The organism is Leisingera aquimarina DSM 24565 (genome assembly GCF_000473165.1).
GTDB classification, from domain to species: Bacteria; Pseudomonadota; Alphaproteobacteria; order Rhodobacterales; family Rhodobacteraceae; genus Leisingera; species Leisingera aquimarina.
The window spans coordinates 55,310-248,908 of sequence record NZ_AXBE01000011.1; the positions used below are offsets into that span (position 1 = coordinate 55,310).

180 protein-coding genes, 2 tRNA genes and 2 pseudogenes (1 of these 184 running past the window's edge) are annotated in these 193,599 nt (G+C 59.3%); 89 read left to right on the forward strand and 95 right to left on the reverse strand.

Annotated elements, in window-relative coordinates; genetic code table 11:
- The 6 genes in view from AQUI_RS0100295 to AQUI_RS0100320 are tightly spaced (at most 28 nt apart) and all read left to right on the forward strand, a layout consistent with a single transcriptional unit that may run on beyond the window.
- Positions 1-344: the 3' portion of a disulfide bond formation protein B gene (locus AQUI_RS0100295; protein ID WP_027255764.1), read on the forward strand. The gene continues 82 nt to the left of window position 1, outside the view; 344 of the gene's 426 nt are visible here — the last part of the coding sequence; its start codon lies off the left edge, out of view; it ends in the stop codon at positions 342-344.
- Positions 341-1,000: a DsbA family protein gene (locus AQUI_RS0100300; protein WP_027255765.1), complete on the forward strand. Its 660-nt coding sequence runs from the start codon at positions 341-343 to the stop codon at positions 998-1,000. Before AQUI_RS0100295 ends, AQUI_RS0100300 begins: the two co-directional genes overlap by 4 nt.
- A gap of 28 nt (positions 1,001-1,028) precedes the next feature.
- The gene (locus AQUI_RS0100305; protein ID WP_027255766.1) at positions 1,029-1,493 is read left to right on the forward strand and encodes a copper chaperone PCu(A)C; all 465 of its coding nucleotides are present in this window, start codon (positions 1,029-1,031) and stop codon (positions 1,491-1,493) included.
- On the forward strand, positions 1,493-2,119 hold the full coding sequence (locus AQUI_RS0100310; protein WP_027255767.1) for an SCO family protein: 627 nt from the start codon (positions 1,493-1,495) through the stop codon (positions 2,117-2,119). The genes AQUI_RS0100305 and AQUI_RS0100310 overlap by 1 nt, the downstream gene beginning before the upstream one ends.
- Positions 2,116-3,489: a M23 family metallopeptidase gene (locus AQUI_RS0100315; RefSeq protein ID WP_027255768.1), complete on the forward strand. Its 1,374-nt coding sequence runs from the start codon at positions 2,116-2,118 to the stop codon at positions 3,487-3,489. The genes AQUI_RS0100310 and AQUI_RS0100315 overlap by 4 nt, the downstream gene beginning before the upstream one ends.
- A gap of 2 nt (positions 3,490-3,491) precedes the next feature.
- Positions 3,492-3,947: a DUF411 domain-containing protein gene (locus tag AQUI_RS0100320; RefSeq protein WP_027255769.1), complete on the forward strand. Its 456-nt coding sequence runs from the start codon at positions 3,492-3,494 to the stop codon at positions 3,945-3,947.
- 223 nt (positions 3,948-4,170) lie between these two features.
- Here AQUI_RS0100320 and AQUI_RS0100325 read toward each other — a convergent pair whose 3' ends face one another.
- The 25 genes from AQUI_RS0100325 to AQUI_RS0100445 all read right to left on the reverse strand — a co-directional run bounded on the left by AQUI_RS0100325 (position 4,171) and on the right by AQUI_RS0100445 (position 24,172).
- Entirely contained in the window at positions 4,171-4,680 is a 510-nt protein-coding gene (locus AQUI_RS0100325) for a L,D-transpeptidase family protein (protein WP_035919395.1), read from the reverse strand.
- A 63-nt stretch (positions 4,681-4,743) separates the two neighbouring features.
- Positions 4,744-7,095, reverse strand: coding sequence for a heavy metal translocating P-type ATPase (locus AQUI_RS0100330; RefSeq protein ID WP_084294151.1), 2,352 nt, complete (start codon positions 7,093-7,095; stop codon positions 4,744-4,746).
- 491 nt (positions 7,096-7,586) lie between these two features.
- Complete coding sequence (locus tag AQUI_RS26565; protein WP_035919398.1) at positions 7,587-8,252, reverse strand: L,D-transpeptidase; 666 nt, start codon at positions 8,250-8,252, stop codon at positions 7,587-7,589.
- A 335-nt stretch (positions 8,253-8,587) separates the two neighbouring features.
- A complete protein-coding gene (locus AQUI_RS31415) occupies positions 8,588-8,752 on the reverse strand; it encodes a hypothetical protein (RefSeq protein ID WP_156916723.1) in 165 nt (54 codons plus the stop codon).
- Positions 8,753-8,962: 210 nt separating this feature from the next.
- Positions 8,963-9,691, reverse strand: a complete 729-nt coding sequence (locus AQUI_RS0100345) for a cytochrome c biogenesis CcdA family protein (RefSeq protein ID WP_027255772.1) — start codon at positions 9,689-9,691, stop codon at positions 8,963-8,965.
- 15 nt (positions 9,692-9,706) lie between these two features.
- Positions 9,707-10,312, reverse strand: coding sequence for a thioredoxin domain-containing protein (locus AQUI_RS0100350; RefSeq protein WP_051371707.1), 606 nt, complete (start codon positions 10,310-10,312; stop codon positions 9,707-9,709).
- The gene (locus tag AQUI_RS0100355; RefSeq protein WP_027255774.1) at positions 10,309-10,749 is read right to left on the reverse strand and encodes a copper chaperone PCu(A)C; all 441 of its coding nucleotides are present in this window, start codon (positions 10,747-10,749) and stop codon (positions 10,309-10,311) included. Before AQUI_RS0100355 ends, AQUI_RS0100350 begins: the two co-directional genes overlap by 4 nt.
- Positions 10,746-11,390, reverse strand: coding sequence for an SCO family protein (locus AQUI_RS0100360; RefSeq protein WP_027255775.1), 645 nt, complete (start codon positions 11,388-11,390; stop codon positions 10,746-10,748). Before AQUI_RS0100360 ends, AQUI_RS0100355 begins: the two co-directional genes overlap by 4 nt.
- Position 11,391: 1 nt before the next feature.
- The gene (locus tag AQUI_RS0100365) at positions 11,392-12,150 is read right to left on the reverse strand and encodes a DsbA family protein (protein WP_027255776.1); all 759 of its coding nucleotides are present in this window, start codon (positions 12,148-12,150) and stop codon (positions 11,392-11,394) included.
- A 60-nt stretch (positions 12,151-12,210) separates the two neighbouring features.
- On the reverse strand, positions 12,211-12,465 hold the full coding sequence (locus AQUI_RS0100370; protein ID WP_027255777.1) for a hypothetical protein: 255 nt from the start codon (positions 12,463-12,465) through the stop codon (positions 12,211-12,213).
- A 26-nt stretch (positions 12,466-12,491) separates the two neighbouring features.
- Complete coding sequence (locus tag AQUI_RS0100375; protein ID WP_035919399.1) at positions 12,492-12,767, reverse strand: hypothetical protein; 276 nt, start codon at positions 12,765-12,767, stop codon at positions 12,492-12,494.
- A 3-nt stretch (positions 12,768-12,770) separates the two neighbouring features.
- The gene (locus AQUI_RS0100380) at positions 12,771-13,292 is read right to left on the reverse strand and encodes a TlpA family protein disulfide reductase (protein ID WP_027255779.1); all 522 of its coding nucleotides are present in this window, start codon (positions 13,290-13,292) and stop codon (positions 12,771-12,773) included.
- A complete protein-coding gene (locus tag AQUI_RS0100385; protein WP_027255780.1) occupies positions 13,289-13,816 on the reverse strand; it encodes a DsbE family thiol:disulfide interchange protein in 528 nt (175 codons plus the stop codon). The genes AQUI_RS0100380 and AQUI_RS0100385 overlap by 4 nt, the downstream gene beginning before the upstream one ends.
- 41 nt (positions 13,817-13,857) lie before the next feature.
- Complete coding sequence (locus AQUI_RS0100390) at positions 13,858-14,328, reverse strand: c-type cytochrome (RefSeq protein ID WP_027255781.1); 471 nt, start codon at positions 14,326-14,328, stop codon at positions 13,858-13,860.
- Between the two features lie 2 nt (positions 14,329-14,330).
- Positions 14,331-14,507 (reverse strand): hypothetical protein, encoded by a 177-nt coding sequence (locus tag AQUI_RS30465; protein WP_156916724.1) that lies wholly within the window; start codon positions 14,505-14,507, stop codon positions 14,331-14,333.
- Positions 14,504-14,647, reverse strand: a complete 144-nt coding sequence (locus AQUI_RS30470) for a hypothetical protein (protein WP_156916725.1) — start codon at positions 14,645-14,647, stop codon at positions 14,504-14,506. Before AQUI_RS30470 ends, AQUI_RS30465 begins: the two co-directional genes overlap by 4 nt.
- Complete coding sequence (locus AQUI_RS0100405) at positions 14,640-15,125, reverse strand: DUF411 domain-containing protein (RefSeq protein ID WP_027255782.1); 486 nt, start codon at positions 15,123-15,125, stop codon at positions 14,640-14,642. The genes AQUI_RS30470 and AQUI_RS0100405 overlap by 8 nt, the downstream gene beginning before the upstream one ends.
- Positions 15,126-15,142: 17 nt before the next feature.
- Positions 15,143-16,024 carry a beta propeller repeat protein gene (locus AQUI_RS0100410; RefSeq protein WP_245596806.1) on the reverse strand — a complete coding sequence of 294 codons (882 nt, stop codon included), beginning with the start codon at positions 16,022-16,024 and terminating at the stop codon, positions 15,143-15,145.
- A gap of 97 nt (positions 16,025-16,121) precedes the next feature.
- Positions 16,122-17,567, reverse strand: coding sequence for a multicopper oxidase family protein (locus AQUI_RS0100415; RefSeq protein ID WP_027255784.1), 1,446 nt, complete (start codon positions 17,565-17,567; stop codon positions 16,122-16,124).
- Positions 17,568-18,280: 713 nt separating this feature from the next.
- On the reverse strand, positions 18,281-19,003 hold the full coding sequence (locus AQUI_RS0100425) for a cytochrome c biogenesis protein CcdA (RefSeq protein ID WP_027255786.1): 723 nt from the start codon (positions 19,001-19,003) through the stop codon (positions 18,281-18,283).
- Positions 19,000-21,000 carry a heavy metal translocating P-type ATPase gene (locus tag AQUI_RS26570; RefSeq protein WP_245596827.1) on the reverse strand — a complete coding sequence of 667 codons (2,001 nt, stop codon included), beginning with the start codon at positions 20,998-21,000 and terminating at the stop codon, positions 19,000-19,002. Before AQUI_RS26570 ends, AQUI_RS0100425 begins: the two co-directional genes overlap by 4 nt.
- Positions 21,001-21,015: 15 nt before the next feature.
- On the reverse strand, positions 21,016-21,492 hold the full coding sequence (locus tag AQUI_RS31420; RefSeq protein WP_211235971.1) for a cation transporter: 477 nt from the start codon (positions 21,490-21,492) through the stop codon (positions 21,016-21,018).
- Positions 21,493-21,496: 4 nt separating this feature from the next.
- A complete protein-coding gene (locus AQUI_RS0100435) occupies positions 21,497-22,969 on the reverse strand; it encodes a hypothetical protein (RefSeq protein ID WP_156916726.1) in 1,473 nt (490 codons plus the stop codon).
- A gap of 175 nt (positions 22,970-23,144) precedes the next feature.
- Entirely contained in the window at positions 23,145-23,744 is a 600-nt protein-coding gene (locus AQUI_RS26575; protein ID WP_051371708.1) for a cytochrome c biogenesis protein CcdA, read from the reverse strand.
- On the reverse strand, positions 23,744-24,172 hold the full coding sequence (locus AQUI_RS0100445) for a MerR family transcriptional regulator (RefSeq protein ID WP_211235972.1): 429 nt from the start codon (positions 24,170-24,172) through the stop codon (positions 23,744-23,746). The genes AQUI_RS26575 and AQUI_RS0100445 overlap by 1 nt, the downstream gene beginning before the upstream one ends.
- Positions 24,173-24,317: 145 nt before the next feature.
- Here AQUI_RS0100445 and AQUI_RS0100450 point away from each other — a divergent pair, with 145 nt between their 5' ends.
- A complete protein-coding gene (locus AQUI_RS0100450; protein WP_027255789.1) occupies positions 24,318-24,551 on the forward strand; it encodes a DUF6429 family protein in 234 nt (77 codons plus the stop codon).
- Here the strand turns inward: AQUI_RS0100450 and tnpC are convergent.
- From tnpC to tnpA, 4 genes are all read right to left on the reverse strand, one after another.
- Complete coding sequence (tnpC, locus tag AQUI_RS0100455) at positions 24,532-26,169, reverse strand: IS66 family transposase (RefSeq protein WP_027255790.1); 1,638 nt, start codon at positions 26,167-26,169, stop codon at positions 24,532-24,534. The two genes, AQUI_RS0100450 and tnpC, sit on opposite strands and share 20 nt — an antisense overlap.
- A 123-nt stretch (positions 26,170-26,292) precedes the next feature.
- Complete coding sequence (locus AQUI_RS0100460; RefSeq protein ID WP_035919401.1) at positions 26,293-28,380, reverse strand: recombinase family protein; 2,088 nt, start codon at positions 28,378-28,380, stop codon at positions 26,293-26,295.
- Between the two features lie 354 nt (positions 28,381-28,734).
- Positions 28,735-29,058: an IS66 family insertion sequence element accessory protein TnpB gene (tnpB, locus tag AQUI_RS0100465; protein WP_027255792.1), complete on the reverse strand. Its 324-nt coding sequence runs from the start codon at positions 29,056-29,058 to the stop codon at positions 28,735-28,737.
- A complete protein-coding gene (tnpA, locus tag AQUI_RS0100470) occupies positions 29,055-29,462 on the reverse strand; it encodes an IS66-like element accessory protein TnpA (protein ID WP_027255793.1) in 408 nt (135 codons plus the stop codon). Before tnpA ends, tnpB begins: the two co-directional genes overlap by 4 nt.
- Positions 29,463-29,755: 293 nt before the next feature.
- On the opposite strand from tnpA, the gene AQUI_RS0100475 reads away from it, so the two are divergent.
- Positions 29,756-30,079, forward strand: a complete 324-nt coding sequence (locus AQUI_RS0100475) for a hypothetical protein (RefSeq protein ID WP_027255794.1) — start codon at positions 29,756-29,758, stop codon at positions 30,077-30,079.
- A 222-nt stretch (positions 30,080-30,301) separates the two neighbouring features.
- Here AQUI_RS0100475 and AQUI_RS0100480 read toward each other — a convergent pair whose 3' ends face one another.
- The gene (locus tag AQUI_RS0100480; protein WP_027255795.1) at positions 30,302-30,703 is read right to left on the reverse strand and encodes a MerR family transcriptional regulator; all 402 of its coding nucleotides are present in this window, start codon (positions 30,701-30,703) and stop codon (positions 30,302-30,304) included.
- Positions 30,704-30,799: 96 nt separating this feature from the next.
- Between AQUI_RS0100480 and AQUI_RS0100485 the strand changes: the two genes are divergently transcribed.
- The 13 genes from AQUI_RS0100485 to AQUI_RS0100545 all read left to right on the forward strand — a co-directional run bounded on the left by AQUI_RS0100485 (position 30,800) and on the right by AQUI_RS0100545 (position 39,369).
- On the forward strand, positions 30,800-31,207 hold the full coding sequence (locus AQUI_RS0100485; RefSeq protein ID WP_027255796.1) for a mercuric transporter MerT family protein: 408 nt from the start codon (positions 30,800-30,802) through the stop codon (positions 31,205-31,207).
- A 12-nt stretch (positions 31,208-31,219) separates the two neighbouring features.
- Positions 31,220-31,525 carry a heavy-metal-associated domain-containing protein gene (locus AQUI_RS0100490; protein WP_027255797.1) on the forward strand — a complete coding sequence of 102 codons (306 nt, stop codon included), beginning with the start codon at positions 31,220-31,222 and terminating at the stop codon, positions 31,523-31,525.
- A 422-nt stretch (positions 31,526-31,947) separates the two neighbouring features.
- Positions 31,948-32,187 carry a mercury resistance system transport protein MerF gene (gene merF / locus AQUI_RS0100500; protein ID WP_027255798.1) on the forward strand — a complete coding sequence of 80 codons (240 nt, stop codon included), beginning with the start codon at positions 31,948-31,950 and terminating at the stop codon, positions 32,185-32,187.
- Positions 32,188-32,190: 3 nt separating this feature from the next.
- A complete protein-coding gene (locus AQUI_RS30475; RefSeq protein WP_156916727.1) occupies positions 32,191-32,379 on the forward strand; it encodes a hypothetical protein in 189 nt (62 codons plus the stop codon).
- Positions 32,380-32,401: 22 nt separating this feature from the next.
- Positions 32,402-32,587: a hypothetical protein gene (locus AQUI_RS0100510; RefSeq protein ID WP_027255799.1), complete on the forward strand. Its 186-nt coding sequence runs from the start codon at positions 32,402-32,404 to the stop codon at positions 32,585-32,587.
- A gap of 31 nt (positions 32,588-32,618) precedes the next feature.
- The gene (gene merA / locus AQUI_RS0100515; RefSeq protein ID WP_027255800.1) at positions 32,619-34,070 is read left to right on the forward strand and encodes a mercury(II) reductase; all 1,452 of its coding nucleotides are present in this window, start codon (positions 32,619-32,621) and stop codon (positions 34,068-34,070) included.
- Between the two features lie 82 nt (positions 34,071-34,152).
- Positions 34,153-34,434, forward strand: a complete 282-nt coding sequence (locus tag AQUI_RS0100520; RefSeq protein WP_245596807.1) for a hypothetical protein — start codon at positions 34,153-34,155, stop codon at positions 34,432-34,434.
- Positions 34,435-34,451: 17 nt separating this feature from the next.
- Complete coding sequence (locus AQUI_RS31080) at positions 34,452-34,751, forward strand: hypothetical protein (protein ID WP_211235973.1); 300 nt, start codon at positions 34,452-34,454, stop codon at positions 34,749-34,751.
- Between the two features lie 94 nt (positions 34,752-34,845).
- Complete coding sequence (merB, locus tag AQUI_RS0100525; RefSeq protein WP_027255802.1) at positions 34,846-35,547, forward strand: organomercurial lyase; 702 nt, start codon at positions 34,846-34,848, stop codon at positions 35,545-35,547.
- Positions 35,544-36,374, forward strand: a complete 831-nt coding sequence (locus AQUI_RS29055) for a cytochrome c biogenesis CcdA family protein (protein ID WP_051371711.1) — start codon at positions 35,544-35,546, stop codon at positions 36,372-36,374. Before merB ends, AQUI_RS29055 begins: the two co-directional genes overlap by 4 nt.
- Before the next feature lie 61 nt (positions 36,375-36,435).
- Entirely contained in the window at positions 36,436-37,656 is a 1,221-nt protein-coding gene (locus AQUI_RS29585) for an adenylate/guanylate cyclase domain-containing protein (protein ID WP_084294161.1), read from the forward strand.
- Positions 37,657-37,850: 194 nt separating this feature from the next.
- Positions 37,851-38,819 (forward strand): arsenic resistance protein, encoded by a 969-nt coding sequence (locus AQUI_RS0100540; protein ID WP_027255804.1) that lies wholly within the window; start codon positions 37,851-37,853, stop codon positions 38,817-38,819.
- 205 nt (positions 38,820-39,024) lie between these two features.
- A complete protein-coding gene (locus AQUI_RS0100545; RefSeq protein ID WP_027255805.1) occupies positions 39,025-39,369 on the forward strand; it encodes a hypothetical protein in 345 nt (114 codons plus the stop codon).
- A gap of 602 nt (positions 39,370-39,971) precedes the next feature.
- Here the strand turns inward: AQUI_RS0100545 and AQUI_RS0100555 are convergent.
- The gene (locus AQUI_RS0100555) at positions 39,972-41,171 is read right to left on the reverse strand and encodes an IS91 family transposase (RefSeq protein ID WP_027255807.1); all 1,200 of its coding nucleotides are present in this window, start codon (positions 41,169-41,171) and stop codon (positions 39,972-39,974) included.
- Positions 41,172-41,183: 12 nt separating this feature from the next.
- Entirely contained in the window at positions 41,184-42,071 is an 888-nt protein-coding gene (locus AQUI_RS0100560) for a tyrosine-type recombinase/integrase (protein WP_027255808.1), read from the reverse strand.
- Positions 42,072-42,610: 539 nt separating this feature from the next.
- On the opposite strand from AQUI_RS0100560, the gene AQUI_RS26590 reads away from it, so the two are divergent.
- The 7 genes from AQUI_RS26590 (at position 42,611) to AQUI_RS0100595 (ending at position 52,449) form a co-directional block, all read left to right on the forward strand.
- Positions 42,611-42,991, forward strand: a complete 381-nt coding sequence (locus AQUI_RS26590; protein ID WP_051371712.1) for a hypothetical protein — start codon at positions 42,611-42,613, stop codon at positions 42,989-42,991.
- Between the two features lie 426 nt (positions 42,992-43,417).
- Positions 43,418-43,600 carry a hypothetical protein gene (locus tag AQUI_RS0100570; RefSeq protein WP_027255809.1) on the forward strand — a complete coding sequence of 61 codons (183 nt, stop codon included), beginning with the start codon at positions 43,418-43,420 and terminating at the stop codon, positions 43,598-43,600.
- A 162-nt stretch (positions 43,601-43,762) separates the two neighbouring features.
- Positions 43,763-46,123, forward strand: a complete 2,361-nt coding sequence (locus tag AQUI_RS26595) for a type IV secretion system DNA-binding domain-containing protein (RefSeq protein ID WP_245596809.1) — start codon at positions 43,763-43,765, stop codon at positions 46,121-46,123.
- A gap of 1 nt (position 46,124) precedes the next feature.
- Positions 46,125-49,130, forward strand: a complete 3,006-nt coding sequence (gene mobF, locus AQUI_RS0100580) for a MobF family relaxase (RefSeq protein WP_027255810.1) — start codon at positions 46,125-46,127, stop codon at positions 49,128-49,130.
- Positions 49,127-49,621, forward strand: coding sequence for a hypothetical protein (locus AQUI_RS0100585; RefSeq protein ID WP_027255811.1), 495 nt, complete (start codon positions 49,127-49,129; stop codon positions 49,619-49,621). The genes mobF and AQUI_RS0100585 overlap by 4 nt, the downstream gene beginning before the upstream one ends.
- Positions 49,622-50,032: 411 nt before the next feature.
- A complete protein-coding gene (locus tag AQUI_RS0100590; protein ID WP_027255812.1) occupies positions 50,033-51,307 on the forward strand; it encodes a tyrosine-type recombinase/integrase in 1,275 nt (424 codons plus the stop codon).
- Positions 51,304-52,449: a site-specific integrase gene (locus AQUI_RS0100595; protein WP_084294163.1), complete on the forward strand. Its 1,146-nt coding sequence runs from the start codon at positions 51,304-51,306 to the stop codon at positions 52,447-52,449. The genes AQUI_RS0100590 and AQUI_RS0100595 overlap by 4 nt, the downstream gene beginning before the upstream one ends.
- Before the next feature lie 422 nt (positions 52,450-52,871).
- Here AQUI_RS0100595 and AQUI_RS26600 read toward each other — a convergent pair whose 3' ends face one another.
- Entirely contained in the window at positions 52,872-54,755 is a 1,884-nt protein-coding gene (locus AQUI_RS26600; RefSeq protein WP_051371713.1) for a tetratricopeptide repeat protein, read from the reverse strand.
- Positions 54,756-55,560: 805 nt separating this feature from the next.
- Entirely contained in the window at positions 55,561-56,601 is a 1,041-nt protein-coding gene (locus tag AQUI_RS0100610; RefSeq protein WP_027255815.1) for an IS110 family RNA-guided transposase, read from the reverse strand.
- A gap of 306 nt (positions 56,602-56,907) precedes the next feature.
- On the opposite strand from AQUI_RS0100610, the gene AQUI_RS30480 reads away from it, so the two are divergent.
- On the forward strand, positions 56,908-57,252 hold the full coding sequence (locus AQUI_RS30480) for a hypothetical protein (protein WP_156916730.1): 345 nt from the start codon (positions 56,908-56,910) through the stop codon (positions 57,250-57,252).
- 52 nt (positions 57,253-57,304) lie between these two features.
- Here AQUI_RS30480 and AQUI_RS26605 read toward each other — a convergent pair whose 3' ends face one another.
- From AQUI_RS26605 to AQUI_RS0100655, 9 genes are all read right to left on the reverse strand, one after another.
- A complete protein-coding gene (locus AQUI_RS26605) occupies positions 57,305-59,047 on the reverse strand; it encodes a SulP family inorganic anion transporter (protein WP_035919405.1) in 1,743 nt (580 codons plus the stop codon).
- Positions 59,048-59,139: 92 nt separating this feature from the next.
- Positions 59,140-60,021, reverse strand: a complete 882-nt coding sequence (locus AQUI_RS0100620; protein ID WP_035919464.1) for an MBL fold metallo-hydrolase — start codon at positions 60,019-60,021, stop codon at positions 59,140-59,142.
- A 51-nt stretch (positions 60,022-60,072) separates the two neighbouring features.
- Positions 60,073-60,810: an amino acid ABC transporter ATP-binding protein gene (locus AQUI_RS0100625; RefSeq protein WP_027255817.1), complete on the reverse strand. Its 738-nt coding sequence runs from the start codon at positions 60,808-60,810 to the stop codon at positions 60,073-60,075.
- Positions 60,811-60,822: 12 nt separating this feature from the next.
- Positions 60,823-61,173: a RidA family protein gene (locus tag AQUI_RS0100630; RefSeq protein WP_027255818.1), complete on the reverse strand. Its 351-nt coding sequence runs from the start codon at positions 61,171-61,173 to the stop codon at positions 60,823-60,825.
- Positions 61,170-63,083, reverse strand: a complete 1,914-nt coding sequence (locus tag AQUI_RS0100635; protein ID WP_027255819.1) for a propionyl-CoA synthetase — start codon at positions 63,081-63,083, stop codon at positions 61,170-61,172. The genes AQUI_RS0100630 and AQUI_RS0100635 overlap by 4 nt, the downstream gene beginning before the upstream one ends.
- A gap of 11 nt (positions 63,084-63,094) precedes the next feature.
- Positions 63,095-63,844 carry an SDR family NAD(P)-dependent oxidoreductase gene (locus AQUI_RS0100640; protein ID WP_027255820.1) on the reverse strand — a complete coding sequence of 250 codons (750 nt, stop codon included), beginning with the start codon at positions 63,842-63,844 and terminating at the stop codon, positions 63,095-63,097.
- 4 nt (positions 63,845-63,848) lie between these two features.
- The gene (locus tag AQUI_RS0100645; protein ID WP_027255821.1) at positions 63,849-65,495 is read right to left on the reverse strand and encodes a hydantoinase B/oxoprolinase family protein; all 1,647 of its coding nucleotides are present in this window, start codon (positions 65,493-65,495) and stop codon (positions 63,849-63,851) included.
- Positions 65,492-67,579, reverse strand: a complete 2,088-nt coding sequence (locus AQUI_RS0100650) for a hydantoinase/oxoprolinase family protein (RefSeq protein WP_027255822.1) — start codon at positions 67,577-67,579, stop codon at positions 65,492-65,494. The genes AQUI_RS0100645 and AQUI_RS0100650 overlap by 4 nt, the downstream gene beginning before the upstream one ends.
- A 3-nt stretch (positions 67,580-67,582) precedes the next feature.
- Positions 67,583-68,857 (reverse strand): NAD(P)/FAD-dependent oxidoreductase, encoded by a 1,275-nt coding sequence (locus AQUI_RS0100655; protein WP_035919408.1) that lies wholly within the window; start codon positions 68,855-68,857, stop codon positions 67,583-67,585.
- 114 nt (positions 68,858-68,971) lie between these two features.
- Here AQUI_RS0100655 and AQUI_RS0100660 point away from each other — a divergent pair, with 114 nt between their 5' ends.
- Complete coding sequence (locus AQUI_RS0100660) at positions 68,972-69,379, forward strand: rhodanese-like domain-containing protein (RefSeq protein ID WP_027255824.1); 408 nt, start codon at positions 68,972-68,974, stop codon at positions 69,377-69,379.
- 1 nt (position 69,380) lies between these two features.
- Here the strand turns inward: AQUI_RS0100660 and AQUI_RS0100665 are convergent, their stop codons facing one another.
- Together AQUI_RS0100665 and AQUI_RS0100670 are read right to left on the reverse strand one after the other, a co-directional pair.
- On the reverse strand, positions 69,381-70,166 hold the full coding sequence (locus tag AQUI_RS0100665) for an IclR family transcriptional regulator (protein ID WP_051371714.1): 786 nt from the start codon (positions 70,164-70,166) through the stop codon (positions 69,381-69,383).
- Between the two features lie 18 nt (positions 70,167-70,184).
- Positions 70,185-72,491: a molybdopterin-dependent oxidoreductase gene (locus AQUI_RS0100670; protein WP_027255826.1), complete on the reverse strand. Its 2,307-nt coding sequence runs from the start codon at positions 72,489-72,491 to the stop codon at positions 70,185-70,187.
- A gap of 99 nt (positions 72,492-72,590) precedes the next feature.
- Between AQUI_RS0100670 and metC the strand changes: the two genes are divergently transcribed.
- Both metC and AQUI_RS0100680 read left to right on the forward strand, forming a co-directional pair.
- Entirely contained in the window at positions 72,591-73,775 is a 1,185-nt protein-coding gene (gene metC, locus AQUI_RS0100675; RefSeq protein ID WP_027255827.1) for a cystathionine beta-lyase, read from the forward strand.
- 3 nt (positions 73,776-73,778) lie between these two features.
- Positions 73,779-74,417: a VOC family protein gene (locus AQUI_RS0100680; protein WP_027255828.1), complete on the forward strand. Its 639-nt coding sequence runs from the start codon at positions 73,779-73,781 to the stop codon at positions 74,415-74,417.
- A 178-nt stretch (positions 74,418-74,595) separates the two neighbouring features.
- Here the strand turns inward: AQUI_RS0100680 and AQUI_RS0100685 are convergent, their stop codons facing one another.
- The 6 genes from AQUI_RS0100685 to AQUI_RS0100715 form a co-directional block, all read right to left on the reverse strand.
- Entirely contained in the window at positions 74,596-75,690 is a 1,095-nt protein-coding gene (locus AQUI_RS0100685; protein ID WP_035919466.1) for an amino acid ABC transporter permease, read from the reverse strand.
- A gap of 7 nt (positions 75,691-75,697) precedes the next feature.
- Entirely contained in the window at positions 75,698-76,834 is a 1,137-nt protein-coding gene (locus AQUI_RS0100690; protein ID WP_027255830.1) for an ABC transporter permease subunit, read from the reverse strand.
- 72 nt (positions 76,835-76,906) lie between these two features.
- Positions 76,907-77,938, reverse strand: coding sequence for an amino acid ABC transporter substrate-binding protein (locus tag AQUI_RS0100695; RefSeq protein ID WP_027255831.1), 1,032 nt, complete (start codon positions 77,936-77,938; stop codon positions 76,907-76,909).
- A 74-nt stretch (positions 77,939-78,012) separates the two neighbouring features.
- Complete coding sequence (locus tag AQUI_RS31655) at positions 78,013-78,510, reverse strand: IS110 family transposase (protein ID WP_342665569.1); 498 nt, start codon at positions 78,508-78,510, stop codon at positions 78,013-78,015.
- A gap of 797 nt (positions 78,511-79,307) precedes the next feature.
- Positions 79,308-81,365, reverse strand: a complete 2,058-nt coding sequence (locus AQUI_RS0100705) for an adenylate/guanylate cyclase domain-containing protein (RefSeq protein ID WP_027255832.1) — start codon at positions 81,363-81,365, stop codon at positions 79,308-79,310.
- Between the two features lie 578 nt (positions 81,366-81,943).
- Positions 81,944-83,575, reverse strand: a complete 1,632-nt coding sequence (locus tag AQUI_RS0100715; protein WP_027255833.1) for a winged helix-turn-helix domain-containing tetratricopeptide repeat protein — start codon at positions 83,573-83,575, stop codon at positions 81,944-81,946.
- 165 nt (positions 83,576-83,740) lie between these two features.
- On the opposite strand from AQUI_RS0100715, the gene AQUI_RS0100720 reads away from it, so the two are divergent.
- The 3 genes from AQUI_RS0100720 to AQUI_RS0100730 all read left to right on the forward strand — a co-directional run bounded on the left by AQUI_RS0100720 (position 83,741) and on the right by AQUI_RS0100730 (position 85,891).
- On the forward strand, positions 83,741-84,157 hold the full coding sequence (locus tag AQUI_RS0100720; RefSeq protein ID WP_027255834.1) for a hypothetical protein: 417 nt from the start codon (positions 83,741-83,743) through the stop codon (positions 84,155-84,157).
- Between the two features lie 267 nt (positions 84,158-84,424).
- Positions 84,425-84,562 carry a hypothetical protein gene (locus tag AQUI_RS30485; protein WP_156916732.1) on the forward strand — a complete coding sequence of 46 codons (138 nt, stop codon included), beginning with the start codon at positions 84,425-84,427 and terminating at the stop codon, positions 84,560-84,562.
- A 174-nt stretch (positions 84,563-84,736) separates the two neighbouring features.
- Positions 84,737-85,891 carry an acyltransferase family protein gene (locus AQUI_RS0100730; RefSeq protein WP_027255835.1) on the forward strand — a complete coding sequence of 385 codons (1,155 nt, stop codon included), beginning with the start codon at positions 84,737-84,739 and terminating at the stop codon, positions 85,889-85,891.
- 193 nt (positions 85,892-86,084) lie between these two features.
- On the opposite strand, the gene AQUI_RS0100735 is transcribed toward AQUI_RS0100730, so the two are convergent.
- The 3 genes from AQUI_RS0100735 to AQUI_RS0100745 all read right to left on the reverse strand — a co-directional run bounded on the left by AQUI_RS0100735 (position 86,085) and on the right by AQUI_RS0100745 (position 91,554).
- Complete coding sequence (locus AQUI_RS0100735) at positions 86,085-87,455, reverse strand: FAD-binding oxidoreductase (protein ID WP_027255836.1); 1,371 nt, start codon at positions 87,453-87,455, stop codon at positions 86,085-86,087.
- A gap of 215 nt (positions 87,456-87,670) precedes the next feature.
- Entirely contained in the window at positions 87,671-87,928 is a 258-nt protein-coding gene (locus AQUI_RS0100740; RefSeq protein ID WP_027255837.1) for a DUF4242 domain-containing protein, read from the reverse strand.
- Positions 87,929-87,954: 26 nt separating this feature from the next.
- Positions 87,955-91,554, reverse strand: a complete 3,600-nt coding sequence (locus AQUI_RS0100745) for an adenylate/guanylate cyclase domain-containing protein (RefSeq protein WP_027255838.1) — start codon at positions 91,552-91,554, stop codon at positions 87,955-87,957.
- 335 nt (positions 91,555-91,889) lie between these two features.
- Here AQUI_RS0100745 and AQUI_RS29595 point away from each other — a divergent pair, with 335 nt between their 5' ends.
- From AQUI_RS29595 to AQUI_RS0100765, 4 genes are all read left to right on the forward strand, one after another.
- Positions 91,890-92,495, forward strand: a complete 606-nt coding sequence (locus AQUI_RS29595) for a MarR family winged helix-turn-helix transcriptional regulator (RefSeq protein WP_084294167.1) — start codon at positions 91,890-91,892, stop codon at positions 92,493-92,495.
- Positions 92,496-92,500: 5 nt separating this feature from the next.
- A complete protein-coding gene (locus tag AQUI_RS32175; RefSeq protein WP_281171978.1) occupies positions 92,501-93,700 on the forward strand; it encodes a P-loop NTPase in 1,200 nt (399 codons plus the stop codon).
- Positions 93,693-94,937, forward strand: a complete 1,245-nt coding sequence (locus AQUI_RS0100760; protein WP_027255841.1) for an iron-sulfur cluster biogenesis protein NfuA — start codon at positions 93,693-93,695, stop codon at positions 94,935-94,937. Before AQUI_RS32175 ends, AQUI_RS0100760 begins: the two co-directional genes overlap by 8 nt.
- Before the next feature lie 359 nt (positions 94,938-95,296).
- On the forward strand, positions 95,297-95,488 hold the full coding sequence (locus tag AQUI_RS0100765; protein WP_027255842.1) for a DUF6494 family protein: 192 nt from the start codon (positions 95,297-95,299) through the stop codon (positions 95,486-95,488).
- 441 nt (positions 95,489-95,929) lie between these two features.
- Here AQUI_RS0100765 and AQUI_RS0100770 read toward each other — a convergent pair whose 3' ends face one another.
- The 13 genes from AQUI_RS0100770 to AQUI_RS0100830 all read right to left on the reverse strand — a co-directional run bounded on the left by AQUI_RS0100770 (position 95,930) and on the right by AQUI_RS0100830 (position 111,699).
- Positions 95,930-96,631, reverse strand: coding sequence for a tetratricopeptide repeat protein (locus AQUI_RS0100770; protein WP_027255843.1), 702 nt, complete (start codon positions 96,629-96,631; stop codon positions 95,930-95,932).
- 125 nt (positions 96,632-96,756) lie between these two features.
- Positions 96,757-97,791: an IS481 family transposase gene (locus AQUI_RS0100775; RefSeq protein WP_027255844.1), complete on the reverse strand. Its 1,035-nt coding sequence runs from the start codon at positions 97,789-97,791 to the stop codon at positions 96,757-96,759.
- A gap of 116 nt (positions 97,792-97,907) precedes the next feature.
- A complete protein-coding gene (locus AQUI_RS26615) occupies positions 97,908-98,933 on the reverse strand; it encodes an adenylate/guanylate cyclase domain-containing protein (protein WP_051371716.1) in 1,026 nt (341 codons plus the stop codon).
- A gap of 71 nt (positions 98,934-99,004) precedes the next feature.
- Positions 99,005-99,628, reverse strand: coding sequence for a sulfotransferase family protein (locus tag AQUI_RS0100785; RefSeq protein ID WP_027255845.1), 624 nt, complete (start codon positions 99,626-99,628; stop codon positions 99,005-99,007).
- Positions 99,629-100,172: 544 nt separating this feature from the next.
- Positions 100,173-101,192 (reverse strand): IS110 family RNA-guided transposase, encoded by a 1,020-nt coding sequence (locus tag AQUI_RS0100790; RefSeq protein ID WP_027255846.1) that lies wholly within the window; start codon positions 101,190-101,192, stop codon positions 100,173-100,175.
- Positions 101,193-101,422: 230 nt separating this feature from the next.
- Positions 101,423-102,382 carry a cation efflux transmembrane domain-containing protein gene (locus AQUI_RS26620; RefSeq protein ID WP_051371717.1) on the reverse strand — a complete coding sequence of 320 codons (960 nt, stop codon included), beginning with the start codon at positions 102,380-102,382 and terminating at the stop codon, positions 101,423-101,425.
- A 1,012-nt stretch (positions 102,383-103,394) separates the two neighbouring features.
- Positions 103,395-104,594: an aromatic ring-hydroxylating oxygenase subunit alpha gene (locus tag AQUI_RS0100800; RefSeq protein ID WP_027255847.1), complete on the reverse strand. Its 1,200-nt coding sequence runs from the start codon at positions 104,592-104,594 to the stop codon at positions 103,395-103,397.
- Positions 104,595-104,635: 41 nt separating this feature from the next.
- Positions 104,636-105,211, reverse strand: coding sequence for a sarcosine oxidase subunit gamma (locus AQUI_RS0100805; RefSeq protein ID WP_027255848.1), 576 nt, complete (start codon positions 105,209-105,211; stop codon positions 104,636-104,638).
- Positions 105,204-108,176, reverse strand: a complete 2,973-nt coding sequence (locus AQUI_RS0100810; RefSeq protein WP_027255849.1) for a sarcosine oxidase subunit alpha family protein — start codon at positions 108,174-108,176, stop codon at positions 105,204-105,206. Before AQUI_RS0100810 ends, AQUI_RS0100805 begins: the two co-directional genes overlap by 8 nt.
- Positions 108,173-108,457: a sarcosine oxidase subunit delta gene (locus tag AQUI_RS0100815; RefSeq protein WP_027255850.1), complete on the reverse strand. Its 285-nt coding sequence runs from the start codon at positions 108,455-108,457 to the stop codon at positions 108,173-108,175. Before AQUI_RS0100815 ends, AQUI_RS0100810 begins: the two co-directional genes overlap by 4 nt.
- Positions 108,458-108,468: 11 nt before the next feature.
- The gene (locus tag AQUI_RS0100820; protein WP_027255851.1) at positions 108,469-109,740 is read right to left on the reverse strand and encodes a sarcosine oxidase subunit beta family protein; all 1,272 of its coding nucleotides are present in this window, start codon (positions 109,738-109,740) and stop codon (positions 108,469-108,471) included.
- Between the two features lie 22 nt (positions 109,741-109,762).
- Positions 109,763-110,557 (reverse strand): maleate cis-trans isomerase family protein, encoded by a 795-nt coding sequence (locus AQUI_RS0100825; RefSeq protein WP_027255852.1) that lies wholly within the window; start codon positions 110,555-110,557, stop codon positions 109,763-109,765.
- Complete coding sequence (locus AQUI_RS0100830) at positions 110,557-111,699, reverse strand: M24 family metallopeptidase (RefSeq protein WP_027255853.1); 1,143 nt, start codon at positions 111,697-111,699, stop codon at positions 110,557-110,559. The genes AQUI_RS0100825 and AQUI_RS0100830 overlap by 1 nt, the downstream gene beginning before the upstream one ends.
- Positions 111,700-111,825: 126 nt before the next feature.
- Here AQUI_RS0100830 and AQUI_RS0100835 point away from each other — a divergent pair, with 126 nt between their 5' ends.
- Both AQUI_RS0100835 and AQUI_RS0100840 read left to right on the forward strand, forming a co-directional pair.
- On the forward strand, positions 111,826-112,701 hold the full coding sequence (locus AQUI_RS0100835; protein ID WP_027255854.1) for a LysR family transcriptional regulator: 876 nt from the start codon (positions 111,826-111,828) through the stop codon (positions 112,699-112,701).
- A 79-nt stretch (positions 112,702-112,780) separates the two neighbouring features.
- Entirely contained in the window at positions 112,781-113,953 is a 1,173-nt protein-coding gene (locus AQUI_RS0100840; protein WP_027255855.1) for an IS5 family transposase, read from the forward strand.
- Positions 113,954-114,075: 122 nt separating this feature from the next.
- Here the strand turns inward: AQUI_RS0100840 and ehuA are convergent, their stop codons facing one another.
- The 7 genes from ehuA to AQUI_RS0100875 form a co-directional block, all read right to left on the reverse strand.
- The gene (gene ehuA / locus AQUI_RS0100845; RefSeq protein ID WP_027255856.1) at positions 114,076-114,891 is read right to left on the reverse strand and encodes an ectoine/hydroxyectoine ABC transporter ATP-binding protein EhuA; all 816 of its coding nucleotides are present in this window, start codon (positions 114,889-114,891) and stop codon (positions 114,076-114,078) included.
- Complete coding sequence (ehuD, locus tag AQUI_RS0100850) at positions 114,891-115,559, reverse strand: ectoine/hydroxyectoine ABC transporter permease subunit EhuD (protein WP_027255857.1); 669 nt, start codon at positions 115,557-115,559, stop codon at positions 114,891-114,893. The genes ehuA and ehuD overlap by 1 nt, the downstream gene beginning before the upstream one ends.
- Before the next feature lie 3 nt (positions 115,560-115,562).
- Positions 115,563-116,165, reverse strand: coding sequence for an ectoine/hydroxyectoine ABC transporter permease subunit EhuC (gene ehuC, locus AQUI_RS26625; protein WP_245596813.1), 603 nt, complete (start codon positions 116,163-116,165; stop codon positions 115,563-115,565).
- A 133-nt stretch (positions 116,166-116,298) separates the two neighbouring features.
- Entirely contained in the window at positions 116,299-117,147 is an 849-nt protein-coding gene (locus AQUI_RS0100860) for a transporter substrate-binding domain-containing protein (RefSeq protein ID WP_027255858.1), read from the reverse strand.
- A gap of 221 nt (positions 117,148-117,368) precedes the next feature.
- Positions 117,369-119,825: a GcvT family protein gene (locus AQUI_RS0100865; protein WP_027255859.1), complete on the reverse strand. Its 2,457-nt coding sequence runs from the start codon at positions 119,823-119,825 to the stop codon at positions 117,369-117,371.
- An 18-nt stretch (positions 119,826-119,843) separates the two neighbouring features.
- Positions 119,844-121,025, reverse strand: coding sequence for a M24 family metallopeptidase (locus tag AQUI_RS0100870; protein WP_084294171.1), 1,182 nt, complete (start codon positions 121,023-121,025; stop codon positions 119,844-119,846).
- A gap of 1 nt (position 121,026) precedes the next feature.
- The gene (locus AQUI_RS0100875) at positions 121,027-121,809 is read right to left on the reverse strand and encodes a maleate cis-trans isomerase family protein (RefSeq protein WP_027255861.1); all 783 of its coding nucleotides are present in this window, start codon (positions 121,807-121,809) and stop codon (positions 121,027-121,029) included.
- Positions 121,810-121,973: 164 nt separating this feature from the next.
- On the opposite strand from AQUI_RS0100875, the gene AQUI_RS0100880 reads away from it, so the two are divergent.
- Positions 121,974-122,714, forward strand: a complete 741-nt coding sequence (locus AQUI_RS0100880) for a GntR family transcriptional regulator (protein WP_027255862.1) — start codon at positions 121,974-121,976, stop codon at positions 122,712-122,714.
- A 639-nt stretch (positions 122,715-123,353) separates the two neighbouring features.
- Complete coding sequence (locus tag AQUI_RS26630) at positions 123,354-124,331, forward strand: lysozyme family protein (RefSeq protein WP_051371718.1); 978 nt, start codon at positions 123,354-123,356, stop codon at positions 124,329-124,331.
- Between the two features lie 588 nt (positions 124,332-124,919).
- On the opposite strand, the gene AQUI_RS0100900 is transcribed toward AQUI_RS26630, so the two are convergent.
- The 3 genes from AQUI_RS0100900 to AQUI_RS0100910 form a co-directional block, all read right to left on the reverse strand.
- Positions 124,920-125,435 (reverse strand): hypothetical protein, encoded by a 516-nt coding sequence (locus tag AQUI_RS0100900; protein WP_027255863.1) that lies wholly within the window; start codon positions 125,433-125,435, stop codon positions 124,920-124,922.
- 189 nt (positions 125,436-125,624) lie between these two features.
- A complete protein-coding gene (locus AQUI_RS0100905; protein WP_027255864.1) occupies positions 125,625-125,987 on the reverse strand; it encodes a DUF2958 domain-containing protein in 363 nt (120 codons plus the stop codon).
- A 983-nt stretch (positions 125,988-126,970) separates the two neighbouring features.
- Complete coding sequence (locus AQUI_RS0100910; protein ID WP_027255855.1) at positions 126,971-128,143, reverse strand: IS5 family transposase; 1,173 nt, start codon at positions 128,141-128,143, stop codon at positions 126,971-126,973.
- A gap of 130 nt (positions 128,144-128,273) precedes the next feature.
- On the opposite strand from AQUI_RS0100910, the gene AQUI_RS0100915 reads away from it, so the two are divergent.
- The 5 genes from AQUI_RS0100915 (at position 128,274) to AQUI_RS26635 (ending at position 131,901) form a co-directional block, all read left to right on the forward strand.
- Positions 128,274-128,597: an H-NS histone family protein gene (locus AQUI_RS0100915; protein ID WP_027255865.1), complete on the forward strand. Its 324-nt coding sequence runs from the start codon at positions 128,274-128,276 to the stop codon at positions 128,595-128,597.
- A gap of 261 nt (positions 128,598-128,858) precedes the next feature.
- Positions 128,859-129,581: a hypothetical protein gene (locus AQUI_RS0100920; protein ID WP_035919418.1), complete on the forward strand. Its 723-nt coding sequence runs from the start codon at positions 128,859-128,861 to the stop codon at positions 129,579-129,581.
- 172 nt (positions 129,582-129,753) lie between these two features.
- Positions 129,754-129,829: transfer RNA gene (locus AQUI_RS0100930), tRNA-Met, on the forward strand.
- Between the two features lie 2 nt (positions 129,830-129,831).
- A tRNA-Leu gene (locus tag AQUI_RS0100935) sits at positions 129,832-129,918 on the forward strand.
- A gap of 474 nt (positions 129,919-130,392) precedes the next feature.
- On the forward strand, positions 130,393-131,901 hold the full coding sequence (locus AQUI_RS26635) for a Fic family protein (RefSeq protein WP_035919419.1): 1,509 nt from the start codon (positions 130,393-130,395) through the stop codon (positions 131,899-131,901).
- A gap of 191 nt (positions 131,902-132,092) precedes the next feature.
- On the opposite strand, the gene AQUI_RS0100945 is transcribed toward AQUI_RS26635, so the two are convergent.
- The 7 genes from AQUI_RS0100945 to AQUI_RS26645 all read right to left on the reverse strand — a co-directional run bounded on the left by AQUI_RS0100945 (position 132,093) and on the right by AQUI_RS26645 (position 141,862).
- The gene (locus AQUI_RS0100945; protein ID WP_027255867.1) at positions 132,093-132,365 is read right to left on the reverse strand and encodes a hypothetical protein; all 273 of its coding nucleotides are present in this window, start codon (positions 132,363-132,365) and stop codon (positions 132,093-132,095) included.
- Positions 132,366-132,869: 504 nt separating this feature from the next.
- The gene (locus AQUI_RS30490) at positions 132,870-133,022 is read right to left on the reverse strand and encodes a hypothetical protein (protein WP_156916733.1); all 153 of its coding nucleotides are present in this window, start codon (positions 133,020-133,022) and stop codon (positions 132,870-132,872) included.
- 1,901 nt (positions 133,023-134,923) lie between these two features.
- Positions 134,924-136,120 (reverse strand): helix-turn-helix domain-containing protein, encoded by a 1,197-nt coding sequence (locus AQUI_RS0100955; RefSeq protein WP_027255868.1) that lies wholly within the window; start codon positions 136,118-136,120, stop codon positions 134,924-134,926.
- 318 nt (positions 136,121-136,438) lie between these two features.
- The gene (repB, locus tag AQUI_RS26640) at positions 136,439-137,452 is read right to left on the reverse strand and encodes a plasmid partitioning protein RepB (protein ID WP_051371719.1); all 1,014 of its coding nucleotides are present in this window, start codon (positions 137,450-137,452) and stop codon (positions 136,439-136,441) included.
- Positions 137,452-138,633 (reverse strand): plasmid partitioning protein RepA, encoded by a 1,182-nt coding sequence (repA, locus tag AQUI_RS0100965; protein ID WP_084294175.1) that lies wholly within the window; start codon positions 138,631-138,633, stop codon positions 137,452-137,454. The genes repB and repA overlap by 1 nt, the downstream gene beginning before the upstream one ends.
- Before the next feature lie 526 nt (positions 138,634-139,159).
- On the reverse strand, positions 139,160-140,116 hold the full coding sequence (locus tag AQUI_RS0100975) for an alpha/beta fold hydrolase (protein WP_051371721.1): 957 nt from the start codon (positions 140,114-140,116) through the stop codon (positions 139,160-139,162).
- 96 nt (positions 140,117-140,212) lie between these two features.
- Positions 140,213-141,862, reverse strand: coding sequence for an RcgA family putative transporter (locus tag AQUI_RS26645; protein ID WP_084294177.1), 1,650 nt, complete (start codon positions 141,860-141,862; stop codon positions 140,213-140,215).
- A gap of 112 nt (positions 141,863-141,974) precedes the next feature.
- Between AQUI_RS26645 and AQUI_RS0100985 the strand changes: the two genes are divergently transcribed.
- Entirely contained in the window at positions 141,975-142,217 is a 243-nt protein-coding gene (locus AQUI_RS0100985) for a hypothetical protein (RefSeq protein WP_027255871.1), read from the forward strand.
- Positions 142,218-142,232: 15 nt separating this feature from the next.
- On the opposite strand, the gene repC is transcribed toward AQUI_RS0100985, so the two are convergent.
- Positions 142,233-143,492, reverse strand: a complete 1,260-nt coding sequence (gene repC, locus AQUI_RS0100990; RefSeq protein ID WP_211235974.1) for a replication initiation protein RepC — start codon at positions 143,490-143,492, stop codon at positions 142,233-142,235.
- Between the two features lie 520 nt (positions 143,493-144,012).
- Between repC and AQUI_RS26650 the strand changes: the two genes are divergently transcribed.
- From AQUI_RS26650 to AQUI_RS0101090, 21 genes are all read left to right on the forward strand, one after another.
- On the forward strand, positions 144,013-144,393 hold the full coding sequence (locus AQUI_RS26650) for a hypothetical protein (protein ID WP_156916735.1): 381 nt from the start codon (positions 144,013-144,015) through the stop codon (positions 144,391-144,393).
- A gap of 229 nt (positions 144,394-144,622) precedes the next feature.
- Complete coding sequence (locus AQUI_RS0101000) at positions 144,623-144,988, forward strand: hypothetical protein (protein WP_027255873.1); 366 nt, start codon at positions 144,623-144,625, stop codon at positions 144,986-144,988.
- A gap of 57 nt (positions 144,989-145,045) precedes the next feature.
- Complete coding sequence (gene traL, locus AQUI_RS0101005; protein WP_035919424.1) at positions 145,046-145,333, forward strand: type IV conjugative transfer system protein TraL; 288 nt, start codon at positions 145,046-145,048, stop codon at positions 145,331-145,333.
- Positions 145,333-145,887, forward strand: coding sequence for a TraE/TraK family type IV conjugative transfer system protein (locus tag AQUI_RS0101010; protein ID WP_051371724.1), 555 nt, complete (start codon positions 145,333-145,335; stop codon positions 145,885-145,887). The genes traL and AQUI_RS0101010 overlap by 1 nt, the downstream gene beginning before the upstream one ends.
- An 8-nt stretch (positions 145,888-145,895) precedes the next feature.
- Complete coding sequence (locus tag AQUI_RS0101015; RefSeq protein WP_156916736.1) at positions 145,896-146,609, forward strand: TraK domain-containing protein; 714 nt, start codon at positions 145,896-145,898, stop codon at positions 146,607-146,609.
- Positions 146,609-147,889, forward strand: coding sequence for a TraB/VirB10 family protein (locus AQUI_RS0101020; RefSeq protein WP_027255877.1), 1,281 nt, complete (start codon positions 146,609-146,611; stop codon positions 147,887-147,889). The genes AQUI_RS0101015 and AQUI_RS0101020 overlap by 1 nt, the downstream gene beginning before the upstream one ends.
- A complete protein-coding gene (locus AQUI_RS0101025; protein ID WP_027255878.1) occupies positions 147,886-148,275 on the forward strand; it encodes a TraV family lipoprotein in 390 nt (129 codons plus the stop codon). The genes AQUI_RS0101020 and AQUI_RS0101025 overlap by 4 nt, the downstream gene beginning before the upstream one ends.
- Positions 148,275-148,499, forward strand: a complete 225-nt coding sequence (locus AQUI_RS30495) for a hypothetical protein (protein ID WP_156916737.1) — start codon at positions 148,275-148,277, stop codon at positions 148,497-148,499. Before AQUI_RS0101025 ends, AQUI_RS30495 begins: the two co-directional genes overlap by 1 nt.
- Positions 148,496-150,982, forward strand: coding sequence for a TraC family protein (locus AQUI_RS0101030; RefSeq protein ID WP_027255879.1), 2,487 nt, complete (start codon positions 148,496-148,498; stop codon positions 150,980-150,982). Before AQUI_RS30495 ends, AQUI_RS0101030 begins: the two co-directional genes overlap by 4 nt.
- Positions 150,979-151,341: a TrbI F-type domain-containing protein gene (locus tag AQUI_RS0101035; protein ID WP_027255880.1), complete on the forward strand. Its 363-nt coding sequence runs from the start codon at positions 150,979-150,981 to the stop codon at positions 151,339-151,341. The genes AQUI_RS0101030 and AQUI_RS0101035 overlap by 4 nt, the downstream gene beginning before the upstream one ends.
- A complete protein-coding gene (locus tag AQUI_RS29060) occupies positions 151,328-151,840 on the forward strand; it encodes a S26 family signal peptidase (RefSeq protein WP_051371726.1) in 513 nt (170 codons plus the stop codon). The genes AQUI_RS0101035 and AQUI_RS29060 overlap by 14 nt, the downstream gene beginning before the upstream one ends.
- Positions 151,841-151,944: 104 nt before the next feature.
- Positions 151,945-152,592: a type-F conjugative transfer system protein TraW gene (gene traW, locus AQUI_RS0101045; protein ID WP_027255881.1), complete on the forward strand. Its 648-nt coding sequence runs from the start codon at positions 151,945-151,947 to the stop codon at positions 152,590-152,592.
- Positions 152,589-153,578, forward strand: a complete 990-nt coding sequence (gene traU, locus AQUI_RS0101050) for a conjugal transfer pilus assembly protein TraU (protein WP_035919428.1) — start codon at positions 152,589-152,591, stop codon at positions 153,576-153,578. The genes traW and traU overlap by 4 nt, the downstream gene beginning before the upstream one ends.
- Positions 153,563-154,357 (forward strand): type-F conjugative transfer system pilin assembly protein TrbC, encoded by a 795-nt coding sequence (gene trbC, locus AQUI_RS0101055; RefSeq protein ID WP_051371727.1) that lies wholly within the window; start codon positions 153,563-153,565, stop codon positions 154,355-154,357. The genes traU and trbC overlap by 16 nt, the downstream gene beginning before the upstream one ends.
- A complete protein-coding gene (locus AQUI_RS0101060) occupies positions 154,347-155,804 on the forward strand; it encodes a hypothetical protein (RefSeq protein ID WP_156916738.1) in 1,458 nt (485 codons plus the stop codon). The genes trbC and AQUI_RS0101060 overlap by 11 nt, the downstream gene beginning before the upstream one ends.
- The gene (traN, locus tag AQUI_RS0101065) at positions 155,801-157,102 is read left to right on the forward strand and encodes a conjugal transfer protein TraN (protein ID WP_027255885.1); all 1,302 of its coding nucleotides are present in this window, start codon (positions 155,801-155,803) and stop codon (positions 157,100-157,102) included. The genes AQUI_RS0101060 and traN overlap by 4 nt, the downstream gene beginning before the upstream one ends.
- Entirely contained in the window at positions 157,099-157,497 is a 399-nt protein-coding gene (gene traF, locus AQUI_RS0101070; RefSeq protein ID WP_035919430.1) for a conjugal transfer protein TraF, read from the forward strand. The genes traN and traF overlap by 4 nt, the downstream gene beginning before the upstream one ends.
- Positions 157,497-158,321, forward strand: coding sequence for a conjugal transfer protein TraF (locus AQUI_RS26660; RefSeq protein ID WP_051371728.1), 825 nt, complete (start codon positions 157,497-157,499; stop codon positions 158,319-158,321). The genes traF and AQUI_RS26660 overlap by 1 nt, the downstream gene beginning before the upstream one ends.
- Before the next feature lie 13 nt (positions 158,322-158,334).
- A complete protein-coding gene (locus tag AQUI_RS26665) occupies positions 158,335-159,675 on the forward strand; it encodes a DUF1173 family protein (protein WP_051371729.1) in 1,341 nt (446 codons plus the stop codon).
- Positions 159,672-161,060: a conjugal transfer protein TraH gene (locus AQUI_RS0101085; protein WP_245596815.1), complete on the forward strand. Its 1,389-nt coding sequence runs from the start codon at positions 159,672-159,674 to the stop codon at positions 161,058-161,060. Before AQUI_RS26665 ends, AQUI_RS0101085 begins: the two co-directional genes overlap by 4 nt.
- Before the next feature lie 3 nt (positions 161,061-161,063).
- Entirely contained in the window at positions 161,064-164,237 is a 3,174-nt protein-coding gene (locus AQUI_RS0101090; protein ID WP_027255888.1) for a conjugal transfer protein TraG N-terminal domain-containing protein, read from the forward strand.
- A 2-nt stretch (positions 164,238-164,239) separates the two neighbouring features.
- Here the strand turns inward: AQUI_RS0101090 and AQUI_RS31085 are convergent, their stop codons facing one another.
- Positions 164,240-164,473 carry a hypothetical protein gene (locus tag AQUI_RS31085; protein ID WP_027255889.1) on the reverse strand — a complete coding sequence of 78 codons (234 nt, stop codon included), beginning with the start codon at positions 164,471-164,473 and terminating at the stop codon, positions 164,240-164,242.
- Between the two features lie 93 nt (positions 164,474-164,566).
- Between AQUI_RS31085 and AQUI_RS0101100 the strand changes: the two genes are divergently transcribed.
- The 3 genes from AQUI_RS0101100 (at position 164,567) to AQUI_RS29600 (ending at position 167,328) form a co-directional block, all read left to right on the forward strand.
- Positions 164,567-165,316 (forward strand): DsbA family protein, encoded by a 750-nt coding sequence (locus tag AQUI_RS0101100; protein WP_027255890.1) that lies wholly within the window; start codon positions 164,567-164,569, stop codon positions 165,314-165,316.
- A 306-nt stretch (positions 165,317-165,622) separates the two neighbouring features.
- Entirely contained in the window at positions 165,623-166,111 is a 489-nt protein-coding gene (locus tag AQUI_RS0101105; protein ID WP_156916739.1) for a hypothetical protein, read from the forward strand.
- Between the two features lie 230 nt (positions 166,112-166,341).
- Positions 166,342-167,328: a helix-turn-helix domain-containing protein gene (locus AQUI_RS29600; RefSeq protein WP_084294182.1), complete on the forward strand. Its 987-nt coding sequence runs from the start codon at positions 166,342-166,344 to the stop codon at positions 167,326-167,328.
- Between the two features lie 208 nt (positions 167,329-167,536).
- Here AQUI_RS29600 and AQUI_RS0101115 read toward each other — a convergent pair whose 3' ends face one another.
- The gene (locus tag AQUI_RS0101115; RefSeq protein WP_027255893.1) at positions 167,537-168,439 is read right to left on the reverse strand and encodes a LysR family transcriptional regulator; all 903 of its coding nucleotides are present in this window, start codon (positions 168,437-168,439) and stop codon (positions 167,537-167,539) included.
- 111 nt (positions 168,440-168,550) lie between these two features.
- Here AQUI_RS0101115 and AQUI_RS0101120 point away from each other — a divergent pair, with 111 nt between their 5' ends.
- The 8 genes and pseudogenes from AQUI_RS0101120 to AQUI_RS30505 form a co-directional block, all read left to right on the forward strand.
- A complete protein-coding gene (locus AQUI_RS0101120; protein ID WP_027255894.1) occupies positions 168,551-169,729 on the forward strand; it encodes a pyridoxal phosphate-dependent aminotransferase in 1,179 nt (392 codons plus the stop codon).
- Positions 169,730-169,813: 84 nt separating this feature from the next.
- Positions 169,814-171,316: an L-piperidine-6-carboxylate dehydrogenase gene (amaB, locus tag AQUI_RS0101125; protein ID WP_027255895.1), complete on the forward strand. Its 1,503-nt coding sequence runs from the start codon at positions 169,814-169,816 to the stop codon at positions 171,314-171,316.
- A complete protein-coding gene (locus AQUI_RS0101130) occupies positions 171,306-172,589 on the forward strand; it encodes an NAD(P)/FAD-dependent oxidoreductase (RefSeq protein ID WP_027255896.1) in 1,284 nt (427 codons plus the stop codon). Before amaB ends, AQUI_RS0101130 begins: the two co-directional genes overlap by 11 nt.
- Positions 172,590-172,622: 33 nt before the next feature.
- Positions 172,623-174,017 carry a 2-oxoadipate dioxygenase/decarboxylase HglS gene (hglS, locus tag AQUI_RS0101135; protein WP_035919436.1) on the forward strand — a complete coding sequence of 465 codons (1,395 nt, stop codon included), beginning with the start codon at positions 172,623-172,625 and terminating at the stop codon, positions 174,015-174,017.
- Positions 174,017-176,929 (forward strand): FAD-binding and (Fe-S)-binding domain-containing protein, encoded by a 2,913-nt coding sequence (locus AQUI_RS0101140; RefSeq protein WP_027255898.1) that lies wholly within the window; start codon positions 174,017-174,019, stop codon positions 176,927-176,929. Before hglS ends, AQUI_RS0101140 begins: the two co-directional genes overlap by 1 nt.
- Positions 176,930-177,632: 703 nt before the next feature.
- Complete coding sequence (locus tag AQUI_RS26670) at positions 177,633-178,358, forward strand: cytochrome b (RefSeq protein WP_051371730.1); 726 nt, start codon at positions 177,633-177,635, stop codon at positions 178,356-178,358.
- Positions 178,359-178,735: 377 nt separating this feature from the next.
- A pseudogene (locus AQUI_RS32380) lies at positions 178,736-178,996 on the forward strand (IS701 family transposase); the annotation flags it as partial.
- Positions 178,983-179,225, forward strand: a pseudogene (locus AQUI_RS30505) (transposase); the annotation flags it as partial. The pseudogenes AQUI_RS32380 and AQUI_RS30505, both read left to right, overlap by 14 nt.
- Before the next feature lie 269 nt (positions 179,226-179,494).
- On the opposite strand, the gene lhpI reads toward AQUI_RS30505, so the two are convergent.
- From lhpI to AQUI_RS0101175, 6 genes are all read right to left on the reverse strand, one after another.
- The gene (gene lhpI / locus AQUI_RS0101155; RefSeq protein ID WP_027255899.1) at positions 179,495-180,427 is read right to left on the reverse strand and encodes a bifunctional Delta(1)-pyrroline-2-carboxylate/Delta(1)-piperideine-2-carboxylate reductase; all 933 of its coding nucleotides are present in this window, start codon (positions 180,425-180,427) and stop codon (positions 179,495-179,497) included.
- Between the two features lie 141 nt (positions 180,428-180,568).
- Positions 180,569-182,008, reverse strand: a complete 1,440-nt coding sequence (locus AQUI_RS0101160) for an amidase (RefSeq protein ID WP_027255900.1) — start codon at positions 182,006-182,008, stop codon at positions 180,569-180,571.
- A 203-nt stretch (positions 182,009-182,211) separates the two neighbouring features.
- Positions 182,212-182,676, reverse strand: coding sequence for a Cu(I)-responsive transcriptional regulator (cueR, locus tag AQUI_RS0101165; RefSeq protein WP_027255901.1), 465 nt, complete (start codon positions 182,674-182,676; stop codon positions 182,212-182,214).
- A gap of 45 nt (positions 182,677-182,721) precedes the next feature.
- Complete coding sequence (locus tag AQUI_RS0101170) at positions 182,722-183,765, reverse strand: 2Fe-2S iron-sulfur cluster-binding protein (protein WP_245596817.1); 1,044 nt, start codon at positions 183,763-183,765, stop codon at positions 182,722-182,724.
- 7 nt (positions 183,766-183,772) lie between these two features.
- The gene (locus AQUI_RS32385) at positions 183,773-184,006 is read right to left on the reverse strand and encodes a glutaredoxin family protein (protein WP_084294188.1); all 234 of its coding nucleotides are present in this window, start codon (positions 184,004-184,006) and stop codon (positions 183,773-183,775) included.
- A gap of 64 nt (positions 184,007-184,070) precedes the next feature.
- On the reverse strand, positions 184,071-186,599 hold the full coding sequence (locus tag AQUI_RS0101175; protein WP_027255903.1) for a heavy metal translocating P-type ATPase: 2,529 nt from the start codon (positions 186,597-186,599) through the stop codon (positions 184,071-184,073).
- Here AQUI_RS0101175 and AQUI_RS31425 point away from each other — a divergent pair.
- The 7 genes from AQUI_RS31425 (at position 186,588) to AQUI_RS0101205 (ending at position 192,102) form a co-directional block, all read left to right on the forward strand.
- On the forward strand, positions 186,588-186,944 hold the full coding sequence (locus tag AQUI_RS31425; protein ID WP_211235975.1) for a heavy-metal-associated domain-containing protein: 357 nt from the start codon (positions 186,588-186,590) through the stop codon (positions 186,942-186,944). The genes AQUI_RS0101175 and AQUI_RS31425 overlap by 12 nt on opposite strands.
- Before the next feature lie 319 nt (positions 186,945-187,263).
- Complete coding sequence (locus tag AQUI_RS26675; RefSeq protein ID WP_084294190.1) at positions 187,264-189,180, forward strand: ATP-binding protein; 1,917 nt, start codon at positions 187,264-187,266, stop codon at positions 189,178-189,180.
- A complete protein-coding gene (locus tag AQUI_RS26680; protein WP_027255905.1) occupies positions 189,173-189,541 on the forward strand; it encodes a hypothetical protein in 369 nt (122 codons plus the stop codon). The genes AQUI_RS26675 and AQUI_RS26680 overlap by 8 nt, the downstream gene beginning before the upstream one ends.
- Complete coding sequence (locus AQUI_RS29615; protein ID WP_084294192.1) at positions 189,541-189,636, forward strand: transposase; 96 nt, start codon at positions 189,541-189,543, stop codon at positions 189,634-189,636. Before AQUI_RS26680 ends, AQUI_RS29615 begins: the two co-directional genes overlap by 1 nt.
- A gap of 100 nt (positions 189,637-189,736) precedes the next feature.
- Positions 189,737-189,973, forward strand: coding sequence for a hypothetical protein (locus AQUI_RS26685; protein WP_051371732.1), 237 nt, complete (start codon positions 189,737-189,739; stop codon positions 189,971-189,973).
- A gap of 493 nt (positions 189,974-190,466) precedes the next feature.
- A complete protein-coding gene (locus AQUI_RS0101200; protein ID WP_027255906.1) occupies positions 190,467-191,813 on the forward strand; it encodes an ISNCY family transposase in 1,347 nt (448 codons plus the stop codon).
- A 16-nt stretch (positions 191,814-191,829) separates the two neighbouring features.
- Entirely contained in the window at positions 191,830-192,102 is a 273-nt protein-coding gene (locus AQUI_RS0101205) for a hypothetical protein (protein ID WP_027255907.1), read from the forward strand.
- Between the two features lie 193 nt (positions 192,103-192,295).
- On the opposite strand, the gene AQUI_RS0101210 is transcribed toward AQUI_RS0101205, so the two are convergent.
- On the reverse strand, positions 192,296-192,691 hold the full coding sequence (locus tag AQUI_RS0101210) for a (R)-mandelonitrile lyase (protein WP_027255908.1): 396 nt from the start codon (positions 192,689-192,691) through the stop codon (positions 192,296-192,298).
- Between the two features lie 50 nt (positions 192,692-192,741).
- A complete protein-coding gene (locus AQUI_RS26690; protein WP_027255909.1) occupies positions 192,742-193,143 on the reverse strand; it encodes a carboxymuconolactone decarboxylase family protein in 402 nt (133 codons plus the stop codon).
- A 93-nt stretch (positions 193,144-193,236) separates the two neighbouring features.
- Here AQUI_RS26690 and AQUI_RS31430 point away from each other — a divergent pair.
- A partial coding sequence (locus AQUI_RS31430; RefSeq protein WP_211235976.1) for a hypothetical protein occupies positions 193,237-193,599 on the forward strand: 363 nt, incomplete at its 3' end.

The following is a 193,599-nucleotide window of genomic DNA, read 5'->3' on the forward strand; positions in this document are numbered from 1 at the left end:
TTGGCGAGGTATTGGGGCAAACGCCTTGTATCCTCTGCTGGTTTCAACGCGCCTTCATGTTCCCGCTGGCGGTCGTGCTGGGTTTCGGGCTCTGGTGGCAAGACGGGCTGGCCGGCCGCTACGGTATAGCGCTTTCTTTGGCCGGCGGAGCCATCGCACTGTGGCATCTCGGTCTATTCTGGGGGCTCCTTCCCGAACGAATCCAGCCCTGTACAGCGGCAGGTCCGTCCTGCACTGACGAAGGCCAGATTGTCCTCGGTCTGCCAATCCCGCTGCTCTCGCTCCTGGCCTTTGCTCTCATCGCCTCCCTGTCAGCCGCCTCTTTGAAGGAATTTACAGAATGAACCGCCGCTCCTTAATTCTCTCCGTTCCCGCTCTCGCAATTGCGGCCTTTTCTGGCGCCGCCTGGTATGCAACGCGATCAGAGTCCGTTGGGGAAGCAACCTCAGTCGCTCCGGAGATTGCGGACGCTTTGATTCGGCCCTATTCGCCGGTTCTCGGCCCCGAGGATGCGCCCGTGACGATCGTGGAGTTCTTCGATCCTGCGTGCGAAGCCTGCCGCGCATTTTACCCGGTCGTGAAGGACATTATGGCCGAACATGGCGACGCAGTGCGCGTGGTGATCCGCTACACACCGTTTCACGGGGAAGCTTCGGAAGAAGCGATCCAGGTCCTTGAAGCTGCACGCATACAGGGGGTCTTTGAGGAAGTTCTGGAAGCGATACTGAGGGATCAGCCCCGCTGGGCGTCCCACGGTGCGCCCGAGCCCGGCCTCATCCTCAATATCGCTGAGCGCGCAGGCCTGGACGCAGAGGCCGCGCGGACGCAAATGCGACTGCCGGATATTATAGGCATCCTCAATCAGGACCGCGCAGATGTCGAAGCAGTGGGCGTGCGCCAGACGCCAACCTTCTTCGTGAATGGCAAGCCGCTCGATCAGTTCGGCGAGGCGGAGTTGCGTACGCTGGTCGCAAAGGAAGTCGCGGCAGTCAAAAGCTGACGGGAAAGTAGAAAGGAAAAATAACGAGATGAAACCGGTACTTCATGCTGCCCTTGCAGCACTTGTGCTGCCACTCGGCGCCGCCTCCGCCGCGCTGGCCGATTCCGGCCAAGTGAGCATCGAGAATGCCTGGTCGCGGGCATCTATCGGCACCAGCCGTCCCGGAGCTGCCTACATGGAGATAGTGAACGAAGGCGATGAGGCAGTCACACTGACAGGGATCAAGACTGACATTGCCATGATGCCCGAAATTCACCGGAGTTCGATGAACGAACAAGGCGTCAGTTCAATGGCTCCGGCAGGTCACGTGTCCATTGCACCAGGTGAGACCGTCGCGCTGGAGCCCGGCGGTCTGCATGCCATGCTGATGAAGCTTCAGCGTCCGATGCACGAAGGGGAGACTTTTCCGCTTACGCTTATTTTCTCGGACGGTGGCGGGGTAGCGGTCGACGTTCCGGTTCTTGGCATCGCAGCGCGCGGCCCGGGAAACTGATGCGGCGGCGTTCAGCTTTCGGATATGGCGCGGCGGCATTTGGTGCAATCGGCCTGACACTCTTTCTGGGCTGGTGGCGTGTGGACGGCCCCGGCGCACCAGAGCCTATGGGCCAACGGCCCTTACCGCTTACGGCGATGGACTTCCGCCTGACTGACCACCAAGGGCAGCTCGTCGGCCCTGAAATGCTGGTCGGGCGCCCGTCGATGGTATTCTTCGGTTTCACCTATTGTCCTGACGTCTGCCCCACGACGCTCTCGGACATCTCCAGCTGGCTGGACATGGTGGGCGAGGACGCCGAGCGGCTGGACATCATCTTCATTACAGTCGATCCCGAACGCGACACTGTCGACGCTATGGCGGAGTATGTCGGCTACTTCCATCCGGCGATCCGCGGCTGGACCGGTCCAGAAGCGCAGATCAAGCGTGCAATCGAGGGTTTCCGCGCGACCTATGAAAAGGTAGCGGGCGAGGATGGGGGGTATACGATGAACCATACGGCGAGCGTCTTCCTGTTCGACGCCGAGGGGCGCTTCGTCAGCACTATCGACTATCACGAACCGAGGGAATTCGCAGTTCCGAAAATCCGGCGCGCAATGAAAGAGAAGCCCGGGGGAGCGACATGAGGATGAAGTGCCTGATCACCGGGCTGGCGGCCGCGGGCGGGGTTTCGGCGGCGGTCGCAGTGGTCGCCACCTCCTACTCAACAGAGCCTGTACTGCCGACCCTTGCCGAAGCTGGCGTTTGGGAACCTGCGCCCCTCACGCCGCCTCGGTTTGTGGAAGGCCCCTCTTACAGGCTTGCCCGCACGCGGCCTGGAAGTGCGCCGGACTTTCGTCCGCCGTTCCTTCCAGCCGTGGTAAGGAACGATGCTCCGCTGACTGCCATAGAACCGCCACTCATCACATGGTCACGCAAAATGGCTCGGGGTGAGACGCTTGATGCGGTTCTGGCCGAGGCCGGGCTTGCCGCCACAGACCGCGCAGAGATCGCCCTTGCGATTGGCGCAGAATACGATCTCCGCCGACTGCGCCCCGGTCACGCAATCACTGTCATATCCACGACAGATGGAAGCCCTCGCAATGTGACCCTTGTTGTCGAAGAGGGCATACGGATCGAGGTATTATTTGGAGAGCAGCTCGCCACCCGGGTTGTGGCCCCTGAACCCGAAATCGTGACCCTTGCTGGCGAGACCAGGATCGAAACCTCGATCTTCGGGGCATTGGACGATGCCGGGATACCAGCCCGGTTCGCCGTCGATCTGGCGCAAATGCTGGGCGGCACAGTGGATTTCCGGCGCGAACTGAGCGGCGGCGAGACGCTGCGCCTTCTCTGGCGCGAGGCGCGGGTTGCGAACAAGGCTGTCCGCCAGCCCGAAATTTCGTTCGCTGCATTGGACCTTGGAGACGCTCTCTATGAAATAGCCTGGCCAGAGGATGGAACCGGCAAGGCTACAATCTATCTCGACGGCGAAGTGCTGCGTGTCTTTTCCCAGCCAGTAGAGGGCGCGCGGCTAACTTCCGTCTTCGGCCGCCGCAATCACCCGGTCTTTGGCAATGTCCGCATGCACACTGGTGTGGACTTTGCTGCAGCGCGTGGAACGCCTGTCCGCGCCACTGCGCCCGGAAGTATTGCGTTTATTGGATGGCGCGGTGGCTATGGCCGTGTTGTCGAGATTGCCCATGGTGCGGACACACTGACCCGCTATGCTCATCTCAGCGCCGTGCCCGAAGGCCTTGCTGAGGGTCAACGCGTGTCGGCCGGGGATACCATCGGCCGGATCGGCGCGACGGGCACTGCGACCGGCCCCAATCTGCATTACGAGGTGCGCGTAGACGGCCGGCCCACTGACCCGCTCTCCGATGACCGGCTCGCCGAGGCCGCCGGACGCGCGACACCGGACACAGCGGCGCTTACACGCCTGAGGGCGGCACGCGCCAGGCTGGAGGAGCAGCTTGCCAGCGTGATCGCCGCGAACCCCAATGAAAGGCTTTGACCATGAAACGACCGATCGCCGCCCTGGCATGTGCTCTTGCCCTGCTCCCCGCCGCACAGGTGCTGGCCCAATCGACGCCCATTGAGGTTAAAAAGACCAATGGCTGCGGTTGCTGCCTCGCCTGGATGGAACATCTGGGGGAAAGCGGGTTTGTTCCAAGCGGAAAAAACATGTTCGCAGGGCTGCTCGTGCGGTTCAAACTCGACAACGGTGTGCCGCAGCGCATGGTTTCTTGCCACACAGGTCTCACCGAGGGTTACGTAATTGAGGGGCATGTGCCCGCGGCCGACATTCGCAGGCTCCTTGCCGAGCGTCCCGACGCAGTGGGTCTTGCCGTACCCGGCATGCCGCTCGGATCGCCTGGTATGGATCAGGGCAGCTGGCGAGAGGCTTACGATGTGTTCCTTATCAACAATGACGGCTCGACCGAAGTCTACGCCAGTTACCCTGGCAACTGATCAGCACGATTGCACGCGGGCTGAGAACGGAGCTGTATTCCTCTGTGCGCCTGGCCGTTCAGGCTACCTTGCAACCAAATCACTTGATGATCACAGACCGGTTTCGTTTCTACGGACGGAGTATACCGATGCCTGCGAGGTGATCGTGATGGTGTTTGCAATCTCGGCCCTAAATGCCGCAATTCAAGCACCATTTGCGTGACTGCCCGCCGTCGAGCGCGGTCTATGCATATATTTCGATGGGCGTCCCGTCCCGCACCATTGCATAGACCTCTTCGATCTGGCGGTCGGACACAGAGATACAGCCTGCGGTCCAGTCGCGTTTGTTCATTGGGTCAATGCCCCGTCGCGGCCCGCCATGTATGAAGATGTCACCACCCGGAGACTTGTCTTGCGCCGCTGCAAATGCGATGTCCGCCTCGTTTGGATAAGAGATGCCGATGGAGAGGTGGAACAGACTGTCAGGATTGCGCCGGTCAATGAGGTAGGCGCCTTCGGGTGTTCGTCCATCCCCCTCAAATTGCTTATGACCTTCCGGTGCAAACCCCAGCCCGACCGGGTAGGTGCGCAAAACACCCTCAGCGCCATCCAGAACAAGCAAACGTTCTGATTTGTAGAGCCGCAAACGGGTAACTTCGGGCCCGGTATAACTACGGAACTTGCTTGCACAGCCGGATAGGAGGACGGCAATGCCGCCCAGTAGAATTCTGCGTCTCGGGATTCTGTTGATCATCGCTGCTCGGTGCCATTATTGACGGCTTGTTACCACAACCCTAGTTGAAGGGCCGGCACCAAATCAATGACCATGTGCCAAAGCGCCCTTCGCCATTTGTTCACCTGCTGGCTCGCCGCCTTCCGGCGGCGACTTGTGGCGGCCGTCCGCGTTCAGAAGCCGCAGCGCATTGGCCACCACCAGCAACGACACACCCACGTCCGCAGCAATGGCCCCCCACATCGAGGCCATTCCGAATGCAGTCGCCACGACAAAGGCGGTTTTCGTCGCTAACGAAAGGCCGATATTCTGGCGGATGATGCTCATCGTGCGGCGCGAATGGGCAATCAGCCACGGCACCTTGGCGATGTCATCTGTCATCAGCGCGATGTCCGCCGTCTCGATGGCCGCGTCCGAGCCTACGGCGCCCATGGCGATGCCGTAATGCGCCCGCGCCATGGCGGGGGCATCGTTTACGCCGTCCCCAATCATGGCAACAACCGAATGGCTGTCCACCAGTTCCTCGATGGCGGTTACCTTGTCTTCTGGCAGCAGTTCAGCGCGAACCTCGTCGATGCCGACTTCGGCTGCTACCGCGCGCGCCGTGCGCTCGTTGTCGCCAGTCAGCATGACGATGGTGTTGACACCCTGTGCGTGCAATCGAGAGACGATGCCTTTGGCGTCAGGCCTGATCCGGTCGCGCAGTTCAAGAACGCCCAACACGCCCGTCTCGTCGCCCAACGCGACCAGCGTCGCCCCCGCCCCTTCGATCCGGTCCCGCAACTCATCAGGAATGGCATCCCCAAAACCTTTCTCCGCGGCGAACCGGTCAGAACCAAGCCAGACGGGCCGGTCACCCATGCGACCTTCGAGCCCGCGCCCCGGCACTGTGCGGGTATCCTCCGCAGCGGCTACTGAAACGGCATCCCGCCCGGCGCGCTCGAGGATAGCGCGTGCTAGCGGATGCGAGGAGCGCGCCTCCAGCGACGACGCCAGCGCAAGCAGGTCCCGCGCCTCCACCATTCCAAGCGGATGGATTGCCGCAACCTCAGGGCGGCCCTCGGTGATCGTTCCGGTCTTGTCCAAGGCCAGCGCCGTCGTGCGGCCAGGTGCCTCGACATAGGCGCCGCCCTTGATCAGCACGCCCGCCCGCGCCGAAGAGGCCAGCGCCGCTACGATCGAGACAGGCGTTGAAATCACCAGCGCACAGGGGCAGGCGATGACCAGGAGCACCAGAGCATTATAGAACCAGAAACCCCAGGCGCCGCCAACAAGTGGCGGAAGAACCGCGAGGGAGATGGCCAGTGCCATGACCACCGGCGTGTAAATCCGCGCGAACTTCGCCACCCACTGTTCCACAGGAGCGCGGCGTGCATGCGCGTCGCCAACCATGCGTATGATTTTCGAAAGCACTGTGTCCGATGCCGCCTTCGTTGCGCGCACAGTGAGCGTTCCCTCGCCATTGATGGTGCCGGCATAGACTTCGTCGCCCGGCTCCTTCGGCACCAGGGCGCTTTCACCGGTGATGGGGGCCTGATCAACGGCACCTGCTCCCCCTACGACTTCACCGTCAAGCGGAATGCGGTCGCCGCCGCGCACAATGAATTTTGCATTAAGCGCCACGGCGGAAGCCGGTATGTCCGCTTCCGATCCATCGTCGTAAAGCACCCTTGCCGTGGGGGGCGCGAGGTCCAGCAGCGCCGAAACTGCGTTCCTCGCACGGCCGACGCTCCAGCTCTCGAGATAGAGCGAAAGCGAGAAGAAGAAGGCGACCGTCGCGGCCTCGAAGAATTCGCCGAGGCCGATGGCGCCGGCCACGGCGACGACCATCAGGAGGTTCATGTCAGGCGAGAACCGCCGCGCTGAGGACCACGCCTTGGGAGCGACGAGCCAGACGCCAAAGAGGATCGCAACAGCGAAGAGCCCGGCTTCGGCCATCGGCATCGGTGCCTCCCCATGGCCAGCGAACAGCCCTATAGCCCCGCTCATACCGGTCTCGACGATGTGGTAGAGGAAACCTGCTGCCCAGAAACTGCCACTCAACGCGGTGAAGCGCCATTGACGTGCCAGATGCGCCGCCTGGTCCTCCGCTGCGTTTTCGGCGTCCCAGGGCTTTGCGCTCATCCCGGTACTGGCGACCAACCTGGCGACCTCTGAGTTGGATAATGCTCTTGCGGTATCAAGGATCGTCATGCGTCCGTTGATCACATCAAACGCAAGATGTACGGTACCGCCCACATTCGGACCCACCACCCGGTTCAGAATTGCCACCTCTTCGGCGCAGTCGAGTCCGGAGATCTGGAAACTGCGCCCGTTGGCAGGGGGCGGGCCTGCCGGACCAATGTCCCCACAGGTTGAAGCACCGCCGCAGCAGGCAGATTCATGATCCTGCGTGCAGGTGCTATTGTCATCGTTACGGCGGGTTTCGAGCGGCATAGGCGGACCTTCAGATTCGACGAGATCCTTCGAACCTAATTCCTACAGCACCTAGAGCTTCAAGTGGTCAAACCCGTTTTTTCGCTACACGCTCAAATGCGCCGTAAATGCGAGGGTCCGACCTCTGGCTTGTGGCGAAACATACCGTATGCCAGATTGCCGACGGGAAACAAAAAAGCAAACGGCAGAGGTTCAGATGCAGAAACGAAATGCGGCAATCGTGGCCACAATGCTAATTCTGGCAGGATGCTCTTCCTCTACCAGTGTCTCCGGCAACGCCGCAACGCGGGTCGGAAACGTGCCTGACGCCGTCGTTGATCTCGCGGCTCCGGGACAAAATCTTGCGTCTGCACGGCTTCTGCCTGAAGACGGCTGCTACTGGTATGAGCATAGCGGGCCAGTTGAAACCACGTTGCTGCCGCTTAGAACAACGGCGGGAAACCCGATCTGTTCGAAACCGGCGGCATAGTACAGATCATGAGACCTCCGCCTCAACTCTGCGCTGTGATGCCGTCTTCGGCCTCGTATAGAAAGGCCGTCGAACCAGGTTCCACGTTTGGGTAGAGATCGTTGATATGCGCCATCACCATTCGGACGCATCCTGAACTTGCCCTGCCACCGATCGAACGCGGCCATGGCGTTCCATGAATACGCAGGTAGGTATCGCGGTTTCCGACATACAAATAGAGAGCGCGGGAACCTAACGCGTTCTTCGGGCCTGGTTCCTGCCCATCTGCATACTGGGAATAGGCCTCCGGGTCGCGTTCGATCATGGATTGAGTAGGCGTCCAATGCGGCCACTCAACTTTTCGCCGGATGGTGTAAGTGCCAGGTTCGTACAAATTGCCACGGGCTATGGCCACACCATAGCGCATGGCGGTTCCGCCTTCTTCAATGTGGTAAAGATATCGCGCAATGGCATCGACATGGATGTCCCCCGGCACCAACCCGTCGTTTGCAACGACCCGGGTCGGAAGAAAACGTTGATGCAGCCCCCATGGATTAGACGTTGCCGGATCATAGTTTGGCGGTGTGATTTGAGCGTCCCAATTTGCTTTCTGAGTAGCGGTCGGCCAAGATCCTGCATCCACCGTTCCTGCAATTGCGGTAGAGAACAGTGCTGACGAACTTGCGACAAAATGGCGTCTCGTAATCATATCTGAGAATTCCTCCTGTGCCGTTTGCTTACGTCGAATGACCCCACTCCGATAAGAGCTACAGCTACTAAAGGGTCAAGGGGTTTCTGAGGTCGCGCATAGATTTCTGGACCGGAAAATTTTCGCTTACTGTCCCAAACTTGCAAGAACACCGTGGGTAGGGAAAATTTGTTCAATTCAACACGGGGCGGTCTATGACAGCGAAATTGAATGGTGGACTTTGGCCCATCGCGCCACGCGATGGCTTCGATGGCAGGGCGAACATCGGCCTGCTCAGGACACGGCTTGTTCAAGTGCTCTGATCTGAGAGACGTCGAAGATGTACAAAAATTGATTCAGAGCCATTTTTGAATGCTTATGCCGCGTCCCGGTATCATGCCGATTGACACGCAGATCTTCGAAATGGATGTGGCGCGGCTCTCGTGCTGTGCCAAATAGGTCTTGACCCTCCAGCGCCGGAACATTGCATTCTTTCTGGCGATGAACCAGAAGCTGATCATTGATGTCTCTTTCTACACGGGCGAGGCGGACTACGGCCAACTCGCCCGGAATATTCGTGCGCTAGATCCAGCCTCCAGGATTGACTGGCAAGCCGACTGCCGCCTCGTGCAAATCGAATGCACCTGTGATCCCGGTCTTGTGCTTGTGGCAGTACAACAGACAGGTTTGATCCCCGGCTCGGCTGCTCGCTTTTGACGGTCATCTGGCTGTTACCCGATCCGCCCGAGTACCGGAAAGACACCGAGCAGCCAGTAGGACAGCGCGGTGAGCTGCCCGGTCATCATCGCCAGTCCCATCATGACCATGACCGCGCCCGCGGCCTGATGCAGGCGACGGCCGACCCGTCTGGCACCGCGCAAACGGCCAACAAGCCGATCGGTGAACCCGGCAACAATCAGGAACGGCACGCCGAGGCCGGCCGAGTAAACCGCCAGCAGGGTGACACCTTGACCGACCGTTGCGCTCGCCGCGCTGGCGGTGAGGATTGCGCCGAGAATAGGTCCGATGCAGGGGGTCCAGCCGAAGCCGAATGCTAGACCCAGCACATAGGACGCGGTCGGCCTGCCGCCTGGGATGTCGAGATGGAACCGAAAATCGCGTTCCATGGCGCCGATCCGCGCCGCGCCGATCATAAACAACCCGAACAGGATCACGATGCCGCCGCCAACGAGATTGAGTTCATACCGCCACCGTAACAGCGCTTGACCCAAGGCCGTTGCCGAGGCCCCGAGCGCCATGAAAATGGTTGAGAACCCGAGCACGAAGCAGAGGCTGAGCCAAAGGGTCTGGGCCCGTCCGACCTCGACACCGCCAGCGGTGGTCCGTCCTGCAATATAGGAGACATAGCCCGGCACCAATGGCAGCACACAGGGCGATACGAAGGAGATCGCCCCGGCCAGCAGGGCCGCGGTTATCCCCAGTAGTGAAAGATCAGCCATGCGCTATCTCCAATTTCAATTGAAAATTCCAAGGATCCGGTCCAGCAGTCCCGGCTTTGGCAAGGGCGCGCGGGTCAACTCGTTGATATAGAGAACGAGGTTGACCCGGCCGAACTCCACTCCATGGAAAATGCCCGCATGACGCCCGCCCCGTGCGATGACGTGGACCATGGGTGCCTCGCTTTCACGCTCTGAAAGCGCCGCATATGACGCGGCTGCGGCCGCCGTGCCGTTTTCCGCGGCGACATGGCTCCAGTTCGGGCCGTCCCAGCCTGATTCAGTTGCCGCGCCGGCAGTCAGAAAGACAACCATCTCGCGCATTGGCGTGACATTCACCGCTTCCTGAACTTCCCTCAGGAGGGCCTGCTGCGCCGCACAGGGGGTGCCGCAGGCGCTCGGAATGAAGCTGAGTACCACGATCTTATCTTTCATATCGTGTATCTGGACGACCGCGCCGCTGGCATCTGTCAGTGCCAGTTGTGGCGCCCGGCGCAGGTCGGTCGGTTCGAATGCAGGTTCCCGCTTGGCCATCACCTCATCGATCCTCGCTCCGGGGTGATGGGCGGCGGTCTCCACGGCAGGCACGAGCAGCAGCGCAAGGGCAACAACCATGCGTTTCATTCCGTGCCCTCCGGCCCGGTGGCGGCGATGCCCAGAACCGGCACCTCAACCGTGATCTCGCCCGCGGTTTCGAAAGTCAGGGTCAGCGGAAAGTTCGTGCCCTCTTCAAGCTTCTGTGTGAGCTGCATCAGCATCAGGTGCATGTCACCGGGCGCAAGCGTCACGGTTTCGCCCTCCGGCAGGTCCAGTGCGTCGAGATGCACCATGCGAGAGACACCGTTTTCGCCGGACTCGACCGCGTGGAGCATGACCTCGCCTGCAACCGGGCTCGACACAGACAGCAGGCGATCGCCCGTTTCGCTTGTCAGGCTCAGGTATCCGGCTCCCGGCCGCCCGGCGATAATGGTTGCGCGCGCCCAGGGGGCGGAGACCTTCACCTCAGCTATGGACAAAGTTGGCAGAGTGGCAATGAACGCCGCACCTAAGAAATGTTTCATCCGGATCGTTCCTCGTTTTCAATCAGGCTGGAGATGTGCTTCGCCAGGTCTCCGGCCGACTGGTCGCTCTCAATGAACACATCCTCGAAACGTCCATCGGGGCGCATCAGGTAGATGTGGCCGGGATGGGCCATGAGATACCCGTCAGGGGCGGTCTCGTTTTCTGATCGCTCATACCAGACGCGAAAATTGCCGGCCGCCTCGGCCACCTGTGCTTCGGTGCCGGTCAAGCCGACCATTCGCGGATGGAAGGCGGAGACATAGTTGCCCATCACCTCGGCCGTGTCCCGCGCCGGATCTACAGTGATGAAAATCGGCACAACGCGCTCGGCCTGCGGACCGAGACTGTCCATGGCATTTGCCAGATAAGCCAGCGTCGTCGGGCAGATGTCCGGGCAGTAGGTGAAGCCGAAGAAGACGAGCTGCCAGCGCCCGGCATAGGTTTCCGCCGTCACGGCCTGCCCGGTGTGGTCGGTCAGGGAATAGGCGTTGCGGATCGCGGCCTCGCCAGTGACCACAGGTGAGGGCAGTTCAGGCGGATGCAGCATTCGCCAGGAAAAAGCTCCTGCGAAGGTGAACACCGCCACGGCAGCAAAGCTCCAGATGGCTACCCGGACCTTGTAAAGGCTCGTTCTCTGCATCTTAAGGTTCTCCAGAAAGGTCCCGCGCTTCGGCGATCATGGCTGCGAGCTGGTCTTGTTCCGCGAAGCCGGGCACAAGGTTGCCGCCGATAATGAAGGTCGGCGTGCCGGAAATTCCGAGCTGCTGCGCAAGTTCGCGCGACCGGGCGATATGTTCATCGACTTCGGGCGCGTGCATATCGGCTTGAAGCCGTTCGAAATCTAATCCTACCTCATTGGCGGTACGGCGGATCGTGGCTGTGTTGGCCCGAGGTTGTGCCATCAGCGCATCATGAAACTCAGCGTATTTTCCCTGAGCCCGCGCCGCGAGAGACGCACGGGCAGCGGTCTCGGAATCCGGCCCAAGGATCGGAAACTTTCGCATGACAACCCGCAAATCGGGGTCCTCGTCAATAAGGGCATTCACCTCCGGTGCAGCCCGCCGGCAATACGGGCAGTTGTAGTCAAAGAACTCGACAATGACGGTGCCGCCATCGGGGTTGCCGAGGCTTCCGGCGTTCTGATCGGACTGCAGATCATTTCGAAGATCCGCAATCGCCGCGCGCCGCCTGTTCTCAGTCTCGGCCGCAACCTGCTCCTGGTAAGCCATAATCGAGTCGATGATGACCTCGGGGTTTTCTCTGATTGTGTTCAGGATCAGAGCGTGGATCGCATCCTGCTGCACGTCGCTGAACGGTGTCGATTGCTGCGCGGCGGCCGGACCCACGCCGGTCAGCAAAGCCGTGATGGCGCCGAGAATGCGCGCTCTAATTCCAGTCATGCCATTTCCTTTCGCATCTGCTGAAAGACCGGGGGCGTTCCCTTCCCCCGGTCATTTTATTCAGCCCTTGTCCGTCGAGTGGTCGTGCTGCCCCATGTGGTCTGTCATGGCCTGCATCATCTCGGTACAAGCCTCCATCATAGGTGCCATCTGCTGCATCATGCCCATCATGCCGGACATGTTGCCCTCGCCCATCATCATGCCATTGCCTTGCAACATTTGTTCCTGTGACTCGTCGTTTTGTGCCAACGCGATCGAGGAGGTCAGGGCCATAGCGAGCGCGGCCGAAAGACCGAGTTTGGTTGCGGTTTTCATCTTCAGTTCCTTTCCTTGGTTGAAATTCAGTCACTCGTATCGACGGGCGCGCTTTTCGGCGTTTTCTTGGCATCACAGCCCTTGCTTTTGCACATGACGCAGTATCCGGTGGCGCACATCACGGCGCAGGGAGCGAGGCTGAGGATCAGGGGGGCCGCCCCGATTGCAGTGAGCCATCCCCAGTTCAGTGCCATGCCGGCGCCGATGACAGCCATGGCGGCAATCACCAGACCCCTTCGGCCAAGCGGCAGCCGAAAGCCTGGAGACCGGGTCGGGTTTGTCAGGTCAGGTGTGTCAGGCATCGGTCAGTTACTCCCTCTCGCGATAATGGATTGGAATTGCGCGATCGCCTCAGGGCTGTCCCATTCAGCAGGACCAACCAATCGGCCGAGTTCGCGTCCCTGACGGTCGATCAGGATCGTCGTCGGCAGCCCATAGGCCGCAAAAGCCATCATGACGCGGATATCTTCAGCCAGGTACATTCCGAGATGTTGAACCCCGATCTCTTCATAGAACCGGCGGATCACCGGTAATCCAGCGCGGTCGATTGAGAGCGGCAGAACCTGGAAATCGTCGCTTCCAAGTCGCGCCTGGAGCGCGTCAAGCGTTGGCATTTCCTCGCGGCAGGGCACGCACCAAGTTGCCCAGATATTCAGCAGCACAACCTTGCCGTGGAAATCATCGAGCGTGAGGTCACTACCTTCGCCATCCACGAAAGGCGGAGATAGCATCGGACGCGGATTGTCATGGAGCTGTATCAAAGGCCGTGCAAAGGCGGGCCCGGATGCCAGCGCCATCGCTCCCGTCAGAAAAAATCGCCGTTTCATTGCGCGGCCTCCTCTTGCAACCTGCGCACCAGCGGCAGGATTTCTGTATCCAGGATTTGCCGGTTAAACGGCCCGACGTGCTTGTGTGCGATCCGGCCTTCGGCATCGATCACATAGGTTTCAGGCACGCCGTAGACGCCCCAGTCGATCGCCACGCGCCCGTCGCGATCCGCGCCGATGCTAGTGAATGGATTGCCCAGCTCGTCCAGAAACGCCTGTGCCTCGTCGGCGGCGTCCTTGTAGTTGATGCCGTAGATCGGCACTTCGCCCGTTCCGGCGAGTTCCACCATCAGCGGGTTTTCGGCCCGGCAGGGCACGCACCAGGAGGCCCAGACATTGACAAGGGAAACGTGCCCCGTCAGGTCGGCCGAAGAGAGCCCGTCCTCCTGGCCTTCGATTGGCGGCAGCGTGAATTCCGGCACCGGCCGCCCGATAAGGGCCGAGGGCAGCCGGTCGTCGTTGTTGAAGAGTCCCCAAAAGAAAAACGCGCCAAGCCCGGCGAAAATTACTATCGGCAGCAGCATCATTGGGGAAAAGCGCCGCGCCCGATGGCCAGTCTGTGCCTTCATGACCCCTCCCCTTCGCTCTCGTTGATCCCGGCCTGTGCAGCACGCTGACGTTCGGGCCAGGTGCTCTTGATGAAGGCGAGAACCGCGATGATCTCGGCGTCGCTCAGAATGTTCTGATAAGCGGGCATGTCGCTTTCGTAGCCCGGCACGACAGAGCCCACCCCGAGTTTCGTAATGGTAAAGAGCTGGCGATCGGAATGGTGCCAGGTGTGACCGGTTTTGTCATGCGGCGGCGCAGGCATGCGGCCGTTGGCATTGCGGCGGCGCCAGTCCGGCGCCCCCTCAAGATCGGCGCCATGGCAGGACGCGCAGGATTCGGCGTAAAGCACTTCGCCGCGCGTGATCTGCTCCGGCGCGATGATCTGTCCGAGAAAGGTGACCGGTTCCGGTTCGGCCTGCTGGGTCTCCGCTCCAACCGCGACGGCCAAGCCTGACATCGCCAGCCCCGCTATTGTCAACAGACGCATCCTCATGACGGTGCCCGCAGGTACTTGATGAGCGCAAACGCGGCGAGCACCAGAACCGTGATCAGTAGAAGCACGACCAAACCGCTTCCCAGCATCATGCCCATCATCGGTCCGCCCATCAATTGGCCCATGCAATCGCCTATGGAACCCGTGCCGGGTCCGCCAACCTGTCCGTTCATTTCGACCTCCTGAAATATCTGCAAAGGAACACGATGCCCGCGACGAGCGCGGCAAACCCCGCCAGTGGCACAAGCGTCATGACAAAGATCGCCGCCGCCGTGCCGAACGTTTTGGTGAGGAGCACGGCGGCATCACTCATCGGAATAGACCCCCACGCCATCCGGCCCGAAAGAGTAGACACGCAGCGTGCCGGTCTTCTCCGGTGCCATGCCGGGAGCGTTTGCGGGCATGCCCGGCAAGGTGATACCAGTAACATCCGGGCGTTCTTCCAGAAGGCGCTCGATGATCTCGGAAGGCACCAGCCCGCTGACGACATAGCCGTCGATCATGGCAAGGTGGCAGCCGACCCCGCGCTCGGGCACCCCAGCTTCGACGGAGCGGTCGTCAAAATTCTGATCATCGATCACACTAACCTCGAAACCGTTGTTCCGAAGGTATTCGGCGTAGGCATCACAACAGCCGCAACCGGGCGCGCGCCAGATAGTGACGGGTTCTGCGCCCTGTGCGGCTGCGGAAGCAAATAAGGGTGACGGGGTGTCATGATCAGCGACGAGGTAGGCGGCTGTGGCAGCACTGGCGCCAGCTACACCCAAGGTCAATGCAAGTATCTTTTTCATTGCCAGCTTTCCTGTTCTCAAAGGGCCGCAAGGGTCGCCCAATTGGCACCCCCGTCGCGGCTTAGTTTCAGTTCGGTATCGGTCGCGGCGGCGATATGGCCCGGGTCCATGGGGTCGACGGCAAGAGCCCGCACTTGCACGCTCGACTTGCGTTCCCACATCACGCCGCCGTCTGCGGAGGCCCAGAGGCCGGACGGCAGCGCCGCGAAAAGCCGCTCCGGCGCGGCATGAGCCGAAACGAGCGCAAGAACCGGTTCATCTTCGGGCAGCGGGGCCTCCGGTGGCGGTGCGGCCCCGGCGACAAGTGCATCCATTGCATCGCCCGCCACGACATCCTGCCAGCGGCAGAAACAGTCCGGCACGCGGGTTAGGCCCGTTTCGGTCCCCGCATAGAGCCAGATCCCGCCCATGCCAGAGGCAAGATTGACGGAGGCCAGCGCCAGCACGTCCCGTTCGGCCTCCTCGATCCAGGGGCGGTCCATGACGAAGCTCCAGGTCCCACCCGCGTCCTCGCTGCGCCACAGTCCATCGCCCGAAACAGTAGCGTAGACCGTGTCGGGCGCTGCCGCAGCGACGGCGAGTGCAGTGACCTGCGCGTCCGGCAGCCCATTGCCTGCAGAGTGCCATAAGCGCCCACCGTCATTTGACTGTGCAATGCCTCCATCCTCCGGTGCAGCGAAGAGCCGGTCCGGGCGATCGGGGTGAATAGCAAGCGCATGCACTGGCCGCTCGGGAGTCGTCAGATCAACAGTTGTGCCCGTTGAAACATCAACGGATCTGACGCTATCCCCTGCGACGATCACCGTTTGACCGCTGAAGGTGATCGCCGAAGTCGCATATCCAGTGGCCTGCGCACTGCGCCCCGGAAGAAGCGCAGCTATGAAAGTGCCGCCTGTCATGGTGAGAAACATCCGCCGGTGAGGTTTCCTCGGGTGTCCGTTGCCAGTCGCGCTCGCCGGTTTATTGAAGGCACCAGATCGGTCCATGCTCATCTCCTTATGCAACACGGATCACCCCCATCATCCCGCCCGCCTGGTGTTCGAGGATATGGCAGTGAAACATCCAGTCACCGGGATTGTCGGCGACAAAGGCGATCTCGATCCGCTCGCGCGGGGCCATCAGAACCGTGTCCTGCCATGCGCGGTGGGGGGTGGGCTGTCCATTGCGGCTCAGCACCCGAAAGGAATGGCCATGCAGGTGGATCGGGTGGTGGAACGCGGTGGCGTTGGTCATCTCGATGACGTGGCTCCGGTCCCGCTCCAGCACCAGCATTGGGTCGAGGATGTGGCCCTTGGCTGCGATGCCGTTGACGAACCAGATATCCTCGCCATGCATCATCCCCATCATGTCGTTGCCCATCATGCGGCCCTCGCCGGAAAGCCCCATCTGGCGCTCGACCATCCCGCCCATCATCCCGCCGGTGAACGTAACGTCGTGGCGGCGGGCGCTGTTCAGGTCAGGTTCGGGGAGCGGATTGGCAGGAAGCTGCACCGGCCAATCCGGTGGAGAGTCGCGGAGCGGTTCATCCGCATAGGTCAGATCGACCAGTTGAAAATTGTTCCCTGCGTGGAACCTGTCTGAAACCGTTACCCGCTCACCCGGCGCGCCGGTCATGTCGAGGATCAGGTCCACCCGCATTGCCGGGCCGATCACAATCCGGCCGCGGCCGCCCGGCGCATGCGGCGCGACCGGCTGGCCGTCGAGCGCGATCACCTGCGGCGTTAGCGCCCCGAAATCCAGCGCGAAAATCCGGGCATTGGCGGCGTTGATCAGGCGCAGGCGGATGCGCTCACCGCTGCGCACCGCCAGTTTGCCCGGAACCCGGCCGTTGATGGTGACCGTATTACCGAGCCTCCCGGCATGGCTTTTGTCGTGGAATCCGTCGAAGCCGCCGGCGATCTCTGCCTCTTCGGTCAGCCGCCAGTCGTCCAGAACCCAGACCAGGTCGCGGTCGGCCCTCGGCGGTTCCGCCTCCTCAACGATCAGCGCGCCATAAAGCCCCCGGCCCACCTGCTCGAAACTGCGCTGATGCGGGTGGTACCAGAAGGTTCCCGCATCCACCGCATCGAATTCATAAGTAAACCGCCCGCCCGCGGCGATCGGCTTTTGCGTCAGATGCGGAACGCCGTCCATGGCGTTGGGTACACGCACCCCGTGCCAATGAACGGTGGTTTCTTCATTAAGCGCGTTCTCAACCTCGATGCGCAGGCGCTCTCCTTGCCGGACACGGATTTCCGGGCCGGGAACAGTGCCGCCATAGCACCAGGTATCGGTCTTACCCCAAGGCTCTGGAACAAGGCGTGCGCGGTCCAGGGCGGCGCGCAACACATAAGTGTTGGGATTATCAGCTAGGGCGCCCCGGAAGGGCAGCGCGGCTCCGGCAGCAGCACTCGCGGCAAGGAAAGACCGGCGCGATAGCGCCGAGTGGGGAAGTGGCTTCATGTTTCCATCTCATCTGATCACCGTTTGGAGTGACCAAGCCTGCTTGGCTTGACCACGATGCGGCTCCGGCGCCCGAAAAACGGACCGGCACGAACAGTGAACGTCACAGATCCCGCCAAAGCGGGATCGCTACGTCACTTCAGATGAGAGATCTTGGAGGAAATGGGTCCGGCGCCCCGCGCCGCCCCGACGGCAGGCTCACACCGGGCAGGCGATTTTGGTGCGCAGGAAACACCGCAAACAGCGGCCCAGGGGCGACATCAAGCGCCGCAATGTTCGGTGTTGTGCAGTCGAGGTCACAAGAGCCGGCGTTGCTGGTGCCTGCTTCGTCGGCCTCGCATCCTTGGCAATCGGGCATGACATCTGTGTCCCCCGCTGACACAGCCATTTCCAGAGCCATTGAATTCGCGCTGACCGCATGCACAACGCTGCCCGCCGCAAACAGGGCGAGAAACATGATGGCAAGGATATGCGCAAACTTCTGCATACTCTCCGGATATGACAGTTTGACGGTAATGTCGATTCACACTGGCGTGCGGCAAAAAAACACCAGCGGTAATCCGCGTCAGAATGGGTTCCTGCAGTTCATTTTTTACCACTACTCGTATTCCGTCTTTGCAGTCGGCCACACCGGTCTTGGTGCCCAATTGACCGTCATGCGCACATTGAAATGGCCGCGGCGTGAAATTTGCTGTGCCCGGTCTGCGCCAGCGTTAGTCAACCCATCCGGCATAGATAGCTGTCTGCCAAGCAAACCAAACCGCCGCGGCTAGCAGCAGCCCGCCCCCAATCCGTTCGGTCCAGCGCATGACACTGCTGGCACCGGGCCAGTGCGCCAGGCTAGATGCTGCAACTCCAGCGGCAACAAGGGGAATACTCCGGGCCAAACCAAAGCTCCCCATCAGCACCGCGCCTTTTATGGGATCGGCAGAGGAGGTGGCTGCCACAACAACTGGCAGAAGCAGGGGAGTGCAAGCAGGACATGTGGACAGCCCGAAGGGCAGCCCCAACGCAAAGGCCCCGCCGAAGCTCTTCGCGGTTTGCGCGGAGGGGCGCAGGACGGGGACTTTCAAATGGATCACGCGCCATAGCGTCAGAGCGGTCAAAATCAGAATGACCGTGAGCAGGCCATAAACCCAAGCCATGGCGCTATTCAAAACCCGCAGCACTGCAAATCCGGCATAGCCGAACAGCGCCCCCAGCACCGCGTCGACCGTGGCGATACCGAGGCCGAACCCCGCCGCCAGGCAGAACCCGCGCAGACGGGATACGCCGATCGCAGCAGTTCCATCGCGGGCGCCCAAGCCGCCGGCCACCGCGAGCAGAGGGAACGAACTTGGTGCAACTCCGATGATCAGCCCAGCCAGGGCGACGAGTGCCACACTGGCAGGGGTGAGGTCGCCGATATTTTGCAACAGGGATTCAACGCCGGTCATTGGCTGACCTTTCCGTCCACCATATGCCCGAGCCGGCGGATGGCCTCGGGCAGCATCTCGGGTGCGACCTCCCCGGGGTCGTAGATAATTCGAACTGTTTTGGCCCCCGGGTCGCCACTGACTTCCACAATACCGGGGGTGAGCCCCAGCCCGGCGGCAATGGTATCGACGCATCCTTGGCAATGGATGCTTGGCACAGAAAGCGTGGCAGTCTTCTGCATGGTGTCAGCCTTTCTTGATGGGGCGTGAATGGGCGCCGGCCGTTTGTTAAAGAGCCGCCCTCCAAAGGAATTGGCAAGCACCGCTGAGACCGACAATGCCATGGCGATCATCGCCCAGGAGGGATGCACCAGCCCGGTTGTCGCCAGAGGCACGCCGAGTCCGTTGAAGAAGAAGGCGAGCCACAGGTTCTGCACGGTTTTGCGGTAGCTGATGGCACCAATGCGCACCGCCTCTCCCACGGCGCCGACACGCCCGCCGGTGAGCACCACGTCGGAAGATTCGATGGCAATGTCGGTGCCCGCGCCAATGGCGATGCCCACGTCGGCCTGGGTCAGCGCCGGGGCGTCGTTGATGCCGTCTCCCACCATGGCGATGCGGGCGCCACTCGCCTGCAGTTTGCGCACGAGCCCGGCCTTGTCCTGGGGAAGAACCTCCGCGCGCACCTCGGCCATGCCCGCTTGCCCGGCGATGGCTTCGGCCGTTCGCCGGTTGTCACCCGTCACCAGCAGGGTTTCCATGCCCTGTTCATGCAAGGCCGCGATGGCCGCTGCTGCATCCTGTTTCAACGTGTCGGCAAGCGCCAGCACGGCGGCGGGCTCGCCGTTTACTGCCAGCAGGACGGCGGTATGCGCGCGGGCTTCCTGCTCAAGCAGCACTGCTTCGGCGGTTTTGGTTTCGACGCCCTGGCCGCGCAGATGCCGCGCTGTGCCGACCAGAACCGATAGCTCCCCGGCACGGGCGAATACACCGCCGCCCGTCACCGAATGAAAATCCTTTGCTTGCGTCCAAGTCACGCCTTCCTCCTGCGCGCTGGTAACAATCGCTTTTGCCAGCGGATGTTCCGACTGTTCCTCTGCGGCGGCGGCAAGGGCCAGGACCCGGCCCCGTTCAAATCCGTTCAGGGGAATGACCTCGACCAGCCGCGGTTTGCCTTCGGTCAGCGTGCCGGTCTTGTCGAATACCACATGCGTGATGTCCTTGAGGATCTGGAAGGCTTCACCCGAGCGGATCAGGATACCCCGTGTGGCGGCAATGCCGCCGCCCCGGATCAATGCCAGCGGCGTCGCCATACCGAGCGCGCATGGGTAACCCATGACCAGAACAGTGACGGCGGCATAGATGGCGCGCACCCAATGCGGTTCACGACTCCAGCTGTCGGGCGCAAGCCCCCAGAACATAAGCGCTGCAAGGGAAATGGCCAGAACGGCAGGAACATAGCGCTTCAGCACCCTGTCCACCAGCACCACGATACCGGGCTTCATGGCCTTGGCTTCTTCTACATGACGGGCGACCTGATGCAGGAAACTATCCTCGCCGATGCGAGTGGCCTCGACCACAATCGCACCGGTCTGGTTGATCGAGCCGCCAATCACCTCCGCCCCCCGCACCTTTTCCACGGGCACCGACTCCCCGGTGACAATTGCCTCGTCCACCGCGCTTTCACCCGACAAAAGCCGCCCGTCGACGGGTACGCGCTCGCCGGGTCGCACCCGCACATGATCGCCGGCGATAACTTCTTCGATGGAAACTTCCCGCTCGGTGCCGTCCCGGATTACGTTCGCCACCGGTGGCTGCATGGACAAAAGCCGCCGCACACTTTCCGATGCCTTGGTTCGAACGATTAGTGATACCCATCCGGACAGAAGGTGATATGCCGTCAGAAAAACCACGACACCGAAGAAATCGACCGCCGGAAAGCCGACGAATCCGTACCAGTCGAACCACGGCATCGGCGCGCCAAGCAGGCCGCCGATGTAGGCGCCGATGGCCCCCACCGACAATAGCACATGCTAGTTCGTAATCCCGCGTTTCGCCGCGCCCCAGGCCATGCGGGTAATGCGCCGCCCGTTCCAGAGGAAGACGAAAGTAGCAATCGCCCAAGCAGTCCAGACATGCCAGTCGCGCATTTGCCACCAGCCCAGCCACATGGCCGCCATAGCCGCGAACAGGACAAGCGCGGCGATGGCGGCCATGGCCAAGTCCATCGCTTCCTCGCGGATCGCGCGTTTTTGTTCTTCGTAAGCGCTCACCTTGCGCGGATCGCGGATGGTGAAGCCCAGATCGGTCAGCGTGCGCTTGATCCGAGCCTCATCGGTCTGGTCCGGCGCGAAGCGGATCAGTACTTCTTCATGCGCAAGCGACACATGCGCCTCCTTGACGCCTCTGTCCCGCCTGAGCGCCGAGGTGATGGAATTGGCGCAGAACGAACAGCTCATGCCGCCGATCTTGAGCTGCAGCGTGCCGGGGGCCGAGGTTGCGGCGGTCATGGCGTCACCTCCTCAAGCTGGCCAGCAGATCGTCGGAAAGGAACAGATCGCTCCGCCCGTCCTCGCTCCGTAGCGCCAGCATGTTGGCCAGAAACAGCGCGTCGCCGGTTCGGAAGACGGGGTCGCTGACCCGCCATGTGCCATCCTCGAAAATCGCTTCTGAGGCAAAAACCGGCGCCAAAGCAGTCGCCGCCGGCAGGGTTGGGTGGGCGAAATGCTCGGGCGGCACGCCTTCCAGATAGGTCGCGGCCACCAGCGGCAGCGGGCTCGCCTGCATGAGACCGGAGCGGACAATCACCGCTTCAAAAAAGCGCGGAAACAGCGCCACCGCCCTTTCCGCTTCGGCAGTTTCCCCATACCAGCGCATCGCGTTCAGTGCGGCAATCACAGCCCCGGCCGAGCGCGGACCATAGGATTGCACCACTTCGCCCTGCCGGAAGAGCCCCGCCGCGTCGTCCCAAAGCGGCAGCAGACGGTCGTTGAAGGTTCCCCGCGCGGCCACGGCAAATGTCGGTTCGGTCAGAATCCGTCCCGCTTCGGCCAGCCCATAGACGGCGAGCGCCAGGTCCTCGAGGCCGGTGCCAGGATCGCCGCTCAGGCTTTCGGCATGTCCCCGCACAAGTGCCAAAGCCTCGCGACGCTGGATGTGGTCATCGGTGGCAACGGCAAAGCGCGCCAATGCTGCAATGGCCAGGCCACGGTCGCCCGGAGTCTCAGGCGGCATCATCCTGACGGCTGCAAAGGCCGCCCCCAATAGACCACGATAGCTGTCCGGATCCGTAAGATCGCGGTAGGCGGCGTGCCAGTAGTCACCGCGCGCGCTGGTCCCGGCCAGCACCATGTTGGATGCCGCCCAAAGCACGGCGATCTGGTCGCGCGGCACCGCCGTGCCAAAGGCGCCATCGGGCATGCGCGGCGCGAACAGCCCCTCGCCGTTCGTCAGCCGCGCCTTCAGCGTCTGCGCCTGCGCACGCGCCTGCGGGATCATCATCAGCCCGGCCAGTTTGTTTTCCGGCAGATCGTGAAATTGCAGGTGAAATTCTGGACTGCTGATCTTGATCATTGCCCAGGCTTGCGCACCGGGGTCCAGCGTCTGGTCAAAGGTGGACCGGTCCCAGGCCAATGTTGCAGGAGCAGAAAAATCCGGCGCCTCCGCGAAACCCGGCTCGGCCCCGGCATAAAGCGGCCCAACTGCCGCCATGTCCGGCATGGCAGGCCGCGTGACGAACCCTGCGCGCCTCAGCCATTCGTCACGCTCGTAGGGAGAGATGACCAGCGCCTCGCCCAGCCCGGAAAACATCACCGCATTGGCAAGGTTGGACAGCGCCGCGAAATAGACCGCCGGTGCTACGTTGGTCTCGTTGTAGTGAAATTCCTCTTCGGCGTGGACTGGCAGCGAGGTGCAGGTCGCGCCCAGCATAGCCCCTGCGAAAAGCGTTGCGATACCGGATCGCGCGTATCTTGAGAGTAATTTCATGACAGCCTCCGTTTCCGCGGGCTCCCTTGTGGAAACCGTTTCGAAAGCCATCTTGCCGCCCGTACCGTGATACGGAGTCAAGGGGCAGATGAGAAATTCAAGCGGGCGCGGGAAGCGCCGCGAAGAGGCCGAACCAGATTGACCACAGGCCAAGGGCGACGAGGACGATCCCTGTTCAGAACGGCATTTTTTCCGAGAGCGCCGCCAGTCTGTCAAGGAGCCGCCGCGCCGGCGCATAGGCGGCGGCCGCGACGAGTGGCAGAGACAGCGCCAGCCCGAATACGCCAAGCGCAACGAAGCCGCCGAGGACTTCATTGCCGCTCGCCCCGCCGGCACCGGCAAAGCCGAGCAGGACCAGCAGAAGCGGTGCAGCACAGGCGGGAATGTTGAGGCCGAAGATCAGACCGAGCCCGACCGAGCCGCGCGCCCCGTTCAACTCGGTCAGCCGGGGTCCGATGGTCCGCATCAGATACCCGGCACGCCCGACGAGATACAGGATGCCGATTGCCGCATACCCGGCCCCGAGCACGATCCATGCACCACGCTGAAACCCTGCGAAGGCGACGCCGACCAGAACCGCGGCTGCCCCGAGCCCGCCGATGAACAGCGCCCGGGTCAGGGCGAAAAGCACCGTTTCAAAGAGTTTTTGCGCCCCGGATTTGCCTTCCAGATACTTGATGAAGATCAGGCTCGATCCGATCGAACACGGTTCGATGAAGCCGAATAGGCCAAGCCCGGCAGGCAGCACCAGGAGGTTGAACAAGCCGAATTCCATTAGTCTGGAGACTCAGTGGTAACCGCGGCCTTTGCACGATGGTCGCTCAGCGCCTCCATAATCGTGCAGGAATTGAGGCTCCCACCGCCCGGACATGTTGCTATTACGGCGTCGAGAGCGGCCCGTATCTCTTCAAGCCGTGCAATCTTGCATTCGACCTCATCGCGCTTGGCAATTGCCTGGTTGCGCACATCGGCGCAATCTGCCTTCCTGTCCGTCCTCAGCGCCAGCAGTTCGCCAATCTCTCGCAGCGTAAAGCCCAGCTCCTGCGCCTGTTGGATGAAGCGGATGCGCTCCACTGTCTCGCGGTCATATTCGCGATATCCGCCGCTTGGGCGAAGCGGTTGTTCGATCAATCCCTTGCGCTCGTAAAAGCGGATGGTCTCGACGCCGACGCCAGCCTCATCGGCAGCGCGGCTGATGGTCATTCGCCGTGCCATAGCTCACCAAAGTTTTTCCACGGATACACTCCGTACAGTAGTACGGAGTCAACAGGTTGCCAGATCGAGCGCAACGTAAGGCTCCGGCGAAGACCGCGGTCCCTTTGGCTCTGTGATGTGATACCCGTTGTTCATGGAGATCGAAGAGGACAAGATTGACGACGCGGTTCTGGGATTGCTCTGGTTGACGCTGCATGATGAGCGTCGCGCCTGGAAGGGAATGGACTGGTCGGCACTGGATCGATTGTATCGGAAGGGTTTGATCCATGACCCGGTTAACCGGGCCAAATCTGTCGTGCTGACCGATGAAGGGCTACAGCGCTCAAAGGCCCTGTTTCAACGGTTGTTCACGCGGCCGCCGCAGTAACGCCCTCACGGGCTTTCCAGTTCCAGGGCAAAAGTTCCGGCACGCGCGAGACGGGGATGTCGGGCAGCCGGGCGAGGGCATCGGCCAGCCACGCCTGCGGGTCGATATTGTTCATTTTGGCAGTGACGATAAGGGTGTACATGGCGGCGGCCCGCTCACCGCCGCGCTCGGAGCCGGCAAAGAGCCATGACTTCCGGCCCAGGGCCACACCGCGCAGGGCGCGTTCGGCCGCATTGTTCGTCAGGCAGATGCGTCCGTCATCGAGGAATGCGGTAAAGGCCTGCCAACGGTCCTCTTTCTCGAACATGTAGTTGATCGCCTTGGCCACCTTGTTGTGCCTGGACAGTTTCGCGCGCTCTTCCTGCAGCCAGTCATGGAGATTATCGACCAGGGGACGGGAGAGTTCCTGACGGGCGGCAAGCCGGGCATCGGCATCCAGCCCATTGATCTCGCGCTCGATATCGAAGATGGCGTCGATCCGTTTCACCGCTTCCAGCGCGGCCGGCGAGATCTGATGGGCCGGTTTGCCCTTGCGGACATTCCCGGCAATATCCGCAAGTTCGAAGAACTTCCGGCGCGCATGCGACCAGCACAGCGCGCTGGTCACGGGGCCCGCATCACGGTCAGCGCGGTAAAGATCGTTGTATCCGCCATAGGCGTCGGCCTGCAGCACGCCTTGCCATCCGGCGAGGTGCTGATTGGGATTGGTTGCCGCGCGATCCCGCGAGAAGCGAAAAAACGCAGCTGGCGGTGCGCCACCATTCCAGGGCTGGTCATCGCGCACATAGGTCCAGAGGCGGGCCTTTTTTGCACCGCCCCGCGCCAGGAGCGGCACGGTCGTGTCGTCGCCATGCAGGCGGTGCGCGGCAAGCACATGGTTCTCGATCAGGGCATGGATGGGCTGCAACGCGACTGCGGCATGCCCGACCAGGTCCGCCAGGGTCGACAAGCTCAACTCGACGCCTTCACGGGCGAAGCGTTCGGCCTGCCGGTTCAACGGCTGATGCTGGCCATATTTCTCGAAGACCAGCATGGCGATCAGGCTGGGCCCGGCCCATCCGCGCGGGATCGCATGGAACGGGGCCGGTGGCTGGCTAATCTTCTCGCAGGCCCGGCAGGTGAACTTCTCGCGCACGGTCTGGATCACCTTCCACTGCCGCGGGATCACCTCCAGCGTCTCGGTGACATCTTCGCCCATCTTCACGATCCGATCCGAGCCACAGCAGGTGCAGGCGGCAGGTGCCTCGACAACCACCCGCTCACGCGGCAGGTGATCGGGGAACGGCTTGCGCACAGGGTGGCGGCGCGTGAAGGCGCGCACCTTGCTGGCCTTTTCAGCCGCCTGTTCTGCGGCCAGGGCATCCTCGGTTGCCGCCGTTTCCAGTTCTTCGAGCTGCAGTTCCAGTTGATCAACCAACCGCGCGCGCCGTTCCGACGAGATGCCGAATTTGTCGCGGCGCAGCTTGGCAATCTCAAGCTTGAGTTCCTGGATCATCGCTTCCGAGCAGGACACGACGGCGCGGGTCTGTGCCAGTTCGCTCTCCGCAACCTCTGCGCGGGCCTCCGCAGCGGCCAGGGCAGCGCGTAATCTCGCAAGCTCGGAAGCGGTATTCGACATGGCGGATGTCTATCATCCGGGCTCGAGGGGCGCCAATAAAAACAGGCCCGATGGAACAATTTATCCAGCCTTTGCAGGACGTTGCGTCCAGCGCGGGTTGCGCCAGTCGATCCCCTCCAGCGATCACCCATGTTGATACCCCCCATTGTCAGGCTGACAGATTCTCAAATCCAGTTCGCCGATCACGTGGTTTCGAAGGTTCCGCACGCCTTCCAGCACGACAGATGTGTCGGGAAACAGATAGGCACCGGTTGGCTGAGGGTCGATGAGCAGACGCTTTTTCCTGATCTGGACATAGAGCCAGTTGACCGGGATCCCCAGCTTTGCAGCAAGAGCCGTTGTGCTCAGGTAGCTAGGATCGTGGTTCCACCGCCGGCACGAGGGAGGCGCCTTGATGCCTTCGGCCAGCCGGATACGCTGCACGGTGACAGGGAGAACCTTGTCGGCACAGTGTGCCGAGCGGTGTCCCTCGGTGGTGAGAACGCGGGCGATTTCATCGTCGGGCACGCCAGCCTTTGCAAGTTCAAGCAGGCGCACCCGCATTTCGGCGCCCCGTGCGAGTTTCGCGATTGCGGTTACCCGCATCTTGATGTCGAGCTCGGTCACCGCACCGCCGCGCCAAACGATGCGGACCAGCGCGCTCTCGGGCGTTCGGTCGAGCACCACCTTGTCCACCAGGCAGCGCAGTAGCGACTTGCGATGTGCATCGGTGGTGGCGGGATCCGCCCAGATTTGCGGCAGACGTCCGGCCAAGGCCACCACCTTGCCGGTGAAGGCCTTGTCCATTGCCATATGCGCGGTCGGTTGCTGTGCGGACTGCTCGGCCAGCGCGGCCTCCGCCGCTCGAACCTCCATCAGCGCGCTTTCCCAGCGGCGCTCAAGTTCGGCGGCGACAAGACGGTTGTCAGGATCGACGCGATTGTACTGTCGCTGTGCCAGGGCCGCTGCATAGCGTTTGCGCTCAACTTCGCGTTCTGCGTTTGCACGCAAGGCGCTGTCGACTTTGCTCTGAGCCCGGCGGGCGCGCGACAGGGCATCGAGTTCCGCAGGGGCCAGCGCGGACAGGAAGGCCTCGGCAACAGCGGCGTCCACTGCCTCGGCCCGGATATGCTGGCAAGTGGGCAAGCCGGAATGGGTGCGCAAGTGGTTGCAGACATACTCTCCGCCGCCCTTGTATCGAACATACATCTTGTGGCCGCAGCGTCCGCACCACACGATGCCATGCAAGAGAAGGTCGCCGTCGCGGGGGATGCCTCTTGTCTTGGTGCGCATGTATTCGGCCCGGTTGTCGCTCACGATGCTGCGGATTTTCTCATAGGTCGGCCAATCGATATAGGCCGGATATCGGTCCTTCACGACGATACGCCATTCCTCGAGAGGTCTCGCCACTTTTGCTTTTGCCGAAGGCCGGCTGTCCGGGGACGGGTCCCTCATGCGGGTTCGGCCGTAGACGAAAGCGCCTGCGTAAGCGGGATTCTTCAAGATCGCAGCGACCGCAGAAACCGTCGCGCGCGCCCAGTGCAACTCGCCGTGCCGGTCCCTGCGTGGCAGATCGAGGTCACGCGCATTCAGCATGCGCATCACCTTGGCGATGCTGCGCAGCTTCAGAAAGAGTTCGAACACAAGGCCAAGACGGTCCTGAACAGCCGTATCGGGGTCTTTCAACACCACGCCGCAGGGGTCCCGCACGAGGCCGACCGGCAAGGTGACAGCAAGCTCCCCACGCTGTGCCTTGGCGATGAGGCCGGCCGTCAGGCGGCTGCGGATCGTATGCAGCTCCAGTTCGGATATGGTTCCCTTGAGGCCAAGCAGCAGTCGCCCGTTGGCACTGCCGGGATCATAGACACCGTCGCGATCGGCGATCAAACACCCCCGAAGCCCACAGATGTCGAGAAGAGGATACCAATCGGAACAGTTGCGTGCGAGCCGTGTCACATCGATGGACAGGATGATCCCCACTTCGCTGAGCCCGACGCGGCCGACAAGTTCCTGGAACCCGCTGCGATGTGCGGCCGAGGCGCCGCTCAGACCGAGATCGGCGTCGATCACGTCAATGTCGGCTTCATGCCATCCAAGATCGCGGGCGCGTTGGCTGAGCGCGTATTGCAGCCGCAGGCTCTCTTGGTTGCTCACGACCTGATGCGGCGTCGATTGCCGGATGTAGACGACGGCCTTGCGCTTCAGATGCGTCAGTTGGATCAACTCGGACATCACGAAAGACCTCCGCCAGAACCACGGCTATGTCGTCGACGATCTGGCGCCTTAGCGTCACCGGCAGTGTCGCCCAAAGATCTTCGGGTGCCATGCTCATGATCCAAACATACCACATTTAGTAGATCTATCAAAGCTCTCACACTCAGTTTGGTAGGGGAAGTCAGCAAGGCACACGGCTCGGTCACCGCCACCGGCACATTCAGTGTCACGCCATCGCGATACGCGACCTCGTAGAACGGCGAAGAACTGCTCCTGCGAAACAACGATCGGCCAAGAACTTGGAACCGGCGCCCAAAGAGTGGATGGCGCGGATCAAGGACCAAAACCTCGTCTGGAAAAGATTCGTCAGCATCACCAAAGGGGGTATCCCCAAACACCTTCGAGAAGATAGCCCAGTTGTGCCGCAGAGATCTGCACCGCCTCGCCGGACCGGCTCACCGGCCAGATGAACTTGCCCGCCTCCAGGCGCTTCAGATACAGCGACATACCCACGCCATCATGCCACAGGATCTTGACCAGATCGCCCTTGCGGCCCCGGAAGCAAAAGAGCTCGCCCGCATGGGGATCGCGGCCGAGCCCTTCTTGCACCTGCAACGCCAGGGTGTTCATGCCCCGCCTCATGTCGGTGACGCCGCCCGCAATCCACACCTTCACGCCAGCCGGAAACGCGATCATTGCCGATCCACCACTGCCAGAAGCCGTGCAAGTGCTTCGGGCTCCACGCCCACCGGCACGATGAGCCGGCGCCCATTCGGCAGGGCTATCTCAACCTGACAGTCCGGAGGCGGACAGGGATCAACCGGATTTGCCTGCGAAGCGGGAGCTCCCTTTGCCACGGTCACCGGCGCGAACGGCACCGGGCGAGAAGATCCAAGCTCACCGTTTCGATACTGCCGCCGCCAGGTGGTCAGCAGCGACCGGCAAATGCCATGCCGCCGCGCTGTGGCAGCCGCTTGTCGGTGGCCGATAAAGCTCTCCTCCACGATGCGCAGTTTATCATCATCTGACCAATACCGGCGGCGATCACCATCGGCAGCGGAAAGAACTTCGATTTGAGGGCGGTTATTGAAGTCGGACATAAGGCCGGACTTACCATCGGATCGATCCCGAGATCAGGCGGCCGCCGCCGGAGCCTTACAGCGCAACAACGTGAACGGCAGCCAAAAATAAGGCCTGAATGAGCCCCTCCGTTGTGAGGTTCCGGGAGCTGCTGTCTGATCGCGGCTACGATCCGATGATAAGTCCGGCTGTCCCCGGAACCTTACCTTTCTTCAATCGCGATCACGTGAAGAATCGCTTCTTGATCCTGTGGTTGCTACAGGGTGCATAAGCGTTCCCATGATATGGTCGCCCTTTGGCGTGAGGTGAATTCATGAAAAAATCAATCTGGGCCAGCTACGTTGGATCGCTCTCATCACTTGGTGTTGCGGCGTGCTGCGTCTTGCCGATGACGATGATTTTGTTCGGACTTGGTGGAAGCTGGCTTGCAATATTTGGGAAAATTGCCGCTGCAAGCTACTACGTCCTTGGTATCTCAACGGCAGTCTTGCTTTCGGCATGGACTGTTTCGTACCGAAGGGGCTCAATTTCCCACCTAAAGTGGTGGTTGACGGGCAGCACAGTACTGATCGCGATATCATGGATCGTTGTTGTGAATGAAGCTCAGATCAACGACTTCCTCATAACCCTTATGTAATGAGGCTAATGACGCGAAGCGCTGCCTGGCAAAAAAGTAAGAACGAATGCCGGATGCGGTCATTCAACCCGGCAGAAAGCTGCGGAAGATCGCGGCTCCGGCCTGCACTGCCTGTGGACTTGTTTTCACTGCCAGCCACCATCGTCACTTTGATCCTTGCGATCGCTCCGGTTCCACTGCCCGTTTCGGTGACGGGTGCGGAAATCCTCAATTGGCGATCAGTTAGGTTACCTCTGTAAGCGCGTCGATTACAGGGCACTCCGGTACGTCGCCACCTGTGCATTGCGCCACTGTGGAAGACAGAACGTGCTCGATGCGTTTGAGATCGGCAATCTTGGCGCGGACAGAGTCGAGATGAGTATTCGCAAGAACCTGCACCTCACCGCAGGTTTGCGCCCCGCCATCGACGAGCGCGAGCAGATCGCGGATCTCTTCGAGCGTAAAGCCCAATTCGCGCGCACGCATGATGAAGCGCAAGCGGCCGACATGGCTTTCATCATAGGCGCGGTAGTTCTTGGATGTGCGGGGCGGTTCCGGCATGACGCCGATTTTTTCGTAGTACCGGATGGTCTCCAAGTTGCATCCCGTCATTTGCGCCAAATCCCCGCGCCGTATGACCTTCACCGTTCTGTGATGAGTTTTCACGTTGGACCCCCTTGAGCCTGTACTGGCTACAGACCTTAGGTTGAAGTCATCAACGAGGCAAGGACAACTCGAAACATGACTGAAACCACATCCGCAGGCCGGGCAGCGGCACTCGAGGAAAAACCGGATGCCGACCGAAAGGCTTGGGCGACTACCGGGTTGGGGGTACTTGGTGCGCTGGCCATGACTTCATGCTGCATTCTGCCATTGGTGCTGGTCAGCTTCGGTGTCACCGGCGTGTTCATCGCCCAGTTGGGTGCGCTTTATCAGTACAAGTGGATCACCTTTGCACTGAGCGCAGCCTTCATTGGCTACGGTTTTTTCAAGGCCTACCGCCCAATACCGGCCGAGGCCTGCGCCGATGGAACCTGCGCGCGCCCCATGAACCGGACGCTCATGCGATCCATCCTTTGGATTGCAACCGCCATCGTCGCCGTCGCGATGATCTTTCCCTATCTCACCCCTTACATCCTATCTTACTGAAGGACCCGCATCATGAGAAACATCCTTCTTACACTTTCAGCTCTGGGCATGCTCGCAGCGGTTCCCGCCAGTGCCGGCGAACAGCGCATCAATGTCGGAGTCGGCGAACTGACTTGTCCCTCCTGTTCCTTTACTGTGGCGGCGGCCATGCGCGGCGTACCCTCCGTCGAGATTGTCGACTTTATTGAGGGTCAGGCCTTGGGCGAAGGCATCTACGTAGTCAATTATGATGATCAGGAGGCCAACCCTGACATGATCGTCAACGCCATTCTGGCCAATGGCTACCCGGCTGAAGTCCTTCAGCCTGGCGGTTCCTGAGGCTCGAAGGAAGGGAAAGGCCATGAGTGACAGGCACATGGGAGGTCTTCTGGCCTTCGTCATTGCCGCTCCAGTTATGGTGATCTGTTGCGGAGGCGGGGGTGTTATCCTAACCGCTATTCTGGGCGGGCTGAGTGGCTGGCTGTCGGGGCTCGGCTTTTTTGCAACTGTGATCGCTGCCGTCGGGGCCATGCTGGTCTTTCGAGAGTTCAAACGGAGACGCCCGGCACACGCCGGCAGCGCGCCAGAAGACACTGGCTGTCGGCATGACGCGCAAGCCAGCCTCGACTCTGCCGAAAACGCGAACCGGCAGCAAAGCGGACGGACTTCGTAGGCCGTCGCTGCAGTGGCCGTGTCCATTTGATCAGGAAAACAGCCTCTTCGCCGGGCGGGTTTTCCGCAGGCTTGGAAACAGAAGATACATGAATACTGAAGAAAAATCCTCGAATGGCCTCCTGAAGGTCGGCCTCATCGGCACGGTCATCGCGGCGCTTTGCTGCTTCACACCTGTTCTTGTCGTCCTCTTCGGCGCCGTCGGTCTTGCCGCCGTCGTCGGATACCTGGATTTTGTGCTGCTTCCCGCGCTCGGAATTTTCATCCTGCTGACAATCTACGCACTGTGGCGAAAGAACGCCCGCAATACCCAATCGCAAAGGAACTAGGAGATGATGACCCCTATAGACGATATGATGCCGATGGCGCCGCAAATGATGGGCTGTTGTTATTTCAACTTTTTCGGCGCGGTGTCCTGGATGGCATCAATCACCACGCCGCTGATCGCAATCGGCGCAATCGTCTACCTCCTGACCAAACGATCCGACACAGGGAGCAGTCAGGACTTCTCCCAACCGTAGATTTCGGAACGGCACAGCTGAAATGAAGGTGATTTGTGGCATCACCTTGATCGGACCGGAAGCCGAGGCTCAGATCAACCTGTTCGCCAAGATCATAGACGCCGGACTGACCGCCAACCAGCAAAAGGCGATGATATTCGCCTATCCCAGCTACACCACCGGAACGGTTCGATGGCCAAAAAAAAACACCCGAGGCCACACGGAATGACGGCCCTATTTGGAAGCAAAGGAAGATGATGATGGAGCAAAAGGTTGAAACCCATGATTGTTGCGGTCCGGCAGGTGCTGATGGCAACGCATTTGACCTGATCGTGGTGGGTGCGGGCTCGGCAGGTTTCTCCGCCTCGATCACCGCGGCCGAGGCCGGCAAACGAGTTGCCCTTGTAGGTCACGGCACGATCGGCGGCACCTGCGTGAACGTCGGCTGCGTACCGTCGAAGGCGATGATCCGTGCCGCCGAGGCGGTACATGGCGGCATTTCGGCGGCACGGTTCCCAGGCGTCGGGCCCTGCACCCACGCAGCCGACTGGGGCGCGGTGGTAAACGGCACGACCGATCTGGTCGTTGAGATGCGGCAGAAAAAGTATCTCGATCTGCTGCCCGCCTATGACAATGTGGCCTACATTGAAGAAGGTGCTGCTCGTCTCGTCGAGGGCGGGGTTCAAACTGGCAGCCGTTTGCTTTCCGCTCCCCGTGTCTTGATCGCCACCGGGTCCCGCCCTCAACTGCCGGAAATCGAAGGCATCGCTGAGGTGGACGCGCTGGATTCTACCGGCCTGCTGACACTGCCCGCACGTCCCGAGAGCATCATGGTGCTGGGCGGCGGCTATATCGGCTGCGAGTTGGCGCAGATGGCGTCAAGGCTTGGGGTGAAGGTCACGCTGGTCACCCGTTCACGCCTTTTGCCCGGCGCCGAACCGGAAATGTCCGAGGCGCTGACCGAGGCGCTGAAGGAGGAAGGCATCGCGGTCGAAAACAACTTGGCTTACAACTCGGTCGCGCAGGGAACGGACGGTGTCACCCTGACCATCGAACGCGATGGCAAGACCGAGGCGCTGACAGCGGAACGGATCGTCGTGACCACCGGCCGGGTGGCCAACGCTGACGGGCTTGGACTGGAAGAACTGGGCATCGATACCGACGCGCGCGGGTCGATCAAGGTCGGCCCGGACATGGCCACCACACGGAAGGGCGTCTGGGCGGCAGGCGATGTCACTGACCGCGACCAATTCGTCTACATGGCGGCCTATGGCGCCAAGGTCGCAATCAACAACGCTCTGGGGCTGGAGCCAATGCGCTATGAAAATGCCGCAATGCCCTGGGTTGTGTTCACCGACCCGCAAGTGGCTGGTGTTGGTCTCTCGGAGGCCGAGGCAAAAGCGGCTGGGCACGAGGTTAAGACCAGCGCGATTACGCTCGACAACGTTCCGCGCGCCGCGGCAGCGCGCGATACCCGCGGTGTGATCAAGCTGGTGGCCGATGCCAAGACCGACCGTCTGCTGGGGGGACAGATTGCAGCCCCCGAGGGTTCTGACACGATTCAGACGCTAGCCATGGCGCTCAAATTCGGCATGACCACCAAGGCGCTCGGCGAGACGCTCTTTCCCTATCTGACCACGGTCGAGGGGCTGAAACTGGCGGCACAGACCTTCGACAAGGATGTGGCGAAACTCAGTTGCTGTGCTGGGTGACGACGTGAGACGCGGGCACACCACGGATCTTCTCTCCAGCTGCCATGGCGTGCTGTTAGGCTGGGGGGCTCCGGCGGTAGCAATGTTTGCCGCGTTCGGCAGTGCGCATCCGGTCAAGACATGGGTCTGGGCCGGGGCTCTCGTCTGGATGGGGGCGGCCTGTCTCTGGAACGCGCGCCGCTGCGGGCGGCGTCATTGCTTCTGGACCGGGCCATTCTTTCTGGCGATGGCGCTGGTGGCGCTGTCTCACGGGTATGGGGTTGTGGACCTCGGAAGCCAGGGGTGGAAATGGCTTGGTGCAATGATCGGAATTGGCTCCTTGGGTGTCATCGCTGTCACGGAGCGCAGGGGCAAGTATCTCTGAGCAACCGAAAAGGAGCCATGATGAAGGACGATGGTAGAAAATGCCCGCTAGCTTCGCTGGTCGCGCTCAAGCTCGTCTGCTGTGGCGGGCTCCTGCTGGCCACCGGCGCATCGTCTCTTGGCGGGTTCCTGTCACTGATGGCCCACCCTGCGGTCAAACTTGGAGGCGTACTCCTTCTGGTTTTGGCAGCAGGCTGGCTGTTGTGGCGAGGGCTTGCGAGCAGAGCCGCTTCACCATCGCAGAATACCGGCGCGCGGCGCCATGAACTCCGCAGTGGCAATGCTACCCAGCCTCCAAATGCAGCCAGCAATCAATGACAAGCTTGTCTTACTCTCCGAACCACGCCGTTAGCACTGCCGGAACGGAAGTGGGGCCAGGCCCATGCAGTTCACCCAAAGGAAAGTGAGATTGATGGAAATGACCGCTGAAACCTATTTCCCGGACACTTCGGCCCTCTCGGACCCAGATGTCTTGGAAGCGCTGTCCGCACTCATGACCAACGCGCGGCTGGCCGCCCGCTGGGGCGGGCTTTCGCCTGCGGCGCGGCAAGCTCATCAAGCGATCCTGCAGGCGTTTCTGGCTGATGGCGCACCGCCTCCAATTTCCCAATTTTCCGCTGAAACGCTTGCCGATCTGGGACGGCGCGATCTTGTGCATGTGCGCGGCGGAGAGATTGCCTTGGCTTATCCGTTTTCAACCCGTCCAACCGATTTCCTGGTGCGCGTGGGCGGGGTGAAGGTTCACGCGATCTGTGCTGTCGATGCATTGGGCACCGCAGCCATGGCCTTCGAACCAGCCGAAGTCACCTGTCTGTGCCCAACTTGCCGGGCTCGTGTCAGCTTGAAAGTGTTAGCGGATGGTCTCACGCTCGGCCATGCCTCCGAACCCGATCCTCGGATCTGGACCGGCGTCAAGTACGTCGGGGCCTGTGCGGCCGACAGCCAGTGCAAGTCGATGCTGCTGTTCTGCAGCCCCGATCACCTTGATGCCTGGAAACGCTCCCAACCGTCCTCAGCGCGGGGGTTCGACCTCTCGCTGGCCCAAGGAGTGCGCCTCGGCGCTGCGATTTTCCGGCCATTCCTTCAAGCCCCGGGCGAGGAGGCTGCACCGTGAGTTCACTCGTCCTTTATGGGTTCACTGCAGGCGCGGTTGCTACGGTCAACCCCTGCGGCTTTGCCCTTTTACCAGCGTGGTTCGCCCGTGAAATGGCGGCACACGAAGACCGCCCCGCGGCCGAACGCCTGATCCGGGCGTTCGGTTCAGGCGGGCAGGTTTCGCTCGGCTTCGTTTCAATATTTTTAGTTGCCGGGGTCCTGCTTGCAGCCGGCTCCGATTGGCTCGGGCCGGCGCTGCCGTGGATCGGTGTTGCATTGGGATTGACACTGGCATTGATCGGCATCAGCTGGATTGCGTCGATCCGGTTTCCGGGAATTCCAGTCATTGAAAAATGCCGCCGAATTAGCACCCGCTATGGCGCGTTCGGATTTGGCCTTTCCTATGGGCTCGCGTCTATCTCCTGCACACTGCCGGTGTTTATGTCTGTCGCGGGTCTGTCCTTTCTTCTGGAGAGCGAGATTTCTTTGTCTGGCTTTTTTGCATACCTGGCCGGGGCGGCCTTCGTTTTGACACTGGTCGCAGTGGGCGGAAGGCTCGCAGGTTCGGGATTGCTGAAGCTAGTTCAAGATCACACCGTGTTCTTGCGACGGGCAGCCGGTAGTCTGACACTGCTGGCCGGTCTCTACATCGCCCTCTATTGGGGAAGGCTTTTCTTTGATAACGCGTCATGGGCAGACGAAATCGCGTATTCAGTCGAAGGATATGCATCGAGCGCAAGCATGTTTCTGTCGTCCAGAATGGGTTCACTCATACTGCTGTCGGGCGCCACTGTGCTTGCCTTGTGGGCGTGGATTGCACGAATACGCGCTGCGCACCGCAAATAGACCGCTCGCTTGACCCCTGGAGACTATTTGAACGAGCTAACGGGCTTCCTGAGATGGGACCATGACTGACCTGAACTGCCGACATACACCAAACCCACCTGTTGAAATCGGGTGTGACACCGGCCAGCTTGCACTGTGTCTAGCGGAACACGGCGCCAGTTCAGAGGACGCCCAGGCAGCTATCCGAAAATTCGGGCAGCTTCTGTCAGCGGCACCATTGCGGGTAGAACGCCTCTTTGTGAGCGTGCAACCGCTGCATCCGGATTTTCGGGCACGTACTTACCTGTGGCTCGCCAAGGACGACCGGGTGCGCGTTATCGAATGGCCGCATGGGCTTAAGAACAGGCAGGGATACCGTTCCTCTCCGGATCATCACGTTCATACCACGGGTACTGAGTTACGTGTTCCAGACCTCCAAAACACTCCACCGTCGCGTTGCAACCTCTATGATGAGCTTCGGCTTGACGGTTTCACCGACTATCTCATTATCCCGTTGCGCTTCAGCGGCGGCACAATCAACACGCTTTCGATTGCAACCCGCCAACCAGGCGGATTTTCGGAATGCAGCCTGGTTGGGGTCCGCCGGCTGGCAGATCTCCTGGCCGCGCTGCTGGAGCGGTTTGTTGCCGTTGAAAATCTCGACACCGCCCTGCGGACCTACCTGGGCCGGCACGCCGGCAGCCAGGTCATGCGCGGCGAGATCCGCCTCGGCGAAGGCCAACTGGTCGAGGCTGTCGTGCTGTTTGCGGATCTTCATGACTTCAGCAGCCTTTCCGCGCAATTGAAACCGGCGGAGACGGTCAGCCTGCTGAACAGCTATTTCGACTGCCTTGTCGCTCCGATTGAAGAGAATGGCGGCCACATACTGAAATTTATCGGTGACGCCGTTCTAGCCTTCTTTCCAGTTAACTTACCCGGATCGCCGGAACCGCGGCCGCAGGAGGCAATCGCCGCCATCAGTCAGAGGCTCAGCATGCTGAATTCCGCGCGGAGGAAAACAGGTGAGAAAGCCCTGCAACACGGGCTCTGCCTGCATTTCGGCGAAGTTCTGTACGGCAATATCGGGTCGAGTGAGCGTCTGGATTTCACCATTATCGGCGATGCGGTGAATGTAGCCGCCCGATGCCTTGAGGAAACCCACGCATTTGGCGTCGAGTACCTCGCCACAGAGGCATTCGTAACGCGATTTTCTCCCGAAAATTCCTCACACATCGGGACGCGCAAGTTGAAAGGCATTGCCAGTCCTGTATCGCTTCATGAACTTTGCCCGAATTCAACGTAGATTTTTTTCGTCCTTGGAGGAGGACGCCTGGCGCTCTGGGCCAAAACCAGACGTGCGAGAGGGGGTCCCTTGCGACTTGCGCTCTTGGGGTATACCCGCGTCTGCGACTACCTTCACGGCAAGGCGGAGTGGGGGAGGTTAGCCTGCCCTGTGTGACGGATGAAACGCAGGTGCGATAGGGAGAGGCTGAGGCGATGCGGGATTGGCTGGAGAGGCGTCAGATCACTGTCTACCTTGGCGCGATTGGACTCGGAATCGCTGCCGGCTCGATAGCGCCGGATGCTGCCGGTCCTCTGGAATTCGCAGTCACACCCGTGCTGGCGGCGCTCATCTATACCACGTTCCTGCAGGTTCCGCTCGCCGATCTCAGAGGCGCGATGCGCAACCGGCGTTTTCTCGGCGCGCTCCTGGTGGCCAATTTCATCGCTGTTCCGCTGCTGGTGTGGCTTCTGTTCCAAATGGTGCCGTCCCGCCCGGCGGTGCAACTGGGAGTGCTCCTTGTGTTGCTCACCCCCTGCATCGACTATGTCGTAGTGTTCACCCATATGGGCCGCGGGAAAGCGCGCCTCGTGCTCGCCGCCACACCGCTGCTCCTCGTAGTTCAGCTTTTCCTGCTGCCATTCTACCTCTGGCTTTTCCTGGGGCCGGGCATGGCGGATTTGCTGCGACCCGGCCCGTTTCTGTCAGCTTTCCTCTGGCTTATCGCAACGCCATTGATACTGGCTTGGCTGACCGAATTTTGGGCGGGTCGGCACGCGTCTGGCGAGCAGTTCACCGCGGCCACGGCTTGGGCACCGGTGCCGCTGATGGCGCTGACCCTGTTTTTGGTCATTGCGGCTGAGCTGCCCCGGATCGAAACAGCCTTGGCCGATGTGCTGGGCATCGTGCCCGTTTATATCGCCTATGTCTTGGCTGCACCTATCATCGGATGGGCGATCAGCCGCCTTGCCGGTCTTGATTACGGCGCCGGCCGGGCGTTGGTATTCAGCATAAGTACCCGAAATTCATTGGTCGTGTTGCCATTGGCGCTCGCGGCGCCCTTTGACGGCGGACTCGTCGCCGCCATCGTGGTAACGCAGACCTGCGTCGAACTGCTGGCTGAGCTTGCCTATATAAGGCTCGTTCCGGCGCTGGTGACAGAACGATCAACGCGTCAGCGGTAAAGACGGCGGGACCGGTTTCATTGATTCTCCTGCCTTCGTTGCGCGGGATGACATAGCCATTTTGGGCCGAGAAACGATGCGAGCAATCTCCGGAAATGCTATGCGATGAACGAACAATATGGTGTGTTTGCCGCGGCAACCCTCCTAGGGCAAACGAGGCCCGATAAGATAGGCACAGCAAGATCCGCCGTAAAGGCGAACGACCATGCCGCATGATGTTGGTCTGGAAGTCTCCGTCAAATCCGTTTTGATCATTGTTTTTGACGGAGAAGGTGAGGAGCTTGCGGGCGGCGAGACCAGTTCGGAACCAGATGCAATCCCATCATTTCTTCTGGAGCACGCCGCTGAGCCCAACCGGATTTTGCATGAGAGCGGCATCCAGGCCATCTGGCTCACCCGCGAATTGGAGAAACGCGGCCTTCCGATCATCTGCATGGATCCACGCCTGGCGCACAAGGCGCTGTCGAGGAGGATCAGCGTGACTTTGAATGACCGGTCCGGAGAAATTTTCTGCGTAACCCGAAAATTTCTGTTGCGCGGTCGAACATAGATTTCGATTTTTTGCACATGCATTCGCTGCGATAGCAAACGGCCGGTTTGTCCGCTCCCCGATTGTCGGCCCCGGCTGCAACGAAAAGCCGGATTGAATTTCGCGCTTCTTAGCGAGTTTGAAGGACTGCTTTGGTGACATGCGCTGCATTGCGACAACTGGCGCGCTGCAGCGCAAAGAAATGCTGCGTCAGCGAAGCGTAAAAACAGAATGTCGGGAAAGTCCGCTCTTTTCCTGTTCGTGCTGGATGCAGCGAAGGTCGGCTCTCCTGAAGGTTTTTCGATGTGGGCCGCGGCGCACCGTTGGCCATCATGCGGTGGCGGCCCGCGTTGACAAACCTCGGAAGGAGGAAGCCGCGGGGGACTTGGATCAGGCTATGGGGAAAGTGCGCGGTCGCTTGGAGCGGCTATTGGGTTTGGGTGCGGCTGATGGCGTGACTGGCGACCGGTCTGCCCCCTGATAGCGCCGACGGCGCGGAGGGATTGAGGGCAAATGGAGCACGCGCGGTCTGGCCGGTGACGGCAGGCACAAGTCGGCTTGGCCGGATCTGCAAGGAGCAGCCGCTGGCATTCTGTTAGAGATGATCGGTGGCAACCGATTTATCATGCGGCCTGCTCCCTGGGTGGTGCGCGCGACATCGGGATCTCACCGCGCCGGAAGATCTCGATGATGCGCATGGGGCCGCCGCAGCAGGGGCATGGTTCGCGCAGGGTGAGCGGGATGATCTCGGCCTCTGGCTCTGACGCGGCGGCCTGTTCGGGGTGTTGGACGCAAAGCAACGCGCGGATCTTCGTGAGGTTAGCCTTGCGGGTCGAACTGGCCAGCAGGCCGTAGTGCCGGATGCGGTGGAAACCATCAGGCAGGACATGGATGAGGAACCTGCGGATAAACTCGGGTGTGGCCAGTCGCATGACCTTTTGGCGGCCGCCTGACTTGATGCGGTAATCCTTCCAGAGGAAGGCAACGGTATCGGCATCGGCGCTGACCAGACGTGCGTTCGAGATCGCCACCCGGTGGGTGTAACGGCTGAGATAAGCCAGCACCGCCTCGGGGCCGCCGAAGGGCGGTTTGGCATAGACCACCCATTCGGAATTGCGGAGCGGGGCGAGCCAGGCCGCGAAGGCGCCGGCCTTTGCCAGCCCTTCGAGATCGCCGAAGAAAACGAGTTTGCCTGTGCGGTACAGGCCCATCAGCCCCTCCAGAAACAGGCGCCGGAACAACCGTGACAGCACCCGCACATGCAGGAAGAATCCTGGTTTGCAGGCGACCCACTTCATATCGTCGGGCGACAGACCGCCGCCCGGGACGATCATGTGGACGTGCGGATGGTGGGTTAGCGCCGAGCCCCAGGTGTGCAAGACGCTGGTCATGCCCACGCGCGCGCCCATGCGCTTGGGGTCGGCGGCAATGGTCATCACCGTTTCCGCGGATGCTTTGAACAGCAGCCCGTAGATCGCCTTCTTGTTCCAATAGGCGATCCGGGCAATCTCGGCTGGCAGCGTGAAGACGACATGGAAGTATTCTACGGGCAGCAAGTCTCCGGCGCGCGCCTCCATCCAGTAGCGCGCGGCCGGTCCCTGGCACTTCGGGCAGTGCCGGTTCTTGCAGGAATTGTAAGCGATGTGCTGATGGCCGCACTTGGTGCAGCCCGCCACATGCCCGCCGAGCGCCTCGGTCCGGCAGGCCTCAATCGCCGACATCACCTTGAGCTGGGACAGGCTGACATGCCCCGCATTGGCCTGCCGCCATGCAGGGCCATGGGCGCGAAAGATGTCAGCGATCTCCAGCGTGGGCCGGGCCACGGCCCCCGGGCGTTACTCCAACCCTCGTCGCAGGGTCTCGTCCTGAAGCAGCTTGATCTGCTCATAGGGGCTGACCGTGCTGCGGATGGTCTTCGTTGCCACGTGGGCATAGCGCGCCGTCGTGGTCAGCTTGGCATGTCCGAGCAGAACCTGGATGACCCGGACATCCGTGTTCGCCTCCAGAAGATGCGTCGCGAAGCTGTGGCGGAGCGTGTGCAGCGTCGCGGCCTTCTTGATTCCTGCCATGTGCTTGGCCGAAGTGAACGCCCGGTTCAACTGTCGCGGCGACAGCGGGTTGATCTTGGGCTTGCCCGGGAACAGCCAGCCCTCCGGGCGGGACTCGCGCCAATAGTCCCGCAACAGCGCAAGCAGGTTGGGCGACAGCATCGCCTTACGATCCCGCCCGCCCTTTCCATCATCGACATGGATCAGCATACGATCGCTGTCGATGTCGGTGACCTTGAGATGGCATACCTCGGAGGCGCGCAGACCCGCGCCATAGCTGATGCCGAGGGCCGCGCGATATTTGAGCCCTGGGCCGGGAACGGCGGCCAGCAGGTCGGCCACCTCCTCGACGCTGAGGACTATGGGCAATTTGCGGGGCTTGCGATGAAACTGCATGAAACGCTTCATCTCCTCGCGCCCACAAGTGACGCCGAAAAAGAACCGCAGGGAAATGATGCGCACGTTGAACGTGCTGGCCGACACCCCGTCCTCGGTCATCTTGAGCTGATACGAGCGCAATTCCTCAGGCGTCGCCGTATCCGGAGGCCGCCCGAGGAACGCGGCGAAATGCTTCACATTGCGGATATGGGCTTTCTGGGTCTTCTCGGCCAAACCCCGAATGTTCATATCCTCGATCATCCGCTGGCGCAGCGGGGTGGCTTTCTCCTCCTCCATGGGAACCTCCTGTCTGACGGTGGGAAAGACCCCAATCGTCAGCCCGGAAAGGCCAGCCACAAAGAAAAACGACGAAATGCACACCAACGCTACAACCGGGTGCCAATGCCGCGGAGCGGCTTAGTCCTTCCAAACCTTAGCCGAAGAACAACCGTGGCCGCCAAGCGGCTCGCGCGGGCCTCGCTTCGCTACGCGAAGGCTCCGCTCAGCCCGCGCTACCGGCGGAAATTACACCAACCGTTGGGACACTGCTCCAATTCGCATGCCATCCGGCCGGCAAACTGAACACATTCCCAGGTGCCGCTGCGCGTCAGCCTCCTCGGAGAAATCCGTTCCGCAGTTGGACTCAATCGTGGCGGAACCAATTTTTTTCAGGGGCGACGGTCACCCCGGCCTCTGGGGGGGTGATTTACGCCAGCGCATCAATATCCACTGTTGACACGAATTTGATATTCATGTCACACAGCGAATGCGGGACGCCATGGCTTCTCGTCAGACAATCATCTTGCTAGGAAGTCGTCGCCAACAGGGGACGACACATGCCGATAGAACGTTACAAATCCTTGGTCACGATCGCTGGCGTTTGCAGCTGGAAGAAAGCGGGACAGGTTTTTCAAGTTCGGTATGACCTGGTAAAACCAGGGGTGAACAGCGGTGCTCCGGCGTACAATTGTATCTACATTGTGGACGGTCAGGAGCACGTTCTGGTCCCGTCTAATGCCAGGCCAAGCGGCTTTGTTGAGGAACGTCAGATCAACCTCTGGCCCGGTATCCTCAAAAAGCACCACCTGGAATACGGCGACGGTTCAATGCTGGTCTTCAACCCGGAGGATCAAACCATTTCTACTTGGATGGTCGGCTCTGACGGCAAGGCTGAACTCAGCACAACCGGCGAAAACAGAACAGCGGCGGAAAGCTAGCCACGGCGCGGTGCGGCCGCGGCTTCCTGCACCTGACGCTGAAAGAAAGCACCAAATTAGTGCCGCAACTTCCCCGCCGGAAAAGTCTGCGCGGCGCATGGGCGTGTGCATGTCCGGGCATGCGTCGAGTTTCCCAGGTATCACGAACATTCTGAATTTCGCCTGCAATGGGCGAGATCCCGCGGTGTCGGACCCGCGGGTTATTTCTGTGCATCTGAAACGAAGAAAGGAACAAGGGATTTGACCCTGCGCAAAGCTGGGAACCGGCGCTGGCCAAAGGCGTGGAGACCGCTGTCTGCCGGTAATACTGCATCAGCCAGCCACACGCATAGGGGCGGAATTCAGGTCAGGCAGGCAGACTTTTTTAGCGTAAGCGGGCTTTTGGTAAAACGACGAAACACTCCAAAGAACAGAAAGGAAGGCGGCATGACCACCATCTGCCAATGGTTCTACCTGGCTGGATACGGCGGATGGATCATGCCTCGCTTCCTGCGCAGTCTGACTGCGCGTTCTGAGTTTCATCGGGCGTGGGTGACCGGCCGTCTTGGTTTCTTCGAGGAAGGCGGCGTGAGGTTCGGTCCAGCCAGCCCCTACTATCCGCCCGGCTGACCACAGCGATTTTCTCAGTGAATGAAAACAGCGCGGCCCAGGAGACATCCGGGCCGCGGCACCCCGGCTATTGCCGTTCGGAAACAACAACTAGCGAAGTGCCGCGGGTATCCCGAGCTGTTGTCGGACTGCTCGCGTTGCAAAAGGAACGAGGGATTCGTCATGCGCAACAAAGGACATACCCAGCTTGTCAGAGGCGGCCAGACGACACAACACTGGACCCGCATGGCAACTCAGGTGTTCAAGTACAGCACCTCGGTAGCTGCTGCAGCGTTCACCATCACGTTTCTGGTCCTGGTCGCTCAGAACTACGAAATAGATAAGGTGCGCCTCACCGGTATCTACTGGATCGCGGAATTCAACGTTGAACAGCGGGGCACCGAACTCCGCGAACTCAACTATGTGGATCTCGACGGCAGGCGCGTGAAGCGTACTGCTGGACAGATCTATGCAGACCGCGGCATGCGCGCGACCTATAACCTCTACACTGCCAATGCCTGGCGCTACCTCTACTTCTCTCTTCTGCCCGCCGCCGTGGCGTTCGCCTTCACCTTCGCGGTCTTCGCCATGGTCGGCCGGTCGCTGAAAGAGGAAGAACATATCCGGGGTGCACGCCTGGTAACGGCCAAGGAACTGAAAGCCTGGTCAAAGCGGAAATGGCGCGAATATGAGAAACGCTTTGGAAAGGGCACCAAGAAAGGCCCCCGCTACACCCTGGCCGGGATCGAGTTTCCGCCCAATGCTGTAGAGGCGCAGATCGGCATCACCGGCACCGTCGGCACCGGCAAGTCGAACCTCATGCACGAGCTGCTGAACACCATCCGGGCCGCTGACGGCAGGGCCATCATCTATGACAAGATGGGCGGCCTGCTCCGCGACCACTACGACCCGGAAAAAGACATCATCCTCAACCCCTTCGATGAACGCTCCGTGGGCTGGTCGCCTTTCAATGAGGTGGCTTCACTGGAGGGCTTCGCGCAGATCGCCGAGGTGATGATCCCGGATCAGCAAGGCGCCATGGATAGTTTCTGGACGCAATCCGCCCGGCTGGTCTTCCAGTACACCGCCCGCGAGCTGGCAAAGGCCGGAAAGACCACCAACGCAGATCTTCGCAAGGCTATCATGAACATACCTTCCGAGGAGCTGGGCAAGCTGGTGGCTTCGACACCGGGCGCTCACTTCTTCGGGGAGCATGTTGCGAAAACCTCCGGCTCGATCCGCGCCAACATGATCACCGAGCTGCGGTTTCTGGAATATCTGCGCGATGACGCCGAACCATTCTCGATCCGCGATTGGGTTGTGAATGACCGGCCCGGCTTTGTGTTCCTGACCGGCGATGCGGAAAAGTCGGCCGCGACACGCAACATCATCTCGACTGTCTTTGAGGTGGCAGCCAACGCGCTGATGACAACCGAGGAAAGCCGCGACCCCAAGGTCTGGTTCTTCCTGGATGAGGTGCCGACCCTCAACAAGATGCCCTTCCTTCCCAAGAGCCTTGCGGAGATCCGGCAGTTCGGCGGCGCCTTTGTCGTCGCCTACCAGGTGTTTTCCCAGCTGGAAGATATCTACGGCGACAAGGCCGCGGAGACGATTTCCGGCGTTTTGAACAACCGGGTTGTCTTCAACACGCCCGATTACAATACCGCGCAGCGCTCCTCCCGGTCTCTTGGCGAAGAGGATGTGATCGAGCAGCAGGAAAACATCACGTTGGGCGCGCATGACACCCGCGACGGCGTGGGCATTGTCGGCCGCCGTACCCAGCGCGCGATTGTCACCCCGGCAGAGATCCAATCCCTGCCCCAATTCGTAGCTTATTTCCGTCCGGCCTATGACGCCCCGACCGCCAGGGTGCGTTTTGAACCTGTGCCGACAACGGCCACTGCGGAAAAGTTCATCCCCTACAAAGGCAACGGCTTTGACTCCGGCGGAATGCAGGTTGCCGCGTTAAATGTCGAGATTGAAGAGGGTGAGACCGCGGAAGAGGGTTTCGCCGCCCTGAAACCCGAAGAACAGAAAGCGGAGTTTTTCCGGTTCCTGGACCGTGTACGCCCCGAAGGCGCAGCGAAGATCGAGGATCCCGCCAAGATCTCAGAACGGGACTGGTACTGGCAGCACTTTGCCACCGCCCGGGTGCGCGGCCGCGATGTGAAAGAGATCGCTCCGCCTGACCCTTATGCGGGCTTCGCAGGCAACGGCAGGGCCAAGGCCCGCGAAACTGCCGCGCTCCCCTACCCCGGCACCACGCCGGCACAGGATGACCAGGAGTCTGCAGCCGCCGCGCCAGCGAAAGAGCCTGCGCCAGAGGATCCGGCTCAAGTAGCAGAAAAGCCTGCGGACGGAGACGCGACGGCCGAAACCTTCAGCCCTGCCCTGCCACTCTCTGTGCGCGCCCATCCTTCAGTTGGGCAGATTCAGCCTGACAGGAGAACACCGAAACGGCCGGATCGCCCTCAAGCGGAACCTGCGGGCGATGCCGCAACAGCCTTTCTGAACCTTGAAACTGCCTTCGCGGAGGAGTCCTGACATGATGTCGATTTCAAACGTCTCGGCCGGGGCAGCGGCCAGCGGCTACTACAAGCAGGAAGGATATTACAAAGCAGGAACCGAGGAAGGCGAAAGGGCCGCGACCTGGTTCGGCAAGGCGGCGGAAGAAAACGGTCTGACCGGCTATGTCGATGACAGGCACTTTGCGCAGCTGCTCGATGGTGAAGCACCTGACGGAAAGCTGATGGGCCGCTACGTGGACGGCGAGCGCCAGCACCGGCCCGGCCTCGACCTCACCTTTTCCGCGTCCAAATCGGCCTCAGTTGCCGCTCTGGTGATTGGGGACAAGCGCATTATTGAAGCCCATGACGCCGCGGTGCGCGCGGCTATGATAGTGGTGGAGGAACGGTTTATTAAAACGCGCTTCCAGCAAGACGGGGAAATCGTCACGAAAAACGGGGAAGGCATTATTGCCGGGATTTACCGTCACGACACTTCCCGCGCGCTTGATCCCAATTTGCACAGCCACGCCGTCATTGCCAATATGGTGAAAAACGAAAACGGCGGATATTCAGCAATTCGGAATGAAGCTGTATACAAGAACCAAAAACTGATCACGGAAATCTACCGCTCCGACTTTGAGAACCGGATGGCCGACCTGGGCATTGCCACGGAACGCGGGAGATTTGGAGAAGTGAATATCTCCGGAATTTCTCAGGAGGTGACCGAAGCCTTTTCAAAGCGGCGGCAGGAAATTCTGAATGCAATCGACAATAAGGGAATGGATGTTTCGCCGGAAACAGCGAGCAAAGCGGCATTAGCCACCCGGGCAGCCAAACACAAAAATCTGGACCGGGATGCGCTACGGGAAACCTGGCGTGCGGACGCACTCGCGGCCGGTCTTGGCCGAGATCAGCTGGACCGTGGCAGGATGGGTCAAGCCGCCCCGCAGCCTGTGGTGCCACTCGATCAGCAGCGCCCGATCGCCCCCCTCGCAGAGCCCAGCCAGCCGTCCGGGGTGTTCGAGAAGGCCAAGGCCATGCTGTCCAGTGCTGCAGCCGTGGCACGCGTGGAGACTGACCCCAGGCAGGCCGTAAACCGCGCCGTCGAGCACATCAGCGAACGGGAATCCGCCTACAGCAGGCCAGATCTCACGGTGGCGGCAATGCACTTCGCTTACCGCTCTGACTTCAGGGCAGTGGACGCGGAAATCAGCCGACAGATCAAGGCAGGCCGGCTGTTTGAAAGCGGTGAGGACGGTCAGATTTTGACCGACAAGGCATCTGTAGATCTGGAACGCTCTATTCTGGCCACTTGGCGAAAGGCGGAGAAGACCGGCGGCCTCGAACTCCCATCAGAACAAGGGCGCACCGGAGACAGCCTTTTGGCCCGAAGACTGAGCGTTGTCCGTTCCTTGACCGACGGCCAGCGCGCATCCATCGAAACCTCCCTGACCGGTAAAGGCCGCTACGTCGGAATCCAGGGCTATGCAGGTACCGGTAAGACCTTCATGCTGGAAAGCACAAAGGAAGCACTAACCCGTATGACACACTATGCTGGTCAGAACGGGTATGAGGTCAAGGGTTATGCTCCGAGCCACCAGGCGGTGAATGAGCTGACCAAGGTTCTGGGGAGCGCCGAGACCTTGGCAAAGGTGGTCACGGCCGAGCGCCACCACCCGCAGGACGTGGACAACAGCAAGACCATCCTGGTTGTCGATGAAGCCTCGATGGTGTCCGCCCAGGACATGCGCAGCTTCATGGACTACGCGGAGCGCACCGGCGCCCCTCGTGTCGTCTTTGTAGGGGATGTCCAGCAGCTTGATGCGGTTGCCGCCGGTCAGCCCTTCGCACAGATGCAGAAAGCAGGCATGCGCACCGCGGTCATGGATGAGATCCGCCGCCAGCGGAACGATGATCTGAAGGCAGCGGTCTACCATTCGATCCGTGGAGAAATCACATCGGCCTTTGGTCGGCTGGAGGACAATGTGCTGAAGGTCGATGATCCCCGCCAGGAAGCTGCAGAAAGGTTCCTCGCTCTCACCCCGGCCGAGCGGCAGGGCACCCGGATCCTCACCCTCACCAACGCGGCCCGCGCGGAAATCAATGAGGCAGTGCGCGAAGGCCTCCGGCAGGAAGGCCGCATTGCCTCCGATGAGGTTAAAGTGAACGGCCTGCTGAACCGCCAGCTCACCGAGGCAATGCTTGCTGACGCCCGCAGCTACGCCCCCGGCGATGTCGTCATGTCCGTGGCGACAAGCAAGGAACACGGCCTGAAAAAGAACGGTCTCTATGTGGTCCAGGAAGTCGATCACAGGGGCAATAAGCTGACCGTTGAGCATGAGGAAACCGGTGCCCGGACCACCCTGCCTCTGGCTGCGAAATTCAATCAGCGGGAGCTTGGAAAGGCACTCGTGGCCTATGAGCGCGAGGCCCGTGGCATGGCTGAAGGCGACCAGGTGCGGTTCCGGATCACAGACCCGGAAAACGGCATCAAGAACGGTTTGCGGGCTGAAATCAAATCAACAAAGGGGGGAGTCATTGAGGCCGAGACGCAGGAAGGATCGCGCATCACCATTCCTGCTGACAGCCTCGCCGCCCGTGGCCTGGAACACGACTACGCCGCCACCGCGCACGCGGTTCAGGGGGAGTCTGTGGATCGCGTAATTGTGGCTATGCGCTCCACCGAACGGCTCGCAACCCAGAAGAGTTTCTACGTTGAAATCAGCCGGGCGCGCGATGAAGCAATGCTGCTGACAGAGGATCCGGAAAGGCTTTCCAAGACCATCGAGAAGGAGACCGGCATCCGCCAGACCGCTCTTGATGCCTGGCTGGATGGCCGCCTCGCAGGCGCACGCTCCCTGCAGCCGGAGGAGGCGAAAGCCCGCGAAGAACCACAAGAGAAGCCTGAGGCAGTGAAGGAAAAAGAAACCAAGGACAAAGAGCCGGAGACCCCTACCCTGCCCGGTCTCTTCGACGAGAAAATTAAAGAAGTTGAAAAGCAGGCAGAAATCCTCCTGCAGCGAGATAAGGAAATTGAACGATGAGCGAGACACAGCCACAGAACCTTCGTGTCCGGCTTGGCCCAGTTGCCAGCGCCCTGATTGAAGGCAGCACTGACAACCGGCAAGAGGCTCTGGACCAGGCTATTTTGGACCTTCAGGAAAGGGCCGTCAGAGACGTTAAGGACAGCGCTGGTCAAGCTCTCTGCCCCGAACATCTGCAGGGTCTGGAAAGCCGGATCGAGGAACAGGGAGAACTCCTCTCGGCGCTGCGGTTTTCAGTAATGAAAGAGATGCAGATGATCCGTTTGCTCATCGCCTCCCTTATGTCGAAGTCCGACACCAGCCAGCAACAGCTCCTCGCATTTGCTACCGAAGCGGTGGAGGCGTTGCGGCGTGACACCAGCCTAGTCCTGGAAAAAGAGCACGCAAACCTTGCCAGTCAGGAGGCCGCATTCCAGGATGCGATCCGGCGCGATATGCAGCTGGGCGGCGACGGCTTGGAGCGCGAGGCAGAGGTGGAGATCGAGCGATGAACGAGGCACGGACTCCCCCGATTTTGCCGGGCCGGAGCTGGCCCGCAGCCTGGGCCACGCTGGGCCAGAGCCGGGCCACAGCTGGGCCAGAGGCAATTTCGGCCCTTGAAAATAGGGCGTCACAAGGTGCTGCCACCCCCCAATTGACAAAATGCCAATTTTGGAAATTAAATCAGCGCTTTGCGCTGATTGCAGCTTTGCTGCGTGAGGTGTGGTACAAATCTGAGGCCCCCGGGCCGAAACCGGCGTTCCAAGGCAGCCGGTAAGCCATTCAACTGACTGGCTTTCCCGCCTGCGGAACGGGCCGCGGCGGCGGTTTTCCTTCCTGAATTATGCTGCTTCCCCGCTTTTCCTGGCCGCTTCCCGGGAAACTGCGTGGAATTTTTCCTGAAGCAGAGAAGGAAAACAGCCATGCGAAAATCCGCTCTGAACACCGCCAGTACCCGTCCCGCTTCCCAACGGTCAGAGACCGTTCATTGGGACACTGAGGTTCCCAAGCTGGGCCTCCGGCAGCGTGGCACCACTAGCTCCTGGATCGTGCAGTGGCGGGCCGATGGCAGGACCCGGAAGCAGACACTCGGGCGGGCCGATGCGATCCCCCTGCCCCAGGCCCGCGAGCTGGCTCGCACGCTGCTCGACGGTGTAACAGCGGGGGCCGCTCCGGACGCCTCACCAACTGTGACCGCCTTCAGCCGCCGCTACCTCAAGGATCTCGCCCCGAGCTGGAAACTGGCCACGCATCGCGCCAACACACATGACGTCAAGCACCTCATCATCCCCTATCTGGGCAGCAAGCGGCTCAATCAGGTGACCCGGGCAGATTTGGTTTCCTGGAAAGACGGTCTGCCCGGAAGTGCCGCCAGCGGCAACCGCGCACTTGCCGTTTTGTCCGGCATGATGCGCCACGCGGAACTGCTTGGCCTGCAGCCGCCCGGCAGCAACCCTTGCAAGGGGCTGAGGCGCCGCAAGACAAGCTTCAAGGCCACCTATTTCTCCGAGGCACAATGGGCGTGTCTGGGAACTGCATTGCGGCGGCTAGAGGAAACCCACCCGCGTGAGGCAGGCTGCTTCCGCTTTCTCGCCCTCACCGGCTGCCGCAAAGGGGAAGCCCTCGCCCTCCGCTGGGACATGATCGATGGTCCGCGCTGTGCTCTGCCAGATGCTAAGTCCGGACCGCGCGCAATCTGGCTCGGGCGCCCTGCAAAACGGGTTCTCGCCTCCTTTCCGCGCAGCAACCTGTACGTGTTCGGTGAGGGCAAGGACCCAATGCCAGACCACCGGATTGACAGGGTCTGGCGCAAGCTCCGACAGAGCGCAAAACTCGACGGGGCCCGCCTGCATGATCTGCGCCACAGCTTTGCATCGGTGGGCATCAATGCCGGGCTGGATCTGCGCGTGATCGGCGGGCTGCTGGGCCACTCCGATCTCGCAACCACCGAAGGCTATGCCCATCTCGAAGATCGCACCATCAAAGCCGCGAGCCAGCGGGTCGGCACGCACTTGGAGAAAATCGTCAAGGTTCCCGCTTCGGGCCGCGTCCGGGACAGTTCGCTCTACCAGCGCTTCTGCAATTCGCGGCTCTCCATCAACGCCTTCTGCGATGGAAACGGGATCGATCCAGCAACGTTCCGCAAAGGGCTCCTGGCTTGGCGCTCGGCGAACCGGGGCCGGAGAGCGCAAGCATGAAAACCGTAACCCTCCTCACCCCTCTGATCTTGTCATCTCTCAGGCCGCGAAAAATGGAATACGTGCTTCATGATGCCCAGTGCGACGGCCTGGCCCTGCGTGTCCAGCCCGGCGGCGCCAAGTCCTGGGTCTGCTGGAAACGGGACGCCGGCAAGACCCGGCGCGTCACCCTGGGCCGTTTTGAGGACATGGATCTCGATACGGCACGCGAAGCCTTCCACGGGCACATGGGTAACAGCCAGCGCGCCCCGGCCCCGCTCCAGCGCAACACGCTCACCTTCTCGGCACTCTGCACCGCCTTCCTGGATGCCAAGCGCGGGATCTATGCCAATTCCACGCTTTCCTCGCTGGGCTGCTATCTGGATACGCAGCTACTGCCCGCTTTTGGCCGGAGTAAAATTGCGCGGATCACAACACCCGACATCGCCGAATGGTTCTATGCCTATTCCCGTTCGAGGCCGGGTGGTGCCAACCAGGCACTTGGGCACTTCACGACAATTCTGAATTGGGGCCAGGAAGCAGGCCATCTTCCGGCGGACTTGCCCAATCCAGCAGCGCCTTTGCGGTTCAACCGGCGCCTGGCGCGCGGGCGCATGCTGAGCAGCGGCCAGCTCCGGCGGCTGGCGGCCGTGCTGGACTCGGCAACCGCCAGACAGCGGGACGCTGCGGACGCGATTTGGCTGATGCTGCTGACGGGCTGCCGCTCCGGCGAGATCCTGCGGTTGAAGTGGGATGAGGTCCGGAAAGACAAGCTTGCCCTCCGGCGCACCAAGACGGGCCCTCGCGAGGTTAATCTAAGCGATGCCGCTATCCAGTACCTTAGCCGGCTGCGCAAACAGCGCCGGTCCAGCTACGTGTTCCCTGCTCAGCGGACTAAGCAGCCGCATCGCATATCAATCGACCACGCATGGCAAACCTTCAAACACCTGGCTGGATTGCCCGACGGAATCCGGCTGCACGATCTCCGCCACACCTACGCCTCCCACGCAATTATGTCGGGAGAAACCCTGTACATGACTGGCAAGCTGCTCGGCCACCGATCACCGGACAGCACCGAACGATACGCGCATCTCGATGCAAGTTACCTGGCCAAGGCTGCAGACAAAGTCGCCAGGGAAGTCGACGAATTGTTAAGCGGTTAGCAGTCTGAAACGGCGTCTCACAGGCGTGTTGAGAAAAGAAAGCCTTGGGCTTGCTGCTTCCCACTTGCAGCATGCAGGCTCAACCCAAAGCTGCCGTAGACAAGGGCTGTCGCGCCAAAGATGCTGCCGGCGCGACAGCCCTTGGTTAATTTCCCGGAAGCGGACCCTCAGCAGGCCAAGCTGCCTCAAATGATGCTGCGGGTCACACCAGCGGCAGCAAAGCGCAGTAAGTGACCTTAGCAAAGCCGACAGATCTTGCGATCTTTGCGGGCGATCCTTGCCGCAGGCGCAATAAGAAGAGCTGTCCTTCGCCGCAGGTGCAGCCGCCGACCACCTTCGAACGTCAGCGGTGCGGGACCAAGCCGACTTCCAGTGCCAAAATAACCGGCAAATAGGGAATCAACGTTTCGGACCCGAGCAAATTATTTAGGTAATCCGCCGGCTTCCATCGCGTCAAAGTACCGGTCTTCGTCCGCCTGGTGCAGAAACGGAGTGTTTCTGTGGGTGGAAATCCGGAAATCGGGACGAATTTCAAGCAGCTTTTTCGCTTCGTCCTGAGCCTCTTCCAGGCGCCCCATTTCAGCAAACGTAGCGACTAATATTCGGCGGGGAGGCAGCGATTTCGGATATGTCGAGGTCCCGGCCTTGGCCAGGAGAAGAGCCTGTTCGTAATCCTTAAGAAAAAGGTGGGATAGCGCTGCATTGAAGTTATACCATCCCGGATACCGCGGATTGACCCGCTTTGCTTTGTTGTTCCAGTCGAGCGCTTCTGCGGGTTCGCCCATCAGGGAACGCAAGAAGCCCATATCATACAGCACTTCCGGGTCGTTCGGATTGCTTTGCAGCGCGCGCTGATAAGCACTGTAGGCAAGTTGGTGATCGTGGTCGGCAAACAGGTGAACCTGCCCTAACCGGTGTTGAACCCGGTAGTCTGTCTGATTGAGCTCCAGTGCAAGGGACAGGTGACGCCGAGCGTTGGCAAGAACCTTTTCCGGGTCGTCCACACCCCCGAAACGCCAAAGGCTGAGGTAACGTCCCGACAGCTCAATATGTGCAGCCAGATATTCGGGGTCCAAACCAATCGCCTGCTTCAGAAGCTCTATCGCTTCCTGACGACTTGCCGTGTTCAGAAGCTTGCTTTTTGCAACGGCCCTTAGGAACAGCTGGTAAGCTTCGGAAACATCTGTCGGCCGTTTCCTGAGCGCGGCAATTTCCTCCTTTTCGATTTCGATTTCCAAAGTCGATGTGATTTCCTGGACGATATCTGCCTGGGTAGCGAACACATCTGGAGCCGAAAATTCGTACAGGTCTGACCATGCCGTATGTTCTGTTTCAGCTTCCACGAGCGCGGCGTTCAATGAAAGCATGTCGCTGCTTTTGTGAACGCTGCCCGACAGCACATACCTAACACCCAGTTCGCGGCCGATATCCCTCGGTCTTACCGGGGTATCCGCGAAGGTGGTTGCAGTGGAGTCCGCGATAACGAAAAGCTGAGGAAATTTTGACAGTTGGGTAGTAATGGCGGTGCTGAAGCCCTCCGCCAGGTAGCCAATTTGCGGGTCATCCGACCGGTTTTCAAATGGAAGGATAACGATTGAGGGGTTCGCCGGCATCGGATGTGCCAGTACCTCAGGATCGACATTTGCTTTCCGAGGCACCCAATGCTGCCACGACCAGACTGCAAAAACGGCGAACATCAAACACCCGACACCAACGAGCATCTGGAGCCGCCTGGTTTTGGGGCTCCGCTTCGGCGACACCAATGCCGCGGGAACAAACGCCTCGGCTGTTTCGTCAAGAATTACGCGAAAAACGCGAACCGGCCGAACGATATTCTTGACTTCGATCTCACCCAGATCCTCGAAATTCAGATCCAATTTGTCGCGCACCTGATCTCGCACGCTTCGGTGAATGCAAATGCCGCCCGGTTCTGCCAGCCCTTCGAGCCGGGCTGCCACGTTGACGCCGTCACCAAGTATGTCGCCGTCTTCGGCGATCACATCGCCGATATTGATGCCGATGCGAAACAAAATGCGGCCGTCTTCCTGCACGTCAGCATTGCGGCCGGGCATGTCGCGCTGAACAGTTACCGCGAATGACACCGCAGCGACCGCGCTGGCAAATTCCATCAGCGCCCCGTCGCCCATCAGCTTGATTGTCTTACCACCGAACGCTTCGGCAGCGGGGTCGATCAGGTGTGATCGATGCGCTTTCAATGCGGACAGGGTGGCCGCCTCATCGCCCTCCATCAATCGCGAGTAGCCGACGACATCAATGCTCAGAATGGTGGTAAGTCGGCGTTCCACGACTGTTCTCCCTAACTCGGGAGAATAACGATCAAGTCTTCTTGAATCCATACTTCCGGCGTTTTGGGATCCGCGCGATCAAGTCAATGTTCCCGCATCCAACGTCGCATCGGTTTTGGAACTCAGGCTTGAAAACGTTGGTGGCTAAGATTGTGCGAGACAGTTTTTTGTGGTCCGCTTCGGGCTCACTGCCACCTTGTGGCGGTGCAGCGCCAGGCTGCCCGCCGCAACAGCGTTCTTGGCTATCCGTGATCGGCTCGAGCCAGCCCGGAGCGGACATGGACGCGGCGGCGCGGGCCATATTGCTGCCGGTGCGAAATCTTCAAGCCCTCTCACTGAAAGCGGCCATCCAAACGCCTTGGCGCACCGCTCCCAAAGCTGCGGGCAGCTACCAGAGGCAGCCATGCGCTGGAAGCGCCCTTCCGTAATGGGGCGTGATCTGTCAAGCACCTTTCCGCATGATGAAATGACCTCCTGCCGCAATGGCGGGGAGGTGCTTGACAGATCACTGGCCGGTTACCCTTTCTTGCTGGGCCACGCTTTTTGCGATTGCGTTAAGGTTGGTCCACGCCGGGATGATGCTTCCGTCCGTAGTCAGCGCAGTGGCTGCCACATCATGCCTAGTCCAAATGCAGTTCCCGAGTGCCCATCTTTGCAGCGTGCTCGGGCAACAAGTGCCCGGCTCAAGTGCGCTTACGGCATTTTCGGGGACCGCGTCCCGGTTGGGACCTCGGTGAGCCCTCGCTTCCAGGCGCAGCCCGAACATCCTCCTTGCAGGTTGCGTGTCATCGGGGAGCTTGGACGCTTACGCTCCCGATACGGCGGCGGCCTCGGCTCGCGTAAAGCGGAACGCGGTGCCATCTCGCCACATGCGGTGCAGGATCACACCGATGCGGCGCGCCAGAGCAACAGTTGCACGCCTCTTCCCGCGCCGCTTGGCAACATTCAACGCCCATGCGGTTAGCCAACTGGGGCGGCCCTTGTTCAACATCACCATTGCAGCCTGGTAAAGCACGGTACGCAGCCCCGCGTCACCTGCGCGGGAGATCGCGCCCACGATGTCGCGTTCCCCGGATTGCTCGCGTCGTGGCGTCAAGCCCACCCACGGACCGACATCCTTCGAGGATCGAAAGCGATCAGGATCGTCGATGGCCGATTTGACCGTCAGCGCCACAATCGGCCCCACACCGGGCATGGTCATGAACTGGCGGCAAACAGGATCGGATTTGGCATGGTCGCGCGCGAGCTTCTCCAAGCCTGCCAACTCTGTGCGCAGGGCAGTGCGGGCGCTCAGCACCGGGTTTGCTGCGGCCTGCAGCATGGCATTGCCATCGGCCAGTTCCCGCACCCGTTCTTCGAAGCGTCCCTTGGCAACGCGTCCCATCTTCAGCCCAAAATTACGCAGCACGCCCCGTATTGACAGTTCAAGGTCAACAATGGCTTGCAGGATTGCTTTGCGTGAGGACAGCAGCGCACGCATTTCCTGCGCCGAAATCGATTTGCAGTGTACGGGTCGAAACCAGCCCATTTGCAACAGTCGCGCGATCCCTTCGGCATCCCGCCTGTCGGTCTTGATCGGCATCGCCTTCAGCGCACCCTTAACCTGTCGCGTTTCCATCAAAACTGTATCGAACCCAGCTTCGGTGAGGTGCCGATAAAGCCATTGTGACAACGGTCCAGCTTCCAAGCCGATACCGGCAACGGTTCCGGACAGCGACCGCAATGCTCTTTCCAGCTCTTCCGGCTCGCTCGACGCTGTCGTTTCCTTGATCACCTGACCATGAGATGACAGCACGCAGATCGCGGTGCTTGCCAGTGAAACATCCAAGCCGATATACAGATCCATGTCGTTGCCCTTTCTTCGCAAAGAAATTTTTTTGGGGGGGCCTAACCGCAAAACCCGGTGACACGCTTCCGACGTGCCAAGGCAACGACAACTCAACAGCTTCCCGATGGCAATTCACAACGGTGAAGTTTCGCGACGAGCCCCATTACGGCATCTTTGCAAATCCATCCCTGTCGCCAGAACAGGCCACGATTTCCGCCGCGTTGCCGCGACCAAAAGCTGCCGCTCGTCGTGGGCGCAGCATGAAACTGGCATCGTGTGACCAGGTTGCGGGCAATCCTGACATTTGTAGACGCAGAGTGGCAAATGCAGAAAGCACCAATTTTCGATTGCGTCAGCAACAGCAGCCTTGTGACAAAGCAGAAAGATCTACCACACAAGCCATTCGATACCACGCCGATGGACGATTCTAAAAACGACCTTACGTTGCATCTTGGTAGAAGTGGCATGACACCCCGCCGCTGTACGTTCAGCAATCACCGCCATGATCAGCCTTCCGGTGCAATGCCCGAACACATCACGCTTGCGGGGAAATTGTTGCCAACATCAAGCGAAACGCTCATTTTCGAACACGACGAACTGACCATTGCAGACACTGAAGCGCTGACCCGAACGGGATCAACAGGGAGCGGACACACATTCTTTTGGTAACGCCCCGGTTCATTCATTACCGGAGCATGGAGACTGATATCAGGGATGGTTCTCAGGCGACATGTTCTGTGGTGTCGGTATCAGGCGATATTGTCAGTTCCATGATCGCCGCATGTTGGGACAGAAACACGTCCCCGGAAAGCTCACCCAAAAAATGCGATCTTTCCAGGCGATCCATGACCGGTCCCTTGACCTCTGACAGGTGCATTTTCGTTTCCATCTCACCCAATCGCGCGTTGATTGCATCAAGCGAGTGAAGCGCACTCATATCAATCTCGTTGACAGCAGAGCATTGCAGAATGACGTGCCGCACCGCCTTGTCCCGTGCCACCCGGTCGAGGATGTAGTCTTCGAGAAACCGGGCATTGGCGAAGAAAAGGCTTTCGTCCACACGCAGAGTGACGACCCGGGGATCGGTTTCGACCTTGTGACGGTGGATGTTGCGGAAGTGTTCACTCCCTGCGATCCGTCCGACCTCAGCAATGTGCGGCCGGGACATCTTGAACAAATAGAGCAATACCGAGATTGCGACGCCGCTGGACACGCCGAGTTCGACGCCAAAAGCCAACGTGATTGCGATGGTCGCGGCGATCGCGATGAAGTCGGCCCTGGAATACCTCCAGGCGCGACACAGTACTCCGAGGTCGACAAGGCTGAGAACGGCGACGATGATCGTCGCGGCCAGCGTGGCCTTGGGCAGAAAGTGGATCAGCGGGGTCAGGGCGAGTGCCGCGATGGCAAGTCCCATCGCCGTAAAGGCACCGGCAGCAGGGGTCCGGGCCCCGGCGTCGAAATTCACGACAGACCGCGAGAATCCACCGGTAACCGGAAAACCACCGGAAAAGGCAGCACCTAAATTGGCCGCCCCGAGCCCGATCAGTTCCTGATCCGGGCGTATCCGCTCGCGCTTTTTCGCGGCCAGGGTCTGAGCGACCGAAATCGATTCCACGAAGCCGATAACGGAGATCAACAACGCGGGCAGAAGCAACTGCCCGATCAGTGTAGGCGAGACATCCGGCAGCGTCAGCGGCGGCAGGCTTTGCGGAACTTCGCCAACGATGGCGACACCACGCGCCGCCAGGTCGAACCCCCAGACGGCGAGGGTTGTGGCGACCACGGCGGTGACGGGACCAGCCTTGGTAATCGTGGCGGCCAATCGTGGCCCAAGACCCATCTTGCGCAATACAGGCTTCAGCCCCTTGCGTACCCAGAACAGGTATGCGGTTGCGGAAACACCGACGACAAGCGTGATCGGATTTGTCTCTCGAAGATTCGCAAACAGGCTGTGCAGCAACTCGATCAGCGTATGTCCGCCGCCCCCGATGCCAAGTATATGGCGCAGCTGGCTGACGGCGATGATGATGGCGGACGCAGTGATGAAACCGGCAATGACTGGATGCGACAGGAAATTTGCGAGGAACCCCAGCCGAAACACCCCCATCACCAGCAGAATGACACCGGACAGAGCTGCAAGTATCAGCGCCGCGGCGGCATAGCCCATCGTCCCCTGATTGGCGATCTGGCCAAGTGCGGCGGCCGTCATCAGCGACACGACCGCGACAGGACCGACGGCCAGCGCCCGGCTGGTGCCAAAAACGGCATAAAGCATGATCGGCGCGATCGAGGCGTAGAGACCAGCCTCGGGCGGCATCCCGGCCAGAAGCGCGTAGGCCAAGGATTGCGGGATCAGCATGATCGTCACGATGACCGCCGCGATCAGATCGTCCGAAAGCGCGCCTCGGTCGTATCTACGGCCCCAGTCAAGGATCGGAAAATATCGCGAAATGACTTGCATTGTCGAAAGCCTTGCTGAGGGGCACAGCGCGGCGCGAAACGACGCCCATGCGTGGTGCGAATGTCGTAATTGATTTGCGGGGTCCGCTGGTGTCAAAGGCGGTTCAGGGGCACCTTGAGCATCGGGTTTCCATCCGCGTCCGCCGGCACTTCGCCCGCGCGCATGTTCACCTGGAGCGAGGGAATAATAAGCCTCGGCATGCCAAGTTGCGCATCCCGTTCGCTACGGAAACGCACGAAATCTTCGCGGGTCTTGCTGCCGCCCACATGGATGTTGTGCGCCTTTTGGTCGGCCACGGTGGTTTCCCACGCGATATCGCGGCCAGCCGGGCCGTAATCGTGGCACATGAACAGCCGCAGTTCGTCCGGCAAGGCCAGCACTTTCTGAATACTGTCGTAAAGCGCACCGGCATCCCCGCCCGGAAAATCGGCCCGGGCCGAGCCGCCGTCAGGCATGAACAAAGTGTCGCCGACAAATGCCGCGTTACCCATCACATGCACCATGCAGGCGGGGGTATGGCCGGGCGTGTACATCGCAAAGACCTGCATTTCGCCGACGCCGTAGGTGTCGCCATCCTTGAACAGGGCGTCGAATTGGCTGCCATCGCGCTGGAACTCAGTACCTTCGTTGAAGACTTTTCCGAATGTCTCCTGAACCATAATGATCTTGTCGCCGACGCCGATCCTGCCGCCCAGTCTCTGCTGAATATAGGGCGCGGCACTCAAGTGATCTGCGTGAACATGCGTCTCGATAATCCAGTCGAGCGTCAGGCCGCGCCGCTCGATCTCTGAGATCATGGCATCGGCGTGATCATAGGTGATACGCCCTGCTGCGTAGTCAAGATCCATGACGCTGTCGACGATGGCGCAATGATCGGATGCCGGGTCCTTCACGATATAGCTGATCGTGTTGGAGTCCGGATCGAAATGCGCCGAGACGTCAGGCTTGATCGACAGGTCAATGGGATAGGTCATGTGCATTCCTTTGCCCGGGCATCCGTCTGGCACATCCGGGGTCTTGCGTGTCTAGTGCGTGAGGACCTGTTCCAGGAACGTCCGGGTCCGCTCGCTCTTGGGCGCGGTAAAGAACGTCTCAGGATCGGCTTCTTCGATGATTTCACCGGCATCCATGAACAGGACGCGGTCCGCGACCTTGCGGGCAAACCCCATCTCATGGGTGACGCAGATCATCGTCATGCCTTCTTCGGCCAGCGTGACCATCACGTCCAGCACCTCGCCGATCATTTCCGGGTCAAGCGCAGAGGTTGGTTCGTCAAACAACAGGATCTCGGGCTTCATACAGAGCGCGCGGGCAATCGCCACACGCTGTTGCTGGCCGCCGGAAAGCTGCCCGGGGTACTTTTGCGCCTGGTTGCCGATCTGCACCTTGTTGAGGAACTGCATGGCCATCTCTTCCGCTTCCGCCTGCGGTGTCTTGCGGGCCAGCATCGGGGCCAAAGTGCAGTTTTCCAGAATGCTCAGGTGCGGAAAGAGATTGAAATGCTGGAAGCACATGCCGACCTCGCGGCGCATTTCCTCGATGTTGGGCGCGTCAGCGTTGATGGGTTCGCCGTTGATCAGGATCTCACCGGACTGGTGTTCTTCCAATTGGTTGATCGTGCGGATCATCGTGGATTTGCCAGAGCCCGACGGTCCGCAGACAACGATTTTCTCACCTTTGGCGACCGAAAGGTTCACGTCCTTCAGGGCGTGGTATTCACCATAGAATTTGTTGACGTTTCGCATCTCGACTGCTGCGGTCATTGGGATTCTCCTTCAGTTGCCATGCTTTTCAGCGGCGGTGACGATGATCTCGACCTTGAGCGTATCGCGGGCCAGCCTTGCCTCGCCGCAGGCGCGGGCCGGGGCGTGGCCCGACGGCACCCAGGCATCCCAGACGGCGTTCATCTCGGCAAAATACGCCATGTCGGACAGCCAGATGATGGCTTGCAGGATGTGGGTGCGGTCGGAACCGGCCTCGTCCAACAGCGCATCGACCCGCGACAGGCAATCTTCGGTCTGTTCGGTTACGCTTTCGCCCGCCCCGACCTGACCACAAAGATAGATCGTGCCGTTGTGCTTGACGATCTTGCTCATCCTGTCGCCGGTGTGAATGCGTCCGATCATGCGGGTCGTCCGATCATGTTGCGAGCCTTAAGCGCGGTGGAAATCTCTTCAAGAATGGCCGGATCGTCGATTGCAGCGGGCATTTTGAAACGCGCGCCATCGGCAATTTTCTGCACTGTACCCCGTAGCACCTTGCCGGAGCGGGTCTTGGGCAGACGTTTGACCTCGATCGCGTGTTTGAATGCGGCAACAGCTCCAATTTTGGCACGGACCAGTTGCACCAACTCGCGTTCCAGCTCGCTCTCATCGCGATTGGCGCCGTTGTTGGTCACGAACAGCCCCAGCGGCATCTGCCCCTTGAGCGCGTCCGCCTTGCCCACGACAGCACATTCGGCAATGTCCGGATGGCTCCCGATCACCTCTTCCATCGCGCCGGTCGACAGGCGGTGCCCGGCAACATTGATGATGTCGTCAGTGCGGGCCATGATGAAGACATAGCCGTCCTCATCGATCATCCCGGCATCCGAAGTCGCGTAGTAGCCCGGATATTCGGCCATATAGGACGAAATGAACCGCTCCGGTGCGTTCCACAACGTCGAAAAGCCCGAGGGCGGCAAGGGCAGCTTGCACACAATGTTGCCCAGCGTGCCCGGAGGCACCGCATTGCCCTCGTCGTCCAGCACCTGAATGTCATAGCCCGGCATCGGCTTGCCCGGAGAGCCCAGCTTGACCGGAAAGGCGCCCAGCCCCACCGGGTTGCCCGACATCGCCCAACCGGTTTCGGTCTGCCACCAGTGGTCGATCACCGGGCGGTCCAATTTGTCTTGCGCCCATTCGATTGTCGCCGGGTCCGAGCGTTCGCCGGCCAGAAACAGCGTGCGGAATTTGCTAAGGTCATATTCCGCGATCTGGCTGCCCTTCGGGTCCTCTTTCTTAATGGCGCGAAACGCCGTTGGCGCGGTGAAGAGCGCCGCGACCCCGTGATCCTGAATGACGCGCCAGAACGTGCCTGCATCGGGCGTGCCGACCGGCTTGCCCTCAAAGACAACCGTCGCCGCTCCGTGCAACAGCGGCCCGTAGCAGATATAGGAATGACCCACGACCCAGCCCACATCCGAGGCCGCCCAGAAGACCTCTCCGGGTTTGACGCCGTAGTGATGCTCCATTGTCCATTTCAACGCCACCATATGCCCGCCGTTGTCGCGCACGACGCCCTTGGGCTGGCCAGTGGTACCGGAGGTGTAGAGGATATAAAGCGGATCGGTCGCATCGACCGGCACGCATTCGGTTCCTTCACCCTTTGCCAGAGCGGCCTCGACGGAATGCGCATAGTCCACATCGCGCCCGGCTGTCAGATCGCAGGTCTGGGTGTCACGTTGCAGGATCACGCAATGATCGGGCTTGTTTTCAGCCAGTTCGATGGCCTCGTCCAGCAGCGGTTTGTAGGCGATCACCCGCCCCGGTTCGATCCCGCAGGACGCCGAAATCACCACCTTGGGCGCGGCATCGTCGATCCGCGTCGCCAGTTCCAGCGGGGCGAAGCCGCCGAAAACGACGGAGTGGATCGCGCCAAGCCGCGCGCAGGCAAGCATGGCGAAAACCGCCTGCGGAACCATCGGCATGTAGATCACCACCCGGTCGCCTTTGACCACCCCCAGACCGCGCAGAACGGCCGCCAGCGCGCTGACCTGATCCTGAAGCTCGCCGAATGTGTAGCGCGCAACCTGCCCGGTGACCGGACTATCGTAGATAACCGCTAGACGGTCACCGTGCCCCGCCAGAACATGCCGGTCGACGCAGTTGTAGCAGGTGTTGCAGGTCGCCCCGTCGAACCAGCGGCCATAGACACCGCTGTCGGGGTTAAAGGCAGATGTGGCGGGCGTGAACCAGTCGATCTGTTCCGCGGCCTGCTGCCAAAACCCAACCGGGTCGTCTTGCCAACGGGCGTATGTTTCAGCGTATCGGGACATTTTTTGTAACCTCAGCAGGTATAATTGAGGCCTAGACGGCCGCCGTCGACATAGATGGTCTCGCCGGTGATATAGCTGGCCTTTTTCGAGCACAGGAATGCCACTACGTCGCCGATCTCGCGCGCCTCGCCAGCGCGTCCAATTGGGGTGCGCGACATGGCGGCCTTGAATGCCTCGGCATTGGCATTTACCCCCGCCATCATTTCGGTGTCGATGGAACCGGGGCCGACTGCGTTCACGCGAATGTTGTTCTTGGCCAGCGCCAGTGCCGCCACCTTGGTCAGCTGCATCACGCCGCCCTTGGAGGCGCAGTAGGCCGGGATCGCGGGGATCGCGACCTGTGCATTGATCGAGGACATGTTGACGATGGCGCCTTCGATCTTGTTTTCGACCATCACACGGGCCGCCAGTTGCGTCGCGACAAAGACGCCGCGCAGATTGATGTCGATCACCCGCTCGAAGCTTTCCAGCTTGTATGTGAGAAAGTCACCGGGCATGGCGACGCCTGCATTGTTGACCAGCGCATGCAGCGGGCCGTGATCGGCCGCGATTTGCGCGAACATCGCCTCGATCTGTGCGACGTCGCCCATATCGCAGGCAATCGCGGCTTTGGCACCGAGCGTCGTGCCGGCGGCGGCCACGCCTTCGGCGTTGATGTCGGACAGGATGACGTCATAGCCATCTTCGGCCAGAGCTTCGGCGCAGGCATAGCCGATGCCCTGGGCCGCGCCGGTGATTAGCGCGAGTGGTTTCTGTGTCATGGTGTTATTCCCCAAATCCGTAATCTTGTTTCGCTTGTTCAGGCGTGATCAGCCCGGCGCGGAGGTCATTGTCGAGGTCGTCGCGGTCGCGGTCGCCGGGCGCACCGTATCCGCCACCGCCGGGCAAGCTCAGTTTCAGGCGCTGGCCGTTCCTGACCAGTTGGCGGCCCTTGCTGCGCAGCTTGGTCCCGTCGGCCAGTTCCACACGACCGGCTGCACCGGCAGCGCCTCCGTCGCGGCCGCGTGCGGGGTTTTCGACCCGGTCGAACATGGCGTTGAAGAAGAAGTCATAGCCTTCGCGCGGTTCGATCTCGATGGTCTGGCCCAGACCGCCGCGCAAGGCGCCGGCCCCGCCCGAGCCTTCACGCAGGTCCTTGCGCCAGACGGTGATCGGGCCGACGTGCTCGGTAGCTTCGACGCTCATGGTGGAGACGCCGGACGGGAACGCCGTCGCCGACAGGCCATCAAATTCAGGCCGAGCGCCGGTGCCGCCGGAGTTGAACATCAGCACCTCGCGGTTCGGCAACCCGCTGTCGGGGTCGCTGGCGCGGGCGGAAATCTGGATGTTCCACAGCGCACTTGCGCCTTCCGCAGGAACGGTATTCGGCAGTGCCTGATGCAATGCGCCCAGCACCACATCCGGCACAAGGTGTCCCAGAACGTGGCGCACTGAGACCGGCGCCGGACGCTTCGCCGCGAGGATACAGCCCTCGGGAGCGGTGATCTCGAACGGTTCCAGAGAACCGGTGTTGTTGGGCACCTGAGGCGCAACCGCGCATTTCAGACCGTAGCAGGCGTAGGCGCGAGTATAGACTTCGGGCACGTTGACGCCAAACCGGCTCATGCCCGACGTTCCGTCGAAATCAGCACGGAGCCTGTCGCCCTCAACGTCGAGCCTGACCACCATTGTTACCGGATCGTCATAGCCGTCCACCTGCATGGTGTGGCAGAAGGTGCCATCCGGAACTTTCGCGATGGCCTCGTGTGTCGCCTTGCGGCTGGTTTCGATGATGAAATCCGACAGGCCATCAAGGTCGGCAATCCCGAACTCACTCATCATCACCTGCAAACGCCGGTCGCCGGCCTCGTTGCAGGCCGCCAGCGAATACATGTCGCCGACCACCTGATCAGGCTCCCGCACGTTGGCCCGCACAAGACGGATCAAGTCGCGGGCAACTTCGCCGCGCTCGGCGAACTTCATGATCGGGATCAGCAGGCCCTCCTCGAAAACCTCGTTGCCATCGGGGCCGAAACCACGCCCGCCGATATCGACCACATGCGCCGTGCAGGCGAAGAACCCAATATGCTGGCCGCCGCGGAAGGCGGGCGAGACGACGGTTATGTCGTGCAGATGGCCAGTGCCCAGCCAGGGATCGTTGGTGATGAATACATCGCCTTCAAAGATGTTCTGCGGCCCGATTTCGCGCACAAAATGGGTGACGCTTTCGGCCATGGCATTCACATGGCCGGGGGTGCCGGTGACGGCCTGCGCCATCATCCGTCCCTGCCGGTCGAACAACCCGGCGGACAGGTCGCCTGCCTCGCGCACCGAGGTGGAAAACGCGGTTCGGATCAGCGTTGTTGCCTGCTCCTCGACCACCGCGATCAGGCGGTTCCACATGATCTGGTAGTCAATTGCTGTGGGGCTCATGAGGCTTCTCCCTTACGGATAAGGCGTAGGCTTCCGTCGCCCTGGCCGACGGCCCGGTAGGCCGATGTGACGATGGTTGTGGTTTCGTTTTCGACAATGACGGCGGGGCCGTCCACGGACTGGCCCGGCGTCATGTTACTGCGCTCGACTTCCCTTGCATCGACCGGTTTCCGAAGCGCGGCGTCAAAGAACTGACGTGTGCGGTTCGGTGTAACCGCCGCGCCGCTGGCATGACGTGTGACCGGGGCGGTGTCGGGAAGAACCGACGCCACGACAAGCGACCAATTGGTGATCTCGATGCCGAGCCCCTCGATCACCCGGCCAAAGAGGGTGCGATATGCAGCCTCGAAGGCGGTCAGGATTTTGATCCGGTCGCTGTCTGCAAACGTCTGGTATGGCAGCACAACGGGAATCTCCCAACCTTGCCCGGAATAGCGCATGAACGCCGTCAGACGGGTTGTTGTTTCGGCCTCCCCGGCACCGGCACTGACAAAGGCTGTCGCCTCCTCTTCAAGCTCAACCAGTGCGGCGTTCACCGCGCTCGCGTCAAACCCTTCGAGCCGCTGGAACAGGCCCCGCGTTGCCTCGTAGCTGAACGGTGCTTTCAGAAAGCCAATGGCCGATCCGACCCCGGCACCCGGCGGGATGATCAACTCCTTGATGCCCAGCTTCTCACACAACCTGCAAGCATGCAGCGGCGCGCCGCCACCAAAGCCGATCATGGTGAAATGTTCGATGTCACGTCCGTTCTCGACAGTATGCACCCGCGCGGCATTGGCCATGTTCTCGTCAACCATCTCGGTGACACCAAAGGCCGCATCGGACGCGCTCATGTCGAGGTGCGAGGCCAGTTTTGCCGTAACGGCGGTTTCCGACGCCTCTGTCGTCAATGGAATTGCACCACCCGCAAAATTGTCGGGATCAAGGCGCCCCAGCAGCAGGTTGGCATCGGTCACGGTCGGCTCTTCGCCGCCACGGCCGTAGCACGCCGGGCCGGGTTCTGAGGCCGCCGAACGCGGTCCGACCTGAATGCGTCCCAGCGAGTCAATTGAGGCGATCGACCCACCTCCGGCACCGATTTCGACCATTTCGACAACCGGGGTCGACACCGTCATGCCCGAGCCCTTCTTGAACCGGTAGGTGCGGGCAACCTCGAAGGTGTTGGCGGTCTTGGGTTCGCCGTCCTCGATTAGGCAGATCTTGGCGGTGGTGCCACCCATGTCAAACGACAGCACAGAGTCCAGCCCATGCCCGCGCGCGAAATCGGCCGCGAAAATGGCTCCGCCTGCCGGGCCGGATTCGAGCAGCCGGACGGGTTGTTCCGCCGCCACATCGACCGAGATCAGCCCGCCGCCGGAATGCAGCATAAACACCGGCGCATCCACGCCCGCGTCTTTCAGCCGGTCCACCAGACGGCCAAGGTAGTCGGCCACCTGCGGCTGCACATAGGCGTTTGCAATTACCGTATTGAAGCGCGGCAATTCGCGCATCTGGGGCGAAATGACTGAAGAGATCGAAATCGACAGATCAGGTGCTGCGGTCCGCAGCGCGTCGGCCATCTGTTTTTCGTGGGCGTCGTTGGCATAGGAATGCATCAGGCCGATTGCCACGGCCTCGAAATCCCCGGCCAGTACGGTCTGTACCATCCGGTCGACCTCGGCCGCGTCCAGCGGCATCAACACCTCGCCGCTTGGCCCCATGCGTTCATTCAGCGTGAAACGATGTTCGCGCGGCACCAGAGGTTTGGGCAGAGTCAGGTTCAGATCGTATTGTTCGAACCGGTTTTCCGAGCGCATTTCGATGACATCGCGGAAGCCTTCGGTGGTGATGAATGCCAGCTTCGCCCCGCGCCGTTCGATCAGGGCGTTGGTCACCAGCGTGGTACCGTGGATCACCTGGCCAATTTCCGAAAGCGCCAGCCCAGCCTTTTCCGCGGCAATTCCGATGCCATCGAGAATGGCTTGCTCCGGCTGCGCATAATTCGTCAGTACTTTGCAGGTGGACAAGCCGCCCGTGTGCGAAAGTGCAACGTCAGTGAATGTGCCGCCGATATCAACGCCGATGCGGTTCATGGGAATGCTCATAAGTCAGATCGCCTTGAATATCTGGTTGGCGGTAAACGCGGACTGATAGAGCCGCGACATGATGGGGGCCGAGGGAACCGTCGCAAGGTCGGTCATCGGCAAGGGCAGATCGGCAGAGTCCATGCCGGTCAGAAGCCCCGCCATCGCCTCGCCAAAAATAGTACCGGTGGTGATGCCACGGCCGTTGTAGCCAATCGGCGTGTAGAGGTTCGCCTCAAGCTGGTGGATGCGCGGAAGATGATCCGGGGTCATCGCAATCTGGCCGTGCCACGCCTCGTCGAACTCGACTGGGCCAAGGTCCGGGAAAATCCGTGCGATCTGCTTTTTTGCCCAGCGGTGTGACAAACCGCGATCCTTGGTGCCGACCACTTTGCCCATCGAGCCGATCAGCAACCGGTCAAAGGCGTCGCGGCGCACGTCGAACATGATCTGCCCGGTGTCCCAGACGCCCTGACGGCCCGGCAGGATATAGCTGGCCTCCGGCCCGAGCGGTTTCGTCGCCAGCTGGAAATAATGGATCCTGGTGAATGTGCGATTGAGACCGGGCCAAAGATCGTCGGTATAGGCATTGGTGCCCAGCACCACGGATTTGGCCGTCAGCGTGCCGTTGTCGGTTTCCACCTTCCACAGATCGCCCTCACGGTGCAGCCGGGTCGCCCGCACGCCGGTGCTGATTTTTGCCCCCGCAGCCAGAGCCGCGCGCGCCAGTCCCCGGCAATAGCCCATCGGATTGATCGTGCCGCACCTGTGGTCGACCAGACCGCCGTGGAAATGCCTTGTACCGATCAATTCGGAGACTTCGTCGCGGCTGAGCAGGTCCACGGGTTCACCAAGACGCTGCCATTCCGCGTGGCGATCCTGAAGGTCGGCGAACCCACTTGGCCCGTGGGCCGCGTGGATCGTGCCTGTCCGCGTCACTTCACAGCGGATCTGATGCTTTTCGATCAGCGAAAATACAAGCTCTGGCCCCTGGCCGAACTTCTTGATGAAGCGCGGTCCATAGGTTGGGCCAAGCGCCTCGCGCACCATGCGCGGCGGCATCCAAAGAGCCGCATTGACCAACCCGACATTGCGCCCGGATCCGCCAAAGCCGATTTGCTCGGCTTCGATGACATGGGCCGACAGGCCCTTTTCTGTGCAATGCAATGCCGTCGAAAGGCCGGTGAACCCACCGCCGACAATGGCAACGTCGACCCGCCCATCTGAATCGAGCGGCGCCGAATAGTCGGATTCAAGGGCCGAGGCGTCCCATAACGAAATGGCTTTGGATGCGGTCATGTGGGGTGTCTCCAGTACGAGTAGCTGCGACAGCTTCGCCTGAAAGGTTGCACGACTCAGGAATGCGTGTCAATATACGAAAAGACCGTTCTATATATCAACACAGGAGAGCCCATGAAACCGCTCAAGATGTCCTCTGCCAAGATGGTGGAAAACGCACGCGCCCGTATTGAAGAGATCGAATCCACGGATCTCATTTCCATGCTGGACGATCCAAGTGTCGTGGTGGTCGATATCCGCGACGTGCGCGAACGCCAGCGCAGCGGGTATATCCCTGGAAGCTTTCACGCGCCCCGCGGGATGATCGAATTCTGGGTTGACCCGGACAGCCCCTATTTCAAGGACATCTTCGCGCAGGAAGACAAGAAATTCGTCTTTCACTGCGCCTCGGGCTGGCGCTCGGCAATCACCACGGCGACGCTGCAGGACATGGGATTCGACGCCGCGCACCTGAAAGAGGGCTTTTCCACATGGGAAAAGCACGGCGGCCCAATCGAATTTCCTGAGAAAAAGAGTAAGTAAGTCAGCCGCGGCCCAGCTTCGCAGAGACGGAGCGGGCCGCGTGCGACACAAGCCCGCCATATCTGTCCATACCCCCATCGGGCAGGTTGATGTCGGGCAGGGAAATACCAAGGGCGGCGACCGGTTCACCGCTTGGCAGTGTGATCGCTGCGCCGAAGCTCAGAATGCGGTCGCGAAACTCGCCGGTGTCATAGGCATAGCCGCGTGCAAGCGTCGTTTTGATATCAGCCTCAAGCGCGGCGAGGTCTGTCAGCGTTCTGTCAGTATGTTGGGTCAGCGCCCCGCTGATCTTGTCGCGCAACCTGTCATAATCCGCGGCCAATATGGCCTTTCCGGTCCCGACACAATGCAGCGGCGCGGTTCCGCCAATGGCATTCCACGACCGGATCGGTTTCTGACTGTCGACCTTGTCGATGTAGACCACTGAAAGATTTTCCCGCACCGCCAGATAAATAGCCTCGCCAGTCTCTTGCGAAAGGAAGGTCAGTTCGGGCGCGGCAAGGTCCCGCAGATTCAGGTTTTCGACCGAGGCGCGCCCAACACGCCACGTTTTCAGCGTCGCGGCATAGGTCTTGTCGGGCAGGTGCTGCACATAGCCCAGCGTCACCAATGTCTGCAAAAGCCGGAAGGTGTTGGACTTGGTCAGGCCCAATTCTTTCGACAACTCGGTCACACCCTTGCCCTGCAGGGATCCGGCAAGGTTTTCCAGAATGGTCAGCCCTTTTGACAAGGTAGAATCGACCTTCGGTTCGCTCGGCGCCTCTGAATTCATACTGTTCCCGATCATTTTATCCCTTGGTATCAGTTACAGTTCAGGTGCGAAAGTCGGTGGGTCATGCGCCTCGACCGGTGGCGGTGCCCCCTCAAAGCGTTTGATCTCTACCAGAGCCGAATGAGCCGCTGGGCTTTGCGTCAGTTCGGATGTACGCAGATCGTGCGTCAGGACATTGGGGTTGCCGTGGCGATCGCGGGCTTGCGGCGCAGAAAAGTCCGGGTCGTACCAGGCCCCGGTCCAGAGGAACACGCAGCCCTTCTGGATCTCGTCCGTAACCCGCGCCCCGGCAAGGCAGCGGCCGCGTTCGTTGTACATTTCCACCACATCGCCACCGGAAATGCCGCGCTGGCGTGCATCTTCCGGATGGATCAGCACCGGTTCGCGCCCGGCGACCTTCAGGCTCATGGAGTAGGCGCCGTTGTCGAGCTGGCTGTGCAGCCGTGTCTTGGGTTGGCCGGACAACAGAAACAGCGGAAAATCGCGAGCTTTTCCTTCCGCTTGATCGCGCGGCGGAAACCATGTCGGGTGGCCTTTGCAATCCGGCAGGTCGAAACCGGCGATGGTCTCTGAGAAAATCTCGACCCGCCCGCTTGGCGTGGGTAAGGCATGCGCTACGGGATCTGCGCGATAGTCCGCCAGGAACACCTGATCCGGGCTCGGATCCGGCAAGTGGATGACATCGCCGACGATGAACTCGTCCCAGTCCGGCAGGTCGCACCCGGCTTCCCGCCCGCGCGCACAGGTCGCGTCCCAGATCTCACGCAGCCATTCCTCGGAAGACTTGCCCTCGGTAAACGCCTGCGCCGTGCCCAGCCGCGCGGCAAGATCGGCATAGATGTCGTATTCGACCCGAGCCTCCCCGACCGGAGCGACAAGCTGTGGCATCGGGACCAATCCGCTATCGGATTTGCCGGCGCCGAAATCCGTGCGTTCCTGCGCTGCGGCCACCGGCAGGACGATATCGGCGTGGCGCGCGGTTGCGGTCCAGTTCACCTCGTTCACGATGATGGTTTCCGGCCGCTGGAAAGCCGCGTGCAGCCGGTTCAGATCCTGATGATGGTGGAACGGGTTGCCCCCGGCCCACCAGACCAGCCGGGCATCGGGGAAGGTCCGTTTCTGACCTTGATAGCTGTAGGTGCCGCCCGGGTTCAGGAGCATTTCGGAAATCATCGCGACGGGAATATAATCGCGCACCGGGTTCTGGCCCTGCGGCAACGTTCCCCAGCGAAACAGCCGCTCGATATTGCCGATATTGGCGTTCACTCCGTAACCGACGGTATAGCCCCCGCCCGGCAGGCCGATCTGGCCCAGCATGGCGGCAAGGGTCACGGCCATCCACATCGGCTGTTCGCCGTAATCGCCGCGCTGAACACCTGCGGCCACGCTGATCATTGTCCGGCCAGCAGCCATGCGGCGTGCAAGAGCGCGGATCGCATCCGCCTCCACGCCGGTCAGGTCCGCGGCCCAATCCGCATCCTTGGGCGTGCCATCGGTGGTGCCGCGCAGGTAGGCGTCGATCTTGTCGAACCCGACGGTATATTTCTGCAGGAAGTCAAGATCGTGCAGCCCTTCCGTGAGCACCGTATGTGCCAATCCCATCATCAGCGCCGTGTCGCTTCCGGGGCGGGCCGCGATCCACTCGGCTTCCAGGGCTTCGAGCGCATCGCTCCTGAGCGGGCTGATATTGACAAAGTCGACGCCCGCTTCGGCGCATGCCAGCATGGTGCCGGTTGCCCGGTGTCTGGTGACGCCGCCGTCGCTCACTTGCGTGTTGCGCAGAGCCAAGCCGCCGAACAGCACCACCAGGTCGGTATTCTTCGCGACAACGGACCAGCGCGTCGCCTGTGCTACGTGGGTGCGAAACGGACCGACGATATGCGGCATCAACCCGAGCGCGGTGTTGTAGCTGTAGTTTCCTTCGGAGCGCACGAAGCCGCCGATGGTGTTGAGGAAGCGCTTCAACTGGCTTTGTGCGTGATGGAACCGTCCGGCACTGGACCAGCCATAGGAACCCGCGAAAATCCCGGTGTTGCCGTGAGTCTCACACACGCGGGTCACCTCTTTAGCAATCAGATCGAGCGCGCGGTCCCAGCTGACCTCGACAAAGCTGTCCTGTCCGCGCGGCACTGCGCCGGGCGTCCCATTGAGCCAGCTCTTGCGAATGGCCGGGCGGCACACGCGGGCGTTGCCATGCAGGCTGCCGGGAATGTTGGCATTGATGGGCGAGGCCGCAGGGTCATCGGGATGGCCCTCCACCGCGACGATCCGGCCATCCTCGATGGTCGCCAACCCGACGCCCCAATGGCTCGCGGTTATTTTCTTGTGGTGATTGCTCATGCGCCTACCTTTGTGCCGACATGTGAAACATGTATTCTTTATATTGACACAAGCAATCTGTTTTGTCATCCTCTAAAAGTCAATTTATGCGAGATGCACATGCCCTCTTCCGAACCCCACATTGCCGATGCCCTGGTCAGCCTGGGGCGCCCTGCCCGCAACGAGGGGCGCCACGTCAATATGCCGGTCGAACTGGGCTCTACCATGGTATTCGACACACTGGCCGCGTTCGAGGCCGCGCGTGACGCCCGGTATGACAGCGGCACGCTCTATTACGGGCGCTACGGCAATGCGGCCGTCTTCCAGCTTGAAGACTTGCTGGCGAAGCTGGAACATGCCGAGGGCGTGACCCTGACATCCTCCGGAGTCGCTGCTGTTTCGCTGACGCTTCTGACTTTTGCGCGCCCCGGTGGCCACATTCTGGTGGCTGACCACATCTACGGCAACACCCGCAACTTCTGCGACAGCGTTCTGGCCCGGATGGGTGTCGAGATCACCTATTTCGACCCGATGATCGGTGCGGATATCGCCGGGTTGATCCGCGACACCACCTTCGCCGTCATGTTCGAGGCGCCCGGCTCCGGCACGTTTGAAGTGCCTGACATTCCTGCCATCGCCGGTGCGGCGCGGGCGGCCGGCGTGCCATCGATCCTTGACGGCACATGGGCGACGCCGATCTTTTGCCAGCCGCTGACGCTTGGTGTCGATGTGGTGGTGGCCTCGATGTCGAAATACCTCAGCGGTCACTCGGATTGCATGATGGGCATGATCGCAAGCACCGCCGAGCACGCGATGGCCATCCGCAAAACTGTGATGGCCGTGGGCGACAAGACCGGCGGGCAGGAAGTGTTCCTTGCGCTGCGCGGATTGCGCACGCTGAAAATCCGGATGGAGCATTTCGAACGGGCCGGGCTCGAGATGGCGGGCTGGCTTGGCGAACAGCCGCAAGTCAAACAGATGCTGCACCCGGCCTATGAATCCTGCCCCGGCCACGCTTTCTGGAAACGGGACTTCAGCGGTGCATCGGGTCTTTTCAGCGTGGTGTTCCACCCCTGCTCTGACGCTCAGATCCGCGGCTTTGTCGACGCCCTGCACCATTTCGGCATCGGGGTCAGCTGGGGCGGGTATGAAAGCCTTGTCCTGCCCGTCACACCGCTGCGTACCGCCGGCACCTGGACTGAGGAGGGCCAACTTGTGCGCTTCAACATCGGGCTGGAGGACGTCGACACGTTGAAGGCCGATCTGGCCGCAGCACTTCCCCTTCTCAATACCGCATCGGAGTAAACCATGCACAACAAGATCGACCACTTCGCCATTGGCGCGGACACTCTGGAGCAGGGCGTCGCCGAAATGGAGGCCAAGCTTGGCGTGACCGTGCCGCGCGGTGGCAAACACGACGCCATGAGCACCCATAACGGCGTCATGCAGGCCGGGAACGAAAGCTTCTTCGAACTGCTCGCAATTGATCCCGACGCGCCCGCTGATCCCGGTCGCACCCGTTGGTTCACGATGGATGATCCCGCCACGCAAACGCGTCTGGCAGAACGGCCGCGTGCGCTGTGCTGGGTTGTCGGGACCGATGACCTCGACGGTGTGATCGCCGCCAGCCCGGTTGATCTGGGCGAGGTGGTTCTGTTTACCAGGGGCGACCGGTCTTGGCGGCTGACGGTGCCGAAGGACGGCAGCCTGCCGATGGACAGTCTATTGCCTGCCTTCATCGAATGGTCCCCCGGCCCGCATCCCAGCACAGGCCAGCAAGACCTCGGCGTGCGGCTCAAGAAAGTGCGACTATCGCACCCTGACCCGGAGGTTCTGAGCAACATTCTAAAGACATTGCAGGTCGACCATCTGGCCGAAGTACGTGAAGGCGACGCAGCGCTGTCCTTCGTTCTGAAGACACCCAAAGGCGAAGTCGTTCTCGATTAGGGACACTCGGGACGCGCCCGGCACCGCAAGAAAGAAGCCCGAAGTCACAAGGAAATGACTTCGGGCTTCTTTGTTTTTGCAAGCTTCGCGAGGATCAAGAAGTCAGCGGGAGCGGACCTGCCTCCGCAAGGCGCGCAATAATCAAGGGATCGGCCATTTCGACCGATCCCGTCACACTTTATCGTTCGGACAGGGCCATGCGGCCTTTGAGGTACTCGCCGTATTGCCCAAGCGAGAAGATGAACACCCAGTAGATCGCCGCGACGAACAGGTAGACCTCAATATAATACGGCGCCCAATCTGCCGTGCCGAAGGCGGTCTTGCCCGAGGCGAGGATGTCGAAGAAGCCGATGATCGTCACGATTGCGGTTTCCTTGAATGTCACCACCACCATGTTGATCGTGCTAGGCAGCGCGTGGCGGAAGACCTGTGGCAGGACGATCTGGCTGAGGATGCTCCAATAGCCAAGCCCCAGCGCCTTGCCCGCTTCGAACTGGCCTTTCGGAATGGCCTGGAAGCCGCCGCGGAACACCTCGGCCTGGTAGCAGGCGAAAAACAGTGCGAAACCGAAGATCACCCGCCAGATTTTGTCGCCTTCCAGCCAGGAGGGCAGGAACAGCGGCAGCACGACCGCGGCTGTGAACAGGGTGGTGACCAGCGGCAGCGAGCGGAATGTGTCGATGATGATGACCGCGAACCATTTCACGATCAGCATCTCGGAGCGGCGCATCAGCGCGAGGCCAAGCCCCATCGGCATCCCTAAAAGCACCACCGCCGCGAACAGAAAGAGCGTCAGGGACAAGCCGCCCCAACCGTCCGTCGTGACCTGCGGCAAACCCAAGAGGCTGCCTTCCATCAGCAGATAGTAGGTCGCAAATCCAACGATCCACAGAATCGCGAGGCGCCGTGCCTGCCACATCGCAGGAAGACAGGACAGCAGCACTGTCGCCACGATGGCAATCGCCGCCAGGGTTGACCGCCAGTGTTCCTCGAACGGGTATGTCCCGAACAGGATCAGCCGGTGGCGCGCGTCGATGACGGACCAGCAGGCCCCATGCTCGCCACATTGCTCGACATTCTCTTTCGACCAGACCGCATTGAACACGGCCCAGTCGAGGAAGCTCCAGGCGATCCACCCGAGGATCGCGAAGACCACGATAGAGATCGCAATCGCCAATGGCGAGCCGAAGCCATATTTCAGGAAGCGGCCGCGTGCGATTTCGAAGCGGCTCGGCGGAGCGACCAGGACGGCGGCCGGGGTGATGTCAGTCATGGCCATCTCAGTGTTCCTTCAGCTGCAGCCGCGCATTCAGCCAGTTGGTGAAGATCGCGATGGAATAGTTGATGGCAAGAAAGGTCAGCATCAGCAGCAGGATCAGTTCCAGCGTCTGGCCGGACTGGCTGATGGAATTAACCGTGATGTAGAACAGATCGCTGAAGCCGATGGCGATACCGATGGTCGTGGCTTTCATCATGAAGATCCACTGGTTGCCCAGCGGCGGAATAATGCTGCGCAAAGCCATGGGCACCTTGATCCGCGACCAGATCGACGCCCGGCTCAGACCAAGCGCCTGTCCCGCCTCGACCAGACCGCGCGGCACCTGAGACAGCCCTCCGCGCACAATTTCCGCGATATAGGCGGTGCCGTAGAGCGTGATCGACACGATCAGAGCGAAAAGCTCGATGGGCACCGAAATGCCGCCCTGGAAGCGAAGCCCTTGCAGCGACGGGATCGTAAACAGCGCCTCGCCGGCGGGCCGCAAGACATGTCCCGCAGCAAGGGTAAGGACGAGCGTGCCGACAAACCAGATCGCCAGACCGCGCCACAATGCGACCTTGGCAACGATTAAACCAATCACCAACGCAAAGGACACGAGCAGCAGAACCACCGCCGCTGTCGGGCTGATGTTCAACCCCGGTAGCATCACTCCGCGCCCGGACAGGAAGGCGACATCACCAAGGCTCATGGCCTGGCGGGGGCCGCCCATGTGGATCAGGATCGCATACAGAAAGATCGCCTGAAGGATCAGGGGGATATTTCGGAAAATCTGAACATAGACGGTCGCGGCAAGGTTGACCGCAGGATGACGGGCATCGCGCATCGTGCCGATGATGAAGCCGAATATAGTAGTGGTGATGATGCAGATGAACCCGACAAACAGCGTGTTAAGCAAACCGATAAGAAGCGTGTGGGCATAGGTGTCATTGATCGACCGCTCGATCAGGGAGAACGAATAATCCCAGCCGGTGCCCCGGTCCAGAAAGGAAAACCCGCTGGTCATGTTCAAACGGGTCAAGTTGTACTGCGCGTTCGACACAGCCCCCCAGATCGCGAGCACGGTCAGGACAACTAGTGTGCCTTGAATGATCAGCCTGCGTTGCTTGGACTTCTTCCTGAGTACGTCTGCGGTTGGCATCTTGCGCCCCCTTACCTGCGCTATCGAAAAAGAGCCGCCCCTTTCGAGGCGGCCCGTTCGAGTATCAAATCGTCAGTCGAGGATCGGCGCATAAAGCACGCCGCCGTGGCTCCACAGGTTGTTGAGCCCGCGGTCCAGCTTGTAAGGGCTGTCCTCGCCGAGGTTACGATCATAGATTTCAGCAAAGTTGCCGACAGCCGCGATCATTTCGCGGGCCCATGTATCACGCATCCCCAGACGTTCGCCCATGCCAGGTTCGACACCAAGCAGACGCGCCACGCGTGGGTTCGCCGGGTTGGCAGCCATCTCTTCTACATTGGCAGAGGTAATCCCCTCTTCCTCGGCGATCAGCAGCGCTGCCAGCATCCAGTTGACTGTATCGACGAAGCCTTCGTCGCCCTGACGCATCGCGGCAGAGATCGGCTCACTCGACAGTTGGTCGCTGAGGATCACATGTGCTTCGGGATCGTCAATTTCGGTCGCCCTTGTCACGGCCAGGTTCGGGCCCCAGCCGGCGAAGGCATCGCAGCGGTTGGCGAGGTATGCGGACCGCAGCTCTGCCGCGCTTTCATACGACACCATGTTGTGCTCGACATTGATCGTCTGGAGATAGCTCGCCGCCAGACGTTCGATGGTGGTGCCCGCCTCGACGCAAATTGTGCCACCGGCAAGGTCTTTCGCCTTGGTAATACCCAGATCGCCATGCGCCATGAACTGCGTGCCGCCAAAGAAATACGGAAGGCTGAACTGCAGGCCCAGCTCGGTATCGCGGCCCATGGTCCAGCCCGTCGCCTTGATGATCACGTCTACATCACCGGATTGAAGCGCCGGAAAACGTTGCGCCCAGCTGAGCGGCACGATCTGGTTCTTGTCCGGATCGCCAAGGATCGCTGTGGTGAGCGCGCGGCACAGGTCGATGTCGAGACCCTTCCACTCGTTCTTGTCGTTGACTTCGACGAAACCGAAGTAGCTGCCGTTGTGACCCGAGCACAGCATCGTTCCGCGCTCCTGGATCTGCTTCACAGTCTCGCTTTGCGCAAACGCCATATACGGTACTGTCATTGCAGTTGCGATCACGGCGCTAGCCGCCAAATACTTGTTCATATGCTATCTCCCAGATGTTCTGCATGTCGGCACACATGTACTGATATACAGCATGAGTGTGATTTGGCATTGAGTCAATGATTATTCCATTCCAGCCGATCACCCGTAGTGCGCTGCCCGGACGCTGAGCACTTGGGACAGAGGACAAGCCTATGCCGATACGTCATGCGTTGTCGGCGTCTGGATCGCGTGGATAACCAGCAACGGAGGGTCGGTTTAGAAACCGCATGCATCGGCCCGTTCGAACCGCTGCATTGGTTAAATGTGCTGCACAGCCAAAGGAGCGTCGCTCCGGGGTCATCTACCGCAGCTTTGAAGGTCAGAGCAGAGATTGGTCCCACGCCGGGGATTGCCTTGCGGCTGCTCAGCAGCGCACGCACGGCATGCGCCTCCCGGCTCTTCATATGAACTGGATTGAACCAACGCGACCGCAGCACTTGGGCGATCCCGCGAGCGTCCGTCTTGTCGGTCTTGTTGCGCATCGCCGACAGAGCGGCGTTCACTTGTCGTGCTGCCATGCAGACAACGTCGAAGCCTGCGGCTTGCAGTCCAAAGAAGATGTGCTGGCTCATCGCGCCGGCCGCAAAGCCAATCCGCAGGCCTGAGAATGGAAATCTTACTAAACACCGCGTGATATCTTCGATCTCACACGCTGCCTAGCGTTCAAGAAGTGCATTGCCCTCCGCTTTAATCACGCAAATCGCAACCGCCCGCAGCGACACATCCAGTCCCACAAAGTAATCCATTTTGTTCTCCTCAGATAGCAGAAGTCACTGCAATTCTGTTGACCTGACCCAGCTATCCGGTCAGCCCGATTACCCATACACTGTCCCGCACCCCTTCCGTTCGAGCTTGGTTTGACGTTCCCAGTGCAACGAAGGTCAGCTCTTTCCAGTGCGCATGCAGCAAAGGTCATCCGTCATTTCGCCAGATCTCACGACTTAGCAAATGTTGCTATCTGCGCTTCGCTTCCCCTGGTCCAGTTTGCGGTTTCGGCACCAGTGTTCGTGCCAAGTTGAAGGTCCGCTTTCGCTGGAATGGTTGGAAAGCCACTCACATGCGGCATTCATAGCGGCGCGTCACAACTGAACGGCAAGTTTGGCTGCCTGCGGTCACCGGTCGAAGCCCTGGCCGCGAGACTTGGTCGCCAGGGCGGAAACCACCGACGCTCCACGGCCGCAAAGCGGCTTCGCGCCCGCTGCCGTCGACCACCTCGCGGCCTTTCGCGCTGCAACATGTCCAAAACGGCGCTAACGGGACGCTCAATGTACGGCTCATGTTAAGAGCTGGGGCGCGGGACCAGGCTGGTGTTCCCTTTCCCTGGAATTGTTTGGAAAACGGAGATTGCCTGCTATTTGCCCTTGGCGCCTCACTTCGCATCGGCGATCGCGACGCCCGTCCAATCATCTGCTGGCGGTGCGGCGCGAAAAGCGGCGGCACGCCGTTTCATGACCTCAGAGGCGGGATCACCCCCGCGTGCTTCCTCCGCTTTCTCAAAGGCCTCAATGGCCGCGTCAAAATCCCTTTGCCGGTACCTCGCGAGCCCATCCTCATAGGCGTCGATCCAGGCGCGTGAACCTTTGAAATCATCCGTCATCGCAATCAGCTCAAAAACATCGATCCCCTCTGACCGCCCGAACACTGCAAGCGTGTCCAATTCCCGCACGACAATCTTGCCGCCAGCTGCCTGCCGCGTCGCCGGTCCGATCAGAATCGTTGTGCCATATTCCTTGTTCGCACCTTCCAGCCGGCTGGCGACGTTCACAACATCACCCATTGCGGTATAGTTGAGCCGCTGTTCAGAGCCGATATTCCCGACCAGCGCCTCGCCAGAGTTCAGCCCGAGCCGGATGCGCAGCGGATCGCCTGCGTCGTCCTTGATACTGGTCACGGCGACTGCCGAGACTAGGTCAAGCGCTGCGCGGCAGGCATTTTCGGCGTGGCTCTGGTCAAGGCGCGGCGCTCCCCAGAACGCCATCAACCCATCACCGATAAACTTGTCGATGGTGCCTTTGTGCCGGGTAACGGCAGCGGATGCAGCACTGAAGTAGGTCTCCATCAGCGGGATGATCTTTGTGCCCAGCCGCTCCGAAAGGCCGGTAAAGCCGGCAACGTCGCAAAACAGCACCGAAATCTGCTTCATGCTGCCGCCCGGCTGGGTGCTGATGCCTTCAGCCACCAACATCCGGACCAGATCGGCCGGCAAGTACTTGCGAAATGCCGAAAGGCCTGCGGCCATATTGGTAGTTGCGGCGGAAAGGTCTGCGAGCTCCGTCAGCCTGGACTTCCGGGGCGCGACCTGTTCGACATCAAAGCGCTCGACCTTGTTCAGGTCGTCAACAATACGCGCCAGTGGCGTTGAGACGACCCGCCGCACAAGCCAAACGGCCAGGCCAGTCGCAGCAAGCACAGCGCCGATCAGTACGTAGATGAGCCGCTCAAGGGTGCGGTCTATCTCAGACAGGAACGCCGATTCCGGGATCACTGTTGCAACACGCCAGCCGTAGAACCCAAGCGGTGTCAACGCCACTGCGTGGGGCACGCCGCCGTTAACGATTCTAATCGCCGCGCTCGGATCCGATCGTGTTGCAGATGGGCCGAGAAGCTGCTCTCCAGCTATTCTGGCAACTTCGAAAAGCGCCCCTTCGCCCATACGCGCAGGCGTGATTTCATCTGCGTTCGGGTCAGGGGCGGCGATTACCTTTCCGTCAGCGTCTAGAATGAAGGCCGCACCGAATTCGCCTGGGCGCAGAGTACCTAGAAAACGCGACAGCCGGTCCGTCTCGATGACGACCGCCAAGACGCCTTGCCGCCTGCGGAACACGTCGACCGGACCGGCAAACGCGTAAGCGTCTTTGTGGATGCCCGGCAAATCCCGGGCATCGACCCAATCCGGACCGTCGCTGCCAATGAAATCACGGTACCACCTGGCAGTGCGCGGATCGTAAGTTGTCGGCGTGAATGTGCGTTCTTCGAATTGGATGTCACCAGGAATGAAGATGTAGCGGTCCGCGCGCAGCATCCGGTCCCGGATCGCATCGTCGACTTCGATCATCTCCAAACCGCCGTCGCCCAGGCGGTGGGCGGCAAAGAAGTCTCCGTCTTCCCAGCCAAACATGATCCATGAAATGTTGGGCTGGGCCTGCAATTGGGACAAAAAGACGAACTCCCGCTTGTCGGCTTGCCGCGTCTCGATGACGTTCTGGACAAAGATTGTGCGCACGGCTGCCCAGGCGGCTTCAGCAGATCGCAGGGTCAGCCCAACTTCGATCCGGACGGTGTCAGCGATCTGGCTGTTGATTTCAGCCGCAAGCATCCGGCTGTTCTCACGTGCAGTCGTCCACCAAAGCGAATGGACGACGAAGGTCGAGAGACCAATCGCAAACGCCACTAGCAGTGACACGGCGATCCCCACATTAATGCGCATTTTGGTTCCTCGGCGGCGGTATGCGCTGCATACTGAATTTTAGTTGGCGGATCAGCCGAATGGAACCGCATTGTTACGGCTGAACAGGTGCGAAAGTGTATAGGGCGCTGCCGACATTCCGGTTTAAAATGACTGCACTTGCCGCAAGTGACGGCTTCATCCCGCAGTGCCGTTGCTCGACCTTCGGAAATGCTGCGCGATGCACGAGCGGCCGCAATGCGAAAGCTGCGCCGCGGCATTCGAGGTGGCTAGGAGCGACAACCAGGTGTGCTTTGCAGGGTTTAGCAAATTCCGCTTCCTGCGCTTCGAGATCCCTGATGCGGTCCGCAGCATTGGCGGTGGCTCGCCCGGTTCGGTGAGTGGCCGCTTTCGGTGAGATGGGCCAAAGATTTTGCATCCGCAGCATCATTGGCGCGTCACCCCATGTCTATGACCGCTTCGGGCTGCCTGCTGTCTTCGGATACCTGGACGGCTTGGCGATCTTGCTGCAGACCGCCTGCCGCACCGCCGCAGGTCAACTCGGAGCCCAAAGTACCGAATGCTGCGTGCGACGCAGATGTCGGCTTCGGTGAACCGGCTTACTCAGGCAGGCCCGCATCGCGGAGACTGGCAAGCCATATCCGGCGGTTTTCAGGGTGGTTTTTCGACCCCGAAAACTGCCGTTGCATGGCTGTGATCGACAGCTTCGGGTTGATCAGCAGTGCCGCTTCTATGGCTTTCTGCGCCTCTTCGGGCCGCCCAAGCTTGTTGAGATTGGCCGCACGCAGCAAGTGATGGAAAACCCGCCAAGTGTTACTGGTGGCAACCGCGCCCAATTGGCGTGCCGCTTCGAGTGCGTCTTCATACTGACCAAGATGGAAAAGGATGTGCCCCTTGTAGAAGTACATGTTTTGGAGCATGGGATCACGGGGGCTAAGTTTCAGCGCCATCTCGATGTGAGGCAACGCTTCGCTTTGCATGCGAAACCAATCGAAAGTGTGCGCCAGTTCCAAGCGAATGCGCGCGTCGTTCGGATTTAACATCACCGCACGTTCAAGATTGGCAATCGCGGGCTCGGCCTCACCGGTGAAACGGTAGATGTAACCCAAGGCTGCGTGCGCCTGCGCATTCTGATCGTCCAACTCAATTGCCCGCTGGGCAGCCTCTGTAGCGGCAATAAGCGTCTCCTGTGGAGCATCGCTCCACTGAAAGAAGAATATGGTGCCAAGCGCACGGGCCATCAAACTATGCGCCGCTGCGAATTCGGGGTCGCGGGCCAGCGCCTCTTTCGCCAGCCGCAAGGCATCGTTCTGGGCGTCTTGCGAAAACACGGACTGCCGAAAGCGTCCTCGCAAATAAAGATCCCATGCGCCAAGATCCTCGGTCGGTTTGTCAAGCGTTTGCAAATTGTCTGACTGATAGATTTCAGGCAAAAGCCTGCCCGCGATGGCTTGGCTGATTTCTTCCTGAACGAAGAAGATGTCGTCCAACTTGTGTTCGAATGCTTCTGCCCAGATTGTCTCGTTGGCCTCAACGTCGACGAGTTCCCCGCTGACACGCACACGTCCTTCAGCGCGCCGGACGCTGCCCCGGACGACATAACTCACCCCCACATCGCGGGCGATTTCGAGAGCAGTGTCTGTTTCGTCAGCATAGGAGAGCATGGTCGCGCTTGAGATCACGAATAAATCGCGATGGCGCGAAAGGTGGCTGGTCAGTTCGTCTGTTAAGCCGTCCACGAAATACTGTGCCGAGGCTTCTCCGCTTAGATCATCGAAACGAACAACCGCAATCGACGGTCTTTTCGTATCTAGCGGCAATGGTTTCTCACCGGTGAAAGCAAACCAGCCTATTCCAAGCAAAACGGTTGCTGCTGCAAACAGACTCAGCAACTTTCGCTTATGCTTCCGGGGTGTTTCCCCGGTTTTTTTTGTGGAAACGGCAGCGACGAACTGAAATCCGCGTTTTGGGTACGTTTTGATAAACCGGGATGCCGACGCCGTGTCACCCAAAGCTTTCCGGACAGAGTGAATTCGTGTGTTCAGGGCCGCATCGGTGATGGCCTTGCCGCCCCAGATTTTGTCTATGAGTTCCTGCTTGCTGACGATTCCTGTGCGGCGTTCGATAAGAAACCGCAGCAGTTGCAGCGCCTGCGGTTCAAGATCTACCAAGACGCCGCCGCGCGATAACCCCTGCTCGGGATCAAGTTCGAACTCCGCAAATTTATACATGCAAAAATCTTACCGATAGCGGTTCCGGGCGCTCAATGGCTGATCGCCATTGTCATCTAAATGTCAGAAAAAATCATGTTCCAATCAAGCTTCCTGGTTCGGTCTGGACTACGGGTCTCACAGGGCATTGCCCAGAGCCATAGGAGAAAGGGAAAGGAGACAGGGATGACATTTCTAAAAATAGCGGTTGCGAGCTTTACCATTGCGCTGGCGGGGGGCTCGGCATTAGCCGGGACAGACCTCGATGCAGCCCTGCAGAACGGAGGTGAAAGACTCAATTCAGACCAAATTGCTGAGCTGCTGATCGGCCATGTGGTGACGGCACGGTCAGGCGACAAGATGTTTCGATTTTATTATGATCCCAGCAATGTCGTGAGTGGCGAACTGACCAATGGCGGCTGGAAAGGTGTCGGAGCCTACGCCATTACTGATACTGACCACGTCTGCGTTTCAATGGCGGCAGACAAGGGCCGGTACCGCTGCCTGACGGCCGTACGTCACGGCGATGTCATCCAGAAATTCAATGCGAGCGGAAAGATGACGTTTGAACTTATCGACTTCGAGCCCTCAACCGGCCTCTGAAGACCGCTCGATCAACTGCAGCCATTGACTTGCACGGCATCAATGGCTGCTCTGACCGCACCGTGTGAGCTCACCGGCTGCAAAACCTCGCAGTCGCAGCGAACGACCGGAACGGCGGGCCGCGCCGCAGCGGAAAGCCTCACCTGGTTGCTTCAAACGGCCGAGTTTGCAAATGGCGCTATCTGCGCACCGCTGTCCCCGGTGCAACCCGCAGCATCACATGAGGCAGCTTGGCCCTGCCGTGGGTCCGCTTCCGGGAAAGTAGCCATGGAATTTTGCACCGGCAGCATTCTTGGAGCGGCACCCCTTGTCTACGACCGCTCCGGGCTGACAGCTGTTCTGGAACAAGCTGGTGTGAAGCACCAGGGCGGCAATCTACGTGCTGCTTCCCCGCATGGCTTCTGAGGCGGATGCGCCAACCCCGGCAAGTGCTGCCTCTAGCTGGACGGATCCATGAACCCATTGACCGCGCCAGCTCAAGGGCTGACCTTAATCACGGTGATGGATTGGCCGGGCGGCGCTGCCTTATCGTACCCGTCTTGAGTACTGGCCGCCCGAGGAGCCGGCGGGAGGTTTCATATGACCAGAAGGCATGAACTCGACTGGCTGCGGATTATCCTCTTTGCCTTGCTGGTTCCGCACCATGCCGCCGTTGGCTTTGTTGACTGGGGTGCGGGCATCTACCAATTCGTAAACGACCGGCTGGCTGGAGACGGCATGACACTGTTCATCTACTGGAGCCACAGCTGGCGGCTTCCATCGCTTTTCATGATTGCCGGTATCGGTACCTGGTTTCTCACCTCAAGGGGCGCAGGGCCAGGTTTCATTGGACGGCGGTTCTTGCGGCTTGCGGTGCCGCTGATATTCGGCACCCTCTTCATCAATGTCTTCGGCGGCTATGCGATCGCACTCATGACGGAAGAGGCCGTGGCCTTTCCCGCCTTCTGGTGGAACTGGGCAACAAGGCCGGAGCCCCAACAGGTTCAACACCTCTGGTTCTTGGTCAATCTCACGCTCTACACGATGCTATGCTGGCCCGTCTTCCTCTTTCGGGGGCGCCTCGGGCCATGGGTGCCGCAGCCGGTTTCACTGCTGGGGATCCTGGTACTTCTGTCGGCGCTGGCCGTTGTTGTCCTGAAGCCCCACGCAGCCGCCCTTGCCGGAGACAACTACCAGTTTGCCCTCTACTTCCTGTTCTTCTCAGGGGGATATCTTATCGGCACCGATCATGTCCGCTTTTTGGACTGGGCACGCCGTCGGGCATGGTGGCTTCTTACCGGCGCGGTTCTGCTTTTCGTATGCAAGGCAGCGCTCCTTACGATTGCACTGCTGGAGGATACCGCCGCGGGCCAGGCGCTTGCGGCCGGCGGCTGGCTCCCGGCGGGCTTGTCTCCACCGAACACGGCCGCCTTTTCGGTGATTGAGGCGGCAACCGCCTGGTGCTGGTGTGTTGCCGCCCTGGGATTGGCTGCGCGGTATCTCAGCAGGCCAAACCCGCTGCTGCGCGAGTTGAACCGCGCGGTATTTCCTTTCTACGTGCTGCACTTTCCGCTGACCCTGGTCGGGCTGGCGGTGGCTGCCCAGTTTCCGGCGCCATGGTGGTTTGAATTCGCACTCCTTGTCGCCTTTGTGTATTCAGCGATTTGGATCCTTTGGCGGCTGGCAGACCGGCTCGGGCCAGTGATTTTCCTCATTGGCGGCAGAAGACCTGAGCGGGCGCCGCCTCCGGCATGAAGCAGGATAACGGCATAGGGCGGCCCCGTCCGGCTGTGCGGTTCTTCGGCCTTCGGAAATGCTGCACGATGCACGAACGTCGGCAATTCGAAAGCTGCGTGCGGCCAGGCCTAGCAACTGTATCTGTCAGGTCGTAGGAGCCGCCCATTTCTGATGGCTTTTACAGAACGCATTCGCGATGGTGACCGTACTGTTATGGCGCAATATTTTGATTGTTCCTGAACAGGTTGTCCGGGTCGTAACAGCGCTTGATCTCCAGCAGGCGGTCATAGTTGCCACCGAAATTGTCCCGCACACGGGCGCCGTCATCATCATCCATGAAGTTGATGTATCCACCTGGTTCGGAATATGGCGCCACCGCGTCGGAGTAATCGCGCACCCACTTCTTGTGTTCGGTGTCGTTCGCCGGATCCTCCGACGCTGCCAGAATAACCATCGAGAAGTTCGCATCCCGGTGCCCGAAAGCCGTCGCGTCGGCTCCGACCTCGTGGCAGGCTCCGTTGATCGGGTAAAGATGCATGGTTGAACTTACGGTGGGCGCTGTCGGACCGTGCTGAACGTGGGCGGCAATTGCCTCGTCGGTCAGTTCCTTCACGAAGTTCCCCTTCCAGTATTGGCGGATTCCCGTTGGGAACAGCCCGTCGAAAGCCGCATTAATGGCAGGGTAAGGAACCGGTCCGACCATCTCGGCCTTCACCTCGGCGACATCGTGGAAAGCCTTGAACTGCCGCTCGCCCTGGGCGGGGTCGCCGGACCAGCAGCCAACGATTGCGCAGAACATGTCACCGTGCCGGTCTTCGGGAATGAAGGGCAAGGGCGGCGCGATCTGGAAGGCTGGGAAAGCGCCCATCTCGCGCGGGGCATCCTTGATGTAGTCGCGGTAGAATTTGAAGATCGTTTCGGTCTCTTCAATCTCGAAGAACATCGGCCCCCAGTAAACAGTATCTACTGGCTGAAGCTTATATTCAAATGATGTGACAACACCGAAATTACCGCCGCCGCCTCGGATCGCCCAGAAGATATCGGCATTTTCGTTTTCATTCGCAATGAGCATTTTGCCGTCTGCAGTCACGATATCCGCCGAAATCAGGTTATCTAGCGACAGGCCATGTCCGCGCGATAGGTAGCCGATACCGCCGCCAAGCGTCAGCCCGGCTATCCCGGTGGTTGAGATCACGCCGCCAGTAGTCGCTAGGCCAAAAGCATGTGTGGCCGAATTGAAATCACCCCAGGTCGTGCCGCCTTCTGCCCGGGCCGTCTTAGCGTTAGGATCGACGCGGACCCCGCGCATCCGCGACAGATCCAGGACCACTCCGCCATCATTGGTGCCGAAACCAGGTCCGCTATGACCGCCCCCGCGAACCGATAGGTCGTGACCGTTGTCGCGGGCATAATTAACAGTCGCCATGACGTCACCTGCATTCGCCGCCCGGACGATAACAGCGGGCCGCTTGTCGATCATGCCGTTATGCACTTGGCGCGCATCTTCATAGTCGGCGTCACTCTCGACGATGACTTCTCCGTGGATGAGGTCACTGAGTTCGCTTGGTGTCTTCACAGTCATAGTTCCCTCCCTAAATGACCTGCGGCTTGGGCTCGCAGGCTAATTCAGAGGCGACCAGCGCCGTCATAGGCTGAGAAAACGAGCAACAGGCAGGCAGATCACTGGTCGGCTCAAAGTCTCTGATCGACAAGAAGAATAGCGCAACTTTGGCAGATGACGAATTACGCCCCTTCAATGAAGATCACTACTGTTCTTCATTGAAGGCCAAATAGCCGTCAGGCAAATATTCCCGGATCGATCCGGTCCACGGGGGTTATGACATCGGCGGGAATGTTCAGGCGCTCCGCCGCCTTTCGCAGGCTTTCTTCGTCGGGGGCTTCGTACAGGCAGTATGTCTTGCGCTTATCTGCACTGAGAAATGAAAAAATCCACTCGATGCCGATTTCGTCGTTTATCTCTTTGATGTGGATTTTGTCATCGTCGCTTACGTTCAGCTGCTCGGCAAAATTTCTTTCGATGATGTACCTTGGCATAAGATCCCCCAAGCACTTTTTAAACCTTAGCTGGCTGCTCCTACGAGCTTTGACCTAAGCGAAATCATACTCAACTCCTGTGCTGTTGCCAACGCTTCCGCTTCCAGTTGAAACGCCAGCTCCGCACTGCCTTTGCCGCCCTTACGTCTTAGTGCGGATGCATAGGCGGCCTTGCTGTACGCAAGCCACGGCGGAGATTTCATACGCGTATCGATATCAATGGACTTTTGGAACATCTTCTCGGCCTTGTCCCAGTCCCTCAGCAATGCTGCCAGGCTGCCAAGGCGCCGTGCAGCCGCACCTGCGCAAACCGTGGTTGCTCCGGCGGTAATCGTCAGATCCTCGTATGGCACGAGCAAGTCATAGAGTGTCTGTGCGTGCTCCAGATTTTCAACCGCGACGCAGATTTCGGCAAGGTAGGACAATGTCGTTGTGTACATTGCATCCGGCGGGAGATCGAAACCATTTTCCGCGACTTCATTCAGGATACGCTCGGCCGCTTCCTTGTATCCCAACTCTGCAGCAATAAGGCCGAACCCCGGTTTCCAAGCCACGTCTTCGGGGCTGTCGGTCATCAACTTCTTGATCACGGGGGCGACCTCATGCAGGCGGTTTTGCTCGCGCCGGATCGTGAACATCTGAACGCCATAGACACCCTCCACATGCCGCCCATGGGTCCTCCGGCCGACTTTCACCGCTTCGGTGGCCTGCTGTTCAGCTAGTTCGAATTCTCCATCCATAATCGCGACCATCGCGCGCGCGTGCTTCTGGACCCAATACAGTTGCAAGTGATTGTCTTTATTCGAGATCTCGGTCAGCAGATTGAGGGAGTGATCCATCAATTCGCGGTCAGCCATTTCGGCCCCGACAAACAAGCTTAGCGTCCGGTCTCGCCCCTGATCTATGCTGCCAAGCTTCTCTGCGACCTGATGCATAGCGTCCAGATTTTCACGCCAGTTTTGCGCCTCGCTTTCTTTTCTTGCAACGAATGGAGCTCCGAAATGCATCATCATGACGCCAAACTGAGATTTATAGTCCCCTAGTTTGGCCGCCAGTTCCATTGCCTCCTGGCCGTATTGCGCCCCTTCAGAAAACTGCCCGATGAACATATGCGCGCGCGCAAGTTGGCTCATCAATCGGCACCGGCGAGCGTGGTCGTTGACCGGCAGATCGTTCATTGCTTCATAACAAAGTTCGATGGCCTCGCCGTGCCGCTCACTCGACATCATGCAGGAATCGGCAAAGTGATGGGCTGCATCAGCAGCGAGTTCGACATTGCAAGCAGCCCTCGCTGCGTCGAAGGCGTCTTTCAGGACCGTGATCGCTTCGGGCAACTGGCCCAAACTGTCGTGGCTTCGGCCAACCAAGATTTTGCTTTTAATCTGCTCAAGGCTCGCTTCGGGGGCAAGTTTTTCTGAGGCTTTAAGCATCTCTCTGGCGTTGGCCATTGCCTCTTGGCTCGCTGATCGAGCCAACGCCATTTCAGTCGCAGTTTCCCACTGCTCAAAAGCCGCGCGCCACTCTTCAGCCTCAGATAGATGGCGGGCGACCAGTTCGGGTCGGCGTTCAATCTCTGCGGATCGCAATTGCATCATCGCCTGGGCCACGGCCGCATGCTGTTGTCTGCGGGTCGCGCTCAGCATTGACTGGTAGGCCGTATCGCGAATTAGAGAGTGACGGAAGACAAAGTGTCCGCGATTATGCCCGCTTTCGAAGATCAAACCTGTTTGAGACAACTCCTCCAAGTGAGCCTGAAGGACTGAAGCCTCAATTCTCATTGCTGTACAAAGTAGATTTGGCTCGAACTCACGGCCAATGACAGAGCCCGTCAACGCGACCTGTTTGGCATCTGCCGAAACTGCATCGAGACGCGCCATCAACGCCCCCTTCAGTGAAGACGGTATAAGGATTTGACCTTGCTCGCCCGCCTCGACGATAGCCCGCGTCAGTTCCTCCACAAACAGTGGAATGCCATCAGTCTTCTCAACAATTGTGGCGATCAACCTGTCGTCGGGTGGCTTCCCGGTAATACTACGCACCAACTCCGAGACATGAGTGGTGTCAAAGCGGCGTAGCTGCAGAGTTTGTACATGCGCGTCACTTTCATCGTACGCCAGCTCCCAGCCAGGTCTGTGGGTGATCAAGACCATCAAGGGCAGATCGGCGCAGATTGTTTTGAAGCGCTCCAGAAGGGCTTGCGTCGAAGGATCGATCCAGTGCGCATCTTCGACACACAGGATTACTGGGCGCACACGCGATCGCACTTGTACAGTGTGGATCAACGTTTGAATCGTAATGTCACGTTGTTCCCGTGGCGACAGGTCGAGCACCTTCTGGGCGAGGGGGCTGCGTGGCGCAACCAGCGCGGCAAAAACTGGCAGAACCTGTTCCCAGTCCAGCCCTTTGCGGCCCTGGAGCATCTTCTTTACGTGTTCCAGAATTTGATTGTCATCAAAGCCGGGCCCAACGCCAGCATCCTGAGAAATCCTATGTGTAACCGAATGGAATGGGCTACTGGAAAGATAAGGAGAGCAATTCAGTCTTATGACGTCGGCTTGGTCTGATTTGGTTGTTTCCGCGAGAAACTCTTCGGTCAGCCGTGACTTTCCGATCCCTGCCTCACCAGCCAGCAGAACAACCCCTCCATGGCCTTGCTGAGCTCTTTGCCACGCGTGCAGCAGGATCCCCTTTTCGAAATCCCGGCCAATCATGGCACTGCCGCTGCCGTCTCCATGAAACGCTCGAAACCGGCTTTCTGCTCTGCGTTCGGATACCGCCTGAAGCAAGGTTCGCGGGTCTTCGAACCCTTTCAGGGTGACTTTCCCGAGAGGTGCAAACTCAAAAATCCGATGCAAAGCGGCTTCGGTTTCTTCGGCTGTCAAGACAACCATGTCAGGCTTCGCGTGCTCTTGAATCCGTGCCGCAAGATTGACGATCGGGCCGGTCATGGCCCCCTCTTCGTAGGTGTTTTTGCCAATCGTATCACCGACCACAACGTCGCCGCTCGCAATGCCCAACCTGGCCGATAATCGCTCACCGTCAGGGGTTTTGAGTTCCTTGACACGCCGGATAGATTCAAGGCCGGCCTTTACAGCTCGGATTGCGTGATCTTCATATGCTGTCGGCCAGCCGAAAAATATTAGGAGGCCATCGCCAAGGTATTTCGCAACGTATCCACCATAACTGCTCACGACCCCTGCAACTGCATCCTGGTAATTTTGCAAAAGCCCACGCATTTCTTCAGGGTCAAGTCGATTGGTCAGTTCTGTCGAGCCAACCAGATCGGCGAACAAAACTGTCAAGTGGCGCCGCTCAGCAACTGCCGCAGGGACAATTCTTGCTGTCGCTGGAACCTCACTTTGCGGAACCTGGGCGGCAAGCCTTTTATCGCCTTCATCTGACGGCTGAACCGTCTCCCGAGTTGAACGAGAGAATGGCTGTTCTCCGGCCCGCTTCTGCGCGGCTGCTAGAATAATTCTGCGATGACCAAGGCTGACCCCAAGCTCCTTGAGGTCGTCATCGGTCAATAACGGCAAAACACGTGCATCGACATCATTTTCAGCGAAAGCATCAGCATATTGACCCAGTCCGAGATCGTTCAACCATTTGTCTATCTCGATCATCATGACTGGATCATGCGAAGATACAGGAAGCTAATCAAGGAAACACTAAGCGCAGGGAACGTCTTTGGCCGAAGCAGGGGCAATCCGTCAGAGGTGATCCACCTTTTTCCTGTTGCACAACGGCCGCTTCCTTGTTCCGATACCACTGGAGTGGAGCACTGGAGGCGCAAGGGCCGCCACCGCCTAGTGGATGTCTGCTTTCGGGAAGGTAGCCTCGAAGTTTAGGGCCTGCAGCGAGGTACGCGCTGCGTTAGGTACGAAGGTCGCGTTTGGGCTGGCTGCCCCCATCTTCAGCACCGGGTTCTTGCCATTTTAGTTTCGATAGGCTACTAATTCATGTGGCCAACTTACCAAGATATGCCGAAGAGATTTCGGATCTTCTTGTGCACATAGGGCGTTCCGCACGGGCTGAAGATGCCGACTCGGAACTGACGGCGGCACAATGGACCGCGCTGCGATTCTTTGCGCGCGCCAATCGTGTCTCGCGGACACCATCGGCCTTCGCGAGTTTTCAGGCAACGACACGCGGTACGGCTTCGCAATGCCTCAAGTCGCTGGTGGCCAAGGGATTACTGACGCGGCACCGATCCGAAAAGGACGGCCGAAGTGTCCGGTTTGAGGTCACGGACCGGGGGTGGGTCCTGCTGGAGCGCGACCCGTTGCATCACCTCATCACGGCGATCGAGCGGCTGGAGGCTTCTTCTCGCGCGGGGTTGGCCCACGCGCTGGCGACGCTGACTGCCGACCTTGCCGATCTGCGCGGCGCCCCGGTATTCGGCACCTGCAACGACTGCGCTCATTTTACCGCGGGTCGCGACGATGCCGGATATTGCGGCTGTGTCGCTGTCGCCCTGGCGCCCGACGAGGTCGGAAAGCTTTGTGTCCATTTCGAACACGCGGGCAGGGCGGCACCAGCAGAGGGTTCGCACAGAGAACGGAGGTGACCGCTGTGACCCAACAAGATGTAAAGTCCCGCCCGCAACCAGACAGCCCATTGTCACACCTCGGAAGGCTGATCGCTGTAAGCAGCGGCAAAGGCGGGGTGGGCAAATCCACCGTAGCCGCCAATCTTGCCGTAACGCTGGCCCGGCAGGGCCTTCGGATCGGGTTGGTGGACGCCGACCTTTATGGCCCCTCCATACCCGGGATGCTCGGCATCCCCGGCGATACGCCCCCTGTCATGTCGCCGGATCGCAAGGTGATCCCGGCAGAGGCGCACGGCGTGAAGGTNATTTCGATGGGGATGCTGTCCGGAGACGACAAACCGGCNATCCTCCGCGGCCCCATGGTGACGAAGTACCTGCAGATGTTCGTCACTGAGGTNGCCTGGGGGCAGCTGGACATGCTGTTTCTCGACCTGCCGCCTGGAACCGGCGACACACAGTTGACTCTGGCGCAAGCCTTTCCNCTCACCGGTGCTGTNGTCGTCAGCACGCCTCAGGATGTCAGCCTTAGGATCGCGCGCCGCGGGCTTCGCATGATGGAGCAGGTCAATGTCCCGATCCTCGGGATCGTGGAGAACATGAGCGGCTTCACCTGTCCTTCCTGCGGGGAGGTGACGCATATCTTCCGTCAGGGTGGCGGCCAGAAAATCGCCGCGTCCTTAGATGTGCCGTTCCTGGGGAGCATTCCGCTTGACCCGGCGATCGTGGATAGCGGTGACGGCGGCACGCCTCTGGTCGTATCCGCTCCGGACAGCCTCGCCGCACAGGCCTATGCCGGGATCGCCGCCGCTTTGTCCGGCGGCGCGGTCCAGCCGGGCGGCCTGCCCGTGCCGTTCGACTGGCATATTGCCAGGGGCGAGGGAAAGCCTTCCGCCGCCAACCCCACCTCGCAAAACCCGCCCGACCGGCCGGTATCGCTTGACTACGACGACGCCGGCCTCGCTATCGGTTGGCCGGACGGCACCACGCTGACCACCTCGCCGCGCGACCTGCGCCTGTCCTGCCGCTGTGCCGCTTGCCGCGACGAGGCGACCGGAAAACCGCTACTTGAACCCGCCGCAGTACCGCTGCACGTTGCGGCCACCCGGATTTGGAACGTGGGCAACTACGCCATCGGTGTAGAGTTTAGCGACGGTCACAACTCCGGCATCTATACGTTCGAGGTGTTGCGCGGGCTGGAAAGCACGGAGGCGGAAGATGTCTGACACCACCAAGAAACGCCGCATCCGCGCGCAGGCATCAGCGTACGACCCGCTGATCATGCGCTTCATCCTCGACGCGCCAATGCAGGCGGACCGGCCCGTGATGTTCGAGGCGCCGGGCGATAACAAGGCTCCACTGGCGCGGGCACTGTTTGGCATCAATGGAGTGGAAAGGATTCATGTGTCGGGCGAAGCCATCACAGTTACCCGGCGGGCAAAATCCGATTGGCAGGCCCTCAAGGCCCCTATCGCGGCGGCGGTCCGCCAGGTTCTGGAAAGCACCGACGAACCTCTGGGCGCTGCCCCTGCTGCGCCCTCTGCCGGGCGGGACGACACCGCACTACTGGCTGCGGTGACAGAACTTCTCGACCGCCAAGCCAACCCCGCTATCGCCAGCCACGGCGGTCATGTCAGCGCCGAGCGCGTGGAAAATGGCTCTGTTTATCTGCGCATGTCAGGCGGATGCCAGGGCTGCGCGGCCTCATCCGCCACGCTGCGCAGGGGTATCGAGACGTTGCTCCGGTCGGCGTTTCCGGAAATCCGCGATATCGTTGACGTGACCGACCATGCCGGAGGTGCCAACCCGTACTACGCCGATTCTCCGGGACCTAGCCCGGCGCTGGTCCGCCCGGTTCCGGCAAGCGCCCTTTACTTGGAGGCTGGTCAGCTGATGGTCGATCCCGACTACCTTGCTCCCAAGCTAAGACTCGATCCGGAGCAGCTGCGTGCTGGTCTTCGAAGCGGCGAAATTGTCAGTCGGACCGAACACGGACTCGGCGCCGACGGTGGAAAGATGCGGGTCACGGTCCGCAGCGCATCCCGCGCATGGGCGGCGGAGTTCCAGCCCGATGGTTCGGCATTCGAGGTTCCCCCGCCTGGCGCGCTTTCACAGGCCGCGGATGTCAATCGCAGGCTTCGGGACAGGGTGCGCCGTTACCTCGAGACCCTGCCGGCCGAGGACGTGCCGATCACCTACGGGCAGTTGGCGCGGGGCTTGTGGATGTTCGCCCCTGGATCGATACGCAAGGTCACTGCGGCGCTCGAGGCCACGATGCGGGAAGACGCCGAGGCCGGCCGGCCCTTCATTGCCGCCCTCGTCGTCAGCCGCGGCTCTCTGTCCCAACCTGGCGAAGGATTTTTCGAGCTCGCACGCTCTTTGGGGCGGGGTCCTGACACCGGCCAATCCGATGCTGACTTTTATCGGCAGGAACTCAATCGCTTGACGGAGCATCGAGCTTGAATTTGCGGCCTCGAGTCCTCGCTGCGCATCACTGCCATTAGTGCATAACGCGGTATCAGCCAGGGGAGCCACCGCCTGCTGGAGGACCGCATTCAGGAAGATGGTCCAAATACTTTCCACTCGCTGCGGAGCTGGCACAGCGCTTGATCCGAATGTCGTGTTTGGGCTGCCTACAGTGACCCGCGCGGCCCTCGCTTCGCTATGCGAAGGCTCCGCTCAGCCCGAGCTACCTGCGGAAATTATTCCATCCGTTGGGACACTGCTGGATGCGGTCGGGCGCAGGCTTCATAGCCACTAAGCGGGTTAGCTCTATGTGGATGTGAATGTCGGATAAAATGAAAACTAGAAAGGGATCGAATATGTCAGACAGCTTCGATATGTCCATGCGCAAGTTCCTAAAGCAGGTTGGTGTCACTTCTCAACAAGCGATCGAAGAAGCGATGCGCGAGGCGGATACTGCGGGAAAAATTTTCGAAGTAAAGGCCGTGGTGGAAATAAAGGATCTGGGCCTTAACCATGTGGTGAAAGGACACATCACCGGTAAGGAATGACCGTAAGCGGTGCAATGGCAGCGGCACTCAGCTCAATACTTTTCTCCCGATCCTTCAGAAAAAGAGCTCCTGCCCCGTTGAAGGTCGGCTTTCGTTGGAATGGTTGGAAAACCTCGCACATGCAGCATTCAAAGCGACGCGCCATAACTGAACGGCAAGTTTGGGCTGGCTGGTGCTAGTTTCTCGATGCTGTGCCACCGCATGGCGGCAGTGAGCCTGATCTAATCGATGCTGCTTCGGCCACCAATGGCAAGAATGATCTGAAGGGCGTTGGAAGTGCTGGGTTCAGGATCTCTGGACCGGACCTTCGTCGGATTTACGAGGTTACGAAAGGATAGCGGCCAGGGTGAAAAAAGCAGATGTAAGACTTCACCCTGACTTGGCTGTCTTGCTCTCCAAAAAAAATGGTCGACTTCGACCCCAGCCAAGCTCTCTGGGCGATTAATCCGGCAGGCCCGCTTCGGAAAGGCTTTGCAATACAGCCTCCATAGTTTCGGGGTCGTGGAACGGCAGAGCCGCGCGGAGACTTGCAATCGTTGATCCGGGCGCGCGCTCCAGGAACCTCTCCAAGTTGGTTCGCGCCTCGGCAAGACGACCTACCCGGACCTGTGCTGCGGCCAGAACCCAATAGGCCGATTCAGAGCCGGGGTTCAGGGTGACCGCTCGCTGACCGGCCTCCAAGGCCGCCTCGGGCTGTCCGCGCAGAAGTTCGGCTGCCGCGACCATGTTGAGCGCTAGGTAATAGCCCGGATCCTTAGTGCCATAGGCGACGCATCTGTTCAGGTGGTCGAGCGCGGCCTCGTAGTGTCCGCACCAGATCATCGCCGAGCCGGCCATGGCGGAAACGAAACTGGATTCGGGGTTCAGAGAGACGGCATGGTGTACGGCATCCAGACCCGCGACCTGGTCGACCTTGAGCGTCACCAGCGAGAAGCCCGCCACCGCCATCGACGTTGCATCGCCCGACCCGGCCGCGATCGCACGGCGGGCGAGCGAGACGGCGTCCCCGAAATCATCCGGACCTGCCGGCGACCAGGACGGCCGACGGACGCGTTGGACCCTGCACCAGGCTGCGAAGGCAAGCGCCGGGGCATAATCGGACCGAAGGGCAAGGGAGCGGTCGAGAAGGTCAATGGCACGCATGTTCTCGTCGGCGCGCAGGACGATGGCATGCGGAACAGCCAGAAGGTAGAGATCGTGAAATGTGTAGTGGTTCAGATGTGATCGGACAGTTGCCCGGATTTCCGGCGACGTCTGTCAGGTGAAGTTCAGTTCACGAACTTTTCCTTCCAGATTTCCTTGCTCTCAACCATGGTCTGGATCGGCGTCCTGCCGCAACACATTTTGCCTTGGTGAGTGCGCTCGTGGTTGTAGTGGTGCAGCCAGTCGTCCAGATCCGCTTGCAGCGCGCCGATGCTGTCATAGAGCTTCTTGCGGAAGGCGACCTGATAGAACTCCTGCAAAACCGTTTTGTGGAAACGCTCGCAGATCCCGTTTGTCTGCGGCGATTTCACCTTGGTTTTGGTGTGGTCGATGTCGTTGATGGCCAGGAAGAGCTGGAAGTCGTGCTTGTCGACGCGCCCGCAATATTCCGTGCCGCGATCCGTCATGATCCGCAGCACCGGCAGGTCATGCTCGTCATGGAACGGCAGCACCCGGTCGTTGAGCAGATCTGCCGCCGTGATAGGCGTCTTAGTAGTGTAGAGCTTGGCATGTGCCACCTTGCAATAGGTGTCCACATAGGTCTGCTGATAGACCCGCCCGACGCCCTTCAGCGTTCCGACATAGAAGGTGTCCTGGCTGCCGAGATAGCCAGGGTGGGCTGTCTCGATCTCACCGCAGGCTTCGTCGTCGAGTTTCTTTTTCTCCAGCGCCTGCACTTGTGCCTCGGTCAGGATCATGCCTTCCTCGGCGGCCTTGGCCTCCAATGCCTTCAGCCGGGCTTTGAAATTGGCCAGATTGTGCCGCAGCCAGATCGAGCGGACCCCGGAGGGCGAGACAAAGACGCCCAGCTTGCGCAATTCGTTGGAGGTGCGGGCCTGGCCATAGGCCGGGAATTCCAGGGCGGATTTGAGGACCGCCTGCTCAGTTGCCTGATCGACACGGTTGGCAAGGTTCGGCTTGCGCCGGCTGCGTTCAAACAGCGCCTCCACACCACCTTCCTCGACCGCTGACTTGTAGCGGTAGAAGGTGTCGCGCGACATGCCCATGACCTGGCAGGCCTTCGACACGTTGCCCAGTTCTTCGGCCAGATTCAGCAGGCCGGTTTTGTGTTTGATGATCTTGTCTGTAGAGTTCAACATCGTGGTTTCCTCGTTTCGTGGTCGGGTTTGCACCACCATCAAAACGGGCAACCATCATCTCCATCAAGAGATGCGCCGTCCCCATTTCAGCTTCCTGAGAAGGGGGCGGTGTCAGATCACATCGAGTCTATTCCATGAAATGTGAGCGCGCCCTCCGGCTTCTGGCGCGCACGCTCGATTTCCGCGCCTCTCAATGTGGGCTCCACCGCTCCAACAATCCGCGCGACAAACTGGTCCTGCGCTTCGAAGGCATCTTCGAGACTGCCGTCGAAGCGGTCGGCCCAGAGATGGGTTCCGGTGGCCGCATCGACCAGCTGGCCGGTGATCCGGATGCGGTCCCCGACCCTGCGCGCGCTTCCCTCCAGCACGTAGCTGACGCCGAGCTCGCGGGCCACTTCTCGCACATCAACAGACCTGCCCTTGTACGCGAAGGTCGAGTTGCGCGCGATCACGGCCACGTCGGGATAGCGCGCCAGCGCCGTGATTGTGTCCTCGACCACGCCGTCGACGAAATGCTCCTCGTTTTCGTCGCCGGTCATGTTTGCGAACGGAAGAACGGCAATCGACGACCGTTCGCTGGTCGTGCTCGCTATTGGCCCGGCCAGATCCGGGGATCCGGTCTTGCTGATCTGGAGCGCGTAGACGTTGATCGCTTCGGGAATGTTCTTGAGTTGCACCTGGCCCAGATCATCGACGGTGAGGTCGAGACGCGAGCGGACCTGCCGATATGCGTCCTCTGACAGGCAGATCGCACCGGGCGCGGCTATCCCTTCGAGCCTTGCCGCGATGTTCACGCCGTCACCCATCAGGTCGCCGTCGCTTTCTACCACGACATCACCCAGGTGAACGCCCATCCGGAACTCAATCCGCAGGTCGGCCGGAACTCCGGCATTGCGTTCCTGCATTGAGCTCTGGATTTCGATGGCGCAACGCACGGCATCGACCACGCTGCGGAATTCAACCAGCGCACCATCGCCCGTGCGTTTGACCACACGTCCGCTATGGACGGAGATCGTTGGGTCTATCAGGTCGCTGCGTAGAGTGCGCAGCCGAGCCAGCGTGCGGTCTTCGTCTGTGCTGGACAACCGGCTGAAGCCGACAACGTCGGCTGCGAGGATTGCCGCGAGTTTGCGTTGTTCCACTGAGCCGCTCCTAAATCCTGTGCCCGGGCCGCACCGGCGAACCTGTGAAAACGCGGCCGCGTCCATCGCAGTCAGGCGGCACCAGCAACCTTGTCCCAGAATTCGCCCCGGTCGTTGGTGCGCGGGAACGGGCCATCTGGAACCGGTACATCAAGAAAGTCGCATAGCGGCTGCCACCCCTCCTTGACTTGAAAGGTCAGCAAGCGGTCGGGTGGGATAGCTGCCTCGACTGCCGCGTTATGCGCCACGAATGCATCCATCAACTGCTGTCGGTCGAGGCCAAGCGGAATGCCGGCCTTCGCGATCACCGCAATGACCATTTCGAGCCATGGCCGCATGGGCTCAGGGGCCTCGTCGATATTGGACAGCAGTTGGTAGATCGTTGCTGAAAAGCTGTCGACCCAGCTTTCCGGACTGCGATGCGTGAGGATGAACTGCGCCTCCGGGTAAGCTGCGTGAAGCTCCCGGTAATAGCTTGCTGTTGGCCAGTCCACGGCGGCAGCGTGACCCTCGAAGATTGCCACCCAATCCTGGTTCCCCGCGACGACCGCCTGCCACTGCGGAAGCTTGCGCTGCATGTCGAGGATGATCTCTTCCATATGGTAGGTAGGACCGAGACCAAGTTGATTGAGAGCCACTTTGAGCGAGTACGTACCGGTCCTGCCGAGGCCGACACCAACAACCTTGAGATCCATCTCCATTCTCCAATACGGAAAGAACTTCCAATGCATGGAATGATCTTCTACATGCGCGGCGAAGTCTAGCCGCAAGGGGATCGCTTGCCTAGCTTCCGCTTGTTGTAGCTTGTTGTACGGGTTAGCACTCTCGCCGCAGAAAATGTTGTCCTCTGCACCGAAAGATCGCTCGCTTCCGGGATTTCGGTGACAAGCGCCGTTGCCGGGGGCTTCATTTCAAGCTTATTGCAGACGTCTCCAAGTTACCTTGCACCACCGCAAAGACGCAGACGGTCGCTACATCGTCTGAATGTCATGTGTGGATAGCTCCTGCATAGCAAGACATTTCTGATTTGGTTTCGCACTGGTCAGAAGCAGACGTGTGTCCGGCCTTTTTGCGCGGCACACGCGGCCGCTGGCCCTGATGGTTTCCGCAGGCCAAGTCCCATAAGGGTCTTTCGGACAACGATGTGTCCCTGACATTCGACGGGGTGTCTCGGCGGACGGGCTGACTGTGCTCCATCATCTCGAAGGTCTTGCTGTCTCGGTCCCTCTTCTCCTCAGCTCAGGCGGTGTGCGGCCGGTAGTGTTCGTTCCTGGTAAGGACAGCCCAGACAATCCGGGCAGTTTTGTTTGCCATGGCTACAGTGGCAAGACGGGCCGGTTTGCGCGCGAGCAGATCAAATGTCCACGGGTCCACGCGATCCGGATGGGTTTTCATTTGCCGTAATCGTGCGGTCATGCCCGTGACCAGCAAGCGCCTGACGTGGCGGTCACCCATCTTCGAGATACGGCCCAGCTTTTCCTTGCCGCCGCTGGACCGGTTGAGCGGTGTCAGCCCCAGCCAGGCTGCAAACTGGCGGCCATTCTTGAATTGCCGGGCATCGCCGACGGTGGCGACAATGGCCGATGCCGTCACCGGGCCGACACCTGGGATTGTGCGTAGCCGCGGGATGCGGGGATCACTTTTGGCCTGAAGCTGCATCCGCATTTCGTACCACCGCACCCGCAGATGCAGGGCGACGAGCTGATTGCTGAGGTTGGCAAGTACATCAACGGCAACCTCGGGGATGTTTGGTACGTTCCCATCCAGAACGCCTTTAGCGAACTTCACGGCGCTGCCGACTCCTTGTGCGACCACGATGCCAAACTCGGTCAGCAGGCTGCGCAGCATATTGCTGAGCTGGGTGCGCTGGCGAACGATCAGATCGCGGGCACGGTGCAGGAACAGGACGCCTTGCTGCTCCTCCGACTTGATCGCGACAAACCGCATCGTGGGACGTGTCACGGCCTCGCAGATCGCCTCCGCATCAACCGCGTCCGATTTGCCGCGCTTCACATAGGGTTTCACATAATTGGCCGGGATCAAACGAACATCATGGCCAAGGGCAGAAAGCTGGCGCGCCCAATAGTAGCTGGAGCCGCAGGCTTCCATACCAACAAGACAGGTCGGCAAATCTTCAAAGAAAGCCAGAAGTTGCGCGCGTCTGATCGTGCGATTGAAAACGACCTCTCCATTCTCGGCAATCCCGTGGACCTGAAAGACGTTCTTGGCCAGATCAAGGCCGACTGTTGTAACCTGCATTGGGTGGCCCCTTTCCTCGCAGTGATAGACAACTGCATTGTGGCGCATTGCGACGCCGGTTGGAGCAGGAGCCATCCACCCCATCGGCTTTGGGGAGGCCGCACTGCGGCGACGGCAACCCTGACAAATGGCAGGTGAGGGCCGTTTTTCCGGTGGGTTTTGCCGCCATTGCGCAGATGTTGCGTTGCAACGCGGTTAGCTGTGAGGCCAATCTACCGGAATCGCACCATTCAAAATGGGTTCAGCGCGTCGGGCCAGCGCCTGGGATGTTCGGTAATCACCAGCAACACATCCGCTCCGGTCAGCGCCTTGCGCGCATCCTGGATCATTCGCAAATTCAGACTGTCGATTTCTGCCGCCGAGACCGGGCGGCCGGGATTGTAATAGACTGTCACCAAGAAAGTACGACCAAGTTTGGTGACCGACATGTCCTGCAGCGCGCCGCCATCCTCGGAGATTGCAGAGCGCAGGCTTCGCCGGGCTGCAGCGACACTCTCAGGGCTGGCGCTGGCGCCGGCCAGTTCGCCCAGCCCACCGCGAAAATCCCGAACATAGGAACCGATCGCCAGCAGGCAAAGCAGCAGGACGATCACTGAATCACCTACCGGAGCGACTGGTGCCAGCGGACCATCCCGGAATAAGTAGATGGCGCCCAGACCTGCACCTGCAGCGGCCGTGACCAGCCCATCAAACATCGCGGCCTTTGCCTCAAGCCGTAAGATTGAACTGCTCTTCCCTGTTCGGTGCCAGGTAAAATGATGGAAGCCCCACAGAATTGCGCAGGTAAGCCCGATCCCGGAAAAATAGACGATCATTGGCGCAAAGTTCAGCGGTTCGGGTGTCATGCCGCTGAGATAGTTGTAGATGCTCTTGATAGCATTGGTGATGGCGAAAAGGACCAACCCAAGTAGAGAAAGTGAACGGAAAGTCGAAAAGATCGCCTCGTCCGCAGCGTAACCGAAGGGTCGCGCCTTGTCGGGGCCTGCATCAATCCGGCGACTGATCCGCCGCCCGAGTAGCGCCGAGCCGAATCCGATCAAGGAAAACAGACCGTCCATCATGATCGCGTTGGAGTTCGACAAAACACCGGCCAGCATCCCTGCTGCGGCCATGAACAGATTGCCCCACATGGCGACACCAAGAGAACGGCTTTCAAGGTACTTTTTGTTGTCGGCGTTCTGTGGTGCCATATCGCAAATTCCTAGTGTGACATTAAATCAGCTGTTTCAATATCCTGCCGTTGAATTGCTGCCAACACTCACAGCACATATCGCATGCAGTCATGGACAAGCCAGGAACCCGGCATGACACTTGACGCCAAATTTACCGCGCTACCGACAATCTCGCACTGCAGGCGCGGGAGTTTTCTGTGGCAGAAATAGCTGCAAAAGCGAAGGGCGTCTCTTTCCCGCACAGCATGAGCTCGACTGACACCTGGTTTTGCGCGTGCAGCGAATGGCGGGTAAATTGGCAATGGGCATGAAAGGTCCTCCTATCCACCACGTCCTGCCACGACACCAACCCGACGTTGGTGCATCATTCTAACATGCTGTTTTAGCAGCGCGGCTAGTTGCGGTTAGGTCAACCGGGCGATGAAATGGGGAATTCTCGGACCGAGAGCGAAGCTTCTAATTAATTGCCCGTGCCCGTGCTTGAATGAACGTCCGCAATTGATGGATTGGCTGGCAAGCCTCGCACCTGCAGCATCCAGCACCGCGTGCCTCATTCGCATGGCCGCTTAGGGCTGGCTTGAGCCGATCACAACTGGCCTGGGGCAGGCTGGTGCTGGATCCTCGGTGCTGTGCCACCGCATGGCGGCAGAGAGCCCAAAGTACCGAGTGGGCAGTTGCAGCATTTCGCAGCCGCAGCGTAATCGCGCGAGCAAGATCGATCCAAACTGGGCCACTTCTATCGATACTGGGTGCTGCACTGCATCACGTCAAAGGTGACATTCGACGCAACTGCGTAATTTGAGATTTTTGCATGCCAAGGCGGTGCGACGACGTTCTCCGCAAGCGCAGCCTGCCAAGTACCAGGCTACCGCCCTGTCTTCCGGGTCATTTATGGCTACCAACTCTCGCCAAAATACCTTTAGCTGTCACCTCCAGTAACGCTATTCCATGTACCGCCTTTCAACTGTCAGGGTTCCATTTCGTCAACATTAGTCCAGACTTATCCTTGCTCAACTCACATTAACAGGTTTCAAGAAGTTGCGTCAGTCCTCCTGAAATCTGGCGTCACTTCAGGCTGGAATCCCTTGCACAGCTGCGCCGCAAGATACTGCTGAAAATACCAGACTGTGCGCTCCTTGGGAGACAGCCGCCCCGGAGCCGCAGCAAGCGCTTTGGCGTTTTGCGCGATGCCGCCTATGATCGGCTTGTCCTCTTCATTGATCGCATCAAACCCGGCTTTCAGTTCAGCCGCATAGGTTGCCCGCTCCTGTGGATCCTCCGGAACAGCCCCGGGGTAGTAATCCGCGCCCCACAGCACTTTGACTTTGTCGGTTCCATAGGGCTGCAGCGACAGCCAAAAGGTGCGCTCAGCCACCACCGACATCACATGGCAAGGAAACACCGCGGATAGCACTGCAGTGTTGCGGTCTTCCTCGGTCAGCAACGGGTTATCGACTTCCATGTCAGACTCGCGCTCATAGGATTTACCCGGAATGCGGCCCTGTTTGTACAGACTGTGCCCCTCGCTGCCGTGCATCGCATTGGCCAGTTTCGTTGGCATCGCAGGCTCAATCGTTTTCGCATGCGCCACAAAGAGGTGATAACCCTCGGTAAAGTTCTGCACCAGGATCTTCCAGTTGGTGTCCCATATCTCCTCGGCGCGGAACAGCGTGCGGTATTTGTCCAGCTGATAGTTCTTCAAATGCTCTGACAGCATCTCCAAACGCGGTGCAAGCGGCGGCGCTTGGGGATCCAGCGACACGTAAACCCAGCCCTGCCAGACTTCGACCTGGAACTGCGGCAGGCAGACTTCTTTCTTGTTGAAATTGTCCCGCATATGGGCAGCGCCGATCAGCTGGCCGTCCAGATTGTAAGTCCAGGCGTGATAAGGGCAGGTGATGCGCCCTTTCAGATTGCCTGAGCCTTCCAGCAGCGTTGCCATCCGGTGGCGGCAGATATTCGACATCGCCCGCAGGGTGTTGTCCCGGTCCCGCAAGATTATCACAGGATCACGGCCGATTTTCATGGTCCGGTAATCGCCCTGGTTTTCAAACTCATCAACCCGGCCCACACAGAACCATTCGTGGTTGAATATCTCATCCAGTTCCAGCTCCAGGAACTCGGGCGAGGTATAGATCTGCGGCGGCGTCGCCTCAGCCAGCTCATCCGGCAACTCGGCGTTGCGCCGCAAGGCCTCCAGCAGCTCTGCAATCGGCATGTTCGGGTGCATTCTCTTTCCTCCCAGACAGAGTGGTCGCGATGGGACCGGGGTTACTTTTCCGCCAGCCCGTATTGCCGCGCGCTTTCACTAAGCAGATCCCACAAGGACCGTGCCGTGCTGCGGGGCATCAGCAGGTTCAGACCCTGCACGTCCCGCCACAGCGTGACTCCGGTATGATGGAAAGCTGTGGTTGCCACCGCGCCATCAGCAAAGGCGCCGGAACCGAGGTTGATCGGCAGGAAGTGGTTCAGCACCGTTTCCGCCAGGCTGCCACTGATCCGCAGCCAGCAGCGGGACTGCAGCAGATCCAGCACCGCCCCCGTTTCCGGCCCCAGATCCGGGGCTGGCGTCTTGGCTCCGGCGGGTACCACCAGCCACCACTTCAGCGGCTCTACCCGCAACAGCGTGCCATTTACCCCCCGAACAGACTGGCCCGGCGACGGACAGGCACTGCATCCGGCCACTCGTGCGGCCTCTGCCCCGGTTTCGGCCAGCGCGTCGGCCCAGGCTGCAAATTGCAGCAGCCCGAAATCGGTGATTTCCTCAATGGTCACCCTAGGCGTTGCCGCAGTGCTAAAGCGCCCTGTCCTTCGCACTGCCTGCAGCGCTGAAATCGGATTAGCCATGCATCCGCTCTCCCTCTGGGTCAAACATATGGGGTGAAACAATCTCCACCGCGATATCCCCCTGGCGTACCGGATCAGTGGCTGTCGCCGCCTTGCCCTGCCACGCGGTATGGCCGCCTGATACATAACCAAGCCCGATCCAATGCCCCAGCGCCGGCGAATACGTCACCGCCGTCACCCAGCCTTCGCCAAAGCCGGAAATCTCATCCGGTTTGCACAGCAATGCGCCGCCGTTGAAAGTCTGGTTGCGGTCCTTCGGAAAGATCCCGACCAGCTGCGGGCGGTCCGCGCGCAACAGATCGGGTCTCTGGCGCAGCGCGCTGCCGATGAACGGCTTCCTGGCCGAGGCCATCTTGCCCAGCCCGGCGTCATCAATTGTCACCCGACCATCCAATTCGGCCCCCGTCACATGGCCCTTTTCGATCCGCAGGGTGCCCAGTGCCTCCAGTCCGTACAGGCAGCCGCCCATCGGCTCTGCCGTCTCCCACAGCAGATCCATCATCACCTCGCCGTAATCGCTTGGGACATAGACCTCGTAGGCCAGCTCACCCGAGAAGCTGATCCGCGCAATCAAGCATTTGATGCCGCCTTTCAGCCGGGTTTCGATAACGCCCATGAAGGGCAGGTTATCCGCAGACACCGCCGCCGGATCTTGCAGACAGGCCATTATGTCGCTGCGCGCCTTAGGCCCGGCAACGGACACGCCCGCCCATTGATCGGAAACCGAGGTGACATGCACTTTCAAATCCGGCCAGCGCAGCTGCAACAGCTCCTCAAGCCAGACCATCACCTTGCCCGCATTTGTGGTTGTGGTGGTCAGCAGAAAGTCATTCTCGGCCAGCCGCCAGGTGGTGCCGTCATCCATCACCATGCCATCATCGCGCAGCATGATGCCGTAGCGCGCCTTGCCCACTGCCAGCTTGGCAAAGGCGTTGCTGTAGACCCGGTTCAGGAATTCAGATGCATCCGGCCCCTGCACCGCAATTTTACCCAGCGAGCTGACGTCGCAGATACCCAGCGTATCGCGCACAGTTGCGGCTTCGCGGATATAGGCCTCGGTGATGGTCTCGCCCTTGCGGGCAAAATACCAGGGCCGGTGCCACAGTCCCGCATCGGTCATCGTCGCCCCGTGCCGCAGGTTCCAGTCATGCAGCGGTGTGCGGCGCAGAACCTTGAAATGACTGCTGGTATTGCGCCCCGCCAGCGCGCCGATAGCAACCGGCGTATAAGGCGGGCGGAAGCGGGTCGTGCCGACCTCTGGTATCTCTTTGCCCAGGGCGTCGGCCATTAGCGCAAGGCCGATGACGTTGCCCATCTTGCCCTGATCCGTCGCCATCCCCAGTGTTGTATAGCGCTTCAGATGCTCAACAGAAACGAACCCCTCCTGATGCGCCAGCCGTACATCGGCGGCGGTGACATCATGTTGCGGATCGACAAAGCTTTTGGTCTTTTTGCCTGGCAGCCGCACTTCATACAGCGGCTTGACCGGAGTCTCAGCCCCGCCCAAGGCCGGGGACTCTGCCGACTCGCCCATGGCTGTCTTTGCCGCAGCAATCCCCGAAGCGGCGCAGTCGCCCGTGTTCCAATGCCCGGCCGCGGATCCGGCCATCACCACATTGTCCGCGCAAGGCGCTGGCAGGAAGCAAGCCAGGTCCTTGTCCCAAACCGGTTTGGCACCGCGATGGGACACCAGATTCACCACCGGCGACCAGCCCGCTGAGACCAGCAGAAGGTCACAAGCCAGAGTTTCCGCCGCGGCCCAGCTCTTGCCCCTAGGCCGTGCCAGCACAACCCCGGCAACTGATTTACCGCCAAGCGCTTTCAGCGGCGCCAGCCCGGTTTTAACCTCGACGCCTGCCGCCTTCATGGCCACCATATGCACCTCGGACACACGGTCGCGCAGATCCACCAGCGTCACGTTGGCCCCTGCTCTGGCCAGTTCGGCAGCCGTGACATAGGCCGAGTCATTGTTGGTGCTCAGCACGATATTCCGCCCAGGCAGCACACCAAACCGGTTAAGATAGGCCCGCGCTGCCGCCACCGTCATCACACCCGGGCGATCGTTGTTGGTGAAGGCCACTGTGCGCTCCAGCGCGCCGGTTGCCAGAACCGTTGCCGCCGCACGCACCGTCCAAAACCGCTGGCGCGGCGCATGCGCGGGCTTGACCGCCAGATGGTCTGTCACCCGCTCAAGCAGGCCCGCAGTGCCGTAATCATACAACCCAAACGCCGTGGTGCGGGTCATGACCCGCACGTTTGCAGCCTTAAGTTCCGCCACCAGTTCCCGGCGCTGCGCCTCTGCCACAGGATCCGACTGGTTCAACAGATCGCCACCCAGATCGAAATCCTGCTCTACCAGGATCACATCCTTGCCCTGCCGCGCCGCTGTCAGCGCGGCATTCAGACCAGCAGGCCCGGAACCAACCACCAGCACATCACAAAAAGCATGCACATGGTCATAGGCATCCGGATCGGCACTCCGCGACGCCTCGCCCATGCCGGCCGCTTTGCGGATCAGCTTTTCATACTGCATCCAGATGCCGGTACCGCGCCCCCATTCGAACGGCGGCAGCCCCATGAAGGTCTTGTAATAAAAACCTGCTGAAAAGAACCGCCCAAACAGCCCCAATGCCGCGCCCACGTCGCTGCGCACATTGGGCCAGGCATTTTGACCGCAGGCCGTCAGCCCGTCATACAGTTCCACCATGGTGGCCTTGGTATTGGGCTCTGCCCGTTCCCCTGCGCCAAGGGTGACAATCGCACCAGATTCCTCAACCCCTGCCGACATGATGCCGCGCGGGCGGTGGTATTTGAAACTGCGGCCCAGCACCGTCTCGCCGCTCGCCATCAGCGCCGAGGCCAGGGTGTCGCCGGCATAGCCTTCGAACGACCGTCCGTCCCAAGTAAAACCCAGCCTGCAAGAGCGGTCGATCCGGCCGCCTTTGGTCAGACGTGACGCGCTCATGATGCCGCCCCCAGTGCTTTGGCCATACCCGCATGGGCAGGCCGGACGGAGTGGATTTCATGGGTCATGGTATCGCGCTCAACCAGGATCCACATGCGGCAGCCGTTCACATGCTGCCAGGTCTCGACCTGCACGCCGCAGATGTTTTCGCGCTGAAAGACCGCGTCGTGCCAGTCCTGCATAGGCGCATCCAAGTTAGGATAGGTAACGGATCCATCACCGCCATGGGCAAACTCGCTATGATCCCGGGTGCCGCAGAACGGACAAGGTATTCTAATCATGCTCTATGTCCTTAACCGTGCAGTTTCGGATCGGGGCCCGCGCCGCGCTCATCCAGCTGGATGCCGCGCTCAAACCGCCTCAGGTCGTGGTTAGCGATCACCTGATGCGGCCGGTCATTGGCGATCAGATCGGCAAAATAGGTGCCTGCGGCCGGCGTCGCCTTGAACCCTCCGTAATTCCAGCCCGCATTCAGATAGAGGTTGTCCAATGGTGTTTTGGAGATGAAATGCGTGCCATCCATCGACATATCAACCACCCCCGACCAATGCCGCAGCAGCCGCACCCGGCCCAGACAGGGCAGCACCGACATTGCAGCCTCGGCCACATCCTGCACGATCGGCAGGTTGCCTTTCTGCGCATAGGATTTGTACCAGTCCAGATCGCCGCCAAAGACCATGCCGCCCTTGTCCGACTGCGAGATATAGAAATGCGCGCCGCCCATGCCAAAGACCACCACCTGATCCAGCAAAGGTTTCAGCGGCTCCGAAACAAAGGCCTGCAGTTTATGCGATTCAATCGGCAGGTGGCTCATCCCCGCCATGTTCCACAGGCGTGACGTATTGCCCGCCACCGCAAGGCCCAGCTTGCCCGCCGAGATCTTCCCACGTGAGGTTTCCAGTCCAGTGACCTTGCCGCCCTCGCGCAGGATGCCGGTGACTTCGCAGTTTTGGATGATATCGACACCCAGCTGATCGGCGGCGCGCGCATAACCCCAGACCACCGCGTCATGGCGCGCCGTCCCGGCCCGCTTGTGCACCGCAGCGCCCATGATGGGAAACCTGGCATCCGCCCCGTAGTTCAGATGCGGCACCGCCTCTTTCAGCTGTCCGAGGCTCCAGATTTCTGCATCCGAATTGCCGGTCAGCCGCATGGTGTTATAGTTGCGCGAGGCCGCATCCACCGCGCCGGGGCTGTGCAGCAGGGTGATATGCGAACGCTGGCTGAACATCACATTATAGTTCAGATCATGGCTCAGCTCTTCCCACAGCTTCAGTGAGTCCTCATAGAACTCGCGATTGCCCGGCTGGGTGTAGTTTGAGCGCACAATCGTGGTGTTACGCCCCGCGTTGCCACCGCCAATCCAGCCCTTCTCCAGAACCGCGACATTGCGGACGCCGTGGTTTTTGGCCAGGTAATAGGCGGTGGCCAGCCCATGCAGACCGCCACCGACGACAACCACATCGTAATGCGGCTTTGGCTCCGGATCACGCCACTGACGGGTCCAGCCCTCTTGGCCGGATATCCCCTGCCAAAAGACATTCCATGCGGAAAATCTAGTCATTTTGATCTGTCTTTCGAGCGCCTTAGATGGTGCTTTTCAGCACGCGGCCAGGGTGTTTAAAAATCTGGCCGAAGCCCTCCAGCTCATCCATGATGCCGGCCCGGCGCAAACAGGACCACATCTGCGCCTGGTTCGAGGTGATCACCGGCTTGCCTGCCGCCTGCTCAATTTCCTCAACCACTTCCAGCGACCGCACGCCGCCGCAGCTGAGGAAGATTGCATCGGCCTCCGGCTGGTCGATTTCCAGCGCGAATTTCTTCCAATAGGCAGGCGTGACCAGCCCCATGTCCCATCCCTGGGCAATGTTCAGCCCCTGAATGTCCAGCACGTCAAAGCCACGCTCGACCAGGAATTCAGCCTCGGCGGTGTTGATCTCGTCCAGATACGGCGTACCAACCACCAGCTTTTTCGCACCCAGTTCATGCAGTGCGTCCAGCACCCCCTGCACCAGGCACATCGGCTGTGCCCAGGGCGCGCCCTTATGGATTTCTTCAAAAATCCGTTGCTCACCGATCACGATGGAACCACTGGTGCAGCTATAACTCACCACATCTGGCTGTGCTTCCGGCTGAATGCGGGACGCCGCATCCGCCATGTGTTCGATATGGCGGGACAGGGTTTCGTTGGTTGTATAGTCGTCCGTCTTCAGGCGGGTGATGTGCACGCCCACACCCTCGGGTGCCATATCCTTGAAGTCACCCTCTGCCGACGGGTCCGTCGACATCAGGATAAAGCCCAGCTTGGCACGGTGGTGCCGTCCCTCGCTCAATTCCGGAGTACGGGGTTTGGACTGGATGGTTTGGCCTGGTTGGAACATTACAGAATAACCTCTTCAACGGATTTCGGATGCTGGGTCAGCGGCTCCCAGCCATCTTCGGTAATGATAAAGCTATCCCCGACCTGGGCCCGGAAGGTATCAACGGAAACAGAGCCATCCACTGCCAGCACCATGCCCGGCTGAATGATGGTGGTATCGCCCGTGACCAGTTGCGGTGCCTCAAGGAAGCTGAAACCGGTCGCCCGCCCGCAGCGGAACGGATATTCATAACCCGCGCCTTGGATGACTTCCGCGTATTCGGCGTGAATGCTTTCGGCCGTCACACCGGGGCGCAGGGCATCCAGCGCAGCTTTCTGACTGGCCACGGCCACCTCATAAACCGCAACCTGCGCCGGATCGGGTTCGCCAATCCAGAAGGTCCGGTCAAACCCCAGCTTGAAACGGTGGAAATTGGTCATACCGCAGAAACACAGGAACACCGGCTCCCCCTGGCGCATGATCCGGGTCGAGGCCCGGTGATGCGTTTTCACAATGTCCTTGCCGGATGCCATGATTTGCAGGAAATGCGTGTTGGGCGACATATCGCCGTCATCGTAATGCGCAGTCAGCAGCTCTGCCGCCTTGCGGGTGCCCGCCTGCGACGTAGCAATCGCCACTTCGAACTCTGGCACGCCGTCGCCAATTACTGCGCGGCCTGCGTTCATCATCGCTGTCGCCACCTGACCAGCATGGCGGGCCAGTTGTAGCTCTTCCGCCGATTTGATCATCCGCATGCCGTTCAGGATTGGCGTGACGCTGGAGATCTTCTCAGCATCCACCAGATCATTCACATAGGAACGCACCAGAGGCGGCATGTGGCCGGGCTCAATCGCCACCTTCGTCGCGTTTTTGACCGCACCCGGCAGTTCTTCGCGCCACTCGTTGCCCATGCCGTCATTCCAAGCCGCAATCCGGCCCACCCGGGCGGCTGCCTCGGCACTGTTGAGATCGATGGTCGGGGTGATCAGCAGCGCGTCACCATCTTTGGGGACCACCAGAATAGTCGGACGGCCGAACTCCATATGCAGATAGTCATAATACCCGGTCAGGTAATAGACGTTGTCGTCATCGGTGATCAGCGCAACATCAATGTTCGCATCAGCCAGCTTGGACTGCAGACGGTTCAATCGTTCGGTGAACATGCGGGACTTCCCCTGTACAAATAGGCCCTGTGCAGCCGGGCGTTATCTTAAGTTTCAAATGAGCTTATTGCCGGAAACCCAGTTTTCAAAATGACTTCTCTTATCAAGTTATGATAACCGTCAGTTATGAAAAACTATCGCAGCACGCTCCCGCCGCTGGACTACCTGTTGTTCTTTGAGACGGTCGCCCGCCACAAAAATTTCACGCGCGCAGCGGAGGAGCTGAATGTCAGCCAAGCGGCTGTCAGCAAACGTGTCAAGTTTCTGGAAAGCTGGCTGGGGGTAGAGCTGCTCACCCGGAACGGGCGCAATGTCGACCTGACCAAAGCCGGGCATAAGCTGGCTGCAAACGCCTCTGAAGCGCTGGAGTATCTGGCATTGGGCATCGGCCAGTTGCGGCAGGGCAGCCATGACAAACTCTCGCTCGCCTCAAATATCGCAGTTTCGCAGTTCTGGCTGACACCCCAAGTCAATGAATATCTGCTCAGCCATGATGCCGTGCCGGTGACCGTTACCGCGTCCAACAAGGAATCGGACATCCTTAACCAAGAGCACGATATTGTTGTCTACTACGGCAGCGACATTCCCTCAGGTTGGGAAGGCGTTGTATTGTTCGAGGAAATCTGGCAGCCCTTGGCCGCGCCCGGCTTGATCGCCCAAGCCCCTGACTTTTCTGCCAGCACCTTGCTGGATTTCGAGAAACTGGCGTTGAAATGGATCAATTGGCCCGACTTCATCGAACAGTCCGGGCACGCGGAACTGTCCGCGGTGCCGCGGGTCAACCTTGGATCTTACGGCAGCTCCCTGGATGCCGCGATCCGGGGCAAGGGCATCGCCCTAGGCAGCGCCGACGTCCTGAAATTTGAAATCGAAGCCGGACGTCTGGCCCCTTTGGAGGGCTACAAGCTCAACACCGGGCGCACCTATTTTGCCATTTGGCGAACCGGCACACTATCCCAACGCACCCGCGATCTGCTGCGGGACGTTGGGATAGATCTTTAGCAGGCTGCTGAAATAGTTCCGCCTCGACAGCGGTTTGAGAACATGATTCACCTTCTGCAGGGTAACGGCGGGGGTGATGATGCGCGGGACGGACGAGACGAGCGGGTCGCTGTTCAGCTACGTGGATCTGGAAGAGCGCATCCCGCCGAGACACCCGCTGCGCAAGATCAGACAGGTGGTCAATGACGCGCTCGCCAGTCTCGATGCTGAATTCGAGGCGCTCTACACCGATTTCGGCCGCCCTTCGATCCCGCCGGAGCGGCTGATCCGTGCGAGCTTGCTTCAGATCCTGTTTTCGATCCGATCCGAGCGGCAGCTCATGGAGCAGCTGAACTACAATCTGATGTTCCGCTGGTTTGTCGGCCTCGGGATCGATGATCAGGTATGGGTTCCGACCGTGTTCACGAAGAACCGCGACCGGCTGCTGACGACCGAGATGTCGCGCAAGGTGATGGCGGCGATCCTCGCCCACCGCGAGGTTGCGCCGCTGCTGTCGGACGAGCATTTCTCTGTGGATGGCACCTTGGTGAAGGCCTGGGCGTCGATGAAGAGTTTCCAGCCGAAGGCAGAGGCCAGTCCGCCTGACGATGATGGGCCGGGTGATCCGCCCGCCCCGGACACCACCCCCGAAACCGAGCCTTCCGATAGCCCCGCCGAGACCGATCCGATGCCCCGCAATTCCCACCGCCGCCGCAATGCCGAGGTCGACTTCAAGGGCGAGAAGCGCTCCAACGCCACCCACGTATCGGCCACCGATCCGGACGCACGGCTCTACAAGAAATCCCCCGGCACCGGGGCCATGCTGTGCTTCATCGGGCATGCGCTGATGGAGAACCGCTCGGGCCTGGTCGTGCAGGGCGACCTGACCCAGGCCGACGGTCATGCCGAACGCAAGGCCGCTCTGGACATGATCCATCGCCATTCCCCTGGATCAACCCGGCAACTGACGCTGGCCGCCGACAAGGGCTATGACGCCTCCGGGTTCGTTTCCGACCTGCGCCAAGCCTGCGTCACGCCCCATGTCGCCCAGAAATCGAGATACTCCGCGATCGATGGCCGAACCACCCGGCATGAAGGCTACGCCCTGTCACAGAAGCACCGCAAGAGGATCGAGGAACCGTTTGGCTGGGCCAAGACAGTCGGAGGCATGGCCCAAACCCTGTATCGCGGTGTCGAGCGTGTCCGTTCGCGGTTCATCCTGACTATGGCGGCGAACAACCTCGCAAGACTGCCCCGGTTGCTGACCGCGTGACGCGGGAGAACGGCACCTGGCGCGAACGTCGAACGAGCCGAAAGACATGGTGATCACACGAACTAGCCCTGATGGCAGGACAGCGTTCCGACTCAGAGACTATTTCAGCGACCTGTTAGGTGTCAGACCGCTTCGCGCACCGCGCTCAGGAACTGCTGTGTCCGTTCCCGCTGCGGATTGCCAAACAGCTCGGACGGATGCCCTTGCTCTTCGATCTTACCGCCATAGAAGAAACAGACCCGGTCCGAAATATCGCGGGCAAACCCCATCTGGTGCGTCACCATCAGCATCGTCAGATTATGCTCGGACACCAGACCGCGGATCACGTTTGTGACTTCGCCGATCACTTCGGGGTCCAGCGCCGAGGTCACCTCGTCAAACAGCATCACCTTGGGGCGCATCGCCAGCGCCCGCGCAATGGCAACCCGTTGCTGCTGGCCGCCCGACAGCCGTGACGGGTGCTGATCCTTTTTGGCGATCATGCCCACCAGTTCCAGCAATTCTTCCGAACGGTCGCGCGCTTCGGCCTTGGGCAGGCCCAGAACCTGCACCGGCCCTTCCATGCAGTTTTCCAGCGCGGTCATATGCGGGAACAGATTGAAGTGCTGAAAACACATGCCGATGTCGACGCGGCGGCTGCGCAGATGGCGTTCGCTGGCCGGAACCAGCTTGCCGCCCTTCGGCATATGTGTCAGCGGCTTGCCGTCCACATAAATCACCCCGCTGTTGATCTGCTCCAGCGTCATCAGCATCCGCAGCACGGTTGTCTTGCCAGAACCGGACGGGCCGATGATAGACACCATTTCGCCGGCGTTGATATCGAGATCAAGATCATCAAGAACGGTCAGCGCACCATATGATTTACGTACTTTTCGAAAACTCACCATCGGTGTGTTGTCACCGCTCAGTTCTATTGGAAAACCTGACATATCCAGCATTACTTCAGTCCCAGTTTGCGGCGTACCCGCCCTTCCGCCAGCCGGATCAGACCAGCCGCAGGAAGAGAGATTGCGAGGAAGATGATACCCACCATCGTGAAGGGTTCGAGAAAGCGGTAGTGCTCCGACCCAATCGCGTTGGCGGTATGAATAAGTTCGGCAACCCCGATCACTGACAGCATGGGTGTGTCCTTGAAGATGCCGACCAGATAATTGCCCATGCCCGACAAAGCCGAAGGAATGGCCTGCGGAATGATGACCCGGCGGTACTTCTGTACCGTGGTCATGTTAAGCGCGATTGCCGCCTCCCACTGGCCTTTGGGCACACTGTCGATGCCGCCGCGGTAGACCTCGGACAGGTAGCAGGAATAATGCAGGCCAATGGCGATCATCCCCGACATCCACGGGCTGAGCCGGATGCCGAACTGCGGTCCGACATAGAAGATAAAGAAGATCTGCAGCAGCAACGGCGTGGAGCGGATGAATTCAACGAATTCGCGGACAACAAAAGTCAGCCCCCGGTACGGAGTGCGTTGGGCGATGGCCAGGGCCAGCCCCAGTACCAGTGCGATTGCATAGCCCGCTCCGGCCGCCAGCAGCGTGTTCCCGGTTGCCGAGACCAGTCGCGGCAGGATTTCCCAGGCGAATTCCCATTTCCAGTCAAACATGGATCAAGCCCTCCCCATTTTGCGCGCCATATAGGCTTCCAGCCAGCGCATGAAGGGCGTCACCATAAAGCGCGCCAGAACATAGTAGATGATCAAGGCCGCGCCAAAGGCCTGGGCGGACAGGAAGGTCGACCCATTGATCTGCTTGGTCTCAAACATCAGATCCGCTACCGAAATCAGCGAGACAAGCGCCGTCCCCTTCAACAGCTCAATCATCAGATTGCCCCAGGGCGGCAGCATGTTGACCAATGCCTGCGGCAGGATGATCCGGCGCATTCTTTGCGCCGGCGACATATTGATGGCAAGTGCTGCTTCCCACTGCCCCTTGGGGACAGACAGAATACCGCCGCGCACAAGTTCGGCCCCGTAGGCGCCGATATTCATGCCCACCGCAACATAACCTGCGGTAAACTTATCAATCGACACGCCAAACAACGGCAGAACAAAGAAGATCCAGTAGAGCTGAACCAGAAGCGAGGTGCCCCGGAAGATCTCGATATAGGTGACCGCGGACCCGCGCAGCAGCTTGTTGGAGGAAAGTTTCATCAGCCCCATCATCAGGGCGATGGCCACGCCGAGAACGGCCGCCAAAAAAAAACTGGGCAACCGTCATGCCGGTTCCGGCCAGCAGACGCGGCCAGTACTGGATAACGAATTCAAAGATATTCATAGTTCCGCTCTGTCATCTCGGGAAACGTGCAGGGTGCGGCGGGTTGCAAGAACCCGCCGCCTGGACGACCTAGCGGTTGCCGCAAACCCATTCTGCAGATTTATCACCAGGCAGATGCGAGGCGGTATAGCCGTATTCGGACACCGCATTCAGCATGCCTTCGGTGCCGATGTAACCGGCAAGTGCTGCGTTGAATTTCGCCATGAATTCGGAATCCTCATCCCGGAACCCGATGCCGACCCAGTTTTTGGTCCATTCCGGCAGCGCCGCCGGATCGGTCACCTCAAACGCGCCTTCGGATTGGTCCGCAAGGTACAGCGCCTCAAAATAGGTCAAAGCCGCCGCATCCGCACGTCCTGCCTTCATTGCCGCCAAAGTTTCGGTCGGGCCAGGCACCTGCATCATCTGCGAGTCTTCCAGACCCTCTTTGCGCGAGGCTTCTACAGTGTTGGCACCGGAATACATGATGAGAACAGAGGCGTCGTTGCTGAGGACATCTTTGTAGTTATTGATGTTCTTCGGATTTCCCGCAGGAACCAGAAAGGCGTCGCCCATGGAGCCGATCGGCTCGGAAAAGGCGATGTTTTCACAGCGGCTGTTCAGAATGTACAAACCGCCGGTGATCATGTCATAGCGGTTGGCTTTCAAACCGGGGATCAAGCCGCCCCATTCGGTCACCGTGGTTTCAACCTCAGTGTGGCCCATTTCAGCCAGGATGCCCAAAGCGATTTCGTTCACAAAACCCTTGGCATCGCCGTTCTCATCCGGAAAGCCCCAGATTGGAATATTGGAAAAGCCAATGCGGATCGGCTCGCCTGCGGCGATCCGGTCATCAATTGGCCCGGCAACAGCAGCCACGGTGCTGATTACCGTTGCAGCAACAGCGCTGCCAAGTGTCTTAAGTAGCTTGCAAGTCATAGGTTCCTCCCAGAAATTAACTTGTGTCTTCGGTTAAAGCTTGCCGTCTCTCCCTAGCGGCGCTGAACGCCCGTTCCCGCTCTCTGCCCGCCGTAAGGGACTGCATCTGGCCTTCGCGCTCAAAGTTCAAACCAGCCTATTGTCCCAAATGCACATCTCATAACGACCTTTCTTACCAGCTCATGATAACCAGCAGTTATGCACAATCGCTCCCCGCTCCTTCAGGCGCCGGACAGCATCCGTTTGCTATGCGGGTCGTAGAACGGGGTCAGGCTGACATCGGCCTCGATGCTTTGCCCCTCCACCAGGACCGTGAATTGGCCGGTCTCAACCGCTGCCTTGTCCGTTTCACCGTCCGGGAGGTTCAGCAGGCACAGGCCGACAGCCGCCCCGACGGTCTGGCCCCAGGCGCCGGCGGTCACATAGCCCGCAATCTTGCCGTCCCGCAGAACAGGTTCGTTGTGATGCAGCAGCGGCCCGGGGTCGCGCAGCTTGACCGAGCACAGGAACGGCCCCTTGTTTTCCGTCTTGCGCGCCAGATAGGCATCGCGACCAATAAACGGGGTGGGTTTCTTTGCCTTGCAGACAAACTCCATGCCCATCTGATGCGGCGCCTCGGTATAGGCCATGTCGTGGCCCCAGTGGACAAAGCCCTTTTCCAGCCGCAGCGCATTCAGGGCTTCACCACCGATCAGGCGGATGCCGAACTGTTCACCGGCCTGCATCAGAACTTCGAATACATGCTCAGCGAAATCAGGGGTGACAAAAATTTCCCAGCCCAACTCGCCGGAATAGGACAGGCGCTGCGCGAACACCGATGCGTGGCCGATGTGGAAATGCTGCAGGCTGTTGAACGGAAATGCCTCTTGCGACACGTCTGCATCGCTGACGGCCTGCAACAGCTCACGGCTTTTAGGCCCCATGATCCCCAGCACGCCATAGGCAGTTGTCGCATCGCGCAAGCGCACGTCTTCATCCGGCTGGATCAGGTCGCGCAGATGCAAATAGTCGCGCCGGGTGTGCGAGATCGAGCTCATCACCATAAAGCTGTCGTCGCCATGACGCGCAACCGTGACATCGCTTTCGATACCGCCCCGCTCATTCAGCATCAGCGTATAGGCGACGCGGCCATTGGGCATCTCCATGTTGTTGGTGCAGACCCGCTGCAGGAAACTTTCGGCGTCCGCGCCCTCGACCATCAGCTTGCCCAGCATGGTGTAGTCGATCATCGCAACAGCTTCGCGGGCGGCCTTCTGTTCCTCTTGCACCTGCGGAAACCAGTTCTGGCGGCCAAAGCTGTATTCATACTTCGGCTCAACGCCTTCGGGCGCGAACCAGCCGGGGCGTTCCCAGCCCTGGGCCTCGGTGAAACAGGCACCGCGGGCCTTCATAGGATGGTAGAACGGCGTGCGGCGCAAGTTGCGGACGGTTTCGCGCTGGCGGTTCGGCCAGTGCATCGCATAGGTCAGCACCAGGGTTTCCGGGCAGCGTTCCTGCAGATAAGGATCACGCGCCTGAAATTCCTCGCAACGCTTGGGATCCATTTCGCTGAGGTCGATCGGCGGGTGGCCGTCGATGATCCATTGGGCCAAGGCCCGGCCCGCACCGGAACCTGACTGGATACCAGTGGAGTTCACCCCGCCCAGCACAAAATAATTCGGGATGTCCGGCGCCTGCCCCAGGATGAAGCGCCCGTCATAGGAATAGCTTTCCGGCCCGTTAAAGAAGGTGCGGATGCCGGTTTCCTGCAGCAAAGGCACCCGGTTCATCGCCAGTTCCAGCACCTCCATCACGTCGTCCTCGACAAACGGCAGGCTGTCGAATTCAAAATCCTCTGAGATGCCCTTCATGCCCCAGGGCTTGGCCTGGAAATGAGCAAAACCGAACAGCAGTTTGCCGGCGTCTTCCTTCCAGTAGGTGCCGTCACAGTAGGAGCGCAGCACTGGCAGGTCACTGGGCAGATTATCAATCGCCTCAGTCACCAGATAGTAGTGCTCGCATGCGTGCAGCGGCACCCCGACACCGTTCTGGCGGCCCAGCTCCCGCGCCCACATGCCACCGCAGTTCACCACACAATCCGCGCCGATGGTGCCCTGATCCGTACGCACGCCTACGGCCTTGTTGTCGCGTGTCAGCACCTCTTCGACCTTGATGTTCTCCAGGATCTTGGCGCCGTGCATCCGCGCGCCCTTGGCCAGCGCCGTGGTCAGATCGACCGGGTTTGCTGAGCCGTCGCTGGGCATATAGATGCCGCCCAGCACACCGTCCGGGTTCATCAGCGGCCAGCGTTCCTGGATTTCGGCGGTTTCCAGGTAATGCGCCTCAATCCCGAACAGCGCCGCGAAATCCGCCTTGCGCTTCAGCTCGGCCATCCGTTCATCATTCACCGCGACCGAGATGGAGCCGGACCGCCGGTAGCCCGGGTTCTGGCCGGTTTCCGCCTCAATCTCCTCCAACAGCTCGATGCCGTATTTGGCAAAGGCAGTGGTGGCGTGGCTGCCCTGCAGCTGCCCAACCAGCCCGGCGGCGTGCCAAGTCGTGCCGCTGGTCAGCTGCTTGCGCTCCAGCAGCACAACATCGGTCAGCCCCTGTTTGGCCAGGTGATAGGCCACCGAGCAGCCGTGAATGCCGCCGCCGATGATGACAACCTGCGCGTGGGACGGGAGTTGCTTGGTCATTCTGGTGATATCCGTGGCTTATGTGATGATCGGAAGTTCACGCTCAGCGCGGCGCGACAGCAGTTCGGCGCCATCCTCGTGGATGACGATATTTTCTTCGTGCAGCATCATCTTGTTGCCGCCAAAGGCGAAGCCGGGTTCAAGCGTCAGCACCATGCCGGCCTCTATCACGGTATTGTCACCGGGCATCAGCGAGGGCCATTCGGTCACCTGCATGCCCAGCCCGTGGCCCATCCGGCCGATCTGATGGCCGCTGCAACCGCCCTCCTCCAGCACCTTGGCCATAGCGCCCCAAAGATCCGTGGTGGTGATACCGGGACGCGCGGCCTGCAGACCGGCCTCGGTTGCGCGCCAGGCAAGGTCATAGGCAGATTTGGCCGCATCCGTGGCATGGCCGAAGGCATAATTCCGGTCAAAGTCGCAGCTGTAGCCGCCCCAAAGGGAGCCGGTATCCAGCAGCAGCATGTCGCCTTCTGCGATCACCCGGTCGGTGGGCCGGTTGATCACGTCCGAGACCCCGCCAGCACCTGAACTGCCAACCAGATACGGCACGTCATCGGCACCTTTCTGCAGCAGGTCGATCTTGAACTTGGCAAAGGCCTGGCGTTCGGTATCGCCTGCCCGGATATGGTTCGGCAGGTCCTCAAAAGCGGCGGAGGCTATGCTGCAGATGCGCGCGATCTTGGCTATTTCAGAGGGTGATTTCACCATCCGCAGGCGGCGGACAACATCGGTTCCGTCGGTAATAGAAATTCCGCCCAGCCTGCCCTGCAGTTTTTGAAAGTCAGCCGCAGGCATCCGCACATGGGTTTCATGGCCCATCGGCAGGCCCAGGGTGCCGCCATTGGGCATCACCTCGCGCAGGGTATCGGCCAGCAGGGAAATGCCGTCGTCCTCCGGCTGCGGTGCCAGCCAGGTCCGGATATCGGAAATCCAGGTCAGCGACATGCTGGGGCCGCCGATTTCCGGGATCACCGCGATGGGGGCGCCGCTGGCCGGGATCACCACAAACCAGGGCCGCGTCGGGCTGAGCCAAAAGATGGTGTCGAACCCGGTGAAATAACGCACCTCGGGTTCTGTGGTCAGCAGCAGGGCATCCAGCCCGAGGCCCGCCATGATTTTCTGCGCCATCGCAGTCCGCTGCTCGAATTCGCCGGTCGAGAAGCCGCGCTCAGCGGCAGGATGCACGTCCGTCATCATCTTAATCCTGAGGCTTCAGTTGAGTGTGAAAAAGCATGCCCGCCCCGGCGACGCTGTCACGCACCCCGGCCAGCCGGGCAAGGTGCCAGGCGGTGACTTGATTGCTGGACAGAACCGGCTTGCCCAGGGCTTCTTCGGCTTCAGCGATAATGGGCAGCGCCCGCAGGCTGGTGCAGGACACAAATACACCATCGCAATCATCGCGCTGGCCGATTTCCTTGACCGCAGCCAGAATGCTTTGCGAGGAAATCCGGGCAACCTTGAAGTCATCCGATTGATTAAAGGTTCCGATCGCATTCACTTCGAACCCTGCCGCTGCGAGGCAGTCCCGCATCTCAGTGGTCACTTCGGGGGCGTAAGGTGTGATCAGCGCGATTTTTTTCACCTGCAGGGCTTGAAGCGCAGCCTTGCAGGCCGTCAGCGGATTGGTGATCTTTGCCTTCGGATGCACTGTGCGCAGTATGCGTTCCACCTGTGCTTCGCCAATCATCGTAGCGCCGGATGTGCAGCAATAACCGATTGCGCTGAATTCAAACGCCGGCGGCAGCAGCTCAGCCGCCGCCGGAAGATCGGCCTCCATCTTGCGCAGCGTGCCACATGTGACTTCCATCTCGTTCGGGATCCGCGCGTGGTACAAGGCGACATCATCTCGCCGTAAAAGCGCGGAAAACTCATGCTCAAGCGTCTGGTCGGATTGCAGCACGATCAGCCCGATCCGCGCCCTTGCGCCCAGACCGCCATCCGCTGCGAACTCCAGAGCCTGAATATCCGGCACCACGTTCATTCACCTGTCTCCAGAAAATTTCGGGCTGCAGCAGCCCCTCCCCACCTGCTTCGCCACCTTGCATTCTCTGGGTTCCCCATGCAGTCAGGTAACAAAACTCTCGACCACTGGTATATACCAATGTCCTGGTATATACCAAGGGAAAACTGTGGGACCTATACAGCATGAGTGAAAATAATCCGGCCGCAGAAAACAAAGTTCCTGTTTTTCAGAAAGTTATCGACCACCTGCGCGACGAGATCCGCAGTGGAAAGCTGCCCGAACATAGCGCACTGCCCTCTGAAAGAGCCATCGGAAAGCAATTCGGCATCAGCAGGATGACTGCCCGCCGCGCACTTTTGGCGGTTGAACAGGAAGGTCTCGCCTACAGTTCCGGGCGCCGCGGCCGATTCGTCTCTCCGCAGCGGCTGACCTATGACATCAGCAAGACGGTCAGCTTCTTTGCCCATGCAGAAAGCGGCGAACTTGGTCTTAAGATCGAACTGATCTCAAAACAGCTGACCCAGGCCGACGCCGCCCTGGCGGCCAAGCTTGCAGTGGCCGAGGGCGACGCCCTTTACAAGTACACACGGCTGTTTCTGCTCAAAGGGCACCCTGCCTTTGTAGAAGAGGAATTTGCCGTCGCGCATTTGTTTCCGGATCTTTTCAGCCATGACCTGCAGCAATCAACAACGCTGCTTATGGAGCGGGAATACGGTATGCCGCCTCATTCCGGCGACATTTCCATCCGTATGCGCGCATTGAATGAGGAGGAGGCAGGATTGCTCGGGTTGCCGACCTATAATGCAGGGATCGAGCTGGAACAGGTGATTTACGGATCGGACGGCAAACCATTCTGCTTTGGCCGCCAGATCTGGCGTGGCGAGCTCGCAGAATTCTCTGCACATGCCATCGTAACAGGGTAATTTGCAGTCAGACAGCGGCTTCTGATTGGCTTCTTCAAACTGCACATGCCCAACCCGGACCGCTTCGATCTTTATGATCGCCGGTGCGATGATGCCATTCGCGGCAGATGGCAGGAGGACCAATGTCTGCTTTCGCGGATCTAAGACAAGGCTTCGCGTTTGCAGAAAAAGACGGGTTCCCGCCTGGCCTCCCAATGCCCTCGCAAATGCAGCAAGGATTGCGCGCTTGCAGCGAATGTCAGGAAAGTCCCGCAGTGCGTGAGTTCGCCCCGAGAGTGACTTTGCTATCGCAGCGAACGGCAGGAAATGCAGACCGCGACGCAGAATTTTGAAGGCAGTTTGCGTGGTCGACCAATGACCAAAGCTGACTTCTGTCATGGGCAAGACCTGTCGAGCGCCGTTCTAACCGACCCTGCACGGCGCGGTGAAGAGCTATTAAACGATGTTCTGCATCACCCCCGCAGGCTAAGCATGTGAGGGAATTTAGGAGAAAGTGTGGACCACCGCAGGGGCTGGCATTTTGCCCCTGTCTGCGCTAGAAATTTTCCTGAGGTCAGCGACTTCAGGAGGAACCAGCCGCTCGGCTACCTACATTTCGGAGCTGTTTTCATAGGTAAACTGGGTCATGTGGCCAAACATATGAAAATGCGCACCGGCAGCTTACTGCGTGAGGTGTGGACCTTCTATGAGGACCGAAGGGCCGAATTGGGCGTTGCTGGCCCGAACCATCAGGGAGGGCTGAGCCAAAAGCCCGCCAACGAGGCGGCGCAAAGCGCCTCGATTTCCCTCTGCGGTCAGAGGCCACGGATTGCCCTTTCGGCCCTCCTGATGGCGCTCCTGGCTCCTGCGGCTGTCTCTGCCGGAGACTGGTCCAGCTCCGGCAGCTTCGACCTGAAAGAGACCACTGAAATCCGCGAAAGTCTGGCCTCGGCTCCGGCTTCCTCCCAGGGCGGCTGGAACTTCGCCACGAGGGAAAGTGAGTGGGTTGCCCTCGATGCTTTTGAACGCTCGCGGCCGGGAAAGCAGCCCCCTGCCCCGGCCACCTTCCGCCTTCCCTCCGGCTCCAATGTCGAGCAGCTGTTTGCCCTCATTGCATTTGCTGAAGCTCCCGGCGGCCGCTATGACGCGATCCATCACGGCGCCAAGGTGAAGCCCGGCAAGAAACCCTCGCAGATGACGCTTGCGGAAATCTACGCCTGGATCGACCGCACGCCGGGCCAGCCCCATGCCATCGGAAATTTCCAGATCATACCTTCGACTTTGCTTAACTTGCAAAAACGTCTCGGCCTGCCTGACGGAACCCGGTTCAGTCGGGAGACTCAGAACCGTATGGCCGCGCTTCTGATTTCGGACACCGGGTATCAGAAGTTCGCCGCTGGCCGGATTTCACGTTCCGCCTTCATGGACAACCTCGCGCGGATCTGGGCCGGCCTGCCGCTGGCGTCCGGCAAGTCTGCTTATCATGGATATGCCGGGAACCGCGCGACCATCACGCGGGCTTTCTACGGCAAGCAGATGGAAAGGATCTTTGGCTCCGAAACAGCGCGGATCACTGCAGCTTCTCCAGTGGCCCAAGCAAAACCAATGAATGCAGGCTGGACACGGCTCGGGCAATGATCCGGATCATAACCAAAACATCCCTGATTACCGCACTGGCATTACAGGAACGGGTTCAACTCTTCCAGTTTTATGTGGGCTTGAGACAGGCATATGGGAAGCCTTCATAACGCAAAAGGCGGCTTTCCGAGCTTCTGAAAGATGGCGCAAAATGCGATATGCAAGCGGCCGGTTAAGTGCCTTGGCCGCCCTGTTGATGAATTAATTGAGTGGCGGTATCTGAACTTGTTAGCCACGTCTCCAGACTGAGAACTGGTCAAGGCTTCGGAAAAACCCGCCCGATCTTACGCCGCACAAAAAGAGGCAATACACGCCCGCGAAAAGCCCTGACCAGACTCCGAAGATCGAGGCCCAGGATACGGTCAGAAAAAAGAGTCCGCCGTGCACAGTCAAATGCCCCTCCAAATCTCGGGATGCCCTGGACACATGCCGGGGCGGCTCTGACTGTAACAGGCTTTCGGTTAACAAATCCGGACGGGACTGCAGCCGCCCTGCGTTCCTCCCGGTTGAGGCTCTGGTGCCGGAATCTGCTGTTTCCAGCGCCTGCATTTTGGAGTAGATATCAAAGCTGCGGGGATACTTCCCGCCCTACCGCGCTTTGGCGATGATGCCATCTTTGCCAACAGCTGCGATGCTATCGGAAGTGCGGCGTGTCAAATCCACCCCGTCGGCGGAGATGCTGGCTTCAGCGAACTCTGTCTTCTTCAGCACAGATCCGTCTGCCTCCACCCACGTGGTCTCGCTGCTGCTTTCGCGGGTGATGGAACCATCATGGCTGATCCGGATCGAAATGCCCGCCACCGCAACCGATACTGAATCTTCCGTCACAAGAACCCCGTTCCAGGCATCCGGGAAATCGCGGCGCAGGACAATCTTGTCCTGGCGCAGCTTGATTTGCACGTCCTGGTCCGTGTCTCCTGCTGCGCTTCTGACCACAACAAAGGCTTCCTGTTCGCTTGGATCATTGTGAATACTCGCACTGGCATTCTTCGGCGGCCACACCTTCGGGGCTGCGCGCCGCGCGCCCTTCTGGTCCCGGTGGAAACCGATATAGAGTTGGGCAGAACGCCAGGTTTGGCGCAGAGAATTCACAAGTTCAGACATTGGGTATCAGCCCTCAACCGAATTAGCGCGCACCGGACCAAATCGGGTCCTCCTAGCGCTGCTAGTTTTGCTCAAGTTCATTGTTGCAGGCGTGCTGACTGACCTCGGCCAGTCAGCAGCCCAAAAGCTCATAGGGTATTAGCAGCACGGTTAGGGCAGGCCTTTACCCCATGCAAGACAAAGTTCAGCTTACGCCTGGATGGCACCGTGATGACGCGCCTCCCGTGCGTAATCCACAAGCGGTTTTGAGGGTGTCCAGTAAAGGTCGCGTTCGATCCTCAAGCCAAAGGGACCGCGGACTGCCACCAGTTCCGGGATGTACACGCTGCCCAGCTCAGGGCAACCCATACCCAGATCACATAGACCGAAGGCGAGGTTTTTGTCTTCAGGATCAATCTCGCTGATAAGCCAGGTTGCGGCGCCCCACGGCGTGAATAGCTTGACCACTGGCTGCCGCGACATGTCCTCAGCAATCTCCCCTGCTCTCTCCCGTGCCGCAATTGCCCCGTTCTGCAGCAGTTTCTCTAGTTGGCTTTTCATAAACAGGTTCATACCCAACGTCTCCTTTGTGTCATGGCCATCGGGAGGTCCCCTTTGGCTCTGGTTTTGAGCAGAGCCCTGCAAGGGCGCCGTCTCTAAAACCTGACCCGCTGGCGAAGCGTGGGGGGTAGCAACTGCAACTGGAAACCGATGGGAGTGGTGCGGCCCGCAGGCGCAGCCGAGGACACGGTCACGTCGGTTTCTGGTTGCGGGCGCGTGGGGGCAAAGCCCCCTCAATGCCTCTTGTCAAAGACTTTGCGCATGGCAATGCGCACCGCTCTTTTTTTCGATGGTTCGGCCACCTTGGGATTGGGCATTGACAGTTCGGGCAATGAAACCGCTTCCCCGACGGTCAATCAGCCCTCAAAGCGCGGATTTCCCCACGCCTGCACCAGACATTCCGGACCTGCTGGACGCTGACGCGGCTGGAGTAGAAGTTTCAGATGCCGCGCGCACATTGCGGCAAAACGACGGTCCTGCATTTGCCCTGCCATCAGGACACCGCCAAACCTCTCGCTTACAGAATATCACGCCAATACCAATAAGTGCTCTACTGGTCGGTCATGAGGTCAGGTCCCGGGTGTCCGCAGACTTGGTTCCAGCTCCAGATTGCACATCGCAAGCCGGTCTTCCTCTTGGCAGCCGAACCAGTTTTCATGAAGCATACCCGGGTTCGCTGCTATTGACACCAAATCAAAATTCACCACGGCGCGACGCGAGAATTATGCTAAGATGCAGGTAACGATAATTGGAGATGCTCCTGATCCCGGTTAACACTTGTTCGCAATTGAAGCCTTCTGATCCAAAATCAATAGCTGTCCACAACGGCTATGGATTTATGCATTTATGCTCGACTACATATGCAACCACTTGCCACTAACAGGTCGCTGAAATAGTCTCTGAGTCGGAACGCTGTCCTGCCATCAGGGCTAGTTCGTGTGATCACCATGTCTTTCGGCTCGTTCGACGTTCGCGCCAGGTGCCGTTCTCCCGCGTCACGCGGTCAGCAACCGGGGCAGTCTTGCGAGGTTGTTCGCCGCCATAGTCAGGATGAACCGCGAACGGACACGCTCGACACCGCGATACAGGGTTTGGGCCATGCCTCCGACTGTCTTGGCCCAGCCAAACGGTTCCTCGATCCTCTTGCGGTGCTTCTGTGACAGGGCGTAGCCTTCATGCCGGGTGGTTCGGCCATCGATCGCGGAGTATCTCGATTTCTGGGCGACATGGGGCGTGACGCAGGCTTGGCGCAGGTCGGAAACGAACCCGGAGGCGTCATAGCCCTTGTCGGCGGCCAGCGTCAGTTGCCGGGTTGATCCAGGGGAATGGCGATGGATCATGTCCAGAGCGGCCTTGCGTTCGGCATGACCGTCGGCCTGGGTCAGGTCGCCCTGCACGACCAGGCCCGAGCGGTTCTCCATCAGCGCATGCCCGATGAAGCACAGCATGGCCCCGGTGCCGGGGGATTTCTTGTAGAGCCGTGCGTCCGGATCGGTGGCCGATACGTGGGTGGCGTTGGAGCGCTTCTCGCCCTTGAAGTCGACCTCGGCATTGCGGCGGCGGTGGGAATTGCGGGGCATCGGATCGGTCTCGGCGGGGCTATCGGAAGGCTCGGTTTCGGGGGTGGTGTCCGGGGCGGGCGGATCACCCGGCCCATCATCGTCAGGCGGACTGGCCTCTGCCTTCGGCTGGAAACTCTTCATCGACGCCCAGGCCTTCACCAAGGTGCCATCCACAGAGAAATGCTCGTCCGACAGCAGCGGCGCAACCTCGCGGTGGGCGAGGATCGCCGCCATCACCTTGCGCGACATCTCGGTCGTCAGCAGCCGGTCGCGGTTCTTCGTGAACACGGTCGGAACCCATACCTGATCATCGATCCCGAGGCCGACAAACCAGCGGAACATCAGATTGTAGTTCAGCTGCTCCATGAGCTGCCGCTCGGATCGGATCGAAAACAGGATCTGAAGCAAGCTCGCACGGATCAGCCGCTCCGGCGGGATCGAAGGGCGGCCGAAATCGGTGTAGAGCGCCTCGAATTCAGCATCGAGACTGGCGAGCGCGTCATTGACCACCTGTCTGATCTTGCGCAGCGGGTGTCTCGGCGGGATGCGCTCTTCCAGATCCACGTAGCTGAACAGCGACCCGCTCGTCTCGTCCGTCCCGCGCATCATCACCCCCGCCGTTACCCTGCAGAAGGTGAATCATGTTCTCAAACCGCTGTCGAGGCGGAACTATTTCAGCAGCCTGCTAACTGCGATATCTGCTTTGACCGGGTACAATCAAAAACACAGGTGAAACATGACAATAGATATAAACGGCCTGAATGCAACTGAACTGGACGCGCTCGCAAAAGAAATCGAATCCCGCAAAGTGGAAGTGGAGAAAGAGGCCAAGCAAAACGCCTATTCCGAAATGCTGGCCATAGCAGACAAACACGGTGTGTCCTTCGAAGATGTGATTGCACTTCATGGCGGAAAGGGCCGCAAGTCCGGCACAAAGGCACCCGCCAAATACGCCAATCCAAAAGACGCATCCCAGACATGGACCGGCCGCGGGCGGAAACCGGCTTGGGTTCACGAAGCATTGAAAGCTGGCAAGTCTATTGAGGACCTTGAGATCTGAAGATCCTAAGCCTTGGTCGTGCCGCTCATTAAAACCATTAACTTCCTGAAAAGGAACGTGCGGCGGCTGTGTTCAGCCGCCGCGCAACATATTGGCCAGGCGAAAGAAACCAGCCCTGGGTTACCTTTCAGTGATAAGCCGACTTTCTGCGGCGCGGCCCCTCACTCCGGCATTCGCTGCAGGTGGGATGCCTAAAAGGTGGTGAGACCCCTCCGTGTGGACATAATGGAATAACAGCGCGGTCTGTGGCAACATCCCGGCATGATCAAATTCCGCACTATCGCAGATGACCATCCCGACCTTGCGCATTCTCCTTTGCTTCGGGGCGCTCTGATGACCCTGCAATATGCTCAGAAACACGGATCAATCGGTCTGACCAAAACGAAGGCGTTCAAGCGCGCCTTCGTCCATTGGGCCGTCGAGCATTTCGACTGGCCCGGGAAGAATGCAGAAGAGATGCTTCGTTACAACAAGGTGATCAACGAGTATGATTTTCCACCGCTCGAGATTCTTCATTTCCTTCTTATTTCCTTGCGCCTGGGGCGTCACTTCAAGGGTGAGTTTCGGCTAACCAAGCGTGGAACAGATCTCGCTCAAGCCCCTGGCCGCTTGTTTGCCGAACTAATCCCATACTTTGTGCTCCAGGTCGATCACGCTTCCTATGCACGCTTCAACGACCGCCCTTCTGGAAAATGGGACGTCTGGTTAAACGTGATAAACGTGGAGGCCGACCATGGCACGACCGAGGCTGCCTTGTTCAATACCCTCTACGATGAGTCACAAGACTGGCACACCGCGGGCTGGCGAAAGATGGCCGCGTTCACTTCTTGTGTGCTGCGGCCGCTCGAATGGTCGGGATTTCTGAACGGGACTCGCGAAGATGGCCCCGGCGCGGAGGTATGTCATGTGTTCAAGACCCGGCTCTGGCGCAGCGTACTCAGCCTTGACACCGACGGCATGCTGCGGCCGACCCCGGTTCAATGAAAGTGTTTTCAGAGACCCCCAATCATGGCGCTTGCGCAAGATCGGCCCAAACCGGAACTTGAACATGATCCGTGACGCCGCAGCGCAGCATCACCAAGCCGATGGGGTGGATGGCTCCTGCATGCTTCCTGTTGCAGCCCGGCTTACCTGACCATAACCTGCGCGAGTATCTGCGTGTGTAGCTCAACGGTTAGAGCAGAGCGCTCATAGCGCTTTGGTTGGGGGTTCAAATCCCTCCACCCGCACCAGAGCCCGCGTGGTGGAATAGGTAGACACTGGAGACTTAAAATCTCCTGACCACTTGGCCGTGCCGGTTCGTGTCCGGCCGCGGACACCACAATCCTTCAAATGGCAAGATGAACTGCGAGACAGCTGGAAAACAGGAAAAAACTCGATGGGTGCTAAAGCGCCCTGCCCTGCTCTGTCTACCGGCCCAATTCCCACTACTTCGAGCGCGTGGGCGGTGTCCCACTAACCCCCCGCCCTACTTCCACTACAAGGACTTCGTAGCAAAGCAGACCGACAGGGACAGAAGGGGCACCGTAAAGTTTGTGTGGTTGCCGCCGGTTACATGGCACGACATCGCTCAACTCGAAGCCGTCTGAACATAAAAAACCAGCCCGGATTTTGCGCCTCGTCGGTTAACTTTTCGGTGCCCAGGCGGCGGATGCAGTGAGGAAATTCGACAAGATGGTACAATTAGTGAAGAAAAGCGACGTTCAGTGAAGGTTTTCGACACGGATGATCTTGCTACGCAGGTGAGGGAAATCTAAGTTTCGCCCCAGCTGGTGACAGATTTCGAGGCACGGTGATGAATTTCTATGGGCGTAAGCTTCCCGGCCCGGGCCGGATTGCTGGATATGGCTGGCTGGTCAGCGAGCTCGGCCTTCGCGTGCCGATGCCACGCCGCCTGTCTCTTGTTTCCGATCGCCACGAACGACGATCCGAGCCGGAGTGGGAGATATTCCGATCGCAGCAATGGCCGGGTGAGACCGTGTTCGAGCACCTTATGTTTGCCATCAAGAACGAAGGCATTGATCTGCGGATCATGCATGAAACCACCAGGGTTGCGGACTCTTCCGAAATCTCCCGGGCCTTGGAAGGAACGACCGGCCTCCTGGCGCGTCGGCTTTGGTTTTTCTGGGAATGGCTGACGGGCGAGAAGCTGGCCCTGCCTGATCTGGGGAAGGTGAAGTATGAGCCAGCGCTCGATCCGGACATCTATTTCGCCATAAACTCCGGAGAGCGATCGGCGCGCCACAAAATCATCGACAACCTGCCCGGCACTCCGGCCTTTTGTCCGCTCGTGCAGAGATCTTCGAGGCTCGACCGGCTGATCGCGCTTAAATTGCCGGCTCGGGCAAGGGAGGTCGCCGAAAAGGCGCCGCACCATATCGTGTCGCGCGCCGCGGCCTTCTTGCTGCTGGACGATTCCAAGGCCTCCTTTGCAATCGAGCAGGAGAAACCCGGCCCCCAGCGCGCCGCCCGCTGGGCCCGTGCAATCGGAGAGGCGGGAAGCCACCAGCTATCGAAAGGCGAGCTTGAGCGCCTGCAACAGATTGTCTTGCAAGATGCGCGCTTCGTGAAGATGGGTGTGCGAAAAGAGGGCGGATTTATCGGTGGTCACACCCGCGACGGAAATATCCCGGAGCCGGTGCATATAAGCGCCCGTCATGAGGATCTGGCAGACCTTCTGGACGGAATTGCGCTCTATGAAGCACGGGCTCTCGAGGGCGGCGTTGATCCAATGGTGGTCGCGTCTGCGGTGTCGTTTGGCTTTGTCTATATCCACCCCTTCGAGGATGGAAACGGTCGTCTTCATCGGTATCTGCTGCACCATGTCTTGGCCCGTGGCGGGTTCAATCCAGCGGGCCTGGTCTTTCCGATCAGCGTCGTGGTCTACCGGCGCATCGAGGAATACAGCGAAGTTCTAAAGTCTGTGTCGGGGCCGATGATGGAGTTCATCGACTGGAAGCCCACTGCCCAAGGAAATGTGAAGGTCCTGTCAGACACGGCGGTGTTTTACCGCTTCTTCGACAGCACCATGCATGCCGAGTTCGTCGCTGATTGCGTCAGAGAAACGGTTGAGCAGGATCTCCCCAAAGAAATCGACTACATTGAGCGCTATGACCGGTTCAAATCCAGAGTCGATGAGATACTGGATTTGCCGGCACGCATGGTGGATCTGCTGCGAGGATTTCTGGAACAAGGCAATGGCAAGCTATCCAGGCGCGCCTTGCGCAAGGAATTCTCGGCACTGACCGAAGAGGAAGTCGTCCTCATCGAAGAGGCCTACGAAGCAGCCTGGTCTTCCGAGTGAATTCCTCCATCCCAGCACAGACTATCTAGATCTGCACGACCGGGCTACAATCTCGTTTCATGTTTCTTCTTCTGAACCGCCCGGGGAATCGCGGTTTAGAAAGGCTTTGATGCTGTGTGTGCCTCTGCAAATATTGAAGACCAGAAATCAGGATCCCGCCATGGCTGCGCCAGAAGTGGCACAGTGTCGTTTCAAACACAGCTAGGTCGAATGCGGCACGGGAAGCTGAAGAGCTGGCCCGTTTTGCTGACATCCAGCAGCCAGTCCAACTGGGCCTGCTCATCAAAAAAGTCTTCAAGCCTGACCTCGTAGCCGATCGTGTCCCGCTGATCAGGTATCCCGAAAGCCTGAAAGCGCAAGCCCGTCAGCCCTGTATCTGAACGCAGATCATCCTCTTCGCAAGCGAGGAGAGCGTAGACCTCCCCTGCCCCCCTTGCCGGACAGGAAGAAGCCGATGTGACCATTGCCCGCGCTCCTGTAGGCGGCCAAGCTCGCATCGCCAGGCAATGGCAGCCGGACCCAATTGTCCCCGCCGTGCCGCGGTGCGGGCTGATCTGGATGGTCGAAAACGGCGGTATCGATGTAGCGTTGCCAGAAGGTCCTGTTCACTGCGCAGCGGCTTGCGGCCTCCGGGTTCGAATTCGCCCCTACAGCAAGCGCTTCACCGCTTTGAACTTCAACGACCGACCAATCCGGCGCCACAAGAACGGTCTGCCGGTGGCCCTCCGTTCGGAAGGGAATGCTGGGCACAACAAGCCTCTCTCCCCCGACGCCGGTCCAAATCTGAAACTCAACCAGGGCGAGACGCGCCCCCTGCCCCCGCAAATGGCCGGCAATAGAGGTGGCACGCGACCGTAAGCGTGGCGCACTTCAGATAAGTAAGCCTGACCCACAGGGCCGGTCGCAAAAAATTGATATCCGGAGCTTCAAGCATCACGAAATCTCACATTTGAACAACTGGGTTCAAGTTACTGAATTTCAACAAGATAAACATCACCCGTCATCTCGGTGCCGTTCAATTTTTGGGGAAAATTGGAAGGAATGTCGGGCACGGCCGCAGGCTGGGTGCCACCCGGGCAACCCTCCTTTTCCGATTCATAGATCGGGCGTTGGATCATCATTTTCGACAGGTCTTGCCGCACTTCCGAGCGCCAAGGTGTAACTCTCGGGATAAGGCGGATAGATTAGATCGCCTGATCGGACCTCAAAGTTTCCACAATCGCCGAGACCAATCAACTCTTCGACGATGAGATCCCCCTCTTCACCCCAGAAAACTCCCCAATTTCCGGTGCCCAGACATCAGGATCGGCAACCGACCACTTTTCCTAGACATCCTCCGGCGCAAAGAGGATCCTGCCACTGGGAGCTGATACGATTACCTCCTGCTCCTTGCCGGCAATATAGTTCCAGCTCCCGCTATACTCGCGCTCAGCACCTCTGGCCGCGTCTCCTCTACATCGGGGATGCAACTCTCTCTAGAGGAGACGCGGCACAGCACGAACGCCACCGATGGCTGAGCATCGTTTCGGTCCGCAGATCTCGCTTGGCCCGCGCGTAGTCGCAGGAGATGCCGGATGGCCATTCGGGACCTGGACCAGCATTCATAGGGCCGCGGATCGAGTTCGAGCACCTCCCCTCTGGAGAGGCGCCCGTAAAGCTGCACGCAAATCGATCTCTGATCATTCACCAGTCTGGATGCGGATCGACACGGAAGCGAAAGCTGCTGGCTACCGGATGGCTCGTAATTGCCCACCGGGCAATTCTTGAGACTCGCGTCTGCACATGGCTCCATTCCGGTACCAAGGCCTACGGGTTATTATCAGCTCTGCAAGTTGTCCACCGGGCAACTGCATCCGGCTGGCACGCAGCACGTGTTGCCGCTCGTGATCCAGCAAGGCTTCACCTGAGTTAAAGGTCGCCCACGAGAGCAAGTCATTCGTGGCCAAATCTCCGCGAGCAGTTGGTGTTGTGGCATCGCATATCTTTTGGAAGCACAGGTCTCAGCCGTATTGACCTGGCGGAGGTCTGAGTGTGTTCTCCTGACAAGTATCTTTTCGAAGAACATTAGCTGTCTCGGTTGCCTGGCGGGCGACCGCTAGGGTCAACCCCAAGCATTCCTATTGCCGCTTGGTCCAAGGATAAGAGTGATTTGCGCACGCCGACCGCTGGAGCTCCTTTACATCGCCTAGGCAGTCTCTGTTCGAGGATCAAGCGGCTCCTTGGGAAGACTGCGTGTGGCTGAGTTGCCCACCGGGCAACTTGCATTGCGAATTGTTACGCGCAGTTGGTTCAGGACGCTTCCGAGATGCCGGTTGCAAGAGTTTAGACGCGGTTGACCAGCGGGCAAATCTTAAGCGGAGATGTGGTGAAACATGGGTAAGGCTTGTCGGTGATCCTTCGTTGCCCGGTGGGCAACATTCAAATGGACAGCTGAGATTGAGCTTCGTTGGCGCTCATGAAAGGCGTTGCCCATCGGGCAATTGAATAGCGACACGGTATTGGCCTTAATACAACGAAGGCGCAAATAGCAACACGGCTGCCATGATTTTGGCCGACATTCGGAAACCAAAAGAGGAGCGGCAAACGCACCGACCTGACCCAAGCGCATTCAAACACTGCCGGCAGAAAGTTCTGCTCACATTTGAAGCGTGGCGGGTGGCAGTGAGCGTAATGGGTTTCATGCGAAGGGCCCGACGTGACAGCGTGAGTCTAGATTGTGGTGGCGGGTTGCCCAGCGGGCAATCTAAATGAGGATGCCCTTGGCACAGAAGTAGTCGCGATCATTATAGGGCGGCCAACTGAGATTCGTAAATACCCTGAACGTGGATATGACTTCCCAGCAAGACACGAGCAGCTGAGCGGCAGACGGCCTTGCGATTGAAGCCAACAGCCAAGATCAGCTCGTTAAGCTCAGCTATGCGCGGATCTTCCGGCGGGTTCTTGCAGCCGCACAATGGCGGTTTTGGGTTGCAGATACGCTTGGGGTAGACGCTTCAATGCAGGTAGGAGCCGTCTTCCTTCCTCATGGCAATACGGTGCCCGCGGGCAACGCCCGTCTGACGGCCTGTTCAAAATAGGGAAGGGGATGACTAATCATCTCCACCTTTTGGATCATGTGATCGAATATCGAGATGATCTTTTCCAGACCTATCATGCGAAGCACCTGACCGTATGGGACTTGGTGAAGACCAAGGCTTAGACCCAAGCAGCGCAAGCTGTCCATCAGACTATCTCTGCACTGTCCGTGCGGAGGGAGAAAGCTTGATGCATGGGGATATTTCCCCAGCATTGCTTCATAGGCCAAAGGCGCATTTATTGAGGGTGTATCAGAACTGTCCGGCCTTTCTTTAATATTCAATTTTTGTGACTCTACTTGGCGGGTAGAATGCCCGTTGCTGACGGGTCGATCTTCGGTCTGGCGTGCGTCTGCAGTCAACTTAGCCTTGGGTTCGTCAGCGTTTTCGGATGGCGCAACGTCAGGCTGCGTAGCCGGATGGCCCGCGGGCAGGGCAGGGGACTCGGATTTTGCATCCGGTTCTGGGTCGTGTTCACTAGCGAGCAGTTCCAGGACTTGTGACCGCGCCTCTTCGATTTGCTCGATTGTCGTTGTCTCGCGCCGGAGCAGTTTGGTGAGGCCGTCCAGAAACGTGCGCGCATGATCGTCAATGGACGTCAGGCACTCAAGAGCCCTGCGCCGTAATGAGAGGGTCTCGGCGCGCAGGTTGCGGCGCTCCTCAGCTTGCCGGATGATCTCTTCAGACATCCGTTGCAGGACAGCAGCCGCTTGGAACGCAGGTGTCAGATCGATTCCATAAGCATCGACGATCTTGCCGTCACGCTTCAATGGAAAGCGTTTGCCGGTAGCGCTGTTCCGGCGCCGCACCAGACCGCGGTCAACAAGCTTGCGAATATGCTTCCTCAGATTGCTCTCATCCATGCCTGCCGCTCTCTGACAGATCGTCGTATTGGATGCGAAGCAGATGAGAAGTTTATCTGGCGTCCCTGGAACTTCTCCTGTCTTGGCATCTTTCAAGTCAAGCAGGGACAACATGGCTTGCAGCGCCGTCAGGTCTCCCGTGTTCAGACCGAGCCGCTTCTTGCACGTTTTGATAAGCCCATAGAGATCCCAGCGCAGGATCGGCCGGAAGGCCGATCCTGCGGTTTGAGCGCACGTCTCCGGCGCCCCGGCACCAAGTGCCGCGGTTGTAAGTGATTTCATGCCATTTCAGACGGCAAAAGTTCCCCGTTCACCGAATACAGTGTTGTCAGTGATTCAATTTTGGGCTATCTGTAAGTTGCTACACAAAACAGAGGCCCTCTGAAGACATCGTCTTTGGGGGGTTCTTTTGCTAGATGCCTGCTCCTTCTTCTGCTCGCTTACCTCAACCCGGATGCTTGGTCCGGGCGCTCCTATTTCTCAGGGGCGGATTGCCCACCGGGCAACGCTTGGTCAGCTCGCCGTGTTGCCCGCCGGGCAACACCTGAACCGGCCGAGGAGTTGCCCACTGGGCAATTCAATTCGAAACCCGAAAAATTCCTATTTATCAATGTCTTGACCCTTGTTCTCGTGCCAGTCCTCGTAGATCCGCTCCAAATTCCTTTCCAGGTATTCGAGGAAAGCTGGCGGAGCCTTCCGGTCGGCTTTCACCGTAAGAGAACGTGGTGTGCGGCCCATCTTGTAGCCGTCACGGCCGATCCTCGTTTGCTGGGTAGGGGAGGGGGCCTCAGAAAGGCGCTCCCTACGCAACGCCGCGAGGAGCGCTTTGAGGCGCTCGGGGCTCGGCAGATCCGGATCGATCATCTTCAGCAAGCGTGCCTGGCCTGGAGCATCATCTCCTGACAAGATCTTGCGCAGCGCCTCCCAGGGGCGGCGTCCTGCGCCATGTGCGGCGCCGACGGCCATGATGACGTCCCGCGGAATGTCTCGAACCACACCGCGCATCTTCGAAGCTTGTGTCTTGTCGATCCCAAGTGCCTTGTGGATCGTATCCGAGGAGTAACCCGCTTCCGTGACCTGAGTGACGAAGATCGCTTTTTCGATATAGCTAGTTTCCAGCCGGGCGGCATTCTCAAGCCCCTGTGCGATCAGCGCATCTTCATCACTGATCTCGACAACCATCGCACGGACATCTAGGCCCAGTTGACGGCAAGCCAAGATACGCCGGCGGCCATATACAACCTCGTAGCGGTCTCCAGCAACTTTCCGCAGAAGGACTGGAACCTGCTGACCATTCTCCTTGATCGACTCTTTCAGAGCTTCAAGATCTTCTCGGACGTCCAGCCGGTCTTTGAACCGCGAGCTGTCGATACGCGTCGGATCAACGTCCTGAAGGGAACGGAGCATCTGCTCCTGGAAGGATCTCTGAAAAATCTTTATGTTCGGGTTGCTACGCTTGCGTGGCGTAAGATCATCCTGATCCCCAGAGGCGCTGGTCTCCGTCTGGCTTTCGCCCAATTCGGGCGGATCAAAGCCGGTATCATCAGAAGGGTCAGCTTCGTGATCATTCATTGCATTGCGCAGCGTGCTCGAGAAGATGTTCTTGCGCGCCATTACTCCCTCCCCCATGCCTTGCGGAGATCGGCTTCGACCTCATCTGCGATGCCGGAGATGGAGGTAACGATCCGGTCATAGGTCGATCTCGTCATGTCCCGTGGCTCAACCTCCAGAACCGGCTGCTTGGTATTGGCCGCATCGCCGATCGCGGTTGATTTTACGAATTCATTGCTCATCACAGAGTCACCGAGCACTGTTCTGAGATAGGACGCCACCTGCAGTTGCGGCTGATCCCCGGTTTCATACCTGGTGATCAGGAAGCGTATGAAATCATAGGTCTTATCCCGATCCTGCTCCTCCACCACCTGCATAAGTTCGGATGCCATGTCCATGAAGGTCGCAAGCGACATCACGTCCAGCATTGAGGCCGTGAGGGGGATCAGCATCCCCGTGGAAGCGAAGAGTGCCGAGATCACCGCAAAGGAAAGTTGCGGCGGGGTGTCGAACATCACGATGTCATAATCATTGCGGACCTGATCCAGCGCTTCTGCCATGCGGCTGTGAAACGGGGAGCCGGACTTGCCGTCCCGGAAGGAGAGGGCGGTCTCGTACTCGAATTCAATGATGTCCATCGAGGCCGGAACAAGGTCGATGCCCGGGAAATAGGTCTTGCGGATCACTTCCCTGATAGGCAGCGGCGCCTTATAGCTCACCACGTTGTAGGAGCTGGGCATGTCAGGCATCAGCTCCGGGGACAAGCCGAAGAGGTTGGTCATCGACGCCTGCGCGTCAAGGTCGACAAGCAGGAGGCGATAACCTCGTAGCGCCAGAAGCTGCGCCAAATTGGTTGTTGAACTGGTCTTCGAAACGCCCCCCTTGAGGTTGAAGACCGTGACTACCTTCAGCTCTTCTCCAGGCTGCCGGCGCCGGTACTCCTTGATGGAAATACGGCCCTCCTTCCAGAGAAATTCCCGGATTTCCTGCATCTCTTCAGCGGCAAAGTAGCGCCGATTCCCGTTTACCAGCGTGCCTGTCGGCATCTTGTCAGCGTAGGTCTTGATGTAGTGGCGGAAGGTGTTCGGATTGATGCCGATGAAGTCGCCCACCTCCTTCATTGAGTATGAACGCAGGCCCTTTTGAGCATCCGGAGGAAATATCTCTGTGCTATGGTCCTGCAAGCTCTTTGAAAGCTTGCTCGAAAAGGTCTCAAGCCTTTTCGAGCCTCGAATCCCGCTCATACTGTCCTCAATTTTTTATTGTGTTTAGCTTTGCATAACAGGTTTCAGGCAGAGTTCCACAAATTTCTGTTGAGGGGGGCTGTTGGGTGTTGAGGCGCCTCGCTACTGCTGAGGTAAATATTCCCTGTTATTCAAGGGCTTTTGGCACAAATCCCGCGGAAGCAAGGCTATCCACAGACTTATGCACAGGCATGCAATGCCGATGATCGTTGCTTGAGCGCAACCGAAAGATGCCCGACAGGGGTCACGCGGTCAGGGATGCTGGAAGCTCTGATTGATTCTGCAAATCGAGTGTACTTCCGAAAAAGCCTTCCCATTCCGAGAGCTCGGACCGGTCGATGATCGAAACATCGACCTCCCAGGGCATCGGGTCGTCCTCATCGCAGCCAGACCCGGTCGGTTACTTCACAGTGCCTTGGCCTTATACGTCAGGCACTGCGACCGGTTCATCTCGAGCCGCCAAACTCTACTTTGGCCGTGCCTCGCGGCAGCCACCAATGACTTCACCTCACTAACAGCACTCCCCTCAAGCAGCCTGTTCCTTTTTGATAGCCGTAGAAAACAGCCCATCTATTTGGGCAAAGATCCTCCCGCGGACTGCGGGGCTTTCAGCAAACAACTCGTGCTTGGCATTTTTAATCAACTTCAAACTGCCGCCGGGCCAGCGTGCCATGCGGTTTTGAATCGCGGGAATGTCAACGATTTGATCCTGATCGCCGCAGAAGGTGATGCATGGGATTTGCGGAGATGCCACGCCTGACAGGCTCCGGGTTTCTCGAAGCGCCTGGAACAGCCAGCCCATGCTTGGTCCGCCAATTTGCAGCTCGGACAGCGACCGGGCTTGATTTACCCAGTGCTGATACATATCCGGATCATTTGTAAGCTTGTTGCCTTCGAACGCAGAGTCCAGAACATAGGTTTGACCGGTATAACCGGGAGCATAAATGTGGCCTTTTCCCAAGGCTTGAGCGGCCCATGTCAGAGGCCACGCTGCCATACGCTCAAGAAGGGAAAGTTTTATCCCGAACATCGGTGCGGTGAATGCACACGCCGACACTGGCAGGCCTTCCGTCAAAGCGCGAAAGCCAATGCAGGCACCCATCGAATGCCCGATCAGATACCAGGGTTTCGGAAGATCAAGCTTCTCTGCAGCCTCGAACATCGCGGCGGCATCCATCTGAAATTCGGAAAAGCGCTTCACATGGCCTGTCTTCCGGTCCCCGGTGACCCGGTCAGCGAGACCTTGCCCGCGCCAGTCGATCGCGAATGCCGTATAGCCCAGCCTATCGAGATCCGCGGCCGTGCGGCCCCATAGCTCTATGTACTCCGTGCGACCCGGGAACAGGAACACAGTGCCTTTGCAAGCCTGGCCGGTTTTCCACAGCCCCGCACGGAGGCGTACATTATCTTTTGCGTGTATCCAATAGGCCGACCCGTTTTCAGGGCCTTCAGCTGCCTTGGAGTAGTAAACTGCTTTTTCCACTATCAATAAGTCTCTTTATTATAAGTTATTTCGGGCACAACCAGCTCGCCTGCAGCACACCGGAGCCGAGTTTCGCGGCGGCAGCCATGATAATGCTCAGGCCGCATCCGCAATTTTTCTGAATTCCTGCTCCTGTGTTCGCCAGAAAAGACTGCCGATTGCAACTACCACACTGCCGGCCAGCAGAATTGAAAAGCCGTGGAACTGGCCAACAAGGAGAAACGTGGCGGCGAGCAGAACAACGACAAAAACCATCTTGAACCACAAAATTTTAGCAGGGGCTTCCTGCCGGCTTTCTTTTGTCCCGACAGGCGGTTCTGCTACCGCAGACAGGTCCAGAACCCAATAGATTTGGGCGAAACAGACAAAAAATACAAAGCAGGTAACGAACATAAGAAGGAAACTTGTGAAGAACGGGGACGGACTCTGGTCAAGCCAATCCCACTCTGCGTTCTGCACACCGAAAGCTGCTCGCATATCGTTGATCAGCCAGTCTGCTATGGTCGCCCCATCTGATATCAAATACGCGGCATTCAGTTTTATGCAGGTGGCAAGCAGGATCCCCAAAACCGTGCAGCGAAAGATCCCCCGCATGATTGTGGTTCCGGCTTCGTGAACCTGGCGCTGGTGCTCTTCATTGGTGTCAAGCTCGGGGGCATTACGCACTCCGCAGTAGTCACTGACAATCGTGTACAGCAAGAGAAGACCGATGAAAAAGAACCAGTAGATCATACCGGAATAAAGGAATGCGAACATGGACACCATGATAGCTTCCGGGACCGATGCAACCTCGGGGCGGGCGAGGACCACGAGGATCCAATCCAGCATGGCATTGCCCGGGTCGCCCTGCAGGAGCGTGCGCAAATACACTCCTGCCCACTGAACAAAAAAAACCATCAGAAAACAAATCAGGAAGATCGCCCAGTATGAAAGGGAGAATGAGTCCACCTTGCGCGTCCAGCCTTCATCGCCAGTCAAATCCCCGTGGATCGCTGCCAGCGAAGCGCGCCCGTCTTCTTTCCAGAACGACAGCAGCTCTGCCGCGAATATCAGGAACAGCGGCAGCAAGGCCATCTCGCCAACAGTCCAGCTCAAAGACCAATAGAACCCGACTTGTTTGTCCAAGCCCTCGATCGGGCTGTAGGTGACACTGTGGACACCCATGATATAGGCCAGGAACCAGAGCACACCGCCGCTAGCCCAAACCGCAATCGGCAAGTTCAATGAGTTGCGGCCGTGGAAAAGGGCTTCGGACGTCCTCGCCAGGCTGAACCGCCGCTTTGGCTGTACGGCGGCGGCATCTTGTGGTCTTTCCTCAGGCACAAGCACCAGGTTGCTCAAGGCAGCATCCGGAACAGGCAGCTGATCCCGCGGCGCGGACTTTCTTTTCTGTCGTCTCTTCGCCGCCAGCCGCGATTGCGCCGCACTCAGTTCTGCCTGCCATTCGCTGGTTGCTGCTGGGTCTCCGCACCCGAACACTCTGGCAAGCCAGCGGATATTGTCTGCACTTATTCCCTTCTCGTTGTCCTGAAACCAGAGTTGAACGGTGCGCAGATCAATGCCGGTCCGGTTCGCATCGATCTGAGAAATTGCATCGGCAAGCAGATCCGGCGTCCAGGGCCCTTCAGGGAACCCGTCCTTGTCCACGGGCCGGCCGACGCCGGCGGCTGCAGCCTGTTTGAACAGGTCTTTGAATGTCCCTCCGTTCGATGATGGAGGCTGAAATAATTTATCTCGTTTTAACAATAGCTTAAAAACTTTCGTTTCGTTATGTTTCGCAAGTCTTCGTATCCTATCGTGCCACTCGCTCGATTCGACGTATTCAGCACGCCGATTCAATTTAATGGTGTGCTAACCAATGAACAACGGCATCAAAGAAGCCATAGAAGCAATGGGTGTGCGGGTCGGAAAACCGCTCAGCGGGTACGAGCCAGCCGCACGCTCTCTGAAAGCCTGTGAACGCCCGGAGGGGGCTGCGCATCGTGCGAGGAAAGGTGTCAGAAAACAGGCGGTTCCGGTAGCCCAGGTTGAGGACGCGCGGGGCAAGACCGGTGTCGCCTATTTCTGGAACACGGGAGAATTCGAACTGGATTGGAGGTAGCCGTATGCGCAGCCGTCATCCGGTGTCACCCCGTTTCATCAGCCCGAACAAACTCTGCACAAGGTTAAGCTGTCCGGCGGCATGCCGCCGGGTCATGGCCCTGAGCGCTCCGCCCGGATTGGCTATTGGAGTAACCGGGTGGAAGCGGTTCCGGTCGATGAGCAGAACACACAGCATTGCCGCGATTTCTCCCATTTGACCGGCAGCATCCTGGTAGGCAGAAGGGTGAATGCCGAGGGGATGCAGCCGGTCAATGGCAGCGTTTATGAAATCCCGCTCATCAAAGTTTGGCCTGTCGCCGCGGGAGATCATGACCTGCATTTGCATGTCGCTGGAACAGAGGTTGAACAGCCTGGTCAGCGTAAGACGGGCCCCGAAGCTGCGGACGTCGTCCTTGTGAACCCGATCCGGCGCCGCATACTGCTTTTCTAAGCAATCTGCACGGCCGTCAGGCTGTGCAGCACAAACATCCATGCCTGCCCGCTTGCGGGCAGTCCCTATCTTCACGGGATCGTTACAGGGTACAATTTTTTCTTGAGTTGTATCTTGTAAATAGCGGCGGACATCTCTGTCCGGCAGGGCGGACTCTTCATGCTTCGTTTCGGCGAAAGCCTGCAACTCTTCAAGAACCGTGCTGACCTCACCCAAATGATCCCGCAACGCGCTTGCTGACACAGAAGCGTTGTAGCGGACGGGCCAGCCGGTGAATTCCTGCGCCAGCGCTGACAAAATCTGGCTTTCGGGATATACCGGCTGCAGTTCCATCAGCAGTGATTTGATCCGGCGCTTTGCAGCACTGACTTTCTGCTTCAGCACAGACCGGTCAATCCTGCCGGATGCAACATCGGCCTCCAGACTTATGAGGCGGGGAATTGCTTCAATCAACGGAGTGAAAACGATGCCCTGGCGGAACTCTTCACCGTTGGCCTTCCGGTAGCGGCAGCGGCGGCCATTCATAGCAGCTTCGTTGCGGATGAAACCGAAGACCTGCTCCAGGGCTCTTTCAATACGCCTGACCGTCCGTTCGTCCTTGCCGGTCTGGTATGCGATATTTGTCTGCATTGAAAAGCAGACCGGTTCCATTGCCGGGTCGGTCCAATCGGATGGCCTGGTTTCGTCAATCATGGCGAGCACAACGGTCAACTGGCCATCATTCATTCCGAGTGCAGGGGCTATTCGTCTCAGCAGGCGCTCGACGTCGCTGCGCTGCATGTTCCCTGGAAGTACCGGAAAGGTTTTCGCCTCATTCTGTGAGGCATAGGCATATCTGCTCAATTTCTTGCTCCGTGTCATTGAAGCAAGGCGAAACGGCTTACGAATAAGGCAAAAAATCTTTGTTCGCACGAATGCGTTTTCACTTGCCTGCTATGCCGGGGATGCACTAGGAAAAGGGTGACGAGTTATTTTCCTGCATCCCCCCGTATTGGCTACGCCTTGCGGGGGTTTCGCTTTTCAGCGTGATGTGATGGGCTGTTTGTCCTTTCAGGGCTGAAGTTTCTTGCATGCCGGCATTCAACCCGGCGGTTCGTCGGTGAACGCCTGCACAAGCTATTTCCCTGCGCAGTCCATGGCGGGGCACCGCACGGGTCCCTGCAAATCCTTGGCTATCCTCCTGGTCTCCATGCACACGCAGTGGCGGGTGAAATAAAATTCGAGATGATCAAAATTTCATTCCGGTCTATTATCGTCTGTTGACACGAAATTGATAAATGTGGCAAGCAGCGATTACGGGATGCGGTGGCTTCTCGTTGAACAATCATCTTGCTAGGAAGTCATCTCCAACAGGGGACGACACATGCCGATAGAGAGACATCAATCCTTGGTCACGGTCGCTGGCGTAAACAGCTGGAAAAAGGCGGGGAAAGTCTTTCGAGTTCGGTATGACCTGGTAAAACCAGGGGTGAACAGCGGTGCGCCGGCCTACAACTGTATTTACATTGTCGACGGCCAGGAGCACGTGCTGGTCGCGACCAACGCCAGGCCGACCGGGTTCATTGAAGAACGTCAAATCAGCCTTTGGCCGGGCGTTCTCAAAAAGCACCACCTGCAATACGGAGACGGTTCAATGCTGGTCTTCAATCCCGAAGACCAAACCCTCTCTACCTGGATGGTCGGGCCCGATGGCAAGGCTGAACTCAGCACAACCGGCGAGGACAGCACCGGGGCGGACAACTAACCAAGACGCCGCACTCCCTGAGATTGCGGGCAGTCAATTTCAAACTGTGCGCGAACCCGCAGCTACGCCTCGTAGCGGGTCTGCTCCACCTATGCACGCAGCCCGGGCATGCGCTGAATTTCCTGATTATCAAACACATTCCGAATTTCGCCCGCAACCGGCGAGATCCCGCGGTGTCGGACCCGCGGGTTATTTCTGTGCATCTGAAACTATGAAAGGAACGAGGGATATGCACATTTCGAAGACCCTGAAGATTGGCGCGCTTGCTGCAGCAGTGGCTGTGGCTGGAACCAGCGCAATGGCGGCCGGTTCGGACACCGGTGTTGAAGCCGGTTTCTATGCGCTCGGCCAGGACCTGAACACCATTCTCGATGGTGCAGGCGGTTACGTCATCCTGATCCTGTCTGTGATCATCGGTGGCGCAACTCTGGCAGTTACCGGCCGCTGGGGCCATGTGTTCATTGCCATCGGTGTTGCGGTTTTCCTGGGCTACGGCGTCCAAACCGCCACCAGCCTCGGCGGTGTTACTGCAAGCACCGATCTTCTGGAGCTGCCGGCTGTGGAGGCCCCCGTTTCGGAAACCGTCACTCAGTGATCCGGACCTGCTTCCCGCGCCTTCGGGTGCGGGAAGCAATCCCTGAAAGGAAGAGGCATGGACAAGGTCGTCAAAGTGGAACAGAGGCTGCAAGACCCGCCGCAGTTCTTTTTCCTGCCTGCCGATGAGGCGGTGGCCGGAATGTTTCCTATTGTACTAGGCCTCCTTGGCCGCCAGGCGTTTTTTGGCTTCGCAGCCGGGCTTGCGTTTTATTTCATCTGGAAACGTGTGAAGGGCGAGCGTGGATTGCATGGGCTTCTGGCTCTTCTCTATTGGATCACTCCGAAAGAGATCACCATCTATCGGTCCTTCCCGGATAGCGCTGTCAGCGCCTGGAGGGCGTGATGAACTTTCAGAACATGAACAAAGCCCTGAACCGCTCCCGGAAAGCGGTGCTGACTCTGGGCGTTGTATCGGCTGGACTGGTTGGTGCCGTCGTGATGCTGTCGGCCAAGCTCTATTCGCAGTCCAATCAGGTGGTTCTTGTGCCTACCACCGTCAGCGACGGGATGGTGGCGCGCGGCACGGTGGACAAAGGCTATGTTGAGGCACTGGCGCTGGATGCAGTCTATGCGATGTACAACAGCTCGCCCCGGACCCTTCATTACGGGCGCGGCGTCCTGGAACGGCTGAGCGGCCCGGCTGAGCGGGCCGGCATCCTGGATACTTACGACCGGATTGCCAAGGACATCACCGAACGCAAGATCTCGACCGTCTTCTTTCCCCGGAAGATCGAGCACAACTTTGCCACCTATGAAGTGGTGGTTGAAGGCGACCTCGCCACTTATCTGGAAACAACTCAAGTCACCCGCGAAGACCGCCGGATTTTGATCCGGTTCAAGCCGCAAGCCGGTTCAGTCCGGCTCGCCGCTATCGGGAAAATCTCAGCGGAGGAGTGAAGCTGACCATGATGAAGACTTTGAAACTGGCTGCGGTCTTCGCGGCCGGGCTGGCAGCGGCTTGCCCGGTGAATGCGGCAGATCAGCGTTTTACCGTCTCTGAGGATGGCCTTGTCCGCTTCAAGGCATCTGTCACCGGCATTACCCGGGTCAGTGTCGTGGGCGACCGGATCACGTCGATTGTCAACGACAATGAGGCATCGGTCTATCAGGTCCGCAATGACGAAAAGACCGGGGATTTGTTCCTCAAATATGCAGGCCCGGAGGGAATGCCGGAAAAGGAAGGCGGCTATCTGGTCACGGAAAAGGGCCTGACAGTCGCCTATGAAATCCTGCCGATCCGCGCGAGCACGCAAACCGCGCTGATCACGGTCAGAAGCAAGAACCCGGAACCGGAGGCTGCTGCGGGCAGCGGCGGCTTCGCCGGCACCTCACTTGGCGGCGGCGACGGGTTTGCAGCTCAGCTGACAGCCGCGACCCGCGACACCATCAGGTCTAAGATCCGCAACCCGCGCCCGGGCAGCGCTCGCCATGGTGCGCTGATCACCTCGCACCGCACCGGTGAGCTGGTTGGCGAGGTTCGTGTGGCCGCGGCCGGCAAGTCGCCTCGGCAGGTTCGGGAACAGGAGTTTTACCGGGCTGGCGTGCTGTCGGTTTGGGTTCAGAAAAAGAGCCTCGCTGCCGGTGAGCGGTCCTGGGTTGTTGTTGTGAGGGCGAAGTGATGGCGCAGAAAGACCGCAAAAAGAACCAGATCATTGCCATTGGTGTTGTTGGCGCCGTCGTGGTCGGTGGCTTTATTGTCCTTGGGTCGATGATGAACGGCGGAGCAGGGGGCGCGGGTCTGCCAAAACGCTCCAATCCCACAGTTGACGAAACGATTATTTCGGACCGCACGGCTGCGGCCTCACCGGAAATGTCCTGGATCACCTCTGGGCGGATCCAAATGGAGCAGTTGCAAAAGGAACTGGAAGAGCAGCGCAAGCTGGTCGAGCAGTCCCGTCGGGAAGCCGAACAACAGGCTGAAGCAATCCGTCAGGAGTATGACGAACCGATCCTGCAGCTGATCGAGAAAATCTCGACGCTGGAAACACAACTGGCTGAAGCCAAGAGCCGCCCTGCCGCCAGCGGGCCGGAGCAATCGTTCAATGCCGCGGCGCAATTGCCCGGCAAAGAGCAGTTGACCCGGGACCCTGCGGAAATCGGGCCGGGAAATGACTTCATTGAGCGCCGCACCCCTACGCGCACCACACCCCGCCGGACGGGGCAAACAGCCGGTGATGGGGAAGGGGGCTCGGCTCGCAGCAACTTCGGGCAGAGTTTCACACTCGCCACCATCGAGCAGCCGCAAACGGAAGAACGCGAGATCCGCCGCCTGGGCAGCTACCTCCCGGCAGGCAGCTACGCGCCAGCAGTTGTCCTTTCGGGCGCCGATGCGGCCACCAATGTGTCTAACCGGGACAATCCGATTCCGGTTCTGTTCCGGATTACCGGCTCTGCAGTGACCGCAGCGCTTGGAAACCGTCAGCCCGCGCGGGTGAACCTGAAGGGCTGCACCGTGCAAGGATCTGCAACCGGTGATCTGTCGTCGGAACGGGTCAAGGTGCGCCTGATCTCCATGACCTGCGTAAACCGGCAGGGGGAAGTTCTGGAAACCAAAGTTGCGGGCTACATGGCAGGGTCCGGCAAGGAGGGCGTGCGCGGGCACGTCGTAAGCCGTGAAGGTGCCAACGTCCGGAATGCTGCCATCGCGGGTGCTTTGGGTGGTCTGGGCAAAGGGCTGAGTGCCGGAGCTACCGCGTCTCTCAGCCAGGAAAACGCTTCGGTCAGTCAGATCCTGCAGAGCGCAGGCGCAGGCACACTGGCCGGCGGAGCGGAAGAAGCGGCCAGCACGCTGGCTGATTATTACATCAAACGGGCCGAACAGTATCAGCCGGTGGTCTCCCTCTATGGCGGAACCAAGGTCGAGCTCGTGTTTCTCGAAGGGGTGGAGCTGGGCCAATGAAGAAAATCGCAAGCCTGATTTTGATCGCGCTGGCCGCTGGCTGTGCCAATCCGAACACGGAAAATGACTTCCTGTGTGAAGCGCAGCAAGGGTCGCCCTGTACAACTATCGGTGCTGTGGACGGCACTGGATCCGCTGCTGTGACCTCGGTTCAGGAGCGTCCCGAAGACACTGCGGTGAAGAGCCTTGCACAAAATCCGCTGTTCTCCGGCAAAGGAGCTGTCACCGGCCTGCCGGACGGCGGTTTTCCCTACAACGCTGCGGCCTACCGCTCTCCGGAAGTCGTCGGAACGCTCTGGATTGCGCCGATCCTTGATGAAGGCGGGATCATGCATGAAGCGCGCTTTGTGCATTTCGTGATTCAGGAAGGGCAGTGGCGGCAGTAATGAGCAAACCCAGCGCAACAAGCCTGAGCGACAAGGCAGCCCGCATGGTTTCGATCAGGCAAGAGCGGCGCAAAGCTGGTTTTGTCGAAGTGACGGTGTGGCTCCCTGTAGAGCAAGTTCGCCACTTCCGTGATGAGGCTTGGAAAGCTGTTGAAGCCGTAAGCCGCTCTTTTCCACGCAATACCCTATTGGGCCAAAAACGCCGTCAGAGGGGCAGGAAATGAAATTTTTTCGTGACATAATGGACGGTCTGTTCGGGGATGTCCCGTGGACAGAGGAAGAGCCGGACCTGATGGAGGGGGATGTGCTCTCCGACATTCTGCCGTGGCGGGTCTATGATCCGGAACACAAGCTCTATCACTTCACCCACGGCAGCGGCTTCCTCATGGAAGTGGGCGCGTCGATCGGTCAAAACGATTTGGCTGAGAATATCGGCGGTGTGATTGCCGCCAACCTGCCGTCCAGCGCCACTTTTCAGGTGCTGAACTGGACCTCTCCGGCCATCGAACCGGTTGCCGGGCGGTGGAAAACGGCGCGGCTTGGCCGTTCGGATCTGATTGACGAAATGGTCCGTCAGCGGGTGTCCCACCTTCAGGAAATGCGTTTTGGCATTGATGAGGATGGTGCCCGTGCCATCCCCTTGGACAGGCACATCTTCGTCGCGGTCTGGCAGGAAGGGGAAGAGCTTGGCATTGAGGACGAAAAGCGCCTCAAGTCCATGCGCTCGGCCCTCAGGAACGTGTTCGCCACGGCTAGCTGGTCGATGGATGTAGAGCCGCCGCGCTTTCTCGCACTTCTGAGGGAGCTGTTCCACGCTGCCCGCCCGGAAGGGAGCAGTGAAGACTGGGACCAGGAAGCCTATGACGACAACATGCCGCTCAACTATCAGCTGCCCGGCGCGTCCCTGCGGGTTGGAAGCCAAGCCCTTCAATTCTCCGGAAGCCCAGAGCTGGCGGCTACTGTCTCTTCGGTGAATGCCTACCCGGGGGAATGGGTCTTTGGCCTTGGCATGGCACTCAACGGTGATCCGGCCCGGCTGATGGACCGGCCGCTCGGCCCGGTTCTGACATCCTTCACGCTGAAGGCGATGCCAGGGCAGAAAGCCGGGGCGTTCATTCTGAAGAAACGGGGCATGGCGGAACACGCTGCCAACAGTTCCTTTGGCAGGTTTGTCCCGAATTTCGCGGAGAAAAAGGCTGAGCTGGACGGACTGGCGGCTGAAATCCAAGCGGGCGAACGCCTCTTTGAAACACTCTATACTATCGTTGCCTACGCCAGGGGCGGTGCAACAGAGGCGCAGATGGCGGCAGGGGAGGTGGAATCCATCTACCGGCGCCAGCGGATCAAACTCTCCAAAGACACTTTCCTGCAGCTTCCCTTATTCCTTGCCAGCCTGCCGTTTGGCTGCTCGGGCAGGATGATGTCCGACTTCGGGCGGCAGATGCGTATGCGGCTTATGAAATCGACAGCGGCAATGGCCTTCCTGCCAGTGCATGGGGAGTGGATGGGCAATGCCCGGGGAACCGGAATGCTGCTGGCTGGCCGTCAGGGGCAGGTGTTCCAGTGGGACAATTTCCGTTCGTCGGGCAACTACAACACCGCCGTGGTAGGCAAGTCCGGGGCCGGTAAATCAGTGTTCATGCAGGAACTGGCGGTGGGGATTTATACCTCCGGCGGCAACGTCCTGGTGATTGACGACGGCTATTCGTTCAAAACCACAGCGGAAATCCTGGGCGGCAAGCACATTGCTTTTGACGGCCAGACCCGCAACCGCCTCAACCCGTTTTCTCTGCTCGATGCGGGTGCCATGGGGCAGGACGAATACAAGACTGATGCCATCGAGCTGGTCACCCGCGTTGTCGCCTCGATGGCTGATCTCGGCGGCCACACTGGCGGCCGGGTTGAAGGGGTTGAAGAGGACTATATCCGCACGGCCATTGCCCAGGTCTGGGACGAAAAGGGCCGGGACGGTGAAATCTCCGATGTGCGCGACCGGCTGCAGGATGCCGCGGCTGGTGAGCCGCGGCTGCCGGATGTGGTGCGCAAACTCAACCGGTATTCCCGCGGCGGGCCCTACGGCCATTACTTTGAAGGCGAGGCCAATATTGCACTGGATGCCCCGTTCACGGTGGTGGAGCTGAGCGACATCAAGGGGCAGGCCGGTCTTGAGGCGACCATCCTGCAGATCGTCATGTTCCTTGGCACCGAACTGATGTTCAAAACTTCCCGCTCCACGCCTACAGCCATCGTGATTGATGAAGCTTGGGATCTGCTGAAAGGAACCGGCACTGCGGCCTTTATCGAGGGTGTCGTGCGCCGGGCGCGGAAATACACCGGGGCGCTGATCACGGGCACGCAGTCGATGCAGGACTATAAGGCCAACCCCGCCGCCAGCGTCTGCCTGGAAAACTCGGACTTCCGGATCTTCCTGGCCCAGAAACCGGAGAGCATCGACGCGCTGCAGAGCATCGACCCGCCGGTGAAAATGCTCCTGAAGTCGCTGACTTCGGTTCCGGGCCGGTTCTCCGAACTGGCAATTCAAATGCCTGAGGGCTTTGCCTACGGGCGTCTGCTGCTCGATCCGTTCTCGCTGGCAGTGTTCTCTTCCAAAGGCTCCACGGTTGAGCGGATGAACCACTACAAGGCTGAAGGAATGAGCACAGTGGAAGCCATCAAAACCCTTGTTGAGCGGGGGGAAGTGGCTTGAGCTGGCGTAAGATTACCCTCATTGCGCTTTTCCTTGTGGCGATGGCCCAGGTCGCAGTGTTTGCCTTCCTGCTGTTGTTCGATCTCTTGCGTGATGAGCCTCCGGCGGTTGCGGTTTTCGACCCGGAAAAGAGCCTGACCATGTTTGTGGTCTGGTCGAATGGCCGGGTGCCGGATGAACAATTCGGGGACACACTCCCAGCGTTCCAGCAGGCTGTTCAGTTGGAAATTGACCGGCTGTCCGGCCAGACCGGCCAAATTGTTGTCCGTAAAGGCGCCGTCCTATCGGCTGCGGGCCTTCAGGCCGCAGATGTCACCGGCATCATCATGGAAAAGGTGCTGAGTGATGCGGCGTTCTAAGCTGGTTATAATCCTGCCTGTCCTGGCAGTGACCGTTGCCGGTTACTACGGGCTTGCCTGCGGGCGGCTGGTTGTGAATGCGACCGGCAGCCTGAAAGGCAATGCCTATGCAATGGTGACTTGGCCGCTGATCCTGCGGCCGGGTGCCATCGTCGCGGTTGAAATGCCGGAGGTTCTGCAGGGAAAGTTCGGCGGGCATGAATTTTACCTGACCAAGCGGATTGCCGGAGTAGCCGGCGATCCGGTCCGCCGCTCGGGCGATAGCATCTGCATCAATGGAACCTGTGTCGAGGGGCAGCTGAAGAACGGCGCGCTTGTTGCACCGCTCTGGCAGGGCGATGTGGTGCCGGACGGCATGATTGCCGTGTTTGGAGACAGCCCGGACAGCCTGGACAGCCGGTATTCAGTGATCGGCCCGCGGCCGGCGGCGGAAGTCGTCGCCGCCGGATTTGAAATCCCTTTCCCCCATTGGACAGACCTTGCGGAGCGCTGGAAATGACCCCGCCGCATTCTGTTTCCAAAAAAATGAACCGCATCAGAAACCGCATTCGGAGCTGCTGCAGGCAGCGCAGAGGCCGCGGTTTCGGATTCCGCTTTAACAGAATGGGTGCACGCCGCCGTTTTCAAGCTGCCGTTCTGGTTCTCGCTGCCGCCGCAGGGCAGGGGGCGGCCAAGGATCTCGGCACCCACGGCCCATTGTTCGAGGTGGCTGAACCCTCGCTGCTGGACACGATCAAGACCCGGCTTCTGGAAATGGAAGCGGCTGGCGAACTGGATCAGATGCGTCAGGATATGCAGGACACCACGCGGGCCTATGTGAACCGGCCGCGTCCGGTTCAGGGTCTCGGCAAAGCGGAGGAATACGCGGCTTGGGAGGTCGATATGTCGATCACCCTGAAAGAGGATCTGGCAGACCATCAGGGCCGGGTCTTCGCCCGCGCTGGCACAGTCGTTAATCCGTTGGCCTATTCCCGCTTTGAAAAGCGCATCGTCCTGCTTGACGGCGACGATCCCGACCAGGTGGCTTTTGCGCTGGCAGATGGCGGCGAGTTGGACACGCTTCTGGTTCTGGTGAACGGTGATCCGCTGGGCCTGATGCGCGAGCATGGCCGCCGGTTTTATTTCGACCAGGATGCTGTGCTGGTGAAGCGTTTCGGCATCCGCAACGTGCCTGCCGTGGTGCAGCGCGCGGATCCCGTCATGCAGGTGGAAGAAATTGCGCTCGGAAAGGGCGGGGAGGTGCTGCAATGAACCTGCGCGCTCTAATCCTCGCCTTTGCCTTCGCCCTTGCAGCAACCCAAGCGGCAGCAATTTGCAACAAGCGGTTTCTGAACCCCATCACGGAAGTTTGCTGGGACTGCATTTTTCCCATTTCCATCGGCGGCCTGAGCCTGAGCTTTGGCGCCAGCCGCCCGGATACGAGAAACCAGACCTTCCCGCTCTGCGTCTGCCCGGGTGTTCCGCCCCGGCTTGGCCTTTCCATTGGTCTTTGGGAACCGGCCCGGCTGGTCGATGTAGCAAATGAGCCCGGCTGCTTCGTGAATATGGGCTTTGAAATGGATTTCGGGTTGCTGTCGCTCGGTAAATCATCAGCCACCCAGCAAAGCGGCGGCAGCACCGGGTCGCGCTGGCAGGCACATTATTACTTCTATCCGCTGATTTCCTGGCTTGGTGTGGTGGTCGATGGTCTCTGCCAGCAAAGCGCGCAATTCGATGTCGCCTATATCTCGGAAATTGACCCGCTCTGGCAGGACGCGGAGTTGAACAACCTGATCAACCCGGAGGCAATCCTGTTTGCCAATCCGATTGCCCAGGCGGCCTGTGCTGCAGATTGCACAAAGGCGTCTTCCGGCAATCTGCCCATGGATGCGCTGTTCTGGTGCACCGGCTGCGGCGGCTCGATCTACCCTATCCAGGGTGATGTTGCGGCCCATGTTGGAGGGGTGATGGCAAGCCAGGTGGTTGCAACCAAGATGGTGGCCCGGATGCACCGGCTGCTGATCGCACGGAAAACGGCGTCGGAAAGACCGCTTTGCCAAACCCAATCGCAGCCGGTGATCAAGAAAAGCCAGTACCGGATGCAGGTCACGCGCCCGCGCCCCAAAACCTCGGGGCGGTATGCCTGCGGCCCCATCGGCTTTTCAGCTCAATACGTGGACCGGCTGAGAGAGTTCCCCTTCAAAGGGGAATCCTTCGGCTGGCTGTTCTGGAGGAAGAGAAATTGCTGCGCACTCTGACTTTTGCACGGACGGCTGGGCTGGCGGCTGGACTGGCGGCTGGATCCGCATTGCCCGTAACGCCCCTGTCCCTGAGTGCCCAGGAGGCCGGGGAAGGTGTGACAGAATACGCACCGGGCAGCACCGGGCGGATCACCGCCCCGCTGGCGACCATCGTGGACACCGCCAAGCAGCAGGGCGAGGCGCTGCGGCAGACCTTGCGCCCGCTCGATGAGGCGGAAGGGGCCTTTTCTGATGTTGATTTTGACGGGCTGCGTACCCGCGCGCTGTCGGATCCGCGCGTCCGGGCTTTGCTTGGCGCGGATACCGCAGGGAGAGCTGCCAGTGAGGCGGAAGAGGTGCGTTATGACGGTGCCACCATCTTCCTGCTGGCCTCTTTTTCTATGCCCAAAGAGTCACTGCGGCAAATGATGGCTGAAGCCCGGAAGTTCGGTCTGCCCATCGTATTCCGCGGGTTCGTGAACAACTCGGTCTATGAAACTCAAGCCGCCTTGGAAGAGACGTTTGGCTCTTTGGATGATGCCGTGGGCTTTTCCATCGACCCCACAGTATTCACCCGGTTCCGGGTCACGTCGGTGCCGCAGGTCATTGCGATGAGTGAAGCGGTCGATGTCTGCGAAACACCTGGCTGCGAAGCGGACCCGGTGCCGTTGCATGACCGGGTGGGCGGCAATGTTCCGGTGGAATTTGCCCTGCGCCTGATCGCGGAACAAGGGGAGGCCGGCGTTTCGGAGGCCCGGCGGCTGCTTTCCCAGCAGGAGGCCGCAGATGGTGAATAGATCTCTTTCCCTTGCCCTGATGGCCGTCCTGCTTGGCAGCGGGGCCTTTGCGCAATCCTTCATGGACCGCGCGGCGGCTGCAGCCGATGGGTCTGTGAATACGGGCAGCACTTTCCGGGATGAAACGATCAACGAGGTGGTGACACCATTTGAAACCTCCCGGCCGCCAGAGGCGGGCATGAGGCACACCACTTTCGAGGACCGTATTCTGGAAACCCGCGATGCGGACAATATTCAGGGGCGGGTTTTGCGCGCCACGGAAGACAGCGCGCTCATCCGTCCGGATATCGACATCGACGGGCAGGGGGAACTGTTCGATGATGCCAATTGGGCACATGAGAACGCGGAAGATATTGCCGGACGGTATTTCAGCAGCGAAACCGGCAGTTGCACCACGCCGGAAGTTCCGGTGTCTGATGTTCGCGACGAGTTCTGCGAAAGCCTGCCAGCTCGGGAAGAAAAGACCTGCCGCCTGATCCGGAAAATCCGGGTGGACCGGACCGACACTTACCGCTGCGACAGGCGGGCAGCGAACTATGTGCAGGTTTGCGAAAAGACCAATGAATATGAGTGCACGGTCAACTCGAACCGGGCTGCCTGCATTCGCAGAAAAGTCCGGATTACCGGCGGTGATGTTACCTGGAGCGGAAAAACTGCGACCATCAGCTTCCCGGCCGCTTCGCCAACCGCGAACGATGGCAGCAGCCATCTGAAAAAGCATAGGTTTTCCATTGAGGTCTCAGACCGGTTTGCCCCTGATGAAGTTATCATGGAGCACGTTGAGGCCCGGGGCGCTCTGCAGGTTTTGGCTGGGAACACAGTTGTTGGCACGTTCTCCCGCACCCGTACCGGCCATTTCCTGAATGGCCGTGGCAATGCGTGCCCGGCCAATGACACAGACGGCTTGCTTGTCCCCATGGTGAAAATGGGGCCTCCCAACTACAACAATCCTGAGAGGTATAGATGTTTTTGGGGTGAGCCTTGGGCTGGGGCAGTGCAGCCTTTGGCGGCACTTATCAAAAAACCTCTGGCAGGTGGTGACGCACTGCAGCCGCCGGCATCCGGTCCCGGGGTATTCTCAAGCGGCTGGGATATGCCTGAAGGCCCTGCTTATTGGCGTGCAAAAGTCTACAGGCTCGTCGAGCATGGCAACGACAAGATCCTGCAGTGGTTTACCTGCGAACCGCTGGAGCATGAACTTTGCCATCAAATGCAGGTGCTTACCCGGAGCGAAACCGTCTCGAAAGATGTGCTTCGTTTCCTTAGCCTGAACACCTATCCCCGGTCCCGCCCGGACCAGGGCCAGCGGTTCCGCAAGACCGACTTCACAGCCCGCGTTGTCTTCGCCGGAGGGACGTCCAATGGCGGCAGAGCCAAGATTACCATCAAGTTCGATGGTGCCTGCTGCGACAGCTTCAGAAACGTCGGAGAGGAGGTCTGCGAATGAGCCGCCTGATCCTTCTTCTCTTTGCTCTCCTGTCCTGGACTGCACCCGCCTCGGCCGAAATTACCTGCGAAGATGCCGAATACAGCTGTGTGGAAACAGACACGGCGTCCACAGGCGGCATCCGGCTCACCAGTTATTGTTCCCGTGAGGCAGGAACACGCTCCTGCCGTGACAGCGCTCCGCTTGATGAATGCAAAGCCACACGCGCAAGCGTCAAATGCACCAGGACCAACCGCCGCTGCGTCGATTACCGCAACGGGGAATGCCGTCAGTGGCGGCTCACCTATTCCTGCCTGAATGAAGACGACGGTATGAGCCCGGCGCGGCTTGTGAAAACCGGGTTCGGGCCGACGCAGGAGGAAATCATCAACCGCTGCGGCCGGTTTGAAGGCAATGAGGAATGCGAGCTGGTCGAAACCATCACCGAGGAGGGGGCGGAGGTTCGCGACATCAACCGCAAGGACTTTTCCCGGAGTTGGTGGAAACGGAAGCGCGTTTACAGCTGCCTTGCGAAGGGTGAGGGCGACAACACCTGCGGACCGCTGGAAAGCGATCCGACTTGCATCCTGCAGAGCAACACCTGTCTTGCTGAGCGTGATGGCGTCTGCACGAACCGGGAGTATCACTACCGCTGCGGCGTCGCCTCCGGTGACCTGGAAACCAGCTGCGAGCCGATTAACGTCTGTGTTGGGGACAACTGCATCGGGGTTGAACAGGAAACCTCGGATGATTTCGGCAGATCCGCGGCCTGGCTGAACGTGCTGGCGCAGATGCAGGAGGAATACCGGGAGCAGGCCGCCACTGATCCGAACGATGTGCGTTTCTTCCAGGGCACCACAATGACCTGCAGCAAGGCGCCGGGGCGGAATTGCTGCGGGACCGGGGGTCTCTTTGGCGGCACCTGCCCGGAATCTGCTGCAATCTTGCGGGACAAGCGGGAAGCGGGCGCGACCCATTTTGCCGGCGTCACCTGCCAGCAGAAGGTTTTGGGGGCCTGCGTCAAGAAGCGCTACCACTACTGCACATACAACTCGAAATTCGGCCGGGTCTTCATCGAGGAGTTCAAAAAGCAAGTTGACGAGGGCTGGGGCACGCCGGGCGCAGCAAACTGCGGGTATGTCACCATCGAAGATTTCGGGAATGTGGACATCGAGGAAATGGATCTGTCGCCTGTCTTCGGGGACATCATGAGCGACATTCAGGTTCCCGTTTCTGAAGACCTGCAGGACTTCTATGAAGACCGCTTCCCGTCGGCCGGCAGCCAGGCGCAGGACGCATTCGAGGAGATGGGCAAATGAACCGGCGCTCCTTCCTTTTGTCCAGCCTCTCCATTGCAACTGCACCGGCCTTTGCCAGTGCTCAGGAAAATCCCGGTGTTGGCGTGATCTTCATCGGGGCGTCCTGGTGCTCCTTCTGCAAATCCGCCGCGCCGGTGCTGGCGGCTATGACCCAGCCCGCCGGCATTCCGGTTTTGGTTGCCTCGCATGACGCGCGGCCGATCCCGCCGTTTGCAGACGTGACCGATGCCAGAACGCACCCGGTTGCTGCGCAGATCACCGAGTTCCCCACCACTCTGATCTACTCGCAGGCTGCCGGGGAAATCACAGGCCAGATTACCGGTTACCGCAATGCGCGCCACTATGCGCAGTCTGTGCGGGCCGCAGTTCTCGCCGCAGCCGGGAGGACAGGCTGATGCTGAAACCGTTGACCCTTGCCGCACTTCTAGCCACTGCAGCCTATCCCGCCAGCGCGGGGCTGGTCTGCAATGGTGAAGAGGTAGACGGCTGGCATTTCTATTGCGATCCGGAACCTGAGCCGGAGCCGGTCAAACCGGAACCGGCACCGGAGCCGGAACAGGAAGCCAGGGAAGAACCACAGGAGCCGGAAGAACCGAAAGAGCTGACGGCCACTGAGGAGATCGAGGCGTTCCGGGAATACGCCGACGAGCTGAAGCACCGCGCCATTCTCGATCCGACACCGGAAAATGTGCAGGCGTATATGGAGGTGAACAAGCAGATGGCGCAGCAGGCGGCGCGTTTCGCAGCCGTCTGGCAGCGCGTGCTGTTCGGCTCGCCCCACCTCGATGCCAATACCCGCCGCCCGCTGACCCAGATGGGCACCAACATTTATCAGGACCAGCGCAATGCGGCGGAGCAGGCAGCGCTGCGCCGGGCGGCTCAAGAGGCCGGTCTGATCTTTGTCTATGATAACCCCGCGGACTGCCGCTTGTGCCTCGCGCAGGCGCAGATCCTCGACGGCATCCGCAATGCCTACGGCGTGGAAATTCTGGCTGTGTCCACCGATGGCAGCCCCATCGAATTTTTCCCAGACGCGGTTCAGGACGCGGGCCAGCTTGAGGCCCTTCAGCTCGCGGACAAGCCGCGCCCCTTCATCGCCATTGTCGATGCCGCCAGCGGGGAAACCCAGCTGATCGGGGGCGGACTGCTGACAGAAGATCAGATCCTAGAGCGCATCTACGTGGTCCGGGAAGTGCCCATGGGCGAACGGTATAAGTGAAGGAACAGGCAGAATGGCGTATTTCATTGGCAATATCCCCGTGGATCCGGCAACTGACGACGGCCAGAACCTACTTGGCCGGGCGCATCAGGAACACAGCCGCATTACCTGCGGCTGCCGGAAACCGGCCCCGCAAATGTATGTGGCCTGCGTGAATGGCCGGTTCATTCTGAAGCGGATGCCGGAGACCGGCGCGGAACATGCGCCCGGCTGCGAGTCTTTCCTGCCGCCGGAAGATCTCTCGGGCCTCGGCCAGGTGCAGGGCAGTGCAATCAAGGAAGATCTGGATAGCGGCACCACGACGCTGAAGGTCGATTTCCCTTTGACCCTGGGCAGCAAGCGCCCGGCACCGCCTGCGCCTTCAGGGAAAAAACCGACAGAAGCCAAGGCCAGCCCGCGAAAGCTCGGCCTGTCGAGCCTGCTGCAATACCTGTGGCATGAGGCGGACCTGGTGAAATGGACCCCGGCGATGCAGGGTAAACGCTGGTGGGGGCCGGTACAGCGTGCGCTTTTGAACGCAGCCGCCGGGAAATCCGCCAAGTCCCGTGACCTGCGGGATATTCTCTATGTTCCGGACTACTGGAAGGCGGAGCGGAAAGAAGAAAACGCCGCGCGCCGGGCCAAGCTCCTGCGCGGCCTTCAGGCGCCTGCGCGCGGCACGGCCCCGCTTGGCCTCGTGGTGGCCGAATACAAGAGCCATGAAGCCACCCGCATGGGCGCGCGCTTCCTGTTCAAACACGCGCCGGACTGCGCCTTCTTCGCGGAAGAGGACCTGGTGCGGAAATTTGAGAAGGTGTTTGCGGATCAGCTCATGCTCGCGGACGCTTTGGGTGACGTGCATGTGATGGTGATCGCCACCTTTAGTGTGGCTAAAGCTGGCTACCCCGTTCTGCGGGAAATCGGCATGATGCTGGTCACTGCAAACTGGATCCCGTTTGAATCCATCCGCGACTATCAACTGATCCAGGCACTGACAGAGAGCAGGCGCGCTTTCCTCAAGTCCCAGCGGTTCACCCTCGACCATGAGACCCCGATTGCCTGCGCGGTGCTGACCGACCTGGAAAGCCCGGTTTCGCTGTTCGTTGCTGATCCCGCCGCAGACACCAATGCGGTCGCTGCCCTGCGCGAAGTGGCTGCAGAGGGCACCTATCCTGCTTGGCTCTGGCTTGATGAGGACGCGATGCCGGATCTGCCCCTGTCCGGCAACCGGCGGGCAGAAAAAGAAACGGCCATCCTCAAAGAGACAGGGGATCATGAGGATGGCCGGCAAGCCCCGGGTAATCGGGAGGAAACTAATAGAAGGGGCTTACCTGCCGGAGATAGGAACGGTTCAGGGGAAAGGGAATGCCAATGAGGCGCAATTTCCTGAGCCTTTTCGCCGCAGCCTCGGTCTTGGCTGCAGCACCTGTGGCCGCCGACGTCGGCCAGGACCTGAAACAGTTTTGGGAACGCACCGGCGGTGGTGTGAACGTCACCAAGCCGACAGCCTACAAGGGGCAGCAGGCGGGATATGCCACGCTGGGTTCTCTTTATCTGCGTACCCGGCCGCGCAACAGCCAGCTTGCAGCCATTCAACTGCCCTCCGTTCGCGCGGGGTGCGGCGGCATCGACATCTTCGGCGGCGCTTTTTCCTTCATCACCGAGGAAGAGCTTATCGCGCTGATGGAAGCGATCATGCAGAACGCTGCCGGGTTCGCCTTTGAGCTGGCGCTGGAAAGCCTGTCGCCTGCGGTGCAGGAAATCGTCGCCAAACTCCGGGATCTGATCCAGCAGGTGAACGCAGGCAACATCAACTCCTGCGAAGCCGGGCAGCTGCTCACCGCCTCGCTTTGGCCCAAAATGGACGGGGCATCCCAGCATGTCTGCCAGACTATTGGCGGTTATACCGGCCGGTTTGCAGACCGCGTTGCCTCCCGCCACGGCTGCGGCACCGGCGGCCAGCATAACTCGACGCTGGGGCGCGCGAGCGGGGCCTTAGCTGAGCAAGTGCCAACAGATGTGAACTATGCCTGGCGCGCGGTGAAGAAAAACAACTTCCTTGCTTCCAATCCGCGTATCGCAGAATTCTTCATGACACTTACGGGCACGATCATCACCGTGTCGCCTGAAGATGATGACGAAAGCCCAACGCACCGCACCATTCCGCCGCGTGCCCTGTCTCCGGATGCTGCCAAATCACTGGTTGAGGGCGGCGCCTACAAAAGCCTTCAGTGTGATGAGACAAATGATTGCCTGCACCCGGTTTTCAGAAACAGGACTATCGCTGCCCGCAATGCACTGTTTTCCGTCACGGCTGAAGCGATCCAGGGACTTTCGGATGCTATCAGCAACGATACCGCCCCACCGGACGAGGCCATTGCGCTCATCAACCTGACCACCATTCCGGTCTACAGGCACCTGGTTACGGCCAAGAGCTACAAATACGAGTTTGTCCAGGACGACATCAACTCGATGGCGGAGCTGGTCGCGGTCGATCTGGCGATTGCCTACATTGACGAGGGCATGAACGAGATCCTGAACTCGGCCGCCAACGTCGATATTGCCGGTGACATCAACCGGGAGTTTCAGGACACGGTACGCCAGACCAAAGGCGTGCTGCAGGACCTGCGGGCGTCTGCACAGCGGAAATACGCGGAAGCCCTGCGCAATCTGGAGCGTCTGAGCCTCGCTAGGGGTGAACTGGCTGCATCGTCCAACGCGATTTTCGGCAACATCATCAATCAGACCGGGGGGCAGTGATCTATGCCCGAACTCGAAATTCATACAGTTGGCGGCGGCTACTATCTCTTTGATGTCTTTAACTACCTCGCGGCCTTCACCGGCTCGGGCAACTTTGGAGCACTGATTTACGGCGGCATCGTCGCTGGCGTGCTCGTGGCCGGCCTCCAACTGGCGATTTTCGGAGCAGCGCGGCAGGCGGTGACCTACTTCATCGGCGTGATGCTGGTAGTTACCGTCGGCCTCGGCCCTAGGGCGCGCGTGATCATCATGGATTCCACCGTGCCGCTTGGTATCTACGGCACAGTAGACAATGTGCCGTGGTCCGTGGCCTGGGTTGGGTCTCTGACATCGAGGGCCAGCGCTTCGCTCACCGATGTGATGGAAACGCTGCTCGCTGCGCCGGATAACCTGACCTACCAAAAATCCGGAATGCTCTTTGGCTCCACCATTCTGAGCCAGGCGGCCCGCTGGCGCTCGGTCACTCCGGTTGTTCAGGAAACCCTCGTAAACTTCATGGAAAACTGCATGGTCGATGGCTCGAACATCGGCATTGTCGATGTAGGCGAACTGGGTCAGGCGGGCAATCTGGTGGCGTACATCGGCGCCAATGTTCCGCAATCTCTGGCCTATTACGATCCGGTTCTGGAAGAAACCACGACCTGCGCCGACGGGTGGCCGCAGATTACCAACCGTCTCAAAAATGAAGTGCAGAATGTCCTCTACCAGAAGGCCGCTGCGGCAGACCAAAGCCACTTCGCTGCAGATCCCGCACTCTCCGCGGCCGACATGCGTCGGACACTCAACCAGTTTCAAACCTTCATCGGCATGACCTCTGCCGGCGCACAGGCAACCATCCGGCAAACCATGCTGGTCAACTCACTGGACGGCGCGGTGCAACGGCTGATTGCCTCCTCCGGAAACAACGCGGCCATGACAGCCTATCAGGCAGCGCGGACGGAAGCCCAGACCTCGGCAAGCTACAGTGCCGTGGGGATCTCGGCCCTGAAATGGGTGCCGCTCCTGAAAATCGTCTTTGAATCGCTCTACTACGCGGCGTTTCCGCTGGCGATGATCATGATGATGACGCCCTTGGTATGGAATGTCATGAAGGGGTATTTCGGGGGCTTCCTCTGGCTTGCCGCCTGGGATCCGCTGTCCGCCATCCTGCATTCCATCGTCATGAAAGCCAGCTCCGGTTATTACCGGGAGGCAATGGGCTCCTACAGCACCGGTGCGCTCGACTATTCCCTGACCTTCGCCAATTACCTGGGCGTCCGCGCGGTCGAACAGGATGTGGGCACCATCGCGGGCTACCTGATGATGTCGGTGCCCTTTGTTTCCACGGTGATCCTGTTCGGCGCGAGCCGCATGGCTGGCCTTGCGACGTCGATGCTGAACGTAGGGCAGGGGGCTGCAATTGAATCTGGCCGCGAAGCGGCCACCGGCAATATCTCCCTCTCCAATGCCAGCATGAATAACTTCGCGGCCAACAAGTGGAACACTTCCTCGGTGCATGATGCAGGGGCCGCCACTGTACGGATGGCAAATGGCGCGATGCGGACCGTCAACGCGGATGGTTCTTCGACCTTCGCCACCGGCACCGCCCAATCGACCGGCGGCATGTCGGCACGGGTGGGTCAGACTATCCGGGAAGAGGTTTCCGACCGGAAAGAGGCTGCGATCCGCAACGCAACCTCGATGCGCGATGAGTGGAGCACGGCGCTTAACCAGACCGCCGCAAACTATGCGAACTTCGGCCGGTCCCTGGCCTCCGGCACCAGCACCGCCAGCGACAGTTCCACCTCACAGAGCCATAGGTGGACCGAAGAGGCCCGCGAAGCGCATACCGCAGTGGAAAACTTCGCCAAGGATCATGGAATTACACTTGATGCCGCCTACAAGGTTGCCTTGAGCGCTGGCATCAAAGGCGGATTTGCGGGTGCAGAGGGAAGCATCAACGGAACTGGTTTGGACCAAGATACCTACCGTCGTGTAGCATCTGCCGCGCGGGACTCCGGCCTGACGGAAACAGTCGCCAATTACGGCGATGCGGTGAACTCGATCCGGGCCAGCGAGACCAGCAGCCTGACCAATACCGAAGACGGCGGCAACCGCTGGAGCGTCGACAACGTGCAGCGCAAGGGAAATGCCTATGCAGAGGCGCGGGAAGAGGCACAAACCCTGGCCTCGGCAGAAAGCAATCTCTATTCGCACGGCATCAGCTATGACGGTCAGCTGACAGACGCGGTAATTGGCGAATGGCGAGAGGCAGGATACAGCGAAAACCAGATCTCCGGCTTCCTCAACCCGAAATCCACTTCCGGCGTAAAGGCCCAGGAGGCCGCCGTTGAAAAAGTCCTGCCCGGCCTGCTTCAAGAGCTTGGCCTGGATCGGCCGAACCCGGGCTTAGCCGAAGCTCATACGCTTTCCCGCCCAAAGGAAGAAATCACCACCCAGCGCCTGCCGTCGAGCGGCATGGATCATCATACAGAATTTGGCCGCATCACCGAAGCCACCGAAAAAGTTCAAGGAGCCATAGAAAGCCGAAGGGAAACGCTGTCAGAGCAGGCTGTCTCCAAGGCCACAGAAAACGAGCGGGCAGTGGTTGATGGTCAGGATTTTGGTGTGGTGCCGGGTGCTGTCGTCAAGGTTGGCACAACTGTCATGGACGTTGCTGACAGTGCAATGGATGCCGTGGGGGGAATTTCCTCTGCCATCACCGGCACGCCTCAGCTTTCGAACTATGACCGGGACGTGATGATCCGGACCATCGCCGGAGAAGCCGGTAGGGAAGGCGAGACGGGGCAAGCGGCAGTTGCGCATGTGATCATGAATCGGGTTGCAGATGAGCGCTGGGGAGACAATCCGGCCGAAGTCAGCCTTCAGCTCAAACAGTTCTCTGCCTGGAACAACGGCGTTGGCGGAAACAGCCTGCCAACAAAACTCGAAGAGGGCAGCGCCGAATATGAGCGGATCGGCCGGATTGTCGATGGTGTTGCCGCCGGGCAGATCCCGGACGTGACCGGCGGCGCTACTCACTACTATTCACCCAAAGGCATGGAAGCGCATGTGGCCGCCGGGGAACAAAGCAACGTTGTGCCCACTTGGCTTGGCAGAGAGTCACAAGCGCGAGGGCACCAGAACGTTCAGATAGGCGGCCACATTTTCACCGGGCGCAGGAGGGAAAGCGAATGATCTCAGTACTTTCGGTAGTGACTGCCATGCAGATTCCGGGAGTCCAGAAGGTCTGCATTGATACCAGCACCAATGTCCCGATTGGAATCGTTGTTCCGCAGCAGCCAGACAACGAACCACGCAGTACCTGCCAGGCCATAGGCCAGGAACAGGCCCTCGAACGGGCTGAAAGTCAGCAGAACAAAGCCCACGGCGTAGGCGATTTCTTTCCAGAATTTCGTCATCAGGCGTTGCATAGGACTTCTCCTTTAGGGCGAACAAGCATAGCAAAACACTCCCCAACAGGCAATGAAACCGCAGCAATTCGAAGAACAGAAAGGAAACGGGCAATGATTTTGAGCAACACAACATGGGGCAAGGCAGTTTTGGCGGCAGCAGTGGGTCTCACCATGACCACGGCCCCTGCTGCCGCTGAAACGCCGCAGACCGATTTCGAGTTTGATCAGCGCGTGCGTGACGCACTTCTTCGCAATCCGGATATCATCCTGGAAGCATTTGCTTTGCTTGAAGCAAAGGAGGAAGCCGCCAAAGCCGTGAAAGACCAGGAACTGATCGCCAAGGTGGCTGACGAGCTGTTTGAAGGGCTCGATCCGGAAAAGCCGATCCTGGTGGAGTTTCAGGACTACAACTGCGGGTATTGCCGCCGGGCGCACCCCGTTGTCGCCTCTCTGAAGGAAACCATGCCTGACCTGCAGCTGGTGCTCATGGAAACCCCTGTCCTTGGCAAGGAATCGACTTTCACCGCGAAGGCGGCGCTGGCGCTGAAAGCGCTGAAGGGCGTGGACGCCTACCGCGAGTTTTCCGATGCCATGATGTCGGTTCAAGGCAAGGCCAGTGCAGCCACCACCATCCGCACGCTGGCGGAGCTGAGCCATGATCCGGAGGAAGTTACCGCTGCGGTGCAGGAAGGCCTCGGCGCAGAAGATCTGGAGAAAGCCAAGCGCCTGGCTGCCGCACTTGGTGCAACCGGCACCCCGTATTTCGTCGGCCCCGGCGGCATCATCCGCGGCGCGGCCCCAGCGGACCGGCTGCAGGAGATAACTGTCAAACCTGAAGCTGAAGACCCGGAAAGCAATTGAGGGAAAGGCAGGCGGCGGACTCTGGAAACTGTTCCTTTGTGAGTGGAGGAGAAGCTTTGCCGTCAATCATAGAGACCGCCGCCAGCCAAAATGATCAAACAAAACGAGAGACCTGTAAAGCCACGATCCTCAGCCATGATCAGTACCATCAACTGAGGGAAGTGTCAGCGGCGGGTCATGGCAGCAAAACCTCAGCAAAGGATGAGGCCCACAGCCGGGCATAACAAAGCCCACCGCTGACAATCAGGTTACGCAAAAAGGCCCATGAGTAAAGGCGGGCCGCACATTTCGAGAAGGGAATTTCCGGTGAAAACGATCAAGCGAGCAGTTGCAGTTGCGGGCCTGATGGGCCTGGCCGGGTGCATGGGAAACACCTCCCAGACCTCGGCCAATATCATGGGGCTGCAATCCATGACAGGCGTCCAGCGCGCGGCCCAGACCCAGCCTTCGGAACAGGATCTCGCCATGAGCTGCGGCGAAGCGCAGACCGAGTTGGGCACGCTCTACGCGCGCAGCGACGCCATCAACCAGGCAGAACGGAAACAGGAGCGCAAAGCCAGCCTGACCGGTGGCCTCATCGAGGCGGGTTTGTCTGTCATTGGCGCAGGGGCCATCGCCGACGCTGGATCCGCCCAGGCAATTTCCAACGTGGGCATGGCCACCGTTGTGGCTGGCACCGCGGCCAGCGGCGTGCGCGGGTCCGGCGGCCCGGATGCCCAAACCTACAACGAGGCCTTGGCGATCGCGGAACGCAGCGCGCTCTTGGAACGTGTCAAACTCGCCAACGACTGCTGAAGCCCGCGCAACAGTCTCCCGGAAACGGAGGAAACCACGAGCATGAATTTCAAGCACTTTATCTCCGCCATATTCGCCGCTAAGGCTCTTTCCGGCTGCCAGACAGATCAAAATCTGTCAGCCGAACTCGAGAACTCCACAGTTCATTGCTGGGAAAGACGGATACCTAAAAGGAGACAAACTTCGAGCCTTTGTCTTGACACGCTGATCGCCGCTGCGGATTTATAGGCATGACTTCCCGCTCCCGAAGCTTCCAGAAATCCTTTGGAGAGATTGCTGCGATTGCATCTTCGTCTATGCCGCGTGACACGCAAACTCAGGAAATCGTCGCCAGTTTGAGCCGTGAAATACCTGTTGTCGCAGTAAATTTTCTGATCGCGTCACACGACAACAGTCTTCAGTCAAGGTTCTCCTCCGGGTACAGCCAACAAATGGTGGCGCATCTGGAAACGAATTCCTACCAGCGTGAACTCTCCGCACTTGGGCTATTTTCCCTGACAGGCTCTCTTCGGTACAATGATGTTCGATGGGATGAAAAGCCGGGGCTTAAAGTGCTCAGTGATTGCATCCGGGGAGAGGGGCATGGCGACTGTGTCACAACACCTCTCGTAAGTTCTTCCGGTAGGCTTGTCGGATTTCAAAATCTTTCATTGGCGGAAGCTGGCCTTATCGACAATGACGTAAGGTCCTTTCTGGATGATATTTCGACTACCGTGGCGAACCTTCTGGATCCGGTCTCGTTTCGAAACCTCGTTTCCCAAGACTACAGCGAGCCCCAATCAGTCTTCGCAATTGATCACACCGGTGCGGTTCTAACGCTTCGAGGAACTGAAGCTGGATGGCGCGACAAGAATGGTTTTCTGAAAACGGCAAGAGCAAAGGCCGGAGCGGGCGCGTCCAATTGGATTGTCCGCTGCAGGGACGGACTGCATTCTTTCCGTCTTTGGAATGCAGGCGTCCAGCAACTCGGGAAAGACGGCAACCACCTCATCGTGTGCGACTTGGGGGTCGTGTCGCTACCACTTACTTTGCGTGAACTAGAAGTTGCCAGCTTAGTCGCGGAAGGCTACCGGAGTATTGACATCGCGCAACAGCTTAAAATCACTAGGCGAACCGCGAATGCACATGTGGAAGCAATCCTGCAGAAGCTGGATGTTTCCAATAGGGCGGCCGCTGCCGCCGTGATCGTTCATCACGGCTGGCGATTACTTTGTTAGCGGCACCAAGGCGACTGGAGCCACTCCACATCCAGCAAGCGCGGGCCTAGGCAGCGCACCGGTGCATTTTCGGCGCTGCCCGAACCCGCCTCTTTAGTGACGGGTGGACACTCCCGACAATTTTGAAAGTCCTCGCCGATCCGATTTTCCGTGGAAATTGGGTTGCGCCTGCTGCATCGCGGTTGACTTGCCTGCCGCATCCTTCGCGTCAACGCTTCGGAGCGTCGCCGCACTCTGTGGCTATGAGCCACTCAATGAGTTGTTCTAAAGGCGATCTTGGGGCCCGCGATTTCGGCCAAACCAGATAATACCGGTGAGGCAACTCCATCGCGTTCTCAAACGCGCGGACCAATTTGCCGTGCTTGACCACCTCTGTCGCAAGGAACTCGGGCAACAATGCTACACCAAACCCGAGCGAAGCGGCCTCGGCCATAGTGGTGAACTGGTCGAAGAGCATCCCGTGCAGTCTTCCAGCAGGGCAGGAGTGGTGCTCGAACCAGTCCTCCCAGGCACCGGGTCGTGATTCGAGGTGCAGTAAGGGCATCTCTAAAAAACTCTCTGCGGCGACTGGACGTGTAGAGATCAGGTCAGGTGAGCAGACCGGAACAACACGTTCCCGAGCGAGTTCCAGATACTCGACTCCTTGCCAATCGCGCCGGCCAAAGTGAATTGCTGCATCAAACTGTTCACGGTTGAAGTCGAAAGGAGCCAGCCGGGTTCCCAGATTGACGGTTATGTTGGGAAACTCGTGGCTGAACCTTCGTAGTCTTGGTGCGAGCCAATGTGTTCCAAAGGCCGGGAGGGTGGCGAGAGACAAGCTGCCTCCGGAAGGGTTCGCTTTGATCTTCAGTGAGGCGCGGGCAAGTGCCTCCAAGCAGTCTCGGACGGAATTCGCATAATCAATCCCCGACACCGTCAGGGCCAAACCCTGACCTTGGCGCTCGAACAAGGCTGTTCCAAGCTGTTCTTCCAGAACCTTCAGCTGCCGACTTACCGCTGAGTGTGTCAACGAGAGCTCGTTTGCTGCTGCGGTGGCTGTCCCGAGGCGTGCTACTGCCTCGAGCGCAAGCAAAGAACTGATCGACGGCAGGAAGCGGCGTGGCGCTATCATGTGAGTTTTCCTCCAGACCCTGTGATCACAAGTCGTTTTTAATATGACCATTATCAGTATTTAAGTGTCGGATAAAGAAAACGCTGTGAAGGTCAAAGGGCGCCAACTGCTATGAACGCATCAACTGATTTCCGCCGGGCGCAACGTATCGCCTCGGTTGAATTGTCCGAAATCGTCCGCCTTTCAGAGCAGGCTGCGGCATTGCGCAGAGCGGGACGAGACGTGATCGTGCTGTCTACCGGCGAGCCGGACTTTCCGACTCCGGCACCCGTGGTTGAGGCCGCGCATGCGGCGGCGTTGGCTGGGCAAACACGCTATACAGCCACCGCTGGAACGTCTGAATTGCGCGATTCTGTTGCAACCAAGGCCGGCGTCACCCGGGCCGAGGTTCTGATCTCGGCCGGTGCGAAACAGGTGCTGGCCAACGCCATGCTCGCCACGCTCGATCCCGGTGACGAAGTTCTCATTCCTGCACCATACTGGTCGTCTTACACGGAGATCGTGAAAATGGCCGGCGGCCGGGCGGTTGTCGTGCCATGTTTGATGTCTGATGACTTCAAACTTTCACCGGAGGCGTTAGAGGCGGCGATTACGCCTAAAACCCGCTGGTTGATGTTGAATTCGCCCTCCAATCCGACCGGCGCCGTCTATTCCACTAATGAAATCCGGGCGTTCGCCAAGGTTCTCGAGCGTCATCCAAACATCTGGGTAATCTCGGACGAAATCTATGAACATCTCAGCTATGTTCCGGTCACGTCGTTTCGGGATGCCGCGCCGGATTTGATGCACCGGACCTTGATTGTGAACGGGCTGTCAAAGGCTTGGGCGATGACAGGCTGGCGTATTGGCTGGGGGATCGGCCCATCCGAGTTGATCGAGGCCATGACGGTCATTCAGGGGCAAGTGACGTCTGGGGCGTGTTCGATTTCGCAAGCGGCGGGATTGGCTGCCTTGAACGGTGACGATGGACTATTGAAGACCCGTCGCGACGCCTTTCGAGCGAGACGCGACAAGACAGTGGCGGGATTAAATGCGATCCGAGGGTTTCGGTGCCCACGACCGGATGGCGCTTTTTATGTATTCCCGTCGGTCACGCGAGTGATGGAGCGAGGTGGCTTTCCTTCGGACGGTGCGTTTTGTTCTTGGCTTTTGGACAAAGCTGGTGTGGCCGTCGTGCCGGGCCGGGCATTCGGCTTGGGCGGGCATGTTCGAATTTCCTTCGCCTACGCCGATGACGAACTGACTGAAGGTATCGAGCGGATCTTCGGAGCCGTCGACAAACTCGGCTGAGATATTCTTTCAAAATCCGACAATCGGAATTGGGACAACCGGAGCGCTATGTCGCTCCTCTAACAAGATATGGAGAAAACACCCATGCCTCACAATGACGTGCTGAACGCGGCGGGCTTCGACGAGGCTGATCTGGCGGGTGGTTCGCTGACTGTTCGCTCACCCATCGATGGCGCGGAGGTTGCTTGCATCAAGGAAACCGACCCCGCGGAGATGCCGAAGATTATCGCCCGATCGCAGGCGGCGTTCAAGACGTGGCGTAACCTGCCAGCGCCCCGCCGTGGCGAGCTTGTGCGTATGATAGGTGAAGAACTGCGCGCTGCTAAAGAAGAACTCGGCAAGCTCGTCACGCTGGAAGCTGGCAAGATCCGGTCCGAGGGGCTTGGCGAAGTTCAGGAAATGATCGACATTTGCGATTTCGCAGTCGGCCTGTCTCGGCAGCTCTATGGCTTGACCATCGCCTCGGAACGCCCTGGCCACAAGATGTCGGAAACCTGGCACCCCATGGGGCCCTGCGGTGTGATCTCGGCATTCAACTTTCCCGCCGCTGTATGGTCTTGGAACGCGGCGCTGGCTTTGGTTTGCGGAAATTCGGTGATTTGGAAACCTTCGGAGAAGACCCCGCTAACCGCTATGGCTACGATGAAAATCGTGGAACGTGCTTTGGCCCGCTTTGGCGACGATGCACCCGACGGCTTGCTGCAATTGATAATCGGCGGCGCCGAAATCGGCGAGGCGCTGACCGTGTCGAAGGACGTGCCAATTCTTTCGGCCACCGGATCGACACGCATGGGCAGCATTGTCGGCCCCAAGGTTATGGCGCGCTGGGGACGGCCGATCCTTGAACTGGGCGGCAACAACGCAATGATCGTTGCACCTTCGGCGGATCTCGACATGGCCGTACGGGCAATCATCTTTTCGGCGGTAGGAACTGCGGGGCAGCGTTGCACTTCGCTGCGCCGCCTGATCGTCCACAAAACAGTCAGGGATGAGTTGGTGGACCGGCTCGTCAAGGCGTACGCCTCTCTTCCAGTGGGGGATCCGCGCGTTGCCGGCACGCTTGTGGGGCCCCTTGTCGATGCCGCGGCAAGCGACACGATGCTACGCGCGCTCGATGTGGCGAAATCCGAAGGCGGGACGGTGTTTGGCGGTATGGTCGTAGCCGAGGGAGTACCTCCAGGCGGTGCTTATGTCGCTCCGGCGATCGCCCTCATGCCCGCCCAGACGGACATCGTGAAAGCAGAGACCTTCGCTCCGATTCTATACGTAATGGAATACGAGGCACTTGAGGAGGCGATTGCGTTGCAGAACGATGTGCCTCAGGGGCTGTCCTCCTGCATATTCACGCTGAACATGCGTGAGGCCGAAACGTTCCTCTCGGCCCAGGGCTCGGATTGCGGGATTGCTAATGTCAATATCGGGCCATCTGGCGCAGAAATCGGTGGTGCCTTCGGTGGCGAAAAGCAGACCGGGGGGGGGCGTGAAAGCGGATCGGACGCCTGGAAGGGCTATATGCGCCGTCAGACTAGCACGGTGAATTACTCCGCGGATCTGCCATTGGCGCAAGGGGTCAAGTTTGACTTTTGATCGTCGTGAAAACCTCTGGTCGGTGACCTGTTCTGAAGATCCCGGAGCAGGCCCTCTCGACCGAGATCTGTCCGTCGAACTGGCGGTGATCGGGGGCGGTTTCACGGGAACCTCGGCCGCCCTTGAAGCCGCTAGCCTTGGTGCCTCGGTCGCGGTGATCGAAGCAGAGGAGTTCGGCAGCGGCGGATCTGGTCGCAATGTAGGACTGGTGAATGCCGGGCTTTGGCTGCCGCCGGATGCAGTCGTTTCGAAAATGGGTTCCGGTCCCGGTCGCCGGCTTCTGTCGGCTCTCGCGGCCGGTCCCGAACAGGTCTTTTCCCGTATCCAGACCCACGCGATCGACTGTGATCCGGTGCGGAACGGAACCCTACATTGCGCCCATTCGGCTGGAGGTTTTCGCGAACTGCAAAACCGCTATCGGCAAGGCAAATCGATCGGCGCGCCGGTTCAACTGCTGTCCGCCGAGGAAACCGCCCGCCGTACGGGAGCAGCTGGTCTGCATGGGGCGTTGTTCGATCCCCGTGCCGGTACAATCCAGCCGCTGGCCTATTGCCGGGGCCTGGCGCGCGCAGCCCGACAGGCCGGAGGCCATTTGTTTTCCAGAACACGCGCAACTGGTCTGAACCGGATCGGTGGCGTGTGGCAACTGGCTGTGGGGCCGCACAAGATCCGCGCCAAAACCCTGCTATTAGCGACGAACGCCTATCACGAGTTTCTTTCTGGGTCATATGATCCCCAGTTTGTTTCGGTGTATTTTTCGCAGTTCGCGACCCAACCTCTACCCGGACATTTGCTGCGGAAGCTGTTGCCCGGGGGCGAGGGCTGTTGGGACACCGCGCTGGTGATGAGTTCCTTTCGGACCGACGCGGCCGGGCGTCTGGTATTCGGCGGGATCGGTAATCTGCAAGGGCCGGGAGGGGCGATCCACGCGTCTTGGGCCTCTCGGAAACTCAAACGCCTGTTCCCTCAACTGGCCGGGGTATCGCTGGATCATGCTTGGCGCGGCAAAATCGCGATGACCAGTGACCATATTCCGAAGATCGTCGAATTCGGCCCCGGCGCATATGCCTGTTTTGGGTATTCCGGCCGCGGAATCGCGCCGGGAACGCTTTTTGGGTCCGCCGCCGCTCGTGCGTTGTTGACCGGGAGGTCCGAGGATCTCCCAATCGCTCCGATCCGGCATCATGCCGAACGCTTCAAATCCGTGCGCGCGGCATACTACGAATTTGGCGCCACGTTCACCCATGCCGTCAAGCCAATCCCGTTGCGATAGGCGCGACGCTCACTTATCCTGAAGGAACACCTAATGTCTCAACACATGCATCCAGATGACATTCGCACGCTGTTTTCTCGCGCTATGTCAGAAATGTACCGCAAAGAAGTGCCCCAATACGGCGAGTTGATAGACTTGGTGAACGAAGTCAACGAAGCTACGCTACGCGCGAATCCGAAGCTCAAGGTAAGGCTGGAAGCCGCCGGTGAGCTGGACCGTCTGGATATCGAACGTCATGGAGCAATCCGCGTCGGCACGGCAGAGGAACTTTTCAACATTCGCAGGATGTTTGCCGTCATGGGGATGTATCCAGTCGGCTATTATGATCTGTCGGTGGCTGGGCTGCCGGTACATTCAACCGCGTTCAGGCCGACTTCCTGGACGGCCTTGAAGCGCAACCCGTTTCGAATCTTCACGTCTTTGCTGCGCCTGGACCTTCTCGAAGATCGGGACTTGGCGGAAGCTGCGGAAGCGATATTGGCTGAGCGCCAAATCATTTCAGGTCGCGCGTTCGAATTAATCGCTCGGGCCGAGGAAAACGGCGGGTTGACGGGGCAAGAGGCCAAAAGGTTCGTCGGCGAGGCGCTGGAAACCTTCCGCTGGCATTCTCAAGCTACAGTGAGCGCGGAAACATACGCGCGACTCCACGAGGCGCACCGGCTGATAGCAGATGTCGTCAGCTTTCGAGGCCCGCATATTAACCACCTGACACCCCGGACGTTGAACATCGACGCCGTACAAACTGGAATGCTGGAGCGCGGCATTACCCCCAAACTAATCATCGAAGGGCCGCCGAAACGTGCTGCTGACATCCTCTTGCGGCAGACATCCTTCAAGGCCTTGGAGGAAGCCATCGTATTCGAGGGCGCGGATGCCGCGGGCAAGCACACGGCGCGGTTCGGCGAAATAGAACAACGGGGCGTAGCCCTGACGGCAAAAGGGCGTCAGCTTTACGACGAAACCTTGGCTGCGGTGCGACGTGATCCAGAAGTGGCCGAAAACAGCGGAGACGCTGAGGCCTACACTTCTACACTAAAAAAACACTTTTCTGCTTTCCCGGACGGTTGGGCAAACCTGCGCCGTGAGGGGCTGGCGTTTTTTGACTACCAAGTGGCAGAGGACGCCTGTTTCCAGGGCCACGCGGATAGCGTTGATGCCTTGCTCAAGGCTGAAGCTCTGGTCGCTACTCCCCAAGTCTACGAAGATTTCTTGCCAGTTTCTGCCGCTGGGATTTTCAGGTCAAACCTGGGTAGTGACAACCATTCCGGCCATACCGGGCGCGCCAATCAATCAGCATTCGAAGCGGCACTGGGAACGGCCGTAGCGGATGAAATGGCGATCTATGCACGTCGAGAGGCCGAGTCGTTGAAAGCGGCACTGGAAACGCTCGGGCAACGCCACCTTTTCGTCTCCGACAAGGCTGCGTAATGGTCGAAGTGGCGGACATGACTTTCCCTGAAAACGACATGGCGGAGTTCCAAAAGGCGCTTCAAGCCGAAGGGTACCTCGGCGAGGTGGCGCAGGATTATGCGACCCGCACGGTGTTCGCCACTGACAACTCAATCTATGAACGGCGACCGCTCGCAATTCTGTATCCGCTCGATCCGGAGGATTTGAACCGGATCATGCGAGCGGCGCATTACCATGCGATCGCCTTAACGGCCCGCGGCGGCGGTACGGGAACTAACGGGCAATCTCTGACAGACAGCGTTATCGTCGATTGCTCGCGTCACCTTACCCGGATCGAGAGTATAGACCCAGAAAGCCAGATCGCGGTGGTGCAACCCGGCGTTATCCTAGACCAGTTGAATCGCGCTGCTGGCGAGCATGGGTTGTTCTTTGCGCCTACTGTTTCGACCGCCTCGCGGGCCACTTTGGGCGGCATGGCTGCAACGGATGCCTCTGGCAAAGGCTCTAGGGTGCATGGCCGCACGTCTGATCACGTTCTGGCAATGGATGTCGTGCTTTCGGATGGGAGTAATTGGCGGGCCGAACCGCTTGCCCCAGAAAGCCTGGACAGGGTCTGCGCCCGCTCCGACCTGCCGGGAGCGATCCACAGAGAGGTTCGAAGGGTTCTGAGCGCAGAGGCCGAGGAAATAGCCAGGGTTTTCCCCACGATGAACCGCGGGCTGACGGGCTACAATCTGAATCAGATCTTCGATTCCAAGGGACGATTCCGTCTGTCCAAATTGCTGTCTGGATCCGAAGGAACCCTGGCCTTGACCAAGAGGATGACGGTTCAGCTGACCCGAAAGAAGGCATTCCGCGCGTTGATGATCGTTTCATATGACGATGCACATATGGCTTTGGTGGACGTTCAGCGTCTCGTCGAGGCAAAACCATTGGCCATCGAATTTATCGATGACAAAATCGCCGAACTTGCACAACAGGATCCTGTCTGGACCGACATCGAGGCGGTTTTGTCGAATGAAGAAGCTCGCCCGGTTCGGGGGTTGAATTTCGTTGAGGTGCAGACCGACAGCCAGGACGCGTTGGAGGAGGCAATTACGAAACTTGCGGAACTCGGTGGAAAGCGGCCTACCGCATTGATCTGCGAAAGGGTCGTGCAGGACCAGGGCGTGATTAATAGGCTCTGGGACTTAAGAGCCAAGTGTGTCGGGCTGCTTGGACGGATGGATGTTTCGCGCCAGGGAACCCCTTTTGTGGAAGACGCCGCCGTACCGCCCGAGAAATTGCCGGAATTCGTCGCCGGCATGCGCGAGATCCTGGACCGGCAGGGTTTGGCGTACGGAATGTTTGGCCACGCGGATGTCGGCTGCGTTCACGTCCGGCCGGCGCTCGACATGCGCAATCTACAGGATGCTGCCAAGATACGCCCGGTTTCGGATGCAGTCGCGAAACTGGCGCGGGAAAAAGGCGGGCTGATCTGGGGGGAGCACGGCAAGGGCGTTCGGAGCGAATACGTTCCTCAAGTCTTCGGACGGCGTCTTTACGAGGCGCTTTGTGACATCAAAGCTGTTTTCGATCCGCACAACCTGCTTAATCCCGGAAAAATCGCGGCGCCACGATCAGAGCAGAAATTGCTTGCAGTCGACGCGGTTCCGTTTCGCGGCAGCCATGATGCGGCCATATGGGACAGATACATTTCCGGATTTGAGAAATCTGTGTCTTGTAACGGAAACGGCCAATGCTTCAACATCGACTTCAACGATACGATGTGCCCGTCCTACAAGGTAAGTGGTGACCGGCGCCTTTCGCCGAAAGGACGGGCGGCCCTGATACGCGAATGGTTGCGGCTTCGATCGGTTTGCGCTTCTGGCGGGGCTGACGCAACCGAAGCAAGAGATCTACTGCCCGAACTGGAACAGCGACTTTGTGACAGCCTGGAGAAGTGCCTAGGATGTAAGGCCTGTGCCTCCCAATGTCCCGTCAAGGTGGACATCCCGGACATGAGGTCGCACTTCTTTGAAGTCCTCTATCAGCGCCGGCGGCGGCCACTCAGGCATTATTTGCTTGCGGCAATGGAAACTTGCGCACCCTTACTCAGGACGTTTCCTGGATTGAGCAACTTGTTACTACGGAGTGCCAGCGGCCCTCTGCGTGCTTCAGGGCTCGTAGATTTGCCGCGGGTTCGTCCCGCCTACAGCAGGCGACACTTCCTCCGACGAAGGCAGAAGTCAGCCGCCGCCGTCAACCTGATCGAGGACAGCTTCAGCGGCACGTTTGATGGCGCTGTAATCGACACGGCAGAACAACTCCTGCAAAAGCTGGGCTACCAGGTTTTTCGCACCCGCCCCCAATCCAACGGGAAAGCATTGCATGTGTTGGGAATGCGTAAGGCCTTTGCGCGCGGCGCAAAAAAGGCGATCGCTCGTATCCGCTCTCTCGAAAAATCGGGGGTGCCGCTGCTCGTTCTGGAGCCGTCGGTGCATTCTCTCTGGCGTGACGAGTACCGCGCTTTTGGCGCCAAGGAGGGAAGCGTTTTGTCGCTGGACATGTTCCTCTCCGCAGAGATCGCAAAGGGCCGTCTTTCCGCTCGCCCGCAACTAATGGAGAACAGGCCTTTCCACCTGTTTACCCACTGTACGGAGAAAGCGTCCGATTCTCGCGTCGCCTCCCGCTGGCAAGCTATTTTCGAACATTTTGGTCTTACTGTTGAGCCGCAGCAAACAGGATGTTGTGGGATGGCGGGAAGCTTCGGGCACGAGGTGGAAAACCTGGATACCTCGAAGCGGCTCTATGATCTGTCCTGGCGCGAAAAAGTGGAATCGGCACCCGAGCGAGCTATGGCAACGGGCTTCTCCTGCAGGTGCCAGACAGAACGATTCTCTGGCCGGAGAGTGCGTCATCCAGTCGAATTACTTGCCGAGATACTCTAGCGGCAGAAAAGTTTTTCATAATACCAACACGGCAGGTGCGGGAACTGTACCGCGTTCGAGGCCTATCGCAATGCGCGAAAACGCCCCTCTACCAGGCTGCGGGAGCCTGTTATGTTCTGGTTCAGCTCTGTTTATGAGCCAAGATCGCCGCGCTTAAATTGTCAATCGGCCCTTTAATTGCAGATCTTCGTCAAGCTTATTTCGCTGCCCGTGCCGGGGTCATAGTCCTTTTCGAGGTCATGGCCTCATATTGTTGTTCGGGGCGGATGCGAAAAACCAGTCAGCGAGCCCCTAAAACCGGCAACGGTCTTTCGTCAGTGGTGATGTTCTGTTTGGTGCCGCAGGTCAAATTGCCCAAACTGATCCGCTTTAAGCCGGAGGTCATCAAATGGCCCAGGCGTTTGCCGGAATGTGTCCTGCGGCATTAGCTAGAGCGATGACTTTAAAAATGTCTAGGGTTTGTTGACAACTGTCGACTTGCAATGACAGCTGCGACGAGATTCCGGTTTGCCGCATTGCTGGCGTCAGTTTTGTCATAGCGGGTTGTGATTCCCTGAAGCTCATTCATTTTTGTAAAATAGTTCTTAACAAGATTCCGCCATCAGTACATTTTCTGGCCGTACTTTCTTCTTGACACTCCAGTCTGGGAATCTTTTACCCTGGCGAAGATGTAGTAAAAACTATCGTGAGGAAGGAAAGAGACATGCAGCAATATGCATTGCCTCTCAAGGTTGTTCATTTTTGTGTTGCCTTTTTGGTGCTGGGGCTTTTGACCTTGGGGCTATATATGAAGGGTATTCAGGTCGTTGAGGACTTGATATACTATTACGACCTTCACAAATCACTTGGCGTGTTACTGCTCGGGCTAATGATTGTCCGGATTGTCATGCGTAAAATCTTTGGGGCGCCTGCCAAACTGGAAAATCATTCAAACCTGGAGTTTAGCCTTGCAAGATTAGTGCATTTTGCGTTTTACGCGCTTTTGGTTGCGATGCCAGTTTCTGGTTGGTTGATGTCAAATGCGGCAGGGTTTCCTGTGAATTTTTTTGGGTTATTTGCACTGCCGAGTTTATTAGGTAAAGACGATGAACTCATGGCGACTTTACAAGATGTTCATTTTTTAATCGGCGCTATTTTATTTGTGATGATAGCGCTTCATGTTATCGCGTTAGTGAGGCACCATTTTTTTGACAAGGATGAGACATTGGGTCGAATGACTTCTTCAAAACTTAATAATGCCCTGGGGGGTGGTTTTATTGCGGTCATTTTGGTTGTATTATTGTTTATCGTTTACCTATGGGTTTCCGGTCTTGGTGCGCATAGCGACGCTCACGGCGACGCTCACGGCGACGCTCACGGCGACGCTCACGGCGCGGCACATGAGGCTGCTCATGGCGAAACAGAGGGGCAAATGCAAACACATAATTAAAATGACTTTTAGATTCAGAACTTAAGGGGGGAGAGTTATCTCTCCCTTTTCTATTTTCCCATATTTCCTTCGGGATGTATGAGATAGCTGCCCGGCCTCAACGCCCATGGGACATATTGAGAGGACTGATTAACGGAGGATTTCTGGTTTATCATTATGACGATGAGGAATGATGATTTCCCGTGGTCCAAAACATTGAGGTCGTTGAGATGGATGGATTTCAAGAAATACCATGGGAAAGTCGGTTGCGATCAGAATGTGTTATAGCCGCTGCTGATCGGGGCCGATTTTTCAGCCAATGCACTAGGGTTAGTACTACAATTGCGTTTGTTTTGGATTTCTGATTCATCTTTCTCTGGGATTGGGAGGGATGAGTCATGTCTGTTTCGGATTGGGCGGGCAGCGTTTCAGATTGGTCGCATGCACTTGAAGGCTTGAAGGATGTCATCGCCCCTGCGTTCAAACGTTCTGAACAACGCGCCTCCGCGGGCGTGTTCATTGATGGCCTGTTGTCTGGAGCGGAGCGCAAGACGGGCTGGATGCTGGCGGAAGAAGCCGGGTTGGCGCGGCCCTCTCGGATCCAGTCTTTGCTGGGACGGTCATCCTGGTCAGCGGATACGCTGTGCGAGCGGGTTCGGAGAAGCGTTAAAAGACAAAGAGATACTCGCATGCATTCCTGACCGGAAACAGCGGAAGGAGGCGGTGAAATACGACCAGCGCCGCAATCGGATTGAGATCATGTTCAGCAGGCTGAAGGATTGGCGGAGCGTCGCGGTCCGATACGGCAGGTTCCCGAAGGTCTTCCTATCAGTCATCGCTCTACATTGTAGGCAACTTTTCTGGCACCGAAGGCTATGTCAGCTATGACTCTGCTGTTTCCTATGAGGCCGAGGGGTGGAAGGTGACAACCGGTGTCCGGTACACAGACATTGGCAGTGCAGATTCCGCGATTATTTCGTTCACCGGCAACGACGCATTCTCAGCGGGCGTGAAGATCAGTAATAGCTTCTAAAGCCGCCTTAAAAAATCGCGCCGTAGCCGTTCTGTGAGCCATCTGTTCAGGCTCACAGAACGGCTACATCACACTGCGCGAACTGGCCCCTCTACAAGGCTGCGGGGGCCTGTTATGTTCTGGTTCAGCTCTGTTTATAGGCCAAGATCGCCGCGCTTAAATCCTCGATCGCGGTTCCCACGCCTTTGAAAAGGGTTATTTCCTCGTGGTTGCCGCGCGGGAAAGCATTATCGGCGCAGATGTTTTTCAATGTCCCGGCGATTTCCGAGCGGGCCAAGACGCCATTTTGGATCGGAGTGATCAAATCGCCGCTTTCGCGGAGTGCGTCCTCGGTGTCGATAAACACGCTTGCGCGCTCGATGGCGTGGTCATCGGCTTCACGCATTTCGGGAGTAAAGCTGCCGATGAGGTCGATGTGCTGCCCGCTTCTCAGCCATTTTCCCTTAATTACTGGTGATTTGGCGAGCGTGGCGCAGGACACCACATCGGCCTCGGCAATGCCCTCTTCAGCCGTGTCGATGACGTCGGCTGTGATCCCCAAAGCGTTCAGATCAGCGGCCATGCGCTCAGCATTTTCTCGGCGAAGATCATGCACTAGGGTGTGCTCGATCGGCAGTACCTCCCGATATGATAGGGCAAGGTTTCGACCAACCCGTCCAGCACCGATAATCAAATGCGCGCTGCTGTCGGGGCGTGCAAGACGCCGCGCGGCAAGAGCTGACGCGGCAGCGGTACGTCGTGCCGTCAATTCGCCCCCGTCCAGCATCATCAAGTGTTCGCCGGTGTCACGGTCGAAAAGGATGTAGCTCGACGATATGGCAGGAAGGTCCCGACTGGTATTGCCAGGAACGACGTTGACCAATTTGACGCCGCCGAAACCTTCCTGCTGCCATGCCGGCATCAGTAAAATAACGTCATCTTCGGCAGCGGTGTTTCCAACGTTGTGTTGGTGACGAAGCGGAGTCTCGTATTCTCCGCGAAAGCCATGATCGATAGCCTCCACGAGTTTGTCGAAGGGAAGAGCGGCGCGAGTAGCCTCAAGGTCGAGAACTTTCATAGGTTTCCCCTATTGCAAGTTTGTAACTGATAACCGCATGGGCAATTGCCCGATGCAGCAAGTCGGCTTCTGCCGCGATGATCCCAGAAAGGTGCATCACTGCAGAGGCCGGAATGCTGAAATTCAATTTCCTAACTGATTTCAGTTGTTGGCGACGTGGATGCCGGGGCGCCGAGCGGTCCAATTCGTAGCTTCTTCGAGCTGTGCCGTAAGGTTGAGCAGAATATCCTCTCGCGCGACCGAGGACGCAATCTGCACACCGGCCGGCACACCGTCCACTATGCCGGTGGGAACTGCGATCGCAGGCTGTCCCGTCATGTTGAATGGGGCGGTCGAATTAAACCGAGCGAATAGTTCATCGTAATACTGATCGATGGTCCAGTCGGGATGGTTCTGGTTTGAATCCCCTAGCGGAAGCGCCAGATTCGCATAGGGTGGAAGAACTACTGCATCATAGGCCGAGAAGAATGTTCCCATCTGCTGGCAGATGCCCGACATGATCTGAATGCCCTCTTCAATCATCGGGGCGGTTATCTTGAGACCGGCCTCCGCGCCTCTGAGAGTACAGGTTTCAAACAATTCGGTGTTGGGTTCGACCCCTAAGGCTTGGGCAAGGCCATAGACACCACGCGCCAGGAACGACATCCAGAAACGGTAGTTCGCGGTGTGGAACTGTTCGGGATCGAAGGGGATATGGATAATGTCGGTGACGTTGTGCCCCATCGAAGACAACAAATTGCCGACTCGGCGTACCTCGTCCGAAAGCGCTTTCTGCGTAGGTTTCTCCCCTTTGAAGCCCTGTGGTGCGATGGCGATCCGCAACCCTGTCATTGGGCGCTTGATGCTTTCGCTGTACAAAATTTCGGGTTTAGCCAGCGGAACGAAGGAATTGGCCTCCGGACCATTGACGAGATCGAGAAGAACGGCCGAATCCCTGGTTGTGCGGCTCATTGCGAATTCGCTGACCATACCCATCAGGGGCAACTGGTAATCCGGTCCCAGCGGCGTGCGCCCTCGGCTGGGTTTCAGGCCGACCAAGCCGCAAGCTGCGGCCGGAATGCGAAGCGATCCCCCGCCGTCATTGCCATGCGCGAGCGGGATGACACCGGCAGCCACAGCGGCGGCAGATCCACCGCTTGATCCGCCTGCGCTGATTGAGGTGTTCCATGGGTTGCACGTGGGTCCGTTCGCAACAGGTTCCGTGGTGCCATTGAAGGCGAATTCCGGCGCTGCAGTTCGGCCAATCGTGGTTAGCCCAGCCTTCTGAAACCGTTTGAAAAGCTCGGAACTGTGCGGTGCGGAGAATATGTCGCCGGCCAATGCGCGCGACCCCATGGTTTGTGGAACTCCGGCAGCTTGGATAAGTATATCTTTGACCATGAAGGGCACACCACCCATCGCCCCGGAGGCATCGCCCTTGACCGGCACTTCGATTTCCCGGACGAGGAAATTCAGTGCGGGGTTCGTTTTTTCGATACCCTCTTTCGCCAGTGCGACGAGTTCATCTGCGGTGATCTCCCCTTTCGAGACGAGTTCTGCAAGTCCGACGGCATCGTGGGCCGCGTATTCCTCCAGGTTCATATAATCCTCCCAGTTTGAAAGCTTCGCCCGAGCCTACGGCCCGTTCAGAGCAGATGATATTGGGAGAAATACCAGTGTGGCGCAGGGTAACACCCTGTTGCGTTGCACTGCGCGTCTGGCGATAGGGCAGGCACCTTCAAGAAGCCAAGAGCCTTAGCGCAGGCCGTTTAGGACGGCCTGCGCCTCGGAGAGGAAGGGTACTGCTATCTTTTTGCGGAAAACTGGGTTTGCGCGATAGCACCGGACCGAGATTGTTTACGGTGAAGAGCGCACTCCAGATCATTCCCTTCTAAGTCCGCAATGATTGGGCAGTCCGGGAGGTGATCACCAGTACAGGCCTCGATCAAGGTCTCCAAGGTGCTGGACATGGCTTCGAGTTCCTGGATTTTCCGCTGAAGGGTATAGTAATGCGCTTGAGCAAGTTGCCGAACATCGGCGCTTTTACGCGACTTGCTCGTCCAAAGCCCAAGCAACTCCCCGATTTCCTCGACTGAGAACCCGAGATCTCTTGCGCGGCGGATGAAGCGCAGCATGTGCACATCCTTCTCGTAGTACTCGCGGTATCCCGATGCTGTGCGCTGTGCCGGCGGAATTAGACCGGTTTGCTCGTAATACCGGATCATCTTCGCCGACACGCCGGACTTATTGGCTGCTTCTCCAATGTTCATGTCTGCCCCTACTCGATTGTCTGATGCGGACTTCCGTTCCCGGGGTCAAAAGATGTCGGCGTGGATATCATCCGAGGCAAGGTTCGTGGCGAGCACGAGCTCGGTGACGGCCTCGATCATTGACGGCGGGCCTGCAGCATAAACCTTCCAGCCTGCCAAGTCACCGAAATCGTGTGCTAGAATGTCGTGCACCATGCCGGTTCGATGGTTTCCGCCTTTCGTCCCTTTCGACAGCACCGGGGTGAAGGTCATTCCGGGGTGACGTTTGCCAAGCGCCTTGAAGTGTTCCGTCAAGTAAAGGTCACGCGCTTCCCGTACTCCGAAGTAGACGTGGATGGGTTGGCGCATGCCCAGCCAAATGGCGCTCTCGACGATCGATTTGACCGGGGCGAGGCCGGAGCCACCGGCCACGGCAAGGATCGGACCGGTATGGTCCGTACGCAGGTACGCAGCTCCTAAGGGTCCCTTGACACGCAATGCGTCGCCGAGTTCGAGCTTGGCATGAGCATGTTCGGAAAACCGCCCACCGGGGACCCGGCAGAGATGAAATTCAAGCTCCGCCGCGCCGGAACGGTTCGCCATCGAGTAATCGCGTGACGTTCCATCCGGTAGCGTAAGTGTCGCGTACTGACCTGGAGCGAATTGGAGCGGATCGCCTTCGGGGCGAAGACGGACAAGCATGATGTCATGGGTCAGGTCCTGCACGGCGGTGACTTGGGTGCCGAAATTGCGCAGCGCGTGGCCAGGCATCGAACTTTCCAGCAGAACGGGCGCCAGCGCGACATCTCTGGTCGGAGTCGCTACGCACGGCAAAACCAAGCCACCAGCCTTCTCGTCCTGTGAAAGGGCTGAATCCGAATGGTCGCTATGTAGGACGTCACCTTCGGTTAATCGCGACTTGCACAATCCGCAACGGCCGATCTTGCAGCCATGGGGAAATGGAACGTTCTGTTCGAGTGCCGCTTTAAGGATCGTTTCCTTTTCAACTACCCGGAAGCGCTGGCCCCGCGGTTGCAGATTGGCCTCGTGGACGGTCGTGGACTTTGCGAACTGCAACGTCATTTCAGTTTCTCCATTTTCAAAGCGCATTCGATCCTTAACCTCTGGTCTGCGTAGGTATCGCGGGCACACCAGTGTCGATCGAAGTGATGGCCGGAACGCGCACACCGCAACGTGCCTTCGCCTCCCCTATGACCTCCGTGTCGCTAAGATTGTGCTCTTCGAACGCTATGCTTTCTCGGTCGAGCCATGCCTTGAACTGGCGGCAATCGGGACAAGTCGGGGTGGTGTATTTGGCGACGCCGGCCGTGTTCTTTGTCCTAGATTGCATGGATAAAATCCTTCTCTTGGATGGTCGGAGTGCCCCGGGCAGGGAAGACCCGGGGCACGTGCAATCATTCTGCCGGAGCCGCCACTGACGCGGAGGGCGGATGGCTGGGCGAAGTTTCGCCCATCATTGGGGCGATGAAACGCTTGAGCCGCAGCGCGTTTCCAAGGACGAAGACGCTAGAGAGCGCCATGGCACCCGCCGCGAAGACTGGTGACAGCAGAACCCCAAAGACCGGGTAGAGCACCCCGGCTGCGACGGGGATCAGAGCCGTATTGTAAGCGAAGGCCCAGAATAGGTTCTGACGGATGTTTCTGATGGTCGAATGACTCAGCGCGATAGCATTGGGGATACCTTTGAGGCTACCGGACATCAGTACAACGTCAGCCGCTTCTATAGCCACATCCGTGCCGGTTCCGATGGCTAATCCCACATCCGCTTCAGCCAGGGCTGGTGCGTCGTTTATGCCGTCACCGACATAGGCCAAACGGCCCATCGCCTTGAGGCGTTTGACGGCATGGACCTTTCCGTCGGGCAACACCTCGGACACCACCTCGTCGATTCCGAGCCGCCGGGCGATAGCCTTCGCTGTACGCGCGTTGTCGCCGGTGATCATCGCGACCTTGAGGCCAAGATCGTGCAGAGCCCCGATGGCTTCAGGCGTCGATGCCTTAATCGGGTCGGCCACGGCAATAATAGTTGCAAGCTTGCCGTCGATGGCGGTGTAGAGCGGTGTCTTGCCCTCGTCTCCCAAGCGCTCGGCCAGCCGATAGAAAAAAGCAGTGTCGAGGCCAAGCTTGCGCATGAAACGGTCGGCACCGATATGGATGCGGCTACCGCCGACTGTCGCTTCCACGCCGTAACCCGTCACTGAGGCGAAGTTTTCAACTGGCAGGCGCTCTAGTCTCTCGGCCTCTGCCGCCTCGACGATGGCTCGGGCAATCGGGTGCTCAGAGCGCGCCTCAACTGCTGCCATGTGCGCCAAAACCTCCACCCTGTCGAAGCCGTCTGCAAGGACGAAATCGGTTAGGGCGGGCTTTCCTTCGGTCAGAGTGCCGGTCTTGTCGAGCGCGACGACGCGGGTTTCTTTCAGGAGTTGCAGCGCTTCGCCTTTGCGGAATAGCACCCCCATCTCGGCGCCTCGTCCGGTACCGACCATGATTGAGGTCGGCGTGGCCAGACCCATCGCGCAGGGGCAGGCAATGATCAGCACGGCAACCGCGTTGACCAGACCAAAGGTAAGGGCCGGATCGGGGCCCCAGATCAGCCAAACTCCGAAAGTCAGCGCCGCCAGCGTCATGACCGCCGGGACGAACCACATGGTCACGCGATCGACCAAGGCTTGGATAGGCAACTTGGCGCCCTGAGCCGCTTCGACCATACGGATGATCTGCGACAGCATCGTGTCGCCGCCGACCGCCGTCGCGCGGAAGGCAAGCGCCCCGTGCTGGTTCACGGTGCCGCCCACGACCTCGGACCCGGCGGTCTTGGCGACCGGCACCGGTTCGCCGGTAATCATGGACTCATCGACATAGCTCTCACCCTCGACGACCTCGCCATCGACCGGCAAACGGTCACCAGGACGAGCTTCGACGATGTCGCCTGGGGTGACTTCGGCCACCGGGATCTCCACGATCGAGCCGTCACGGCGTACACGCGCGGTCTTGGCCTGAAGTCCGACCAGCCGCTTGATCGCCTCAGAAGTGCGGCCCTTAGCCCGCGCTTCGAGGTAACGGCCCAACAGTATGAGGGTGACAATCACGGCCGCGGCCTCGTAGTAGACATTGACTGTGCCCTCAGGCAGGACGCCCGGCACGAAGGTCGCCACGACCGAGAAGAGATAGGCGGCGAGCGTGCCGACAGCGACGAGACTATTCATGTCGGGTGCACCGCGAAGAAGCGCGGGCATGCCCTTTGTGTAGAAGCGCAGGCCCGGCACCGCGAGAACGAAACTTGTCAGCGCGAACTGCAGGAGCCAGCTTGCTTCGTGGCCAATAGTGGAGCCGATCAGGGAGTGCATGCCGGGAATGATGTGGCTGCCCATCTCGAGTACGAAGACCGGCAGCGCGAAAGCGGCGGCGAGGACGAGATCACGCTTCAGTAGCGCCTGTTCAGCGTCCTTGCGGGCCGTCTTGGCCTCATCCTCGGCGATGTCGCGCGCGACATCGCGCGCAGTGTAGCCGGTCTTAGCCAAGGCAGCGAGCAGGGCAGACACTTCGGCCGTTCCCTCCACCGTGGCCTGCTCGCTTGCAAGGTTCACGGTTGCGCTGGTAACGCCGTGAACAGACTGAAGCGCCCGCTCGACGCGCCCCACGCAAGACGCGCAGGTCATTCCTTCAACGGCAAGTTCGATGGTCTTTCCAGGGACAGAGTATCCGGTCGCTTCGACAGCACGGATCAGTTCGGGCCACACCGATGGGTTTGAGACGCTGACCTCGGCCCGCTCGGTCGCTAGATTAACGCTGGCCGACACCACTCCAGTGACAGCTGACAACGCTTTTTCCACTCTTCCGACACAGGAGGCGCATGTCATCCCTTCTATTGGGAAGTGTATCATTTTTGGCGTTTCCGGGGGGATTTCAATGTGAGCATTCATGTCCATTTCCTGTCGTTCGAATCATCACTCACAAAGAGTGATGCGGGTTCCAACGATTGGAAGGTCAAGCAAGAAAATATTTTCTTACATCACTTGACCTTACAACGATGGAAAGCCGTACTTGATGTGCGTGAGACAAAAGAGGAGATTCTCATGCGCTTTCAGATCCCGAACATGACGTGTGGTGGCTGCGCTAACAGGGTTACAAACGCAGTGCATTCGGTCGACCCCAAAGCGGAGGTGAAGGCTGACCCGGTCACGCTAACAGTAACGGTTGCCTCGGCGGAGCCCGAGCACCGGTTCGTTTCGGTTCTCGCTGATGCCGGTTATCCGCCGGAGAGATAAGCCGCGGGTTGCCGACTGAAACCGTCAGCCGCCGTGTTTCTTCGCGGCGGTTGGAAAAGTTGTAGGTCGGTGACAAAGGAACTGGGCGTTAGGCGGGTTGAACCGGTCCGTGGAATCTAGGCATATTCTGACGCTTCCCCTTTTGCTGTTTAAAAACGAGCCCGGAAACGATCCACCAGGCGGTAACGCTGTATATTCGGTTTCCGCGTTTGCACGTTCTACCGCTAACGCTCTCAATTGAGAACCTACAGAAATCCGCTGGGGTGCTGGAGCAGTATAGGTTGCTTCACCGACAGTTTAGTCGAGGCCACAAGAACATATGTCCCACATTGAAAATAATTCGGCTCACACTGTCTTGCAGTCAAGTTTGAAGGGTGCCTTCGACCATGTTGCCAGAATAGGAAGAAATGGTGCCATTCTCTCCGGCTGTGAGCGTTGTGAAGCTACGCGGCAGATGCTTCACGGTGTGAGCTCGGTTTATGAAACCGTAAACAAGAAGGACAAGAATGTCCTGCAACAGCTGATATCCGAGGCGTTTGCCTCCCCGGAGAAATTGCCCAGGGGGGTTCTTAGGTTTGTCGGTGCGGACAACACCAGCTCCTGGTTAGAAGTGGTGGTTTCAGCGCCTTTTTGCGGCGACGAAGCGGTTATCATGGCCAACGACGTGACGGACTGTGTGAGACTGAAGTCTTTTTCCGAAATTGTCGAAAACACTGTGTTGATCGGCAATTGGGAATTGGAGTTCACCGGTGCGCGGGCGATCTATCTATCGCCGAACGTGAAGCGGATATTTGAAATCCCGGAAGGCAAGAACCTCTCGACTCTGAACGAGCTTTTGGATTTCTTTCCATCAGATCAAAAAGCGCAGCTTCTTGCCGCTTCCGAGAAATTGTTTCTTTCCGGCACCTCCTTTGATTTGACGTTGAAGGTGAACGGGTGGCGAAACTCCGAAAAATTCGTTCAGATTTACGCGGATGCCCAAAATGTCGATGGCGCGGTGAACCGGATTTTCGGGACCTGCCGGGATGTGACTGAACGGGTCTTGAAGGAACGCGCCCTGTCAAAAGAAAAGGAAAAGGCGGAGGCCGCCAGCCGGACAAAATCGCAGTTTCTTGCCAATATGAGCCACGAGATCAGAACTCCGTTGAATGGGGTGATCGGTGTGGCTTCCCTCCTTGAAGCCACAGACTTGAATGACGAGCAAAGGAAGTTTCTTGCACTGATCCGGGAATCCGGGGATTTGCTCCTGTCTGTTCTGAATGACATCCTGGACCTGTCCAAGGTCGAGGCCGGGCATATGGAACTGGAGGCAGAGCCCTTTAAGGTGAGTGCCCTGATCGCCCGTCTGAAAGGCCTCTATGAGATGAAGGCCAAGGAGAAGGGGATTTATCTCTACGTCGACGTCAGATGCAATGAAATGATCGAACGGGTCGGTGACGCCAACCGCATCCTGCAAGTTCTGCATAATATTCTCAGCAATGCGGTGAAGTTCACCGAGAAAGGCCGTGTAATTCTCCGCGTCCATGACTTTGAGAACGAACCGCTTCATATATCGATTGCGGACACTGGAATAGGAATGACCGAGGAGCAGAGGTCACGGCTTTTCGAGCCCTTCATGCAGGCCGATTATTCGACAACCCGCAAATATGGCGGCACGGGCCTTGGCATGGCGATTGCGAAAAAGATGGTGGAAGCGATGCAGGGCGACGTGGCTGTAAAGTCCAGGGAGGGACACGGCACGGAGGTTTCGCTGAACATTCCGCTGCCCACCGTGACTGCTGCCAAGGTCCAGGCCGCAGCGCCCAGCAGCAATTTGGCGAGCTTCCAGGGCCGTCGCGCACTTGTTGCCGAAGACAATCGAGCCAATCAGGTGGTGATTTCAGCGATGCTGAGGAAACTCGGCGTTGAGGCCGACATTGCCGACAATGGTCAGCAAGCGGTGGAGGCCTGCAAAAACGGCGGGTATGACATTTACATACTGGACTACTCGATGCCGATTATGAACGGTGTTGAAGCTCTGCAAGCCATTCGTGAATTTGAACTGTCCCGGAATAGGGAACATACGTTCGCCGTCATTTGCACAGCCAATACGATGTCTTTCCAGGTAGAAGAATATCTGAGAGGAGGTTTTGACGTTCATCTGCCGAAACCTCTGACGCTTCAGGGGGTCAAAAAGGTGCTGGCTTTGGCATTTGAGGGTGAGGCTGCCTTGCCTTCGCCAGGCCCCGGTGCTTGAAGCGCTGGCGCATCTGGCCCGTACCGGCTGGTTCAGCCGAGTTCACATCAGGGGCGAAGCGTCGGAGCGGGTTCGCGTTCTTATTGGCGCACGGGAGCGCCTGATCAGGGTGCGCAAGGAGCTGGATACGCATGTTCGCGGTGTGCTGAAGATTTTCGGGATCTGCATTGGGCCAGTAGGCCGGGCAGACCTGCGGCAGGTTTTCCGCGACAAGTTCGCAGAGGCAGGCCAAACCGACCCGGCGTTCCGCCTGATGGCTGGCATTTTCATCCTGATCCACTGGGCCCTGTGCTCAGCCGCGGAAGCGATGGATGAAGATCTAAGGATCATCTGCGCCAAAGCGGCCTTGCCCGCCGCCTAATGACCGTCCCGGGCGTTGGGTCTGTCGTCGCGGTGTCCTTTATCGCTACCCTCGACAATGCGGAGCGTTTCCGGAGATCGAGGGGAATTCCCTAATAGCAGCTGGAAGAAAGCGGGACAGGTTTTTCAAGTTCGGTATGACCTGGTAAAACCAGGGGTGAACAGCGGTGCTCCGGCGTACAATTGTATTTACATTGTGGACGGTCAGGAGCACGTTCTGGTCCCGTCTAATGCCAGACCAAGCGGCTTTGTTGAGGAACGTCAGATCAACCTTTGGCCCGGTATCCTCAAAAAGCACCACCTGGAATACGGCGACGGTTCAATGCTGGTCTTCAACCCGGAGGATCAAACCATTTCTACCTGGATAGTCGGCTCTGACGGCAAGGCTGAACTCAGCACAACCGGCGAAAACAGAACAGCGGCGGAAAGCTAACCACGGCGCGGCGCGGCCGCGGCTTCCTGCAACTGACACTGACACTGACACTGAAAAAAAACACAAAATTAGCGCCGAAAACTCCCCGCCGGAAAAGTCTGCGCGGCGCATGGGCGTGTGCATGTCCAGGCATGCGTCGAGTTTCCCAAGTATCACGAACATTCTGAATTTCGCCCGCAATGGGCGAGATCCCGCGGTGCCGGACCCGCGGGTATTTGCCGTGCATCTGAGACTATGAGAGGAACGAGGGATTGGAGCCTGCGCAAAGCTGGGAACCGGCGCTGGTCAAAGGCGTGGAGCACGATGCGTACCGGCAATACTGCATCAGTCAGCTGCACGCTTAGCAGGCGCAATTTAGGTCAGATAGACTGACTTATTTAACATAAGCAGGATTATGGTCCGGAGCGCTGTACGCGCAAAGCTAAACTGTCACCCTTTAGCAATTCAGGAATGTCACTCTCGCCTGCCATGAGAACAGGCAGCGGGAGCAGACATGGGATGGGTAACGATGAGCGAGCGCGAACTGAACCGCGTGGAGGTTTTGGCGCAGATCGATGACGGCCGGCTGACGGTTGCAAATGGAGCGAACATGCTGGGCCTGACGCGCCGCCAAGTGTTCCGGCTGCTGAAGCGGTACCGGACCGAAGGCGCCGCAGCGATCCGGCACAAGGCGCGCGGCAAGCCTCCGAACAACCGCATCCATAATGCCAAGCGCGATTTTGCTCTGGCTTTGATCCGGGAGAACTATGCGGATTTTGGGCCGACGCTGGCATCCGAGATGCTGGCAGAGAACCATGGATTCAAAGTGTCGCGCGAGACCGTGCGCAAGTGGATGGCCGAAGATGGCCTCTGGTTGTCCCGCAAACAGCGCCGGACATTCCACCAGCCGCGGCTGCGCCGGGAATGCTTTGGCGAGCTGATCCAGATCGACGGTTCGGACCATCACTGGTTCGAAGACCGCGGCCCGCGCTGCACTCTGCTGGTGTTCATCGATGATGCGACCAGCACGCTGATGGAACTTCGTTTCGTTACATCTGAAAGTACGTTCAGCTACTTTGAGGCACTGGAGCACTATCTGCTCAAACACGGCCGCCCGGTGGCCTTCTATTCGGACAAGCACACCGTGTTCCGCGTGCCCAACCAGGCGGCGAAGTCCGGCTATGGGATGACCCAGTTCGGCCGGGCTCTGAATGAGATGAACATCGAGATTTTGTGCGCCAACTCAAGCCAGGCGAAGGGTCGCGTGGAACGCGCCAACCGCACATTGCAGGACCGGCTGGTGAAGGAGCTGCGGCTGGCCGGCATCTCTGACATAGAGACTGCCAATGCGTTCCTTTCCGGTTTTATGGAACGGTACAACGCTAAGTTCGCCAAGCCGCCAGCCCGCCCGGACAATCTGCACCGGCCCCTGAACGCCGAGCCGGACCGGCTGCGGGATATCCTGTGTTTCCGCGAGAACCGCTATGTCGGCAAGCAACTGACGTTTTCCTATGACCGCAAGCGGATCATGCTCGAGGAAAGCGAGATCACACGCGGCCTGGTCGGCAAATATGTAGACACCTACGCCTTCGTGGATGGCCGGTTTGAGGTGCGCTGGAAAGGCCGCTCCCTGCCCTACAAAATCTTCGACATGGATCAGCGCGTGACCCATGCGGCTATCACCGGCAACAAACGCCTGAGCGCTGTCCTCGAGCACATCAAAGAGATGCAGGATGCCGCCCCGCCCAAGCCCAAGGTGCGGACGAACTCAGAGAAGATGGGTTACAAGCCGAATGGCCGGAGACCAGGCCGGCCGTCAGGGTCGCGGGCCAAGAAGAAGATTGTGCACGCGGCTGAATAGGCCCAAGAATGAAGGCATGACTGCCGACGACGACCCAGAGATCATCTTCTCCGACTACACGCAATCCGTCGTCATCGACGGGCATCATTTCGATGTTGAGATCTACCGAACCAGCATCGATCCTGGCTGGATCCTGTCCGTGGAGAACCAGTTCGGCACGTTGACGGTTTCCGATAACCCGCCCTTCTTCGGTGATGGCCTCGCCTGGCGCGCCTTTGAAGAGATTGTGCGCGAAGAAGGTCTCAAAGCATTCTACAACCAGAAAGAGCGGCGAAAGCTCGGTCTATGACCTGAGCCCCGCAAGGCTTTTCAGCCCTTCGATATGTGGGGTCTACGGGCTGCTAAGCCTTGCTCACGTCACGCCTCTTGGGTGACATTCCTGCTTTGCCCAGCCGGTGACATTTCTGGATGGTTGCAACAAATGTTGTGGCCTGCAGCCCGTTACCGCGCTGCCGCACCGATACGCGGCAGCGCGGTCGCGATCAGGCGGTATAGTCCGCGTCGGAGACCTTCTCCAGCCAGGTCACCGGCGTGCCATCAATGCTCTCCTGAATGGCGATATGCGACATGGCGGTCTCAGGCGAAGCGCCGTGCCAGTGCTTCTCTTCGGCAGGAAAGAAGACCACGTCGCCTGCCGAGACCTCTTCGACCGGGCCGCCTTCGCGCTGCACGCGGCCACGGCCGAAGGTGATAATGATGGTCTGTCCCGCCGGATGGGTGTGCCACGCAGTCCGGGCGCCGGGCTCGAAGGTGACATGGGCACCGCTGGTGCGGCCTGGGGCATCTGCCTGGAACATGGGGTCGATCCGCACGGTTCCGGTGAAATAGGCCTCGGGACCGGGAGCGGAGGGCGTGCTGCCGGCTCTGATGATCTTCATGGAATATCTCCGTTGGTGAGGCGGCGGGGCCGAAGCCGCGCCGCAGGATTTCAGTTCGCGCGACTCTCGAAGACCTGCCGCGCAACGGGCATCGCCGAGAACACCTTGGGCCAGTCCGCGTAGAAGGCAAGATGCGAGAGCATCGCACCGGCCTCTTCCTGCATCAGTCCGTTGTCCATGGCGCGGTTCAGGTGGAAGGTCATCTGCTCGGTCTGGCCCGCCGCGATCAGCGCGGCGACGGTCACCATGCTGCGGTCGCGTGCAGCGAGGTCCGGGCGCAGCCAGAGTTCGTTGAACAGCAGTTCGCGCGTCGTGTCGACGACGCCGTCGACACTGTAGCCGGTGGCTGTAGGCAGCCCTGAGCGGCCGTAGACAAGGGTACCGCGCCAAGAATGCTGCCGGTGCGTAATTCCATGGTCACTTTCCCGGAAGCGGACCCTCGACAGGGCCAAGCTGCCTCATGTGATGCTGCGGGTTGCACCGGCGGCAGCGGAGCGCAGAAAGCAGGCTTTGCAGAATTCTGCAAAGCACACCTGGATGTCGCCTTGGGCCTGGCCGAACGCCACGGCGCAGCTTCGGGATTACAGCCGTTCGCAGATCGTGCAGCATTTCTCAAAGCCGAAGAACCGCACAGCCGGACATACCAGACTTACGCGCCAGCAGCGGATGCAGGTTCTGAAAGCCTAAAACTCTGTTCGCGCCTGCAGCAGCGGCAATTCAGCGGCGTCGCGGATTTTCCCGGACCGGACATTCAAAACCACGCTGTGGAGCAATTGCAAACCGTCCGTTCGCTGGACCTTAGTCGGAGAAGCGGCCCGAGCAAGCGCTCCCGCACGCATTCAGGTACTCGTCATGACGCTGTGTTCGCAAACTGCTCGCCGGTTTCAGTCAAAACGACGTCCAGTGGG

Coding starts and splice junctions, on each gene's coding strand:
- AQUI_RS0100300 (WP_027255765.1), top strand. CDS start 341: ATGAACCGCCGCTCCTTAATTCTCTCCGTTCCCGCTCTCGCAATTGCG.
- AQUI_RS0100305 (WP_027255766.1), top strand. CDS start 1,029: ATGAAACCGGTACTTCATGCTGCCCTTGCAGCACTTGTGCTGCCACTC.
- AQUI_RS0100310 (WP_027255767.1), top strand. CDS start 1,493: ATGCGGCGGCGTTCAGCTTTCGGATATGGCGCGGCGGCATTTGGTGCA.
- AQUI_RS0100315 (WP_027255768.1), top strand. CDS start 2,116: ATGAGGATGAAGTGCCTGATCACCGGGCTGGCGGCCGCGGGCGGGGTT.
- AQUI_RS0100320 (WP_027255769.1), top strand. CDS start 3,492: ATGAAACGACCGATCGCCGCCCTGGCATGTGCTCTTGCCCTGCTCCCC.
- AQUI_RS0100325 (WP_035919395.1), bottom strand. CDS start 4,680: ATGATCAACAGAATCCCGAGACGCAGAATTCTACTGGGCGGCATTGCC.
- AQUI_RS0100330 (WP_084294151.1), bottom strand. CDS start 7,095: ATGCCGCTCGAAACCCGCCGTAACGATGACAATAGCACCTGCACGCAG.
- AQUI_RS26565 (WP_035919398.1), bottom strand. CDS start 8,252: ATGATTACGAGACGCCATTTTGTCGCAAGTTCGTCAGCACTGTTCTCT.
- AQUI_RS31415 (WP_156916723.1), bottom strand. CDS start 8,752: ATGATCAGCTTCTGGTTCATCGCCAGAAAGAATGCAATGTTCCGGCGC.
- AQUI_RS0100345 (WP_027255772.1), bottom strand. CDS start 9,691: ATGGCTGATCTTTCACTACTGGGGATAACCGCGGCCCTGCTGGCCGGG.
- AQUI_RS0100350 (WP_051371707.1), bottom strand. CDS start 10,312: ATGAAACGCATGGTTGTTGCCCTTGCGCTGCTGCTCGTGCCTGCCGTG.
- AQUI_RS0100355 (WP_027255774.1), bottom strand. CDS start 10,749: ATGAAACATTTCTTAGGTGCGGCGTTCATTGCCACTCTGCCAACTTTG.
- AQUI_RS0100360 (WP_027255775.1), bottom strand. CDS start 11,390: ATGCAGAGAACGAGCCTTTACAAGGTCCGGGTAGCCATCTGGAGCTTT.
- AQUI_RS0100365 (WP_027255776.1), bottom strand. CDS start 12,150: ATGACTGGAATTAGAGCGCGCATTCTCGGCGCCATCACGGCTTTGCTG.
- AQUI_RS0100370 (WP_027255777.1), bottom strand. CDS start 12,465: ATGAAAACCGCAACCAAACTCGGTCTTTCGGCCGCGCTCGCTATGGCC.
- AQUI_RS0100375 (WP_035919399.1), bottom strand. CDS start 12,767: ATGCCTGACACACCTGACCTGACAAACCCGACCCGGTCTCCAGGCTTT.
- AQUI_RS0100380 (WP_027255779.1), bottom strand. CDS start 13,292: ATGAAACGGCGATTTTTTCTGACGGGAGCGATGGCGCTGGCATCCGGG.
- AQUI_RS0100385 (WP_027255780.1), bottom strand. CDS start 13,816: ATGCTGCTGCCGATAGTAATTTTCGCCGGGCTTGGCGCGTTTTTCTTT.
- AQUI_RS0100390 (WP_027255781.1), bottom strand. CDS start 14,328: ATGCGTCTGTTGACAATAGCGGGGCTGGCGATGTCAGGCTTGGCCGTC.
- AQUI_RS30465 (WP_156916724.1), bottom strand. CDS start 14,507: ATGAACGGACAGGTTGGCGGACCCGGCACGGGTTCCATAGGCGATTGC.
- AQUI_RS30470 (WP_156916725.1), bottom strand. CDS start 14,647: ATGAGTGATGCCGCCGTGCTCCTCACCAAAACGTTCGGCACGGCGGCG.
- AQUI_RS0100405 (WP_027255782.1), bottom strand. CDS start 15,125: ATGAAAAAGATACTTGCATTGACCTTGGGTGTAGCTGGCGCCAGTGCT.
- AQUI_RS0100410 (WP_245596806.1), bottom strand. CDS start 16,024: ATGACAGGCGGCACTTTCATAGCTGCGCTTCTTCCGGGGCGCAGTGCG.
- AQUI_RS0100415 (WP_027255784.1), bottom strand. CDS start 17,567: ATGAAGCCACTTCCCCACTCGGCGCTATCGCGCCGGTCTTTCCTTGCC.
- AQUI_RS0100425 (WP_027255786.1), bottom strand. CDS start 19,003: ATGACCGGCGTTGAATCCCTGTTGCAAAATATCGGCGACCTCACCCCT.
- AQUI_RS31420 (WP_211235971.1), bottom strand. CDS start 21,492: ATGACCGCCGCAACCTCGGCCCCCGGCACGCTGCAGCTCAAGATCGGC.
- AQUI_RS0100435 (WP_156916726.1), bottom strand. CDS start 22,969: ATGAAATTACTCTCAAGATACGCGCGATCCGGTATCGCAACGCTTTTC.
- AQUI_RS26575 (WP_051371708.1), bottom strand. CDS start 23,744: ATGGAATTCGGCTTGTTCAACCTCCTGGTGCTGCCTGCCGGGCTTGGC.
- AQUI_RS0100445 (WP_211235972.1), bottom strand. CDS start 24,172: ATGACCATCAGCCGCGCTGCCGATGAGGCTGGCGTCGGCGTCGAGACC.
- AQUI_RS0100450 (WP_027255789.1), top strand. CDS start 24,318: ATGGAGATCGAAGAGGACAAGATTGACGACGCGGTTCTGGGATTGCTC.
- tnpC (WP_027255790.1), bottom strand. CDS start 26,169: ATGTCGAATACCGCTTCCGAGCTTGCGAGATTACGCGCTGCCCTGGCC.
- AQUI_RS0100460 (WP_035919401.1), bottom strand. CDS start 28,380: ATGTCCGAGTTGATCCAACTGACGCATCTGAAGCGCAAGGCCGTCGTC.
- tnpB (WP_027255792.1), bottom strand. CDS start 29,058: ATGATCGCGTTTCCGGCTGGCGTGAAGGTGTGGATTGCGGGCGGCGTC.
- tnpA (WP_027255793.1), bottom strand. CDS start 29,462: ATGTCCGACTTCAATAACCGCCCTCAAATCGAAGTTCTTTCCGCTGCC.
- AQUI_RS0100475 (WP_027255794.1), top strand. CDS start 29,756: ATGAAAAAATCAATCTGGGCCAGCTACGTTGGATCGCTCTCATCACTT.
- AQUI_RS0100485 (WP_027255796.1), top strand. CDS start 30,800: ATGACTGAAACCACATCCGCAGGCCGGGCAGCGGCACTCGAGGAAAAA.
- AQUI_RS0100490 (WP_027255797.1), top strand. CDS start 31,220: ATGAGAAACATCCTTCTTACACTTTCAGCTCTGGGCATGCTCGCAGCG.
- merF (WP_027255798.1), top strand. CDS start 31,948: ATGAATACTGAAGAAAAATCCTCGAATGGCCTCCTGAAGGTCGGCCTC.
- AQUI_RS30475 (WP_156916727.1), top strand. CDS start 32,191: ATGATGACCCCTATAGACGATATGATGCCGATGGCGCCGCAAATGATG.
- AQUI_RS0100510 (WP_027255799.1), top strand. CDS start 32,402: ATGAAGGTGATTTGTGGCATCACCTTGATCGGACCGGAAGCCGAGGCT.
- merA (WP_027255800.1), top strand. CDS start 32,619: ATGGAGCAAAAGGTTGAAACCCATGATTGTTGCGGTCCGGCAGGTGCT.
- AQUI_RS0100520 (WP_245596807.1), top strand. CDS start 34,153: ATGTTTGCCGCGTTCGGCAGTGCGCATCCGGTCAAGACATGGGTCTGG.
- AQUI_RS31080 (WP_211235973.1), top strand. CDS start 34,452: ATGATGAAGGACGATGGTAGAAAATGCCCGCTAGCTTCGCTGGTCGCG.
- merB (WP_027255802.1), top strand. CDS start 34,846: ATGGAAATGACCGCTGAAACCTATTTCCCGGACACTTCGGCCCTCTCG.
- AQUI_RS29585 (WP_084294161.1), top strand. CDS start 36,436: ATGACTGACCTGAACTGCCGACATACACCAAACCCACCTGTTGAAATC.
- AQUI_RS0100540 (WP_027255804.1), top strand. CDS start 37,851: ATGCGGGATTGGCTGGAGAGGCGTCAGATCACTGTCTACCTTGGCGCG.
- AQUI_RS0100545 (WP_027255805.1), top strand. CDS start 39,025: ATGCCGCATGATGTTGGTCTGGAAGTCTCCGTCAAATCCGTTTTGATC.
- AQUI_RS0100560 (WP_027255808.1), bottom strand. CDS start 42,071: ATGGAGGAGGAGAAAGCCACCCCGCTGCGCCAGCGGATGATCGAGGAT.
- AQUI_RS26590 (WP_051371712.1), top strand. CDS start 42,611: ATGCCGATAGAACGTTACAAATCCTTGGTCACGATCGCTGGCGTTTGC.
- AQUI_RS0100570 (WP_027255809.1), top strand. CDS start 43,418: ATGACCACCATCTGCCAATGGTTCTACCTGGCTGGATACGGCGGATGG.
- AQUI_RS26595 (WP_245596809.1), top strand. CDS start 43,763: ATGCGCAACAAAGGACATACCCAGCTTGTCAGAGGCGGCCAGACGACA.
- mobF (WP_027255810.1), top strand. CDS start 46,125: ATGATGTCGATTTCAAACGTCTCGGCCGGGGCAGCGGCCAGCGGCTAC.
- AQUI_RS0100585 (WP_027255811.1), top strand. CDS start 49,127: ATGAGCGAGACACAGCCACAGAACCTTCGTGTCCGGCTTGGCCCAGTT.
- AQUI_RS0100590 (WP_027255812.1), top strand. CDS start 50,033: ATGCGAAAATCCGCTCTGAACACCGCCAGTACCCGTCCCGCTTCCCAA.
- AQUI_RS0100595 (WP_084294163.1), top strand. CDS start 51,304: ATGAAAACCGTAACCCTCCTCACCCCTCTGATCTTGTCATCTCTCAGG.
- AQUI_RS0100610 (WP_027255815.1), bottom strand. CDS start 56,601: ATGGATCTGTATATCGGCTTGGATGTTTCACTGGCAAGCACCGCGATC.
- AQUI_RS30480 (WP_156916730.1), top strand. CDS start 56,908: ATGCAGAAAGCACCAATTTTCGATTGCGTCAGCAACAGCAGCCTTGTG.
- AQUI_RS26605 (WP_035919405.1), bottom strand. CDS start 59,047: ATGCAAGTCATTTCGCGATATTTTCCGATCCTTGACTGGGGCCGTAGA.
- AQUI_RS0100620 (WP_035919464.1), bottom strand. CDS start 60,021: ATGACCTATCCCATTGACCTGTCGATCAAGCCTGACGTCTCGGCGCAT.
- AQUI_RS0100625 (WP_027255817.1), bottom strand. CDS start 60,810: ATGACCGCAGCAGTCGAGATGCGAAACGTCAACAAATTCTATGGTGAA.
- AQUI_RS0100630 (WP_027255818.1), bottom strand. CDS start 61,173: ATGATCGGACGCATTCACACCGGCGACAGGATGAGCAAGATCGTCAAG.
- AQUI_RS0100635 (WP_027255819.1), bottom strand. CDS start 63,083: ATGTCCCGATACGCTGAAACATACGCCCGTTGGCAAGACGACCCGGTT.
- AQUI_RS0100640 (WP_027255820.1), bottom strand. CDS start 63,844: ATGACACAGAAACCACTCGCGCTAATCACCGGCGCGGCCCAGGGCATC.
- AQUI_RS0100645 (WP_027255821.1), bottom strand. CDS start 65,495: ATGAGCCCCACAGCAATTGACTACCAGATCATGTGGAACCGCCTGATC.
- AQUI_RS0100650 (WP_027255822.1), bottom strand. CDS start 67,579: ATGAGCATTCCCATGAACCGCATCGGCGTTGATATCGGCGGCACATTC.
- AQUI_RS0100655 (WP_035919408.1), bottom strand. CDS start 68,857: ATGACCGCATCCAAAGCCATTTCGTTATGGGACGCCTCGGCCCTTGAA.
- AQUI_RS0100660 (WP_027255824.1), top strand. CDS start 68,972: ATGAAACCGCTCAAGATGTCCTCTGCCAAGATGGTGGAAAACGCACGC.
- AQUI_RS0100665 (WP_051371714.1), bottom strand. CDS start 70,166: ATGATCGGGAACAGTATGAATTCAGAGGCGCCGAGCGAACCGAAGGTC.
- AQUI_RS0100670 (WP_027255826.1), bottom strand. CDS start 72,491: ATGAGCAATCACCACAAGAAAATAACCGCGAGCCATTGGGGCGTCGGG.
- metC (WP_027255827.1), top strand. CDS start 72,591: ATGCCCTCTTCCGAACCCCACATTGCCGATGCCCTGGTCAGCCTGGGG.
- AQUI_RS0100680 (WP_027255828.1), top strand. CDS start 73,779: ATGCACAACAAGATCGACCACTTCGCCATTGGCGCGGACACTCTGGAG.
- AQUI_RS0100685 (WP_035919466.1), bottom strand. CDS start 75,690: ATGACTGACATCACCCCGGCCGCCGTCCTGGTCGCTCCGCCGAGCCGC.
- AQUI_RS0100690 (WP_027255830.1), bottom strand. CDS start 76,834: ATGCCAACCGCAGACGTACTCAGGAAGAAGTCCAAGCAACGCAGGCTG.
- AQUI_RS0100695 (WP_027255831.1), bottom strand. CDS start 77,938: ATGAACAAGTATTTGGCGGCTAGCGCCGTGATCGCAACTGCAATGACA.
- AQUI_RS31655 (WP_342665569.1), bottom strand. CDS start 78,510: ATGAGCCAGCACATCTTCTTTGGACTGCAAGCCGCAGGCTTCGACGTT.
- AQUI_RS0100705 (WP_027255832.1), bottom strand. CDS start 81,365: ATGCGCATTAATGTGGGGATCGCCGTGTCACTGCTAGTGGCGTTTGCG.
- AQUI_RS0100715 (WP_027255833.1), bottom strand. CDS start 83,575: ATGTATAAATTTGCGGAGTTCGAACTTGATCCCGAGCAGGGGTTATCG.
- AQUI_RS0100720 (WP_027255834.1), top strand. CDS start 83,741: ATGACATTTCTAAAAATAGCGGTTGCGAGCTTTACCATTGCGCTGGCG.
- AQUI_RS30485 (WP_156916732.1), top strand. CDS start 84,425: ATGGAATTTTGCACCGGCAGCATTCTTGGAGCGGCACCCCTTGTCTAC.
- AQUI_RS0100730 (WP_027255835.1), top strand. CDS start 84,737: ATGACCAGAAGGCATGAACTCGACTGGCTGCGGATTATCCTCTTTGCC.
- AQUI_RS0100735 (WP_027255836.1), bottom strand. CDS start 87,455: ATGACTGTGAAGACACCAAGCGAACTCAGTGACCTCATCCACGGAGAA.
- AQUI_RS0100740 (WP_027255837.1), bottom strand. CDS start 87,928: ATGCCAAGGTACATCATCGAAAGAAATTTTGCCGAGCAGCTGAACGTA.
- AQUI_RS0100745 (WP_027255838.1), bottom strand. CDS start 91,554: ATGATGATCGAGATAGACAAATGGTTGAACGATCTCGGACTGGGTCAA.
- AQUI_RS0100760 (WP_027255841.1), top strand. CDS start 93,693: ATGTCTGACACCACCAAGAAACGCCGCATCCGCGCGCAGGCATCAGCG.
- AQUI_RS0100765 (WP_027255842.1), top strand. CDS start 95,297: ATGTCAGACAGCTTCGATATGTCCATGCGCAAGTTCCTAAAGCAGGTT.
- AQUI_RS0100770 (WP_027255843.1), bottom strand. CDS start 96,631: ATGCGTGCCATTGACCTTCTCGACCGCTCCCTTGCCCTTCGGTCCGAT.
- AQUI_RS0100775 (WP_027255844.1), bottom strand. CDS start 97,791: ATGTTGAACTCTACAGACAAGATCATCAAACACAAAACCGGCCTGCTG.
- AQUI_RS0100785 (WP_027255845.1), bottom strand. CDS start 99,628: ATGGATCTCAAGGTTGTTGGTGTCGGCCTCGGCAGGACCGGTACGTAC.
- AQUI_RS0100790 (WP_027255846.1), bottom strand. CDS start 101,192: ATGCAGGTTACAACAGTCGGCCTTGATCTGGCCAAGAACGTCTTTCAG.
- AQUI_RS26620 (WP_051371717.1), bottom strand. CDS start 102,382: ATGGCACCACAGAACGCCGACAACAAAAAGTACCTTGAAAGCCGTTCT.
- AQUI_RS0100800 (WP_027255847.1), bottom strand. CDS start 104,594: ATGCACCCGAACATGCCGATTGCAGAGCTGCTGGAGGCCTTGCGGCGC.
- AQUI_RS0100805 (WP_027255848.1), bottom strand. CDS start 105,211: ATGGCTAATCCGATTTCAGCGCTGCAGGCAGTGCGAAGGACAGGGCGC.
- AQUI_RS0100810 (WP_027255849.1), bottom strand. CDS start 108,176: ATGAGCGCGTCACGTCTGACCAAAGGCGGCCGGATCGACCGCTCTTGC.
- AQUI_RS0100815 (WP_027255850.1), bottom strand. CDS start 108,457: ATGATTAGAATACCTTGTCCGTTCTGCGGCACCCGGGATCATAGCGAG.
- AQUI_RS0100820 (WP_027255851.1), bottom strand. CDS start 109,740: ATGACTAGATTTTCCGCATGGAATGTCTTTTGGCAGGGGATATCCGGC.
- AQUI_RS0100825 (WP_027255852.1), bottom strand. CDS start 110,557: ATGTTCCAACCAGGCCAAACCATCCAGTCCAAACCCCGTACTCCGGAA.
- AQUI_RS0100830 (WP_027255853.1), bottom strand. CDS start 111,699: ATGTTCACCGAACGATTGAACCGTCTGCAGTCCAAGCTGGCTGATGCG.
- AQUI_RS0100835 (WP_027255854.1), top strand. CDS start 111,826: ATGAAAAACTATCGCAGCACGCTCCCGCCGCTGGACTACCTGTTGTTC.
- AQUI_RS0100840 (WP_027255855.1), top strand. CDS start 112,781: ATGCGCGGGACGGACGAGACGAGCGGGTCGCTGTTCAGCTACGTGGAT.
- ehuA (WP_027255856.1), bottom strand. CDS start 114,891: ATGCTGGATATGTCAGGTTTTCCAATAGAACTGAGCGGTGACAACACA.
- ehuD (WP_027255857.1), bottom strand. CDS start 115,559: ATGTTTGACTGGAAATGGGAATTCGCCTGGGAAATCCTGCCGCGACTG.
- AQUI_RS0100860 (WP_027255858.1), bottom strand. CDS start 117,147: ATGACTTGCAAGCTACTTAAGACACTTGGCAGCGCTGTTGCTGCAACG.
- AQUI_RS0100865 (WP_027255859.1), bottom strand. CDS start 119,825: ATGACCAAGCAACTCCCGTCCCACGCGCAGGTTGTCATCATCGGCGGC.
- AQUI_RS0100870 (WP_084294171.1), bottom strand. CDS start 121,025: ATGATGACGGACGTGCATCCTGCCGCTGAGCGCGGCTTCTCGACCGGC.
- AQUI_RS0100875 (WP_027255861.1), bottom strand. CDS start 121,809: ATGAACGTGGTGCCGGATATTCAGGCTCTGGAGTTCGCAGCGGATGGC.
- AQUI_RS0100880 (WP_027255862.1), top strand. CDS start 121,974: ATGAGTGAAAATAATCCGGCCGCAGAAAACAAAGTTCCTGTTTTTCAG.
- AQUI_RS26630 (WP_051371718.1), top strand. CDS start 123,354: ATGAAAATGCGCACCGGCAGCTTACTGCGTGAGGTGTGGACCTTCTAT.
- AQUI_RS0100900 (WP_027255863.1), bottom strand. CDS start 125,435: ATGTCTGAACTTGTGAATTCTCTGCGCCAAACCTGGCGTTCTGCCCAA.
- AQUI_RS0100905 (WP_027255864.1), bottom strand. CDS start 125,987: ATGAACCTGTTTATGAAAAGCCAACTAGAGAAACTGCTGCAGAACGGG.
- AQUI_RS0100910 (WP_027255855.1), bottom strand. CDS start 128,143: ATGCGCGGGACGGACGAGACGAGCGGGTCGCTGTTCAGCTACGTGGAT.
- AQUI_RS0100915 (WP_027255865.1), top strand. CDS start 128,274: ATGACAATAGATATAAACGGCCTGAATGCAACTGAACTGGACGCGCTC.
- AQUI_RS0100920 (WP_035919418.1), top strand. CDS start 128,859: ATGATCAAATTCCGCACTATCGCAGATGACCATCCCGACCTTGCGCAT.
- AQUI_RS26635 (WP_035919419.1), top strand. CDS start 130,393: ATGAATTTCTATGGGCGTAAGCTTCCCGGCCCGGGCCGGATTGCTGGA.
- AQUI_RS0100945 (WP_027255867.1), bottom strand. CDS start 132,365: ATGGTCACATCGGCTTCTTCCTGTCCGGCAAGGGGGGCAGGGGAGGTC.
- AQUI_RS30490 (WP_156916733.1), bottom strand. CDS start 133,022: ATGATGATCCAACGCCCGATCTATGAATCGGAAAAGGAGGGTTGCCCG.
- AQUI_RS0100955 (WP_027255868.1), bottom strand. CDS start 136,120: ATGAAATCACTTACAACCGCGGCACTTGGTGCCGGGGCGCCGGAGACG.
- repB (WP_051371719.1), bottom strand. CDS start 137,452: ATGGCGCGCAAGAACATCTTCTCGAGCACGCTGCGCAATGCAATGAAT.
- repA (WP_084294175.1), bottom strand. CDS start 138,633: ATGAGCGGGATTCGAGGCTCGAAAAGGCTTGAGACCTTTTCGAGCAAG.
- AQUI_RS0100985 (WP_027255871.1), top strand. CDS start 141,975: ATGAACAACGGCATCAAAGAAGCCATAGAAGCAATGGGTGTGCGGGTC.
- AQUI_RS26650 (WP_156916735.1), top strand. CDS start 144,013: ATGCCGATAGAGAGACATCAATCCTTGGTCACGGTCGCTGGCGTAAAC.
- AQUI_RS0101000 (WP_027255873.1), top strand. CDS start 144,623: ATGCACATTTCGAAGACCCTGAAGATTGGCGCGCTTGCTGCAGCAGTG.
- traL (WP_035919424.1), top strand. CDS start 145,046: ATGGACAAGGTCGTCAAAGTGGAACAGAGGCTGCAAGACCCGCCGCAG.
- AQUI_RS0101010 (WP_051371724.1), top strand. CDS start 145,333: ATGAACTTTCAGAACATGAACAAAGCCCTGAACCGCTCCCGGAAAGCG.
- AQUI_RS0101015 (WP_156916736.1), top strand. CDS start 145,896: ATGATGAAGACTTTGAAACTGGCTGCGGTCTTCGCGGCCGGGCTGGCA.
- AQUI_RS0101020 (WP_027255877.1), top strand. CDS start 146,609: ATGGCGCAGAAAGACCGCAAAAAGAACCAGATCATTGCCATTGGTGTT.
- AQUI_RS0101025 (WP_027255878.1), top strand. CDS start 147,886: ATGAAGAAAATCGCAAGCCTGATTTTGATCGCGCTGGCCGCTGGCTGT.
- AQUI_RS30495 (WP_156916737.1), top strand. CDS start 148,275: ATGAGCAAACCCAGCGCAACAAGCCTGAGCGACAAGGCAGCCCGCATG.
- AQUI_RS0101030 (WP_027255879.1), top strand. CDS start 148,496: ATGAAATTTTTTCGTGACATAATGGACGGTCTGTTCGGGGATGTCCCG.
- AQUI_RS29060 (WP_051371726.1), top strand. CDS start 151,328: ATGCGGCGTTCTAAGCTGGTTATAATCCTGCCTGTCCTGGCAGTGACC.
- traW (WP_027255881.1), top strand. CDS start 151,945: ATGGGTGCACGCCGCCGTTTTCAAGCTGCCGTTCTGGTTCTCGCTGCC.
- traU (WP_035919428.1), top strand. CDS start 152,589: ATGAACCTGCGCGCTCTAATCCTCGCCTTTGCCTTCGCCCTTGCAGCA.
- AQUI_RS0101060 (WP_156916738.1), top strand. CDS start 154,347: ATGGTGAATAGATCTCTTTCCCTTGCCCTGATGGCCGTCCTGCTTGGC.
- traN (WP_027255885.1), top strand. CDS start 155,801: ATGAGCCGCCTGATCCTTCTTCTCTTTGCTCTCCTGTCCTGGACTGCA.
- traF (WP_035919430.1), top strand. CDS start 157,099: ATGAACCGGCGCTCCTTCCTTTTGTCCAGCCTCTCCATTGCAACTGCA.
- AQUI_RS26660 (WP_051371728.1), top strand. CDS start 157,497: ATGCTGAAACCGTTGACCCTTGCCGCACTTCTAGCCACTGCAGCCTAT.
- AQUI_RS26665 (WP_051371729.1), top strand. CDS start 158,335: ATGGCGTATTTCATTGGCAATATCCCCGTGGATCCGGCAACTGACGAC.
- AQUI_RS0101085 (WP_245596815.1), top strand. CDS start 159,672: ATGAGGCGCAATTTCCTGAGCCTTTTCGCCGCAGCCTCGGTCTTGGCT.
- AQUI_RS0101090 (WP_027255888.1), top strand. CDS start 161,064: ATGCCCGAACTCGAAATTCATACAGTTGGCGGCGGCTACTATCTCTTT.
- AQUI_RS31085 (WP_027255889.1), bottom strand. CDS start 164,473: ATGCAACGCCTGATGACGAAATTCTGGAAAGAAATCGCCTACGCCGTG.
- AQUI_RS0101100 (WP_027255890.1), top strand. CDS start 164,567: ATGATTTTGAGCAACACAACATGGGGCAAGGCAGTTTTGGCGGCAGCA.
- AQUI_RS29600 (WP_084294182.1), top strand. CDS start 166,342: ATGACTTCCCGCTCCCGAAGCTTCCAGAAATCCTTTGGAGAGATTGCT.
- AQUI_RS0101115 (WP_027255893.1), bottom strand. CDS start 168,439: ATGATAGCGCCACGCCGCTTCCTGCCGTCGATCAGTTCTTTGCTTGCG.
- AQUI_RS0101120 (WP_027255894.1), top strand. CDS start 168,551: ATGAACGCATCAACTGATTTCCGCCGGGCGCAACGTATCGCCTCGGTT.
- amaB (WP_027255895.1), top strand. CDS start 169,814: ATGCCTCACAATGACGTGCTGAACGCGGCGGGCTTCGACGAGGCTGAT.
- hglS (WP_035919436.1), top strand. CDS start 172,623: ATGTCTCAACACATGCATCCAGATGACATTCGCACGCTGTTTTCTCGC.
- AQUI_RS0101140 (WP_027255898.1), top strand. CDS start 174,017: ATGGTCGAAGTGGCGGACATGACTTTCCCTGAAAACGACATGGCGGAG.
- AQUI_RS26670 (WP_051371730.1), top strand. CDS start 177,633: ATGCAGCAATATGCATTGCCTCTCAAGGTTGTTCATTTTTGTGTTGCC.
- lhpI (WP_027255899.1), bottom strand. CDS start 180,427: ATGAAAGTTCTCGACCTTGAGGCTACTCGCGCCGCTCTTCCCTTCGAC.
- AQUI_RS0101160 (WP_027255900.1), bottom strand. CDS start 182,008: ATGAACCTGGAGGAATACGCGGCCCACGATGCCGTCGGACTTGCAGAA.
- cueR (WP_027255901.1), bottom strand. CDS start 182,676: ATGAACATTGGAGAAGCAGCCAATAAGTCCGGCGTGTCGGCGAAGATG.
- AQUI_RS0101170 (WP_245596817.1), bottom strand. CDS start 183,765: ATGCGCTTTGAAAATGGAGAAACTGAAATGACGTTGCAGTTCGCAAAG.
- AQUI_RS32385 (WP_084294188.1), bottom strand. CDS start 184,006: ATGCAATCTAGGACAAAGAACACGGCCGGCGTCGCCAAATACACCACC.
- AQUI_RS0101175 (WP_027255903.1), bottom strand. CDS start 186,599: ATGAATGCTCACATTGAAATCCCCCCGGAAACGCCAAAAATGATACAC.
- AQUI_RS26675 (WP_084294190.1), top strand. CDS start 187,264: ATGTCCCACATTGAAAATAATTCGGCTCACACTGTCTTGCAGTCAAGT.
- AQUI_RS29615 (WP_084294192.1), top strand. CDS start 189,541: ATGACCGTCCCGGGCGTTGGGTCTGTCGTCGCGGTGTCCTTTATCGCT.
- AQUI_RS0101200 (WP_027255906.1), top strand. CDS start 190,467: ATGGGATGGGTAACGATGAGCGAGCGCGAACTGAACCGCGTGGAGGTT.
- AQUI_RS0101205 (WP_027255907.1), top strand. CDS start 191,830: ATGACTGCCGACGACGACCCAGAGATCATCTTCTCCGACTACACGCAA.
- AQUI_RS0101210 (WP_027255908.1), bottom strand. CDS start 192,691: ATGAAGATCATCAGAGCCGGCAGCACGCCCTCCGCTCCCGGTCCCGAG.